The sequence below is a fragment of the Pseudomonas sp. BJa3 genome (genome assembly GCF_026343815.1).
GTDB classification, from domain to species: Bacteria; Pseudomonadota; Gammaproteobacteria; order Pseudomonadales; family Pseudomonadaceae; genus Aquipseudomonas; species Aquipseudomonas soli.
This window is the reverse complement of the sequence record NZ_JAOXMC010000008.1, coordinates 1-230686: the sequence shown is the minus strand read 5'-3', so window position 1 is coordinate 230686 and position 230686 is coordinate 1. Positions and strand designations below refer to the sequence as shown.

The 230686-nt window shown below is 64.1% G+C and carries 208 protein-coding genes, 3 tRNA genes and 1 pseudogene (1 of these 212 cut by a window edge); 96 read left to right on the top strand and 116 right to left on the bottom strand.

The window, feature by feature from the left end; translation table 11 throughout:
* Both mprF and OH705_RS12430 read left to right on the top strand, forming a co-directional pair.
* Positions 1-2594, top strand: the 3' portion of a protein-coding gene (gene mprF, locus OH705_RS12435) for a bifunctional lysylphosphatidylglycerol flippase/synthetase MprF (RefSeq protein WP_267302304.1). The gene continues 49 nt to the left of window position 1, outside the view; the window shows 2594 of its 2643 coding nt (coding positions 50-2643); its start codon lies off the left edge, out of view; its stop codon occupies positions 2592-2594.
* On the top strand, positions 2594-3886 hold the full coding sequence (locus tag OH705_RS12430; RefSeq protein ID WP_038705580.1) for a virulence factor family protein: 1293 nt from the start codon (positions 2594-2596) through the stop codon (positions 3884-3886). Before mprF ends, OH705_RS12430 begins: the two co-directional genes overlap by 1 nt.
* 102 nt (positions 3887-3988) lie before the next feature.
* Here the strand turns inward: OH705_RS12430 and OH705_RS12425 are convergent, their stop codons facing one another.
* Positions 3989-5899 (bottom strand): potassium transporter Kup, encoded by a 1911-nt coding sequence (locus OH705_RS12425; protein ID WP_267302303.1) that lies wholly within the window; start codon positions 5897-5899, stop codon positions 3989-3991.
* Between the two features lie 235 nt (positions 5900-6134).
* Between OH705_RS12425 and rimO the strand changes: the two genes are divergently transcribed.
* The 5 genes from rimO to tsaA all read left to right on the top strand — a co-directional run bounded on the left by rimO (position 6135) and on the right by tsaA (position 10053).
* On the top strand, positions 6135-7466 hold the full coding sequence (gene rimO, locus OH705_RS12420; protein ID WP_031315328.1) for a 30S ribosomal protein S12 methylthiotransferase RimO: 1332 nt from the start codon (positions 6135-6137) through the stop codon (positions 7464-7466).
* Between the two features lie 85 nt (positions 7467-7551).
* Positions 7552-8010 carry a GNAT family N-acetyltransferase gene (locus OH705_RS12415; RefSeq protein WP_267302302.1) on the top strand — a complete coding sequence of 153 codons (459 nt, stop codon included), beginning with the start codon at positions 7552-7554 and terminating at the stop codon, positions 8008-8010.
* Between the two features lie 121 nt (positions 8011-8131).
* Positions 8132-8842: an rRNA pseudouridine synthase gene (locus OH705_RS12410; RefSeq protein ID WP_023631040.1), complete on the top strand. Its 711-nt coding sequence runs from the start codon at positions 8132-8134 to the stop codon at positions 8840-8842.
* A gap of 50 nt (positions 8843-8892) precedes the next feature.
* Positions 8893-9354, top strand: a complete 462-nt coding sequence (locus tag OH705_RS12405; RefSeq protein ID WP_094010097.1) for a DUF1456 family protein — start codon at positions 8893-8895, stop codon at positions 9352-9354.
* Positions 9355-9360: 6 nt separating this feature from the next.
* Entirely contained in the window at positions 9361-10053 is a 693-nt protein-coding gene (tsaA, locus tag OH705_RS12400) for a tRNA (N6-threonylcarbamoyladenosine(37)-N6)-methyltransferase TrmO (RefSeq protein ID WP_023631042.1), read from the top strand.
* A gap of 78 nt (positions 10054-10131) precedes the next feature.
* Here tsaA and fpr read toward each other — a convergent pair whose 3' ends face one another.
* Positions 10132-10911: a ferredoxin-NADP reductase gene (gene fpr, locus OH705_RS12395; protein ID WP_011535180.1), complete on the bottom strand. Its 780-nt coding sequence runs from the start codon at positions 10909-10911 to the stop codon at positions 10132-10134.
* 120 nt (positions 10912-11031) lie between these two features.
* Here fpr and finR point away from each other — a divergent pair, with 120 nt between their 5' ends.
* Positions 11032-11958: a LysR family transcriptional regulator FinR gene (finR, locus tag OH705_RS12390; RefSeq protein ID WP_023631043.1), complete on the top strand. Its 927-nt coding sequence runs from the start codon at positions 11032-11034 to the stop codon at positions 11956-11958.
* A gap of 3 nt (positions 11959-11961) precedes the next feature.
* Here the strand turns inward: finR and OH705_RS12385 are convergent, their stop codons facing one another.
* The 3 genes from OH705_RS12385 to OH705_RS12375 form a co-directional block, all read right to left on the bottom strand.
* Positions 11962-12327, bottom strand: a complete 366-nt coding sequence (locus OH705_RS12385; RefSeq protein ID WP_110604910.1) for a diacylglycerol kinase — start codon at positions 12325-12327, stop codon at positions 11962-11964.
* A gap of 77 nt (positions 12328-12404) precedes the next feature.
* Positions 12405-13055: a response regulator transcription factor ErdR gene (gene erdR, locus OH705_RS12380; RefSeq protein WP_023631045.1), complete on the bottom strand. Its 651-nt coding sequence runs from the start codon at positions 13053-13055 to the stop codon at positions 12405-12407.
* A 257-nt stretch (positions 13056-13312) separates the two neighbouring features.
* A complete protein-coding gene (locus OH705_RS12375; RefSeq protein WP_110604909.1) occupies positions 13313-14023 on the bottom strand; it encodes a tRNA-uridine aminocarboxypropyltransferase in 711 nt (236 codons plus the stop codon).
* Positions 14024-14236: 213 nt separating this feature from the next.
* On the opposite strand from OH705_RS12375, the gene OH705_RS12370 reads away from it, so the two are divergent.
* Positions 14237-14656 (top strand): quorum-sensing-regulated virulence factor family protein, encoded by a 420-nt coding sequence (locus OH705_RS12370; RefSeq protein WP_267302301.1) that lies wholly within the window; start codon positions 14237-14239, stop codon positions 14654-14656.
* Position 14657: 1 nt separating this feature from the next.
* On the opposite strand, the gene OH705_RS12365 is transcribed toward OH705_RS12370, so the two are convergent.
* Complete coding sequence (locus OH705_RS12365; RefSeq protein ID WP_031315330.1) at positions 14658-14864, bottom strand: hypothetical protein; 207 nt, start codon at positions 14862-14864, stop codon at positions 14658-14660.
* A gap of 304 nt (positions 14865-15168) precedes the next feature.
* Between OH705_RS12365 and OH705_RS12360 the strand changes: the two genes are divergently transcribed.
* The gene (locus OH705_RS12360) at positions 15169-16287 is read left to right on the top strand and encodes an LOG family protein (RefSeq protein ID WP_023631049.1); all 1119 of its coding nucleotides are present in this window, start codon (positions 15169-15171) and stop codon (positions 16285-16287) included.
* Positions 16288-16356: 69 nt separating this feature from the next.
* Here OH705_RS12360 and recX read toward each other — a convergent pair whose 3' ends face one another.
* The 26 genes from recX to OH705_RS12230 form a co-directional block, all read right to left on the bottom strand.
* A complete protein-coding gene (recX, locus tag OH705_RS12355; protein ID WP_031315331.1) occupies positions 16357-16827 on the bottom strand; it encodes a recombination regulator RecX in 471 nt (156 codons plus the stop codon).
* A 9-nt stretch (positions 16828-16836) separates the two neighbouring features.
* A complete protein-coding gene (recA, locus tag OH705_RS12350) occupies positions 16837-17913 on the bottom strand; it encodes a recombinase RecA (protein WP_028690616.1) in 1077 nt (358 codons plus the stop codon).
* 104 nt (positions 17914-18017) lie between these two features.
* Positions 18018-18500, bottom strand: a complete 483-nt coding sequence (locus tag OH705_RS12345; RefSeq protein WP_038705579.1) for a CinA family protein — start codon at positions 18498-18500, stop codon at positions 18018-18020.
* Between the two features lie 59 nt (positions 18501-18559).
* On the bottom strand, positions 18560-19057 hold the full coding sequence (locus tag OH705_RS12340; protein ID WP_416383578.1) for a lysis system i-spanin subunit Rz: 498 nt from the start codon (positions 19055-19057) through the stop codon (positions 18560-18562).
* Entirely contained in the window at positions 19054-19605 is a 552-nt protein-coding gene (locus tag OH705_RS12335) for a glycoside hydrolase family 19 protein (protein ID WP_094010102.1), read from the bottom strand. Before OH705_RS12335 ends, OH705_RS12340 begins: the two co-directional genes overlap by 4 nt.
* On the bottom strand, positions 19592-19801 hold the full coding sequence (locus OH705_RS12330; RefSeq protein WP_023632757.1) for a Com family DNA-binding transcriptional regulator: 210 nt from the start codon (positions 19799-19801) through the stop codon (positions 19592-19594). Before OH705_RS12330 ends, OH705_RS12335 begins: the two co-directional genes overlap by 14 nt.
* 92 nt (positions 19802-19893) lie before the next feature.
* Positions 19894-20928, bottom strand: a complete 1035-nt coding sequence (locus OH705_RS12325; RefSeq protein WP_267302322.1) for a phage late control D family protein — start codon at positions 20926-20928, stop codon at positions 19894-19896.
* A gap of 16 nt (positions 20929-20944) precedes the next feature.
* A complete protein-coding gene (locus OH705_RS12320) occupies positions 20945-21151 on the bottom strand; it encodes a tail protein X (RefSeq protein ID WP_023628890.1) in 207 nt (68 codons plus the stop codon).
* Positions 21126-21971 (bottom strand): phage tail protein, encoded by an 846-nt coding sequence (locus OH705_RS12315; protein ID WP_023628889.1) that lies wholly within the window; start codon positions 21969-21971, stop codon positions 21126-21128. Before OH705_RS12315 ends, OH705_RS12320 begins: the two co-directional genes overlap by 26 nt.
* A gap of 9 nt (positions 21972-21980) precedes the next feature.
* Entirely contained in the window at positions 21981-24269 is a 2289-nt protein-coding gene (locus OH705_RS12310; protein ID WP_267302300.1) for a hypothetical protein, read from the bottom strand.
* A 125-nt stretch (positions 24270-24394) separates the two neighbouring features.
* Entirely contained in the window at positions 24395-24697 is a 303-nt protein-coding gene (locus OH705_RS12305) for a phage tail assembly protein (protein WP_023628886.1), read from the bottom strand.
* Between the two features lie 12 nt (positions 24698-24709).
* Positions 24710-25219 (bottom strand): phage major tail tube protein, encoded by a 510-nt coding sequence (locus OH705_RS12300; RefSeq protein WP_267302299.1) that lies wholly within the window; start codon positions 25217-25219, stop codon positions 24710-24712.
* 13 nt (positions 25220-25232) lie between these two features.
* Positions 25233-26399 (bottom strand): phage tail sheath family protein, encoded by a 1167-nt coding sequence (locus tag OH705_RS12295; protein ID WP_267302298.1) that lies wholly within the window; start codon positions 26397-26399, stop codon positions 25233-25235.
* 112 nt (positions 26400-26511) lie between these two features.
* Complete coding sequence (locus tag OH705_RS12290) at positions 26512-27396, bottom strand: phage tail protein (RefSeq protein WP_267302297.1); 885 nt, start codon at positions 27394-27396, stop codon at positions 26512-26514.
* Positions 27383-27829 carry a phage tail assembly chaperone gene (locus OH705_RS12285; protein ID WP_267302296.1) on the bottom strand — a complete coding sequence of 149 codons (447 nt, stop codon included), beginning with the start codon at positions 27827-27829 and terminating at the stop codon, positions 27383-27385. The genes OH705_RS12290 and OH705_RS12285 overlap by 14 nt, the downstream gene beginning before the upstream one ends.
* 12 nt (positions 27830-27841) lie before the next feature.
* Positions 27842-30514 (bottom strand): phage tail protein, encoded by a 2673-nt coding sequence (locus tag OH705_RS12280; protein WP_267302295.1) that lies wholly within the window; start codon positions 30512-30514, stop codon positions 27842-27844.
* Positions 30507-31118, bottom strand: coding sequence for a phage tail protein I (locus OH705_RS12275; RefSeq protein ID WP_267302294.1), 612 nt, complete (start codon positions 31116-31118; stop codon positions 30507-30509). Before OH705_RS12275 ends, OH705_RS12280 begins: the two co-directional genes overlap by 8 nt.
* 1 nt (position 31119) lies before the next feature.
* Positions 31120-32001 carry a baseplate assembly protein gene (locus tag OH705_RS12270; protein ID WP_267302293.1) on the bottom strand — a complete coding sequence of 294 codons (882 nt, stop codon included), beginning with the start codon at positions 31999-32001 and terminating at the stop codon, positions 31120-31122.
* Positions 31998-32324 (bottom strand): GPW/gp25 family protein, encoded by a 327-nt coding sequence (locus OH705_RS12265; protein ID WP_038705574.1) that lies wholly within the window; start codon positions 32322-32324, stop codon positions 31998-32000. The genes OH705_RS12270 and OH705_RS12265 overlap by 4 nt, the downstream gene beginning before the upstream one ends.
* Before the next feature lie 103 nt (positions 32325-32427).
* Positions 32428-32760 carry a hypothetical protein gene (locus OH705_RS12260; protein WP_023631778.1) on the bottom strand — a complete coding sequence of 111 codons (333 nt, stop codon included), beginning with the start codon at positions 32758-32760 and terminating at the stop codon, positions 32428-32430.
* 92 nt (positions 32761-32852) lie between these two features.
* On the bottom strand, positions 32853-33413 hold the full coding sequence (locus OH705_RS12255) for a phage baseplate assembly protein V (RefSeq protein ID WP_038705573.1): 561 nt from the start codon (positions 33411-33413) through the stop codon (positions 32853-32855).
* Positions 33410-33907, bottom strand: coding sequence for a hypothetical protein (locus OH705_RS12250; RefSeq protein ID WP_267302292.1), 498 nt, complete (start codon positions 33905-33907; stop codon positions 33410-33412). The genes OH705_RS12255 and OH705_RS12250 overlap by 4 nt, the downstream gene beginning before the upstream one ends.
* A gap of 62 nt (positions 33908-33969) precedes the next feature.
* Complete coding sequence (locus tag OH705_RS12245; protein ID WP_052062174.1) at positions 33970-34800, bottom strand: putidacin L1 family lectin-like bacteriocin; 831 nt, start codon at positions 34798-34800, stop codon at positions 33970-33972.
* A gap of 10 nt (positions 34801-34810) precedes the next feature.
* Positions 34811-34999, bottom strand: coding sequence for a Com family DNA-binding transcriptional regulator (locus tag OH705_RS12240; protein ID WP_023631957.1), 189 nt, complete (start codon positions 34997-34999; stop codon positions 34811-34813).
* Positions 35000-35023: 24 nt separating this feature from the next.
* Positions 35024-35371, bottom strand: coding sequence for a phage holin family protein (locus OH705_RS12235; protein ID WP_038705571.1), 348 nt, complete (start codon positions 35369-35371; stop codon positions 35024-35026).
* Between the two features lie 465 nt (positions 35372-35836).
* Positions 35837-36583, bottom strand: a complete 747-nt coding sequence (locus OH705_RS12230; protein WP_046856822.1) for a LexA family transcriptional regulator — start codon at positions 36581-36583, stop codon at positions 35837-35839.
* 113 nt (positions 36584-36696) lie between these two features.
* Between OH705_RS12230 and OH705_RS12225 the strand changes: the two genes are divergently transcribed.
* From OH705_RS12225 to fdxA, 3 genes are all read left to right on the top strand, one after another.
* The gene (locus tag OH705_RS12225) at positions 36697-36900 is read left to right on the top strand and encodes a hypothetical protein (protein WP_267302291.1); all 204 of its coding nucleotides are present in this window, start codon (positions 36697-36699) and stop codon (positions 36898-36900) included.
* A gap of 120 nt (positions 36901-37020) precedes the next feature.
* Positions 37021-39594: a DNA mismatch repair protein MutS gene (gene mutS, locus OH705_RS12220; RefSeq protein WP_110604900.1), complete on the top strand. Its 2574-nt coding sequence runs from the start codon at positions 37021-37023 to the stop codon at positions 39592-39594.
* 139 nt (positions 39595-39733) lie between these two features.
* A complete protein-coding gene (gene fdxA / locus OH705_RS12215) occupies positions 39734-40057 on the top strand; it encodes a ferredoxin FdxA (protein WP_023629582.1) in 324 nt (107 codons plus the stop codon).
* Between the two features lie 440 nt (positions 40058-40497).
* Here the strand turns inward: fdxA and OH705_RS12210 are convergent, their stop codons facing one another.
* Together OH705_RS12210 and OH705_RS12205 are read right to left on the bottom strand one after the other, a co-directional pair.
* The gene (locus tag OH705_RS12210; protein WP_094010117.1) at positions 40498-41124 is read right to left on the bottom strand and encodes a Pr6Pr family membrane protein; all 627 of its coding nucleotides are present in this window, start codon (positions 41122-41124) and stop codon (positions 40498-40500) included.
* Positions 41124-41345, bottom strand: coding sequence for a VF530 family DNA-binding protein (locus OH705_RS12205; RefSeq protein WP_046856826.1), 222 nt, complete (start codon positions 41343-41345; stop codon positions 41124-41126). The genes OH705_RS12210 and OH705_RS12205 overlap by 1 nt, the downstream gene beginning before the upstream one ends.
* A gap of 193 nt (positions 41346-41538) precedes the next feature.
* Here OH705_RS12205 and OH705_RS12200 point away from each other — a divergent pair, with 193 nt between their 5' ends.
* The 7 genes from OH705_RS12200 to cmoB all read left to right on the top strand — a co-directional run bounded on the left by OH705_RS12200 (position 41539) and on the right by cmoB (position 52534).
* Positions 41539-43581 carry a TonB-dependent receptor gene (locus OH705_RS12200; protein ID WP_094010118.1) on the top strand — a complete coding sequence of 681 codons (2043 nt, stop codon included), beginning with the start codon at positions 41539-41541 and terminating at the stop codon, positions 43579-43581.
* Between the two features lie 242 nt (positions 43582-43823).
* On the top strand, positions 43824-45170 hold the full coding sequence (locus OH705_RS12195; protein WP_267302290.1) for a carbohydrate porin: 1347 nt from the start codon (positions 43824-43826) through the stop codon (positions 45168-45170).
* A gap of 31 nt (positions 45171-45201) precedes the next feature.
* Entirely contained in the window at positions 45202-47613 is a 2412-nt protein-coding gene (locus OH705_RS12190) for a glucose/quinate/shikimate family membrane-bound PQQ-dependent dehydrogenase (RefSeq protein ID WP_094010120.1), read from the top strand.
* Positions 47614-47766: 153 nt separating this feature from the next.
* On the top strand, positions 47767-50187 hold the full coding sequence (lon, locus tag OH705_RS12185) for an endopeptidase La (protein WP_038705567.1): 2421 nt from the start codon (positions 47767-47769) through the stop codon (positions 50185-50187).
* A 168-nt stretch (positions 50188-50355) separates the two neighbouring features.
* Positions 50356-50748 (top strand): protease inhibitor I42 family protein, encoded by a 393-nt coding sequence (locus OH705_RS12180; protein ID WP_023631860.1) that lies wholly within the window; start codon positions 50356-50358, stop codon positions 50746-50748.
* A gap of 89 nt (positions 50749-50837) precedes the next feature.
* Entirely contained in the window at positions 50838-51581 is a 744-nt protein-coding gene (gene cmoA / locus OH705_RS12175; RefSeq protein ID WP_267302289.1) for a carboxy-S-adenosyl-L-methionine synthase CmoA, read from the top strand.
* Positions 51578-52534, top strand: coding sequence for a tRNA 5-methoxyuridine(34)/uridine 5-oxyacetic acid(34) synthase CmoB (gene cmoB / locus OH705_RS12170; protein WP_267302288.1), 957 nt, complete (start codon positions 51578-51580; stop codon positions 52532-52534). Before cmoA ends, cmoB begins: the two co-directional genes overlap by 4 nt.
* A gap of 70 nt (positions 52535-52604) precedes the next feature.
* Here cmoB and OH705_RS12165 read toward each other — a convergent pair whose 3' ends face one another.
* Complete coding sequence (locus OH705_RS12165) at positions 52605-52808, bottom strand: hypothetical protein (protein ID WP_023631994.1); 204 nt, start codon at positions 52806-52808, stop codon at positions 52605-52607.
* A gap of 276 nt (positions 52809-53084) precedes the next feature.
* On the opposite strand from OH705_RS12165, the gene OH705_RS12160 reads away from it, so the two are divergent.
* Complete coding sequence (locus tag OH705_RS12160) at positions 53085-53759, top strand: heavy metal response regulator transcription factor (protein ID WP_023631995.1); 675 nt, start codon at positions 53085-53087, stop codon at positions 53757-53759.
* Complete coding sequence (locus tag OH705_RS12155) at positions 53756-55141, top strand: heavy metal sensor histidine kinase (protein WP_023631996.1); 1386 nt, start codon at positions 53756-53758, stop codon at positions 55139-55141. Before OH705_RS12160 ends, OH705_RS12155 begins: the two co-directional genes overlap by 4 nt.
* 128 nt (positions 55142-55269) lie before the next feature.
* Here OH705_RS12155 and pdxJ read toward each other — a convergent pair whose 3' ends face one another.
* The 10 genes from pdxJ to rpoE all read right to left on the bottom strand — a co-directional run bounded on the left by pdxJ (position 55270) and on the right by rpoE (position 65269).
* Complete coding sequence (pdxJ, locus tag OH705_RS12150; RefSeq protein WP_189656959.1) at positions 55270-55992, bottom strand: pyridoxine 5'-phosphate synthase; 723 nt, start codon at positions 55990-55992, stop codon at positions 55270-55272.
* Between the two features lie 62 nt (positions 55993-56054).
* Entirely contained in the window at positions 56055-56738 is a 684-nt protein-coding gene (gene recO / locus OH705_RS12145) for a DNA repair protein RecO (protein ID WP_267302287.1), read from the bottom strand.
* 135 nt (positions 56739-56873) lie between these two features.
* The gene (gene era, locus OH705_RS12140; RefSeq protein WP_031315023.1) at positions 56874-57776 is read right to left on the bottom strand and encodes a GTPase Era; all 903 of its coding nucleotides are present in this window, start codon (positions 57774-57776) and stop codon (positions 56874-56876) included.
* Positions 57769-58458 carry a ribonuclease III gene (rnc, locus tag OH705_RS12135; RefSeq protein ID WP_023630413.1) on the bottom strand — a complete coding sequence of 230 codons (690 nt, stop codon included), beginning with the start codon at positions 58456-58458 and terminating at the stop codon, positions 57769-57771. Before rnc ends, era begins: the two co-directional genes overlap by 8 nt.
* Positions 58459-58618: 160 nt before the next feature.
* Positions 58619-59473, bottom strand: coding sequence for a signal peptidase I (gene lepB, locus OH705_RS12130; protein ID WP_023630414.1), 855 nt, complete (start codon positions 59471-59473; stop codon positions 58619-58621).
* Positions 59474-59478: 5 nt separating this feature from the next.
* Complete coding sequence (lepA, locus tag OH705_RS12125) at positions 59479-61278, bottom strand: translation elongation factor 4 (protein ID WP_038705563.1); 1800 nt, start codon at positions 61276-61278, stop codon at positions 59479-59481.
* Positions 61279-61479: 201 nt separating this feature from the next.
* Positions 61480-62886, bottom strand: a complete 1407-nt coding sequence (locus OH705_RS12120) for a DegQ family serine endoprotease (protein ID WP_371041504.1) — start codon at positions 62884-62886, stop codon at positions 61480-61482.
* Positions 62887-63087: 201 nt separating this feature from the next.
* Positions 63088-64053, bottom strand: coding sequence for a MucB/RseB C-terminal domain-containing protein (locus OH705_RS12115; protein ID WP_023630416.1), 966 nt, complete (start codon positions 64051-64053; stop codon positions 63088-63090).
* Positions 64054-64065: 12 nt separating this feature from the next.
* Positions 64066-64656, bottom strand: a complete 591-nt coding sequence (locus tag OH705_RS12110) for a sigma-E factor negative regulatory protein (RefSeq protein WP_094010128.1) — start codon at positions 64654-64656, stop codon at positions 64066-64068.
* A 31-nt stretch (positions 64657-64687) separates the two neighbouring features.
* The gene (rpoE, locus tag OH705_RS12105) at positions 64688-65269 is read right to left on the bottom strand and encodes an RNA polymerase sigma factor RpoE (RefSeq protein ID WP_010220971.1); all 582 of its coding nucleotides are present in this window, start codon (positions 65267-65269) and stop codon (positions 64688-64690) included.
* Positions 65270-65705: 436 nt separating this feature from the next.
* Between rpoE and nadB the strand changes: the two genes are divergently transcribed.
* Positions 65706-67319, top strand: coding sequence for an L-aspartate oxidase (gene nadB, locus OH705_RS12100; RefSeq protein WP_094010129.1), 1614 nt, complete (start codon positions 65706-65708; stop codon positions 67317-67319).
* 89 nt (positions 67320-67408) lie between these two features.
* Here nadB and OH705_RS12095 read toward each other — a convergent pair whose 3' ends face one another.
* Complete coding sequence (locus OH705_RS12095) at positions 67409-68371, bottom strand: NAD(P)H-quinone oxidoreductase (RefSeq protein WP_267302286.1); 963 nt, start codon at positions 68369-68371, stop codon at positions 67409-67411.
* Positions 68372-68515: 144 nt separating this feature from the next.
* Here OH705_RS12095 and OH705_RS12090 point away from each other — a divergent pair, with 144 nt between their 5' ends.
* Together OH705_RS12090 and OH705_RS12085 are read left to right on the top strand one after the other, a co-directional pair.
* A complete protein-coding gene (locus OH705_RS12090; RefSeq protein WP_031314804.1) occupies positions 68516-70597 on the top strand; it encodes a carboxy terminal-processing peptidase in 2082 nt (693 codons plus the stop codon).
* 108 nt (positions 70598-70705) lie between these two features.
* Positions 70706-72463, top strand: coding sequence for a bifunctional diguanylate cyclase/phosphodiesterase (locus OH705_RS12085; RefSeq protein ID WP_267302285.1), 1758 nt, complete (start codon positions 70706-70708; stop codon positions 72461-72463).
* Between the two features lie 52 nt (positions 72464-72515).
* Here the strand turns inward: OH705_RS12085 and OH705_RS12080 are convergent, their stop codons facing one another.
* From OH705_RS12080 to OH705_RS12025, 12 genes are all read right to left on the bottom strand, one after another.
* Positions 72516-72884 carry a hypothetical protein gene (locus OH705_RS12080; RefSeq protein ID WP_023629774.1) on the bottom strand — a complete coding sequence of 123 codons (369 nt, stop codon included), beginning with the start codon at positions 72882-72884 and terminating at the stop codon, positions 72516-72518.
* Positions 72881-73225 carry a helix-turn-helix domain-containing protein gene (locus tag OH705_RS12075; RefSeq protein WP_038705561.1) on the bottom strand — a complete coding sequence of 115 codons (345 nt, stop codon included), beginning with the start codon at positions 73223-73225 and terminating at the stop codon, positions 72881-72883. Before OH705_RS12075 ends, OH705_RS12080 begins: the two co-directional genes overlap by 4 nt.
* Before the next feature lie 90 nt (positions 73226-73315).
* A complete protein-coding gene (locus OH705_RS12070) occupies positions 73316-73756 on the bottom strand; it encodes a YkvA family protein (RefSeq protein ID WP_094010132.1) in 441 nt (146 codons plus the stop codon).
* 281 nt (positions 73757-74037) lie between these two features.
* A complete protein-coding gene (locus OH705_RS12065) occupies positions 74038-74760 on the bottom strand; it encodes an FKBP-type peptidyl-prolyl cis-trans isomerase (RefSeq protein WP_038705560.1) in 723 nt (240 codons plus the stop codon).
* A 284-nt stretch (positions 74761-75044) separates the two neighbouring features.
* A complete protein-coding gene (locus OH705_RS12060) occupies positions 75045-76049 on the bottom strand; it encodes a response regulator (protein ID WP_038705559.1) in 1005 nt (334 codons plus the stop codon).
* A 51-nt stretch (positions 76050-76100) separates the two neighbouring features.
* Positions 76101-77114, bottom strand: coding sequence for a chemotaxis response regulator protein-glutamate methylesterase (locus OH705_RS12055; protein WP_038705558.1), 1014 nt, complete (start codon positions 77112-77114; stop codon positions 76101-76103).
* Complete coding sequence (locus tag OH705_RS12050) at positions 77111-79411, bottom strand: hybrid sensor histidine kinase/response regulator (protein ID WP_267302284.1); 2301 nt, start codon at positions 79409-79411, stop codon at positions 77111-77113. Before OH705_RS12050 ends, OH705_RS12055 begins: the two co-directional genes overlap by 4 nt.
* Positions 79408-80073 (bottom strand): chemotaxis protein CheW, encoded by a 666-nt coding sequence (locus OH705_RS12045; RefSeq protein WP_038705556.1) that lies wholly within the window; start codon positions 80071-80073, stop codon positions 79408-79410. Before OH705_RS12045 ends, OH705_RS12050 begins: the two co-directional genes overlap by 4 nt.
* Positions 80070-81317, bottom strand: a complete 1248-nt coding sequence (locus tag OH705_RS12040) for a CheR family methyltransferase (RefSeq protein WP_267302283.1) — start codon at positions 81315-81317, stop codon at positions 80070-80072. The genes OH705_RS12045 and OH705_RS12040 overlap by 4 nt, the downstream gene beginning before the upstream one ends.
* Positions 81314-81835 carry a chemotaxis protein CheW gene (locus OH705_RS12035; RefSeq protein WP_267302282.1) on the bottom strand — a complete coding sequence of 174 codons (522 nt, stop codon included), beginning with the start codon at positions 81833-81835 and terminating at the stop codon, positions 81314-81316. Before OH705_RS12035 ends, OH705_RS12040 begins: the two co-directional genes overlap by 4 nt.
* A 5-nt stretch (positions 81836-81840) precedes the next feature.
* Entirely contained in the window at positions 81841-83463 is a 1623-nt protein-coding gene (locus tag OH705_RS12030) for a methyl-accepting chemotaxis protein (RefSeq protein WP_038705554.1), read from the bottom strand.
* Between the two features lie 128 nt (positions 83464-83591).
* Positions 83592-84275 carry a tellurite resistance TerB family protein gene (locus OH705_RS12025; RefSeq protein ID WP_267302281.1) on the bottom strand — a complete coding sequence of 228 codons (684 nt, stop codon included), beginning with the start codon at positions 84273-84275 and terminating at the stop codon, positions 83592-83594.
* A gap of 183 nt (positions 84276-84458) precedes the next feature.
* Between OH705_RS12025 and OH705_RS12020 the strand changes: the two genes are divergently transcribed.
* The 3 genes from OH705_RS12020 to OH705_RS12010 all read left to right on the top strand — a co-directional run bounded on the left by OH705_RS12020 (position 84459) and on the right by OH705_RS12010 (position 86601).
* A complete protein-coding gene (locus tag OH705_RS12020) occupies positions 84459-85883 on the top strand; it encodes a gamma-aminobutyraldehyde dehydrogenase (protein ID WP_038705552.1) in 1425 nt (474 codons plus the stop codon).
* Positions 85884-86020: 137 nt separating this feature from the next.
* Positions 86021-86272: a type II toxin-antitoxin system HicA family toxin gene (locus OH705_RS12015; protein ID WP_094010357.1), complete on the top strand. Its 252-nt coding sequence runs from the start codon at positions 86021-86023 to the stop codon at positions 86270-86272.
* Positions 86269-86601 carry a type II toxin-antitoxin system HicB family antitoxin gene (locus tag OH705_RS12010; protein WP_023631076.1) on the top strand — a complete coding sequence of 111 codons (333 nt, stop codon included), beginning with the start codon at positions 86269-86271 and terminating at the stop codon, positions 86599-86601. Before OH705_RS12015 ends, OH705_RS12010 begins: the two co-directional genes overlap by 4 nt.
* Before the next feature lies 1 nt (position 86602).
* Here OH705_RS12010 and OH705_RS12005 read toward each other — a convergent pair whose 3' ends face one another.
* The 3 genes from OH705_RS12005 to OH705_RS11995 form a co-directional block, all read right to left on the bottom strand.
* Positions 86603-87709 (bottom strand): NADH:flavin oxidoreductase/NADH oxidase, encoded by a 1107-nt coding sequence (locus OH705_RS12005; RefSeq protein ID WP_267302280.1) that lies wholly within the window; start codon positions 87707-87709, stop codon positions 86603-86605.
* Positions 87710-87788: 79 nt separating this feature from the next.
* On the bottom strand, positions 87789-88601 hold the full coding sequence (map, locus tag OH705_RS12000) for a type I methionyl aminopeptidase (RefSeq protein WP_094010138.1): 813 nt from the start codon (positions 88599-88601) through the stop codon (positions 87789-87791).
* Positions 88598-88801 (bottom strand): ParD-like family protein, encoded by a 204-nt coding sequence (locus OH705_RS11995; protein WP_023632596.1) that lies wholly within the window; start codon positions 88799-88801, stop codon positions 88598-88600. The genes map and OH705_RS11995 overlap by 4 nt, the downstream gene beginning before the upstream one ends.
* Before the next feature lie 289 nt (positions 88802-89090).
* Between OH705_RS11995 and OH705_RS11990 the strand changes: the two genes are divergently transcribed.
* From OH705_RS11990 to OH705_RS11965, 6 genes are all read left to right on the top strand, one after another.
* Positions 89091-93068: a bifunctional nitrate reductase/sulfite reductase flavoprotein subunit alpha gene (locus OH705_RS11990; RefSeq protein WP_267302279.1), complete on the top strand. Its 3978-nt coding sequence runs from the start codon at positions 89091-89093 to the stop codon at positions 93066-93068.
* 273 nt (positions 93069-93341) lie between these two features.
* The gene (gene nirB / locus OH705_RS11985) at positions 93342-95894 is read left to right on the top strand and encodes a nitrite reductase large subunit NirB (protein WP_267302278.1); all 2553 of its coding nucleotides are present in this window, start codon (positions 93342-93344) and stop codon (positions 95892-95894) included.
* Positions 95894-96256 (top strand): nitrite reductase small subunit NirD, encoded by a 363-nt coding sequence (gene nirD, locus OH705_RS11980; RefSeq protein ID WP_267302277.1) that lies wholly within the window; start codon positions 95894-95896, stop codon positions 96254-96256. The genes nirB and nirD overlap by 1 nt, the downstream gene beginning before the upstream one ends.
* A gap of 58 nt (positions 96257-96314) precedes the next feature.
* Complete coding sequence (pcaQ, locus tag OH705_RS11975; RefSeq protein ID WP_267302276.1) at positions 96315-97247, top strand: pca operon transcription factor PcaQ; 933 nt, start codon at positions 96315-96317, stop codon at positions 97245-97247.
* A gap of 61 nt (positions 97248-97308) precedes the next feature.
* Positions 97309-98001, top strand: a complete 693-nt coding sequence (locus OH705_RS11970; RefSeq protein WP_038705546.1) for a DUF1266 domain-containing protein — start codon at positions 97309-97311, stop codon at positions 97999-98001.
* Positions 97998-100643, top strand: coding sequence for a molecular chaperone DnaJ (locus tag OH705_RS11965; protein ID WP_267302275.1), 2646 nt, complete (start codon positions 97998-98000; stop codon positions 100641-100643). The genes OH705_RS11970 and OH705_RS11965 overlap by 4 nt, the downstream gene beginning before the upstream one ends.
* Here OH705_RS11965 and OH705_RS11960 read toward each other — a convergent pair.
* From OH705_RS11960 to OH705_RS11950, 3 genes are all read right to left on the bottom strand, one after another.
* Positions 100637-102343, bottom strand: coding sequence for a molecular chaperone HscC (locus OH705_RS11960; RefSeq protein ID WP_267302274.1), 1707 nt, complete (start codon positions 102341-102343; stop codon positions 100637-100639). The genes OH705_RS11965 and OH705_RS11960 overlap by 7 nt on opposite strands.
* A 157-nt stretch (positions 102344-102500) precedes the next feature.
* Positions 102501-102577 (bottom strand) — tRNA-Asp (locus tag OH705_RS11955).
* 13 nt (positions 102578-102590) lie between these two features.
* Positions 102591-102666 (bottom strand) — tRNA-Val (locus tag OH705_RS11950).
* 216 nt (positions 102667-102882) lie between these two features.
* Between OH705_RS11950 and rdgC the strand changes: the two genes are divergently transcribed.
* A complete protein-coding gene (gene rdgC, locus OH705_RS11945; protein ID WP_023631647.1) occupies positions 102883-103803 on the top strand; it encodes a recombination-associated protein RdgC in 921 nt (306 codons plus the stop codon).
* A 4-nt stretch (positions 103804-103807) separates the two neighbouring features.
* On the opposite strand, the gene OH705_RS11940 is transcribed toward rdgC, so the two are convergent.
* Both OH705_RS11940 and OH705_RS11935 read right to left on the bottom strand, forming a co-directional pair.
* The gene (locus OH705_RS11940) at positions 103808-104260 is read right to left on the bottom strand and encodes a protein YgfX (RefSeq protein ID WP_094010144.1); all 453 of its coding nucleotides are present in this window, start codon (positions 104258-104260) and stop codon (positions 103808-103810) included.
* The gene (locus OH705_RS11935; RefSeq protein ID WP_023631750.1) at positions 104244-104498 is read right to left on the bottom strand and encodes a succinate dehydrogenase assembly factor 2; all 255 of its coding nucleotides are present in this window, start codon (positions 104496-104498) and stop codon (positions 104244-104246) included. Before OH705_RS11935 ends, OH705_RS11940 begins: the two co-directional genes overlap by 17 nt.
* A 133-nt stretch (positions 104499-104631) precedes the next feature.
* Between OH705_RS11935 and OH705_RS11930 the strand changes: the two genes are divergently transcribed.
* Positions 104632-105573, top strand: coding sequence for a YgfZ/GcvT domain-containing protein (locus OH705_RS11930; protein WP_110604881.1), 942 nt, complete (start codon positions 104632-104634; stop codon positions 105571-105573).
* Between the two features lie 55 nt (positions 105574-105628).
* The gene (locus OH705_RS11925; RefSeq protein WP_023632685.1) at positions 105629-106435 is read left to right on the top strand and encodes an HDOD domain-containing protein; all 807 of its coding nucleotides are present in this window, start codon (positions 105629-105631) and stop codon (positions 106433-106435) included.
* Between the two features lie 43 nt (positions 106436-106478).
* Here the strand turns inward: OH705_RS11925 and OH705_RS11920 are convergent, their stop codons facing one another.
* Together OH705_RS11920 and OH705_RS11915 are read right to left on the bottom strand one after the other, a co-directional pair.
* On the bottom strand, positions 106479-107858 hold the full coding sequence (locus OH705_RS11920) for a sensor histidine kinase (RefSeq protein WP_267302273.1): 1380 nt from the start codon (positions 107856-107858) through the stop codon (positions 106479-106481).
* A complete protein-coding gene (locus OH705_RS11915) occupies positions 107851-108522 on the bottom strand; it encodes a response regulator (protein WP_038705540.1) in 672 nt (223 codons plus the stop codon). The genes OH705_RS11920 and OH705_RS11915 overlap by 8 nt, the downstream gene beginning before the upstream one ends.
* 200 nt (positions 108523-108722) lie before the next feature.
* Here OH705_RS11915 and OH705_RS11910 point away from each other — a divergent pair, with 200 nt between their 5' ends.
* The 5 genes from OH705_RS11910 (at position 108723) to OH705_RS11890 (ending at position 114179) form a co-directional block, all read left to right on the top strand.
* Positions 108723-110012, top strand: coding sequence for an OprD family porin (locus OH705_RS11910; protein ID WP_267302272.1), 1290 nt, complete (start codon positions 108723-108725; stop codon positions 110010-110012).
* A 31-nt stretch (positions 110013-110043) separates the two neighbouring features.
* Entirely contained in the window at positions 110044-111024 is a 981-nt protein-coding gene (locus OH705_RS11905) for a Bug family tripartite tricarboxylate transporter substrate binding protein (RefSeq protein ID WP_267302271.1), read from the top strand.
* A 160-nt stretch (positions 111025-111184) separates the two neighbouring features.
* Positions 111185-111643, top strand: a complete 459-nt coding sequence (locus tag OH705_RS11900; protein WP_023632081.1) for a tripartite tricarboxylate transporter TctB family protein — start codon at positions 111185-111187, stop codon at positions 111641-111643.
* A 3-nt stretch (positions 111644-111646) separates the two neighbouring features.
* Positions 111647-113161, top strand: coding sequence for a tripartite tricarboxylate transporter permease (locus tag OH705_RS11895; RefSeq protein ID WP_038705537.1), 1515 nt, complete (start codon positions 111647-111649; stop codon positions 113159-113161).
* Positions 113154-114179: an AbrB family transcriptional regulator gene (locus OH705_RS11890; protein WP_267302270.1), complete on the top strand. Its 1026-nt coding sequence runs from the start codon at positions 113154-113156 to the stop codon at positions 114177-114179. The genes OH705_RS11895 and OH705_RS11890 overlap by 8 nt, the downstream gene beginning before the upstream one ends.
* A gap of 33 nt (positions 114180-114212) precedes the next feature.
* Here the strand turns inward: OH705_RS11890 and ung are convergent, their stop codons facing one another.
* On the bottom strand, positions 114213-114905 hold the full coding sequence (ung, locus tag OH705_RS11885; protein WP_094010149.1) for a uracil-DNA glycosylase: 693 nt from the start codon (positions 114903-114905) through the stop codon (positions 114213-114215).
* 128 nt (positions 114906-115033) lie between these two features.
* Between ung and OH705_RS11880 the strand changes: the two genes are divergently transcribed.
* Positions 115034-116140, top strand: a complete 1107-nt coding sequence (locus OH705_RS11880; RefSeq protein WP_267302269.1) for an enoyl-CoA hydratase/isomerase family protein — start codon at positions 115034-115036, stop codon at positions 116138-116140.
* 27 nt (positions 116141-116167) lie between these two features.
* Here OH705_RS11880 and OH705_RS11875 read toward each other — a convergent pair whose 3' ends face one another.
* Entirely contained in the window at positions 116168-116605 is a 438-nt protein-coding gene (locus OH705_RS11875) for a hypothetical protein (RefSeq protein ID WP_263159126.1), read from the bottom strand.
* A 212-nt stretch (positions 116606-116817) separates the two neighbouring features.
* On the opposite strand from OH705_RS11875, the gene OH705_RS11870 reads away from it, so the two are divergent.
* From OH705_RS11870 to OH705_RS11850, 5 genes are all read left to right on the top strand, one after another.
* Positions 116818-118308 carry a diguanylate cyclase gene (locus tag OH705_RS11870; RefSeq protein WP_046856882.1) on the top strand — a complete coding sequence of 497 codons (1491 nt, stop codon included), beginning with the start codon at positions 116818-116820 and terminating at the stop codon, positions 118306-118308.
* Positions 118301-118522 (top strand): cysteine-rich CWC family protein, encoded by a 222-nt coding sequence (locus tag OH705_RS11865; RefSeq protein ID WP_023631641.1) that lies wholly within the window; start codon positions 118301-118303, stop codon positions 118520-118522. Before OH705_RS11870 ends, OH705_RS11865 begins: the two co-directional genes overlap by 8 nt.
* A gap of 32 nt (positions 118523-118554) precedes the next feature.
* A complete protein-coding gene (locus OH705_RS11860; protein WP_038705533.1) occupies positions 118555-119247 on the top strand; it encodes a pseudouridine synthase in 693 nt (230 codons plus the stop codon).
* Between the two features lie 378 nt (positions 119248-119625).
* Positions 119626-120510 carry an alpha/beta fold hydrolase gene (locus tag OH705_RS11855; protein WP_267302268.1) on the top strand — a complete coding sequence of 295 codons (885 nt, stop codon included), beginning with the start codon at positions 119626-119628 and terminating at the stop codon, positions 120508-120510.
* A gap of 116 nt (positions 120511-120626) precedes the next feature.
* A tRNA-Gly gene (locus tag OH705_RS11850) sits at positions 120627-120700 on the top strand.
* A 118-nt stretch (positions 120701-120818) separates the two neighbouring features.
* Here OH705_RS11850 and OH705_RS11845 read toward each other — a convergent pair.
* Entirely contained in the window at positions 120819-122351 is a 1533-nt protein-coding gene (locus OH705_RS11845) for a Fic family protein (RefSeq protein ID WP_267302267.1), read from the bottom strand.
* 403 nt (positions 122352-122754) lie between these two features.
* Here OH705_RS11845 and OH705_RS11840 point away from each other — a divergent pair, with 403 nt between their 5' ends.
* Positions 122755-124455, top strand: coding sequence for a SulP family inorganic anion transporter (locus OH705_RS11840; protein ID WP_263159130.1), 1701 nt, complete (start codon positions 122755-122757; stop codon positions 124453-124455).
* A 108-nt stretch (positions 124456-124563) separates the two neighbouring features.
* Here the strand turns inward: OH705_RS11840 and OH705_RS11835 are convergent, their stop codons facing one another.
* The gene (locus OH705_RS11835; RefSeq protein WP_023631643.1) at positions 124564-125622 is read right to left on the bottom strand and encodes a glycerophosphodiester phosphodiesterase family protein; all 1059 of its coding nucleotides are present in this window, start codon (positions 125620-125622) and stop codon (positions 124564-124566) included.
* 142 nt (positions 125623-125764) lie between these two features.
* Between OH705_RS11835 and OH705_RS11830 the strand changes: the two genes are divergently transcribed.
* The 4 genes from OH705_RS11830 to OH705_RS11815 all read left to right on the top strand — a co-directional run bounded on the left by OH705_RS11830 (position 125765) and on the right by OH705_RS11815 (position 130996).
* Entirely contained in the window at positions 125765-126781 is a 1017-nt protein-coding gene (locus tag OH705_RS11830; protein WP_267302266.1) for a DUF4917 family protein, read from the top strand.
* Positions 126782-126858: 77 nt separating this feature from the next.
* Positions 126859-127380 (top strand): RNA polymerase sigma factor, encoded by a 522-nt coding sequence (locus tag OH705_RS11825; RefSeq protein ID WP_023631645.1) that lies wholly within the window; start codon positions 126859-126861, stop codon positions 127378-127380.
* Positions 127377-128324, top strand: coding sequence for a FecR family protein (locus OH705_RS11820; RefSeq protein ID WP_267302265.1), 948 nt, complete (start codon positions 127377-127379; stop codon positions 128322-128324). The genes OH705_RS11825 and OH705_RS11820 overlap by 4 nt, the downstream gene beginning before the upstream one ends.
* A gap of 119 nt (positions 128325-128443) precedes the next feature.
* Entirely contained in the window at positions 128444-130996 is a 2553-nt protein-coding gene (locus tag OH705_RS11815) for a TonB-dependent receptor (protein ID WP_267302264.1), read from the top strand.
* Between the two features lie 33 nt (positions 130997-131029).
* Here the strand turns inward: OH705_RS11815 and OH705_RS11810 are convergent, their stop codons facing one another.
* The 4 genes from OH705_RS11810 to OH705_RS11795 all read right to left on the bottom strand — a co-directional run bounded on the left by OH705_RS11810 (position 131030) and on the right by OH705_RS11795 (position 133899).
* Positions 131030-131524, bottom strand: a complete 495-nt coding sequence (locus OH705_RS11810) for a helix-turn-helix transcriptional regulator (RefSeq protein WP_110604872.1) — start codon at positions 131522-131524, stop codon at positions 131030-131032.
* On the bottom strand, positions 131524-131796 hold the full coding sequence (locus OH705_RS11805; protein ID WP_081941207.1) for a hypothetical protein: 273 nt from the start codon (positions 131794-131796) through the stop codon (positions 131524-131526). The genes OH705_RS11810 and OH705_RS11805 overlap by 1 nt, the downstream gene beginning before the upstream one ends.
* A 177-nt stretch (positions 131797-131973) precedes the next feature.
* Positions 131974-133194 carry a class I SAM-dependent methyltransferase gene (locus OH705_RS11800; protein WP_267302263.1) on the bottom strand — a complete coding sequence of 407 codons (1221 nt, stop codon included), beginning with the start codon at positions 133192-133194 and terminating at the stop codon, positions 131974-131976.
* 96 nt (positions 133195-133290) lie between these two features.
* Entirely contained in the window at positions 133291-133899 is a 609-nt protein-coding gene (locus OH705_RS11795) for a TPM domain-containing protein (RefSeq protein ID WP_023632611.1), read from the bottom strand.
* 202 nt (positions 133900-134101) lie between these two features.
* Between OH705_RS11795 and bglX the strand changes: the two genes are divergently transcribed.
* From bglX to OH705_RS11775, 4 genes are all read left to right on the top strand, one after another.
* On the top strand, positions 134102-136393 hold the full coding sequence (gene bglX, locus OH705_RS11790; RefSeq protein WP_267302262.1) for a beta-glucosidase BglX: 2292 nt from the start codon (positions 134102-134104) through the stop codon (positions 136391-136393).
* 110 nt (positions 136394-136503) lie between these two features.
* On the top strand, positions 136504-138261 hold the full coding sequence (locus OH705_RS11785) for an ATP-binding protein (RefSeq protein ID WP_267302261.1): 1758 nt from the start codon (positions 136504-136506) through the stop codon (positions 138259-138261).
* Positions 138255-139589, top strand: a complete 1335-nt coding sequence (locus tag OH705_RS11780) for a sigma-54-dependent transcriptional regulator (RefSeq protein WP_267302260.1) — start codon at positions 138255-138257, stop codon at positions 139587-139589. The genes OH705_RS11785 and OH705_RS11780 overlap by 7 nt, the downstream gene beginning before the upstream one ends.
* Before the next feature lie 269 nt (positions 139590-139858).
* Positions 139859-141178, top strand: coding sequence for an MFS transporter (locus OH705_RS11775; protein ID WP_023630177.1), 1320 nt, complete (start codon positions 139859-139861; stop codon positions 141176-141178).
* Between the two features lie 120 nt (positions 141179-141298).
* On the opposite strand, the gene OH705_RS11770 is transcribed toward OH705_RS11775, so the two are convergent.
* Positions 141299-142051 carry a membrane protein gene (locus OH705_RS11770; protein ID WP_023630178.1) on the bottom strand — a complete coding sequence of 251 codons (753 nt, stop codon included), beginning with the start codon at positions 142049-142051 and terminating at the stop codon, positions 141299-141301.
* A 340-nt stretch (positions 142052-142391) separates the two neighbouring features.
* Between OH705_RS11770 and OH705_RS11765 the strand changes: the two genes are divergently transcribed.
* Both OH705_RS11765 and OH705_RS11760 read left to right on the top strand, forming a co-directional pair.
* Positions 142392-142718, top strand: coding sequence for a hypothetical protein (locus OH705_RS11765; protein WP_031314931.1), 327 nt, complete (start codon positions 142392-142394; stop codon positions 142716-142718).
* A gap of 118 nt (positions 142719-142836) precedes the next feature.
* The gene (locus OH705_RS11760; RefSeq protein WP_023630179.1) at positions 142837-143442 is read left to right on the top strand and encodes a flavin reductase family protein; all 606 of its coding nucleotides are present in this window, start codon (positions 142837-142839) and stop codon (positions 143440-143442) included.
* Here OH705_RS11760 and OH705_RS11755 read toward each other — a convergent pair whose 3' ends face one another.
* Together OH705_RS11755 and OH705_RS11750 are read right to left on the bottom strand one after the other, a co-directional pair.
* On the bottom strand, positions 143443-143676 hold the full coding sequence (locus OH705_RS11755) for a hypothetical protein (RefSeq protein WP_094010162.1): 234 nt from the start codon (positions 143674-143676) through the stop codon (positions 143443-143445).
* A 42-nt stretch (positions 143677-143718) separates the two neighbouring features.
* Positions 143719-144012 carry a putative quinol monooxygenase gene (locus OH705_RS11750; protein WP_023630181.1) on the bottom strand — a complete coding sequence of 98 codons (294 nt, stop codon included), beginning with the start codon at positions 144010-144012 and terminating at the stop codon, positions 143719-143721.
* A 201-nt stretch (positions 144013-144213) separates the two neighbouring features.
* Here OH705_RS11750 and OH705_RS11745 point away from each other — a divergent pair, with 201 nt between their 5' ends.
* Positions 144214-145134, top strand: coding sequence for an AraC family transcriptional regulator (locus OH705_RS11745; protein WP_023630182.1), 921 nt, complete (start codon positions 144214-144216; stop codon positions 145132-145134).
* A 48-nt stretch (positions 145135-145182) separates the two neighbouring features.
* On the opposite strand, the gene OH705_RS11740 is transcribed toward OH705_RS11745, so the two are convergent.
* A complete protein-coding gene (locus OH705_RS11740) occupies positions 145183-146820 on the bottom strand; it encodes a 5-guanidino-2-oxopentanoate decarboxylase (RefSeq protein WP_267302320.1) in 1638 nt (545 codons plus the stop codon).
* Between the two features lie 112 nt (positions 146821-146932).
* On the opposite strand from OH705_RS11740, the gene OH705_RS11735 reads away from it, so the two are divergent.
* Positions 146933-147799, top strand: coding sequence for a LysR substrate-binding domain-containing protein (locus OH705_RS11735; RefSeq protein WP_023631055.1), 867 nt, complete (start codon positions 146933-146935; stop codon positions 147797-147799).
* Positions 147800-147838: 39 nt separating this feature from the next.
* Here the strand turns inward: OH705_RS11735 and OH705_RS11730 are convergent, their stop codons facing one another.
* Together OH705_RS11730 and OH705_RS11725 are read right to left on the bottom strand one after the other, a co-directional pair.
* Entirely contained in the window at positions 147839-148453 is a 615-nt protein-coding gene (locus tag OH705_RS11730) for an NAD(P)-dependent oxidoreductase (RefSeq protein ID WP_038705528.1), read from the bottom strand.
* 28 nt (positions 148454-148481) lie between these two features.
* Positions 148482-149357: an MBL fold metallo-hydrolase gene (locus tag OH705_RS11725; protein ID WP_023630226.1), complete on the bottom strand. Its 876-nt coding sequence runs from the start codon at positions 149355-149357 to the stop codon at positions 148482-148484.
* 103 nt (positions 149358-149460) lie between these two features.
* Between OH705_RS11725 and OH705_RS11720 the strand changes: the two genes are divergently transcribed.
* Both OH705_RS11720 and OH705_RS11715 read left to right on the top strand, forming a co-directional pair.
* Positions 149461-150369 (top strand): LysR family transcriptional regulator, encoded by a 909-nt coding sequence (locus OH705_RS11720; RefSeq protein ID WP_023630225.1) that lies wholly within the window; start codon positions 149461-149463, stop codon positions 150367-150369.
* 76 nt (positions 150370-150445) lie between these two features.
* Positions 150446-150619: a hypothetical protein gene (locus tag OH705_RS11715; RefSeq protein WP_023630224.1), complete on the top strand. Its 174-nt coding sequence runs from the start codon at positions 150446-150448 to the stop codon at positions 150617-150619.
* A 6-nt stretch (positions 150620-150625) separates the two neighbouring features.
* On the opposite strand, the gene OH705_RS11710 is transcribed toward OH705_RS11715, so the two are convergent.
* Positions 150626-151495 carry an isocitrate lyase/PEP mutase family protein gene (locus tag OH705_RS11710; RefSeq protein ID WP_023630223.1) on the bottom strand — a complete coding sequence of 290 codons (870 nt, stop codon included), beginning with the start codon at positions 151493-151495 and terminating at the stop codon, positions 150626-150628.
* A 403-nt stretch (positions 151496-151898) separates the two neighbouring features.
* Here OH705_RS11710 and OH705_RS11705 point away from each other — a divergent pair, with 403 nt between their 5' ends.
* The gene (locus OH705_RS11705; RefSeq protein ID WP_267302259.1) at positions 151899-153350 is read left to right on the top strand and encodes an MDR family MFS transporter; all 1452 of its coding nucleotides are present in this window, start codon (positions 151899-151901) and stop codon (positions 153348-153350) included.
* 150 nt (positions 153351-153500) lie between these two features.
* Here OH705_RS11705 and ttgR read toward each other — a convergent pair whose 3' ends face one another.
* Positions 153501-154133, bottom strand: coding sequence for an efflux transport transcriptional regulator TtgR (gene ttgR / locus OH705_RS11700; protein WP_023630222.1), 633 nt, complete (start codon positions 154131-154133; stop codon positions 153501-153503).
* Positions 154134-154391: 258 nt separating this feature from the next.
* Between ttgR and ttgA the strand changes: the two genes are divergently transcribed.
* The 5 genes from ttgA (at position 154392) to OH705_RS11675 (ending at position 162816) form a co-directional block, all read left to right on the top strand.
* Positions 154392-155546 carry a toluene efflux RND transporter periplasmic adaptor subunit TtgA gene (gene ttgA / locus OH705_RS11695; RefSeq protein ID WP_104444451.1) on the top strand — a complete coding sequence of 385 codons (1155 nt, stop codon included), beginning with the start codon at positions 154392-154394 and terminating at the stop codon, positions 155544-155546.
* 3 nt (positions 155547-155549) lie between these two features.
* Positions 155550-158702, top strand: a complete 3153-nt coding sequence (gene ttgB, locus OH705_RS11690; protein ID WP_023630221.1) for a multidrug efflux RND transporter permease subunit TtgB — start codon at positions 155550-155552, stop codon at positions 158700-158702.
* Positions 158699-160144, top strand: a complete 1446-nt coding sequence (locus OH705_RS11685; protein WP_038705526.1) for an AdeC/AdeK/OprM family multidrug efflux complex outer membrane factor — start codon at positions 158699-158701, stop codon at positions 160142-160144. Before ttgB ends, OH705_RS11685 begins: the two co-directional genes overlap by 4 nt.
* Positions 160145-160372: 228 nt before the next feature.
* Positions 160373-161626 carry an OprD family porin gene (locus OH705_RS11680; RefSeq protein ID WP_267302258.1) on the top strand — a complete coding sequence of 418 codons (1254 nt, stop codon included), beginning with the start codon at positions 160373-160375 and terminating at the stop codon, positions 161624-161626.
* A 206-nt stretch (positions 161627-161832) separates the two neighbouring features.
* Positions 161833-162816 carry a LysR family transcriptional regulator gene (locus OH705_RS11675; protein WP_094010165.1) on the top strand — a complete coding sequence of 328 codons (984 nt, stop codon included), beginning with the start codon at positions 161833-161835 and terminating at the stop codon, positions 162814-162816.
* On the opposite strand, the gene OH705_RS11670 is transcribed toward OH705_RS11675, so the two are convergent.
* The gene (locus tag OH705_RS11670) at positions 162716-163402 is read right to left on the bottom strand and encodes a Crp/Fnr family transcriptional regulator (RefSeq protein WP_023631937.1); all 687 of its coding nucleotides are present in this window, start codon (positions 163400-163402) and stop codon (positions 162716-162718) included. The two genes, OH705_RS11675 and OH705_RS11670, sit on opposite strands and share 101 nt — an antisense overlap.
* Before the next feature lie 92 nt (positions 163403-163494).
* Between OH705_RS11670 and OH705_RS11665 the strand changes: the two genes are divergently transcribed.
* Positions 163495-164019, top strand: coding sequence for a DUF962 domain-containing protein (locus OH705_RS11665; RefSeq protein ID WP_267302257.1), 525 nt, complete (start codon positions 163495-163497; stop codon positions 164017-164019).
* Between the two features lie 55 nt (positions 164020-164074).
* On the opposite strand, the gene pcaC is transcribed toward OH705_RS11665, so the two are convergent.
* The 9 genes from pcaC to pcaR all read right to left on the bottom strand — a co-directional run bounded on the left by pcaC (position 164075) and on the right by pcaR (position 173735).
* Positions 164075-164467, bottom strand: a complete 393-nt coding sequence (gene pcaC / locus OH705_RS11660; RefSeq protein WP_046856920.1) for a 4-carboxymuconolactone decarboxylase — start codon at positions 164465-164467, stop codon at positions 164075-164077.
* Between the two features lie 10 nt (positions 164468-164477).
* Positions 164478-165269 (bottom strand): 3-oxoadipate enol-lactonase, encoded by a 792-nt coding sequence (gene pcaD, locus OH705_RS11655; RefSeq protein WP_267302256.1) that lies wholly within the window; start codon positions 165267-165269, stop codon positions 164478-164480.
* A 12-nt stretch (positions 165270-165281) separates the two neighbouring features.
* Entirely contained in the window at positions 165282-166634 is a 1353-nt protein-coding gene (locus OH705_RS11650) for a 3-carboxy-cis,cis-muconate cycloisomerase (protein ID WP_267302255.1), read from the bottom strand.
* A 9-nt stretch (positions 166635-166643) separates the two neighbouring features.
* Positions 166644-167933 (bottom strand): MFS family transporter, encoded by a 1290-nt coding sequence (locus tag OH705_RS11645; protein WP_267302254.1) that lies wholly within the window; start codon positions 167931-167933, stop codon positions 166644-166646.
* 148 nt (positions 167934-168081) lie between these two features.
* Complete coding sequence (gene pcaF / locus OH705_RS11640) at positions 168082-169287, bottom strand: 3-oxoadipyl-CoA thiolase (protein ID WP_177182878.1); 1206 nt, start codon at positions 169285-169287, stop codon at positions 168082-168084.
* Positions 169284-170063 (bottom strand): CoA-transferase subunit beta, encoded by a 780-nt coding sequence (locus OH705_RS11635; protein ID WP_267302253.1) that lies wholly within the window; start codon positions 170061-170063, stop codon positions 169284-169286. Before OH705_RS11635 ends, pcaF begins: the two co-directional genes overlap by 4 nt.
* Positions 170060-170920 carry a CoA transferase subunit A gene (locus OH705_RS11630; RefSeq protein WP_094010170.1) on the bottom strand — a complete coding sequence of 287 codons (861 nt, stop codon included), beginning with the start codon at positions 170918-170920 and terminating at the stop codon, positions 170060-170062. The genes OH705_RS11635 and OH705_RS11630 overlap by 4 nt, the downstream gene beginning before the upstream one ends.
* Positions 170921-171102: 182 nt before the next feature.
* Positions 171103-172449, bottom strand: a complete 1347-nt coding sequence (locus tag OH705_RS11625; protein WP_038705520.1) for an MFS transporter — start codon at positions 172447-172449, stop codon at positions 171103-171105.
* A gap of 416 nt (positions 172450-172865) precedes the next feature.
* The gene (gene pcaR / locus OH705_RS11620) at positions 172866-173735 is read right to left on the bottom strand and encodes a pca regulon transcriptional regulator PcaR (RefSeq protein ID WP_267302252.1); all 870 of its coding nucleotides are present in this window, start codon (positions 173733-173735) and stop codon (positions 172866-172868) included.
* 567 nt (positions 173736-174302) lie between these two features.
* On the opposite strand from pcaR, the gene OH705_RS11615 reads away from it, so the two are divergent.
* Positions 174303-174503, top strand: a complete 201-nt coding sequence (locus tag OH705_RS11615; protein ID WP_023629966.1) for a hypothetical protein — start codon at positions 174303-174305, stop codon at positions 174501-174503.
* A 23-nt stretch (positions 174504-174526) separates the two neighbouring features.
* On the opposite strand, the gene OH705_RS11610 is transcribed toward OH705_RS11615, so the two are convergent.
* Complete coding sequence (locus OH705_RS11610; protein WP_267302251.1) at positions 174527-174739, bottom strand: hypothetical protein; 213 nt, start codon at positions 174737-174739, stop codon at positions 174527-174529.
* 76 nt (positions 174740-174815) lie between these two features.
* Between OH705_RS11610 and OH705_RS11605 the strand changes: the two genes are divergently transcribed.
* A complete protein-coding gene (locus tag OH705_RS11605) occupies positions 174816-176288 on the top strand; it encodes an inorganic phosphate transporter (RefSeq protein WP_023629967.1) in 1473 nt (490 codons plus the stop codon).
* A 101-nt stretch (positions 176289-176389) separates the two neighbouring features.
* Here the strand turns inward: OH705_RS11605 and OH705_RS11600 are convergent, their stop codons facing one another.
* Positions 176390-177865 (bottom strand): helicase HerA-like domain-containing protein, encoded by a 1476-nt coding sequence (locus tag OH705_RS11600; protein WP_267302250.1) that lies wholly within the window; start codon positions 177863-177865, stop codon positions 176390-176392.
* A 171-nt stretch (positions 177866-178036) separates the two neighbouring features.
* On the opposite strand from OH705_RS11600, the pseudogene OH705_RS29285 reads away from it, so the two are divergent.
* From OH705_RS29285 to OH705_RS11580, 5 genes and pseudogenes are all read left to right on the top strand, one after another.
* Positions 178037-179053 (top strand): annotated as a pseudogene (locus OH705_RS29285) (cache domain-containing protein); the annotation flags it as partial.
* Positions 179054-179146: 93 nt separating this feature from the next.
* The gene (locus OH705_RS29280) at positions 179147-179911 is read left to right on the top strand and encodes a methyl-accepting chemotaxis protein (RefSeq protein WP_371041571.1); all 765 of its coding nucleotides are present in this window, start codon (positions 179147-179149) and stop codon (positions 179909-179911) included.
* A 143-nt stretch (positions 179912-180054) separates the two neighbouring features.
* On the top strand, positions 180055-181176 hold the full coding sequence (locus OH705_RS11590) for a glycosyltransferase family 4 protein (RefSeq protein WP_267302249.1): 1122 nt from the start codon (positions 180055-180057) through the stop codon (positions 181174-181176).
* Positions 181169-181933 (top strand): DUF2334 domain-containing protein, encoded by a 765-nt coding sequence (locus tag OH705_RS11585; protein ID WP_267302248.1) that lies wholly within the window; start codon positions 181169-181171, stop codon positions 181931-181933. Before OH705_RS11590 ends, OH705_RS11585 begins: the two co-directional genes overlap by 8 nt.
* Complete coding sequence (locus OH705_RS11580) at positions 181930-182922, top strand: lysylphosphatidylglycerol synthase transmembrane domain-containing protein (protein WP_094010175.1); 993 nt, start codon at positions 181930-181932, stop codon at positions 182920-182922. The genes OH705_RS11585 and OH705_RS11580 overlap by 4 nt, the downstream gene beginning before the upstream one ends.
* On the opposite strand, the gene OH705_RS11575 is transcribed toward OH705_RS11580, so the two are convergent.
* Together OH705_RS11575 and purU are read right to left on the bottom strand one after the other, a co-directional pair.
* The gene (locus OH705_RS11575) at positions 182828-183061 is read right to left on the bottom strand and encodes a hypothetical protein (protein WP_081941206.1); all 234 of its coding nucleotides are present in this window, start codon (positions 183059-183061) and stop codon (positions 182828-182830) included. The genes OH705_RS11580 and OH705_RS11575 overlap by 95 nt on opposite strands.
* 14 nt (positions 183062-183075) lie before the next feature.
* The gene (gene purU / locus OH705_RS11570; protein WP_094010176.1) at positions 183076-183927 is read right to left on the bottom strand and encodes a formyltetrahydrofolate deformylase; all 852 of its coding nucleotides are present in this window, start codon (positions 183925-183927) and stop codon (positions 183076-183078) included.
* A 298-nt stretch (positions 183928-184225) separates the two neighbouring features.
* Here purU and mvaT point away from each other — a divergent pair, with 298 nt between their 5' ends.
* Entirely contained in the window at positions 184226-184603 is a 378-nt protein-coding gene (mvaT, locus tag OH705_RS11565) for a histone-like nucleoid-structuring protein MvaT (protein ID WP_094010177.1), read from the top strand.
* A gap of 73 nt (positions 184604-184676) precedes the next feature.
* Here the strand turns inward: mvaT and sbcB are convergent, their stop codons facing one another.
* The 3 genes from sbcB to OH705_RS11550 all read right to left on the bottom strand — a co-directional run bounded on the left by sbcB (position 184677) and on the right by OH705_RS11550 (position 187038).
* Positions 184677-186107 (bottom strand): exodeoxyribonuclease I, encoded by a 1431-nt coding sequence (gene sbcB / locus OH705_RS11560; protein WP_094010178.1) that lies wholly within the window; start codon positions 186105-186107, stop codon positions 184677-184679.
* 61 nt (positions 186108-186168) lie between these two features.
* Positions 186169-186528: a PilZ domain-containing protein gene (locus OH705_RS11555; protein ID WP_023631126.1), complete on the bottom strand. Its 360-nt coding sequence runs from the start codon at positions 186526-186528 to the stop codon at positions 186169-186171.
* 123 nt (positions 186529-186651) lie between these two features.
* A complete protein-coding gene (locus tag OH705_RS11550) occupies positions 186652-187038 on the bottom strand; it encodes a tetratricopeptide repeat protein (protein WP_023631127.1) in 387 nt (128 codons plus the stop codon).
* Positions 187039-187219: 181 nt separating this feature from the next.
* Between OH705_RS11550 and pyk the strand changes: the two genes are divergently transcribed.
* Positions 187220-188674, top strand: coding sequence for a pyruvate kinase (gene pyk, locus OH705_RS11545; RefSeq protein WP_267302247.1), 1455 nt, complete (start codon positions 187220-187222; stop codon positions 188672-188674).
* 93 nt (positions 188675-188767) lie between these two features.
* Here pyk and OH705_RS11540 read toward each other — a convergent pair whose 3' ends face one another.
* Positions 188768-189688, bottom strand: coding sequence for an iron-sulfur-binding ferredoxin reductase (locus tag OH705_RS11540; RefSeq protein ID WP_267302246.1), 921 nt, complete (start codon positions 189686-189688; stop codon positions 188768-188770).
* Between the two features lie 292 nt (positions 189689-189980).
* Here OH705_RS11540 and OH705_RS11535 point away from each other — a divergent pair, with 292 nt between their 5' ends.
* From OH705_RS11535 to OH705_RS11520, 4 genes are all read left to right on the top strand, one after another.
* Entirely contained in the window at positions 189981-191504 is a 1524-nt protein-coding gene (locus tag OH705_RS11535; protein WP_023629003.1) for a fumarate hydratase, read from the top strand.
* Between the two features lie 157 nt (positions 191505-191661).
* Entirely contained in the window at positions 191662-192633 is a 972-nt protein-coding gene (locus OH705_RS11530) for a hypothetical protein (RefSeq protein ID WP_267302245.1), read from the top strand.
* A gap of 65 nt (positions 192634-192698) precedes the next feature.
* Complete coding sequence (locus OH705_RS11525; RefSeq protein ID WP_267302244.1) at positions 192699-195290, top strand: hypothetical protein; 2592 nt, start codon at positions 192699-192701, stop codon at positions 195288-195290.
* The gene (locus OH705_RS11520) at positions 195287-197677 is read left to right on the top strand and encodes an RHS repeat-associated core domain-containing protein (RefSeq protein ID WP_267302243.1); all 2391 of its coding nucleotides are present in this window, start codon (positions 195287-195289) and stop codon (positions 197675-197677) included. The genes OH705_RS11525 and OH705_RS11520 overlap by 4 nt, the downstream gene beginning before the upstream one ends.
* Before the next feature lie 35 nt (positions 197678-197712).
* Here OH705_RS11520 and OH705_RS11515 read toward each other — a convergent pair whose 3' ends face one another.
* The 7 genes from OH705_RS11515 to OH705_RS11485 all read right to left on the bottom strand — a co-directional run bounded on the left by OH705_RS11515 (position 197713) and on the right by OH705_RS11485 (position 203309).
* Positions 197713-198303, bottom strand: coding sequence for a GNAT family acetyltransferase (locus OH705_RS11515; protein ID WP_267302242.1), 591 nt, complete (start codon positions 198301-198303; stop codon positions 197713-197715).
* A gap of 165 nt (positions 198304-198468) precedes the next feature.
* On the bottom strand, positions 198469-199047 hold the full coding sequence (locus OH705_RS11510) for a DJ-1/PfpI family protein (RefSeq protein ID WP_094010183.1): 579 nt from the start codon (positions 199045-199047) through the stop codon (positions 198469-198471).
* 74 nt (positions 199048-199121) lie between these two features.
* A complete protein-coding gene (locus OH705_RS11505; protein ID WP_094010184.1) occupies positions 199122-200279 on the bottom strand; it encodes a phospholipase D-like domain-containing protein in 1158 nt (385 codons plus the stop codon).
* 1 nt (position 200280) lies between these two features.
* Positions 200281-200862 carry a YceI family protein gene (locus OH705_RS11500; protein ID WP_023632820.1) on the bottom strand — a complete coding sequence of 194 codons (582 nt, stop codon included), beginning with the start codon at positions 200860-200862 and terminating at the stop codon, positions 200281-200283.
* Between the two features lie 44 nt (positions 200863-200906).
* On the bottom strand, positions 200907-201203 hold the full coding sequence (locus OH705_RS11495; protein ID WP_094010185.1) for an amidase: 297 nt from the start codon (positions 201201-201203) through the stop codon (positions 200907-200909).
* Entirely contained in the window at positions 201200-202276 is a 1077-nt protein-coding gene (locus tag OH705_RS11490; RefSeq protein ID WP_094010186.1) for a serine hydrolase domain-containing protein, read from the bottom strand. Before OH705_RS11490 ends, OH705_RS11495 begins: the two co-directional genes overlap by 4 nt.
* A gap of 145 nt (positions 202277-202421) precedes the next feature.
* Positions 202422-203309, bottom strand: a complete 888-nt coding sequence (locus OH705_RS11485) for an acyl-CoA dehydrogenase (RefSeq protein WP_267302241.1) — start codon at positions 203307-203309, stop codon at positions 202422-202424.
* 133 nt (positions 203310-203442) lie between these two features.
* On the opposite strand from OH705_RS11485, the gene olsB reads away from it, so the two are divergent.
* Complete coding sequence (olsB, locus tag OH705_RS11480) at positions 203443-204198, top strand: L-ornithine N(alpha)-acyltransferase (RefSeq protein ID WP_104444460.1); 756 nt, start codon at positions 203443-203445, stop codon at positions 204196-204198.
* Positions 204198-204986, top strand: a complete 789-nt coding sequence (locus OH705_RS11475; protein ID WP_094010188.1) for a lysophospholipid acyltransferase family protein — start codon at positions 204198-204200, stop codon at positions 204984-204986. The genes olsB and OH705_RS11475 overlap by 1 nt, the downstream gene beginning before the upstream one ends.
* A 16-nt stretch (positions 204987-205002) precedes the next feature.
* Here OH705_RS11475 and OH705_RS11470 read toward each other — a convergent pair whose 3' ends face one another.
* Positions 205003-205581, bottom strand: coding sequence for an ACP phosphodiesterase (locus tag OH705_RS11470; RefSeq protein WP_094010189.1), 579 nt, complete (start codon positions 205579-205581; stop codon positions 205003-205005).
* A 152-nt stretch (positions 205582-205733) separates the two neighbouring features.
* Between OH705_RS11470 and OH705_RS11465 the strand changes: the two genes are divergently transcribed.
* Positions 205734-206036, top strand: coding sequence for an ArsR/SmtB family transcription factor (locus tag OH705_RS11465; protein ID WP_023628827.1), 303 nt, complete (start codon positions 205734-205736; stop codon positions 206034-206036).
* A gap of 24 nt (positions 206037-206060) precedes the next feature.
* Positions 206061-207110 carry an alkene reductase gene (locus OH705_RS11460; protein ID WP_094010190.1) on the top strand — a complete coding sequence of 350 codons (1050 nt, stop codon included), beginning with the start codon at positions 206061-206063 and terminating at the stop codon, positions 207108-207110.
* A gap of 61 nt (positions 207111-207171) precedes the next feature.
* On the opposite strand, the gene OH705_RS11455 is transcribed toward OH705_RS11460, so the two are convergent.
* The 6 genes from OH705_RS11455 to OH705_RS11430 all read right to left on the bottom strand — a co-directional run bounded on the left by OH705_RS11455 (position 207172) and on the right by OH705_RS11430 (position 216949).
* Positions 207172-209358, bottom strand: a complete 2187-nt coding sequence (locus OH705_RS11455) for an autotransporter outer membrane beta-barrel domain-containing protein (protein WP_267302240.1) — start codon at positions 209356-209358, stop codon at positions 207172-207174.
* Positions 209359-209543: 185 nt separating this feature from the next.
* Positions 209544-211640 carry a hypothetical protein gene (locus tag OH705_RS11450; protein ID WP_267302239.1) on the bottom strand — a complete coding sequence of 699 codons (2097 nt, stop codon included), beginning with the start codon at positions 211638-211640 and terminating at the stop codon, positions 209544-209546.
* A 58-nt stretch (positions 211641-211698) separates the two neighbouring features.
* Positions 211699-213705: a hypothetical protein gene (locus OH705_RS11445; RefSeq protein WP_267302238.1), complete on the bottom strand. Its 2007-nt coding sequence runs from the start codon at positions 213703-213705 to the stop codon at positions 211699-211701.
* Between the two features lie 396 nt (positions 213706-214101).
* Positions 214102-214926: an ATPase gene (locus tag OH705_RS11440; RefSeq protein WP_094010194.1), complete on the bottom strand. Its 825-nt coding sequence runs from the start codon at positions 214924-214926 to the stop codon at positions 214102-214104.
* An 87-nt stretch (positions 214927-215013) separates the two neighbouring features.
* On the bottom strand, positions 215014-216009 hold the full coding sequence (locus tag OH705_RS11435; RefSeq protein WP_094010195.1) for an NAD-dependent epimerase/dehydratase family protein: 996 nt from the start codon (positions 216007-216009) through the stop codon (positions 215014-215016).
* Positions 216010-216058: 49 nt separating this feature from the next.
* The gene (locus tag OH705_RS11430; protein ID WP_267302237.1) at positions 216059-216949 is read right to left on the bottom strand and encodes a LysR family transcriptional regulator ArgP; all 891 of its coding nucleotides are present in this window, start codon (positions 216947-216949) and stop codon (positions 216059-216061) included.
* A gap of 124 nt (positions 216950-217073) precedes the next feature.
* Between OH705_RS11430 and OH705_RS11425 the strand changes: the two genes are divergently transcribed.
* The 9 genes from OH705_RS11425 to OH705_RS11385 all read left to right on the top strand — a co-directional run bounded on the left by OH705_RS11425 (position 217074) and on the right by OH705_RS11385 (position 230465).
* A complete protein-coding gene (locus OH705_RS11425; RefSeq protein ID WP_038705505.1) occupies positions 217074-217673 on the top strand; it encodes a LysE/ArgO family amino acid transporter in 600 nt (199 codons plus the stop codon).
* Positions 217674-217911: 238 nt separating this feature from the next.
* Positions 217912-218508 carry a superoxide dismutase gene (locus OH705_RS11420; RefSeq protein ID WP_023630875.1) on the top strand — a complete coding sequence of 199 codons (597 nt, stop codon included), beginning with the start codon at positions 217912-217914 and terminating at the stop codon, positions 218506-218508.
* Positions 218509-218841: 333 nt separating this feature from the next.
* Complete coding sequence (locus tag OH705_RS11415; RefSeq protein WP_038707431.1) at positions 218842-220893, top strand: putative bifunctional diguanylate cyclase/phosphodiesterase; 2052 nt, start codon at positions 218842-218844, stop codon at positions 220891-220893.
* A gap of 159 nt (positions 220894-221052) precedes the next feature.
* Positions 221053-222384 (top strand): imelysin family protein, encoded by a 1332-nt coding sequence (locus tag OH705_RS11410; RefSeq protein WP_104444461.1) that lies wholly within the window; start codon positions 221053-221055, stop codon positions 222382-222384.
* Positions 222385-222569: 185 nt separating this feature from the next.
* Complete coding sequence (locus OH705_RS11405) at positions 222570-223997, top strand: di-heme oxidoredictase family protein (protein WP_263159163.1); 1428 nt, start codon at positions 222570-222572, stop codon at positions 223995-223997.
* Between the two features lie 18 nt (positions 223998-224015).
* Positions 224016-225080 carry an imelysin family protein gene (locus OH705_RS11400; protein ID WP_023630933.1) on the top strand — a complete coding sequence of 355 codons (1065 nt, stop codon included), beginning with the start codon at positions 224016-224018 and terminating at the stop codon, positions 225078-225080.
* 2 nt (positions 225081-225082) lie between these two features.
* Entirely contained in the window at positions 225083-226180 is a 1098-nt protein-coding gene (locus OH705_RS11395) for a DUF1513 domain-containing protein (protein WP_094010199.1), read from the top strand.
* Positions 226181-226276: 96 nt separating this feature from the next.
* Positions 226277-227419 carry an efflux RND transporter periplasmic adaptor subunit gene (locus tag OH705_RS11390; protein WP_094010200.1) on the top strand — a complete coding sequence of 381 codons (1143 nt, stop codon included), beginning with the start codon at positions 226277-226279 and terminating at the stop codon, positions 227417-227419.
* A 13-nt stretch (positions 227420-227432) separates the two neighbouring features.
* Positions 227433-230465 (top strand): multidrug efflux RND transporter permease subunit, encoded by a 3033-nt coding sequence (locus OH705_RS11385; protein ID WP_267302236.1) that lies wholly within the window; start codon positions 227433-227435, stop codon positions 230463-230465.
* Positions 230466-230686: the final 221 nt, after the last annotated feature.

Sequence of the window (230686 nt, the reverse complement as noted above, 5' to 3'; positions counted from 1 at the left end):
CGGCGGCGGCGCAGCGCTTGCCCTGGCTGGAACGACTGAGCAAGTACCGTCAGCCGCTGGGTTTGGCGCTGACATTGCTGTTGTTCGCCATGGGCCTGATTGCCTGCCGCCATCTGTTGAGCGAACTGGATATCTACGCCCTGCATGATGCGATGCTCAGCGTACCGACCCAGTCGCTGCTCGGCGCGCTGCTGGCAACGTTGGCCGGCTTCGTGATCCTGCTCGGTTACGAATGGTCGGCCAGCCGCTATGCCGCCGTGCAACTACCACCCCGCACCCTGGTGCTCGGGGGTTTCAGCGCCTTCGCCATTGGCAACGCGATAGGCCTGTCGATGCTGTCGGGTGGCTCGGTGCGTTATCGCCTCTATGCCCGTCAAGGTTTGGGCGCCGCAGAGGTCGCGCGCATGACGGTGTTCGCCAGCCTTTCGCTGGGCTGCGCGCTGCCGCCGCTGGCGGCACTGGCCACCCTGAGCGACCTGCCGGCAGCGGCAACGGCGCTGCGCTTGCCTGCACCGCTGCTGGGCGGGATCGCCGTCGCCGTGCTGGTCGCGGCGGTCGCCCTGGTCATGGGCCTGTACCGCCGTCGCCTGCCTGAGCAGCCGCTGGCCGACAACCTGCTGGTGCAGTTCGGGCGCCGCACCCTGCGCCTGCCAGGCGCGCGCCTGACTGCGTTGCAACTGCTGATCACCGCCCTGGATGTCGCCGCCGCGGCCACCGTGCTTTATTTGATGCTGCCTGAAGCCCCACCCTTTGGCGCGTTCGTGTTGGTCTACCTGCTTGCCCTCGCCGCCGGGGTGCTGAGCCACGTGCCGGGTGGCGTCGGGGTGTTCGAGGCGATCCTGCTGGCCGCGTTCGCCAACCAGCTGGGCGCGGCGCCACTGGCGGCCGCCCTGCTGCTGTACCGGCTGATCTACGTGGTGCTGCCGTTGCTCGTGGCCTGCGTACTGCTGCTGGCCAACGAAGCCCGTCGGCTGATGGTCGCCCAGCAGGCGATCCGCGCAGCCTCGGGCCTGGCCGCGCCGGTGCTGGCGATCCTGGTGTTCCTTTCCGGCGTGGTGCTGCTGTTCTCCGGCGCTACCCCGGAGATCGACAGCCGTCTGGAGCACATGGGCTTCCTGATCCCACACCGCCTGATCGATGCCTCGCACTTCGGCGCCAGCCTGATCGGCGTGCTCTGCCTGCTGCTCGCCCAGGGCCTGCGCCGGCGCCTGTCGGCTGCCTGGCTGCTGACCACCGTGCTGCTGCTGGTGGGCGCGGTGCTGTCGCTGCTCAAGGGCTTCGACTGGGAAGAAGCCAGCCTGATGTGCTTCACCGCTGCCCTGCTCGCCCTGTTCCGCCGCTCGTTCTACCGTCCCAGCCGTCTGCTGGAGCTGCCGTTCTCGCCGGTGTACCTGGTGGCCAGCGCCTGCGTGGTCGGCGCCTCGGTATGGCTGCTGCTGTTCGCCTACCAGGACGTGCCCTACACCCACAAGCTGTGGTGGCAGTTCACCCTTGATGCCGATGCGCCGCGGGGCTTGCGCGCCGCGCTGGGCAGCGCCGTGCTGCTGGTGATCGTCGCCCTGACCTGGCTGCTGCGCACCGCCCGGCCCGTGATCCATCTGCCCAGCGAAGACGAGCTGCAGCGCGCCAATCGCATCCTGCTCGCCTCCGACCAGCCCGATGGCGGGCTGGCCCTGACCGGTGACAAGGCGCTGCTGTTCCACCCCAACGACAACGCCTTCCTGATGTATGCCCGTCGCGGCCGCAGCCTGGTAGCCCTGTACGACCCGATCGGCCCGGCCCAGGAACGCGCCGAAATGATCTGGCAGTTCCGCGACCTGTGCGACCTGCACCATGCCCGCCCGGTGTTCTACCAGGTGCGTGCGGAGAACCTGCCTTTCTACATGGACATCGGCCTGACCGCGATCAAGCTCGGCGAGGAAGCGCGGGTCGACCTGCGCCGCTTCGATATCGATGCCAAGGGCAAGGAGATGAAGGACCTGCGCTACACCTGGAACCGCGGCGGCCGCGACGGCCTGGCCCTGGAGATCCATGAGCCTGGTCACGCCCCGCTGGAGGCACTCAAGGAGATCTCCGACGCTTGGCTGAGCGGCAAGAACGTGCGCGAAAAAGGTTTCTCCCTCGGCCGCTTCAGCCCCGAGTACCTGCAGCATTTCCGTATCGCGCTGATCCGCTTTCAGGGCCGCCCGGTGGCCTTCGCCAACCTGCTGGAGACCCACAGCAACGAGCTGGCCAGCCTCGACCTGATGCGCGCGCATCCGGAAGCTCCGAAGCTGACCATGGAGTTCATGATGGTCGGTCTGATCCTGCACTACAAAAGCCACGACTACGGCCGCTTCAGCCTGGGCATGGTCCCCCTTTCAGGCTTGCAGCCGCGGCGTGGCGCCCCCTTGACCCAGCGCCTGGGCTCGATGGTGTTCCAGCGCGGCGAACAGCTCTACAACTTCCAGGGCCTGCGGCGCTTCAAGGACAAGTTCCAGCCGGACTGGGAACCCCGCTACATGGCCGTGCCAGCCGGGCTCGACCCGTTGGTGGCACTGGCTGACACCGCCGCCCTGATCGCTGGCGGCCTGACTGGATTGGTGAAACGTTGATGATCCGACGCTATTGGCTGTACGTACTGATTCCCCTGTTGCTGGCCGTGCTGGCCGGTGGCGCGGCCTTCTGGCTGTGGACCCGCCCGGCCCCCGAGGCACGTCTGGAGCACCTCACGCTCGACGACGGCAGCGCCCTGACCCGCGCCACTCCCGGCGTGCATGCCAAGGCCCGGGTGGCCATCGGCGTGCCCCAGGACCAGGCCCTGACCGACAAGCAACTGCTCGACCTCAGCCAGGCCGGCGAGGCCCAGCTGGTGCAGGTGGTCCTGCCGCCGGCCGACTGCGCCAAGCAGCAGGCCGCGATGGACCAGGCCCTCGCTCGACTGGCCGACAAACCGACCCTGGTTGCCGGTATCGGCCCAGGCGCCGCCCAGGCCTGGCGCTGGCTGGCCGCGCAAGGCGACGACAAGGCACGAGCCATCTCGGTGGATTTCACCGTCGAGCAGCCCGGCTGCCAGGCCGCCTTGCCCAAGTCCGCCGCCCATGGCCACTGGAATGTGGCCTGGAACGACAACCCGGATGACGCCAGCGCCGCCTTCGTGCGCGACCAGGCCAACGCCGAGACCAGCATCGCCGACTACGACATCCACCTGCCCCAGGTACTCAAGGCGCAGTTGACCCAGGCCCTGGTCGGTCACGATGGCAACGCCCTGGCCATCCCGGTGGTGGAAGTCCCGGCCGGGCAGACCACCGACACCGTCACCCTGTTCCTTTCCGGCGACGGCGGCTGGCGCGACCTGGACCGCGATGTAGCGGGCGAGATGGCCAAGCTTGGCTACCCGGTGGTCGGCATCGACACCCTGCGCTATTACTGGCAGCACAAGACCCCGGAGCAAAGCGCCGCCGATCTCTCCGAGCTGATGCAGCACTACCGCCAGAAATGGGGTACCAAGCGTTTCGTGCTGACCGGCTACTCGTTCGGCGCCGACGTGCTGCCGGCTATCTATAACCGCCTGTCCGCAGACGACCAGAAGCGCATCGATGCGGTGATCCTGCTGGCGTTCGCCCGCAGTGGCAGTTTCGAGATCGAGGTGGAGGGCTGGCTCGGCAAGGAGGGCCAGGAAGCCCCAACCGGGCCGGAGATGGCCAGGTTGCCGGCGGCGAAGGTGGTGTGCATCTATGGCGTGGAAGAGACTGACGAGAGCGGCTGCACCGACAAGACCGCCGTGGGTGAGCGCATGAAACTGCCTGGCGGCCACCACTTCGACGAAAACTACCCGGCGCTGGCCAAGCGTCTGATCGGTGAGATCGAGACCCGCCAGGGAAAGGCCAACGTCGCTGAGAAATGATAGGGAAAGGGGCCGCTTTACGGCCCATCGCGGGGCAAGCCCGCTCCCACAAGGATCACACAAGCCTTGTGGGAGCGGGCTTGCCCCGCGTTGTTTGTGCCATCAGATCTCGACCTGCGTCCCCAACTCGATCACCCGATTGAGTGGCAGGTTGAAGAACCGCAGGTTGCCGTTGGCATTCTTCAGCAGGAACGCGAACAGGTTCCCGCGCCAGCGCGACATCCCCTCCAGGCGCGAGGCGATCACCGTCTCCCGGCTGAGGAAATAGGTGGTGCGCATCGGGCTGAAGTCCAGCTCATCCAGGTGACATAACTTCAGCGCCGCCGGTACGTCCGGTTCGTCCATGAAGCCAAAGTGCAGCAGCACCCGGAAGAACCCGTCACCATAGGCCTCCACCTCGAAACGCTCATGCTCCGGCACCCGCGGCCGGTCCTCGCTGACCACCGTCAGCAGCACCACCTGGCTGTGCAGCACCTGGTTATGCAGCATGTTGTGCAGCAGCGCGTGGGGAACGGCATCGGAGCGCGCGGTCAGGAACACCGCAGTGCCCTCGACCCGATGCGGCGGCTGCACGCGGATGCTGCTGATGAACAGCGGCAACGGCAACGCGCCTTCATCGATGCGCTCGACCAGGATCTGCTTGCCACGCTTCCAGGTACTCATCAACACGAACAGCACGAAACCCGCCAGTACCGGGAAAGCGCCGCCCTGCACGATCTTCGGCACGTTGGCGGCGAAGAACAGCCCGTCGACGAACAGGAAGCCCAGCAGCAGCGGTACCGCCAACACCGGCGGCCACTTCCACAGCAGCAGCATGACCGCCGAGACCAGGATGGTGGTCATCAGCATGGTGCCGGTCACTGCCACGCCGTAGGCCGCCGCCAGGGCGCCGGAGGACTCGAAGCCGATCACCAGCAGCACCACGCCGACCATCAACGCCCAGTTCACCGCGCCGATATAGATCTGCCCCTGCTCGTCGCTGGAGGTGTGCTGGATCTGCATGCGTGGCACATAGCCCAGCTGGATGGCCTGGCGAGTCAGCGAGAAGGCCCCCGAAATCACCGCCTGGGAGGCGATCACCGTGGCCATCGTCGCCAGGCCCACCAGCGGCAGCAACGCCCAGGATGGCGCCAGCAGGTAGAACGGGTTGCGTGCCGCCTCGGGGTTCTGCAACAGCATGGCGCCCTGGCCGAAGTAGTTGAGCACCAGCGCCGGCAGCACCAGGGCGAACCAGGCGCGGGCAATAGGTTTGCGGCCGAAGTGGCCCATATCGGCGTACAGCGCCTCGGCACCGGTCAGCGCCAGCACCACCGCACCAAGAATGGCCACGCCCATGCCGGGGTGGACGATGAAGAAATTCAAGGCCCAGCCCGGATTGAACGCCTTCAGCACCTCCGGACTCTGCGAGATCCCATGCACGCCCAGCGCTGCCAGCACCAGGAACCAGGCGACCATGATCGGGCCGAAGGCCTTGCCGATCTTTTCCGTGCCGTGCTTCTGCACCAGAAACAGCGCCACCAGCACCACCAGCGCAATCGGCACCACCCAGTGATCGATACCCTCGAACGCCAGGCCCATGCCCTCCACCGCCGACAGCACCGACACCGCCGGGGTGATCATGCTGTCGCCGTAGAACAGCGAGGCGCCGATCAGGCCGCAGCCGACCATCAGCATGCGCAGCCGCGGATACTGCGCCGTGGCCCGCCGCGCCAGCGCGGTCAGGGCCATGGTGCCGCCCTCGCCCTGGTTGTCGGCACGCAGGATGAACATCACGTACTTGAACGAAACCACCCACAGCAGCGACCAGAGGATCAACGACAGGATGCCCAGCACCCCGTCATGGTTGACCTGTACGCCATAACCGCCGGTAAAGACCTCTTTGAGGGTGTACAGCGGGCTGGTGCCGATATCGCCATAAACCACCCCAACGGCCGCCACGAGCAGGCCCAGCGGTCGTGCCGCTCCCTGCTTCCCCGCGTGCCCGCCTTCGGCATGACTGCTTGCCTGAACCATCGACCACTCCCGCAGACGGCCTGTTAGACCGGTTGAATGCCTACCCGCGCCGGGCCCTACCGGATACCCCGGCGCAACGGCGCGAAGCATAGCGCAGCGTTCGTCGTATTTCTGCTGGTAAAGCGATCTAGTGCTCGCTAGAATTGCGCACTTTTTGATCAGAGGCGCCGAAAACGCCCGCCAGGATCGCCCCCGTTACCGGCAGGGCGACCTGTATTCAATACCGAGGTTAGCCATGTCCACCACTCCCGCCACCCCAAAGGTCGGCTTCGTCTCCCTGGGTTGCCCCAAGGCCCTGGTCGATTCCGAGCGCATCCTGACCCAGCTGCGCATGGAAGGCTATGAAGTCGTGCCTACCTACGAGGATGCCGACGTGGTGGTGGTCAACACCTGCGGCTTCATCGACAGCGCCAAGGCCGAGTCGCTGGAAGTGATCGGCGAAGCCATCAAGGAAAACGGCAAGGTCATCGTCACCGGCTGCATGGGTGTCGAGGAAGGCAGCATCCGTGACGTGCACCCCAGCGTGCTGTCGGTCACCGGCCCGCAGCAGTACGAGCAGGTGGTCAATGCCGTGCACGAAGTGGTGCCACCGCGCCAGGACCACAACCCGCTGATCGACCTCGTGCCGCCCCAGGGCGTCAAGCTGACCCCGCGTCACTACGCCTACCTGAAGATTTCCGAAGGCTGCAACCACAGCTGCAGCTTCTGCATCATCCCGTCGATGCGCGGCAAGCTGGTCAGCCGCCCGGTCGGCGAAGTCCTGAGCGAAGCCGAGCGCCTGGTCAAGGCCGGCGTCAAGGAGATCCTGGTGATCTCCCAGGACACCAGCGCCTACGGCGTGGACGTCAAGTACAAGACCGACTTCTGGAACGGCCGCCCGGTCAAGACCCGCATGCTCGAGCTGTGCGAGGCGCTGAGCAGCCTGGGTGCCTGGGTGCGTCTGCACTATGTCTACCCGTACCCGAACGTCGACGACGTGATTCCGCTGATGGCCGCCGGCAAGATCCTGCCGTACCTGGACATCCCGTTCCAGCACGCCAGCCCCAAGGTGCTCAAGTCGATGAAGCGCCCGGCCTTCGAAGACCGCACCCTGGCGCGCATCAAGAACTGGCGCGAACAGTGCCCTGAGCTGGTGATCCGCTCGACCTTCATCGTCGGCTTCCCCGGCGAAACCGAGGAAGACTTCCAGTACCTGCTCGACTGGCTGACCGAAGCCCAGCTCGACCGCGTCGGCTGCTTCCAGTACTCGCCGGTCGAAGGCGCCCCGGCCAACGACCTGGGCCTGGAAGAGGTGCCGGACGACGTCAAGCAGGATCGCTGGGACCGCTTCATGGCCCACCAGCAGGCCATCAGCACTGCTCGCCTGCAACTGCGTATCGGCAAGGAAATCGAGGTATTGATCGACGAGGTCGAGGAGCAGGGCTCGGTGGGCCGCAGCTTCTTCGACGCGCCGGAGATCGACGGCAGCGTGTTCATCGACGGCGACCACGGCTTCAAGCCGGGCGACAAGGTCCGCTGCCGCATCGTCGACGCCGACGAGTACGACATGTGGGCCGAGCCCATCTGAGCGAAACCTGCCTGAAAATACCCCGCCAGCTGGCGGGGTATTTTTTTGCATCTATGTTTTCCTCAATGGCTCCGAGGATCACAGGATGTCGCCCACCATCACGCTGCACACACCTCATCTGAGCGATTACCCCGAGCTGGTCCGGGTGTGGGAGGCGTCGGTGCGGGCCACCCACGACTTCCTGCCCGAGGGCTACATCCTGCTGCTACGCGAGCACGTGCTGCGCAAGTATCTGGATGCCGTGATGCTGGTCTGCTGCAAGGACAGCAAGCGGCACATCCTCGGCTTTGCCGGGGTGGCCAACGGCCGGGTCGACATGCTCTTCGTCGCGCCCGAACACCGTGGCCAGGGCATCGGGCGGCGCCTGCTGCGCCACGCGGTGCACGAATTGAACGCCGAGCGCCTGGACGTCAACGAACAGAACCCGCAAGCCCTGGGTTTCTACCTGCATGAAGGCTTCGAGATCTATGGCCGCTCGGAAACCGACGGCCTAGGGCAGCCCTATCCCCTACTACATATGAGGCTTGTTCGTACAACGTCCTAGTACGCAAGCTCAGGAAACCACTACCCCGCTCCGAAATGGCGCAAATGACATCGATTTGCAGCCGCTACCTCGCCCAGGCAGGTACAATGAAGGCTTTCCCTACCGCGTGATGCCCGTGTCCATGTCCGAACCCATTCGTCTCTCCAAACGCCTCATCGAACAGCTTGGCTGCTCCCGCCGCGAGGCCGAACTGTACATCGAGGGTGGCTGGGTCACGGTCGACGGCGTGGTGGTCGAACAACCCCAGTTCAAAATCACCGAACAGCAGGTCGAGCTGCTGCCGGGCGCTCGTGCCGATTCACTCGAACCGGTCACCCTGCTGCTCAACCAGCAGGCCGGCCAAAACAGCGCAAGCGCCCTGGCCAGCATCAGCATGGCCAGCCTCAGCGAAGCGCACCGCGAGGGCGTGCGTCCGTTGCATGGACATTTCGCCCGACAGGCCTGCATCGTCCCGCTGCTGCCCGGCGCCAGTGGCCTGCAGCTGTTCACCCAGGACTGGCGGGTAACCCGCAAGCTCGAGGCCGACCTGCGCCGCATGGAGCAGGAATACATCGTCCAGGTCAGTGGTGAAGCCAAACCCGGCGCCCTCGAGCGCCTGGCCCGTGGCGTGGAGCGCAAGGGTGTCGAACTGCCGAAGGCCAAGGCCAGCTGGCAGAACGAGCAACACTTGCGCATCGTGCTGAAGAACCCACAACCGGGCTTGATCGAACAGCTTTGCGAAACCGCCGGCCTCAAGGTGCTGGCGATGCGCCGCATCCGCCTTGGTGGGGTGTCGATGGGCAAGCTGCCGCTGGGCCAGTGGCGCTACGTGGCCGCTACAGAACGCTTCTAGCATTACCGCCGCGCAATGACTGACGCGGCAACAGAACAGGATTCGCTGCAATGAACCACAACGATGTACTGCGCAGCCTGCGCTACATGCTCAAGGCCAACGACCAGAAAATGGCCGAGATCATCAAGCTCTCGGGCCTCGAGGTTTCCGTCGAGGCCATCGCCACCTATGTAAAAAAGGAAGAGGAACCCGGCTTCGTGCGTTGCCCGGAAAAGGTCATGGCGCACTTCCTCGACGGCCTGGTGATTCACCGTCGAGGCCGCGACGACAGCCGCCCGCCGCAGCCGATCGAAGTGCCGGTGACCAACAACACCGTGCTCAAGAAGCTGCGGGTGGCCTTCGAGCTGAAGGAGGACGACCTGCACGCGGTGCTCAAGTCCGTCGACTTCCCGGTGTCCAAACCGGAGCTGAGTGCGCTGTTCCGCAAGGTCGGCCATGACAACTATCGCCCCTGCGGCGACCAGTTGCTGCGCAACTTCCTCAAGGGCCTGACCCTTCGCGTGCGCGGCTGAGCCAAGATGCAGCATACCGTCTCGCCGGTCGGCATCGTTCGCTCCTGTTTCAAGGAGAAGTTCGCCATCCCGCGCCAGCCCCAGCTGGCGCCGGCCGCCCGTGGCGTGCTTGAGCTGCTGCCGCCCTTTGACCAGGGCGATGCCGTCGAAGGCCTGGAACAGGTCAGCCATGTGTGGTTGCTGTTCCTGTTCCACCAGGCATTGGAAGACAGGCCACGCCTGAAGGTGCGCCCACCGCGCCTGGGCGGCAACAAGAGCATGGGGGTGTTCGCCACCCGTGCTACCCATCGGCCCAACGGCATCGGCCAGTCGGTGGTACGTCTGGAGGGAGTCGAACCGGGGCGCCTGCTGCTGTCGGGGATCGATCTGCTGGACGGCACCCCGGTGCTGGATATCAAGCCTTATGTGCCGTATGCGGACAGCGTCACCGAGGCCTCGAACCTGATGGCCAGTGAGGCACCGGAGCCGATCAGCGTGCAATGGAGCGAGGGCGCACTGCCTCAGGCCCACACCCACGCACTGCGCCTGGGCGAACCGCTGGTCGAGCTGATCGAACAGTGCCTGGCCCAGGACCCACGACCTGCCTACCAGGTGCCGCCGCCCGAGCGGGTATATGGGGTGAAGTTCTGGGATGTGCAGGTGCGATGGCATTATCCGCAACCGGATGTGATCCGGGTGCTGGAGGTGGCCCCGGAGTGATGTAGCGTCGATAAGGCGCACATGCCAGGCATAAAAAAACGCAGGCCAAGCCTGCGTTTTTCTTTCAAGCCGCTGGCTTTACTTCTCGACGAACGCTCGCTCGATCAGGTAATCACCCGGCTCGCGCATGCGTGGGGAGATCTTCAGGCCAAAGCTATCCAGCACTTCACTGGTTTCATCGAGCATGCTCGGGCTACCGCAAATCATCGCGCGGTCGTCCTGCGGGTTGATCGGTGGCAGGCCGATATCGCTGAACAGCTTGCCGCTGCGCATCAGGTCGGTCAGGCGGCCCTGGTTTTCGAAAGGCTCGCGGGTCACGGTCGGGTAGTAGATCAGCTTGTCGCGCACCGACTCACCGAAGAATTCGTTCTGCGGCAGGTGCTCGGTGATGAACTCGCGGTAGGCCACTTCGTTCACGTAGCGAACGCCGTGTACCAGGATCACTTTCTCGAAGCGCTCGTAAGTTTCCGGGTCCTGAATAACGCTCATGAAGGGCGCCAGGCCAGTGCCTGTACTCAGCAGGTACAGGTGCTTGCCCGGGTTCAGATCATCCAGCACCAGGGTGCCAGTGGGCTTCTTGCTGATGATGATCTCGTCGCCTTCCTTCAGGTGCTGCAGCTGGGAGGTCAACGGACCATCCGGCACCTTGATGCTGAAGAACTCCAGGTGTTCTTCCCAGTTCGGCGAGGCGATGGAGTAGGCGCGCATGAGCGGACGGCCGCTGTCCTGCTGAAGGCCGATCATCACGAACTGACCGTTCTCGAAGCGCAGGCCCGGATCACGGGTGCACTTGAAGCTGAACAGGGTGTCGTTCCAGTGGTGCACACTGAGGACACGTTCGTGGTTCATGTTGCTCATCGATGGGGCTCCTGAAGGAAAACGCGGCGCGCGCAAGACGCGCAGTTGCGCGATAGTTTAGGGGCAGCGACAATATCTGTTAACTGAATTATCAAGATATGTGTTATCGGTTATATAGATATGCGATTCACACTTCGTCAGCTCCAGGTCTTTGTCGCCGTCGCCCAGCACCAGAGTGTGTCCAGGGCCGCGGGCGTACTGGCCTTGTCGCAATCGGCAGCGAGCACCTCGATCACCGAACTGGAGCGCCAGTCCAGCTGCCAGTTGTTCGACCGTGCCGGTAAACGCCTGAGCCTCAATGCCCTGGGCCATCAACTGTTGCCCCAGGCCGTGGCCCTGCTCGACCAGGCCAAGGAAATCGAAGACCTGCTCAACGGCAAGTCGGGGTTCGGCTCGCTGGCGGTCGGCGCCACCCTGACCATCGGCAACTACCTGGCCACCTTGCTGATCGGCAGCTTCATGCAGGTGCACCCGGAAAGCCAGGTCAAGCTGCACGTACAGAACACTGCGCATATCGTGCAACAGGTTGCCCATTACGAAATTGACCTGGGTCTAATCGAAGGCGACTGCAACCACCCCGATCTGGAGGTGCAGCCCTGGGTAGAGGATGAGCTGGTGGTGTTCTGCGCGCCGCAGCATCCGCTGGCCAAGGCCGGCCATGCCGATATCGAGCAGCTGTCCCATGAAGCCTGGATCCTGCGCGAACAGGGCTCAGGCACGCGTCTGACCTTCGACCAGGCCATGCGTCATCATCGCGCCAACTTGAACATCCGCCTGGAGCTGGAACATACCGAGGCAATCAAGCGCGCAGTGGAGTCGGGCCTCGGCATCGGCTGCATCTCCCGTCTGGCGCTGCGTGACGCCTTTCGCCGAGGCAGCCTGGTGCCGGTGGAAACACCGGCGCTGGACCTGTCGCGGCAGTTCTATTTCATCTGGCACAAGCAGAAATACCAGACCTCGGCCATGCGCGAGTTCCTTGAGCTGTGCCGCAGTTTCACCGCTGGCGTGCAGCGCAGCGACGAGATTGTGCTGCCGCCGATCGCCTGAACGTCAGCCGAGCAGGATCACGCCCCAGACCATCGCGACCATGCTCATGGCCACCAGTTGAGCGGCGCTGCCCATGTCCTTGGCGTTCTTGGACAGCGGATGACGGTCAAGAGAGATGCGGTCAATGGCCGCCTCAACCGCCGAATTGAGCAACTCGACGATCAGCCCCAGCAAGCATACAGCGATCAGGATCGCCCGTTCGGCACGGCTCACCGGCAGCCAAAAGGCTGTGGGGATCAACAACACGTTGACCAGAACCAGCTGGCGGAACGCGGCTTCACCCTTGAACGCGGCGCGCAGGCCGTCCAGCGAGTAGCCGGCGGCATTGAAGATACGTTTGAGGCCGGTCTGGCCCTTGAATGGCGACATGTGTGTCAGTCACTTCACCGAAAAAAGGCCAGCAGGCTAGTTCAACCGCAGTCAAAAAAGCGTGAAGGCGCAGGGATTTAGCTGGCCGAAACCGATTCAAGTTGTTGCAACAACAGCGCGGCCTGGGTCCGGGTGCGCACGCCGAGCTTGCGGAAGATCGCCGTGACGTGGGCCTTGATGGTCGCCTCCGACACACTCAGCTCATAGGCAATCTGCTTGTTCAGCAAGCCTTCACAGACCATGGTCAGCACGCGGAACTGCTGCGGGGTGAGGCTGGCCAGACCTTCGCTGGCGGCTTTCGCCTCGGCAGACACATCGACCTTCTCGAACGCCTGCGGCGGCCACCAGACATCGCCGTCGAGCACATTGCGCACGGCTTCCTGGATCTTGCTCAGCTCGCTGGACTTGGGGATGAAACCGCTGGCGCCGAATTCGCGGGACTTCACCACGACCGCCGCCTCTTCCTGCGCCGAAACCATCACCACCGGGATCTGCGGGTATTGGCCACGCAGCAGCACCAGCCCGGAGAAACCATAGGCACCGGGCATGTTCAAGTCCAGCAGGACCAAGTCCCAGTCGGCTTTTTCAGTCAGGCTGGTTTCCAGTTCGGCGATGCTCGCCACCTCGACCAAGCGCACATCCGGGCCCAGGCCGAGGGTAACGGCCTGGCGCAGTGCGCTGCGAAACAGCGGGTGGTCATCGGCAATCAGGATTTCGTATGTGGCCATCGATCTAGGGATCCTGTTCTGTACCAGGCGCAGGGGGTACGGGAGACGCCTGGCGGGCAACTCATGGCGCGAACGGCAGGGCCGCCGGCCGGGATGGCACGGCGAAGTCCGGGGTAACAGCAGCTTCGTCGTGCCCGAAGCGGCGCCAAGGATGCCGAGCACGCCCCGGGTGGTCAAGCCAATTGCCCGGTCGTCCCCGCCTACCCTGGCTGCCAGCCCCGACAGTATGTACCAATCCGCCGCGCCTGCCCCTTGGACTATAGGAAGGTATGCAAACGCTGGTGAACCTCGTCCTGCTCATCAAGCGCCAGGCGCCGCTTGCCGCTGAGGTAGTGCAGGCTGAACACATCCAGGTAGGCATCCAGGGCCTGTGAGGCCTGGCTGTCGCCGGCCAGCTCAAGACACATGGCGGCGACTTCGGCGGTACAGAAGTGGTCGTCACGCTTGGAGCGGCGCAGGCGGTAGCGCGACATCTGCTCGGCCTGCAGGCTCAACACCGGGAAACGGTCGAGGTAGGGGCTCTTGCGGAACATCTTGCGCGCTTCGGTCCAGGTGGCGTCGAGCAGGATGAACAGCGGGCGCTTGCCCGGCTCACGCACCACCTCGCTGACCACACGGTCCTCTTTGACGAACTCGCCGGGGAAGACGATATAAGGCTGCCAGCGCGGATCGCCCAGCAATGCCAGCAGGCCTTCGTCCACCGAGGTACGCAGCCAGCCAAAGGCGGAGGTATCCTTGATCACGTCGGCAATCAGCCACCCCGTGTTGGTCGGCTTCAGTGGCTCGGTGTCATGCATCAGCAGGCACATGCCGGCGTCTGCCGGCACCCGCGGTTTCCACGCGCACAGGCAGTGCGTGGCGATCACCCGGCAATCCGGGCAGCGCTCGGCTCGCGAGCCGCGGGCGACAAAGGGTTTGATGCTGCGCGCCAGGCGCTCGGCGCGCAGCCGCGCTACCGCGTGGCTCATGGCTGCAGGCCTTGGCAGGAAGATGGAAGGGGCACGACGACGACTCGGTAAAAACAAAATGCGAGTCTACCAGAGCGTACGTCATTTGCCGTGCAGCCCTTACGGCCGCTCCTTTATAATCAGCGGCTCAGGCGGCCGGGGAACCCAGCAGTTTCATGGAACGCCGCCCGCCGGCGCAGGTCAAAGCGCCAGTCATCGAACCAGGAGAGATTCATGCTGCGTCTTATCGTCCCGACCCTGAGCCTGTTGCTCGCCCTGCCCCTGGCCGCCCAGGCTGCCTCCAAGCAGGAATACGAGCTGACCCAGATGCTGCAGAAGGTCGCCAAGGAAAGCAGCATCGGTACCCCGCGGGCCATCAACGAAGACATCCTCGATCAGGGTTATACCGTCGAAGGCAAGGCGCTGGTCAATCACCTGAGCGTGCGCCAGGCGCATGCGCAGAGAATGCAGGCCAACCCAGCGCAGGTGCGCAGCCAGCTGGGTGACAGCGTGTGCCGTAACAATGGTTACCGCCAGTTGATGTCCAAGGGCGCCGTGATGGTCTACCGTTTCACCGTGTACAAGACCAACCAACCGGTCATGGACCAGGCGTTCGACGCTGCCAGCTGCGCAGCTGGCAACAAGAAAAAGTGATTCAGGCACCCTGATCGCTGCCTCTGGCGCGCCGCTGCTCATCATCGGCGCGCAACTCCGCCAACAGTGCCAGCAGGTAAGGCGAGTGCCCCTCGCCCCCCTGCAGCCGTCGCAAGCACTCCCCCTCCAGGCTCAGGTGATGAACCTTCGCCTCGCGCTCGAGCAACTGCAACAGTTGCCCGTCCACCTCGATCACCAGCCGGTGCATACCGCCACCTCGCTGCATCACTCTTCCGCCTCCAGTTAACCAAAGCGCTGCCATCATCGGATCCAGTCTGACAGGCGGTATTGCACGCCTGTGGCGGCACGAGTGCGCCCCAGCGTCTAGATTGATAACGAGTACCCATAACAACGACAACGCGATGGAACTGCCACTGCAAAAATGGCCTTGAAGGCCTACTGCAACGCTCGGGGGGCACACTCGAGCCACAGCAGCCAGCGACACACGCAGTGTCGCGGCCGGGACCTGCCATCGACCCGGTCAGAGGTTTTGCTGCAGAAGGAGACGTTGAATGCCTTACCAATCGAACGAGCTGCTGTTCAACCATTTCAGGGACCACGGCATCGACCTGAGCAAAATCGACGAGCAACTGCAACTGGTTGCTCCGAACAGCCCCAACCTGCCACTGTACCGCGACATGCTGCTGACCGTGCTGCGCATGGCCCACGACGACCGCAACCGCTGGAACGCCAAGATCACCCTGCAGGCCCTGCGTGAACTCGACCATTCGTTCCGCGCCCTCGAGCCTTACAAGGGGCGGCGCAAAGTTACCGTTTTCGGCTCGGCACGAACGCCGTTGGAGCACCCCATGTATGCGCTGGCCCGCGAGCTCGGCGCAACGCTGGCACGTTCCGACCTGATGGTGATCACCGGCGCCGGTGGCGGCATCATGGCCGCCGCCCACGAAGGCGCCGGCAGCGATCACAGCCTGGGGTTCAACATCACCTTGCCCTTTGAGCAGCATGCCAATGCCACCGTCAATGGCACCGACAAGCTGCTGCCGTTCCATTTCTTCTTCATTCGCAAGCTATTCTTCGTCAAGGAGGCCGATGCGCTGGTGCTCTGCCCGGGAGGCTTCGGCACCCTCGACGAGGCGCTGGAAGTGCTCACCCTGATCCAGACCGGCAAGAGCCCGCTGGTTCCGGTGGTGCTGCTCGACTCGCCCGGCGGTAGTTTCTGGCAGGACGCCCTGGCCTTCATCAGCCGCCAGCTGGAAGAAAACCGCTACATCCTGCCCAGCGACCTCAAGCTGGTGCGCCTGGTGCACAGTGCCGACGAGGCGGTGGAGGAAATCAACCAGTTCTACAGCAATTACCACTCCAGCCGATGGTTGAAGAACCAGTTCGTCATCCGCATGCATCACCCCTTGAGCGAGGCCGCGCTGCATGACGTGGAGGAAGGTTTTGCCGACCTGCGCCTGAGCGGCAGGTATCACCAGCAGCCTGACAGTGGCGCGGAGCATGAAGAAGGCAACTTCAGCCACCTGACACGCCTGACCTTCGCCTTCAACGGCCGTGACCAGGGTCGCCTGCGCGAACTGGTGGACTTCATCAACCTGTCGGAGAACTGGGCCAAACCCCAGCCAATGCACACCACCCAACGAGCGCGTGAGGCCTTGCGAGTGAACTGAACGCAAAATGGCCCACATGGCTGGCCCCGGTCGGGGTCAGCCATGTGGGCCATCAATGCTGGTCACGCTTCAATAATCGTCAAGATCGCGCCCGCTAAGCAGCCGGCCGATCATTTCCATGGAAAACCCACGGTAGGCAAGAAAGCGCGTTTGCTGTGCGCGGCTGCGTGGATCATGGGGAAGTTGCCCCGAGAACTTGCGCTGCCACACCTCTTTCAACCGCAACGCCCAGTCCACTTCGCTGTCACGCAGTGCCTGGTCGATATCGCCACGGTCCAGACCTCGCTGACCAAGCTCCTCACGGATACGCCCAGGGCCATAGCCTGAGCCGGAACGATAGCGTATGAAGCTTTCAAGGTAGCGGGCCTCGCTGAGGAGCCCCTCCTCGGCAAGCCGATCGAGCGCAGGCTCGATCAACTCATCGGTAGCACCGCGTTGACGCAACTTGCGGGTCAGCTCCACGCGACCATGCTCGCGGCGTGCAAGCAGGTCCATGGCTGTCCGCCGAACGGCGACGGGGGTGTCGAGTACGACAGACATGGAGGCAGATCAATAACCGGCGTCGGCGTCAGCCAGATCATCGGCATCGGCTTCGGCAGCACCGGCCTTGGCGGCCGCTGCTGCAGCGGCGGCGGCACCGGCGGTCAGCAGCTTGTCGCGAATCTGCTTCTCGATCTCGCTACCAATGGCCGGGTTCTCTTGCAGGTACTTCGCGGCGTTGGCCTTGCCCTGACCGATCTTGTTGCCCTGGTAGCTGTACCAGGCACCGGATTTTTCAACCAAGCCCTGGGAAACACCCAGGTCGATGATTTCGCCGTTGCGGTAAATACCCTTGCCGTAGAGGATCTGGAACTCGGCCTGGCGGAACGGCGGCGAGACCTTGTTCTTGACGATCTTGACGCGGGTTTCGCTACCAACCACCTCATCACCTTCCTTGACCGCGCCGGTACGGCGAATGTCCAGGCGCACGGAGGCGTAGAACTTCAGGGCGTTACCGCCGGTGGTGGTTTCCGGGCTACCGAACATCACGCCGATCTTCATACGGATCTGGTTGATGAAGATGACCAGGCAGTTGGCGTTCTTGATGTTACCGGTGATCTTGCGCAGCGCCTGGGACATCAGGCGGGCCTGCAGGCCGACGTGCATGTCGCCCATCTCGCCTTCGATCTCGGCCTTGGGCACCAGCGCGGCCACGGAGTCGACGATGATCACGTCGACGGCGTTGGAGCGCACCAGCATGTCGGTGATTTCCAGGGCCTGCTCGCCGGTGTCCGGCTGCGAGACCAACAGGTCGTCGACGTTGACACCCAGCTTGCCAGCGTACTCAGGATCCAGGGCGTGCTCGGCGTCGACGAAGGCGCAGGTGGCGCCGTTCTTCTGGGCTTCGGCGATGACCGACAGGGTCAGCGTGGTTTTACCCGAAGACTCCGGGCCGTAGATCTCGACGATACGGCCTTTCGGCAGGCCACCAATGCCCAGGGCGATATCCAGGCCCAGGGAACCGGTGGAGATGGCGGGGATCGCTTGGCGCTCGTGGTCGCCCATGCGCATGACCGCGCCTTTGCCGAATTGGCGTTCGATCTGACCCAGGGCCGCAGCCAAGGCGCGCTTCTTGTTGTCGTCCATTGAAATCCTCACGTGTTCGACGTGGCCCTGACGGCCGGAATAACTGTATAAGTAGCCAGTATTATTCCACAGGGATTCGTTTCCGCAAACCCCCGTCGGGCGAATTACTCCGCGCCAAGCTGTAACAAGCCGTCTAACGCGGCGATCACCGTCTGTCGGCGCACCGCTTCGCGGTCACCATCGAAGTGGCGCCGCTCGCTGCTCACGTGGTCGCCGTCGGCCCAGGCCAGCCACACCGTGCCCACCGGCTTGGCCGCTGAACCGCCGTCGGGGCCGGCCACGCCGCTGACCGCGACCGCAAAGCGCGCGCCGCTGGCAGCCCGGGCGCCGCGTACCATGGCCTCGACCACCTCCTGGCTGACCGCGCCCACCTCGGCGAACAACGCCTCGGGTACATCTAGCTGGCGGGTTTTCTGGGCATTCGAGTAGGTGACGTAGCCGGCCTCGAACCAGGCCGAACTGCCGGGGATACGGGTGATGGCCTCGGCGATGCCGCCACCGGTGCAGGACTCGGCGGTGGTCACCTGGGCATTGAAGCGCCGCAGGTGTTCACCCAGGCGGGTGGAGAGAACAGTGATCGGGTCCATGGTGGGCTCCTGGCAAGACTGCGCCCTACCCTACCACTCCCGCCCCTTCTGGCAAGCGCTCAGGGGGCCAGTGCACGGATATACGCCTGGCACGCCCGCAAGGCGATCAGTCCACGGTCGCCGTCGTCGGTGATGGCGACAATTCGTCGAGCATGCGCCGGGTCAAGTCGGGCGCGTACGGGGTCATGATCCACGCCGCCGGCGCCGGTGGCGGCAGGCACTGGGGCACAGGTGGTGTCGCGCTCGACCAGGACCGACAGGCGCAGATCGGCAGTAGCAAGGCGGTCACGCAGGCGAGCCTGAGCGTGCTGGGCATCGGTCAACTCCTGGAAATGTTTCGCTTCATTGTCGTGCAGGCGTTGTTCGAGGCCTTGGTGCTGCTCGCGCTCGGCCAGCAGCATGCCGTGCAGCGCCTCGGCCTGGTCCAGGCGCTGCTGCACCAGAGCTTGTTCCTGTGTGGCCAGCTGGCGACCAAGGCGCCAGCCCTGCGCCTGCCAGGCCACGGCAGCAGACAACACCATCAGCCCGATGCACACCGCCAGTTGCAGGCGGCTCAGCACAACACCTCCCGCGCCCGCGCCCACAGTTCGAGGCGTTCGGACAAACCGTTCAGGCCGCCATTGATATGCCGGGTGATGCGGTTGAACTCACCCTGGTCGGCCAGGGCGTTGAGCCCACGCGAGTGCCAGAACCAGGCCGCCGATTCGCAGGCCCAGCGCGGCTGCTCGAGCATCTGCGGTTGCGCCAGTAGGCGCTCGTCACCGAACAACGCACGGCTACAGGCCTGGTAGTTGTTACGCCCGGTCACCTGGATCAGGCCACGGCCACAGTAGCGCTGGCCATCGCCGTCAGCTTCGGGCGTATTGCCCAGGCGCAGGGCCAGGATGCCGGTGTCGTAGCGGGCCAGGTACTTGTCGTTGCCCAGCTCTTTCACATAGCGCAATTGGCCGGACTCATGGCCGACCTGGGCCAGGAACGCGGCAATGCGCTTAGGGTGGTCGATCTCCCAGTTGGCCATGGCCGTGTTCAGCGCCGGCAAGAAAGTGGCGACGCGCGCGCCGGCAAGTGGGTAGATCTGCTTGAGTTGCTGTTCAGTGAGCGGCATCGGCGCATTCTCCATTGCGATCGGATCGAACGGCAGCCAATGCCGCCAGTGGCTCGCTCATGGGCGATGGCTCGAAGCGCGCGGCTTTCACATGATTCAAGGTACGGCATCGGCCGCACTTGATCTGGAGCTCGGAAACCGGGGTGATGCGGGCCAGCAGCTTGCGGCACTGGCCACAGCGAAGGTCGATGAACATATGACGGTGATCCTGAAGCGGATTGAGTAGCAAGAAGCGACTATAAGAAGCGCGTTTGCCCGCAGGCACCGGGAAACCATCTCCACCACGCCTCAGGCCTTGAGCGTCCCCACCCGCCTGGGCGCGGAGCCCTTGGCCCTGGCCTTGCCCTGGCGCCCACCATTGCATTGCACGGTGGTGCGCCAGCCACTGCTGGTGAACACCTGCTCGACCGACTCGATCAGGTAAAGGCCATCGAGCCCGGCGAGGAAGCCTTGGACATCGATGGCGCGCTCGGCGAACAGGTCGGTGCGCCCAGGCATGTCGAGGCGCACGCTGGCAGTGTCGCGGTTGAAGCTGGCCAGGCGGGCACGGGCGGCCTGTTCCGCCGCCGCCCGGTTGGGGTACAGGTGACGGTCGGTGTAGACCGGCTGCAGGCCGTCGGGGGCATCGCCATTGACCAGCTCCACCGCCTGCAGGCGCCCGCTGGCGCTGTCCTGGTGGCGGGTCCTGACGGCCTTGTGGGTGCTCTTGTCGGCCAGACGGAACTGCCACTGGCTGACCTGGTTGCGTGTAATGCCCACCACGTCCAGCGGCTTGCCGCTGGCGCTATGTCCACCCTGGCGCGGCAGCACCAGCAGCTGCCCATTAGCGAGCTTGGCGGTGCAGTCGTGCAGGCGCGCCAGGCGGGTGACAAAGTTGAAGTCCGACTCGCTGTACTGGTCGATCCGCGGCACCTGCACGGCCACCGGGCACACCGCCTGCCAACCGTTGCGGGCACCGATCTCGGCGACGATGCCCTGCAGCGTCGTATTCTCCCAACTGCCGCTGCGGATGGTCTTGCCGCTGCCACGCAGGTCGCTGGCCTTGCCGCGGATCACCAGGGTGTCTGGCGGGCCCGACAGCTCGACCTCATCGACGGTGTAGCGACCCAGGCGGCTCAAAGGCTGGCCGGCGTAGCCCAGGTGCACCTCCAGCAGCGCGCCCCTGGCCGGCAGCGCCACGTTGCCGTCACGGGCATCGATGCGCAGTTCGAATTCGTCCGACTCGAGGCCAGGTTTATCAGTGGTGCGCAGCAGCAGCAGACGGTCGTTGATCAGGTTGGTGATGTCATTGCCGTCGGCGGTGATACGGAATTGGGGTTGCACCATTGAGGCTCCGATGTCAGTCCCACAGTTGCAAGGTTTCGCTCGTCGTCATCGGCAGTTCCGGCAACAGGATCCTCACCCCGGCGCGAAACGGCTGCGCCTCGTCCGCCAGCCCCTGGTTGGCATCCAGCACGGCCTCGACCGTGCCGGAAAGATGGCCGTAATAGTGCTGGCAGAGCGTATCGAGCAGGTCGCCCTCAGACGTTGTGCAGGTCTTGGCCATAGCTCACGAACTCCAGTGAAAATCCTTGTTTGCGCGGAATGCCGCCAGCCAGCAGGACACTCTGCTCTTCCTCGATGCTGGTCAGGCACCAGGTACCGAGCACCTCGCCGTAGCCAGTGGTCAACGACAGTGGCAGCAACTGGCGACCAATGCTGCGCAGTGTCTGCAACTGGCCGAGGCCGCCCTTGAAACCGGGGAAGATCGCCCCTCGAATGCTGATGGTCTCTTCACCCAGGCTCACCGCCTGCTGCGCGGTGTCGCGGCTCAGCCGCTCCTGGCCGGCCCAACGGAAACGAGTCTGCCGGCGCAACTGGTCGAAGGCGGCGGTGTCGAGGTTGAAGTAGTACGGCGCTGAACCGGCCTTGAGTGGTTGCATCACCAACAGGTGGGGGAATGGCTTGACCGCTTCGGCCGCTGGCGTCGCCTCGGGCGCGAAGCCCAGCGTCGACAGCATGCCGTTGACGGTCGAACGCACCTCTCCCACCACACGACGTATCGCTGCCCCGGCCTTGGCGGCATGGGCGGCGAAGCCGTCGATGCGATCACGCACCTGACGTACCACCGCCACCGCCTGGTCGTACTTGGCCACTACCTTGGCGACCCGGGCCTGGGCATTGCTGATTGCACGCATCGTGCGTTGCAACTTGGCGCCGATGACCGGACCAACCACCGGCAAACCTTCCAGTTCACCCACAGCGCCTTGTATATGGCCGATCGCGTCGTTCATCGGATCGAGCATGGCGTCGGCACGCCGACGCCCTGCCTCTCCCGCCTTGACCAGGGCGTGCAGCGTGGCTTGCAGCTGCTCCATGTAGGTCATGTATCCTCCTTAAAGTGCGATGTGTGGGGTGTCGGCCAACTGCGCCGAACGGGCCTGACGCATCAGCTCTTCCAGCTGACGACGGGCGATGGCCTCCAGTTGCGCAAGCGTGCCTGGGTCGTCGAGGCTATTGGTGACACTGACGGGCATGTTCGAGGTGAACGTGAACTGCTGGTTGTAGACGGGTGCCGGCGGTGTGGCCGCAGGTGTCGATGCAACGGCAGGCGGCCCCTGGGCAGGTGTCGCCTGACTGTTTATCGAGCGCACCACATCACCGGGTACGGCCTTCTGTTCGAGCGGGTCCTTGGGCGCAGCGGACATAGCCTCGCCGGCCTTGGCTGCAGCCTCTCCTTTGACCGGCTGATCCTTGCCGCCAAACCAGGTCTTGCCCAGCCAACCGCCAAGCTGATCACCTACCATCCCACCAAGTGCGGCACCGAAGGTGGTGCCGACCACCGGCACGACAGAGCCGATGGCACCGCCGACCAGCGTCCCGACCAACCCACCGACGGCACTGCCATAGCCTTCGGCTTTTTCGCCATCGGGCTTGTCGCTGGTGAAGGTTTCCAGCCCTTGCCGAGTCGCTTTCAGTACCGCAGGCTTGGCCAGGACCTTCATCGCCGCGCCAACGCCCTTGGGTTCCGGTGCTGAGGCTGCGTCTGCTGTAGGTTGAGCCGTTTGGGAAGCTTGCGCGCCCTCCTTGGCAGGTTCGCTTGCCTCGGCAATCTTGTTGCTTGCGGGCATCGCGCCCCCCGGATCACCCTCGGCAGCAGGCGTTGCGGATGCCCCCACCTTTCCGGCGACCGGCTTGGCACCCTCCTTGTCAACACCGAACCAGGTTTTACCGATCCAGCCACCAACCGCCTCCCCCACCATGCCGCCAACCGTGGAACCGACGACAGTTCCCAGGCCCGGCACGACCGAGCCCAAAGCACCGCCAACCAGCGTACCGACCAGACCGCCTACAGCATTGCCGTAGCCTTCGGCCTTCTCGCTCTCGGACTTGTCACTGGTGAATGTCTCCAGGCCTTTACCCACGGCGCCAAGCACCGCTGGCTTGCCGAGCGATTTGACGGCACCGCCCATCTTGGCAAGTACTCCCTTGGGAGCGTCGGCTGCCGGCGGGGAAGGTGTGGCTGGCGTTGAAGCGGGTACTGCCGGTGGCTTGTCCGCCACGGCCTTCAGCAACGCACTGGCAGATGTCTGCACGGGTGCATTTGCTATGGGGACCTGTGCGCCAGGCAGGGTTGCGTCGCCCAGAGCCAGCAAGCGTTGCCCTGCCAGCATGGCGCCGACCCCAAGCTCGCCAAAGGCGCTGCCCAAGATCGGTAGAGTCCCTGCGTCAGCCTGTGCCTCGAACAGGCTGAGCGAGGGCCCGGCCAGCTGGAGCGGCGTTTGCGCCTTGGCAGAACGATCCGCAGATGCCTCGGGTGTCCTGCCCTTTTCATCACTGCTGTCGCTGAAGAAATCGTACAGCCCTTCGCCAGCGCGACCACCGAGCTTCTCGCCCAGGTAAGCACCAAACAGACTGCCGTACTCCTCACCACGCTTGCCGCCCCTCGCACCGCCCTTCGCTGCCCCAAGGGCCGCACCAAGGAGATTGCCGGCCAGCTCACCGATGGCAGCACCGACGCCCTTGGCCTTCGCCCGGCCATCCTCGCCGGTCACTATTGCCTCGCTGCCCTTCAGCATCGCTGTAACAGCGCCCATCTCGGTCTTGCTGTTGACCGCCTTGACGGCCCGCTGCCGCTCTTCGGGAGACAGACGGCGACTGGCCTTGTATGCCGCAATCCCCCCTGCGGCAAGCCCACCCAGGCTTGCCATGACGATTTTGGTTTTCTCGCCGGGAGTACGAGACGTGGGTGCAGGTTTGGTCGGTGTCGTCGGTTTGACCGGCGTCTCAGCAGTTGTCTTGCCGTTCGCCGCCGGCAGCAGCAAAGGTGGGTGCCAGACGGTACGAACGGGCAACGGTTTGAGTCGCGGTAACCCCGCGATCACCTGCCCGAGCCGGGCATAAGCCAGCTGCAGATCAGCGACACAAGTGCTTTCATCACGAAGGCGCTCGAGCTGCACGTCATGGCTTCCTGCCTGTTCATTGGCCAGCCTCCTTCCGACCTGTCCCACCTTGTCCAGCTCCACCCCCAGACGGATCACCTCAGCGATGAGCCGTCCCAGGCGGGTGCCATCCGCCTCCTTGCGCACGTGTCCGATGCGCTGACGGAGCTTATCGAACGCGGCGCCCAACGGCCTGTCGGCGCTGACGCCGAGCCCGAGGGTGAACACCTGTGTGTTCGCCATGGGTTCCTCCTTGTCATTCCGCCAGCCACCAGACCATGTCGCTGAACGACATGGTCATGATCTCACTGGCGGAAAAGTTCAGCTCCTTGGCCAGCCGCCTGGCGGCGGCCTTCTGCCGGGCAGGGTCAAACCTCGTCGTCCTGCACCAGGCGAAAATAGCCGGTCTGCAGGCGGCTGTAGTCCTTCAGGGCCAGGCCTTCGAGGTCCTTGATGCCGACTTCGGCGAGCGAGGCGAACAGGTTCAGTTCGCGCTGCTCGTCGTCAACTGCGCCACCGGCCTGGGCATTGCGGATGTCACGCACGGTCGGTGCGCGTAGCGACAGGCTGTCGACCTGCACGCCATTGGCTTCACTGGGGCGCGACAGACGCACGGTCACGCGCTCGGCGTTGACGGTCAGCCATTGCGGCAGTTTCTTCGCTTGAGCCATCGAACGTTCTCCTTAAAGACCCAGGGCGGCGCGCTGGGCGGCCAGTTGGTCGACACCGTCGATCACCCGCTTCATGCCCAGGGCGTCGATTTCGTAGACCAGGCGGCCATCGACTTCGAGCTTGTAGTAGGTGACGGCGACGCTGTGCTTGATCTCGGCCTTGTCGCCGGACTTCCAGTCACCCATGTCGATCTCTTTCAGCGAACCGCGCAGAGTGACGATGACCGGGTTGATCTTGCCTTTGAGGCCCCTGAAGGCGCCGCGGAAGGTGCCGTTGAAGGCGGTGCCGTCGGCCAGGCCGAAGAACTTCAGCGACTCGCGGCGCACGCCGGTGGTGGTGAAGGCGGCTTCCTGCTTCTCCATGCCCTGGTCCATCTCGACCGGCATGTCCATGCCGCCGGGGCGGTGCTCTTCCATCTTCAGGGTGAGCTTGGGCAGGGTCAGGTTGGGCACGTCGCCCTGGAAGCTGACGCCATCGACGAACAGGTTCAGGTTGGCCAGTGTTTCGGGAATCATTGCCATGTAGGTGCGCTCCTTAAGCGACGGAATCGAGGACTTCGGTCAGCCACTGGTTGGTGACTTCAACGCGGAAATTGGGGTTTTCGGCAGGCGGCACATCGGTGAAGCGGATGTTCCAGTACACCTTTCCCTGCTCCAGCTGGCTGGCGGTGTTCAGCTCCGGATCGGCGAAGACCTCGAAGTTGATGATCGCGCCCTGGTTCTTCAGATCGCGCATGAAGGCCTGCAGGCCCTCGGTGACGTCCTTGACGTAGGTGGCGGTGATGGAACGGTCGACCGCCCACTTGTGGCCGTAGAGGATCGCGTCCATGACGATGTCCATGGTGCGCACGCGGGTGACGAAGGCCCATTTCGGGTCGCTCGACAGGGTGCGGTTGCCCCACAGGCGGAAGCCGTCGTCGCGGATGATGGTGGCGATGTTGGCGTTGTTCAGCAGGTTGGCGCGGCAGGTGTCGTCGCCATCGAGGAACTCCACGGCGCGGGTGGTGCCGGTGATGCCGACGAACTCCTTGTTCGACGGCGACGCCCAGAAGCCGTACTCGCGGTCGGTATAGGCGAACAGGCCGGCGACCCAGGCCGAACCCGGCGCGTCAACGGTGGCCTCTGCGGCGTTGTCCCAGTAGCGCACGCCCGGATCGACCAGGAAGGCACGCTTGGCGCCGAAGTTCTTGGCGTAGGCGATGGCCGCTTCGTCGGTGGTGTTGGGGCCGTCGATGATGGCAATGGCGCGCAGCTTGTCGGCCAGGGCTACCAGAGCGGTACCGACGGCTTGGGTGGAGCTGTGCTTGGGAGTGACCAGCAGGCGCGGCTGGGCGTTGAAACGGCTCTTGCCGTCGAGCAGCGCCTGCAGGCCGGTGCGCTTGCCGTCGGCCAGCACGTTGCCGATGATCGCCGAGGTCTGCTCGGCGGCGTCTTCGAGCTTGGCCACGCCGCAGGCGACGATAACCGCCTTGGCGCGGCTGTAGATGGCGCGGCAGGCCTTGGTGATCGCCGCGTCCTGGCCGAACGCCGCGACCGCTTCGCGCTCGCTGGTGATCAGCACCAGGTCATTGGCCTTGGCGGTGACGCCCGCGCCTTCAGTGAAAGTGTCGACCAGGCCGATGATCGAGGACGACGGCAGCGCGATGCTACGGGCACCGGTGTCGACGTTGGTCACTGTGACGCCGTGGAAGAATCCACTCATGTAGGTGTGCTCCAGGTTTTGATGTAAAGGTTCAGGTGTAAAAAAGCCCCGCGTTTGCAGGGCTTAAAAGGGTTGAAGTGAGAAGCAGGTAGTGGTGGCAGCCGAAGCCGCTTCAGATGAGCTTGATACGGCTCGGGTACGCGATGTTGCGCGGCCTTACCGCACCGAAGTAAGCACTGTTGGCGGCTATCGTTTGGGTGGTTGCAGAGGCTGAGGTAGTTGAAACCGCAACGGTTTCGTTGGTGTCCGAGACATCGAAAAACCTCGGCTTCATGTTTTGCATACGCCTCAACGACGACACCGCATCGACAATTTCCCCATGCACCAGCGAAGCAAGCTGGTACGAACCTGCGATTCGCGCGGGGTCCGCACCGCGGCCTTCATCCAGAGACCGCAGGAATTCACCACGCAGCTCGGGAATGCGGAACGTGGTTACCCCGTCTCCCCGGGTCCAGCCGCCTTCCATGCCGACACGCTGCGTTTCGTTCACCAGCATGCCCGACTGCTGTGCGTGGTCCCAAAGCCATGGCCAGTCACCACGCGCCAGCAGTCTTGCGTTAGGGATGCTCCAGCCCCCTGGGTTCAGCGCTGTCGAGGTTTCGAAAACGACACGTCCCAAGGGGGTGTTGTCCATGCGGTCCAGCAATAGCCAGTTGCCTGCGCCATCACTGCGCAAGTGCCAGAAATCACCGCCGCCCAGCACCATGCAGAAGGGATAGCCTTCAGGGCGAAGGTGGGTATGGAACTTGATTTTCTCGCCGTTGGCGGCGTAGACCAGCAATACATTGGCGCTATTGTCGACGCGCTGTACCCGCACATCCATGATGCGGTTGGCCTTGGGCAGGGTGATCATGGTCTGGCCTGCCGAGGCATCTACAAGCAGGAAACCTGCCTCATGGACGTCCAGCACTTTGTTGCTACGGATGACCGAGTTGTTGATGCCCTGGACCGAAAGCATATTGCTTTCGATCGAGGCCAAAACGTCACTGCGGCTCATACTGACCTCCTGTCGAGTCCAAGAATGCTGGAGCTTGCGGGCGATGCGCAGAATCCGGGAACAAGTCAGAACCAGGCCAGTCGCGCAAAGACTGTCGATAGCGAAGCAACGCCTCGAACTGCTTCTCCGTTTGAGTCGTGACCAATCCCAGGATTTGCTCCTCGTTGTATCGGGCGACAAACCACTGGCTGCTGACCATTTGTGAATCGCGCCAGCCGCGCTCGATGCGGGCTAGTTCTTCTCTGTTGGGAGCAGTCCTTTCGATCAGGATCGGCAAGCCGAGGTCATCATGGCTACGGATCTTGTCCAGATCAGGATTGGCAATGACGGCCTCATACAAGGCCTCGGTAATCGGCACTGCATCGTCGGGCATCTGCAAGTGGACACCGCTAAGATAGGTAGACCCCGTCGACTGGCTATAAAAACGCTTCATGCATGCTCCCTGTCAGTAGCCGATAGCAAAGTAGGGACAGGCCGACAGCGTAGGGTTGCCCCAACCGGTCGAGCCTTTGGTGAAAGACCCCTGGTTGAGGGCATTGAGGCCTGTGCTTCTCAAATCCCGGAATTGCCAGTAGGTACGGGTAGTACCATTGGCAGGTGTGTAGTCAGTGGCTGCAACCCAGACGCAGCGATTGGGGAAGGCAACCGGAAAACTGATATCGACAGATTCCGTAGTGTTTGCGCTTGAGCCGTACTGAATGATCAATCCACCAAGCCAGCTGGGGAAAATGATGTATCCGTTCGTGCCAAACGACATGGAAAAGCCCCAACGCAGTTTCTTTGGCGTAACCGCGACACTTTCTACGACACCTGCATTGACCTCTGCCTGGGTGGCAAGCTTGATGGTTCCCAAGTTGCTTTCGGTTGCCTGGCCAGCCAGTGGCGCTAAAGCTGCAACATTGATATTTCCCTGGTTAACCGGCGCATTCCAAGCCTTGATGCACCACATGACCGCCAGGTTGCGCGGGCGGCTCATGCCTAGCATCCATGTACCGCTACCCGGTGTAACTGGCGTCAAGGAGCCCGTGTTGACCACTGTCAAACCATTCCAGGTAGCGTCGGCAACCCCGTCGTAACCGTAATCATTAGCCGTCTGGCCAGCAGATGGCGCCAGGGCGGCAGCACCTTGGCCACTGGCGGGCATGTCCGCAATTGCCAGAGAGCCCTTTTGCCATTTGCCCAGATCCCGACCTGGGTCCACGTCTCGCCCATGATCCCAGCCACGCAGGAACTCGCCTCGCGTATCTGGCAATCGGAAGAAGCCTGCTGGCTCTGCGCCTTTGTTGTACGTGGTGCCTAGGTAGGCCGCCAGGTCCGGGTAGGTCGCCATGCTTTGAAGGCTGCCATCGAGCTCGAGGTAACCGGCTGGTACCTCGGCCTTTGGGAAGGGCAGGATCGCACCGACTGGTGTCGAAGAGCGCAACGCCGTCAGTTCGGCGACGAGGGCCGCGACGTCGATCTGCCCTTGGTTCACTGGCGCATTCCACGCTTTGAGGCACCACATCACAGCAAGGCTACGGGGACGGGTTTCAGTGCCACCCTTGGCCGCAGCTGGAGCGAACACACTAGATACGAGTGTCGCATTAAGTACGGAACTACCTATTGTCCTCGCGGTTGCGCCCAGGTTACCTGTTGCACTCCCAGCGACGTTTGCCTCAAATGGCATCTTTCCAGTGCCGGCGTCAGCCGAGATCACCGCATGCTGGTGATCGAGCAGAGAATCACCGGCCCAGCTACCAACTGCCCTGCCCGGATCGACCCCCCGTCCATGATCCCAGCCACGCAGGAACTCACCGCGGGTATCCGGTAAACGGAAGAACCCTTCCGGCTCGTTGCCTTTATTGAAAGCCCCGCCCAGGTACGCCGCCAAGTCCGGATAAACCGACGCACTCTGGGTGCTGCCATCGACTTCGAGGAAACCGGCTGGCACCGAGCCCCTCGGGAACGGCAGCATGGCGCCCACCGGTAACGCCGACGCCGTGTTCAACAGCGCCTGAGTCTCGGCCTTGGTGTAGCTGTTCGCGGCCTGGAACGAGCTAAAGGCCAGGATTTCAACGGCCTCGCCCAGGCTGCAGGGAGTCTTGAAGGTGATCTTCTGGCCGTCGGATAGGTAGTCGGTAACCTCGCGACCATTGCGCAGCACGATGGTGCTGCCGATGGTGTGCGCCAGGCTGAAGACGGTCTGGCCAACCGACGCCTCGAACGAGAAACGCTCGAACGCCTTGTTGGCACCGACGCCACCGCCAAGCTGGAAGTAGCTGCCGTCGTAGTTCAGGTCATACAGGGCGCCGGCACGGATATCGCCGCCCACCAGGTCGACCAGGCCAGTATTGCCGGACTTCTTCACTGCCACGGCGGTCAGCCCGTTGATACGTGCCGTCACGGCACCGGTGTTGGTGGCACTGGCCTGGAACTGAAAGCGCTGACCAGCGGCGTAGGCCGCCAGGGCCGACTCGCCGCTCTTAAGCTTCAGCGTCAGGGCATCGGCGGTACCGGTGGCGACACCGAGCCAGGCCAGTGGCCCCACGTCCTTGGCCGCGTCTGCACGGCGCAGGTACTGCGGGTGCGGGTCGGCCGCCTCCAGGTGCGCCTTGAGCTGGTTGCGCGCATACAACTCTGCCGCTTCGCGGGCTTTGTCGACGTAATCGCGAGTGGCCAGAACGATACTCGGGTCGATCTTGAGCGTCACATTGGCGAGGTTGCCGAACACCACATGCATGCGGATGGTCTGGGTACGTCCGGAGCCTTGCGCCAACAGTGGTTTGTAGCTGGGGGCCGGCTTGGCTACGGCAATGAAGTTGCCGTTGGCGTCTTCAAGCGCCAGCTCGCGGATCCACCAGCCGCCGGTTTCCGGTGGCAGAACCAGTTCGGCCACCAGCACTCCAGGGTCGGCGGGCGATTGATACAGGGCATTGAGTTGTGCCCGATAGACCTGGCGCACCAGCGCGGTCTGGGTTGGTTTGGGCGTTGGGTCGGGGGTCTGCGAAGGCTCGCCGCCAGCATCACCGATCAACATGTGGGTGATGTTCCAGGGCAGCCCCAGCACGGCGGTGTTGGCCTGTTGGGCGATGCCCACGTTGGTCAGGAACCCACCGAATTGGGTGGTTGAGTTAGCCATTGAGGTAGATGTCCAGTATGTCCGAGGTGTGGTCGTTCACCAGGTTGTAAGCGCCCAGGTGTATGTCGATGTCCGATGCCTGCCAGGGAAGTACCTCGAGCAGTTCACCGTCGTAGAGCGCGACGGCCTGATAGGCGGGGATGTGGCTTTCGAGGCTGATGTCGAGCCCGACCAGGTGCCGGCTGACCGGCTTGGCGTCCTCGATCAGTCGGGTCAGCTCTTGGTAGGTCTGTTCGTCGATACCGCTGTCCGCCACCCCGACCTTCAGCGCAAAGGTCCCCGGTACTCCGGCCGGCTGGGTCTGCCACCATTCCTGCACCTCGATCAGGTAGCCGAACGGTTCGACCACCCGCCGCAGGGCGCCGAGGGTGCCCTTGTGGGCGTGGACGAAGAACGCCGAGCGGATCACCGAGCGCTTGATCGCCTCGCTCCAGCTGTCGTCCCAGCGGTCCACCGACCAGGCCCAGGCCAGCTGGTAGAGCAGGTGCGCCGGGGAGGTGTCGGGGTTGTAGAGGGTGCGCAAGGCGGCCTTGAGGTCTTCGTCGGCGGCCACCTCGATGGCCCGCTCCAGTGGCGTGCGGTTGAGCGGCAGAAGACTCTGCATGTCAGCCACCCCGCCGCAGTTCGATGTCCGTGCACCAGGCGGACTGGGCCTTGCTCGGGCGGATATCGCTCCAACCGACCAGCTCGACGCGGCTCACGCCGTCGATATGCAGTTGCGCGTCGATCCCCGAACGGGCGACCTCGACGCCCAGGCGTCGGCGCGGGTTGACCCAAGCCTGGAGACGGCGTCGGCATTCGCTGAGGATCGCTTCGAACTCCGGGCCGTTGTCGGCCATGTGCAGCACGGCCTCGACGCGGTACGGCAACACCTCGGCGCTGCGCACGTTGACCCGGTCGGCGACCGGGCGGATGTCGTCGTCGTTGAGGTAGGCCTTGACCTGGGCCAGCAGCTCGGGGCTGGCCACGCCATCGTTGTCCAGGCTCAGCACGGTGACGTCCACCACGGCCGGCGACGGGCTTTCGGCGGTCGCGTCGGCGACCCGCCCCGAAGCGTTGCGGGCATGCAGGATGTAGCTGTTGCGCGGGCCGGCGGTGGTCAGGCCTTCGTAGACCAGCTGCACGCGTTCGCGCAGGGCGTCGTCGGATTCGAGCACAGCCTCGGTCGGAGGGATCGTGCTCGGGTCGGCGGCCTGGATCACCAGGCGCTGCAGGCTGACGTTGGCCGCGAGTTGGTCGAGGTCGCTGCCTTGGGCGTAGGCCAGCAGCAGCGCCTTGGCCGCGTCGTTGATGCGCGCCCGGTTGAGCAGCTTGCGGTAGGCGCCCACTTCGAGCAGCTTGGTCACCGGGTCGCTTTCCAGGTTGGCGGTCCAGCCGTCGCCCATCTGAGTGCGAAAGCTGGTCAGGTCTTCCTGGTAGAGCACCTCGAAATCAAGGTCTTCGAGCAGTTGCGGTGCGGGCAGTTTGGACAGATCGACCTGGCTCATACAGTCACCTCCACCAGGGCGTCATCGCCCAGATAACGGCCGCTCAGGGCCAGGCTGACCTGGCCGTCGATCACGGCGACAACCTTGACCCGCTCCAGCTTCAGCCGCGGTTCCCAACGCCCCAGGGCCCTGGCCACCTCGGCCTGCACCGCGCTCTTCCAGCCTTCGTTGACCGGCAGGTCGACGTAGCGGCGCAGCTGGCTGCCGTACTCCGGGCGCATGCGCCGGCTGCCCAGCGGCGTGGTAAGGATGTCTTCGATGGATTGACGCAGGTGGGCGACGCTCGACAATGGCTGGCCGGTGCGACGGTCCATGCCGATCATGGCGCACCTCCTGGAATTGAGGCTCCAGGTAGCCTGTTCGGATAGCGCATGGTTATCACCTGGCAGGCAGGAAAGGGTTGCCCGGACAAGCCGGGCAGCCGTTTCAGGAGACGAAGTCGTAGGTCAGGGCGATGGCCGCCGTGGCGTTGTTGGCGACGGTCCACAGGCCGTAGCCCGCCGGGATGAACAGCGGATAAGGCAGGGTGTACTGCGAATCGATGCCGCCATTGATCCCGCCCATGATGGCGTGGACGCTCATGTCACCGAGGTAGGCCGGCGCCTTCGGACCGGTGTACAGGTTGAGGATGCCGCCACCGGTGCACAGGGTGGCGGTACGCAGGTACACGCCATCCTTGTTGTCCGCCGCGCTGAAGACCTGGCTGACGGCGGTTGGGTGGGCGTTGAAGAAATGCTTGCCGACTTTTACTGCTTCCATGTTGCTTTGCCTTTTGAGTCGAAATGATGGGTCGCGGCACACGCCGCATTCATGTCGCTCAATGGCGATCTTGCTGGGCTCAAGGCCTTAGCTCAGTGCTTGTGATTGGCGGTGTTGCCGGCCGTATCGATGATCCGGCCACCGCCGTTGATGTCACCGCTGACCGTCAGCGGGCCATTGATGGCGACCGTGCCGGTCAGGGTGATCGACGCAGCGTCGAGGGTGATGGCTTTGTCGCTGACCACCACGGTGCTGGCGCCGACCTTGACCGTGGCCTGGCCGCTGGGCAGCTGGATGTCATAGCGCTTGGCCTGCCAGTCGTAGATCAGCGAGCCGCCGTCGTCGAAGCGCCAGACCTCGACATGGTCACGGTTGTCCGGCGCCGTGCCGGCATTGCCGTATAACCCCGGGACGAAGGTGCCCAGTGCCGGTTCGCCGCTGGCGCTGATCAGCACCCCCTGCTCGTCCAGGCTCGGTACTCGCCAGTGGCGGGCCTTGCCGGCAGCCTGGGCATGCCAGCGCACCCAGGCGCTGGTCCAGCCGCCGCCGTCGGACACCCGCACCCGGGCTGCGGCCAAGTCGACCGCGACCACCCGACAGGGGATCACCAGGCTGGCCAGCATGCGATCGTGCATGGCACTGGCGTAGCTCATGCCATATCCTCCGGTGCCAGGTACTTGTCCTGGTTGCCGGGCCCGGTGTCCGGGGCAAATCCCAGCATCAGACTGCTCGCCGGCTGGTCAGGCCAAGGCCACTGGACAGTGCCCAACAGGATGGGTTGTTCCCATTGCACCCGCCAGGTGGAGCCCTCGGCTTCGGCGAAGATGTCCCGTGCGCCCTCTACGTAATCGAGCCCCCAGGATTGCTGGCGCAGCACATCGATCAGCTGCGCCGCCAGCACACCGGCCTGCGTCCGTGCCTGCGCGGGGGTGCCCTGGGCGGTGACGCGGGCCTCGAAGGTCGCCATCAGCAATGAGCGACCGTCACGCAACGCCTCGTCGCCACGCATGCGCAACACGCCATGCACCAAGGCCGGCAGGGGCGGCTCGGTAATGTCGTCGCCCTCCGTGGCGACCGTGGCGAAGGCCGGCAACGCCGCCCGCAGGATGGTGGTGACGGCCGCGTACAACTGGGCCAGTTCGCTCATGCGCGTGCTCCTTGAACGATCGGTTCGGCGAAGGCCGGGCCCGCAAAGGCCCGGCACGCGACTCAGAAGTGCCAGGTCCAGATGTCGATCGGCTTCTGGTCAGGGTTGATCTTGCGGATATGGCGATAGGTCGGCTGGAAGCCGAAGCGCGCCCACACCGGTTTCTCGTCGAGAATGGCGATGCTGCCGTTGGCCTGCAGGCGCAGCACCGCGCTGGCATGGCCGCCGGTGTGCGAATGCCACAGCACCGCGTTGCCGGCACCGTAAACCACCAGGTTGCCGTCACCCTGGAACACCGCGCGCACCGCGCCCTTGCCTTGGGTACCGGCGTTCCAGGTGGCCGCGCCGTTCGGGCCATAGGCCACGAGATTACCGTCACCCTGGAACACCAACTTGCTGGCGCCCGCGCCGTACACCACGCCCTGTACCAGCTCGGAGCCAGGTGCCAGCAGCAGCGAGTCGATCGCGCCAGGCACCAGCGGGATGGCCGGCGTGCCGTTCCACAGCGCCAGCGAGTCGACCAGCACGATATTGCCGTCGTCTTGCAGCACCAGGTGGGTACGGTTCCACTGGTCTTTGCTGGTGAAGGTGCTGTTGTCAGTCAGCCACACCCGACGTCGCGAGTAGTCGTCGAGGAACGCGCCGTACTGCACGTAGAAGGCCAGCGGGGCTTTCTTGTTGCGCAGGGGAATGGTCGAGCTGAAGGGTTGCTGTTCATTGGCGACCCAGACGGTGGCGCCACCATCTTGGATCACCAAATTGCCATCGCCCTGCAGCAGCAGCTTGAAGCGCTGGTTGGGCGATAGCAGGTACTGGCCTGCCGACAGGGTCTGGTAAGCGGGCAGCACCGAAGTACCGACGCCGTTGAAAGGAATGCGGGTACGACCTGCCATGGTGTTTCTCCTACTGAATCGATTGAAGGGGAGCCGGGCTCTGCGGCCCGTCCTGATCGCTCGTCGGCACGTTGTCGAGGCCCGTGGCCTTCATGTGGTTCAAGGTCGCGCACCGCGAACACTTGATCTGGACCAGCGCCGGTCCGCCGATGCGTGCCAGCAAGCGGTTGCATTTACCGCAGCGAAACTCGTTGAACATCGCCACTCTTCCTTGTTAACGCGTTCATTCTTCATCCTGGCGCACGGTTGCAGGCTGCTCGTCCAACCCCAGCCGCCGAGCGGCCCAGCGCTCGTAAAGGCCGATGGCCACGTCGGCGCCGGCCATGGCGGTAAGGCAGCCGAAGGCGCTGGCACTCCAGATCGACATGCCACTGGCGTAGAGCAGCATGACCGTCGACACCCCGCAGACCATGCAGGCCCCGGAGCGCAGCGCCAGCCGCCTGAGCAGCCCCCAGCCGCGGGCGCCAGCCTTGTCGGCGCGCCACATCTCGCCGGAAAGACCGCCCAGCAATGCCAGGACGATCACCAGCCAGAGCGGCATTTCCAGCAACGTCTGTTGCTCGTTCGTCACTGTCCTGTCTCCTGTGTGATGCCCGCCAGCGGCATGCTGGCGGGGCGTTGTTTATCGTTTGACTCGGCATTCCAGAAAGCCCGCGTCGCAGGCTTTCCAGTAATGCGCTGTCTAACCGCCGGCCACGACTGGTGACGCCGTGCGGTTGCGCTTCAAATTGGTGACTCCGACCGCGGCCGCCTGCCCGCCGGATAACTGATCGTGGTGCTTTACGCTGCACACCCGGGCCAGTTGCCAACCCTCTGAACAGTCGAGGCCTGTTCATCGCTGCCTGTGTAACAACCGGTTGCTGACCGGCTTGAGACACAGATTATGCATGCATGCATATGCAGTCAATGCATTTTCAGAAATATTTATGCATTGGAATTTGCCGAAATGCATGAAGGCCTTATCGGATGCGGTGTGTAGGGCTTTTCTGAGGGCGAAAAAAAACCCGCCGAGGCGGGTTTTTATCGAGGGTCGGTATCAACGAGCGTACATGCCCCACCAGAAGACATGCCCGAGGAGGCTGATCTGTTCTTCCTGCATTTGCTGGAAGCTGTAGTCCTCGTCAGGGTGTTCGTCGCGGTTGAAGCTGCGCAGGCGAATGCCGGTAGGCAGGCGGTACACCTGCTTCACCCGCAACTGGCCGTTGTGGTTGATGGCATAAAGGTCACCGTCGATGATGTCACCGATGGTACATTTTCCGGTGTTGACCCCGACCGTGGCGCCGTCGCGCAGCACCGGCAACATGCTGTTGCCACGCACCGTCACGCACTTGGCATGGTCAAACTGCACGCCATTGTGGCGCAGGCTGCGTTTGCCGAAACGCAAGCGAGCATTCTCGCTTTCCTCGATGACGAATCTTCCTGATCCTGCTGCCAACTCGACCTCACGAAGAAAAGGCACGGACACCTCGTCGTCCTCGACGGGTGTTTCATCGTCCCACAAGCTAATGTCGCTCAGGGCCGCATGGCCTTGAGTGAGAGGGGCCGCGTCACGGGATTCGCCCAGTTCGACACGGCCGCGCAACTGGTCGGTGCTCACGCCGAAGTACTCGGCGATCTTCGAGACATGCTTGTCCGAAGGATCGACGATCTTCTCGCTGAGAATCCGCGACAGGGTGGATTGAGGCACGCCCGTGCGCCGATGCAGCTCTGTGGGGGACAGGCCGTGGCGGGCGAGCAGTTCTCTGAGTACGGAGGCTACGTTGCGTTTTTGCATAATGCGCATAATGCATCCGTGGCAGCGCAAATGCAATGGCCAGGCAAGCGCAAAACAAAGGTTGCCCCTCTCCCCGGGCCATCGCTATCGTCGCGCTTTCTCACCATGGATCGGAAAACGGCATGGACCTTTCGCCGCGACGCCGCTGGCCCACCTGCCTGCTTGTCGGGTTGATCATTGCGTTGATGGCGGCCCTGAATATCCAGGACTGGCCGTCCCTTGAACGGCCACGACGGGTCTTTAGCCGAGGTTTCGTGATGTTCTGCGTGCTGGTGGTGATCATGGAACTGATTTTCCTCAACCAGTTCTTCGGCCAACCGGGCTGAGGTCAACGCCTGACAGCCCGCGCAGATTTGCCCTCCCATCCAACCTGCGCCCACCGAAAAAAGCCTGTACCATTGACGGTTTCGAAATTTGCCACCAGACCACCCGCTGTAAGGCCCTGAATGTCTGATCTCTCCGCACACACCCCGATGATGCAGCAATACTGGAAGCTGAAAAACCAGCACCCGGACCAGCTGATGTTCTACCGCATGGGCGACTTCTACGAGATCTTCTACGAAGATGCGAAGAAAGCCGCAAAGCTGCTGGATATCACCCTGACCGCCCGCGGGCAGTCGGCGGGCCAGTCGATTCCCATGTGCGGGATTCCGTTCCACTCGCTCGAAGGCTACCTGGCCAAGCTGGTCAAGCTCGGCGAGTCGGTGGTGATCTGCGAGCAGATCGGCGACCCGGCTACCAGCAAGGGCCCGGTGGAGCGCCAGGTGGTGCGCATCATCACCCCGGGCACGATCAGCGACGAGGCGTTGCTCGATGAGCGTCGCGACAACCTGATTGCCGCCTTGCTCGGCGATGAGCGGCTGTTCGGCCTGGCGGTGCTGGACATCACCAGCGGCAATTTCACCGTGCAGGAGATCAAGGGCTGGGAGAACCTGCTGGCCGAGCTCGAGCGCATCAACCCGGTGGAGCTGCTGATCCCGGATGACTGGCCACAGGGCCTGCCAGCGGAGAAGCGCCGTGGCGCCCGGCGCCGCGCCCCCTGGGACTTCGACCGTGATTCGGCACGCAAGAGCCTTTGCCAGCAGTTCGCCACCCAGGACCTCAAGGGCTTTGGCTGCGACAAGCTGACCCTGGCCATTGGCGCCGCCGGCTGCCTGCTGAGCTACGCCAAGGAAACCCAGCGCACCGCACTGCCCCACCTGCGCAGCCTGCGTCACGAGCGCCTGGACGACACCGTCATCCTCGATGCCGCCAGCCGCCGCAACCTGGAGCTGGACATCAACCTGGCCGGTGGCCGCGACAACACCCTGCAATCGGTGATCGACCGCTGCCAGACCGCCATGGCCAGCCGCCTGCTGACCCGCTGGCTGAACCGTCCGCTGCGCGACCTGAAGGTGCTCAAGGCACGCCAGGACTCGATCCGCTGCCTGCTCGACGGCTACCGCTTCGAAAAGCTGCAGCCGCAGCTCAAGGAAATCGGCGACATCGAGCGGATTCTCGCGCGTATCGGCCTGCGCAACGCCCGCCCGCGTGACCTGGCACGCCTGCGCGACGCCCTTGGCGCACTGCCCGAGCTGCAGAACGCCATGGCCGAGCTGGAGGCTCCGCACCTGGCGCGCCTGGCGGCGATCACCGGCACCTACCCGGAGCTGGCCGGCCTGCTGGAGCGGGCTATCATCGACAACCCGCCGGCGGTGATCCGCGACGGTGGCGTGCTCAAGACCGGCTACGACAGCGAACTGGACGAACTGCTGTCGATCAGCGAGAACGCCGGCCAGTTCCTCATCGACCTGGAAGCCCGTGAGAAGGCCCGCACGGGCCTGGCCAACCTCAAGGTCGGCTACAACCGCGTGCATGGCTATTTCATCGAGCTGCCGACCAAGCAGGCCGAACAGGCTCCCGCCGACTATATCCGCCGGCAGACGCTCAAAGGCGCTGAACGCTTCATCACCCCCGAGCTGAAGACGTTCGAGGACAAGGCGCTGTCGGCCAAGAGCCGTGCCCTGGCTCGCGAGAAGATGCTCTACGATGCCTTGCTCGAAACGTTGATCGGGCACCTGGCGCCACTGCAGGACAGCGCCGCGGCGCTGGCCGAGCTGGATGTGCTGAGCAACCTGGGCGAACGCGCCCTGAACCTGGACCTGAACTGCCCAAGCTTCGTCGACGAGCCGTGCCTGCGCATCGAGCAGGGCCGCCACCCGGTGGTCGAGCAGGTGTTGACCACGCCGTTCGTGGCCAACGACCTGGGCCTGGACGACAGCACGCGCATGCTGATCATCACCGGCCCGAACATGGGCGGTAAGTCCACCTACATGCGCCAGACCGCGCTGATCGTGCTGCTGGCGCATATCGGCAGCTTCGTCCCGGCAGCCGCCTGCGAACTGTCGCCGGTGGACCGTATCTTCACCCGTATCGGCTCCAGCGACGACCTGGCCGGCGGGCGCTCGACCTTCATGGTCGAGATGAGCGAAACCGCCAACATCCTGCACAACGCCACCGACCGCAGCCTGGTGCTGATGGACGAAGTCGGCCGCGGCACCAGTACCTTCGATGGCCTGTCGCTGGCCTGGGCCGCCGCCGAACGCCTAGCCCAACTGCGCGCCTACACATTGTTCGCCACCCACTACTTCGAACTGACCGTGCTGCCGGACAGCGAGCCGCTGGTGGCCAACGTGCACTTGAATGCTACCGAGCACAATGAACGCATCGTGTTCCTGCACCATGTGCTGCCGGGCCCCGCAAGCCAGAGCTACGGCCTGGCCGTGGCGCAACTGGCGGGCGTGCCGGCGGCGGTGATCCAGCGGGCCCGCGAGCACCTGGGCCGGCTGGAGACCACCAGCCTGCCCCATGAAGCGCCAGTTACAACGCCGCGGGACAATATGCCCCACGTGCCCCACCAGAGCGACTTGTTCGCCAGCCTGCCACACCCGGCCATCGAGAAGCTGGGCAAGCTGGAGCTGGATGACATGACGCCGCGCCAAGCTATCGAAATGCTATATCAACTGAAAAACCTGTTATAACGGCCCACCGCGCAAGCTGGTAGAATCCGGCGCGGTTTGCGAAGGCTGCAGGTTATTAGCCTGGTCTGCAGCCAGCACCGTGAACCGCGCTGCCCTGGAAGGAAGGGCAAGCTGCCGTCGCCTGAGGAGAGAATTAGAAATGACCTTCGTCGTCACCGACAACTGCATCAAATGCAAGTACACCGACTGCGTGGAAGTCTGTCCGGTGGACTGCTTCTACGAAGGCCCGAACTTCCTGGTGATTCACCCGGATGAATGCATCGACTGTGCGCTGTGCGAGCCTGAGTGCCCGGCCCAGGCGATTTTCTCGGAAGACGAAGTGCCGTCCGGCATGGAGAACTTCATCGAGCTGAACGCCGAGCTGGCCGAGATCTGGCCGAACATCACCGAAAAGAAAGACGCCCTGGCGGACGCCGAAGAGTGGGATGGCAAGCCTGGCAAGATCGCTGATCTTGAGCGCTGACAGCGCCCAGGTACGAAAAAGGCCCGCGAGGGCCTTTTTTCATTTTCAGCAGGCAAAAAAAGGGGCGGTTTGACCCGCCCACATTTTTTCCGTAGTCCCTGTATGTCCCAATCATCATCCTGATGAATCGCGTCCCGCGATGTCCTTGGCCATCATCCTTGAGAGCCTGTGTCAGTCCGTAGACACAGTTCGAATACTAGCGATTCCCCGCCTTGCTACAAGCAGCGAATATCTCAGGATGATTCAGGCGAAACATCTTCTGATATTTATAAAAATTATATATTTCATGCACTTAGAAAAAGTATGCCATTAGAAACGACATTGATTTACTGATCCCTACAGCGATCACTTACATGATGAGTAAGCGAATGCTTACACGCGATACTACGAGGGTGGCGAAATAAACACTTTTGCTGAGGGTGTCATGGACTCCTCCCTCCTCAATGCCGCCCTCGCCAACGGTCAAGCCCCAGCAGTACCAGCCCGATGGCCCAGAACCCTGCCAGCACCCCCACCGCATTCGTCAGCACCTGCCCATAGCCAAGCCGCGCCACGTCGACGAACGGATAGGGATAGACGCCGATCTCATGCCCGCGCAGCAGCACGAAGGCAAAATACAGCATCGGATACAGCGCCCAGGCTGCCAGATGCCAGAGCCGCAGCCGCCCCTTAGGTACCTCGAACCACCAGTACAGGATGAACAGCAGCGGCATCACGTCGTGCAGCAACTCGTCCGCCAGCCACTGCCAGCCCTGGGGTTGCCATAGGTGTCGCAGCAATAGGCTATACGCCAGCGCCACCAGCACGATACTGGCCGCAACGCACGAGCTGATCGCCGGGGAAAGAAACCAGCGCCTGGCCGCCGAATCACGACCAAACGCGGCATGGCTCAGCACCGTGGCCACCAGCGTATTGCTGAGCACGGTGAAATAGCAGAACAGGTTGACCATCCCGCCGATCAGGCTGGCCTGTTCCTGCCAACGTGCCAGCAGTACCAGGTACAGCTGGATCGCCAATCCCGCCCAGCCAAGAACGGCCGCCAGGGCAAGCCAAGGCCGGCGCGGCATCAGCCTTTGCGCTGCAGCTTCACGTAAAGCTGCTCGACCTTCTCCCGGGCCCAGGGGGTCTTGCGCAGGAAGGTCAGGCTCGACTTGATCGTCGGGTCGCTTTTGAAGCAGCGGATATCGATGCGTTCGGCCAGGCCCTGCCACTGATAGTGCGCCACCAGCTCGGTGAGGATCTGTTCGAGGGTCTTGCCGTGCAGCGCGTTATGGTTGGCCGTGCTCATGCAGTGCTCCAGGTTCGGGAAGGTGCGCACCTTACACGAGTGTAGCGAGCGGGTGGGATCGAGGTTGCTTGGCCCGCCACAGCCCGGCTGAAGACGATGCAAAAACCACTGGCAAGCACGGAAAGTCTTGTGCTGAAATAGTTATGTTATATTGTAACAACACAAAGAATCTGCCAAGGAACGCCACATCCCCATGCGTCACATGCCGCTGCACCTCTCCCCCCTTGCCGTCGCGCTCTGGCTGGCCTCGACTTCCAGCCAGGCGGTGGAACTGCAACCCCAGGTAATTACCGCCAACCCATTGGGCAACGCCCAGCTGGCCGCCCCCACCACCGTCCTTGAAGGCGATAACCTGCTGCAGCAGCAACAGGGCAGCCTCGGCGAGACCCTCAACAAACAGCCTGGTGTTGCCTCCACCTGGTTCGGCCCCGGCGCCAGCCGCCCGGTGATCCGCGGCCTGGACGGTGACCGCATTCGCATCCTGCGCAACGGCGTCGGCGCCCTGGATGCCTCGTCGCTGTCCTACGACCACGCCGTGCCGCTGGACCCGGTGACCGTCGAGCGGGTCGAGATCGTCCGCGGCCCGGCCGCCCTGCTCTATGGCGGCAACGCCATTGGCGGGGTGGTCAACACCTTCGACAACCGCATCCCCGACGCGCCCATCGACGGCATCCATGGCGCCGGCGAGCTGCGCTACGGCGGTGCCGACACCACACGCAGCAGTGCCGGCAAACTGGAGGCCGGCAACGGCACCTTCGCCCTGCACCTGGATGCCAACAGTCGCCAGTTCAACGACCTGCGCATCCCCGGCTATGCCCGCAGCTCGAAGGTGCGCGACGCCGACGAGCCCGGTAGTAAGCACCGCCTGAAGAACAGCGACGGACGCCAGGACGGCGGTGCGATAGGCGGTTCCTATCATTGGGATCACGGCTATACCGGCCTGTCCTACAGCCGCTATGACAGCAACTACGGCTCGGTAGCCGAGCCCGGCGTGCGCCTGGACATGCAGCAGGACCACTACGGCTTCGCCTCGGAGCTGCGCGATCTCGACGGACCATTCAGCTCGGTGAAGGTCGATGCCGGCTACACCGACTACCAGCACCGTGAAATCGAAAGCGGTGAAGTGCACACTACCTTCAAGAACAAGGGCTACGAAGCACGCATCGAAGCCCGCCACCAGCCGCTGGGCCCGGTCGAGGGCGTGATCGGTGCACAGGTCAGCCGCAACGAGTTCTCCGCACTGGGCGAGGAAGCCTTTGTCCCGCACACCGATACCGACAGCCTGGCGCTGTTCCTGCTCGAGCAATGGCAGGCCACCGAGCGCCTGAACCTGAGCCTGGGCGCGCGCATGGAACATACCCGGGTCGATCCGGATGCCAAGGGCAACGAAACATTTGCAGGAGCCGATAGCGCCAGCAGCTTCAATGCCTTCAGTCTGTCATCGGGCGCGGTGTACCAGCTCGACCCGGTCTGGTCGCTGGCCGCCAACCTCGGCTATACCGAGCGCGCGCCGACCTTCTACGAGCTGTATGCCAACGGCGCCCATGTGGCGACCGGCGCCTACGAGATCGGTGACCCGAACCTGAACAAGGAAAAAGCCATCTCCGGCGACCTGGCCCTGCGCTTCGACAACGGCACCCACAAGGGCAGCGTCGGTGTGTTCTACAGCCATTTTCGCAACTACATCGGCCTGATCGGCACCGGCAACCTGCGTGAAGGGCATGATCACGACCATGGCGACGATCATGACCATGATCACGATCACGGTGATATCCCCGAGTATGCCTACCAGGGTGTGCGCGCACGCTTCTACGGTATCGAGGCCCAGGACCGCTGGAAGTTGCTGGAGAATCGCTACGGCAGCTTCGCCCTGGAACTGTCCGGCGACTACACCCGGGCCAAGAACCTCGACAGCGGCGAGCCGCTGCCACGTATCGCACCACTGCGCCTGAACAGCGGCCTAGTCTGGGAACTGGATCGCTGGCAGGCACGGGTCGATGTGCAGCATGCCGCGTCGCAACGGCGCAAACCGGCCAACGAAACCGGCACCGACGGCTACACCACCCTCGGCGCAAGCGTGGGGTATCGCTTCGACATCGGCCAGAGTGAATGGCTGGCGTTCGTACGCGGCGAGAACCTCACCGACCAGACCGTGCGCTATGCCAGTTCGATCCTGCGCGATATCGCGCCGGCGCCGGGGCGTAGTGTGCAGGTTGGCTTGCGTACCTCGTTCTGACGGCATCGTAGGGTGAGCCCTCTCCCACCGTGGGGTGGGCTACCCCTCGATGGGACGACTGTTACCCCATCGGCAACAATCCCCTGCGACATTTTGTCTTTTTTTCTTACAACTTCCCCTATATCCTCCCCGCCGCAAGCTGAATCGCTTCACTCGATACCCATCGCAGCCATTTCCCTTCGAAGACCTCGCACTTCGTTGCGCTTGCCGTTTCCTCAACAATCAAAAGATAGCGCTATCTCATGCTCCAGCTGCCCACTACCCGCTACTCCGGCCTCGCCCTCGCCACCCTGCTCGGTGCCCTTTCCCCTACCACCAGTGCTGGCGAAATGTTCGCTAAGGACTCGAAGTGGATGCTCGGCGACTGGGGTGGTACCCGCAGTGAACTGCTGGAAAAGGGCTACGACTTCACCCTTGGCTACACCGGCGAGATGGGCAGCAACCTGCACGGCGGCTACAGCCACGACCGCGCCGCACGCTACAGCGACCAGTTCACCTTCGGCGTGAACATGGACCTGCAGAAGATCCTCGGCTGGCACGACACCGAAGTGCAGCTGACCGTCACCGAACGCCACGGCAACAACATCAGCAACGACCGCATTAACGACCCGCGCGTCGGCGGCTTTACCTCGGCCCAGGAAGTCTGGGGCCGTGGCCAGACCTGGCGCCTGACCCAGATGTGGATCAAGCAGAAATACTTCGATGGCGCGCTGGACGTGAAATTCGGCCGCTTCGGCGAGGGCGAGGACTTCAACAGCTTCCCCTGCGACTTCCAGAACCTGGCGTTCTGCGGCTCGCAGGTGGGCAACTGGGTAGGCGGCATCTGGTACAACTGGCCGGTCAGCCAGTGGGCCCTGCGCGTGCGCTACAACCTCGATAACGCGCTCTACGCCCAGGTCGGGGTGTTCGAGCAGAACCCCTCGAACCTCGAGAGCGGCAACGGCTTCAAGCTCAGCGGCAGCGGCACCCAGGGCGCGGTGATGCCGATCGAACTGGTCTGGAGCCCGCGGGTCAATGGCCTGAAAGGGGAATATCGCGCCGGCTACTACTACAGTAATGCCAAGGCACAGGATGTACTCAAGGACAGCAACGGTACGCCCGCCGCCATCAGCGGCGCCGCCTATCGCAGCAGCTCGAGCAAGCACGGCCTGTGGTTCGGCGCCCAGCAGCAGGTGACCGCGCTGGCCTCCGACCAGTCCCGCGGCCTGAGCCTGTTCGCCAACGCCACGGTGCACGACAAGAAGACCAATGCCATCGACAACTATGTGCAGGCAGGTGTGGTTTACAAAGGGCCGTTCGATGCCCGCGCCAAGGACGACATCGGTTTCGCCCTGGCCCGCGTGCACGTCAACCCCGGTTACCGCAAGAACGCCCGCCTCAGCAACCAGACCAACGGCCTGGACGACTACGACAACCCCGGCTTCCTGCCCGTGCAGGACACCGAGTACAGCGCCGAACTCTATTACGGCATCCACCTGGCCGACTGGCTCACCGTACGCCCGAACGTGCAGTACATCCGCCATCCGGGCGGGGTGTCGCGGGTCGACGACGCGTTGATCGGCGGCCTGAAGATCCAGAGCAGTTTCTAACCCGACCCTTTCACACTACGGAGAACAGACGATGAGCACTGACGGTGCCAAGAATGGAACCCGCTGGCTACCGCGCCTGATGGGCGTGCTGCTGCTGCTGATGGGCCTGGCCCTGCTGGCCGGCGGCATCAAGCTGAGCCAGCTGGGCGGCTCGCTTTACTACCTGATTGCCGGTATCGGCTTCGCCCTGTCCGGCATCCTGCTGCTGGCCAAGCGGCGCATCGCCCTGGGCCTGTATGGCCTGGTACTGCTGGGCAGCACCGCCTGGGCGCTGCTGGAAGTGGGCCTGGACTGGTGGCAGCTGGTGCCGCGCCTGGCCATCTGGTTCGCCATCGGCGTGGTCCTGCTGCTGCCGTGGGCGCGCCGCCCGCTGGTCGGCCCTGCGTCCAAGGTCAACACCGCCCTGCTCAGCGTCGCCGTGGTCGCCTCCGGCGCCACTGCCGTGGCCAGCCAGTTCACTCACCCGGGCGAAATCCGTGGCGAGTTCACCCGCGACAACAGCGAGATGGGCAGCGCCGCCCCGGCCATGCCCGACGGTGAATGGCAGGCCTACGGCCGCACCGAGCACGGCGACCGCTACTCGCCGCTACGCCAGATCACACCGCAGAACGCCTACCGCCTGGAAGAGGCCTGGCGTATCCGCACCGGCGACCTGCCGACCGAGAACGACCCGGTGGAGCTGACCAACCAGAACACGCCGCTGAAGGTCAACGGCATGCTCTACGCCTGCACCGCCCACAGCCGCCTGCTGGCGCTGGACCCGGACACCGGCGCCGAGATCTGGCGCTTTGATCCGCAGGTCAAGAGCCCCACCGGCACTTTCAAGGGCTTCGCCCACATGACCTGCCGCGGCGTCTCGTACTATGACGAGAACAACTACGTCAGCCGTGATGGCAGCCCCGCGCCGAAGATCACCGACGCAGGCCAGGCCGTGGCCCAGGCCTGCCCGCGCCGCCTCTACCTGCCCACCGCCGACGCCCGCCTGATCGCCATCAACGCCGACAATGGCAAGGTCTGCGAAGGCTTCGCCAACCAGGGCGTGATCGACCTGACCCGTGGCATCGGCCCGTTCACCGCCGGTGGTTACTACTCCACTTCCCCGGCCGCGATCACCCGCAGCCTGGTGATCATCGGTGGCCACGTCACCGACAATGAGTCGACCAACGAGCCGTCCGGCGTGATCCGCGCCTACGACGTGCACGACGGCCACCTGGTGTGGAACTGGGACAGCAACAACCCCGACGACACCAAGCCCCTGGCCGACGGCAAGTTCTACAGCCGCAACTCGGCCAACATGTGGTCGATCGCCAGCGTCGACGAAGACCTCGGCATGATCTACCTGCCGCTGGGCAACCAGACCCCTGACCAGTGGGGCGCCGACCGCACCCCGGGCGCCGAGAAGTACAGCGCCGGCATCGTCGCCCTGGACCTGGCCACCGGCAAGGCGCGCTGGAACTACCAGTTCACCCACCACGACCTGTGGGACATGGACGTCGGCAGCCAGCCCACCCTGGTGCACCTGAAGACCGACGACGGCGTCAAGCCGGCGGTCATCGTGCCGACCAAGCAAGGCAGCCTGTACGTGCTCGACCGCCGCGACGGCACGCCGATCGTGCCGATCCGCGAGATCCCGGTACCCCAAGGCGCGGTCAAGGGCGACCATACCGCGCCGACCCAGGCCCGTTCCGACCTCAACCTGCTCGGCCCTGACCTGACCGAACAGGCCATGTGGGGCGCCACGCCGTTCGACCAGATGCTCTGCCGCATCCAGTTCCGCAGCCTGCGCTACGAAGGCCAGTACACCCCGCCGTCCGAGCAGGGCAGCCTGGTCTACCCAGGCAACGTCGGCGTGTTCAACTGGGGCAGCGTCTCGGTCGACCCGGTGCGCCAGATCCTCTTCACCTCGCCGAACTACATGGCTTTCGTGTCGAAGATGGTCCCACGCGAGCAGGTCGCCGAAGGCAGCAAGCGCGAAAGCGAGACCAGCGGCGTGCAGCCGAACACAGGTGCGCCGTACGCCGTGACCATGCACCCGTTCATGTCGCCACTGGGCATTCCGTGCCAGGCGCCGGCCTGGGGCTACGTGGCAGCCATCGACCTGTTCACCAACAAAGTGGTGTGGAAGCACAAGAACGGCACCACCCGTGACAGCACCCCGGTGCCGATCGGCATGCCGGTGGGCGTGCCAAGCATGGGTGGCTCGATCGTCACTGCCGGCGGCGTCGGCTTCCTCAGCGGCACCCTGGACCAGTACCTGCGCGCCTACGACGTGAAGAACGGCCAGGAGCTGTGGAAGGCTCGCCTGCCGGCCGGCGGCCAGGCCACGCCGATGAGCTACACCGGCAAGGATGGCAAGCAGTACGTGCTGGTAACCGCCGGCGGCCATGGCTCGCTCGGTACGAAAATGGGCGACTACATCATCGCTTACAAATTGGCTGAGTAAGCGTCACGCCTGTCGCGGGGCAAGCCCGCTCCCATCGAGGGAGCGGGCTTGCCCCGCTATTGTTTCCCCCGCAGTTCTCCCCCCTTCGTCTACCATTGAAACCTGCCAACCACCGCCCCATCTAAGCACCATAGCCATTCACGCAGGTGCCCCATGAGCGACCAGCAGGATTTCCCGGAACACCCCGACGAACACAGCGAAGTCGAACATCTCGATCCCTCGACCGCACCCGGTCACCATCTCGCCCTGCCCGGCCAGCAGCTGCCGGACAAGGTCTACGTGATCCCGATCCACAACCGCCCGTTCTTCCCCGCGCAAGTGCTGCCGGTGATCGTCAATGAAGAACCTTGGGCCGAAACCCTCGACTTGGTCGCCAAGACCCCGCACCACTCCCTGGCGCTGTTCTTCATGGACACCCCGCCGGAAGACCACCGCCACTTCGACACCAAGGCCCTGCCCGAATACGGCACCCTGGTGAAGGTGCACCACGCCAGCCGCGAAGGCGGCAAGCTGCAGTTCGTCGCCCAGGGCCTGACCCGCGTGCGCATCCGCACCTGGCTCAAGCACCACCGCCCGCCCTACCTGGTGGAGGTCGACTACCCACGCCAGCCGGCGGAGCCCACCGACGAGGTGAAAGCCTACGGCATGGCCCTGATCAACGCGATCAAGGAGCTGCTGCCGCTCAACCCGCTGTACAGCGAAGAGCTGAAGAACTACCTCAACCGCTTCAGCCCCAACGATCCGTCACCACTGACCGACTTCGCCGCCGCCCTCACCTCGGCCACTGGCAACCAGCTGCAGGAAGTGCTCGATTGCGTGCCCATGCTCAAGCGCATGGAAAAGGTCCTGCCGATGCTGCGCAAGGAGGTCGAGGTCGCCCGCCTGCAGAACGAGATCTCCGCCGAGGTAAACCGCCAGATCGGCGAGCACCAACGCGAATTCTTCCTCAAGGAACAGCTCAAGGTCATCCAGCAGGAGCTGGGCCTGACCAAGGACGACCGCAGCGCCGACGTGGAGCAGTTCCAGCAGCGCCTGGCGGGCAAGACCCTGCCCGAGCAGGCGAAAAAACGTATCGACGAAGAGATGGGCAAGCTGGCGATCCTCGAGACCGGCTCGCCGGAGTATGCCGTCACCCGCAACTACCTGGAGTGGGCCACCGCCCTGCCCTGGGGTGTGTACGGCAAGGACAAGCTCGACCTCAAGCACGCGCGCAAGGTACTCGACCGCCACCACGCCGGGCTCGACGACATCAAGGAACGCATCCTCGAGTTCCTCGCCGTCGGCGCCTGGAAGGGTGAGATCAGCGGCTCCATCGTGCTGCTGGTGGGCCCGCCCGGGGTGGGCAAGACCAGCATCGGCAAGTCCATCGCCGAATCCCTGGGCCGGCCGTTCTACCGGTTCAGCGTCGGCGGCATGCGCGACGAGGCCGAGATCAAGGGCCACCGCCGCACCTACATCGGCGCCCAGCCGGGCAAGCTGGTGCAGGCGCTGAAGGAGGTCGAGGTGATGAACCCGGTGATCATGCTCGACGAGATCGACAAGATGGGCCAGAGCTACCAGGGCGACCCAGCCTCGGCGCTGCTGGAAACCCTCGACCCGGAACAGAACGTCGACTTCCTCGACCACTACCTGGACCTGCGCCTGGACCTGTCCAAGGTGCTGTTCGTCTGCACCGCCAACACCCTGGACTCGATCCCCGGCCCCTTGCTCGATCGCATGGAAGTGATCCGCCTGTCCGGCTATATCACCGAAGAAAAGCTGGCCATCGCCAAGCGCCACCTGTGGCCCAAGCAGCTGGACAAGGCCGGCGTGGCCAAGACCAGCCTGAGCATCAACGACGCCGCGCTGCGTGCGGTGATCGAGGGCTATGCCCGCGAAGCCGGGGTGCGTCAGCTGGAGAAACAGCTGGGCAAGCTGGTGCGCAAGTCGGTGGTCAAACTGCTGGAAGACCCGGACGCCAAGCTCAAGATCGCCGCCAAGGACCTCGAGCCCGCCCTGGGCATGCCGGTGTTCCGCAGCGAGCAGGTGCTGGCCGGTAAGGGTGTTATCACCGGTCTTGCCTGGACCAGCATGGGCGGCGCCACCCTGCCGATCGAGGCCACGCATATCCACAGCCTCAACCGCGGCCTCAAGCTCACCGGGCAGTTGGGTGACGTGATGAAGGAATCGGCAGAGATCGCCTACAGCTATATCAGTTCGAACCTCAAGCAGTTCGGTGGCACCCCCGGCTACTTCAACGAGGCGTTCATCCACCTGCACGTGCCCGAGGGCGCCACGCCGAAGGACGGCCCCAGCGCCGGTGTGACCATGGCCAGCGCCCTGCTGTCGCTGGCCCGCGACCAGGCGCCGAAGAAAGGCGTGGCCATGACCGGCGAGCTGACCCTGACCGGCCAGGTGCTGCCGATCGGCGGGGTGCGCGAGAAAGTGATCGCCGCGCGGCGCCAGAAGATCTTCGAGCTGATCCTGCCGGAGGCCAACCGTGGCGATTTCGAAGAATTGCCTGACTACCTGAAGGAAGGGCTGAGCGTGCACTTTGCCAAGCGCTTTGCCGACGTGGCGAAAGTATTGTTCTAAAGAGGACGGGGCCGCGTTGCGGCCCTATCGCCGGCAAGCCGGCTCCCACAAAGTGCAGGATGTATCCTACTTGTGGGAGCCGGCTTGCCGGCGATAGGGCGCGCGTAGACCACACAAACTTGCGACAGCTTCGGTTATCCTCAGGCCATTCCAGCTTCAGGAGCCAACATGACCCTCCCTCGCCTGCTCGTTCCCGCCGCCCTGGCCCTGCTCACCGCTTGCGCCCAGCAACCGCAACGCACCGTCGAACTGGACGGCGAAAGCGAATGCCCAAAGCGCCTGCAGGTCGGCCAGACCCTGACCCTCACCCTGCCCAGCAACCCCACCACCGGCTACCGCTGGCTGCTGCAGAACCCGGCTTCGGAGATCCTGCGCAGCCTTGGCCCCGAGGTATACAGTTCTCCGGAGCAAGCTGGCATCGTCGGCAGCGGTGGCCTGTCCAGCTGGCGCTTCCAGGCCAAGGCCGCCGGCGAGGGCCATCTGATCCTGGTCTACCAGCAGCCCTGGGCCCCGGAAGTACGTCCGGTACAGACCTTCGATTGCGCCATTCGGGTCAACTGAGCGAACGGCGCCGGTCAGCCAGTCATGCAAGCTTGCCGTGGTTTGGCTAGAATGCCGCCCCTGTAGATTGCCAGCCGCCTGGACCCACCGTGAGCAAACAACCCGACCGCCTATTCGCCCAACCCCTGGAGCAGGTGCCCGACTTCGTCTTCAACGAAGACGTGGTGCAGGTGTTCCCGGACATGATCAAGCGTTCGGTGCCCGGTTACCCGACCATCGTCGAGAACCTCGGCGTGCTGGCCGCGCGCTTCGCCCAGCCGGGCTCCGCACTGTACGACCTCGGCGCCTCGCTGGGCGCGGTGACCCAGGCGCTGCGTCGCCACGTGCGCGCGGACGGCTGCCGGGTGATCGCGGTGGATAACTCCGCGGCCATGGTCGAGCGCTGCCGCCAGTACCTCACCGCCCAGGACTCGATGTTCCAGGAGTTGCTGCCGGTGCAGGTGCTGGAGGCCGATATTCTCGCCCTGCCCTTCGAGCCGGCCTCTGTGGTGGCGATGAACTTCACCCTGCAGTTCGTCGCTCCCGAACAGCGCCTGGACCTGCTTGCCCGCATCCGCCCGGCACTTTTGCCGGGCGGCGCGTTGATTCTCTCGGAGAAACTGCGCTTCACCGACGCCCAGGAGCAGGAACTGCTCAACGAACTGCACCTGGACTTCAAGCGTGCCAATGGCTACAGCGAACTGGAAATCGCCCAGAAGCGCAGCGCCATCGAGAACGTGATGAAACCCGACACCCTGGAAACCCATGAAGCGCGCCTGCGCGCCGCCGGCTTCTCCAAGGTCGTGCCCTGGTTCCAATGCCTCAACTTCGCCTCGCTGATAGCCCTGCCATGATCGATCTGTCCCCCCTTGTCCGCCGCCTGGCGGGCACCCCCCTTGCCACCTGGTCCCAAGGCCTGCAGGCGCAACTCGAGAGCAAGCTGGAAAAAGGCCACGGCGACCTCGATCGCTGGCGCGGCGCCCTCGACGCACTGCCGCATCTGACCCCGAGCGAAGTCGACCTGGTCGACGGCCTGCGCCTGGACTGCGACTGCGACGACGCCACCCGGGCGCAGATGCGCCAGGCGCTGATGGGCCTGTCGCCCTGGCGCAAGGGCCCGTTCGACCTGTTCGGCGTGCATGTCGATACCGAATGGCGCTCGGACTGGAAATGGTCGCGGGTCGGCCCGCACCTGGACCTCAAGGGCAAGCGCGTGCTCGACGTGGGCTGCGGCAACGGCTACTACCAGTGGCGCATGCTCGGCGCCGGCGCCGACATGGTCATCGGCGTCGACCCCAACTGGTTGTTCTTCTGCCAGTTCCAGGCCGTGCAGCAATACCTGCCGGACTTGCCGGCGTGGCACCTGCCGTTCGCCCTCGAAGAGCTGCCGGCCAACCTCGAAGGTTTCGACACCGTGTTCTCCATGGGCGTGTTCTACCACCGCCGCTCGCCCATCGAGCACCTGCTGGCGCTCAAGGATTGCTTGGTCAAGGGTGGCGAGCTGGTGCTGGAAACCCTGGTGATCGAGGGCGACGAAAACCAGGTGCTGGTACCCGAGGACCGCTACGCGCAGATGCGCAACGTATGGTTCCTGCCGTCGGTGCCGGCCCTGGAGCGCTGGCTGCGCCGCGCCGGTTTCAGCGATGTGCGCTGTGTCGATGTCAGCGTCACCAGCGTCGAGGAACAACGCAGCACCGAGTGGATGCGCTATCAGTCACTGGGCGACTTCCTCGACCCGAACGACCACGGCAGGACCATCGAAGGCCTGCCGGCACCACGCCGCGCCACATTGCTGGCGCGCAAATAAAAAAAGGCGCCCGCTAGGGCGCCGAGGCTCACCTGCGCCGAGGAGCTGTGGCGGCGCAGGCGTGTGGTGCTCAATCCTTGGCCAGCTCGCGGGCCTTCTCTTCTGCCTTGCGCTCGCGCTCGGCCACAGCTTGCTGCTTGTCGCCGTGCAAACGCGCCTGATCCTCGCGGAAGGCTTGCCAGAATTGCTTCGAACGCTCCGCGCCACCCTCGGCGAAAATGCTGGTGCTGCCCAGGGCGAGGATCGCCAGCAGCAGGTACTTGGTCAGGTTCATCGTGCTTGCCTCGTGATAACCGTTTCGACAGGGCCATCATCGCAAGCGGGAGCTAACGCCAAGGTGAGGCAGACATTACAGTCCTGAAATCCCCGCCGTACCACGTGGGAGCGGGCTTGCCCCGCGATTGCGACAAGCCTGTCGCGCATATGACCCACAGATTACAAATCAGCAATCCTCCTCTTTTCGCCATTCGCATCCAGTAACATTCCCGCCGCTTGACCCTGATGTCACTACAGGGTCGAGAATCGCCCCCTTTCCACACAGAGCCCGACCATGCGCCTACTGATCATCGAGGACGAACCACGCACCGCCGACTACCTGCAACAGGGCCTGCGCGAGAACGGGTATGTGGTCGACTGCGCCTCCAGCGGCACCGATGGTCTGCACTTGGCCCGCCAGCAGCCCTACGATCTGGTGATCCTTGACGTCAACCTGCCCGGGCTCGATGGTTGGGGCGTGCTGCAGCGCCTGCGCGCCGAATCCTCCACGCGGATCATGATGCTCACCGCCCACGGCCGTCTCGCCGATCGCGTCAAGGGGCTGGACCTGGGCGCAGACGACTACCTGCTGAAGCCGTTCGAATTCCCCGAGCTGCTGGCGCGTATCCGCAGCCTGCTGCGGCGCAACGACCAGCGCCTGCAGCCGAGCACCTTGAAGGTCGCCGACCTCGAACTCGATCCTGGCCGCCACCGCGCCTGGCGCGGCGGCCAGCGCATCGACCTGACCGCCAAGGAGTTCGCCCTGCTGCACCTGTTGATGCGCCAGAGCGGCGAGGTGCTGTCACGCACCCAGATCATCTCGCTGGTGTGGGACATGAACTTCGACTGCGACACCAACGTGGTGGAGGTATCGATCCGCCGCCTGCGGGCGAAGATCGACGACCCCTTCGACGACAAGCTGATCCACACCCTGCGCGGCGTCGGCTATGTGCTAGAGGCGCGGACGTGAAGCGCCCCAGCCTGTCGTTGCGCCTGGGCCTGGGCGTCACCCTGCTGGGCGCGGCGCTGGTGCTGCTGCTGGCGTGCCTTGCGGTATTTGCCCTGGACCACGAACTGGATAGCCGGGCGCGCAAGGACCTGACGCGCAAGATGCAGCAAGTCGAGCACAACCTGCGCGTAGACCTGCGAAGCGACGACCTGGGCGCCCGCGCCCACCCATTGCTCGATCTGGTCATGGGCCACGACAACCTCAGCCTCAGTGTGATCGCCATCAATGGCCGTCATCCGGCACTGCTCAGCCTGGGCCCGGCCATGCAGTCCCAGCATTTGCTGAACCTGGAAGCGGACGAGCGGCTGACCTTCCATGCCTGGCGCGACGACGGCGACAATCAGATCCTCACCGCCAGCCGATTGATGCGCCTGCGCGACGACACCCCGGTCAAGGTGTTGATGTCGCTCAACCGCAGCGACGACAACAGCCTGCTGCAAGCCTATCTGCACTCGACGCTACTGGCCCTGCCGTTGCTGCTGGTGCTGATCGGCATCGCCGCCTGGAAGCTGGTGCAGCGCGGCCTGCGTCCGTTGCGGCACTTCCGCCGGATCGCCGGGCAGGTTTCGGCCCAGGACCTTACTCACCGGCTGCCTGATGAGGGCCTGCCCAGCGAGCTGGCCGACCTCGCGCGCGCCATCAACATCATGCTCGACCGGCTCGACCAAGGTGTGCGCCAGCTATCGCAGTTCTCCGACGACCTGGCCCACGAGCTGCGCACGCCCATCGGCAACCTGATGGGCAAGGCCCAGGTGACCCTGGCCCGTGAGCGTGACGGCGACAAGTACCGCGAAGCCCTCGAAGACAGCGTCGAGGAGCTGACCCGCCTCAGCCGCATCATCAACGACATGCTGTTCCTCGCCCAGGTCAGCCAGCCGCAGACCCAGGTTGCCCTGGCGCCCCTGACGTTGGCCGACGAAGTGGCACGGGTGAGTGAACTGTTCGCCTTCAGTGCCGAGCTCAAGGGCATCTCCCTGCACCTGCAAGGCTGGGGCACGGCCCTGGCGGACCGGTTGATGTTCCAGCGGGCGCTATCCAACCTGCTGAGCAATGCGATTCGCCATGCACCGGAGGGCGAGCCGGTTGCCGTAGGCATCGAGCGGCTGGGCAACGAGATTGCCGTGTGGGTGCAGAACCAGGGCACAGGGATAGAGGAGACCCACCTGCCGCACCTGTTCGAACGCTTTTACCGGGCCGGGGCCGGGCGTTCACGGCTGGAGGGTGGCACCGGGCTGGGGTTGGCGATCGTCAAGTCGATCATGCAATTGCATGGGGGGCGTATCGAGGTCAGGAGCAGCCCTTCGGGCCCTACCCGCTTCACTCTGGTATTTCGAGCGGAGTAAGTGGTTGATGCCAACGGCCTCATCGCCGGCAAGCCGGCTCCCACAGATACTGCGCAGCACTCAAGGCCAGTGCGATCCATGTGGGAGCCGGCTTGCCGGCGATGAGGCCGGTGCAGACGGTCAGAAAATCACCGCGAAGCGGCGACGATCAGCGCTTTCATCTCGGCCACCGCGGCCTTGAAGCCGACGAACAGCGCATGGGCCACCAGCGCATGGCCGATGTTCAGCTCGTTGATGCCCTTGATCGCGGCCACGGCCTCGACGTTGTGGTAATGCAGGCCATGCCCGGCATTGACGATCAGGCCCTGGCCAACACCAAACGCTACGCCATCGACGATGCGCTTGAGCTCCTCGGCGACCTCGGTCGGCGTCTCGGCATCGGCGTAACGGCCGGTGTGCAACTCGATGGCCGGGGCGCCGACACGGCGCGAGGCCTCGATCTGCCGCTCGTCGGCATCGATGAACAGCGACACCTCGGCACCGGTGCGCGACAGGCGCTCGACCGCCGCCTTGATCCGCGCCTCCTGGCCAGCGACGTCGAGGCCGCCTTCGGTGGTCAGTTCCTGACGGGTTTCCGGCACCAGGCAGATATGCGCCGGGCGGATCTTCTCGGCGAACGCCATCATCTCTTCGGTGACGCCCATCTCGAAGTTCATGCGGGTCTGCAGCACGTCCTTGAGCAGCAGCACATCGCGCTCCTGGATGTGCCGGCGGTCTTCGCGCAGGTGCACGGTGATGCCGTCGGCACCCGCTTCCTCGGCGTCCAGGGCGGCCTTGACCGGATCCGGATAGCGGGTGCCCCGGGCCTGGCGCAGGGTCGCCACGTGGTCGATATTGACACCGAGAAGCATGCGGTTGCTGTGAGTCACGAAGGGGCACTCCTGAAAGTTGAGGGCCACAGCATACGTGCTGCTCAGCGCTTGCGAAACAGTTCCCGGCTGACCAATGGCTTGGGCCCGAGGTGGACCGCCAGTGCCTGGCGCATCAGGCGCTTGGCGGCGAGCAAGGCACCGGGCGCCTCCCAGTCGGCCTGGGCCAGGGCCAGCAGTTCGCCGCCCTTGAACAAACCGGGCTGGAACAGTTCGACCCGCTCGAGGCCGGCGTCCACCTGCAGGCGATAAAGGCCTTCGGCGACCACAGGGCTGTCGTTGACGTCATGTTCAAGCGAGAAGGCGTAACCCAGCTCATCCAGCAGGCGCCATTCGAAGGAGCGCAACAGCGGCTCCAGCGCACGCCCGGCGGCCAGGGCCTGCAAAGTCAGGGTGTAGTGCTCGAACAGTGCCGGGTGCGGCGCCTCGGCGGGCAGCAGGCGCATCAGCAGCTCGTTGAGGTACAGACCGCTGAACAGCGCGTCACCGTGCAACCAGGCGGCAATGCCGACGGCATCCAGGCGGCCGACGTTCTTCAACTCGCCGCGCCCGCGCAGCTCCACCTCCAGCGGCACGAACGGCCGCACCAGGCTGCCGCCCTTGCCCCGCGCCCGGCGCAGTACGGCGCGTACCTTGCCTTGCGGGGTAAGAAAGTCCACCAGCGCACTGGTTTCCTTGTAGGCGCGGCTGTGCAGCACGTAGGCCGGCTGGGGGGTGGGTTGGTCCATCAGCGATTTCTCGACGTCATAAATGACTGTGGGAGCGGCGGTGCGGCGACCCGACTTGTCCCGCGATAGCTTTCGCGGGACAAGTCCGGCCGCCGCACCGCCGCTCCCACAAGAGGCACGGGCCCGGTCGGGGTGTTACAGGTCGCCGTAACCCAGCGAACGCAGGGCGCGCTCGTCGTCGGACCAGCCGCCTTTGACCTTGACCCACAGGTTGAGCATGACCTTGGAGTCGAAAAGCACTTCCATGTCCTTGCGCGCCTCGGAGCCAATGCGCTTGATGCGCTCGCCCTTGTCGCCAATGATGATCTTCTTCTGCCCGTCGCGTTCAACCAGGATCAACGCATGGATGTGCAGCACATGGCCCTGCTGCTTGAACTCCTCGATCTCCACGGTGATCTGGTACGGCAGCTCGGCACCGAGCTGACGCATGATCTTCTCGCGCACCAGCTCGGCGGCAAGGAAACGGCTGCTCCGGTCGGTGATCTGGTCTTCCGGGAAGAAGTGATCGTTCTCGGGCAGGTGCTTGGCGATCTGTGCTTCCAGCGCTTCGAGGTTGTGCCCCTGCTGCGCGGAAATCGGCATCACCTCGGCGTTCGGCAGCTGCTCTTGCAGCCACTGCAGGTGCGGGATCAGCTCGGCCTTCTCTTCCATGCGGTCGGTTTTGTTGACCGCGATGATCAGCGGGCCGGTCACGTACTGCACGCGCTCCAGCACCAACTGGTCTTCGTCGGTCCACTTGGTGCGGTCGACCACGAAGATCACCACGTCGACATCCTTCAGGGCTGCCGAGGCGTTGCGGTTCATGTAGCGGTTCAGCGCCTTGTCGTTGGCCTTGTGCATGCCGGGGGTGTCGACGTAGATCGCCTGCACGTCACCCTCGGTCTTGATCCCGAGCATGTTGTGACGGGTGGTCTGCGGCTTGCGCGAGGTGATCGCCAGCTTCTGACCGAGGATGTGGTTGAGCAGCGTGGACTTGCCCACGTTGGGGCGACCGACAATGGCAACATAGCCGCAGCGGGTCGAAGTATTCTCAGTCATTGCCATTCTCCACGCCCAGGGCGATCAATGCGGCGGCGGCGGCGACCTGCTCGGCGATACGCCGGCTCACGCCCTGGCCGCGGCTTTTCTTGTTCAGCAGGACCACTTCGCATTCGACGAAGAAGGTCCGGCAGTGCGGTTCGCCCTGGATATCCACCACTTCGTAACGTGGCAACTCGCAGGCACGCGACTGCAGGAACTCCTGCAGGCGCGTCTTGGGGTCCTTGTTGGTGTCGACCAGGGTCAGGCCATCGAACTCGTCGGTCAGCCAGGCGAGGATTCGCTCGCGCGCGGTCTGCATGTCGGCGTCCTGGTAGATCGCACCGATCAGGGCCTCGAGGGCGTCGGCAAGAATCGACTCGCGACGAAAACCACCGCTTTTCAACTCACCCGAGCCCAGGCGCAGGTATTCGCCCAGGTCGAAGCCGCGGGCCAGCCGCGCCAGGGTCTCGCCCTTGACCAGACGGGCGCGAAGACGCGACAACTGGCCTTCACGCGCCTGCGGGAAGCGCTCGAACAGCGCCTCGCCGACCACGAAGTTGAGGATGGCATCGCCAAGGAACTCCAGGCGCTCGTTATTGCGCCCGGCGTAGCTGCGATGGGTCAGGGCCAGCAGCATCTGGTCCTGGTTCTTGAAGGTGTAGCCGAGCTTGCGCTCCAGGCGTGCAAGGGAACCACTCATGGGGCCACCCCGGCAATGTTCAACGCGTTGTTCAAATCAACATCCTGAAAGACGGTTTGACTGTGGTCAGACGCCGGCAACGGCGAAAGCCTCGCTCCCTGAGAACACAGCCTATGTCAGAAATGCAATCGGCGCCGTCCGTGGACAGCGCCGTCGTTACTCAATGGATCAGCCCGACCCGCGACAGGTTCGGGAAGTGGCTGAGTTTCGGCTCTGGCCAGCTCATCCAGACCGCGAAGGCCTTGCCGACGATGTTCCGGTCCGGAACCATGCCGTGCAGTTCCTTGGGAATGTTCGGATCATCCCAGAAACGGCTGTCGTTGGAGTTGTCGCGGTTGTCACCCATCATGAAGTAGTGACCGGCCGGCACGGTCCATTGCTGGTCCGGCGGCATGCGGTAGCGGGTCATTTCCTTGCGGATCAGGTGCTCGGCTTCACCGAGCTTCTCCTTGTACAGCTCGGCGCTGCCCAGGGTGCCCGGCTCGCTGCCGACCAACTGCTCGGCAATCGCCTGGCCATTGACGAACAGGCGCTTGTCGGCGGTGTAGCGGATCACATCGCCCGGCAGGCCGACCACACGCTTGATGTAGTTGACGTTGGGGTCGCTCGGGTAGCGGAACACCATCACATCCCCGCGCTGCGGATCACCCACCTCGATGACCTTCTTGTCGATCACCGGCAGGCGAATGCCGTAGGAGAACTTGTTCACCAGGATGAAGTCGCCCACTTCCAGCGTCGGCTTCATCGACCCCGACGGGATCTGGAACGGCTCGACCAGGAAGGAGCGCAGCACCAGCACGATGAACAGCACCGGGAAGAACGACTTGCCGTACTCAACCAGCAACGGTTCCTTGTTCAGGCGTTCGACCACGGCCATTTCGGGTTGGCTGACGCTGCCCTGGTAGTTGGCGATCGCCGCACGCCGGCGCGGGGCCAGGAACAGCAGGTCGAGCAGACCCAACAGACCGCAGACGGCAACGGCGATGACGAGCAACAGCGGGAAATTTAGCGACATAGGACCTAGCTATCCAACCTGAGCACAGCGAGGAAGGCTTCCTGTGGAATTTCCACGTTACCCACCTGCTTCATGCGTTTCTTACCGGCCTTCTGCTTCTCCAGCAGCTTCTTCTTACGGCTGACGTCACCGCCGTAGCACTTAGCCAGTACGTTCTTTCTGAGCGCCTTGACGGTTGTCCGCGCGATGATCTGGCCGCCGATAGCTGCCTGGATCGCCACGTCGAACATCTGCCGAGGGATCAGTTCCTTCATCTTTTCGGTCAACGCACGGCCTTTGTAGGCGGCGTTGTCGCGGTGCACGATCAGGGCCAGGGCATCGACCTTGTCGCCGTTGATCAGCACGTCCAGCTTGACCAGGTTGGCCGACTGGTAGCGGTCGAAATGGTAGTCCAGCGACGCGTAGCCGCGGCTGGTGGACTTGAGCCGGTCGAAGAAGTCCAGGACCACTTCGTTCATCGGCATGTCGTAGCGCACCTGCACCTGGCTGCCGAGGAACTGCATGTCGCGCTGCACGCCACGCTTCTCGATGCACAGGGTGATGACGTTGCCCAGGTGCTCCTGCGGAACCAGGATGGTCGCGGTGACGATCGGCTCGCGGAAGTCGGTGACGGACGAGACGTCCGGCAGCTTCGATGGGTTGTCGACGACGATGGTCTCGCCGGTCTTGAGCTCGAGCTCGTAGATCACGCTTGGCGCGGTGGTGATCAGGTCCAGGTCGTATTCGCGCTCCAGGCGCTCCTGGATGATCTCCATGTGCAGCATGCCGAGGAAGCCGCAACGGAAGCCGAAGCCCAGGGCGTCGGAGCTTTCCGGCATGTATTGCAGCGACGAGTCGTTCAGGGTCAGCTTCTGCAGGGCGTCGCGGAAGTCCTCGAAATCGTCGGAGCTGACCGGGAACAGACCCGCGTAGACCTGCGGCTGGATCTTCTTGAAGCCCGCCAGCATTTCGACTTCCGGGGTGCTGGACAGGGTCAGGGTGTCACCGACCGGCGCGCCGTGAATGTCCTTGATGCTGGCGATGATGAAGCCCACTTCACCGGCTTTCAGATCGGCGGTCTGGGTGTGTTTCGGGGTGAACACGCCGACGCTGTCGACCAGGTGCACCTTGCCGGTGGACTTGACCAGGATCTTGTCGCCTTTCTTCACGCGGCCCTGGCGCACACGCACCAGCGAGACCACGCCCAGGTAGTTGTCGAACCAGGAGTCGATGATCAGTGCCTGCAGCGGTGCATCGATCTCACCGGTCGGTGCGGGAATGGTATGTACCAGGCGCTCGAGCACCTCGTCGACGCCCATGCCGCTCTTGGCACTGCACGCCACGGCGTCGGTAGCGTCGATGCCGATGATCTTCTCGATCTCGTCCTTGACGCGGTCCGGGTCAGCCTGGGGCAGGTCCATCTTGTTCAGCACGGGCATGACTTCCAGGCCCTGCTCGATGGCGGTGTAGCAGTTGGCCACCGACTGCGCCTCGACGCCCTGGCCGGCATCGACCACCAGCAGCGCGCCCTCGCACGCCGCCAGCGAGCGCGAGACTTCATAGGTGAAGTCGACATGGCCGGGGGTGTCGATGAAGTTCAGCTGGTAGGTTTTACCATCCTGCGCCTTGTAGTGCAGCGTGACGCTGTGGGCCTTGATGGTGATACCGCGTTCGCGCTCCAGGTCCATGGAGTCGAGGACCTGGGCTTCCATTTCGCGCGCCGACAGGCCACCGCACATCTGGATGAAACGGTCGGCCAGCGTCGACTTGCCATGGTCGATGTGGGCGATGATGGAGAAATTGCGGATATGACTCAAATCACTCACGGGTCAACACTCGAAAAGGCTGCGAGCCGGACGCCCGCCGAAAAATAGCCGGGAATTGTACCTCAAGCCGCGGGGATATGGGAGATTCCTCTATCGGGCTGTATACAAGCTGCATGGCAGCAGGCCGCCACGGACAGCGGACGCCTGCCCATTCATAGAAAAGGGCAGCCGAAGCTGCCCTTTTCCTACCTTTCATCCAGCTTATTCAGCCAGCTTGAAGGTGATGAAGCTGGCGCGCCCCTGGCGCAGCACGCGCATGGACACTGAACGGTTCTTCGGCAGGTCCTTGGCAATCTCGGTGAACTGCTTGGCCGAGGCAATGGCCTGGTTGTTCAGGTGGCTGATCACATCGCCCGGACGCAGGCCGATCATGGCCGCAGGGCCATCCTGGACTTCCTTGATGACCACACCGCCCTTGAGTTCGAGCGACTTTTTCTGCTCGGCGCTCAGGTCGGCGACAGAGACGCCCAGGCGGTTGCTGCTGCGTTCGGCACTGCCATCGGCACCGGCACCCATGCCGATGTCGGCGTCATCCTCGGGCAATGCGCCGATGGTGACATCCAGGTTCTGGCGCTTGCCGTTGCGGATGATCTCGAGCTTGGCTTTCTCGCCATCCTTCAGGCTGCCCACCAGGTGCGGCAGGTCGGCGGACATGACGATCGGCTGGCCATTCATGCTCAGAATGACATCGCCCACCTGCAGGCCGCCCTTGGCTGCCGGCCCGTTCTCCAGGACCTGTGCCACCAGGGCGCCGGCCGGCTTGTCCAGGCCGAAGGATTCGGCCAGATCTTTGTTGACCTCCTGGATCACCACGCCCAGCCAGCCGCGGCTGACCTTGCCGTCTTTCTTCAGCTGGTTCGACACATCGATCGCCACGTCGATCGGGATGGCGAACGACAGCCCCATGAAGCCGCCGGAACGGGTGAAGATCTGCGAGTTGATGCCCACCACCTCGCCTTTCATGTTGAACAGCGGGCCACCGGAGTTCCCCGGGTTGATCGCCACGTCGGTCTGGATGAACGGCACATAGGTGTCGTTAGGCAACGTTCGGCCCTTGGCGCTGACGATACCCTTGGTCACCGAGTGGTCGAAGCCGAACGGCGAACCGATGGCCAGCACCCATTCGCCTACCTTGAGCTTTTCCGAATCGCCCAGCTTCACGGTCGGCAGGTTCTTGCCGTCGACCTTGAGCAGAGCCACGTCGGTGCGTGGGTCGGTGCCCACCAGCTTGGCCTGCAGCTCACTGCGGTCGGACAGGCGAACGATGATCTCGTCGGCGTCGGCTACCACATGATTGTTGGTCAGCACGTAACCGTCGCTGGAAATGATGAAGCCAGATCCCAGAGACTGCGCTTCACGCTGGCGATCACCGCGTGGGGAGCGCGGCTGCTGCGGCATGTTGCGCTCGAAGAACTCGCGGAACATCGGCGGCAGGCCTTCGAGGTCGGGCATCTGCCCGGCGGCAACGCGGCGGTCCGGCAGTTTCTGCTTGGTACTGATGTTGACCACTGCCGGCGAGGCCTGCTCGACCAAGGTGGTGAAGTCCGGCAGGGACTCTTCGGCCTGGGCGCTGAGCATCTGGCCGAGCATCAGCACGGCAGCGAACATCGATAGGTAGGTTTTCAAGCGTGGTATTGACATACGGCTCCCGTCACAACGAGCGTAGTTAGCAGTAAGGTTCCCGCAGACGCAGGAAAGGCCAGACTCCGAGAAGCCTGACCTATAGAAAATTTGCGGCAGGATTGCAAATGACAATGCCTTAATTTCATGTCAGCTCTGTGTAACAAGAGCTGTCAGAACACTGCGCTGTCATTGCCGCGCCTGGGCATCCTGGGCCCGCATCGACAAGGCGACACGTTCGGCCGTGCCCAGCGGAATCTCGCCAACCACCGTGACCATCACCTTGCCTTTGGGGGTTGTCAGGCGCCGCGATACTGCGACAGTGGGCCCAAGCTGGGCGCGGGTATCGATACCGGACTCGTTGCCGATCGGTTCAAGGAAGACCGAAAAACGGGCCAGACCATCGTCATACATCAGACTGCTGACAGTACTCTTGCGCTCGGGATCGCGCCGTACTGAGCTGTTGACCAGCTCGAAACCCGGCGGCAGCCAATCGGAACGCCATCCGGCAACACCCTCTGAAGTGCCTGGCGCGATCTTTTCGACAGGTCGGCAGGCAGCGCCAGCACCAAGGTCGGCGTCGGTCGGCACCGTGTCGGTATCCAGGCGAGTCATCTGGAAACGCTCAAGCAACTGGCCCTTGTCGTTGAGCATCAACGAACGCAGGGGCAGTCCGGTGCGGCGATCAAGGTGCAGTTCGAAGGCATAGCGGTGCTGGTCACGCGGGGTGAGGGAGACAACCACGGCGTCGCGCCCGGCAACGCGTGACTCGCCTGACACGCTCAGGTCGTACCAGCTCATCAGTTTCAAGGGATCAAGCACACGCGCGGCATTATCCGGCGGGGCACTCACACTGGTGACCAGGTTGCCACTGACGCACTGCACCTTGCCATTGACCCGCACGATTTCCTGGGCCGAGCCGTCGAGCTGCAACAGCCGCTCGCTGACCTTGCCATCCTGGACGCGATGCCAGATATCGTGGGAAGAGAAGCTGCCGTTACGCTCGTAAACGAATGAACCCTGGTAACTCTGCTGCTGCTCGGCCCGTGCCAGCTTGTTCAGCCACTCACTCGCCTCAGGCGAGGAATTGGCGGCCAGGGCCTGCACCGTCAGGCTGCTGCCAAGCAGCAGCGACAGGAGAGGTAGCGCGCGCATGATCCTCCTTACTTAGCGGTTTTCCAGGCTGGCAGCGCGAGCGTAAGGCAGCGCGGTCTCGTTGCCCTTCAGCGCGGACTCCTGGGCATGCTGACGCAGGTAACCTGGCAGCCGCTGATCCCAGCCAGCCTGGTTCTGCAGCACACCGTTGGCCATTGGCCCGGTCGGTTGCTCGTTGCTCTCACTATAGCCTGCCAATACAGCCGGACCTTGCACCTGAGGCATGCTCAGCCCTTGCTGGGCCGGTTGCTGAGCGGCCAACTGGGCTCCGGTGATTTCATCCTGGTTGTACAAGCGCACGCCAGCGAGCACGGCAACAGTCACCGATGCGGCCACGGCCAGGCGGCCGATGCTGCGCCATGGGCCCTGCTTGACCTTGGCCGGGACTGCCTCGTCGGCGAGCGCCGCGGAAACTGCCGAGGCGATGTCCAGCTTGGGCATCAGCAGTTCCTTATGCATGGCTGCGCGGGCAATCTGGTAGCGCGACCAGGTGGCGCGGGTTTCTGCATCATCGACCGCGTTCAGCACGCGACGCAGTTCCAGTTCGTCCGCTTCGTTATCCATCACTGCGGACAGCGATTCCTGCAAAGCTTCACGACTCATGGCGGTTCCTCTCTTGGCTGTCGCCGCTGTCTCAGGTTTCCTGCAACAAAGGTTGCAGGGCTTTATCTATGGCCTCCCGAGCGCGGAAAATTCGAGAGCGCACGGTACCCACCGGACATTGCATGACACTGGCAATGTCTTCATAACTCAGTCCATCGAACTCGCGCAGGGTCAGTGCCGTGCGCAAATCTTCCGGCAGTTGCTGGATTGTTCGATGGACAGTGCCTTCGATTTCATCCCGCAACAACGCGCGCTCTGGGGACTCGAGATCCTTGAGGCCATGATCGCCGTCGTAAAACTCCGCATCCTCGGAGCTCACATCACTGTCTGGTGGCCGCCTTCCACGGGATACCAGGTAGTTCTTCGCCGTGTTTATGGCGATGCGGTACAGCCAGGTGTAGAAGGCACTGTCTCCGCGAAAATTCCCAAGCGCACGGTATGCCTTGATGAAGGCTTCCTGCGCCACGTCCTGCGCTTCATGGGTGTCGTGTACGAAACGTACGATCAACCCGAGAATCTTGTGCTGATACTTCAGCACCAACAGATCGAACGCTCGCCTGTCGCCACGCTGCACGCGCTCGACAAGCTGCTGATCCTCTTCCTGGGTTAGCATGAACACTCCTCAATGATCTCGAAGGAGCGTTGCAACAACCATCGTTCAGGCTTGCAACCATAGACTCGGGCTTTGCGCAAAAGTTCTCCCCTCCAAGCAAGTTTCCTACGGCCCTTGGTCGGCTCGCACGGAAGACGCAGCGCGGTTACGGCCGGCTACGTCGATAATCAGGATTCATTACGCAGGTGCCAGCCCAGAATAGGACTGGTGCCTTGCGTCGCCGCGGCAATCTTTGGCGTAAGGGCAGCCTGTATAGGATTTCCAGGCATATCGGAAAGTTCCCAGAAAGATCGCCACTCACCCGCAAGTGCCATTGGAAATCAGGCGCCCGGGACTGCTATAAAGGCAACCCGACCCGGTTTCACGATAGTTTCACATTGCCATCGGCGCCCGACTATTGTGCCGTGCCCCCCCCAAAGATTACTAGTGTCCCGACATGAGCCAACAATTCCAACATGATGTCCTGGTGATCGGTAGCGGTGCCGCCGGTCTCAGCTTGGCACTGAACCTTCCCGGCCACCTGCGCATCGCCGTGCTGAGCAAGGGCGACCTGGCCAACGGTTCGACCTTCTGGGCCCAAGGCGGCGTCGCCGCAGTGCTCGATGACACCGATACCGTACAGTCGCATGTCGAGGATACCCTCAATGCCGGAGGTGGCTTGTGTCATGAGGATGCAGTGCGTTTCACCGTCGAGCACAGCCGCGAAGCCATCCAGTGGCTGATCGAGCAGGGTGTGCCGTTCACCCGTGACGAACACTACAGCGTCGACGACGGCGGTTTCGAGTTCCACCTGACCCGCGAGGGCGGCCACAGCCACCGGCGCATCATCCATGCCGCCGACGCCACCGGCGCCGCGATCTTCACTACCCTGCTGGAGCAGGCGCGCAAGCGGCCGAACATCCAGTTGCTGGAACAGCGCGTGGCCGTCGACCTGATCACCGAGCGGCGCCTGGGCCTGGATGGAGATCGCTGCCTTGGCGCCTACGTCCTGGACCGCAACACCGGCGAGGTGGACACCTTCGGCGCCCGTTTCACCGTCCTGGCCACCGGCGGCGCGGCCAAGGTGTACCTCTATACCAGCAATCCCGACGGTGCTTGCGGCGACGGCATCGCCATGGCCTGGCGCGCCGGCTGCCGGGTGGCAAATCTTGAGTTCAACCAGTTCCACCCGACCTGCCTGTACCATCCGCAGGCCAAGAGTTTCCTGATCACCGAGGCCCTGCGCGGCGAGGGTGCGCTGCTGCGCCTGCCCAACGGCGAGCGCTTCATGCCGCGCTTCGACCCACGTGAAGAGCTGGCGCCACGGGATATCGTTGCCCGCGCCATCGACCACGAAATGAAGCGCCTGGGGGTGGACTGCGTCTACCTGGACATCAGCCACAAGCCGGCCGACTTCATCAAGAATCACTTCCCGACAGTCTACGAACGCTGCCTGGCGTTCGGTATCGACATCACCCGTCAGGCTATCCCGGTGGTACCGGCAGCCCATTACACCTGTGGTGGGGTAATGATCGACGAGCATGGCCACAGCGACGTGCCCGGCCTGTACGCCATCGGCGAAACAAGCTTCACCGGCCTGCATGGCGCCAACCGCATGGCCAGCAACTCGCTGCTTGAATGCTTCGTCTACGGTCGCGCTGCCGCCGCCGACATCGAGGCGCGCCTGGACCAGGTCGCCATGCCCCGTGCCCTGCCCTGCTGGGATGCCAGCCAGGTCACCGATTCGGACGAGGACGTGATCATCGCGCACAACTGGGACGAACTGCGGCGTTTCATGTGGGACTATGTCGGCATCGTGCGCACCAGCAAACGCCTGCAACGGGCCGAGCACCGGGTGCGCATGTTGCTGGACGAAATCGACGAGTTCTACAGCAACTACAAGGTCAGCCGTGACCTGATCGAGCTGCGCAACCTGGCGCAGGTGGCCGAGTTGATGATCCGCTCGGCCATGCAACGCAAGGAAAGCCGGGGCCTGCATTACACCTTGGATTATCCGGGGATGCTACCGGAGGCCAAGGACACGATCCTGGTACCAGCGAACCACGAGTAAGACCTGGACCGGCATGGGACCGGGCTAGCCGCGAAGAGAACAGCCTCTGTATCGACCTCGCGGCGCCGGCCCGCTCACACGAACCGCCATCAAGCCAATGCTGGATCGATCACCAGCACCAGCTTCCCGGAAACCTGGTTGCTTGCCAGCTCCGCATACGCAGCTTCGGCAAATTCACCCGGATAGGTGTCGACCAGCTGTGGCGACAGTCGCCCCTCGCTGAACAACGGCCACACCTGCTGGCGCAATTCGCGCAACAATTCGGCCTTGAACCCGTCAGCACGGTTGCGCAGCGTGGACCCGGTGATTTCCAGGCGCTTGCCCAACACCAGCGCCAAATCCAGCTCGACCTTGCGCCCGCCCATCAGGCCAATGATCACCCAACGCCCGTCTCGGGCCAGCAGTTGAAGGTTGAGCGACGCATAGCTGGCACCCACCGGGTCCAGAATCACATCGAATGGACCGAGCTGCTTCAGGTCGTCGAGGTTGCCATTACGCACCACGCCACCCGCAGCCCCCAGCGACTCACAGTAGGCCAGGCGCTCCGGCGAGCCGACGCTGACCCACACCGGGCTGCCGAATGCCTTGCACAGCTGGATGGCCGCAGAGCCCACGCCACTGGCGCCGGCATGCACCAGTACCTTCTCGCCAGCCTTCAATGCGCCCAGCTGGAAGATGTTCAGCCAGGCCGTGGCATACACCTCGGGAATCGCAGCGGCCTCGTGCAGGCTCAACCCTTCGGGCACCGGCAGCACATGACGGGCGTCGACCACCACCTCCTCGGCCATGCCGCCGCCGGCGAGCAATGCACAGACCCGGTCGCCCACACGCCAATCGGCACCCGCCCCGACTTCCTCGACGACACCGGCGCATTCCAGGCCCATATAAGGGCTGGCACCAGGAGGCGGCGGGTACAGCCCCGCACGCTGCAGCAGGTCGGCGCGGTTCAGGCCCGCGGCGGCCACACGGATACGTACCTGCCCGGCATCGCAGGCCGGGCGCTCGGCCTCGACCCACGCCACATGTCCGTCAACGCCTTGCAATGCCTTCACAGTGCCTCCATAGTTGAATCATATGACCGAGCCTGGGCACGCCAAGTCCCAGGCTTTTTGCAGTATGCGTCCGGCTCCGATGGAACCGGCGAACGGATAAGACGGCCTACTATGCGTGATCAATTGCCTCCACGTCGAATCAGCATGAAGCATTTCCTCCCCAGCACCGCCCTCGCCCTCATGATCGGCCTGGGCAGCCTCACGCTCGGTGGCAATGCGGCCGCCGCCAACAAGTGGGACAGCCTGCAGCCAGACCGCGACGAAGTAGTCGCCAGCCTCAACATCGTCGAGCTGCTCAAGCGCCACCACTACAGCAAGCCGCCGCTGGACGACGCCCGTTCGGTCATCATCTATGACAGCTACATCAAGCTGCTCGACCCTTCGCGCAGCTACTTCACTGCCGCCGACATCGCCGAATTCGACAAATGGAAGACCCAGTTCGACGACTTCCTGAAAAGCGGCAACCTCGAGCCGGGCTTCACCATCTACAAGCGCTACCTTGACCGCGTGAAATCGCGCCTGGACTTCGCCCTGGCGGAGCTGGCCAAGGGTGCCGACAAGATCGACTTCACGGTGAAGGAAGACCTGCTGGTCGACCGCAAGGATGCCCCGTGGATGAAGAACCAGGCCGAGCTCGACGACCTGTGGCGCAAGCGCGTCAAGGACGAAGTGCTGCGCCAGAAGATCGCCGGCAAGGATCCCAAGCAGATCCAGGAAACCCTGACCAAGCGCTACAAGAACCAGCTGGCGCGCCTGGACCAGACCCGCGCGGAAGACATCTTCCAGGCCTATATCAACACCTTCGCCCAGTCCTACGACCCGCATACCAACTACCTGTCGCCGGACAACGCCGAGAACTTCGACATCAACATGAGCCTGTCGCTCGAAGGCATCGGCGCGGTGCTGCAGAGCGACAACGACCAGGTCAAGATCGTTCGCCTGGTGCCGGCCGGCCCTGCCGCCAAGACCAAGCAGGTGGCGCCGGCCGACAAGATCATCGGCGTCGCCCAGGGCAACAAGGAAATGGTCGACGTGGTCGGCTGGCGTCTTGACGAAGTGGTCAAGCTGATCCGCGGCCCGAAAGGCTCGGTGGTGCGCCTGGAGGTCATCCCGGCCAGCAACGCGCCGAACGACCAGACCAGCAAGATCGTCTCGATCACCCGCGAAGCGGTCAAGCTTGAGGAGCAGGCGGCGAAGAAGTCGGTGCTCAAGCTCAAGCAGGATGGCCGCGACTACAAGCTCGGCATCATCGAGATCCCGGCCTTCTATCTGGACTTCAAGGCCTACCGCGCTGGTGATCCGGATTACAAGAGCACCACCCGCGACGTGAAGAAGCTGCTCACCGAGCTGCAGAAAGAGAAAGTCGACGGCGTGGTCATCGACCTGCGCAACAACGGTGGCGGCTCGCTGCAGGAAGCCACCGAGCTGACCAGCCTGTTCATCGAGAAGGGCCCGACCGTGCTGGTGCGCAACAGCGACGGGCGCGTCGACGTGCTCGAGGACGAGAACCCCGGCGCCTTCTACAAAGGCCCGCTGGCACTGCTGGTCAACCGCCTGTCGGCGTCCGCCTCGGAAATTTTCGCCGGGGCCATGCAGGACTACCACCGTGCGCTGATCATTGGTGGCCAGACCTTCGGCAAAGGCACCGTGCAAACCATCCAGCCGCTCAACCATGGCGAACTCAAGCTGACGCTGGCCAAGTTCTACCGGGTTTCCGGGCAGAGCACCCAGCACCAGGGCGTGCTGCCGGACATCGCCTACCCGTCGATCATCGACACCAAGGAGATCGGCGAAAGCGCGCTGCCTGAAGCCATGCCGTGGGACACCATCCGTCCAGTGGTCAAGCCTGCCTCCGATCCGTTCAAACCGTTCCTGACGCAGCTCAAGGCGCAGCATGAGGCGCGCAGCGACAAGGATGCCGAGTTCGTCTATATCCGCGACCGCCTGGCACTGACCCAGAAGCTGATGAACGAGAAGACCGTCAGCCTCAACGAGCAGCAACGTCGCGCTCGCCACGACGAGATCGAAGCCAAACAGCTGGCGCTTGAGAACATCCGACGCAAGGCCAAGGGCGAAGAGCCGCTCAAGGAACTGAAAAAAGAGGACGAGGACGCCCTGCCCGCCGAGCCGGACGACACCAAGCCCGAGGACGATGCCTACCTGTCCGAGACCGGTCGCATCCTGCTCGACTACCTGAGCCTCAGCACCTCGGTGGCCAAGCACTGAAATGATGGCAAAATAATGTGAGCTGTCATCAAACAGTCACCGGACTGTCGTGAAATAGAAGGGCCGAACGTGCAAGCGTCCGGCCCTTTTCAATTCAGGAAGCAGTCCATGACCGTCACCGAACAGCTCAGCGCATTGAGTGCCATCCTGGCTCAACGCAGCATCCACTGTCTGTTCCAACCCATCGTCTGCCTTTCCGAACGGCGCATCCTCGGCTATGAGGCCCTGAGTCGCGGCCCCTCCAACAGCCCCTTGCACTCGCCCCTGAACCTGTTCGCCATCGCCCGCCAGGCCGGTCGCCTGGGTGAACTGGAGGTGCTGTGCCGGGAAACCGCCTGCCGACGCTTCAGCGAGCTGAACCTTGGGGGCCAGCTGTTTCTCAACGTCTCGCCCGAATCCCTGGTGGAACCCAATTACCCTTCCGGGCGCACTCTGCAGATGCTCGAACAGGTCGGCCTGTCCCCCAGCCGGGTGGTCATCGAACTGACCGAGCAGACCCCCACCGAAGACTTCCAACTGCTGTACAACGCCCTGCACCACTACCGCGACATGGGTTTTTCCATCGCCCTGGATGACCTGGGTGCCGGTTACTCGAGCCTGCGCCTGTGGTCGGAACTGCGCCCGGACTATGTGAAGATCGACCGCCATTTCATCGATGGTATCCACCTGGACCCACTCAAGCGTGAGTTCGTCGGTTCGATCCTGCAGATCGCACGCGCTTCCCGCGCTCAAGTAATCGCCGAAGGCATCGAACTGGCCGAGGAACTGGCCATACTGGGCGACATGGGCGTGGATCTGGTCCAGGGCTACCTGCTGGGGCGCCCCCAGGAGTTTCCCCCAGGCGACAGCCTCGGCCTGCTGCCCCCGGCGCCGGATACCGCCGTGGCGCTGGCCGAGGACAGCAGCGATCTAAGCGCCCTGCTCATCCTGCAACCCTCGGTCACACGCGATACCCCCATCCAGCAGGTGCTCGAGGCATTCCACCGCCAGGCCAACCTCAATTCGCTCGCGGTGCTGGATGAGCGTGGCAAACCCTGTGGCATCGTCCACCGCCATTCACTTGCCGACGCCCTGCTCAAGCCTTTTGGCACCGACCTGTTCGCCCGCAAGCCAATCAGCCGGTTGATGAGCCAGGACTTTCTCGCCGTCGAGCGCAGCCAGTCGCTGCAGCAGGTCAGCCGGCTGCTTACCAGCCGCGCCCGCCAGCGTATCGAGGAAGATTTCATCATCACCCAGAGTGGGCGTTACCTGGGCCTGGGGCGAGTGATCGACGTACTCAAGCTGATCACCGAACAGAAGATCCAGCAGGCCAGGCACGCCAACCCACTCACCCTGCTGCCCGGCAACGTACCGATCCAGCAGTGTCTGGCGCGCCTGCTGCTGCAACGGCGCGAGGCCGCCGTATGTTACGTGGACATCGACAACTTCAAACCCTTCAACGATATCTATGGCTATGCCCGTGGCGACGAAGTGCTGTTGTGCCTGGCGCAGTGCCTGAGCGACTGCGTCGACCCAAGCAGGGATTTCGTCGGCCATATCGGTGGGGATGATTTCATGCTGGTACTGGGATCGGCAGACTGGCGAGCGCGGCTTGAACTGCTGCTGGAGGCCTTCGTCCGGCAATGTCGACGCTTCTATCGCGGTGAACACCTGGAGGCCGGCTGCTTTATTGCCCATAACCGTCAGGGTCAACGGGAAACCTTCGAGCTGCTTTCGCTGTCGATCGGGGTGGTCTGGCTCGCGCCTGGAAGCTGCGCAGGGCTGGATGCCGGCCAGTTGGCCGAGCTCGCCTCACAGGCGAAAAGAAAGGCCAAGGAAACCGGCGGGGCGAGCCTGAGCCTGATCGACACAACGGTACTGGAGTAAACCCTGGCAGGCTCCAGCAACTGCTACCGCGTCAGGTAGCCCTCCCCCGGTTTCAGGCCTCTTCCGGGTAACGGTACTCGAACACCCGCACCACTTCCGAGGCATGCCAGGACGCCGCCTCCATACCGTCCACCGGCCCGGAAAACCGTCCCAGGCGCTCGACACACTCGAAAAACCCGGTGCGTGGCAGGCGGCTGGCGCCTTGGCTGATCACCAGCGAACTGCGCAGCGGCTGCTCGGCGCGAGCGTCGAGCACCGCCAGGTACTCAAGGGCCGCGGTCAAGGTCTGCATGGCGGGGCTGGGCAATTGCAAACGCTCGAGCAGTGCCCGGTAGGTCAGCAGATGGCGTTGCCGGCGGGCCAGGTCGAGCTCGCTCAGCAGGCCCTGCCATTGCTGACGGCTGATCCTGACCTGGCTCATGACGGCTCGCTCCAGCCGGCCACGCCCAGGTGCCACGCCAGGCTGCGCAGAATGGCCGCGTCGGGGCGGCGCTCGCCAGACTCGATCATGGCCAGGTATGCCGGGCTGATGCCGACACTGCGTGCCAGCTGCTCCGGCGCCAGCCCCTTGGCCTGACGCAAGGACGCCAGCTCATCCAGTGAGGACAGGCTGGCGCTTGGTTGAGTGCTGGCAACATTGCTGTCGGTGACGGGTGCGCTGGCCGGTGCCTGGCCTGCGGCCGCGAGCAACGCCTGATACTGCTCCCAGGGAACCACTGCGTACTCGGGCTGACCGTCCCGGCTGATGACCTGAATACCCATACAACCCCCTTGACGTTGGATTACGGCATGTAATCCGTAGGCATAACCCTTATGCCAATTATATTACCAACCTCGGGGGTCTGTGCGGAATCAGCTGCCAGGCCTTTCCAGGCGCAGTGCTTCAGCGGTATCCGGCAGCCGTTCGACCACGCGCAGCCGCTCCGGCGCCTGGCTGTCGCGCCAGTCCTTGAAGCGGCCCAGCTCATCAGCCACGGTCTTGAGCACCCAGCCCAGCACGGCGATGTCATCGAGTAGGCCGACACCCAGCAGCCAGTCGGGGATGGCATCCAGTGGGCTGACGAAGTAGAGCAGCCCGGCGACGATGGTCACCAGTGCCTTGGGGCTGACAGCGCGGTACTCGCCACGCCACCAGGCCAGGCAAAGCGCCTGCATCAGGCGCAGGTCCTCGCGCAGCTGGCCCAGCTTCGGCCCTTTGCGGGCCACTGCGAACAGCAATGCCGGCAGCCGGCCACGGCTGAGCAAGCGTTCGGCAAGGGGCAGGAAGCGGGCGAAATTCCAGGGTGCGCTCATGGGGCCTCCAGGGGAGCCAGAGGTTATCCACATTTATTGTGGATAACCTTGTGAACAGGGCGGCATTGACGCCGCGTGGTGCCCACCGGGCAAGGGCCGGGTACGAATCGGGCGTTTTTTACACAACCGTTTCAACCGCGCAAACGTTTTGCGACAAAGGCACCTGTATTCAGGCCGGGCACTGCTTGCGACAGTGAATGACGCCAACGGTTCGCGTCAAGCACTGCTGAAAACGACGACGCCCCGTCGAAACGGGGCGTCTTCATGCAACACGACGGCTATTACTTGGCCGGTGCTTCGCCAGCCTTGGCCGGGTCTTTGATGGCCAGCAGTTCCAGGTCGAACACCAGGACCGAGTTGGCCGGAATCAGCGGGCTCGGGCTCTGGGCGCCGTAGGCCAGTTCAGCCGGGATGTACAGCTTGTACTTCTCGCCGACATGCATCAGTTGCAGGCCTTCGACCCAACCCGGGATCACGCCGCTGACCGGCAGGTCGATCGGGCTGCCGCGCTCGACGGAGCTGTCGAATACCTTGCCGTCGGTCAGCTTGCCCTCGTAGTGGACAGTGACGACGTCGGTCGGCTTGGGTTGCGGGCCATCGGCCTTTTTCACAACTTCATACTGCAGGCCCGAGGCGGTGGTGATCACGCCAGGTTTCTTGCCGTTTTCCTCAAGGAATTTCTTGCCGGCGGCGGCTGCTTCCTCGCTGGCCTTGGTCAGGCGTTCTTCGGCGCGCTTCTGCAAGGCGGTGAAGGCTTCGACCAGCTCTTCGTCCTTGATGCGCTGTTCCTTCTTGCCAACAGCGTCCTCGATGCCTTGGGCGACGGCTTTCGAGTCGAGGTCGTCCATGCCTTCCTGGGCCAGGCTCTTGCCCATGTTCAGGCCGATACCGTAGGAGGCCTTCTGTGCTGGGGTCTTCAGCTCGACGCTGCTGGTCTGGGCGTCGCAACCGGCGAGGACCAGGCCTACCAGGGCAACCGCGGCCGCCAAACGATGCTGTTTCATGTAATTTCCTTGTTCATGCGCCATGAGGGCAATCAGGGTAAAGCCGCGAGCTTAGCAGGCGGCCGCGACCAATGGCTACCGGGATAAGAGCTGCTTTGGGAGCGGAAGTTCCTGGGTGAAAGGTTGTTCATGGTCGCACAGGCAGCCTTTGGCCAGTATTCACGCTGTTTCATGAGTCGTAGCACGCTTTTGCAGGTGAGGCTCCAGTCTTGCAATTGCTGTCGCGGCCTCTCGCCGGCAAGCCGGCTCCCACAGAAAACACCGTTGCCCTTTCAGCAACTGACTCAGGCGATCCCGACCTGATTGCGCCCACTGTTCTTGGCCTGGTACAGCCCCTTGTCCGCCGCCGAGATCAGCTGTCGGCAATGGCTGCCGACACTCGGGGTCAGGGTCGCCAGGCCGATGCTCACGGTCAGGTGCGACGCCGCCTCGGGCACGGTATGGGCGATCTTCAGGCCCATGATGGTCTGGCGCAGTTTTTCGGCCACCAGGCGCGCGCCGCCGGGCGAAGTGTTGGGCAGCACCAGGGCGAACTCCTCACCGCCATAACGCGCCGGCAGGTCGGTGGGACGCGAGCAGCAGCCACGGATGGCCTCGGCCACCTGGCGCAGGGCCTCGTCGCCGGCCAGGTGGCCGAAACTGTCGTTGAACGCCTTGAAATAGTCGACATCGATCATCAACAGCGACAACTGCTGCTGCTCGCGAATCGCCCGGCGCCATTCCAGCTCCAGGTATTCGTCGAAGTGACGACGGTTGGATAACCCGGTCAGGCCGTCCGAGTTCATCAGCCGCTGCAGCATCAGGTTGGTGTCGAGCAACTGCTGCTGGCTTACGCGCAGCGCGCGGTAGGCCTCGTCGCGCTGCAACAGGGTGAGGTAGGAGCGCGAGTGGTAGCGGATACGCGCCACCAGCTCGATGGTATCCGGCAACTTGACCAGGTAGTCGTTGGCCCCGGCGGCGAAGGCCGCGCTCTTGACCAGCGGATCCTCCTTGGTCGACAGGACGATGATCGGAATGTCCTGGGTGGCCGGGTTGTTGCGGTATTCGCGCACCAGGGTCAGGCCATCAAGGCCCGGCATGATCAGGTCCTGGAGGATTACCGTGGGCTTGATGCGCATGGCCTGGGCCACCGCCTGGTGCGGGTCGGCGCAGAAGTGGAAGTCGATGTTCTCTTCGTGGGCGAGGCCACGGCGCACCGCTTCGCCGATCATGGCCTGATCATCGACCAGCAGGACCATCGCCGCACTTTCGTTGATGGTCGTGAAACCTTCGATCGGTAGATCATTCATGCGTAATCACCCATCCACTGCCGGCCACGCGGCGCGACTCAATACATATCGTCATTTCGGAAAGATTTCCATCAGTCGTCCGGCGATTCGCTCCAGCGGACGTATTTCCACCGCCGCGTCGATCGCCGCAGCGGCCTTGGGCATGCCGTACACCGCGCTGCTCTGCTGGTCCTGGGCGATGGTCAGGAAGCCCTGCTGGCGCATCAGCTTCAGGCCCTGGGCGCCGTCGCGCCCCATGCCGGTGAGCAGCACGCCCACCGCATCGCCGGACCAGCAGCGCGCCACGCTCTCGAAGAACACATCGATCGAGGGGCGGTAGATTTCGTTGACGGGCTCGGCAGTGTAGGCCAGCTCGCCATTCTTAAGGAGGCGGATATGGTGGTTGGTGCCGGCCAGCAGCACCTGCCCCGGCTGTGGCGGCTCACCCTCGCGGGCCAGGCGCACCGGCAGGCCGGAGGCGCTGCTGAGCCACTCGGCCATGCCGGCGGCGAAAACCTGGTCGACATGCTGGACCAGCACGATGGCCGCCGGAAAACTGCGCGGCAGCCCCTTGAGCAGTACTTCCAAAGCGGCAGGCCCACCCGCGGACGAGCCGATGGCGACCAGTGCGCGGCGCTGCGAGGCCTCGCGCAGCGGCACGCTAACCGCCCGAGGCGCGCTGGGCCGCTGCTGGCCGATCAGCCAGCCGATGTTGAGGATCTTGCGCAACAGTGGCGCGGCCGCCTCGCGTGCATCACCCGCGCCCAATGCCGGGGTGTCGACCACATCCAGGGCGCCATGGCCCATGGCCTCGAAGACCCGGTGCACATTCTGCTTGCGGTCCACGGTGACGATGACGATGGCGCAGGGGGTTTCGGCCATGATGCGCCGGGTCGCCTCCACGCCGTCCATGACCGGCATGATCAGGTCCATGAGGATCAGATCCGGCGTCTGCTCGGCGCACAGGCGCACCGCCTCGGCGCCGTTGCCGGCGACCCAGATCACCTGGTGCGCGGGCTCGAATGCCAACGCCCGGCGCAGGGCCTCGACGGCCATGGGCATGTCGTTGACAATGGCGATTCTCATCCCTGGGCACCTCCGATCAGCTCCTCGACCGCATCCAGCAACGCATCGTCGTGGAAGCTGGCCTTGGCCAAATAATAGTCGGCACCGGCATCCAGTCCACGACGCCGGTCTTCTTCGCGATCCTTATAGGACACCACCATCACCGGCAACGATTGCAGGCGGTTGTCGCGCCGCACCAGGGTGACCAGCTCGATCCCGTCCATGCGCGGCATGTCGATGTCAGTGATCAACAGGTCGAAATCATCGCTGCGCAGCGCGTTCCAGCCGTCCATGCCATCCACGGCCACCGCCACTTCGTAGCCGCGGTGACCCAGCAGCTTGCGTTGCAGTTCGCGCACGGTGAGCGAGTCGTCGACCACCAGGATGCGCTTGCGCACCGCACCCTTGACGCCCCGCCCACCGCGCTCGATACGCTCCAGGCGGCCGGTGCTGAGCAGCTTGTCCACCGAGCGCAGCAAGTCCTCGACATCGACGATCAGCACCACCGAACCGTCGTCGAGCAAGGCGCCAGCGGAGATGTCCTGGACTTTGCCCAGGCGCGGGTCCAGCGGCATCACCACCAGCACCCGCTCGCCGATCAGCCGCTCGACGGCCACCCCATAGAGCTGCTCGCGCTCGCGGATCACCACCACCCGCAGGCTCTGTTCGTCGCCCTGGGCCGCCGGCCGGTTGAGCAGCTGGCTGGCGGCCACCAAGCCGATGTGTCGCCCTTCGTGCCAGAAGTGCTGCCGCCCTTCAATCTGCACGATGGCCTCGGCCGCCACGTCGACGGTGCGCTCGATATGCGCCAGCGGGAAGGCGTAGGCCTCGCCGCCCACCTCGACGACCAGGCTGCGAACCACCGACAAGGTCAACGGTACTTCCACATGGAAGCAACATCCCTGGCCGGCCACCTGGGTCAACTCGATGGAGCCGCGCAGCTCACGGACCATGTGCTGCACCGCATCCAGGCCGACACCGCGCCCGGACACTTCGGTGACCGTGTCGCGCAGGCTGAACCCCGGCAGGAACAGGAATGTCAGCAGCTCGGCCTCGCTCATCTGCGCCACCGTCTCGGCCGGCGACAATGCGCGCTCGACGATACTCTCGCGCAAGCGCTGCAGATCGATACCGGCACCGTCGTCGGACAGTTCCAGAATCAGCAGCCCGGCCTGGTGCGAGGCGCGCAGGCGCACGGTGCCCTCGCTCGGTTTACCGGCCAGCAGGCGCTGCTCGGGCAGTTCGATGCCATGATCGACCGCGTTGCGCAGCAGGTGCGTCAGCGGCGCCTCGAGCTTTTCCAGCACGTCACGGTCGACCTGGGTCTTCTCGCCCTCGATTAACAGGCGCACCGGCTTGCCCAGCGAGCGCCCGAGGTCGCGGACCATCCGGCTCTGGCCGGTGAGCACATCGGCGAACGGACGCATGCGACAGGCCAGCGCCGTGTCGTACAGCAGTTGCGCGCGCTGGCTGGCCTGCCAACCGAACTCGTCGAGATCGGCCGCCTGCTGCAAGAGGATCTGCTGGGTTTCAGCCAGCAACTGCTGGGTCTGGGCCAGCGCTTCCAGCACCTCTGGCCCCTGCCCGCTCTCTTCCAGCTGGGCCTTCAGGCCATCGAGGCCGCGCATGCCCTGGCCATGCATGCGCTTCAGGCGCTGCAGGGTGGCCAGGTAGGGTTTCAGCCGCTGGGTCTCGACCAGCGACTTGCTCGACAGATCCAGCAGGCTGTTAAGACGGTCGGCGGTCACCCGCAAGACCCGCTCGCCCCCCTCGCCACCGCGCTTGCCGGCCTTGCGGGCTGGCACGGGTTCAGCTTCGGGTTCAAGCTCCGGCGGGGCCTGGAGCGTTGGCTCGGGTTCCGGCCGCGCCGCCAAGGCAGCGGGCGGCGCGCCTGGAACGCCAGCCTGCGCGATCACCGGCACGGGCGCAGAAGGGTCGAGCAGTGCTGTCATCTGTGCCAGGAACACCGCCACGGCGGCGTCGCCACCCTGATCTCCAGGGGTCGCGATGCGCATCAACAGGTCAGTGCCCTGCAACAAGGCGTCGATATGCTCCGGACGCAGCAGCAGGCGACCTTCCTGGGCGGCCACCAGGCAGTCTTCCATGACGTGGGCGACGCTGACCCCGGCATCGATACCGACAATCCGCGCAGCACCCTTGAGCGAGTGCGCTGCACGCATGCAGGCCTCGAGCTGGTCGGGTTGCGCAGGGTTGCGCTCCAGCGCCATCAAGCCGGCGCTGAGCACCTGGGTCTGGGCCTCGGCCTCCAGGCTGAACAGCTCGAGCAGCGACGCATCGCGCATTTGCTCCGGGGTCATGACAGGCTCCGCTTCACGGCTGACATCAGGTGTTGTTCATCCAGCACTCGCACACTGCGCCCTCGCCACTGCAACACGGCGGCGGTGAAATGCGCAGCATCGCGGCCGTGGTCCTGGCCCGCAAGGTCAAGACGATGGATGCCGTCGATCTCGTCCACCGGCACCACCACCGGCCCACCCTCGGCCGCCAGGATCAGCATGCGCGGCATGCTCCGCCCGGTGCGCTCCGCGCCCGACTGCGTCGGCACGCCCAGCAGGTCGGCGAGCGACAGGCAAGGCACCAGCGCACCGCGCACATTGGCGACCCCCTGCAGCACCCGCGAGCGCTGGTGCGGCAACGAGTGCACCGGCTGCGCCGGGGCGATCTCGGCAAGGCAGGCGGTGGCCAGGGCCAGCCACTCCTCGCCGAGGCGGAACAGCAGCATCGAGCGGCCGACCGCGCATTCCCCCACGATGGCCGTTTCGACCTGTTCGTCCTGGACCAGCGCATAGCGATCCAGCAAGCGCGTGGCCGCGTCGGCATACACCTCGCAATTGCGGCAGTGCACATGCCGCTCCAGCAACGGGCACTGTTTGTCGCCATGCACGCCGATGCGGTTCCAGCAATCGTCGATGGGCTGGTCGTCATTGGCGATCAGTTGCATATGGTATCCGCCGCTCATCGTTCAGACTCCCTGCCGGCCCGGGCGGCACGCTCCTGCAGGCGCCGGGCACCGGCCTCGTCCCCCTGCGCAGCCAGCAGCATGGCCAGGTGCATCAGTGCCTCAGGGTGCTGCGGCTCGAGGTAGAGCGCCTTGCGATAATGGGTGATGGCCTGCGCGGCATCGCCTTCGGTGTCACTGAGCAACCCCAGCCAGTAATAGACCTGCGCCTTGGGGGCGAACTGGCGCAGATAGCGCTCGCAGTCCGCCCTGGCCTGCCGGTTTTCACCGGCATTGGCCTGCCGGGCAATGAGGGCCAGCAACTGCGCTTCGTCTTGCGCCGGTACCGGCGTCGCTGGCACCGCGCTCGACCTGGCGACGCGGGGCGGCAGTGCCACGACACGTGGCGGCAGCGGCGCAGCGACCGGCTGGCGCGCAACCGGCAACGGCTTGGCAACAGGCCGTGGGGCATCATCCTGGCGCACGTAGGCGAATGACTGGGCAATCCCCAGCGGGCGCATGCCCAGGCGCGCCAGCAGGCTGCCCTCGGCGGGGCCGATGAACAGCACGCCCTGGGCGTGGATCAGGCGCTTGAGTACCTCGAACACCCGCTGCTGGGTCGGAACATCGAAGTAGATCAGCAAGTTGCGACAGAACACGAAATCGTATAGCCCTTCACGCGCCTTGAGCGCCGGGTCGAGCACGTTGCCCGCCTGCAGGCTGACTTGCTGGCGCACCCGCTCATCCAGGCGATGGGTATCGCCGCTTGGGCTGAAGTGCCGCTCGCGAAAGGCCAGCTCGCTGCCGCGAAAGGAGTTGCGCCCGTACAGCGCCTGCTCGCCCTTGGCCACCGAACTGGGGCTGATATCAATGCCATCGACGCGGAAAGCGCCCGGGCTCAGGCCAGCGTCGAGCAAGGCCATGGCGATCGAGTAGGGTTCCGCGCCCGTCGAGCACGGCAGGCTGAGGATGCGCAGGGGCCGTGCGCCGGCAAGTTCTGCCGCACGCTTGTGCGCCAGCCCCGCCAGCGCGGTGAAGGATTCTGGGTAGCGGAAAAACCAGGTCTCCGGAACGATGACCGCCTCGATCAGGGCCTGCTGCTCATCGCCGGACTGCTGCAAACGCAGCCAGTAGTCATCGAGATCCGCAGCCTGCACGAGCGTGCAGCGCTGGCGCAGGGCGCGCTCGACCATCGCTGCGCCGACCGACTCCACGTCCAGCCCGATACGTTCCTGCAGGAAACGGAAGAAGCGTTGCTCGCTCATGCTGGCTCCTGCCCAGGCTCGACGGGGTACAGCAGCTCACGCACCGCGTCCGACAACAGGTCGTTCACCTGGATGCGCTGCAACAAACCGCGGGCGTCCTGGCGCACCGGCCCGAGGTAGCGCGCGTCGGCATTGTCCAGGCCGTATGGCTGGAATTCCTCGGGGGCACAGCGCAGCGTATCGGTGGCCTGCTCCAGGACAAGCCCCAGCTGCAGGTCAGGGCGGCGCAAGTCGGCACGGTAGTGCACCAGTACCATCCGCGTACTGCTGCGCGACTGTGCCGCCACACCGAAGCTCAGCGCCGACAGGTCGATCACCGGTACCAGCACACCACGGTGGGCGAGCACCCCGGCCACCCATCCCGGCGCCTGGGCGATGGGCTTGAGGGTACGGCACGGCAGCACTTCGATCACTTCGCGCACGTCCAGGGCGAAGCGCTGGTCGGCGATGCGAAATTGCAGGTACAGCACGCCCTTGCCGGCTGATTCGCGATCCTCGCGAGGGGACGGTTCGTTCATCGTCGTCAGACTTTGAACCGCGAAACACCGCCACGCAGCCCGGCGGCTACCTGGCTCAGTTCGTCGATGGCGAAACTGGCCTGGCGCAGCGATTCCACGGTCTGGGTACTGGCATCGCTGAGCTGGGCCAGTGCCTGGTTGATCTGCTCGGCGCCGGTGGCCTGGGCCTGCATGCCCTCGTTGACCATCAGCACCCGCGGCGCCAGCGCCTGCACCTGATGGATTATCTGACTGAGCTGCTCGCCCACCTGCTGCACCTCGAACATGCCGCGGCGCACCTCCTCGGAGAACTTGTCCATGCCCATCACCCCGGCCGACACTGCGGACTGGATCTCGCGCACCATCTGTTCGATGTCGTAGGTGGCCACGGCGGTCTGGTCGGCAAGGCGGCGTACTTCGGTGGCGACCACGGCGAAACCGCGACCGTACTCACCGGCTTTTTCCGCCTCGATGGCGGCATTGAGCGACAGCAGGTTGGTCTGGTCGGCGACCTTGACGATGGTCACCACCATCTGCGTGATATTGCTGGCCTTCTCGTTGAGGATCGCCAGCTTGGCGTTGACCAGGTCGGCGGCGCCCATCACCTGGTGCATGGTCTCCTCCATGCGCGCCAGGCCCTGCTGGCCGGCACCGGCAAGGCTCGAGGCCTGGTCGGCCGACGAGGTGACTTCGGTCATGGTGCGCACCAGATCCCGTGAGGTCGCGGCGATTTCCCGCGAGGTGGCGCCGATCTCGGTGGTGGTGGCGGCCGTCTCGGTGGCGGTGGCCTGTTGCTGCTTGGAGGTGGCGGCGATCTCGGTGACCGAGGTGGTCACCTGCACCGACGAACGCTGGGCCTGCGACACCAGATTGGCCAGGGATTCGGCCATTTCGTTGAAGCCGCCCTCGATCGCGCCGAACTCATCCTTGCGGTCCAGGCTCAGGCGCATGCTCAGGTCGCCCGAACGCAGGCCGTCGAGGGCGTGCACGATGCGCTGCATGGGGGCGGTGATCGCGCGCATCAGCAGCAGGCCGCAAACGCCGGCGGCGACGATTGCCAGCAGCAGCGAGACGATCATGCTGCCTTTGGCGGTGGCCACGGCGCTGACGATTTCATTGGTGGCGTTGTCGGCCGACTCCCGGTTGCGCTCGATCACTTCGTTCAGGTGCAGGCGCCCTTCTCTCCAGGCGGGCGTCAGCACCTCGGCGATCAAGCGCTGGGCTTCGGCGTAGTTCTTCTGGCGATAGGTTTCCAGGACCTGGTCGACAATCTTGACGTAAGCCTCTTCCTGGCGCGTGAAATCGTCGAACGCGGCCTGGTCGGCCGGGTCGCGGATAGTGCCCTGGTAGCTGGCCATATGCTGCTTCAAACGGTCGTCGAAACTCTTGAACAACTCGGCATCGGTGGTGGTGAACTCGCGGTGGTTCGACAAGCCGACCAGTTGCTGGCTGGTGACATAGCTGTCGACCCAGGCGCTGCGGATCATCGAGCTGTAGTAGAGCCCGGGAATGCTGTCGGACCCTACCGCCTCCTCGCTGGACTCGATCGCCACCAGCCGCGAGTAGGCGGCCACGATCATCAGCAGCATGATGGCGATGATCACGGCGAAACTTGCCAGGATCCGTTGGCGCAAGGTCCAGTTCTTCACATTCAGCCCTCAGGAATTCGATACGAGCGGGAAAAATCGCCGAAGTATAGCCCAGGCGTCCTACGTATTTGCGGCTGAATGCTGCTGTACTCAGGCCTCCGTGCCCATTGATATGGCCAATTGCAGGCTCATTGACCCGCGGCAAGCCTGACCTGGTTCTCCAACTCCAGGCGCAAGGCAGGGTCCAGGCGCAGCTGGCGCGCCAGTTCGTCGAGGTAGGCGCGCTCCATGAAGTTCTCCTGGTCGACCATCATCACGCTGGCCAGGTACATCTCGGCAGCCATTTCCGGGGTCTGCGCGGCGCGGGCCACTTCGGCCGGATCCAGCGGCTTGTTCAGTTCAGCGTGCAGCCATTGCTGCAACTCGCGGTCGCTGTCCAGGCGAGTGAACTCGCCTTCAATCAGAGCCCGCTCACGGTCATCGATATGGCCGTCGGACTTGGCTGCCGCCACCAGCGCCCGCAACACGGCCTGGCTGTGCTGCTCGACCTGGGCCGGGGGCAGGCGATCCAGCGTCTGCGGCTGCTGATCGCCGGCGCCCTGGCGGACCTGCCAGTTGCCATAGGCCTTGTAGGCCAGCACCCCGAGCGCGGCCAGGCCGCCGTAGGTCAGTGCCTTGCCGCCATACTTGCGGGCCTTCTTGTTGCCCAGCAGCAAGCCCATGGCGCCCGCTGCCAATGCGCCACCGCCGGCACCAGACAACAGGCTGCCAATGTTCCCCGAACCTTTGTCGCTGAGGCTCTTGCCCTGCTGGTTCTGCAGCAGAGATTGACCGGTTTTCAAGAGCTGATCGAGCAGACCACGCGTGTTCATCTGACACACCTCGCAAACATTCGACGTTGAGAAGGCCCCAGAGTAGGCCGGCAAGCTGAAGCCTCGCTTAACGCATTTGCATCCAGATGTTGCCCACTCTCGTTTGTCGGTACGGCCAGTCGCTTCTAGTCTGTAGCGTCATTGCGGCGCAGTGCGCTCGAGGCCCATAAGGAGAACCGCTCCATGCAAACCCGAATGCTGATCAACGGTCACCTGGTGAACGGCGAAGGCCCGGCCTGGACCGTGCTCGACCCGGCCAAGGGCAGCGCCCTGGCGCAGATCAACGAAGCCACCGAAGCCCAGGTAGACACCGCCGTGCGCGCCGCCGACCAAGCCTTCCAGCACTGGTCGCAGACCACCCCGAAGGAACGCGCCAGCGCTTTGCTGGCGATTGCCGAGGTCATCGAACGACACGCCGAGGAACTGGCCCGGCTGGAGTCGGACAACTGCGGCAAGCCCTATGCCGCGGCGCTCGGCGACGAGATCCCGGCCATTGCCGACGTGTTCCGCTACTTCGCCGGCGCGGCACGCTGCCTGGGTGGCCTGGCGGCGGGCGAGTACCTGCCCGGGCACACCTCGATGATCCGCCGCGACCCGCTGGGCGTGGTCGCCTCCATCGCGCCGTGGAATTACCCGCTGATGATGCTGGCCTGGAAGATCGCCCCCGCGTTGGCTGCCGGCAACACCGTGGTCATCAAGCCATCGGAGTTGACCCCGCTGACGGCCCTGCGCCTTGGCGAGCTGGTCCGTGAGCTGCTGCCGGCCGGCGTGCTCAATATCCTTTTCGGCCGTGGCCAGACCGTCGGCACCCCACTGGTCACCCATGCCAAGGTGCGCATGGTGTCGCTGACCGGCTCCATCCCCACCGGCGCGCATATCATTGGCGCCACCGCCGACAGCGTGAAGCGCATGCACATGGAACTGGGCGGCAAGGCGCCGGTGCTGGTATTCGACGATGCCGACCTCGACGCGGCCATCGACGGCATCCGCACCTTCGGCTTCTACAACGCCGGGCAGGACTGCACCGCCGCCTGCCGGCTGTACGTGCAGGACGGCATCTACGAACGCTTCGTCGAACGCCTGGGCGCGGCGGTTGCGAGCATCAAGCCAGGCCCGCAGCAGGCGGCCGACACCGAACTCGGCCCGTTGATCAGCGCCCAGCATCGCGACAAGGTCGCCGGCCTGGTGAACCGTGCCATCGCCCAGCCGCACATTCGCCTGGTCACCGGTGGCAAGGCACTGCCCGGTGATGGCTTCTTCTTCGCACCGACCGTGCTGGCCGATGCGCTGCAGGACGACGAAATCGTCCGCCACGAGGTATTCGGCCCGGTGGTGTCGGTCACCCGCTTCAGCGACGAAGCCCAGGCGCTGGAATGGGCCAACGACTCGGAGTACGGCCTGGCCTCGTCGGTGTGGACCCGTGACAGCGGACGCGCCCACCGCCTCGCCGCACGGCTGCAATATGGCTGCACCTGGGTCAACACGCATTTCATGCTGGTCAGCGAGATGCCGCACGGCGGGCAGAAGCATTCCGGCTATGGCAAGGACATGTCGATGTACGGGTTGGAGGACTACACCTGTGTGCGCCATGTGATGTTCAAGCACTGATGCACGACTAGCCGGTGGGGGAAACACTCACCGGCTTTTTTCCTGCAAAGCAACGCGATTTTTCCTACCTATTGCCTGAACTACACCCTACCGCCGATCTATTGAGTTAAATGGCGCTGGTATCACAGACTGATACCATGAATAGTCAACGTGCGTTACTCGAACTTGTCTTCAACAAGCTCGTTCCCCGAACGCTGGACTGGTCGCGCCTGGAATCCCTGCTGGTCTCGCTCGGTGCCCGGGTTGTCGAGGGTAGAGGCTCGCGTGTGCGCTTCGAACTCAACGGTGAGGTTGCGACCTTTCATCGCCCTCACCCCGATCGGCACGCCAAACCCTATCAGGTGCGCGATGCCCGCCAGTTCCTGGAGCAGGCAGGAGTTACACCATGAATGTGATGAATTACCGCGGCTACTCGGCGCGCATTGAATACAGTGACGAAGACCAGTTGCTGATCGGCCATGTCGCCGGGATCCGCGACGTGATCGGCTTCCATGGCGAGTCGATCAGTGAATTGCGCCAGGCGTTCGAGGAAGCTGTCGACGACTACCTCGAAACCTGTCGGCGCCTGGGGCGTGAACCGCAGAAAACCTACTCCGGCAAACTCAGCCTGCGCCTGGAGCCTACTCTCCACGCCAGCGTGGCGGCCAAGGCCGAGCTGGCGCAGAAGAGCATCAACCAGTGGGTCAGCGACATCCTCAGCCAAGCCGCCTGCAGCTGAGTCAGTCGCGCAAGTCCGATTCGTGGATCGGGTTGGCCCGGTTTGTCGCGCGTTGGTATTGCGCCGGCCAGGTCGCCTTGTTGCCGCCCAGGTCGTCGTCGGCGTGCAATGGCCAGTAAGGGTCGCGCAACAGTTCGCGGGCAAGGAAGATCACATCGGCCTGGCCGGTACGCAGGATATGCTCGGCCTGGGCTGGCTCGGTGATCATGCCGACGGTGCCGGTGGCGATCTCCGACTCCTTGCGCACCCGCTCGGCGAAACGGGTCTGGTAGCCGGGGCCGGTGGGGATCTCTGCGTTGACCGAGGTCCCTCCCGACGACACGTCGATCAGATCGACACCCAGGGCGCGCAGCCGGCGGGCCAGCTCCACGGTCTCGTCCGGGTTCCAGCCATCCTCCACCCAGTCGGTGGCCGACACCCGCACCAACAGCGGCAGCTCCTGTGGCCAGGCCTGGCGCACCGCTTCGACAACCTGCAAGGTCAGGCGGATACGGTTTTCAAAGCAGCTGCCGTACTCGTCGCGGCGCTGGTTGCTCAGCGGCGAGAGGAACTGGTGCAGCAGGTAGCCGTGGGCGGCGTGGATCTCGACCACCTTGAAGCCGGCCTTCAAGGCCCGCTCGGTGGCGGCAACGAACGCGTCGACGACCTGCTGGATCTCGTCCTTGCTCAGTTCATGGGGGACGGTGTGCTCGGGGTCGAAGGCAATCCTGGAGGGCCCTACCGGCTGCCAGCCGCCGTCTTCGAGCTTGACGCTGCCGTGCTTGCCCAGCCACGGCCTGTGGGTGCTGGCCTTGCGTCCGGCGTGGGCCAGCTGGATGCCGGGAACAGCGCCCTGGGCGGTGATGAAGCGGGTGATGCGCTGCAACGCGGGGATCTGCTCGTCGCTCCACAGGCCGAGGTCTTCTGCTGTGATGCGTCCATCGGCGGTGACCGCGACCGCTTCACTGATCACCAGGCCGGCGCCACCGACAGCGCGGCTGCCCAGGTGAACCAGGTGCCAGTCATTGGCCAGGCCGTCGACGGCGGAGTACTGACACATGGGGGAAACGGCGATACGGTTGGGCAGGGTCAACTGACGCAGGGTGTAGGGTTCGAGCAGCAGGCTCATGGCGCACCTCCCAGGGACTCCAATGGTTGCCGGGCCGGCATTTGTAGTAGGGCGTGGGCCGGTACCGGTAGGTTTCAGCCTAGACCATGGCTCCGAGGGACGTTCGCCCATCGCCCTGCGCCACGCGTTCCTCCTCGCGCAAGGTCAGCACCTCGACGCCGCTCTGCGTCACCGCCACGGTGTGCTCCCATTGCGCCGACAGGCTCCGGTCACGGGTAATCACCGTCCAGCCATCGCGCAAACCGCGGGTCCCACGCCCTCCCTGGTTGATCATCGGCTCTATGGTGAACACCATTCCCGGTTGCAGCTTCATACCCGTGCCACGCTGGCCGTAGTGCAGCACCTCCGGCGCCTCGTGCATCTGCGTGCCGATGCCGTGCCCGCAATATTCGCGCACCACGCTGTAGCCGGCGGCCTCGGCGTGGGCCTGGATGGCGTGGCCGATGTCACCGAGGGTCGCGCCAGGGCGCACCTGCTCGATGCCTTTCCACAGCGCAGCATAGGTAGTGTCCACCAGCCGTCGGGCCTCTTCGCCGATCTGGCCGATGCTGTACATCTTCGACGAATCGGCGATATAGCCGCCCTGCTCCAGGGTGATGTCGACGTTGACGATCGAACCCTCCTTCAACACCTCATCGGCCTTGGGCATGCCATGGCAGACCACATGGTCCACCGACGTGTTCAGGGCAAAGGGAAAACCGTATTGGCCCTTGCTCGCCGGCCGCGCCTTGAGGGTCTGGACGATGAAGGCCTCGGCGCGGTCGTTGATCTGCATGGTGGTCACGCCGGGGCGGATGAAACCGTCGAGGTCGGCGAACACCCGGGCCAGCAACTGGCCGGCACGGCGCATCAATTCGAGCTGGGCGGGGTCCTTGAGGATGACCTTGCTCATTGCAGCAGCTCCTTGAGATTGGCCTGCTCCTGGCGCAGCAACTGGCGCAGCAGTTCCTGGTAGGTGGCCTGCGGGTGCAACTCGGCCAGCATGCCGATACGGATCCAGTGCTCGGCCTGGGCGTTGATCGAGCGCGACAGCGCGGCGCTGGCTACGCGCAGGTCTTCGTGGAGTTCGTCGGCGATCTTGACGATACCCATGTGCGGTTACCTATATATGAAACGTATGCGAATCATATAGCCATAGTTCGACCGATGCCATCCGCTGGTGCGCAGCTCCCCATATCGGTGCGCGTCCCACGCCGGGCGAGCCCACTCACACAGCAACACCGCGCCCTGCATGAAATGGCCCGGGATTTGCTGTTTGCACGGCATCGAGGCCATCAACGCCGATGGTTCTCTCTCCACGACGAAGGCGCCGTGTTGCCCCGCTTGCCACTTGCAGGCCGGGCAGCCGGCGCCTTTGTCGTTTCGTCAGCAGGAGATCGTGATGAGCGGCAGTGAAGTGCGCAGTGTTTGCCCGTATTGCGGGGTCGGGTGCGGCATCGTCATGCACGTGAAGGGGGGCAAGGTGGTCAAGGTCAGCGGCGACAAGCAGCACCCCAGCAACTTCGGGCGCCTGTGCACCAAGGGGTTGACCGCCCATGTGCCGTTGGAGGTCGGGCGCATGGCCCACGCTTTCGTCCGTGACCAGCGCAGCCAGCAACCAGCCCGTCGCCCGCTGGAGACCGCCATCGCCGAGACGGCCAGGCGCCTGCGCACGATCATCGAAACCCACGGCGCGGATGCCGTAGCCCTCTATGTCTCCGGGCAGATGTCGCTGGAGGCACAGTACCTGGCCAACAAACTGGCCAAGGGTTTCATCCGCACCCGCCATATCGAGTCCAACTCACGCCTGTGCATGGCCAGCGCCGGTAGCGGCTACAAGCAATCGCTTGGCGCCGACGGCCCGCCCGGCAGCTACCAGGATTTCGAGCGCGCCGAGGTGTTCCTGGTGATCGGCGCGAACATGGCCGACTGTCACCCGATCCTGTTCCTGCGCCTGCTCGACCGGCTCAAGGCCGGTGCCAGGTTGATCGTCGTCGACCCCCGGCGCAGCGCCACCGCCGACAAGGCCGACCTGTTCCTGCAACTGCGCCCAGGTACCGACCTGGCCCTGCTCAATGGCCTGCTGCACCTGCTGCACGCCAATGGCCATACCGACGCGGACTTCATCGCGCGCCACACCGAAGGCTGGGAGGTACTGCCGGCGTTTCTCGAGGACTACACCCCCGCACGCGTCGCGGCCATCACCGGGCTGGCCGAGGCCGATATCCACGAAGCCGCCCGCCTGATCGGCGCGGCGGGCGAATGGATGAGCTGCTGGACCATGGGCCTGAACCAGAGCATCCACGGCACCTGGCACAGCAATGCCCTGTGCAACCTGCACCTGGCCACCGGCGCCATCTGCCGACCCGGCAGCGGGCCGTTCTCGCTGACCGGCCAACCCAATGCCATGGGCGGCCGCGAGATGGGTTACATGGGACCGGGCCTGCCGGGCCAGCGTTCGGCGCAGGTGGCGGCCGACCGCGCCTTCGTCGAAGCGCAATGGCAACTGCCCCCCGGCACCCTGCGCAGTGAAGGGGGCGAAGGCACCGTGGCGCTGTTCGAGCAACTCAAGCAGGGGGAGGTAAAAGCCTGTTGGATCATCTGCAGCAACCCGGTGGCCAGCGTCGCCAACCGCCAGCAGGTGATCGACGGCCTGCGCCAGGCACAACTGGTGATCAGCCAGGACGCCTTCCTCGACACCGAGACCAACCGCTACGCCGACATCCTGCTGCCGGCGGCACTGTGGGCCGAGAGCGAGGGGGTGATGATCAACAGCGAGCGCAACCTGACCTTGATGCCCCGCGCCGTCGAGGCGCCCGGCGAAAGCCTCGAGGACTGGCGCCTGATCGCGCGCGTCGCCTGTGCCATGGGTTATGCGCACGCCTTCGACTACCCCAACGCCGAAGCGGTGTTCGATGAGATCCGCCGCTTCCACAATCCGGACACCGGTTACGACCTGCGCGGCATCGACTATAGCGACCTGCGCCAGGGCCCGCGGCAGTGGCCAAGCGCGCCGGGGCGCAAGGACACTCGCAGCCCGCTGCGCTATGTCGCGCCAGACGCCCCACAGACGCCGGTGTTTCCGACGCCCACCGGCAAGGCGCGGTTCTTCGCCCGCCCCTGGCTGCCGCCGGCGGAGCTGCCCGACGATGCCTTCCCCTTCGTGCTCAACACCGGCCGCGTCCAGCACCAGTGGCACACGCTGACCAAGACCGGCCAGGTACCCAGCCTGAACAAGCTGGAGCCCGGCCCCTTCGTCGAGATCCATCCCGACGACGCCCGGCGCCTGGGCATCGCGCCAAAGGACCAGGTGGCGATCCGCTCGCGCCGTGGCCAGGCCGTACTGCCGGCGCGGCTCAGCGAGCGAGTGCTGCCGGGCAACTGTTTCGCTCCGTTTCACTGGAACGATCTGTACGGCGAGCAACTGGCAATCAACGCGGTGACCTGCGACGCGGTGGACCCAACCTCGCTGCAACCGGCCTTCAAGCATTGTGCCGTGGCCTTGGAAAGGGTCGCCGGCGAGCGCATCGAAGCCTTCGAACTGACGCTTCCCCTGGAGCCCATCGCCATGCCCACCGCCACCCTGGCCCGGCTGCTCGGCCTGGAGTCGTTGCCGGCGCCAGTCCTGGCCGAGGACGAGCGCCATTACCTGCAAGGTTTCCTGCTCGGCCTGAGCCAGGCCCACAGCGATGGCGTGCCCTGCCTCCCGCCCAATGCGCCCCTGGCGCCGGGGCGACGCCTGTTCATCGACGGCCTGCTGGCTAGCCTGTACGCCCCGCCCACACCGGCACCTCAAACAGCGCTCTTGAGCCCTCGCCACCACGTGCTGTGGGCCTCGCAGACCGGCAATAGCGAACAGCTCGCCGAACGCTGCGCGCAGCGCCTGCGCGACGCGGGGCTGGTGGTCGCGCTCAGTTGCATGGAGGCGGTGCGCCCATCCCAACTGCGAAGTGCCGCCAGCCTGCTGCTGATCGCCAGCACCTTCGGCGACGGCGATGCGCCGGACAGCGGCACCGCGTTCTGGCGGGCGCTGCAGGACGACGAAGGCGCCAGTTGCGCCACCCTTCCTTACGCCGTGCTGGCCTTGGGCGATTCAAGCTACGACCAGTTCTGCGGCTTCGGCCGCAAGCTCGACCAACGCCTGGCCGACCTGGGCGCCCAGCGCCTGCTGGACCGGGTCGACTGCGAGCCGGATTGCGAGGCGGCCTTCGGCGCTTGGCTCGATGCCCTGTTGTCCGAGCTTGGCGGTGCCCCGGCGGCCACCGCCGCCGCGCCAGTCACCGTCCGCGGCAAACAGCAGCCCTGGCCTGCCACCTTGCGGGAAAACCGCCTGCTCAGCGGCCCGGGTTCAACCAAGGAGACTCGCCAACTGGTCTTCGACCTGTCTGGCAGCGATCTGCGCTATCAACCCGGCGATGCCTTGGGTGTATGGCCGCACAATTGCCCGGAGCTGGTCGATGAGCTGCTCATGCTGATGCAGCTGGAAGGCCAAACCGAGATCGAACTCGAGGGCCATGCCCCAATGCCCCTGCGAACCGCGCTGGAGCGGCACCTGGACATCACCCAGGTCAGCCGCCAGCAGCTCGAAACCTTCAGCCAGCACGCTCCCGACCTGCAACGCCTGCTGCTGGCAGAGTGCAAGGACGAACTCAAGGAATGGTTGTGGGGCCGCCAGCTGGCCGACGTGCTGCGCGAACACCCCCAGGCCTTGCCGCTGGGCAACTGGTTGTCGCTGCTCAAACCCTTGCAGCCGCGCCTGTACTCGATCAGCTCCAGCCCCCGGGCTCATCCCGGCCAAGTGCACCTGACCGTGTCCATCGTGCGCCATGGCGAGCGCAAGGGCGTCTGTTCGAGCTTCCTCGCGGACCGGGCAGCGGCGCTGGAGGTGGGGATATTTGCCCAGCCATCGAAACACTTCCGCCTGCCCGAGGACGACGGGGTGCCCATCGTCATGATCGGCCCTGGTACCGGTATCGCCCCCTTCCGCGCCTTTCTTGAAGAGCGCGAGGTACGTGGGGCCAAGGGGCGCAACTGGCTGTTCTTCGGTGAGCAGCATGCCGCCTGCGACTTCTATTACCGCGAACAATTGCAGGCCTGGGAGCTCAGCGGGCATGTGCGCCTGAGCACCGCGTTCTCGCGTGACCAGCCGCAAAAGGTCTATGTGCAGCACCGCCTGCTGGAGCACGGCGCCGAGCTGTGGCGCTGGTTGCAGGACGGCGCGCATGTATATGTCTGTGGCGATGCCCGGTTTATGGCCCGGGACGTGGACGCGGCCTTGCGCCAGCTCGTGGCGGAACACGGTGGCCTGGACAAGACCATGGCAGCGGCGTACGTCGAGGGGTTGGCGCGGGACAAGCGCTACCGGCGAGATGTGTATTGATGCACCACGGTGGTGAGGCTGCACCCTGTTTGTGCGACCGCATCACCTGGCCAACTCATGCCCAAAGGTCTCGTGGCACGCTGCAACCCTCGTGGGAACGGGCTTGCCCCGCGATGACCGGGAGCCTGGCACATTCCCTGCTTCAACCGATGCACAACAGCCCCAACGACCAACGGCGGTCGACAGGGGCCTCACACTGATGAGTACAGGCAAAGGCGCCTGGAGCTTCGGCTCCAGGCGCCTTTTTCGTTTTTCCGTGATCGAGGATCGGCTATGCAGGCAACAGCGAACGAAGCACAACGAGCGCGACTGGTCATCGTCGGCAACGGCATGGTCGGCCATCACTGCGTCGAGCAACTGATCGAGCGCGGCGCCTTGGCGCGCTTCGAACTGCACGTATTCGCCGAGGAGCGTCAGCGCGCCTATGACCGGGTGCACCTCTCGGAATATTTCACCGGCAGTTGCGCCGAAACCCTGGCCCTGTGCGACCGCGACTACTATGCGAGTAACGGCGTGCACCTGCACCTGGGCGAGGCGGTACTGGACATCGATCGCGAACGCCAGGAAGTGATCACCGCCGAAGGCCGCCTCGGCTACGACCAGTTGATCCTGGCCACCGGTTCCTACCCGTTCGTGCCGCCCATCGAAGGGTCCAGCGGCAATGCGCGCCTGGTCTATCGCACCCTTGAAGACCTCGATGCGATCCGCGCCGCCGCCGGCAGCGCCCGCCGTGGGGTGGTGGTCGGCGGCGGCCTGCTCGGCCTCGAAGCCGCCAACGCCCTCAAGTCGCTAGGCCTGCAAGCGCATGTGGTGGAGTTCGCACCGCGCCTGATGCCGGTCCAACTGGATGGCGAGGGCGGCGCGGCGCTCAAGGCGCGCATCGAGGCGCTGGGCGTGGGCGTGCACCTGGCCCGCGCCACCCAGTCGATCAGCGCTGGCGAACACTACCGCTACCGCATGAACTTCGATGGCGGCGAACACCTGGAAACCGACCTGATCGTGTTTTCCGCCGGCATTCGCCCGCAGGATGCCCTGGGCCGCGCCTGCGGCCTGGAGATCGCCCCTCGCGGCGGCGTGGTGATCGACAGTCAGTGCCGCTCCAGCGACCCACGCATCTTCGCCATTGGCGAATGCGCTTCGTGGAACGGCAGTGTGTTCGGCCTGGTCGCTCCGGGATACGCCATGGCGCGTAACCTGGCTGCCCTGGTGATGGGCGAGTCGGCGGGCGAATTCAGCGGCGCCGACATGTCGACCAAGCTCAAGCTGCTGGGTGTGGACGTCGGCTCCATCGGCGATGCCCAGGGCGTCACGCCGGGCGCGCGCAGCTACCGCTTCATCGACGAGGCCAGCGCCTCATACCGGCGCCTGGTGGTCGATGCCAGCGGCAAGCGTGTGCTTGGCGCGGTACTGGTGGGTGACAACAGCTACTACGACACCCTGCTGCAATACGCCCAGAACGGCATCAAGCTACCGGCCGACCCGGCCGCGCTGATTCTGCCCCAGGGCAGCGGCGCACCGGCGCTAGGCGCCGATGCCTTGCCCGACAGCGCGACCATCTGCTCGTGCCACAACGTCAGCAAAGGCGCGGTGTGCGCCGCCATAGACGGTGGCTGCAGCGACCTCGCCAGCGTCAAATCCTGCACCAGGGCGGCCAGCGGTTGCGGCGGTTGCGCGGCGCTGCTCAAGCAAGTGTTCGAGCACGAACTGACCGCCCGCGGCGTGACCGTCGACAAGAGCCTGTGCGAACACTTCGCCTACACCCGCCAGGAGCTTTACGGGCTGGTGCGTGTGGAGGGCATCCAGACCTTCAGCGAGCTGCTCGAACGCCATGGCAAAGGCCACGTGGGGTGCGCCATCTGCAAGCCGGCGGTGGGCAACATCCTCGCCTCGTGCTGGAACCAGCCGATCATGGACCCGGCGCTGGTGCCGCTGCAGGACACCAACGACACCTTCATGGCCAACATGCAGAAGAACGGCACCTACTCGGTGGTGCCGCGCATTCCCGGCGGCGAGATCACCCCGGAAAAACTCATCGTGATCGGCCAGGTGGCAAAGAAGTACGACCTCTATACCAAGATCACCGGCGGCCAGCGCATCGACCTGTTCGGTGCCCAGTTGCACGAGCTGCCGCTGATCTGGGGCGAGCTGATCGCCGCCGGCTTCGAGACCGGGCACGCCTACGGCAAGTCGACACGGACGGTGAAATCCTGCGTCGGCAGCACCTGGTGCCGCTATGGCGTGCAGGACAGCGTGGCCATGGCCTTGCGCCTGGAGGACCGCTACAAGGGCCTGCGCGCGCCGCACAAGCTCAAGTTCGCGGTGTCTGGCTGCACCCGCGAATGCGCCGAGGCGCAAAGCAAGGACATCGGCGTGATTGCCACCGACAAGGGCTGGAACCTGTACGTGTGCGGCAACGGCGGCATGCGCCCGCGCCACGCCGAACTGTTCGCCACCGACCTGGACGACGAGACCCTGGTACGCCTGATCGACCGTGTGCTGATGTTCTACATCCGCACCGCCGACAAACTGCAGCGCACCTCAGTGTGGCGCGAGGGTCTCGAAGGCGGGCTCGACTACCTCAAGCAGGTGGTGATCGACGACAGCCTGGGCCTGGCCCGCGAACTCGAGACGCAGATGCAGCAGGTGGTCGACCGCTACGAATGCGAATGGGCCAACGCCTTGGGCGACCCGGAAAAGCTCAAGCGCTTCCGCACCTTCGTCAATGACCAACGCGCCGATCCGGATGTGCACTTCGTGCGCGAGCGCGGCCAACGCCGGCCGGCGGCGCCCCTGCAGCTGATTCCCACCCATGAGGAGACAATGTGATGAACCTGTCCAACACGGCTGTAGCAAGTGAAACCCGCTGGCAGGCGGTGTGCCAGGCCAGTGACCTGGTCGCCGACTCCGGGGTGGTGGTGTGGCATGCAGGCGAGCAGGTCGCGCTGTTCTACCTGCCGGAGCGGGATCGACAGGTCTACGCGCTGGAAAACCGCGATCCGCGCTCCGGCGCCAATATCATCGGACGCGGGCTGCTGGCCAGCCTGCAGGGCGAACTGGTAGTCGCGGCGCCGCTCTACAAGCAGCATTTTTGCCTGCACGACGGGCGCTGCCTGGAGGACCCGACACAGGCCTTGCGGGTGTGGACGGCGCGCCTGCGCGGCGGCGAGGTCGAACTGGCCCTTAGCTGATGCTCGAACGGAGCAACCAGACGTTGCAGGTCTGGCCCGCGCGGATACACTGCCGGGCATGAACCTCGATACCCGCATCAAGTTCCGCCATCTGCTGTGCTTCCTGGAGATTGCCCGACAGGGCAGCCTGGCCAGGGCCGCCGACGTGCTGGCGATCAGCCAGCCAGCGATCTCCAAGACCCTCAAGGAGCTGGAGGATCTGCTGGAAGCTCGCCTGTTCGAGCGCAGCCACCAAGGCGCCGCCTTGACCCCGGCCGGTACCCGTTTCATGCGCTATGCCGGCCCCAGCGTGCAGGCGCTGCGTGACGGGGTCGGCAGTTTGCGCGGTGAGGCTCGGGCGCCGTCGCAGGTGCGTATTGGCGTGCTGTCGACAGTCGAAGGGCTGCTGATGCCCGAGGTGCTGTGCCGCCTGCACCAGCAGCACGAGGCATTGGTCATCAGCGTGGTGACCGGGGCCAGCGCCCAGCTGCTTGGGCAGTTGCACCTTGGCGAGCTGGAACTGGTGATCGGTCGCATGACCGACAGCCCGCAGATCCAGGGGCTGTCGTTCGAGCATTTGTACAGCGAGTCGATGACCCTGGTGGTGCGACCCGGGCATCCACTGCTGGCGGCTCAGCCTATTGACCACAGGCAGGTCGGTACCTATCCATTGGTGCTGCCACCGCCCGGCACGACCATTCGCCAGCACGCCGACAGCTTGTTCGTGCAATGCGCCATACCGCTGCCGGGACAACGCCTGGAAACCCTGTCGCTAGCCTTGAGCAGGCGCTACGTGCTGGGCAGCGAGGCGGTCTGGGTGGCCCCGCGCGACGCCGTGCTGATCGACCTCGGGCGGGGCGAACTTGCCGAACTCGACCTGGGCGTGCGCGAACCGGGCGGCTCGGTGGGGATCTGCCGCAATGCCGCCCTGGCACAGAGCCTGCCGGCGCAGTGGGTGTGCGAGGTGCTCCGGGAGGTGGCCGAAGCCTATCGACTCGGCGTATACCCCTGAAAACCGGCCCGCGGTTTCCTATACAATCCACGCCAGTTCCCAGCGCCTCCAGGACCCCTTCATGGACGAAACCGCGCAGCACTGGCTGCATGCCCTCTCCGCCCCCATGGCCGCCCTCAACGGCGCCAGCTACACCGCCCCCGATTACTTCGAAGGCGAAGACCAGACCGATCTGGAACGCTGGTGGGGGATCAGCGACCGTGCCCAGTTGCTGGATATGCTGAACATGGCCGACAACGGCCACGCCACCGAAATGAGCGAAGCCTACTGGCAGTACCAGCGCTGCCTGCCCAGCCAGTGGCAGGCCCTGCTCGACACCCTGCCCCCACGCGAACGCATCCGCCACGAATATGCCGCACGCACCTTCCCCGACTGCGGCCCGGGCGGCACCCGCGCCTGGGACCTGGGGCGCATGAGCTTCCTGCTGCGCGCCGGGGTCAAGAAAGGCCTGATCGATCGCGACGAAAGCCTCTACCTGCACTACCGCCTGGCGCTGCGCGCCCGCCACTACTACAACCGCTGGGATTGCTACCTGGCCGGCTACCTGTTCGGCAAGGCGCTGTGGAATGTCAGCGACAGCAGCGACGAGACCCTGGCCGCCGATCTCGAGCGCCAGGGCAGCGAACACTGGAACCGCTGCATCCTGCTTAACCTGCGTCTCGGCGCCCATGAGCTGCTGGCCGGGCTGCCCTGGGACATGGACCTGCCGGAACCTGCGCGCCCCGCCACCCTGGAAGAGGACTGCTGGTCATGAGTTGCTGGATTCGCCTGGGGATCGAACCGACCCAGGACCTGGACGCCATCCGCCTGGCCTACCGCGGCCGCCTGCCCGCGCACCATCCGGAAACCGACCCGGAAGGTTTCCAGGCCCTGCGTGCGGCATACGAGGAAGCGCTGCGCCTGGCCCGCGAGCAGGAAACCCAGGAGGCCGAGCCAAGGGTCGCCGAGGACACTCCCCATCCGGCGCTGCAGCACTTCCATCGCCTGCTCGAGGAGCCGTCCCTGCGCTTCGACCCACAAGCCTGGCAGGGCTACATCGCCGAGCTGGACGAACTGCCACTGGACGAACTGGACGACCTCGGCTGGCAGCTGCTGCACACACTGCGCGACTGCGGGCCGCTGTCCCATCACTGCGCGGGTCTGCTGGCCCGGCGCCTGGGCTGGGCCGAGCAGTTGCTGCGCCTGGACAACCCCCACGAAGTGGAAGCCTTCCTCGACCGTCTCGCGCAGCCGGATCCCTTCGATACCGCCTGCATGCGCGACTGGCCAGCCCCGGCGCAAATGGAGAGCCTGTGGTATTTCCGCAGCCTCGAATACTGCTACCAGCACCGTCCATTGTTCGAGTACGAGCAGTTCGCCAGCGTGCATACCTGCCTGGCGATCCCGGACGACCCGGCACTGGTACAGCGCCTGCTGGTGCAGTTCAGCCAGGCCGGCATCGCCAGCCGGACCTTCCACGGCATGCTCCAGGCACAACAGGCGCAAACCCCGGACGATGCCGACCTGCTCTACCTGCTGGCCCGCCAGGCCGATGCCCTGGGGGCCGAGCAACAAGCCCTGGACTGCTGGTTGCGGCTGTACCGCCAACACCAGCATCCACAGGCCGAGCGCTGGCTGATCGACCTCTGTGCCCGCCATCAGCCCCAGCGCCTGCCCCTGCTGATCCAGGCCTTCGACCGCCTGCACACGCCAGCCGGCTGGCCCCAAGACCTTGGCGACCCGGCCCAGGCATGGGGCAGCCCGGGGCAGTCAGCGCAGACCTTGGCGCGCTGGTCCGAAGCCTCGCGCCTGGGGCTGGACGGCATCGGCAGCACCTTCGTCGACTGGCAACTGGACGGTGACGACGAACTGCCGCTGCTGGCCTGGCTGCTCCAAGAGCAGCCTGAACAAAATCTGCACCGCTTGTATTGGCATGCCTGGGCCCTGCAGCGCGGCGAGGCCGGTTTGCTGCGCCTGCTCCTTGCCCAGCCACCGGCCGAGGACGCCCTCGACGCGCTGATCCTCGAGGGCTTCCAGCGCCAGGCGAGCCAGCAGTTGCATTGGCTCGATCAGGCTCCTGTGGTCCAGGCGCTGACGCAGCTCTGCGCCAGCGATGATCCGGCGGCTACCTTGCCCGAGGCCCTGACCGAAGATGCCATTCGCCCGGTCTGCCGTGAATGGCTGCGGCGCATGCGGGTCTACCCGGCCCATGCCCTGCACACGCTCAACCGTCAGTTCGACATGCGCCGCCTGTTCACCACGCCATTCGCCCTGCAACTGCAGGACCGCCTGGCCGAAGCCGGGGTCCTGTTGCCGCCGATGCCCGAAGGGGAGGCACTGTGGCAGTGGCACCGCCAGCAGCTGTTCATGCTGGCACTGCTGGAGCAACCTTCACGTTGGCTGGCACTGGTCGAGCCGGCCTTGCCCGGGCAGCTGCACTACCCGGCCGAGCATCCGTTCGCTCCGACACACGCCCTGCTCGGTCAACTGCTGACCAGCCCCGAAGGCGCCAGTGGGCTGCTCGGCAGCCTGGATATCCGCGACCCGGTACAAGCCCTGATCTCGGCACGCCTGCTGACCTTGCAACAGGCGCTCAACAGCACGCGCCTGCCCAACGCCGCGCAACTGCTGGCTTGCCTGGACAACGACGACGGCGGGCTGCGTACCGATTACGCACTGGGCTACCTACTGTTCTGCGCAGTGCTGCACCACGATCCGTCGCTGGACGAACCACAACGCTGCGCGTTGCGCGACCGCATGCAGGCGCTGGACCTGCAAGACGACTGGTTCGAAGCGCTACGCCGGGGGCTGCTGGACGGCCAGGCCAAACACCCGCCGGCTGCCGCGATACGCGCGCAAGGCCTCGACAGCCGCACGGTCGACGAGGTACTGGATGCGCTGAACAGCCTGCTGAACACTTGCACCCCACCCAAGACCCGGGTGCTGCGCGCCCTGCAAAAGGTCAAGGACGACCCGGAACAGGACCCCGGCCTGCGCTGCGCGATCATGGCTGTGCTGTCATGGAGCGAACGCCTGCTACTGGACATGATCAAGGAACCGCCGGCACCGATGTGGGCGTTCTGGAAGCTCAAGAGTCGACTGAACCGCACGGGCCTGGCCGTGCACGTGGCAATCATCGCCTTGGGCGCCAGCCTGATGCTGCATATCCCGGCGATGTTGGTGGCGATCAGCATCCTGTCGATCAGCGGCTTCCTGCGCCGCCTGCGCGACCTCGGCCACGGCGTGCCGGCACTGCTGCTGGTAATGGTGCTGACCCGTGTGTTGCCGTTCTCGTCACTGGTGCTGCTGGGCCTGCCCGGCGACAAGCTGCCAAACCGTTACGGCCCGGTACCGGGCAAAGGGCAGCCGCTGGAGGGCGGCCTGCAGGCCACCCTGCGCCGGCTCAACGCTCAGTAACGCAGCTCGTCGAGCGCCTGGCTCAATGCCTGTCGCTCACGGCTGATCTCGCTGGCCTGCTGCCCGGCCAGCACGGCATTGAAGGCGTCCAGCCAGTTGCCGATCAGCTCGCGCTCGTCGCCCAGGCTCTGCATCCAGGCTCGCTCCAGGCGGGCCAGCAAGGTGCGGTTGGGCAGCGTGTCACGTGGGTGGATCTTCAATTTTGCCAGGCGCTCCTCACTGGCCTGGCGTGCCTGCGCATCCAGCCCGGTGGGGCTGCGGTCGATACTGTGGCTATGCTTCTGGCCGCTCTCGAGGAAGGTCACGTCCACTTCCAACAGGCCGTTGATGTCGTAGCTGAAGCGCACGTCCAGCGACTGGATCTCGCCGGTCGACTGCAACGGAATCTCGAAACTGTCCACCAGGATGTTGTCCCGCACCCATGGCCGCTCGCCCTGGTACACGGCGATGCGCACGAACTTCTGTTCCGGGTGGCTGCTGTAGAAACGCTGCACCTTGGACGTGGGGATGATCGTGTTGCGCTCGATGATCGGCGAGAAGGCGCCGGTGACATCTTCGCCCCGGGACGAGGCCACGCCGAGGGTATAGGGACAGACATCGGTCAGGATCAGTTCGTCGATGGCCTCGTCGCGGGCCTTGCACGCCGCCTGGCTGGCGGCGCCGAGGGCGACGATGGTATCCGGGTCCAGGTGCCGGTACGGCAGGCGGCCAAACAGCTTGGCCACCAGTTGCTGCACCTGCGGCATGCGCGTGGCGCCGCCGACCAGCACCAGGCTGTCCAGCTCCCGCGGGCTCAAGCGGGCATCGCGCAGGGCCTGTTCGATGGGGGTGCGCACCCGTGCCAGCAAGGGTGCCCAGATCGCCTGCAGCTTCTGCTCGTCCAACTGCCACTCGCGGGGCTGGCCATCCATGCTCCAGGCAAAGGTGCGACTGCCCTCGCCCACCTCGCACTTGAGCTGCTCGATGGCGTCGTGCAGGCTGGCCAGGGCCTGGGGTTCCAGGTCCTCGGCCTTGAGGTTCCAGTCACGCAGGCAGGCCTGCAGCAGCGCCTCGGTGAAATCCTCGCCGCCCAGGTAGTTGTCGCCGGTAGAGGCATGCACCTCGATCAACGGCAGGGCGTACTCCAGTACCGTGACGTCGAAGGTGCCACCACCCAGGTCAAACACCAGGGTGCGCTCGAACTTCTGCTCATGCAGGCCGTAGGCCATCGCGGCGGCGGTGGGTTCGTTGATCAGCCGCTGGACCTTGAGCCCGGCCAGTTCGGCCGCGAACACCGTGCGTTTGCGCTGCTCGTCGCTGAAATAGGCCGGCACCGAGATCACCGCCTCGCTCACCGGGCAGCCCAGATAGGCCTCGGCGTCCTGCTTGAGCGAACCCAGTACCAGCGCCGACAGTTCTTCAGGGGTGAAGCGGTGTTCGCCCAGGGCGTAACGCTTGTCGCTGCCCATGAAGCGCTTGAACGCCGCGGCGCTGCGTTGCGGGTGGGTAGTCAGGCGTGCTCTGGCGGCCTGGCCGACGAGGATGCTGCCATCGTCATCGACGCTGACCACTGACGGCGTCAGCACCTCACCCAGGGCATTGGCGATCAGCCGCGCTTCGCCATCCTGCCAGACGGCGATCAGGCTGTTGGTGGTACCCAGGTCGATTCCCAGCAAGGGAGTGGCGTTTGTCGGAGCGGTAGAGAGGCTGGCATCCTGCATGGTCGGTCTCTTGCTTGCGGTAGGAACCGGCGCAAGGCCTGCTGGCCACTTGCGGCGGACAGGGGGATTCTGACGCAACGCCAGAAACAAAAAAAGCGACCCTAAGGTCGCTTTCTCTGTTGCTTCCGGGTGTTCAGTGGGCCCTGGAAGCTTAATATGGCGCGGCGGACGGGACTCGAACCCGCGACCCCCGGCGTGACAGGCCGGTATTCTAACCGACTGAACTACCGCCGCGCTATACATCGAGTGGTGGGTGATGACGGGATCGAACCGCCGACCCTCTGCTTGTAAGGCAGATGCTCTCCCGGCTGAGCTAATCACCCTTCGTCTCGGTGTGGCGCGCATTCTACGGAGGACCTCCTACCCTGGCAAGCACTTTTTTCAAAAAAAATGAAAAAAATTTCCAGGCCTTTCAAAGACCTAGCCGCGCCGCGATTTTCTTCCTCTATATAGGACTGCTGGCCCTCTGACAGGGTTGGCCTGGAAGCGTCGCTCGGAGAATAATGCCCGCCTTATGTATTAAGGAGAGATTCCCCCTCATGTGGTTCAAGAACCTGCTGTCCTATCGCCTGACCCAGGAAGTACCGTTCGAGGCCGAGGCCCTGGAGGCCGCCCTGGCCAGCAAGCCGGCCCGCCCCTGCGCCAGCCAGGAACTGACCACCTACGGTTTCGTCGCACCGTTCGGCAAGGGCGAGGATGCCCCCCTGGTTCACGTCAGTGGCGAATTCATGCTGATCGCCGCACGTAAAGAAGAGCGAATCCTGCCCAGCAGCGTGGTCAACGACGCGGTCAAGGAGAAGGTCGAGGAGATCGAGGCCGAGCAGATGCGCAAGGTCTACAAGAAGGAACGTGACCAGATCAAGGACGAGATCATCCAGGCCTTCCTGCCGCGCGCTTTCATTCGTCGTTCGATGATCTTCGCCGCCATCGCCCCGCGCCTGGGCATGATCCTGGTCAACTCGGCCAGCGCCAAGCGCGCCGAAGACCTGCTGTCGACCCTGCGTGAAGTGATCGGTTCGCTGCCGGTGCGCCCGGCCACCGTGAAGATCGCGCCAAGCGCGACCATGACCGACTGGGTCAAGTCGCAACAGGCCGCCGAAGGCTTCTACGTCCTCGACGAGTGCGAACTGCGTGACACCGCCGAAGACGGCGGCATCGTGCGCTGCAAGCGTCAGGACCTGACCGGCGAGGAAATCCAGCTGCACCTGAGCACCGGCAAGGTGGTCACCCAGCTGGCCCTGGCCTGGCAGGACAAACTGTCGTTCGTGCTCGACGACAAGATGGTGATCAAGCGCCTGAAGTTCGAGGAGCTGCTGCAAGAGCAGGCCGAGCAGGATGGTGGCGACGAGGCCCAGCAACAGTTCGACGCCAGCTTCCTGCTGATGATGATGACCTTCACCGAGTTCCTGCCGGTGCTGTTCGAAGCACTCGGCGGCGAAGAGATCCCGCAGGGGGTCTGACCCTTCAGGCCGGCGCGGCCCAGCGGCGCCGACTGAACTTCAGCCGCACCCGCAGCCTTCGATGCTGTTCCTGCGCCAGGGCATCCTTGGGGATGCACTGGCTCTGGCTGAACCATTGCCCCTTGCGCACGAAGCGCAGCACTACCACCGCGGGCAAGGCAACGCTGTCACGGCACAGGCGCGCTGGCTGCCACCCTCGGGCACGACTGTATATATGCCAGCCACGCGACTCGCGACGCAGGCCGGTGACGGCGCCGGGGTGGGTCAGCAGGATCCGGCGGGGAATGGCCCAGCAGGCGTGGGCAAGGGAGGCAATGACCAGCAGGCCCTTCAGCCAACCGGGCAACGCGACCACAACGCCGACGATGAGTGCCAGCGCCAGGCAGGCGAGATAGGCCGCCAGCAACAGGCGTGAGCCCTGCCAACGGCATTCGAAACAATCACTTGGGCTGGACACGATCCAGAATGATGCGGACCATGCGCTGCAGCTCCGGATCTTCGGACTCGGTACGCTCCATGAACCAGCCGAACATGTCCTGGTCCTCGCAGGTCAGCAGGCGACGGTACAGCTCGCGGTCCGCTTCGCTCAGGCTCGGGTAGACTTCCTGGGTGAACGGTACCAGCAGCACGTCCAGTTCCAGCATGCCGCGACGGCTGTGCCAGAAAAGCCGATTGAGTTCAGTTTGTTCGACCATGGGGCCCTCCTCGAATGGTTGCGCAGTATACCGCGCAGCGAATGAAGCGGCACAAGGCGTTGGTCTACTCACCTACCTATTTTGTTACCGGCGTTCTATGATGGCCGCCAGTCTTTAGCTACCGCGATGACCCATGGCCGATTCCGCTTTCTTCTGTTCCCTCTCCCATGAGGGCATCCTCGCCGTCCGCGGCTCCGACGCCGGCAAGTTCCTGCAGGGTCAACTCACCTGCAACATCAGCTATCTCAGCGAAGCCCATGCGAGCCTTGGTGCCCGCTGCATGGTCAAGGGCCGCATGCAATCGAGCTTCCGTATCCTGCCCGAGGGCAACGGCTACCTGCTGGCCATGGCCAGCGAGCTGCTCGAGGCGCAGTTGGCCGACCTGAAGAAGTACGCGGTGTTCTCCAAGGCCACGCTGAGCGACGACAGCGCCGCCTGGGCGCGCTTCGGCCTGCAGCGCGGCGACGCGGCCCTGCAGGCGCTGAGCTTGAGCGTGGCGGACGAGGCCGGCGCGACCGCGCGTCATGATGGCCTGATCGCCGTCCGCGCCTCGGCCGGCCGGGTCGAACTGTGGGCGCCTGCCGAGCGGGCAAGCGCTGTGCGTGAGGCCCTCGCCGCCGCGCTACCGGAGGGCACCCTCAACGACTGGCTGCTTGGCCAGGTGCGCGCGGGCATCGGCCAGGTCATGGGCCCGACCCGCGAGCTGTTCATCCCGCAGATGATCAACCTGCAGGCCGTCGATGGCGTCAGCTTCAAGAAGGGCTGCTACACCGGCCAGGAGATCGTCGCCCGCATGCAGTACCTGGGCAAGCTCAAACGCCGCCAGTATCGCCTGGCGCTGGCCGAGACAGCGGTACCCGAGCCGGGCGCCGAGATCTTCTCGCCAACCCACGGCTCGTCGGTCGGCGAGGTGGTGATAGCCGCCAGCAGCGGCAGCGCCGTCGAACTGCTGGCCGTGCTCAGCGCCGATGCGGTGGTGGACGACAACCTGCATCTGGGCAGCCTCGAAGGCCCGCGCCTGACGCTCCTCGACCTGCCTTACGAACTGGACCGCGACCGGGAAATCCAGCGCTGACCAGCCCGCCCCGGCTTCATGCCGGGGCTGCACCACCTTTGCCGTAGAGAAGTCCATGAACAAGCTGGCCGAGAAGGTCCAAGCGCAATTGCTCGCCGCCATCGACCGGGACGACCTGGTCCTGCCGACGCTTCCGGAAGTTGCCCTGAGCATTCGCGAAGCCGCCGAAGACAGCGAGATCAGCGTGTCCGCCTTGAGCAAGGTGATCGGCCGCGACGCCGCCCTGTCGGCACGCCTGATCAAGGTGGTCAACAGCCCGCTGCTGCGCGCCGCCGTCGAAGTCACCGACCTGCACACCGCGATCACCCGCCTGGGCATCAACTACAGCTGCAACCTGGCCATCGGCCTGGTGATCGAGCAGATTTTCCATGCCCGCGCCCCGGCGGTCGAACACAAATTGCGCGATATCTGGGCCAACAGCCTGGATGTGGCGGGCATCAGCTATGAACTGTGCCGACGCTACACCCAACTCAAGCCCGACCAGGCTACCCTCGGCGGCCTGGTGCACCAGATCGGCGCGTTGCCGGTGCTGATCTATGCCGAAGAGCACAACGAACTGCTGTCCGACCCGATCTGCCTGCATTTCGTGATCGAGCAGATCCAGCCAGTGCTGGGCGACAAGATCCTCAGTGCCTGGGAGTTCCCCGAGCAGCTGGTCAACCTGCCCAGCCAGGTGCAGGACCTGGACCGGCGCACCGACCAGATCGACTACATCGACATCGTCCAGATCGCCCGCTGCATCAGCCAGCGCGAGCGCAGCCGGCCACTGGCCGCCCTGCCCGCCTACCGGCACCTGGGGCTGCCCTATGGCACCGAACTGGATATCGCCGAACTGCTGGATGCGCGGAGCATGTTGCGCTGAATCGACAGGGCTGATCGCGGGGCAAGCCCCGCGACAGCCGACATCAATCCGCGATAAAACTCACCCGCACCTTCAACCCGCCGCGCTCGCCGTCATGCAGGCTGATCTGCGCCAGGTGCGCCCGGCAGATCTCGCCGACGATGGCCAGCCCCAGCCCGCTGCCCTGGGCGCTGCGCCGGTAGAAGCGCTCGAACACCCGCTCACGCTCATCCTGCGGGATCCCCGGCCCATCGTCCTCGACTTCGAGCACGGCCGGCGCCAGGACCCGCAACACCACGTCGCCACCGGGCGGGGTGTGGGCCAGGGCATTGTCCACCAGGTTGCTGAGCAGCTCGTTGAGCAAGGTTGGTTCGCCCTTGAGCCATACCGGCGCCTCGGCCTCCAGCGCCAGGGCAACGCCGCGGGCATGGGCCAGCGGCGCCATGGCCATGCCCAGCTCGCGGGCCAGCTGGCTCAGGTCCAGGCGCTGGGCACCGCCTTCGGCGATGGCCCGGGCGCCGTTCTCCACACGCGCCAACGACAGCAGCTGGTTAGCCAGGTGGGTGAGTCGGTCCGTGCCCAGGGCTGCCGCCTCCAGGGTCTTGCGCCACTCCTCCGGCTCCCGTGAACGCAGGCCCAGCTCGACCCGCGCCTTGAGCGCCGCCAACGGCGTGCGCAGCTCGTGGGCGGCATCGGCGATGAACTGCGCCTGGCGCTCGAACTGGCCACGCAGCCGCTCGGTGAAATGGTTGAGCGCACGCACCAGCGGCCCCAGTTCACGTTGCACCTGCACCACCGGCAAGGCGCGCAGGTCGTCCGGCTGGCGCTCTTCCACCGCCGTGCGCAAGCGCTCCAGGGGACGCAGCGCGGCGCTCACCGCGAACCACACCATCACCAGCGCGCCGAAGGCCAGCATCCCCAGGCGCAGCAGGGTGTCGGCCATCAGCCCGCGGGCCATGCGCACCCGCGCCTCCTCGGTCTCGGCCACGCGGATCTCGGCCATGCCGTTCATGTTCGGCTCGCTCACCGCCTTGAGAAGGCTGACCACACGCACATCCTGGCCCAGGTAGGTGGCATTGTAGAAACGCGCCAGCGCCGGGTAGTCGTCGGTGCGCGGCGTGCCCGGTGGCGGGGGCGGCAGGTGCTCGTAGCCGGAAATCAGCTTCTGGTGGATGTCCAAAACCTGGTAGTAGATACGCCCGGCGCTGTCATAGGCGAAGGTGTCCAGGGCCACGTAGGGCACATCGGCGCTGAGGGTGCCGTCGCGCTGCGACAGGCCGGCGGCGATGGTCCGCGCCGACGCCAGCAGGGTCCGGTCATAGGCGGTGTCGGCGGCTTCGCGACCATTCCAGTAGGCGCTCAGGCCGCTGGCCAGCATCAATACCACCAGCAGCAACGCCAGATTACCCAGCAAGCGTCCGCGCAGGCTGCCGTTGTCACGCATCGCGGTGCTCGAGCAGGTAGCCCAGGCCACGGAAAGTGACGATGGCCACCGGGTGACCGTCGAGCTTCTTGCGCAGGCGGTGAATGTAGATCTCGATGGCGTCGGGGCTGGCCTCCTCGTCGAGGCCGAACACCTGCGCCGCCAACTGCTCCTTGCTCATCACCCGACCGGGGCGGGCGATCAGCGCCTCGAGCACGCTCTGTTCGCGCTGGGTCAAGGTCAGCGGCTCGCCGTCCAGGCCGAAGCGCCGGGTATCCAGGTCATAGACCAGCGGGCCGCAACGCTGCTGGCGCTCGCCGCCGAGCACGCTGCGCCGCAGCAAGGCCTTGACCCTTGCTTCCAGCTCGGTCAGCTCGAAGGGTTTGGCCAGGTAGTCGTCGGCGCCGAGGTTCAGCCCATGCACCCGGTCCTTCACATCGCTGCGGGCGGTGAGCATCAGCACTGGCAACGTCTTGCCGCGGCCGCGCAAACGCGCCAGCACTTCGAAGCCGTCCATGCGCGGCAGGCCGACATCCAGCACCGCCACGGCATAGTCCTCACTGGCCAGGGCCAGGTCGGCGGCCACGCCGTCATGCAGCACGTCCACGGTCAGGCCCTGGCTCTTGAGGGCCTGGGCCACGCTTTCGGCCAGTTGCAGATGGTCTTCGACCAGCAGCACACGCATCGGATTCTCCCTGTTCGGCTGGGCTTTTTGCGCGGAGTGTACCGCCGTGGCGAGTGCTGTGAAGCCCTCGCAACAAACCTTTCACGCTGAAAGGTTAGCGAAAGGTTGGTTACCTAGCATCGCACCACGGCTGCCCCGCGCGCCGCAAAAAGCACCAGCAAGGTGCAAACACATAAGAACAATAAATGGAGTCACCGACGATGCTGTCCACGCAGCCGCAGGCGTACGCGCCTATCCGTTCCCTCGCCGCCCGACCTTCCGCCCTCGCCAGCGCCTTCGCCCTTGCCGGTGTCGCGCCCATGAGCCAGGCCGCCTTCTTCGAAGACAGCACGGCCACCTTCGAAACCCGCAACATGTACTTCAACCGCGACTTCCGCGAAGGCACCAGTACGCAGCAATCCAAGCGCGACGAATGGGCCCAGGGTTTCATGCTCAACTTCGAGTCCGGCTATACCGAAGGCACCGTGGGCTTCGGCCTGGACGCGCTGGGCATGCTCGGGGTCAAGCTCGACTCCAGCAAGGACCGCACCGACACCGGCCTGCTGCCGACCCACGACAACGGCAAGGCTGCCGACGAATACTCCAAGCTCGGCCTGACCGGCAAGGTCAAGGTCTCGCAGACCGAACTGAAGGTCGGCACGCTGATCCCCGAGCTGCCCACGCTGCAGCCCAACGACGGGCGCATCCTGCCGCAGACCTTCGAAGGCGGCCTGGTCACCTCGAAGGAGATCAATGGCCTGACCTTCACCGGCGCCCGCCTGGAAAAAGCCAAGGACCGCAACGACACCAACTGGGAAGACCTGGCCCTCAACAACAAGAACAGTCGCTTCGGCGGCACTTTCAGCGCCGACCATTTCGACACCGGCGGCCTGGACTACCAGTTCACCGACCGCATCACCGGCAGCTACCACTTCGCCCAGCTCGACGACATCTACCGCCAGCACTTCATCGGCATGCTCGCCACCCAGCCGTGGGGCCCGGGCACCCTGGGCGCCGACCTGCGCCTGGCGATCAGCGACGATGCCGGCGCGGCCAAGGCCGGCAAGATCGACAACACCACCGTCAACGGCATGCTCAGCTACACCCTGGGCGGGCACAAGGTCAGCGGCGCCTGGCAGCAGCTCTCCGGCGACAGCGCCTTCCCCTACGTCGACGGTGCCGACCCCTACCTGGTCAACTTCGTCCAGATCAATGACTTCGCCGGCAGAGACGAGCGCTCCTGGCAGGCACGCTACGACTACAACTTCGCCGCCCTCGGCATCCCCGGCCTGACCTTCATGACCCGCTACATCAGCGGCGACAACGTCAGCCGCGCAGCTGGCGGCGAGGGCAAGGAGTGGGAACGCAACACCGAACTGAAGTACGTGGTACAAAGCGGCCCGTTGAAAAACGTCGCCGTGCGCCTGCGCAACGCCACCTTCCGCTCCAACTTCGCCCGCGACGCGGACGAGGTGCGGCTGCTGGTGAGCTACAGCGTGGCTCTGTGGTAACCCATAACAACAACGCTCACGGAGATAGACGATGACTTTTTCACTGCGCCGCCTCGTCCTGGCCACCGGCTGCCTGCTGCTGGCCGGCAACGCCCTGGCCGCCGAACCCAAACGCCCCGAATGCATCGCCCCGGCCTCGCCCGGCGGCGGTTTCGACCTGACCTGCAAGCTGGTGCAAAGCGCCCTGGTCAACGAGAAGATCCTCAGCAAGCCCATGCGCGTGACCTACATGCCCGGCGGCGTCGGCGCGGTAGCCTACAACGCCGTGGTCGCCCAGCGGCCAGGCGATGCCGGCACCCTGGTGGCCTGGTCCAGCGGTTCGCTGCTGAACCTGGCCCAGGGCAAGTTCGGCCGCTTCGACGAGAACGCAGTGAAATGGCTGGCGGCGGTCGGCACCAGCTATGGCGCCATTGCGGTGAAGAGCGACTCGCCCTACAAGACCCTCGATGACCTGGTCGCGGCCCTGAAGAAGGACCCGAGCAAGGTGGTGATCGGCTCCGGCGGCACCGTCGGCAGCCAGGACTGGATGCAGACCGCGCTGATCGCCAAGGCCGCCGGCATCAACCCGCGCGACCTGCGCTACGTGGCCCTGGAAGGCGGCGGCGAGATCGCCACCGCGCTGCTCGGCGGGCACATCCAGGTGGGTTCCACCGATATTTCCGACTCCATGCCGCACATCCAGAGCGGCAACATGCGCATCCTCGCGGTGTTCTCCGAGAACCGCCTGGACGAGCCGGAGATGAAAGACATCCCCACCGCCAAGGAGCAGGGCTACGACATCGTCTGGCCGGTGGTGCGCGGCTTCTACCTCGGGCCGAAGGTCAGCGACGAGGACTACGCCTGGTGGAAGGCCTCGTTCGACAAGCTGCTGGCCTCGGAGGACTTCGCCAAGCTGCGTGACCAGCGCGAACTGTTCCCGTTCGCCATGACCGGCGAAGAGCTGGACGGCTATGTGATGAAGCAGGTGGCGGACTACAAGGCGCTGGCCCGGGAATTCGGCCTGATCCAGTAAGCCATGCAGCCTGTACTGGCCTCATCGCCGGCAAGCCGGCTCCCACAGGGCCTGCGCTAGGTTCTGAAGCGACGGACGTCCTGTGGGAGCTGGCTTGCCAGCGATACGGCCAGCACAGATCCCGAGTTGTGCTTCAGCAATCCTTTTCGAGGATTTCTACATGATCCTGCAACGCCTCTTCGCCCTCGTCCTGCTGGCGCTGTGCGCCGTGCTGGCAGTGATGGCCTGGCCCTACCAGGCCGCCTTCTCCTACGAACCGGTGGGCCCGCGCGCCTACCCGCTGCTGATGCTCGGCCTGATGAGCCTGGGCTTGCTGTACCTGGCCATTCGCCCCACGCCCATCGTGCGCAAGGATGATGAGCCGGAACTGGACCGCGAGACCCTGATCAAGATCGCGGCCTGCGTCGGCCTGCTGATCGTCTTCGCCGCCACCTTCGAGGCGCTGGGCTTCATCCTCAGCGCCATCCTGGTCGGCCTGCCCATGGCCCGTTTGTACGGTGGCCGTTGGCTGCACAGCGCCCTCGTGGTGGTGGGCATGAGCATCTTCCTCTACTGGCTGTTCGACCGGGTGATGGACGTCCCCCTGCCCCTCGGCCTGCTCGACGTACTGGAGAACTGACACATGGATACCTTGAGCTACCTGGGCCAGGGCTTCGGCGTCGCCCTGAGCCCGTACAACCTGGTCACCGCCCTGACCGGCACCCTGATCGGCACCGTGGTCGGCCTGCTGCCGGGCCTGGGCCCGATCAACGGCGTGGCCCTGCTGATCCCTATTGCCTTCGCCCTCGGCCTGCCGCCGGAGTCGGCGCTGATCCTGCTGGCCGCCGTGTACCTGGGCTGCGAGTACGGCGGGCGGATCAGCTCGATCCTGCTGAACATCCCGGGCGAAGCCTCCACCGTGATGACCACCCTCGACGGCTACCCCATGGCCCGCCAGGGTCTGGCCGGCGTGGCCCTGTCGCTGTCAGCCTGGAGCTCGTTCATCGGTGCCTTCATCGCCACCTGCGGCATGGTGCTGTTCGCCCCGCTGCTGGCGAAATGGGCAATCGCCTTCGGTCCGGCGGAGTACTTCGTGCTGATGGTGTTCGCCATCGTCGCCCTCGGCGGCATGGCCGGCGACAAACCACTGAAGACGTTCATTGCTGCGCTGATCGGCCTGTTCCTCTCGGCGGTCGGCATCGACGCCAACAGCGGCGTGTACCGCTTCACCGGTGACAGCGTGCACCTGGCCGACGGCATCCAGTTCGTCGTGCTGGTGCTGGGGCTGTTCTCGATCAGCGAGATCCTCCTGCTGCTGGAGAAAACCCACCATGGCCATGTGGCGGTCAAGGCCACCGGGCGCATGCTGTTCAACCTCAAGGAAGCGGCATCGGTATTCTTAGTCAACATTCGCTGTGGCCTGCTCGGCTTCTTCATGGGCGTGTTGCCGGGTGCCGGTGCGACCCTGGCCAGTGCCGTTGCGTACATGACCGAGAAGCGCATCGCCGGCGATAAAGGCAAGTTCGGCAAGGGTGACGCTCGCGGCCTGGCTGCCCCGGAAACCGCCATTGGCGCGTCCTGCTGCGGCGCCCTGGTGCCGATGCTGACTCTGGGCGTGCCAGGCTCGGGCACCACCGCGGTGATGATCGGCGCCCTGACGCTGTACAACATCACTCCCGGCCCGCTGTTGTTCGAACAGCAACCGGACATCGTCTGGGGCCTGATCGCCTCGCTGTTCATCGCCAACATCATGCTGGTGATCCTGAACATCCCGATGATCCGCATCTTCACCCGCATCCTTGCCGTGCCGAACTGGGCACTGGTGCCGGTGATCGCGATCATCACCGCGATCGGCGTGTACGCAGTGCATGCCACCACCTTCGACCTGTTCCTGATGGTCGGCATCGGCATCATGGGCTACATCCTGCGCAAGCTGGACTTCCCGCTGTCGCCGATCCTGCTGGGCTTCATCCTCGGCGGTCTGATGGAGCAGAACCTGCGCCGCGCGCTGTCGATCTCCAACGGCGAACTGGGCATCCTCTGGTCGAGCCCGATCAGCATGGGCGTGTGGGTGCTGGTGGTGTGCATGCTGAGCCTGCCGCTGCTGCGCATCTGGCGCAAACGTGCCCTGCAGCGCCGGGCAACGGCCGATGCCTGACCGGTCGTTGCCACTGTTCTGGGCCACCGGGCTGGTCGGCCTTGCGGGCGGCTTTGCCGCCAGCAAGGTCGGCTGGCCCTTGCCGTGGATGGTCGGCTCGTTGCTGGCGATCATCCTGGTGCGCTGCCTGACCCCCTGGCAGCTCAGTGAAATCCCCAATGGCCGAAAGTGCGGGCAGTGGATCATCGGCATCGGCATCGGCCTGTACTTCACCCCGGCGGTGATCGAACAGGTGGCCAGCCACTTCGCGCTGATCTTCTTCGGTGCGTTGTTCACCACCCTCTCCAGTGTGATCAGCGTGTGGCTGCTGCGGCGCACCGGTGAAGACCGGGCGACGGCGTTCTTCGCCAGCATGCCGGGCGGCTCGGGCGAGATGGTCAACCTCGGTGCGCGCAATGGCGCGGTGCTCAGCCAGGTGGCCGCGGCGCAGAGCCTGCGGGTTCTGGCGGTGGTGCTGTGCGTGCCGGCGCTGTTCAAACTGCTGCTGGGCGATGGCGTGCCGCTGAACCATGCCGGCAGCGTGAGTTGGGGCTGGCTGGCGTTGATAGCGCCGTTAGGGGTGCTCATGGCACTGCTGTGGCAACGCCTGCGCCAACCCAACCCCTGGCTGTTCGGGCCGTTGCTGGTGGCTGCCGGCGTAAGCCTGGCGGGCAACCTGCAGATAGGCCTGCCCAACGGCGCCAGCCAGATCGGCCAGTGGTTGATCGGCAGTGGCCTGGCCTGCCACTTCAACCGGGCGTTCTTTCGCCGGGCGCCATCGTTCCTGGGGCGCACCCTGCTGGCCACGGCGTTGTGCATGCTGATCGCCGCCGGCGCGGCCTGGGCGCTGAGCCTGCTGACGCACCTGGACCTGCGCTCGCTGACCCTGGGCATGATGCCTGGGGGTATCGCCGAGATGAGCCTGACGGCCGAGACCTTGCAACTGTCGGTGCCGCTGGTAACGGCCCTGCAGGTGATGCGCTTGCTGTTCGTGCTGTTTCTGGCCGAGCCGTTGTTCCGGCAGTGGGCCAGGCACTGAGCAAGATGAGCCGCTTCGCGACCCTCCTTCAGGTCACAACGGCGGCAACGCCCAATCGATCGGCGCGATGCCGCGCTGCTCGAGGAAGCTGTTGGTGCGGCTGAAATGGCCGCAACCAAAGAACCCACGGTAGGCCGACAACGGCGACGGGTGCACCGACTTGAGTATCAGGTGCTTGCTGGCATCGATCAGCTTCTGTTTGCTCTGCGCATGCGCGCCCCACAGCAGGAACACCACGTTCGGGCACTGCTCGCTGACCACCTGGATGATCCGGTCGGTGAAGAATTCCCAGCCTTTCTTCGCATGCGAAGCCGCATTGGCCCGCTCCACGGTCATGGTGGTGTTGAGCAGCAGCACGCCCTGCTCCGCCCAGCTCTGCAGGTAGCCGTGGCTGGGGATCGGCAGGTTGAGGTCGCGCTGCAGCTCCTTGTAGATATTGACCAGCGACGGCGGCGTGGCGATGCCCGGCTGCACCGAGAAACACAGGCCATGGGCCTGGCCCGGGCCGTGGTACGGGTCCTGGCCGAGGATGACCACCTTGACCTGCTCCAGCGGCGTGGAGTTCAGGGCGTTGAAGATCAGCGGCCCGGGCGGGTAGATCTCCTTGCCGGCGGCGTATTCGCCGCGCAGGAACTCGCGTAGCTGATGCATGTAGGGCTGGTCGAACTCGGCACGCAGCGCGGCTTTCCAGCTGGGCTCGAGTTTGATGCGATCGTCGTCAGTCATGGGGGCATCCAAAAGCAAAGTGCCGCGACACTAGGAAAGCCTGGCCGGCTTGTCAATCGATCCGACCGACGACCGGCAGCTTCGGCGCGGCAGGCCATACTGAGGGGATGATTTGCGCGAGGTAACCCATGTCCATTCAATGCGAGGTATTGACCGGCGCCGACGGCGCCCGTATCGGCATCGCCACCCTTGACGCGCCCAAGGCGCTCAATGCCCTGACGTTGCCCATGATCGAAGTGCTCGACGAACGGCTGCGCGCCTGGGCCAGCGACCCCGGGATCGTCTGCGTGCTGCTGCGCGGCAACGGGCCGAAGGCCTTCTGTGCCGGCGGCGACGTGCGGGCGCTGGTCCAGGCGTGCCGCGAACACCCCGGCAGCGTACCGCCGCTTGCGGCCACCTTTTTCGCCAGTGAGTACCGTCTCGACCATCACCTGCACACCTACCCCAAGCCCCTGATGTGCTGGGGCCATGGCCATGTGCTGGGCGGCGGCATGGGCCTGCTGCAAGGCGCCGCGGTGCGCATCGTCACACCCAGCAGTCGCCTGGCCATGCCCGAGATCAGCATCGGCCTTTATCCCGACGTCGGCGCCAGCTGGTTCCTGGCCCGCCTGCCCGGCAAGCTTGGCCTGTTCCTGGGGCTGACCGGCGCGCCCCTCAATGCCCGCGACGCACTGGACCTGGGCCTGGCCGACCGCTTCCTGGGCGAGCATCAGCAGGAGGCGCTGATCGAAGAGCTGCTGCAGTTGAACTGGCAGGAGCAGACCGCCCTGCAGCTCAACAGCCTGCTCAAGGCCGAACAGCACCGTGCCTGCGTGGAGCTGCCCGAAGGGCAATGGCTGGCACGTCGGGCCGTGATCGACGAAGTGCTCGACGTGGCCGACCCCGTCGCGGCCTGGCGGGCATTGGCCGGCCTGGCCCGGCATGCCGATCCGTTGCTGGCGGCGGCGGGTCAGCGCCTGCATGAGGGCTGCCCGCTGACGGCGCACCTGGTATGGGAACAGATCCGCCGGGCACGGCACCTTTCGCTGGCCCAGGTATTCCAGATGGAGTACACAATGAGCCTGAACTGCTGCCGTCACCCGGAGTTCAGCGAAGGGGTGCGCGCCCGCCTGCTGGACAAGGACAACACCCCGCACTGGCACTGGCCGGATGTGGCGCAGGTACCAGCGGCGGTGGTGGAAGCGCATTTCAGCAAGGTCTGGGAGGGGCGGCACCCGCTGGCAGAACTGGGATGACGCATCGCGGTGCCTGTGCGCACGCGGTCAACGCGACCAGCCCCGCTCGCTACCTCGCCCGCCGTCTGGTCGACGGTCGCGATTGCCCTGGCCGTTCGAATGCCAGCGATCACCTCGGCGATCGTCATTGCGGTAGTCGTGGCGGTCGCGATCGCGCCCATAGTCGTAGCGCTGGCGGTTGCCATAGTCGTAGCGTGGGTTGCCTTGCCAGCGCGGCTGCACGCCGGGCGCCGGATAAGGGCGGTACTGCGGCACCGGTGCGGGCCGGTAGTAACGCGGCGCGGGCTGGTAGTAATAGCGTGGCTGCGGCGCCACATAGTAGCGATCCTGGCGGTAGTAGCCAGGGTATACGTAGCGATCGCTGGTGTAGTAGTCACGCCGGTAGTAGCCGTTGTCCGCGTAATAAGGGGCGCAGGCCGATGTCAGCAGTCCGAGCAGGACAATGAGCAGGATTCGTGGGTACATGGCGGCCTCCTGGACCGCAGGGGTGCCCGGCACAGCGGCGCTGGCGGGCGTCGATGGCAATGCGTTCATCGACACTGGATAAGACAGTCGCGCCAGGGTTCGGTGCCATTTCTGCAACAAATTGAAACAGGTCGTATAACCCTGAAAAACATGCAGTCATTTTTCGGTCATCTCACTAGAATGTGGCCACCGGCACACTTCACGGGAAGATCATGCCTTCGCCCTCCGCCCTGTTCTCGCAACGCTCGCTGATCCTTGCCCTGCTGCTGTTGCTGGCCTGCGGCTTCCTGGCCACCTCGCTGTTGAGCTACTACGCCTCGCGCGGGGCGATCCGCGACGGGATCGTCAACACCGAGCTGCCGCTGACCTCCGACACGGTCTATTCGGAAATCCAGAAAGACCTGATTCGCCCAGTGCTGATCTCATCGATGATGGCCCAGGACACCTTCCTGCGGGACTGGGTACTGGGCGGCGAGCAGGACACCACGCGCGTCACCCGCTACCTCGGCGAAGTGATGGGCAGCCAGGTCACCTGCACCAGCTTCTTCGTTTCCGACCGCAGCCTCACCTACTACCAGGCCAAGGGCGTGCTCAAGCAGGTACGCCCCGATGCCTGGCGCGACGCCTGGTACTTCCGCCTGCGCCAGTCGAACAAACCCTACGAGATCAATGTCGACCTGGACATGGCCAACCAGGACAAGCTCACCGTATTCATCAACCACCGCGTGCTCGACTACCAGCAACGCTTCATCGGCGCCGCCGGGGTGGGCCTGAGCGTGGAGTCGGTAGTGCGCCTGATCGATGACTATCAACGCAGGTACCAGCGATCGGTGCTGTTCACCGATGCGCAGGGCAAGGTCCTGCTGACCGGCTCCGACGGTGGTCCCCACGGCTTGCGCGCCGGCCAGCAACTGGCCGACAGCAACCAGTGGCAGGCATTGCTGGCGCGCATGCCGACACCCACCACCGGCAGCCATGAGTACACCGACAACGACGGCCACAGCCACTTCCTCAACGTGCGCCTGCTGCCGGAGCTGGGCTGGTACCTGCTGGTGGATAAGCGCGAGACCGGCGCCCTGGAGCGCATCCGCCAGTCGCTGTACCTGAACCTGGCGATCTGCGCGATGATCACCCTGGTCGTGCTGTCGCTGCTCAACGCCATGGTCAAGCGCCACCAGGACAACGCCGAGGCGCTGGCCACCCTCGACAGCCTCACCGGCCTGCCCAACCGCCGCAGCTTCGACCTGCTGGCCGGCCAGGCGCTGGTCGAGGCCCAGCGCGACAGTGCGCCGCTGGTCGCCCTGCTGATCGACCTCGATCATTTCAAGGCCCTCAACGACACTCACGGCCACCTGGCCGGCGACGAAGTGCTGCGCCAGTTCGCCAATGTGCTGCAGAGCAGCCTGCGCCAGTCCGATATACTCTGCCGCTGGGGCGGCGAGGAGTTCATCGTGCTGCTGCGTGAAGCCGAAGGCCGCCAGGCCATCGAAGTGGCGGAGAAGATCCGTCGGCGCACCGAGCAACTGACCTTCAGCTATGCCGACCAGCCACTGCGCCTGACCGCGAGCATCGGCCTGTCTGCCCTGCAGCGCGGCGACAGCCTGCACAATCTGCTGACCCGCGCCGACCACGCCCTCTATCGTGCCAAACAAGGTGGACGCAACCGCGTCTGCAGCGAGATGCCCGGAACCGACCATGCCTGACCCCCAACGCTGCCCCGCCTGCGGCGCCCTCAACCAATGCGGCCTGGCCGATCCACGCAGCGCCACGCAAGGCTGCTGGTGCTTCGAGGTGGTCATCGACTCGGCAGTCATCGAAGCCCTGCCCGCAGAACTGCGCGACAAGGCCTGCCTGTGCCCGCGCTGCGCACAGGTGGACGCGCAGCTCAAGGCAGCGCAGGCGCGCACTATCCGTTAGACTGCGCGCCGATTTCCCGCAGACGACCCACCATGCGCCTCGACCGATTCCTCGGCAACCTGCCCTGCTACAACCGCCAGCAAGTGCGCCTGCTGCTGGCGCAAGGGCGTGTGCGCGTGGACGGCGTGGCGACCGCCGACCCACTGCTGGAGGTGCGTGAATTCAGCCGCGTCGCAGTAGACGAGCAGGTGCTCCAGGCCGGGCACCCGGCACGCTACCTGATGCTGCACAAGCCCAGCGGTTGCGTCAGCGCCACCCAGGACCCACAGCACCGCACCGTGCTCGACCTGCTGCCGGCGGCGCTGCGCGATGAGTTGCACATCGCCGGGCGCCTGGACTACAACACCACCGGGCTGATGATCCTGACCAACGATGGCCAGTGGTCGCGGCGCCTGACCCAGCCAAAGACCAAGCAGCCCAAGACTTATCTGGTGCACACCGAAGACGAGATTGGTGCGCACTACGTCGAAAGGTTCCGTGAAGGCTTCTACTTCGCCTTCGAAGACCTCACCACCCTGCCCGCGCAGCTGGATATCCTCGGCCCGCGCAGCGCGCGCCTGACCATCGTCGAGGGCCGCTATCACCAGGTGAAGCGGATGTTCGGACACTTCCAGAACAAGGTGGTGGCGCTGCATCGGGAAAGCATGGGGTCGATCACCCTGGACCCGATATTGCATCCTGGAGAGTTCAGGGCGTTGACCGACGCGGAAATCGCCTCGGTCTGAGCCGATCACCATTCGGCGGTTTCCCACCAAAGATTGTCCCGACGGCACTTGCGCGATCCTAGCCGCGCTGCTTGACTGCTAACTCGTCGGTCTGCATGTGACCAACCAGTCACAACCGCAGTCCAAGACGCCCTTTACCGGCCACCTGGGGTCTCGATGCCCTGGGGCACGGTAATCGCCCGCCACAACAATACCGTCGACACCAGCGTCAAGGATCGACACAAGGGCCCACCGGTTTTCAGTTCCAGGCGAATGCCTACCTGTCATAAAGCACGTGCACCCTGATGGCCATTCCGGTCGGTTCGGCGCCAGCCCGCCAAGCGACCACGCAGGCCACGAGGTGACGCGAATACCCTTTTTGCGCCAGGAGTCGATGACATGAGGCCAGAAATCGCTGTACTTGATATCCAAGGGCAGTACCGGGTTTACACGGAGTTCCATCGCGCGCAGGGCGCCGAGAAGACGATCATTCTGATCAATGGCTCGTTGGCCACGACGGCGTCCTTTGCACAGACAGTGCGCAGCCTGCACCCGCAGTTCAACGTGGTGCTGTACGACCAGCCGTACGCCGGCAAGTCGAAACCCCACAACCGCCATGAACGGTTACTGACCAAGGAAACCGAGGCGCACATCCTGCTTGAGCTGATCGAGCACTTCCGTGCCGATCACGTGATGTCGTTCTCCTGGGGCGGCGCCTGCACCCTGCTGGCCCTGGCGCACCAGCCGCGGCTGGTGAAGAAGGCCATCGTCAGCTCGTTCTCGCCGGTGATCAACGAACCGATGCGCGACTACCTCGACCGCGGTTGCCAGTACCTCGCCGCCTGCGACCGCTACCAGGTGGGCAACCTGGTCAACGACACCATCGGCAAGTACCTGCCGTCGTTGTTCAAGCGCTTCAACTACCGGCACGTCAGCAGCCTGGACAGCCATGAGTACGCGCAGATGCACTTCCACATCAACCAGGTGCTCGACCACGACCTGGAGCGGGCGCTGAAGGCCGCGCGCAACATCGACATCCCGGTGCTGTTCATCAACGGCGACCGCGACGAGTACACCACCGTCGAGGATGCGCGCCAGTTCAGCCGCCATGTCGGACGCAGTCAGTTCAGCGTGATCCGCGGGGCCGGCCACTTCCTGGACATGGAACACAAAAGTGCCTGCGAGGATACCCGCGATGCCATGCTCGGTTTCCTCAAGCCGGCCTTGCGTGAATCCCGCCAACGCTACGCACAGGAACCGGGGCAGCATGCAATGGCGATCTGACCGCATCGGCGTCCTGTAGCCCTCGCCACCCGCAGGCTACGGGCCGCCGACAGGCTTTTTTACAAGCTTGGGGCTTCTCATTCGAGGAGGGTTCTGGTAAAAAGTCTTGCTTCGAAGCGGGTATAGTTTATTGGTAAAACTATAGCTTCCCAAGCTATTGAGGAGGGTTCGATTCCCTCTACCCGCTCCATCTCGCATTCCCCGCACGACGTTCCATTGACGTCGTCGCTGTCAAAAGGAGCCTCGGCTCCTTTTTTCGTTTCTGCGCTTGAAATTCAAAGCACCGCTGAGAATGCCAAGGTCAATCCTCATTGCCCTTCCCGGTCTTCAAACGCCGACCGAACGGCCTCCACGATTCGCGCTGCGAGGCGCTCGTCGTCGAGCTGCGGATATTGCTTCTTGAGTTTGCCTGAAACATTCCAGCCATTCTCCTTAACCGCGCGAATGATGCGGCTTGCATCCTGGTCTGGCATCTCCACCACGTCTTTTAGTCGCTCCTGAGCGAGCTGGAAAATGACAAGGATCCTGGCTTCTTCCGCCATCTGCGTTCGAATCGTGTGTTCGACGACGCGTGCGGTATAGAGAACATGTGCGGTCAGATCCGGATAGCGCCAGGCGAAGCGCGCATCTTCGTAATCGTCGAACTCGAAGTTGCTCGGCGTACCGTCTTCGTAGGCCACAAGCGTGCCAAAGCGACAGGATGCCGCATACCGCCGCATGAAGGGTCGAGAGAACTGCTCCAGTGCCGCATCATAGCCGGCCCGGAACTCGGTCGAGCTGGTAATGGTTGCTGAAACAGGCAATATCACGCCATTCGGAACCGCCTGATCCCGAACCAAAGTATCGTTGATCAGGAAACGGTGGATTCGCCCATTTCCGTCTCTCATCGGATGGATGTAGACGAAGCCGAACGCCAATGCCGCGGCACGCGCAAGCGACTCGGCGCCCCGGGTGGCCATCTCGAATTCGTTGAGGCCAGCAAGCATCGGGGCAAGGTCGTCAAAATGAGGGGCGACGTAGTGCACGATGTTCTCGCGCATCGTGGATTGCCCTACAAAAACGGGGGAGCGCCGCAACCCCAGGCCAAATGCATCGTGCCCCAGGATACCTACCTGCAAGAGATGCAGGCTTCGGTCACTCAATGGTTCTTCGATATGGCCGCAGTGTTGCGCGATGACATGTGCAAAGCGCTGGATGCGGCTGGCTTGGCCTTCCTCTTTTTCAATCAGAAAGCTTGCGCGCGACTCTTTCAACGTCAACCAACTCGCCGTCCGCATCAGGATATCGGGGCCGAAGGTCTGATCGAGCTCTCCCAAAGCGGCTCTCAGATCAAACTGCAAGGCTTGCTGCACGGCGTCGGTTCGCCGGACAAGCGGGCAAAAATCAGGCGTACCTGGCAGATTGTCATTGACGCGCCAGCGGCGAGATCGAAGCGGCGCCGTGCGGGTCAGGTAGTGGGCGGGCGACACGGCATCGATATAGGCGCCATTGGTCACATCAGGCACATTCAGATGTTGCCCCGTCAGCCACTCGTATAGAAAACCGGTGCGCCGAGCGTACTGGCCAAAAGGGGAGCGCCGGCACCAAGCTTCGACTGGCTCGGGTCCTACGACGGCAAACAGGCGGGCGAAGAACTCAAGGTGAATCTCCTCGTATTTGAGCCCGAATTCGAAGTGGCCTGCAAAATCGTCGTCGGGCCGGTAGTTGGGCGGAAACCTGTTTTCTACTTGACTACCGGTGTCGCGGCTTGCTCGCACTGTGCCGATGGCCGAATCGACGCGCAGAGGTTGTACCGGGTTAACTCCGTACCGAGTGGCTAACGCCTTGAAACCGACCTGCATGGAAAAACCTCTACCGGAAGCCCAAAAACGCTAATATTTTTTGACTGTCACCGCAAAACGATACCGCCAGCCGTCAGACGCAAAAATACTACGGAACACACAAATTCGCTACCGATCCAGATGGTTTACTCAAAAACGATAATGAAAGCGCTCCTCGCGAATTCCTTGGCCGCTCATCTCCCCTGCCCGAAGTTTGTCCTATAACCGTTCGATTCACTCTCCCGCTCCAACTCGTATTCCGTCCACGTCGTCTCTGTCAAAAGGAGCCTCGGCTCCTTTTTTCGTTTCCAACGTGCCTTTGTTGATCTGGCCCATAGCCACCGCCGCGCCAATTGGCTTGAATACACAGCCGTTCGCGGCGCCTGACCGCTACGCTTTCTGAAACATCTCCAAAGGACTGCGCATGTTTCTCTCCCGCTGGCTACCGGGCCTGGCCAACCTGCTGCACTACCGCCGCGAGTGGTTCCATGCTGACCTCCAGGCCGGCCTGTCGGTGGCCGCGATCCAGATCCCCATCGCCATCGCCTATGCGCAGATCGTCGGCCTGCCGCCACAGTACGGCTTGTATGCCTGCGTGCTGCCGATGATGGTCTATGCCCTGGTCGGCAGCTCACGGCAATTGATGGTCGGCCCGGACGCCGCCACCTGCGCCATGATCGGTGGCGCCGTGGCACCGCTGGCCATGGGCGACCCGCAACGCATCGCCGAGCTGTCGGTGATCGTCACCGTGCTGGTGGGCGTGATGCTGATCGCCGCTGGGGTGGCGCGGGCCGGCTTTATCGCCAGCTTCTTCTCGCGGCCGATCCTCATCGGCTACCTCAACGGCATCGGCCTGAGCCTGCTCGCCGGGCAGTTGTCGAAGGTGGTGGGATTCAAGATTGAAGGCGACGGATTCGTCCTCAGCCTGATCAACTTCTTCCAGCGCCTGGGCGAGATCCACTGGCTGACGCTAGCCATTGGCCTGGCCGGCCTGGGCCTGCTGATCTGGCTGCCACGGCGCTATCCGCGGCTGCCGGCGGCGCTGGTGACCGTGGTGGTATTCACCGCCCTGGCCGGACTGTTCGGCCTGGACCGTTTCGGCTTGGCGATCCTCGGCCCGGTGCCGGCGGGCATTCCCGAGCTGGCCTGGCCACAGAGCTCCCTGGCGGAAACCAAGAGCCTGCTGCGCGATGCGCTGGGTATCGCCACCATCAGCTTCTGCAGCGCCATGCTCACCGCCCGCAGCTTCGCCGCCCGCCACGGCTACGCGATCAACGCCAACCATGAGTTCCTCGCGCTGGGCGTGAGCAACCTGGCCGCCGGCATTTCCCAGGGCTTCGCCATCAGCGGCGCCGACTCGCGCACCGCAGTCAACGACATGGTCGGCGGCAAGAGCCAGCTGGTGGGCATTATCGCCGCACTGGTGATCGCCTTGATCCTGCTGTTCTTCACCGCGCCCATGGCCTGGATTCCCCAGGCTGCGCTGGGCGCGGTGCTGCTCATGGCCGGCTGGGGTTTGATCGACGTGAAGTCGCTCAAGACCATCCGCAAGCTCAGCCGCTTCGAATTCTGGCTGTGCCTCCTGACCACGGTCGGCGTACTCGGCCTGGGCGTGTTGCCGGGCATCGTGTTCGCCGTGACCCTGGCCATCCTGCGCCTGCTCTACAGCATCTACCAGCCCACAGACGCCGTGCTGGGCTGGGTGCCGGGCATCGAGGGCCAGGTGGACGTGCGCCAGCACAAGGATGCCCGCACGGTGCCAGGCCTGCTGGTGTACCGCTTCGACGACGCGATCCTGTTTTTCAACGCCGACTACTTCAAGATGCGCCTGCTCGAAGCCGTGCAGAACGTGGACAAAACCCAGGTAGTGCTGTTCGATGCGGAAGCTGTGACCAGCATCGACGTCAGCGGCATCGCCGCCCTGCGCGAGGTGCGTGACACCCTCGCCGCCCAGGGCATCCACTTCGCCATCGCCCGCGCCCGCGGCACCTTCCTGCGCATGCTAGTGCGTTCCGGGATGGCGCGGGAGATGGAGGAAAACCTGCTGTTCGGCTCGGTACGGGCGGGGATTCGGGCGTATCGGGTATGGCGCAACAGGGCTCGCCGGGAGGGTGCTGCGGATTGAGGGAGGGGGACTACCACGCACCGACGCCCCTTGAACGGGGCCTCGGATCGGCTTTACGACAAACAAGCCCGCGCCACAGTCTGTGTCCCCTGCCCATCATGTTGCCGATCAGTAACCCAGCTTGCGCAGCAACTGGCCTTCGTTCTGTGGCATCGGTCGTTTATAGAAACGCATCAGCTCACCGGCACGGTTGGTGAAGATGCCGTCGACGCCGGCTTTCATCGCCTTGTCGAAATCCACCGCCTCGTCGAGGGTGTACACGTGCACCAGCAGCCCCTTGTCGTGGCTGGCTTGGTTCATCCACGGCTGAATCAGGTCGGAGTAGCTCTGCTCGCCGAGGTCGGTGCGGATTGCCGAAGGGCCGGTACCAATGGCGCCACCGGCCTTGGCATAGTCGAGCCAGCGCAGGAACTCGGCACGGTCCTTGGGTTGCTGACGGGCGTAGAAGGCCGACTTGACCTGCTCGCCGGATTCGGCGAAGTCCTGCCCCGATGCCGGCTCGATGCTGCCCTTGGCCACCCACAGCAAGAGGATCTTCGGTACCTGCGGCATGGCCTCGTGCAGCAGCTTGAGGCTGTTGCGATCGAAGGTCTGCAAGATCACCTTACCCGGCTTGTCTAGCCAGCCACGGGCCTCGAGGCGCTTTTTCAGGTCCTGCTCGATACCGGGAAACTGCGCCGGCTCCTTGGTCTCGATATACAGGCCCGGGTGACGCTCGGGGTTGCCTTCGGCGATATCGATCACTTCGTCCAGGGTCAGGATACGCTGGCCCTTGAACGCTTCGCGGGCACGCTCTGGATAGGCCTTGTTGAACCAGCTGCCGGCGTCCAGCGCCTTGAGTTCGGCCAGGGTGAAGGCACTGACCGGGCTCGCTTTGCGCTCGGGGTAACGTGCGGCGACGTCGCTGGTGCGGGCCAGCACATCGTCGTGGACCACCACCAGCACGCCATCGCGGGTGCGTTGCAAATCCATTTCCAGGTAGTCGGCGCCCAATTCGCGGGCCAGCAGGTAGGCAGGAGTGGTGGATTCGGGAGCATCGAACGAGGCGCCACGGTGGGCGATCACGGCCGGATGCGGGATGTCCTGGGCCTTGGCGAGGGCCTTGCCGTCAGTGGCATGGGCCGCGGTGCTCGCCAGCAAGGTGGCCAGGAGAAGGGTCTTGTACATGGGTAATCCTTTGCAGATCGGGGCCGGCCTCTGGAAGACGCCGGCAAGGTCAACGGTGCAGTCCTTGAGGGCGCAAGCCTCGCACACTCTGCATGACATGCTAAAGTCCCCGGCGTTTTCCGCCACACCCAATGGACCGCCCATGCCCGCACTCGACGCCCACTTGCCCACCTGGGCCGACCTCAACCAGCGCCACCCCAGCACCGCCCTGCTGCTGGGCAATGGTGCCAGCCGCGCGCTGTGGAAACCGTTCGGCTACTTCTCGCTGTTCGAGGAAGCCCAGCGGGTGCGGCACAAGGCATTGGGGGTGAGCGACCAGGCACTGTTCAAGGCCTTGGGCAGCGAACTGTTCGAGCCGCTGCTCAGCACCCTGAACACCACGGTGCGGGCCAACGCCGCGCTGGCGATCAACTCCACCGCGCCGCTGAACCGCTACTACTCGATCAAGGAAGCGCTGATCCACGCGGTGCGTGCCGTGCATCTGCCCTGGCCGCGCTTCCCCGGCGCGACGCGCACGGCCATCAACCAGGCACTGCGCCAGTACCGCAACATCTACACCAGCAACTACGACCTGATCCTGCCCTGGGCCGTGGCCGAGGATACGCAAGGTTTCGCCAACCTGTTCGACGAACAGGGTTTCTTCGACGTGCGCCGCAGCCAGGCCGACGGTATCCGCATCCTCCACCTGCACGGCGGCATGCACCTGCTCAAGTTGCCCGACGGCAGTACCCGCCGACGCAGCGCGGAACAGGCCGAACTGCTCGAAGGCTTCGCCGTGAACATTCCCGGCGAAGTACCGCTGTTCGTCAACGAAAGCCGCAGCGAAGACAAGCTGCGCGCCATCCGCAACTCCGACTATCTGTCCTGGAGCCTGGGCCAGCTGGCCCGCGAACACGACGGATTATGCTTGTTCGGCCAGCACCTGGACGCCAGCGACCAGCACCTGCTCGACGCCATCCGCCAGGCGCGGCCCAAGCACCTGGCCATCGCCATCCGGCCACTGAGCGAGGCATCGATCATCAACCAGAAGCAGCACTTCATTGATCGCTTCGGCGATATTTCGCAGGTTCCGCTGCACTTTTTCGATGCTGCCAGCCACCCCCTGGGCTTGGCTGAACTGGCCATCCCCGTTCCGGCCGCACAGGATCGACGGCGCTGAGCCGCACACTTTGCAAATGTAAATAATTCTCGATAAGATCCGCACCCTTTCCTCTCCGCCAGCCCCGGAAAGCGTGCATGCAGCGCCCCAAACCCGACCCCGTCGCCCACGGTTTCTATGCCGACATCCTGCATTTCCTGCGCAAGCGCATGGACAATGCCAGTGACGCCGCGGACATGACCCAGGATGTCTTCGCCCAATGGCTGGGTTACCGGGATCGGGCCAAGGTGGAGCAGCCGCGCGCGTTCCTGTTCCAGGTGGCGCGCAACCTGCTGAGCGACCATTGGCGCAGGCAGAAAGTGCGCCATGCGGCGCTGGCCGACGACACCCTGCCCGAGCAGCAGGACGCGCCGGCCAACGACCCGCTGGACCACGCCCAGCAGCAGCAACGGCTGAATCAATTGCGTCAGGTGCTCGCAGAACTCTCGCCGCGACGCCGCGAAGCCCTTATGCTGCACCGTTTCGAAGGCCTGACCCAGGCCCAGATCGCCGAACGCATGAACATTTCCGTCAGCATGGTCGAAAAGCACATCGCCGCCGCCCTGCTGCAATGCAAGCAACGCCTGGACAGTGACAACGGCACGGAGCAGTTCCCATGACCCCCACCGACGAGCTCGACCCGCGCCCGATCGACGCCCAGGCGGCGAGCTGGTTCAGCCGCAACCGCAACCAGCCTTCACGGCAAGACCGCAAGGCGTTCGCTCGGTGGATGCAGACGCCCGAGCACACCCGCGCCTATCGCCAGTTCGAACAGCTGTGGGATGACCTGGCGGCACTCAAGCAAGCCAATCGCCCCGTGCCCTTACCGGTACCCCGGGCGCCACGCTGGCGCCCGGCCCTGGCAACGGCGGCGGCCCTGCTCTGCGCAGTGCTGGCCGGCAACCTGGGCGCGGGCAGCGAAGCCTTCAGCCAACGCATCAGCGCCAGCCAGGCCGTACAGGTGCTGCAACTGCCCGATGGCAGCCAGCTGCATGTCAACGCCCAGACCCGCCTGCACCTGGACTTTAGCGGCGAACAGCGGCTGATCCAGCTAGAACATGGCCAGCTGTATATCGAGGTGGCACCCGACAAAGAGCGACCGCTGTTCGTCGATGCGGGCAGCGGCCGCGTGCGCGTGGTCGGCACTGGTTTCGATGTGCGCCGGGGCGACCGAGAACTGGTGGTGGCGGTCGCCCACGGCCAGGTAGCGTTCGACACTCCCGGCGAACGACAACCGCCGTTGTTGCTAGGTACCCGCCAAGGCGCCACCTACGACCTCGCACGCGGCACCCTGACCCGCCGTGAACTGGGCGAACAAAAAGTGGCCGACTGGCGCGAAGGCCAGGTGAGCTTTCGCAACCGCGAACTGGCCAGCCTGATCGACGAGCTCGGCCTGTATCGCCAGCAGCCGGTGGTGCTGGCCGACCCGACGCTTGGCCGCTACAAGGTGTCCGGCAACCTCGACGTCCACGACCCGGACGCCCTGCTCAATGCCCTGCCCGCCCTGCTGCCGGTAAAGACCACCTTGCTGGCCGACGGCCGCCTGCGTATCGAACGACGCTAAAAAATAATTTGAGAATTTTTATCATTCGCAGGTGAGGTTTTGTCGCAACATCGCGTCTTCCTCCCCGCCTGCCGCGTGATGGCGGGCTTTTTCCGGCCTTTTGCCGTTTGGGGGAAACCATGTTGTCCGCGTTGCGTCCATTGCACTGCCTGCCTGTCCGACCCACATTGCTGGCCCTGTGCCTGGCCATGAGCCTGGCCGCCGAAGCCGCACCGGTACCATTCGACCTGCCGGCGCAACCGCTGGCGCGCTCGCTGAGCCAACTGGCCCAGCAGGCCAAGGTCCAGCTGCTGTTCGACGAGGCCCTGCTCGGCAGTGCCCAGGCGCCAGCGCTCAAGGGCGACTTCGAAGCCGAAGCGGCCATCAGCCGCCTGCTGGTGGGCAGCCGCTTCAACGTGGTGCGCATGGGCAACACCTATGTGGTACGCCTGCGCGAAGACGATCCGGCTGCCGACAACAGCCTGCAACTCGGTGCCGTGAGCATTGTTGGTGATGGCCAGCAGGTCGACGCTGGCAACGTCGGGCGCTCGACCCTCGACCAAGAGCAGATCGACCGCTACCAGCCCAGCAACATTCCCAGCGTGCTGGCGACCCTGCCGGGGGTGAATATGGGGGGCTCGTCCAAGCCCGGCGGCCAGACCATCAACATCTGGGGCTTCGGCGACGCCGAGGACGTGCCGATGACCCTCGACGGTGCGCCCAAGAGCGGCTTCGAGCGCTATCAGCAAGGCACCATCTTCATCGAGCCCGAGCTGATCAAGCACATCGAGGTCGAAAAAGGGCCGCACTCGGTCAAGACCGGCAATGGCGGTTTCGGCGGCAGCGTCAACATGGAAACCAAGGACGCCGGCGACCTGCTTCAGGAAGGTCGCAACAGCGGTGCGATGCTCAAATACGGCTATGGCAGCAACGACCACCAGCAGATCTATAGCTCGGCATTGTTCGGCCGTACCGACGACGGTCGCATCGACGGACTTGTGTATTACACCAAGCGTGACGGCGGCAATTTGAAAATGGCCGACAGCCTGCCCGACCCCACCGGCAAATGGCCGATCAACCCCCAGCGCATCCCCTACAGCGCCCTGGACTTGGACGGCGCCCTGCTCAAGACCAATATCCATTTCACCGACGAGCACAGCCTGGGGTTGTCCTGGGCACAATCAGAAAGCCAGCGCTGGACCACCTTCTCATCGACCGCCTTCAGCACGCCCCCCACTGCGGCGGATATCAAGAAGTACAGCTACGAAGCCGCCCTCAAGCGCTTCCTCGCCAACCGCCGCACCATCGACACCACCTGGTCGGCCACCTACAAGTACCAACCGATCGAGAACCCGTGGGTAGACCTGCAGGTGAAGTACTCCGAATCGGACACCAAGCAGACCGACGAGCGCGACGCCACGGCGTTCTTCCAGCCCGCCACTGGTGGACGCAAGATGGACACCGAGTACAAGGACCGCATGCTCGATGTGAAGAACACCAGCACCTTCCTCACCGGTCCCCTGGAGCATGCGCTTACCGCAGGCGTGCAGCTGCGTCGCCATGACCGTGACACGCAGATGTGGATGCCCGGCAAGACCTACGAAGTACCCAAGTACAACCATGGTCACTACCAGCCGTACTTCATGCCCAGCGGCCAGGTCGACAGCCAGGGCTACTACCTGCAGGACGCCATCACCCTGGGCGACCTGACCATCACCCCATCGTTGCGCTACGACCATGTGACCAATGAGGGCAAGCCCAACCAGGCGCCTTACTACAACAACCCGGTGGCTGGCCACGACTACAGTGACAAGACCTACAGCGGCTGGTCGCCACGTCTGTCGCTGTTCTGGAAGATGACCGAACAGACCGCGCTGTTCGCCGACTACAGCAAGACCTGGCGCGCCCCGGTGCTGGATGAACAGTATGAAGTGCAGGGTGTCGGCAGCCGCACCGCCACCAGTCGCAACCTCGACCCCGAGCGCATCACCGGTGTACGGGTCGGCAGCATCAGTACCTTCACCAATGTGTTCAGCCAAGGCGACAGCGCGCAGATTCGCACCATGGCATTCCACAACAAGGTCACTGACGAGATCTTCAAGGCCACCGGCATCGGCTGCCAAGAGCAACTGGTCAGCGGCGGCACCATTGCCAACACCTGCGGCGACGGGCTGATGGGCAACTACCGCAATATCGGCGACGTGACCTACAAGGGTTTCGAAATCGAGACCTTCTACGACGCCACCTATTGGTTCGGTGCGGTATCGTACGCGTGGATGGAAGGTCGCCACGAGGGCGCGTACACCAACCCCTGGGGGCCGGATGTCTGGGCCAAGGATGTACCGGCACCGAAATGGATCACCACCCTTGGCGTGAAGATCCCGGCCTGGGATGCCCGTGTCGGCTGGACCGCGCAGTTCGTCGGCGCCACCCACCACCTGCCCAGCGACAAGTACTTCGAGGGCCCCGCGAGTGCGCTCGGTGACCGTTACTACGACAACTTCGGCAACGAGAAGTACCAGATCCACGGCCTGTTCGCCAACTGGAAACCGCAGCAACCCTACCTCAAGGGCACCGAGGTCAACCTGACCGTGGACAACCTGTTCAACAAGGCCATCCGGCCGGAGCTGTCAGGTGAAAACGCCTATACCCAGGGACGCAATGCCAAGATCAGCGTGACCCGGTTCTTCTGAGCCTGCTGGCAGGCAATGATGCAACGGAGTGCATCACCTGCCGTTCGCCACCCGCTCCTGGGCCCTGGCGACATTCACCTGCATCGCCACGATGGCCAGCTCATGGACTGCCTGGGCGACGGCATGCGTGCCGCGCACCTGCATCCACGACAGGATGTCGGCGAGGTGCCAAAGCGAGAGCGTGCCGTCATGCACCGGGGCCGGAAAGCTACGGTGATGGGTGAGCATGAGCTTGCGCATGTTCTGCCGGGAAACCCCCACCAGCTCCGCCACATCGGTCAGGCCGACCAGGTCGGGGCTGACCTCGATCAGCCGGGCATCCGGCAACACTTTCCGCACATCCGCCAAAGCGCTGTGCAGTGCCTCCCGCGCCGTGCCGCCCTCGCGGGCGAAGGCAAGGGCCAGACGGCCCGGTTGGCCGCTACCGACCACTGCATCATCGCAACCGGCCTCCCCCAGGCGCTCGATCAGCGCATCGACGTCCATGTCCTCGGTCAATTGGTATTTGAGGGTGAACTCGTACTCCATCACTTTCGCTCCACTGACTGATTGGCTATCACGCTTGTCGACGTACAGTTGTCCACGATCCGGCGTAACTGGCGGGCGAAGGTGCCCGGGTTTCTGGGCGTGCTCCACACGCTGGTGATGCAGAACTCGCCGCAGCGGCATTCGCGGTCGTTGTTAGGGCAATAGACCCGCCCCCAGCAATGGCCTCCTCGCACCGTGACTTTCCAGCCCCGCGCTTCGGCGTGCTTCAGGGACTGCTCGACTTCCTTGTTTGGATGGAGGGGACGGACCATCGTTCGAGCTCCAGTATGGACATGAAAAAAAGGTTGTCAAGTGACAACCATGCAACGCTGATGGGCGTCATCACAAGCCAGACTAGGTGCCGAGTGGGATGCAAAAGACTCAGAAAGGTCGTTTCGGAAACCACCTAACCGAGATTGGGAAAATGCTGTAGGTTCAGATGAGATCGATCACCCAGCGATCAGGCCATCCGCCTGCAGCAGGGTCTCCAGGCAATGCTCGCGCACCCCATAGAACGCCTTGAGCTCGGCGATTTTCTCCAGCAAACCCGCATTGTCCTGGGGCTGGCGGCGCTTGACCGCAAGGATCATCTTGTTCTTGTTGGTGTGCTCGAGCGAGATGAACTCGAATACCTTGGTCTCGTAGCCGCAAGCTTCCAGGTAAAGGGCGCGCAGGCTGTCGGTGAGCATCTCGGCCTGTTGGCCCAGGTGCAGCCCGTACTGCAGCATCGGTTGCAACAAGCCCGGGCTGTGCAACTGCGGACGGATCTGCTTGTGGCAGCACGGCGAGCACATGATGATCGCGGCGTTGCAGCGAATGCCGGTGTGGATGGCATAGTCGGTGGCGATATCACAGGCATGCAAGGCGATCATCACATCGATGGCCTCAGGCACCACGCTGCGCACATCGCCGCATTCGAACATCAGGCCCGGGTGCTCCAGGCGCGCGGCGGCGGCATTGCACAACTCGACCATGTCCGGGCGTAGCTCGACACCAGTGACCTGCGCCTCACGGGCTAGGGTGTTGCGCAGGTAGTCGTGCATGGCAAAGGTCAGGTAGCCCTTGCCCGAACCGAAGTCGGCGACCTTCAGGCTCTGCTGGGCGTCCACGGGCGCGTCGCTCAAGGCATGGTCGAAGACCTCGATGAACTTGTTGATCTGCTTCCATTTGCGCGACATGGACGGGATCAGCGCGCCCTGCGCGTCGGTTACCCCCAGGTCGCGCAGGAACGGCCGCGACAGCTCCAGATAACGCCTCTTCTGCCGATCATGGCCAGCCGCGCCCGCCTCGCGGGGCGCCTGCTGGGTCAGGTGCCGGCGCAGCATCGGCTTGCCCTTCTTGCTGAACTCCAGTTGCACCTCGCCGGCAGCGGTGAACAGGTGCGCGTTGCGAAAGCTCTCGGGTAGCAGTGCGGCCACCAGCGCCTGCGCCTCGTCCAACCCCAGGTTGCGGGTGATGTCGCGAGTCTGGTGGCGGTAGACCAACGACAGGCAGACCTGGCCCTTGATCTGCACCGGCTTGGCGATGATCCGCTGCAGGGTCTGGTCGGTGCCGACATGGCGGGCCAGCACCAGCTTGCTCAGGCTGCCGTCGCCCAGGGCATCGGCGAGCAGGCTCAGGAACTGGGCGCGCGCGTCCGGCGCGCCAGGGGCGGAGGAAGGGGAAGACATGGGAACGGGTGCCTCGAAATGCGGGGGCGCGATGCGCAATGCCGGGCATTCTACGTCGATGGGCCCCCTGGTGAAACACGGACAACTGGCCAACAGTCAGTCGAGAATCACCAGGCGGTTGGGCAGTTCGTTGCGCGCATGGGTCGCAGGGACATGCTCGCTGAGCAACTCGCCGCAGGCCTCGATGCATTCGACGAAGCCCTGCAAGGTCTGGCCCTGGCTCACCTGATCGGTGAAACGGGCGACGATCGCCTCGCGTGCCTGCTCGGGCAGGTACCGGGCGATGCCCTCGTCGACCAGGATCTCGACATGCCGCTCGGCTTCGCTGACGAAGATCAACACCCCCGTGGCGCCGGCAGTACGCTGCAGGTTGAGCTCGAGAAACTGCTGCCGGGCCAGGCCCGAGGCGCGCCGGCGGCGCAGCATCGACGGCACCACCCAGGTAGCCAGGCGCGGATGGCGCAACACCAGGCACAAGCTGATGAAGGTCAGCATCTGCGCCAGCAACAAGCCATTGACGCCAATGCCGCCCAGCCACAGGTGCAACACACCGGGTACCAGCAAGGCCAGCAAGGCGGCCCAGAGCAATGGCAGATAAGGGAAGTCATCGGCTCGGCGGGCCAGCACCGTGACCAGCTCGGCATCGGTGCGCCGCTCGGCGCGGGCGATCGCTTCGGCGATCTGGCGCTGTTCGTATTCGGTCATGCCATCGTCTCTCGAGCGTTCTTATCATTGTTATCCCGGCAATCGGGTGGGCGGGAGTGTATCTCAACAAGTGCCCCATATAAGGCATAATCCGCGACTGCGTCGGATCATGGATGAATGATCCACAGAACGGCCAGCGGACACGACAACAACAGGCGTACGAAACGTCTCGGCCCACCGCTATCACTCGACAACGGAATTGATGATGAAACTGTCTTTGCTGGGCCTGGCCATGGGCCTTGCCAGTCAGGCGGCCCTTGCCGCCCCTACCGCCCCGCCCCTGCAGGACAAGCAGGCGTTCGTGGACCATCTGGTCAGCCAGATGACCGAGGCCGAGAAGATCGGCCAGCTGCGCCTGATCAGCATCGGCCCGGAAATGCCCCACGCGAAGATCCGCGAGGAAATTGCCGCCGGACGCATCGGCGGCACCTTCAACTCGCGCACTGCCCCCGAGAACCGTCCGATGCAAGACGCGGCCATGCGCAGCCGCCTGAAGATCCCGATGTTCTTCGCCTACGACACTATCCATGGCGAGCGCACCATTTTCCCGATCGGCCTGGGCCTGGCCTCGTCCTGGGACATGGACGCCATCGCCAAGGTCGGCCGCACCTCGGCCATCGAGGCAGCCGCCGACTCGCTGGACATGACCTTCGCACCGATGGTCGACATTGCCCGTGACCCGCGGTGGGGGCGCACCAGCGAAGGCTTTGGCGAGGACACCTACCTGACCTCGAAGATCGGCCAGGTGATGGTCAAATCGTTCCAGGGTTCGAGCCCCGCCAACGCCGACAGCATCATGGCCATCGTCAAGCACTTTGCCCTGTACGGTGCCGTGGAAGGGGGCCGCGACTACAACACGGTCGATATGAGCTTGCCGAAGATGTACAACGACTACCTGCCGCCCTACCGCGCCGCGCTCGATGCCGGTGCCGGCGGGGTGATGGTGGCGCTGAACTCGATCAACGGTGTGCCGGCCACCTCCAACACCTGGCTGATGAATGATCTGCTGCGCAAGGAGTGGGGCTTCAAGGGCGTGACCATCAGCGACCACGGCGCCATCCAGGAACTGATCCGCCATGGCGTGGCCCGTGACGGCCGTGAAGCCGCCAAGCTGGCGATCAAGGCCGGCATCGACATGAGCATGAACGACACCCTCTACGGCGAAGAACTGCCCGGGTTATTGAAGTCAGGCGAGGTCAGCCAGGCCGAACTGGACCAGGCGGTGCGTGAAGTGCTGGGCGCCAAGTACGACATGGGGCTGTTCAAGGACCCCTACGTGCGCATTCCCAAGCCTGAAACCGACCTGAAGGACTACTACGCCGAGGACCGCCTGCACCGGGAAGCCGCACGCGATGTCGCACGCCGTGGCCTGGTGCTGCTGGAAAACCGCGAGCAGACCCTGCCGCTGAAAAAGGCCGGCACCATCGCCGTGGTCGGCCCACTGGCCGATGCGCCGATCGACATGATGGGCAGCTGGGCCGCCGACGGCAAACCGCAGCACTCGGTCACCGTGCGCGAAGGCCTGCGCCGCGCCGTGGAAGGCAAGGCCAAGCTGGTGTACGCCAAGGGCTCGAACGTCACTGGCGACAAGGCGATGTTCGACTACCTGAACTTCCTCAACTTCGACGCTCCGGAAATCGTCGACGACCCGCGCCCGGCCGCGGTGCTGATCGACGAAGCGGTCAAGGCCGCCAGGCAGTCGGACGTGGTCGTGGCTGTGGTCGGCGAGTCCCGTGGCATGTCCCACGAGTCCTCGAGCCGCACCACCCTGGAAATCCCGGCGGTCCAACGGGATTTGATCAAAGCGCTGAAAGCAACCGGCAAACCCCTGGTGCTGGTGTTGATGAATGGCCGCCCGCTGTCGATCGCCTGGGAGCGCGAGCAGGCTGACGCCATCCTCGAGACCTGGTTCAGCGGCACAGAGGGCGGCAACGCCATCGCCGATGTGCTGTTCGGCGACTACAATCCCTCCGGACGCCTGGCCATCACCTTCCCGCGTTCGGTCGGGCAGATCCCGATGTACTACAACCACATGCGCATCGGCCGGCCGTTCACCCCAGGCAAACCCGGCAATTACACCTCGCAATACTTCGAGGAGCCCAACGGTCCGCTGTATCCATTCGGCTATGGCCTGAGCTACACCAGCTACGAGTTGTCGGACCTGACCTTGTCGCAAACCGAGCTGAAACGTGGCGCGACCCTCAAGGCCAAGGTCGTCGTGAAGAACACCGGCAAGCGTGACGGCGAGACTGTGGTGCAGCTGTATATCCAGGACCAGAGCGCGTCGATGAGTCGCCCGGTCAAGGAGCTGAAGAACTTCCAGAAGCTGATGCTCAAAGCCGGCGAGTCGCGAACCTTGACCTTCGACATCAACGAGGAAGACCTGAAGTTCTACAATGGCCAGCTGCAGCGTGTCGCAGAGCCTGGCCAGTTCAATGTGCAGGTTGGCCTGAATTCAGAGGCGGTGCAGCAGCAGAGCTTCGAACTGCTGTAAGCCAGAACAGGCCCCGTCGCGGGGCGAACCGATCCTGCAGGTGACAATGCGGGGGCGGGCTTGCCCAGCGATGAGGCCGACACAGACAACCGCAATCCCGGATCCGCTCCATGCCCTCATCCTTCCGCACCCTGCGCCTGGGTTTGATCATCCTGCTGATCCTGGTCGGCACCAGCCTCAGTGCAGGCTGGGCCATGCACCAGGCCAAGCGCCAGGCAATGGAAACCGACGCCCGTAGAGCGAGCCAGCAACTGGGCCTGTACGCCAACGCCCTGCATACCCTGATCGAGCGTTACCGTGCATTGCCTGCGGTACTGGCGCTGGACCCGGAGCTGATCGCCGCCCTCCGCGGCCCGGTTACCAAACAGGTGCAGGATGCCCTGAACCGCAAGCTCGAACGCATCAATGGCGCCGCCAACTCCTCCACCCTGGAGCTGCTGGACCGCACAGGCCTGGCCATCGCCGCCAGCAACTGGCGCCTGCCGACCACCTATGTAGGTTCCAACTACGGCTTTCGCCCCTACTTCAAACAAACTCGCAGCCAGGGCAGTGGGCGTTTCTATGCCGTCGGCGTGACCAGCGGCGTGCCGGGCTACTTCCTGGCGAGCGCGGTGGACGATGAACAAGGCCGCTTCCTCGGCGCCATGGTGGTCAAGCTGGAGTTCCCCGAGCTCGAACGTGAATGGCGCCAGGGCAGCGACATCCTGCTGGTCAGCGATGCCCGCGGCATCACGTTCATCGCCAACCAGGACGGCTGGCGTTACCGCGAGCTGCAACCGCTATCCGGCGCAGACCGCGCCGAGCTGGCCGAGACCCGCCAGTACGACAAGCAGCCGCTGGTGCCCCTGCAGCACCAGGCGTTGACCCGCTTCACCGACACCAGCCACCTGACTCGCGTGCAAGGCCCGGATGGCACCGCCGAATACCTGTGGGAGCGTCTGCCCCTGGAGGCCGAAGGCTGGACCCTGCACCTGCTGCGCAAACCGCAGGTTGCCGAGGATGGGCGCAACGCGGCCCTAGCTGCCGCCGCGGTCTGGCTGAGCCTGGTGTTCGCCGCGCTGTTCGTCAGCCAGAGGTTGCGTCTGGCCCGCTTGCGCCAACGCAGCCGCGAAGAGCTCAAACGCCAGGTCGAAGAACGTACCCGTGAGCTGCACACTGCCCAGGAAGGCCTGGTGCAATCGGCCAAGCTGGCGGCGCTGGGGCAGATGTCGGCCGCGCTGGCTCATGAGATCAACCAGCCCCTGACCACACAACGCATGCAACTGGAAACCCTGCGCCTGCTGCTCGACCATGGCCGCCATGACGAAGCCCGCCAGGCCCTGGAGCCGCTCGAGCAGATGCTGACCCGCATGGCCGCGCTCACCGGCCACCTGAAGACCTTCGCCCGCAACAGCCCCGGAGGTCTGCGCGAACGCCTGGACCTGGCCTCTGTGGTAGACCAGGCCTTGCACCTGCTGGACACCCGCATCCGCGCTGAAGGCGTCGAAGTGGCGCTGTACCTGGCGCGTCCAGCCTGGGTCCGTGGCGACGCGATCCGCCTGGAGCAAGTGCTGATCAACCTTTTGCGCAACGCCCTCGACGCCATGGCCGACAAGCGCTACAAACGTCTGGAGATCCGTATCGAGGCGGACGATGGACAGTGGCGCTTGAGCGTGCTCGACTCAGGTGGTGGCATTCTCGCCACCGACCTTTGCCGCGTCTTCGACCCATTCTTCACCACCAAGCCGGTCGGCGAGGGGCTGGGCCTTGGCCTGGCCATCTCCTACGGTATCGTCGTCGATGCCGGCGGCCACCTGCAGGTCGAGAACCTGGCGGGGGGCGCGCGCTTCAGCCTCACCCTGCCCCGCGACCTGGAGACGGTATGTTGAATTCAGTGATCGTCGTCGATGACGAAGCCAGCATCCGCGCGGCGGTGGAACAATGGCTGAGTCTGTCGGGCTTCAACGTGCAACTGTTCGAGCGTGCCGAGGAGTGCCTGGCGCAACTTCCGGCGCACTTTCCCGGCGTGGTCATCAGTGACGTGCGCATGCCCGGCATGTCCGGCCTGCAGTTGCTCGACCGGTTACAGCAGGCCGACCCGGACATGCCGGTGATCCTGCTCACCGGCCATGGCGATGTCCCCATGGCGGTGGAGGCGATGCGCAACGGTGCCTACGACTTCCTGGAAAAACCCTTCACCCCGCAGCACCTGATGGGCAGCCTGCGCCGCGCCCTGGAAAAACGCCAGCTGGTCCTGGAAAACCGCCGCCTGCATGAGCAGGCCGACCTCAAGGCACAGCTGGAGAACACCTTGCTGGGCATGTCCCAGGGGCTGCAGCAGCTGCGTCGCCAGGTACTCGAGCTGGCCAGCCTGCCGGTCAACGTGCTCATCCGGGGTGAAACCGGCAGTGGCAAGGAGCGCGTGGCGCGCTGCCTGCACGACTTCGGCCCGCGCGCCGACAAACCCTTCGTCGCGCTCAATTGCGCGGCCATTCCCGAAACATTGTTCGAAGCCGAACTGTTCGGCCATGAGAGCGGCGCGTTCACTGGCGCCCAGGGCAAGCGCATCGGCAAGCTGGAGTACGCCAATGGCGGTACGGTGTTCCTCGACGAGATCGAGAGCATGCCCCTGGCCCAGCAAGCCAAGCTGCTGCGGGTGATCCAGGAGCAAAAGCTCGAGCGCCTGGGGGCCAACCAGAGCATCGCCGTCGACCTGCGCATCATCGCCGCGACCAAACCGGACCTGCTCGAAGAGGCCCGTGCAGGGCGCTTTCGCGAGGACCTGGCGTACCGCCTCAACGTTGCCGAGCTGCGCCTGGCACCGCTGCGCGAGCGCCGTGAAGACATCCCGCTGTTGTTCGAACACTTCGCTCGCACTGCCGCCGAACGCCTGGGCCGCCATTGCCCCGCGGTCAGCGGGGGACGATTGGCGCAGTTGCTGGCCCACGACTGGCCGGGCAATGTGCGTGAGCTGGCCAATGCCGCCGAACGTCATGCCTTGGGGCTGGACTCGCCGAACCTTGAGAGCCTGCCAGGCGGACAGTCGCTGGGCGAACAGATGGAGGCGTTCGAAGCCCAATGCCTGCGTGCGGCGCTGCGCCAGCACAAGGGCGAGATCAAGGGGGTGATGGAGGCGCTGCAACTGCCACGGCGTACGCTGAACGAGAAGATGCAGCGGCATGGCCTGGTACGTGAGGACTTTCTCGGCAACGAGTAGGCGGATTTCCGCTTACCGATTCAGGCAAATGAGCGGAAGTTCGCTCACTGCATGCTGAATCGCCGGGGCTGCCTGGCAGCCCATCGCTGGCAAGCCAGCTCCCACAAAGCACCATGCAAGCCAGATACGCTGGGAGCTGGCTTGCCAGCGACAGGGCACAAGACGCCCTCAAATGGACCACCAAGCACCCATTTGGCACACCTCCTGCAAAACCCTTCTCAAGCTGCGCCCCGAGCGCGCTCCACAAAAACAACGAGAAGGTATCCCTGATGGATAACGCCAGCACTCTGCCCACCGGGGCGGCCGTTGCGCCCGCCGCGGAAAAGTCCACCGCCAGCCGCCTCAAATCGATCTTCAGTGGTTCCATCGGCAACATGGTCGAATGGTACGACTGGTACGTCTACGCCGCATTCTCGCTGTACTTCGCCAAGGCTTTCTTCCCCGCCGGCGACACCACCGCCCAACTGCTCAATACCGCCGCAATCTTTGCCGTGGGCTTCCTCATGCGCCCGATCGGTGGCTGGCTGATGGGCCTGTACGCCGACCGCAAGGGCCGCAAGGCGGCGCTGATGGCTTCGGTACTGCTGATGTGCGCAGGCTCGCTGGTCATCGCGCTGACGCCGGGTTACGAGACCATCGGCGTCGCAGCACCGGTCCTGCTGGTCATCGCCCGCCTGATGCAGGGCCTCTCGGTAGGGGGTGAATACGGCACCTCGGCCACCTACCTGAGTGAGATGGCCAGCAAGGAACGCCGCGGCTTCTTCTCCAGCTTCCAGTATGTGACCCTGATCTCCGGCCAGCTCATCGCCTTGGCGGTGCTGATCATCCTGCAGCAGACGCTCACCACCGAGCAGTTGTATGCCTGGGGCTGGCGTGTACCCTTCGTGATCGGCGCGCTGTGCGCGGTGGTTGCCCTGTACCTGCGCCGCGGCATGGAAGAGACCGCCTCCTTCACCAAGAAAGAGAAGTCCAAAGAGAGCCTGATGCGCACCCTGATGCGCCACCCCAAAGAGCTGATGACCGTGGTCGGCCTGACCATGGGCGGCACCCTGGCCTTCTACACCTACACCACCTACATGCAGAAGTACCTGGTCAACACCGTGGGCATGAGCATCAGCGACTCGACCACCATCTCGGCGGCCACGCTGTTCCTTTTCATGTGCCTGCAGCCGATCATCGGCGGGCTGTCCGACAAGATCGGCCGTCGCCCGATCCTGATCGCGTTCGGCGTGCTCGGCACCCTGTTCACCGTGCCGATCCTCAGCACCCTGCACACCGTGCAGACTTGGTGGGGCGCGTTCTTCCTGATCATGGCCGCGCTGATCATCGTCAGCGGCTACACCTCGATCAACGCCGTGGTCAAGGCCGAGCTGTTCCCCACCGAAATCCGCGCCCTGGGCGTCGGCCTGCCGTACGCGCTGACCGTGTCGATCTTCGGCGGCACCGCCGAATACGTGGCCCTGTGGTTCAAGAGCAACGGCATGGAAACCGGCTTCTACTGGTACGTCACCGGCTGCATCGCCTGCTCGCTGCTGGTGTACGCGACCATGAAGGACACCAAGCAGCATTCGCGGATCACCACTGACTGATCAGCTGCACTGCAATGAACAAGGGGCGCTCCGGCTGGTGGAGCGCCCCTTTTTGTTGGGTGTGTCTCGTCCTGAATAGCGGGTTTATTCGGTTCACTGAATGAGCCGAATAGGTGTCACTCAGGGCATCTCCATCGCTCGTTGCGGCTCACGACGCTGGTAGTACGTGGCCGCCAGCACCAGCACCAGCAGCACCCCGCCCAGTACCATCGACGAACCCACGGTACCGAAGTCCAGCCCGCCTTTCTCGTGGGTCTTGGTCAGCACATCGCCTAGGGTCGCACCGAATGGGCGAGTGAGCACGAAGGCGATCCAGAACAGCACCACGCCGGAGATTTTCGTCCAGTAACGGGCAGCCGCCACCACGGCGATTGCCGAGCCGATCAACAGCGCACCGCCGGCGAAGCCCAGGCCCGAATCGTCGGCCAGGTAATCGCCCAGCGCAGTGCCGAGGGTGTTGGAGAACAGGATCGCCACCCAGTAGAACAGCTCGCCGCTGCGGTTCTTGATACGGGTGACATCCAATGGGTTGCCGCTCAGGCGCCACACCGCGAAGGTCAGCAGCAGGATGCCGATCAGCAGCGCCGAACCTGTCGCATAGCCCAGCCCCAGGGTGCGGTCCATGAAGTCGGACATGGTGGTGCCGGCAGTGCTGGTGGAAAGGATCACCAGCCAATAGAGCATCGGGTTGTAGCGGCGCGAGTAGAGCTGGGTGACCAGGGTCAGCAGGAACACGCTGATCAGCAGCAGCGAGCTCATCGCATAACCGATGTTCAGGGTCATCGACAGCAGGTCGCCCGCCGTCTCGCCGAGTGTGGTTGCGCAGATCTTCATGACCCAGAAGGCCAGGGTGATTTGCGGGAGTTTGTTCATCGTTGTGCCGCTCCAGGTTTAAGTGCGGCGATGGTGAAGAGCGCTGTCTGAAAAAACGGTTGGTGTTGCATGAAAAAAGCGTTGGTCGCGTACGGCAAACACTCGTGAGCTGTTAATTCGGCATTAATTCCCACCATTCATGCTTGGCCAACTGAAAAAGCCGCACCACTCGCATGGCCTGACAAGGCCAGGTACTGCTTTTGACGCGGGACAAGCGCGCCCACAACAATCGATTTAATTGATTATTTTACGTTGTTTTTTGCGCTTTTTAATCAACTTAATCGGCGTAGCATTGAACCCATAGAAGCAAATAACCCACTGATCCACCGGAGCAACGACCATGAAAAACAAACTGATCCTCGCCCTGACCCTCTCGGTTCTGACCACTGGCGCTTTCGCCGAAGACGGTTTCGACCGTACCAGCGCCCACACTTTCGCCGCCGCCCAGAGCCAGTCGGCCAGCTACGCAGAAGATGGTTCTGATCGCACGGGTGGCCAGCGCTTCGCCGAAGACGGCTTCGACCGCACCAACGGCCAGCGCTTTGCCGAAGACGGCTTCGACCGCACCAACGGCCAGCGCTTCGCCGAAGACGGTTTCGACCGCACCAACGGCCAACGCTTTGCCGAAGACGGATTCGACCGCACCAACGGCCACCGCATCAGCTGATCACTGATGCGAGCAACCAGCCCGGCTTCGGCCGGGCTTGATCATTTTCAGCCAGGCAAAGCCTTGGCACACTAGGCGCCTCGTCCCCCACCAGGAAGGGCCTCACGGCCTTGCGCAGATGTACTACTACGAACCCGCCAAAGGCCACGGCCTACCCCACGACCCGTTCAACGCCATCGTCGGCCCACGGCCCATCGGCTGGATCTCCAGCCACGATCGCGAAGGCCGCCTGAACCTGGCGCCCTACAGCTTCTTCAACGCCTTCAACTACATCCCGCCGATCATCGGTTTCTGCAGCGTCGGGCGCAAAGACAGCCTGAACAACATCGAGCAGACCGGCGAGTTCGTCTGGAACCTGGCTACCCGGCCGCTGGCCGAGCAGATGAACCAGAGCTGTGCCGCGGTGGCGGCAGATATCGACGAGTTCGCGCTCAGTGGCCTGACCCCGGCCATGTCCAACGTGGTCAAGGTGCCGCGCGTGGGCGAGAGCCCGGTGAGCTTCGAATGCAAGGTCAGCCAGATCGTCCAGCTCAAACGCGCCGACCAGGAACTTGTGCCCAGCTGGCTGATCCTGGGAGAGGTAGTGGCGGTGCACATTGCCGAGCACCTGCTCAAGGACGGCATCTACGACACCGCCGCCGCCGAGCCGATCCTGCGTGGCGGTGGCCCGGCCGACTACTTTGCGCTGGGCGAGCTGTTCAAGATGGCCCGTCCACAGGTCTGATCAGAAGACCAGTTCGCCTTCCTCGCCCACGCCCTGCAGGCGTTCGAGTTCAGCACAAGCGGCCGCGTCGGCCGCGATCGCCGACTGGAACACCTGCCCGTCGAGCACTTTGTGAAAGCGCGGCGCACCGCCCATGCCCAGGGCCTTCACGGCGATCGCCGCGTGGTAGCCGCCGCCTTGCACCGGGACCATCGCCGAGACCGCTTCGAAGTGGGGGAATTCTCTACGTGCCATGCTGCACTCCGCCTGAATGATATAGGGGCGGCATTCTACACATCAGGCGAAGGTATGCAGGTCCAGGCTGCTGACCACCTGCGCCTGGACCAGCTCGCCAAACACCTCCAGGGTGGGCGAGGCGAAATAGCCGCTCATCGCCTGCTGGTCGCTCCAGCTGCCGCTGAGCAGCCACAGATCGGCATCGACCTGCGAACGCTGCACACTGAAGCTCAGGCAGCCGGGCGCCCGCAGCGACGGCTCCAGCAGGTCGCGCAGGCGCATGCCGAGTTCCGCCGAACGACCGTTGCTGGCGCGGATGAAAGCCAGGTGAGTGACCGGTTGAGGCTGGGTCATGAACGATCTCCTTGAAGCGCTACGGACGGGAAAACAGGCTGCCAAGATTAGGGCCCCACCCTCGCGCGACGTTAGGCCATTACTGCCGAGCGATTGCCTGATCCTGCCGCGCGACAGGATCAGGCAATCGAACGACAGCATTCGACTAGCGCCCGACATTGCCCATACCTATGCTGGCCCGGTCAGTAGAGGAACCACGTCATGACCACGCTCCCGCCACCCGACTCGACCCTTGAGCTGCAGCGCCAGGAACTGGCCGCGCTGATCCAGCGCCACGCCGGCCAGCCCCATGGCCCGGCGTCGGCCATCGAAGACCTTTACCTCACATGCTACCAAGAGGAAATCCGCGGCATGCCCGCGCTGGCCCAGCCGGCGTTGTGCATTCTTGCCCAAGGCAGCAAGACCCTGATCCTCGGCGACGAACATTACGCCTATGATCCGCTGCACTACATGGTGGTGTCGGTCACCTTGCCGATCAGCGGCGCCCTTCTCAAGGCCAGCCCCGAGCATCCCGCGTTGGGCTTGCGTCTGGACATCGACCCGGCGCAACTGAGCCAGCTGATCGCCGAAAGCAGCCCGATGGTGGTGCCCAACCGGCCATCAGGCCTGGGCCTGTACGTGGAGAAAAGCGATCCGCAGCTTCTGGATGCGTTGATCCGCCTGATCAAACTGCTGGACTCGCCACGCGACATTGCCATCCTCGCGCCGATGATCCGCCGGGAAATCTTCTACCGCCTGTTGCGCGGCCCCCAGGGTTACCGGCTGTACGAAATCGCCCTGGCCAACAGCCAGACCCATCGGGTCTGCCAGGCGATTACCTGGCTCAACAACCATTACCACCAGCCATTGCGTATCGAAGACCTCGCCCGGGAAGTGAACCTCAGCGTCTCCACCTTGCATCACCGCTTCAAGTCGGTGACGTCGATGAGCCCCTTGCAGTACCAGAAGCAACTGCGCCTGCAGGAGGCCAGACGCCTGATGTTCAACGAGGGGTTGGAGGCTGCCGTGGCCGGCTACCGGGTGGGCTACGAGAGCCCATCCCAGTTCAGCCGCGAATACAGCCGGCTGTACGGCGCGCCGCCGATCCGTGACGTGGCAAGGTTGCGCGCCAGCGCCAGTTGAACGACCCGCCGCACCCGGCGAATCGAGGGCACAGTCCTCGTGGCGCAGTCAGCCTTGCACAGCCAACTGCCATTGGCCCTGATCCACCTGGATCAATGTCGGCCCCGCGCGCTCCACCGCTCGGCCCAGCGCCGCCTGTAACTGCGCCACGTCAGCCACCGACTCGGCATCGGCCCCCAGCGCTCGCGCCACGCCGATGAAGTCCGGGGTGTGGATGTCCACACCGACCGGCTCGATCGCCCGGTTGACCATGTATTTCTTGATTTCCTCGTACCCCTGGTTGTTCCACAGCAGCACGATCAGCGGCACCTGCGCCTCGACGGCACTGGCCAGCTCGGGCAGGGTGAACTGCAACCCGCCATCACCGATCAGGCATACCGTGGGCGCACGTGCGGCGCGCGCTTCGGCACTGCCGAGCCAGGCGCCCATGGCCGCCGGCAACGCATAGCCCAGCGTGCCATAGCCGGTCGAGGCATTGAACCAGCGCCGCGGACGGGTCATGTCCAGGGTCAGGTTGCCGGTGTAGACCGGCTGGGTCGAATCGCCCACCAGCACAGCGTCCGGCAGGGTTTCCAGGATGCTGTTCAGCATACGGGTCTGGCTCAAGGTCGGCTGGTCCCAGGTGGCGGCATTGTCCTGGCGCAGCCGGGCGGCCCGAGCAGCGCCCCAGTGATCATCACGCGGGGGTTGCGCCTGCATGTGCAGGGCCACCAGCAAGGCCTCGGTCGCCTGTGCGGCATCGGCCACCAGGGCCAGATCGGGCAGGTAGTTGCGCACTGTCTGGTCCGGGTCGATATCGATCCGCAGCAGGCTGCCAGGGATTTCGAAACCGCCCTTGAACGTCACGTCGTAGTCGGTCTCGGCCAGCTCGGTACCGATGGCCAGCACCACATCGGCCTCGGCAACCAACGCACGGGTGGCCGGCAAAGTCTGGGTCGAGCCGATCTGCAGCGGATGGTTGGCCGGCAGCAGCCCCTTGGCATTGATGGTCAGTGCCACCGGCGCCTGCAGGTGCTCGGCCAGCCTGGCCAGCCCGGCGCCGGCTTCCAGGGCACCACCGCCGGCGAGGATCAACGGTCGGCGCGCCTTGGCCAGGCGCATGGCCATCTGCTGCACGGTCTGCGGCGCCGCACCCGCGCGCGCGGTGCGCACCGGGCGGCCCGGCAGCAGGTGATCGGCGGGCTCCACCAACACATCCAGCGGGATCTCGATATGCACCGGGCGCGGGCGGCCACCGTCGAACACTGCGAAAGCGCGAGCCAGCACCTCGGCCAGGTCATCGGCACTCATCAAGGTATGCGAAAACGCCGCCACCCCCGCCACCAGCCCGGCCTGGTTGGGCAGTTCGTGCAACTTGCCGCGCCCGCCACCCAGCTGGCTACGCGACTGCACGCTGGAAATCACCAGCATCGGGATCGAGTCGGCGTAGGCCTGGCCCATGGCGGTGGTGATGTTGGTCATGCCCGGGCCGGTGATGATGAAGCACACCCCAGGCTTGCCCCGGGTCCGCGAGTAGCCATCGGCCATGAACCCGGCGCCCTGCTCGTGGCGCGGGGTTATGTGGCGGATCGATGAGGCAGCCAGGCCGCGGTAGAGTTCCACGGTATGCACGCCGGGAATGCCGAAGACATGATCGACACCATAGCCTTCGAGGAGTTTGACCAGCACTTCACCACAGGTTGCCATCATCGAGTACCCGATTCTTGTTGAGACTGGTGCTCATGGAACCAAGCGCCGACTACCGCCACAATGCAAAAAAACACATACTAGCCATGACCTCATATCATGGCTTGCCACTATGAAACGCCTGCCGCCCCTCCCCGCCCTGCACACCTTCCTGGTGACCGCGCAGCACTGCAACTTCACCCGTGCCGCGCAACAGCTGCATATCACCCAGGGCGCGGTCAGCCGACAGATCGCCGGGCTCGAGGAACATCTGGGCTATGCGTTGTTCCAGCGCCAGGCCCGTGGCCTGGCCCTGACCCGCGAAGGACAGGACTGGCTGCCTCGGGTGCAGCAGGTTTTCGCAATGATTGAGCAAGGCGTGCGTGAGGTCGGTGGCCGCAGCACGACTTTGCAGCTCAAGGCACCGACCTGTGTGATGCGTTGGCTGCTGCCACGCTTGCTGGAGTGGCAGGCACTGCGCCCGGACGTGCCGGTGGAATTGACCACCACGGTGCAACATGGCGTGGATTTTCGCCGCGAGGGCTTCGATGCGGCCGTCGTGTATGGTGCGGTGCCGAACCATGGACTGCAGGTACGCAAGCTGTTCGATGAACAACTGACACCGGTCTGCGCACCATCGCTATCTGGCGCCCCCTTGCAGCTGCAGGACCTGGCGCGGCAGATGCTGCTGCACCCCTCTCGGGACGAGCACGACTGGCGGTTGTGGTTGCAGGCGGCCAATGCCGGCGTCGAACCCCAGGGGCCGAAGCAGCACTTCGAGACGTTGGACATGGCGATGGCCATGGCCTCCCAGGGGACGGGGATCGCCATCGGCGACTATTCGCTGATTGCCGACGACCTGCGCGCCGGGCGTTTGTGCATGCCGTTCGAGCTGAAGGTGACGACCGGGAAGGGTTATTACCTGGTCAGCCCGTCGAAGAGCATGCCCACGGGGTTGGTCGAGTTGATGGAGTGGCTGCAGGCGCGTGCCCGCACATGACATCAATCGCGACCCGACCTGCCCCGCGGTGCAGACGACTCAGTAGCCGACCGTGAACCGTGCCCGTGAATGCGCCGGCTTTTCCAGCTCGTCGAGCATGGCGATGGCATAGTCGGCAAAGGTGATCCAGCTTTTGCCATCGGCACCGATCAGCAGGTGATCCTTGCCCAGGATGTAGTGCCCGCTGCGCTGACCTTCGACGAACTCCGCCGACGGCGACAGGAATGTCCAGTCCAGGGCCGGCTCCTGGCGCAGCGTATCGAGGAAGCGCACACCGGCATTGGCCTCGGCCTTGTAGGCTTGCGGGAAATCCGGGCTGTCGATCACCCGCTGCCCGGACGGCAGCAGCAGGCTACCGGCCCCGCCCACCACCAGCAGGCGCTTGACCCCGGCACGCTTGACCGGCTCGATGATCGCTTCAGGCTCGATGGTCGAGAAATGCGCCGCGCTCAGCACCGCGTCACAGCCCGTCACGGCCGCCTGCAGGGCGGCACTGCCCTTGGCATCCAGCGCCTTGACCGTCACGCCGTCACGGCCTTGCAGCGCACTCGGATCGCGGGCGATGGCCACCACACTGTGACCCCGACGCAGGGCCTCTTCCAGCAACTGGCTGCCGGCGCGCCCGGTGGCGCCGATGATTGCGATCTTGCTCATGGGAAACACTCCAACAGGTTGAAAAGGGTTACCACTTCATCTCGCCCTTGGCGACCTTGGCACCCAATTCAAGGGAGCTCTCGTCACCCAGGTTCGGGTAGCGCTGCTTCATCGCCGCGATCAGCGCGGCGGCATTGGCAGCCTTGGCGGCCTCGGTATCGAAGTCACGAATGTAGCCGGCGGTGAAGCGCACCGCGTCCAGCGAACGGCTGCCGTCGCCCAGGTAGTGCCCCGGGATCACCGTGCGCGGTGCGAGCTGTTCGATCTTCGCCAGGGTCTTCAGCCAGTCGGCATGGGATTGCGCGGTCTGGGTGTCGGCCATCCACACATGGATACCTTCGGAAACCACCACGCCACCGACCACTGCCTTGATCGAGGGAATCCACACGAAGCTGCGGTCCGGCTGCGGACCGTCCAGGCCGACGACCTGCAGTGCCTGGCCTTCCAGTTCCAGGCGATCACCCTGCAGTACCTGGGGCACCACCAGACGTGCCGGCTTGTCCGCGCCCATTTGCGGGCCCCAGTAGGCCAGCTTGGCGTCCATGGTCTTGCGGATGTGCTCGACCGTGGCGGCCGAGGCGACCACGCGGGCCTTGGGGAACGCCTGGGTGATGGTGTCCAGGCCGAAGTAGTAGTCCGGATCGCCATGGCTGACGTAGATGGTGGTCAGCTGCTTGCCGCTGGCACGCAGGCGCTCGACCAGCTGTTCGGCCTGGGCCTTGCCGAACTGGGCGTCGACCAGGATGGCGTCGTGGGCACCGCTGACGATCACCGAGCTGACCGGGAAGATCGCCGCGTGACCGGGGTTGTAGGCTTCCAGCTTGAGCGGTTCGGCAGCCATGGCCTGGCCGCCGAGGGTAAGGCAGGCCAGCAGCAGGCCGCGAAGGGGCGTGAAGAGAGACATTGCAAGATCCTGTGAGTGGGACGATGGGTGCAAGCTTAGTTGCCCGAACCAATACAAAAAATGCGATGCTTCGACATAGTTTGTTTCTGAAATCGGACAGATCATGGATCGGCTCAACGCCATGCGCGTATTCGTCACCGTCGTCGACCTGGGCAGCCAGTCGGCCGCCGCGGACCATCTGGAACTCTCCAGGCCCGTGGTTTCCCGCTACCTGGCGGAGCTGGAGGACTGGGTCGGGGCACGCCTGATGCAACGCACCACCCGCAAGCTCAGCCTGACGGCCGCAGGCCTCGAGACCCTGCCACGCTGTCGGCAGATGCTGGAGCTGGCCGGCGACCTGCAAAGCGCCGTGCGCCAACCGGACGACGCGCCCCGTGGCGAGCTGCGCATCAGCGTCAGCACCTCGTTCGGCCAGGCCCAGCTGGTGGATGCGCTGGCGGCCTACGTCAAACGCTACCCCGGGGTGAAGGTTGAGCTGCAGATGCTCGACCGCACCGTCAACCTGGTGGACGAGCGCATCGACCTGGCGATCCGCACCAGCAACGATGTCGACCCCAACCTCATTGCCCGGCGCCTGAGCGTGTGCCGCTCGGTGATCTGCGCCAGCCCCGCCTACCTGCGCGAGTACGGTACGCCGGACCGGGTCGAGGCGTTGAGCCAGCACAACTGCCTGACCCACGCCTACTTCGGTCACAGCCTGTGGCACTTCGAGGTGGACGGGCAGAATGTCGCCGTGCCGGTGCAGGGCAACATCAGCGCCAACGAGGCCATGACCCTGCAGAAAGCCGCCCTGGCCAATGCCGGCATCGCCATGCTGCCCACCTACCAGGCGGCCGCCGCGCTGCGCAGTGGCGAGCTGGTGCGATTGCTGCCGCAAGCCAAGCCACGGGAACTGACCCTGAATGCGGTGTACACCTCGCGCAAGCACATGCCGGCGACGTTGCGCAGCATGCTCGACTTTCTCGCGCAGCGGTTTGCCGACGAACCGGAGTGGGACAAAGGATTGAGTTGAGTCAAGACGGTGCAGTTACGCGCATTGGGCCTATGCTTGTAGGTATCACCTGTTGCATCAACAGGAGGTCCGCACCATGAGTATCAAATCCAGGCGTTGCGCCCTCGTCTTCGCCCTGGTCGCGGTGGCCGGGCTGTACGGCTCGGCCTGCTGGCGGGTGGAGCTGCTGCGCAGCCAGCCCAACACGGCCAACAGTTGCGTACATGAGCATTGCGTTCCCCACAGCGCCACGCTGAGCGCCGTCAGGTAGGTCGGATCACTCCTCGACGCTCATGTACTCTTTCGCCCAGCGGATATAGTCCTCGGGCTGGGTGTAGGTGTGCGAAAGCTCGGTGGCGCCGAGGCTGTCCGACTTGTGCTGCAGGCCACGCTGCTGGCGCAGGCAATCGTAGGTGGCCTTGATCGCGGCGAAGTAGGCGGCATGGCCGTCGACCACGATACGCACGCCCAGGCGCGCCAGGCGCTCGTCGTCGCGCAGGTTGGGGTTGGCGTAGGTCACCAGCATCAACGGCACGCTCAGGTGCTCGGCGATCTGCTCGAGTTGCTCGAAGTCCTTGACCCCCACCATGCAGATGCCATCGGCGCCGGCCTTCTGGTAGCTCTGGGTGCGCACGATGATTTCCTCGGTGGTCAACACGCCGGCATTGGTGCGGGCAATGATCGCCAGCGCCGAATCGACCCGCGCCTCCAGCGCCGCGCGGATCTTGCCCACGCCCTCCTCCACCGAGATCAGGTCGGTGGACTTGCGACCGAACTGGGCCGGCAGCAAGGTATCTTCGATGGTCAGCGCGGCAACGCCGGCGCGTTCCAGTTCGATCACCGTGCGCATCACGTTGAGCGCATTGCCGTAGCCGTGGTCGGCGTCGGCAAGCACCGGCAACTGGGCGACACGGCCGATGCGGGTAGCCTGCTCGACGAACTCGCTCAGGGTGATCAGGGCGAAATCCGGCGCCGCCAGGACCTGCAGCGAGGCGACCGAACCGCCGAGAATGCCGACCTCAAAACCAAGGTCGGCGGCAATACGGGCTGACATCGGGTCGAAGACCGACGCGGTGTGATAGCACGAACCTGAAGCAAGCAGTTCGCGGAAGGCAAAACGCAGATCGTGGTGGGAAGCCTTGGGCATGATCACTCCGCTTGTAATGAGAAATTGTGAACGGCTGACAACCGACCCCTGTATCGGGTCTACCTGACTGTTCTAACCGTCGCCATCAGGGCGGTCATGCTCGACATGCAGGCAGAGGAATAGAAGGTGTGGACATACAGCAACGCGAAATCCTCTGAAAAATACTTGCACCAAGCTGGTGCAGGCCCCGGATTTCAGCCTCTGCGGCCAAGCCACGATATCACGCGGCCATGCAGCACTGGATGAATGCGCCAATGCCGATCTTGCATAGGGGATGCACGGAGTACATAGGTAGCTATGTAACTCAGCGTACAATGCCCTACCATGAATGAGCCCATCGCGGGGCAGGCCCGCTCCCACGATGCCTCGCGATCGCGCCAGCTCTGACCACAAGGTATCCACCGTGACCGCCGCCCTGCCCCCCACCGTTCTACGCAGCGTCCTCACCGCCCTGATGCTGGCGATATTCCTCGGTGCCCTCGACCAGACCATCGTCGCCGTGTCACTGCCGGCGATTTCCGCGCAGTTCAACGATGTCGGCCTGCTCGCCTGGGTCATCTCCGGCTACATGGTCGCCATGACCATCGCCGTGCCGATCTACGGCAAGCTCGGTGACTTGTATGGGCGGCGGCGCATGATTCTCACCGGCACCGCCCTGTTCACCCTGGCCTCGGTGGCCTGCGGCCTGGCTCAGGACATGCCGCAACTAGTGCTGGCCCGGGTGCTTCAGGGTATCGGCGCCGGCGGCATGGTGTCGGTTAGCCAGGCAATCATCGGCGACTTCGTGCCACCTCGTGAACGCGGTCGCTACCAGGGCTACTTCAGCAGCATGTACGCACTGGCCAGCGTCGCCGGGCCGGTGCTGGGCGGCTGGCTGACCGAGTACCTGTCCTGGCGCTGGGTGTTCTGGATCAACCTGCCGCTGGGGCTGACCGCGCTGTGGGTGATCCACCGGGCGCTGGACGGGTTGCCGGTCAAGCATCGCCAGGCCCAGGTCGACTACCTCGGCGCGGTGCTGATGATCCTCGGCCTGGGCAGCCTGCTGCTGGGCATCACCCTGGTCGGCCAGGGACATGCCTGGCAGTCGTCCGAAGTCCTGGCGTTGCTGGCCTGCGCGCTGCTGGGGCTGGCGGCGTTCGTAGCCCACGAGCGGCGCTGCCGCGAACCATTGCTGCCTCTGGGCCTGTTCGGCAACCGGGTCGCGGTGCTGTGCTGGTGCGTGATCTTCTTCGCCAGTTTCCAGTCCATTTCGCTGACCATGCTGATGCCCCTGCGCTATCAGGGCATCACCGGCGCCGGCGCCGACAGCGCGGCGCTGCACCTGCTGCCACTGGCAATGGGGTTGCCCATCGGCGCCTTTACAGGTGGGCGCATGACCAGCCGCACCGGGCGCTTCAAGCCACAGATCCTCACAGGCGCGCTATTGATGCCAATGACCATCGCAGCCATGGCGCTGACCCCGCCGCAAGCCTGGTTACAGAGCGCGCTGTTCATGCTGCTGACAGGCATTGCCTGCGGCCTGCAATTTCCCACCTCGCTGGTGGGCACGCAAAGCGCGGTGGACAGCCAGGACATCGGCGTGGCGACCAGCACCACCAACCTGTTCCGCTCGCTGGGTGGGGCAATGGGGGTGGCGTGCATGTCCAGCCTGTTACTGGCGTGGTTGCACCAGGGCGGCTTCGAAGTGCTCGGCAACCCGCTGCTGGGCAGCCTCAAGGCGGGCGAGGCGGATCCGCACACCCAGGCGCGCTTGCTGGAAACCTTCCGCGACCTCTTGCTGGTCAGTGCCGGGGCTTCGCTGATCGGCCTGTTGGCCGCGCTGGCCTTGCCGGACAGACAGTTGCGCGGGCGCTGAAAGTCGTGGGAGGGGCTGGCCCCGCGATAGCGTCCGCCCAGGCGACATCACGGCCTGAAGGTTGTCATCGCCGGGCAAGCTCGCTCCCGCGTTATTAATCCTGCGTTAACCGAAAAGGGATAACACTTCCTCACAATCGTTAACAAAGTGTCATTTGCGCAAGCCAGGGCTCAAGCGCAGCATATCCAGCCCGGTGTCGACCCATTTCTCGACATCGCCCAACAGGTCGAAGCTCTCCGGGAGCAGCAGCCAGCGGCCTATCAGGCCATCCACATAGGCAAACATGGCCACCGCAGCCCGGTCGATCTCGAGCTCGGCAGGCAACTGGCCACGACGCACTGCATTGCCCAAGGCCAGGGCAATGCTTTGATGGCAGTCCAGCACCGCGCCCTGACGCTGCTGGCGAATCTCACACATGTCGTCGGTGAACTCGCACTTGTGATGCAGGATTTCGTTGATACGCCGGGTTCGGGCATCGAGCACCAACTCGTTGAACACTTGCAGCAACAGCTTGCGCATACAGCCGAGCGGGTCGAGTTCATCCTCGCTTTCACTGGCGCGGGCCAGGTGGTCATGGGTCTCGTGCAGGCTGTCGAGCAGCGCCTGCACCAACTCGGCCTTGTTGCTGAAGTGCCAGTAGATCGCCCCGCGAGTGACGCCGGCGAGCTCAGCGATGTCGGCCAGGGTGGTACGCGCTACCCCGCGCTTGTAGAAGGCCTTCTCCGCCGCCTCGATGATCTGGGCGCGAGTTTCCTGGGCTTCTTCTTTGGTTCGACGGACCATGGCAGTACAACCTCATCAGGCCCCGCGCGCTCGATCTGGCGAGCGGGAATCAGGCCGGGGCAGGCTCTTTCAGGGCCGCTCCCGGGTGGATTTGGGCGATCGGCGGTGGTCACTCACGACGCACCGGCGCTATTTACAAACAACCATGAATGTAAGTATATTCCTTAGCAAGCTATTTATCCACCGGATAGCGTTTTTCTGACAAAGCACTTCCACTATATTCTTGAGCTCCCCTGCTCCTGCGACCCGAGGATCCTCATGCAATTCAAGCCAGCCGTAACCGCCCTGGTTTCCGCCGTGGCCCTGGCAACCCTGCTCAGTGGCTGTAAGAAAGAGGAAGCAGCGCCTGCGCCGCAGGCTCCTCAGGTCGGCGTCGTGACCGTACAACCGCAAGCCTTCACCCTGACCTCGGAACTGCCGGGGCGCACCAGCGCCTACCGTGTGGCCGAGGTCCGCCCACAGGTGAACGGCATCATTCTCAAGCGCCTGTTCAAGGAAGGCAGCGACGTCAAGGAAGGGCAGCAGCTCTACCAGATCGACCCGGCCGTCTACGAGGCGAACCTGGCCAACGCCCAGGCCAACCTGCAGGCTACCCGCTCGCTGGCCGAGCGTTACAAGCAACTGATCGACGAGCAGGCCGTCTCCAAGCAGGAATACGATGACGCCAATGCCAAACGATTGCAGGCCGAGGCGTCGCTCAAGAGCGCCCAGATCGACCTGCGCTACACCAAGGTACTGGCCCCGATCAGTGGCCGCGTCGGCCGCTCCTCGGTCACCGAAGGCGCCCTGGTGAACAACGGCCAGACCAACGCCATGGCCACCATCCAGCAGCTCGACCCGATCTACGTCGACGTCACCCAGTCCACCGCCGAGCTGCTCAAGCTGCGCCGTGACCTGGAAAGCGGTCAACTGCAGAAGGCCGGCGACAACGCGGCCCAGGTTCAGCTGGTGCTGGAAGACGGCAGCCTGTTCAAGCAACAGGGCCGCCTGGAGTTCTCCGAAGTCGCGGTCGACGAAACCACCGGTTCCGTCACCCTGCGCGCGATTTTCCCCAACCCCGACCACACCCTGCTGCCCGGCATGTTCGTGCATGCGCGGCTCAAGGCCGGGGTCAACGCCAACGCCATCCTGGCCCCGCAACAGGGCGTGACCCGGGATCTCAAGGGTGCTCCGACCGCGCTGGTGGTCAACCAGGAAAACAAGGTCGAACTGCGCCAGCTCAAGGCCAGCCGTACCCTGGGCAGCGACTGGCTGATCGAGGAAGGCCTGAAACCGGGCGACCGACTGATCACCGAAGGGCTGCAGTTCGTGCGACCAGGGGTCGAGGTCAAGGTCAGCGAAGCCACCAACGTCAAGAAGCCGGCCGGCCCTGCTCAGGCCAACACGGCGAACGCAGACGCCAAAGCGGAGTAAACCATGTCGAAGTTCTTTATCGATCGCCCGATCTTCGCCTGGGTGATCGCCCTGGTGATCATGCTGGTCGGCGCCCTGTCGATCCTGAAGCTGCCGATCAACCAGTACCCGAGCATTGCCCCGCCGGCCATCGCCATCTCCGTCACCTACCCGGGCGCCTCGGCGCAGACGGTGCAGGACACCGTGGTGCAGGTTATCGAGCAGCAGCTCAACGGTATCGACAACCTGCGTTATGTGTCGTCGGAAAGTAACTCCGACGGCAGCATGACCATCACCGCGACCTTCGAGCAGGGCACCAACTCGGACACCGCGCAGGTCCAGGTACAGAACAAGCTGAACCTGGCCACCCCGCTGCTGCCGCAGGAAGTGCAGCAGCAAGGTATCCGCGTCACCAAGGCTGTGAAGAACTTCCTGCTGGTGATCGGCCTGGTGTCCGAAGACGGCAGCATGACCAAGGACGACCTGGCCAACTACATCGTCTCCAACATGCAGGACCCGATCTCGCGGACCGCAGGCGTGGGCGACTTCCAGGTGTTCGGTGCGCAGTACGCCATGCGCATCTGGCTGGATCCGGCCAAGCTGAACAAGTTCCAGCTGACCCCGGTTGACGTGCGCACCGCGGTCGCCGCGCAGAACGTGCAGGTGTCCTCCGGCCAGCTTGGCGGCCTGCCGGCACTGCCAGGTACCCAGCTCAACGCCACCATCATCGGCAAGACCCGTCTGCAGACCGCCGAGCAATTCGAGAAGATCCTGCTCAAGGTCAATGCCGACGGCTCCCAGGTACGCCTGGGGGACGTGGCTCAGGTCGGCCTGGGCGGTGAGAACTACGCCATCAGCGCCCAGTTCAACGGCAAGCCGGCCTCGGGCCTGGCGGTCAAGTTGGCGACCGGCGCCAATGCTCTGGATACCGCCAAGGCTCTGCGCAAGACCATCAGCGACCTGGAACCGTTCTTCCCGCCGGGGGTGAAGGCCGTGTTCCCATATGACACCACCCCGGTGGTTACCGAATCGATCAGCGGCGTGATCCACACCCTGATCGAAGCGGTGGTCCTGGTGTTCCTGGTGATGTACCTGTTCCTGCAGAACTTCCGCGCCACCATCATCACCACCATGACCGTGCCGGTGGTGTTGCTCGGGACCTTCGGCATCCTCGCCGCCGCCGGCTTCAGCATCAACACCCTGACCATGTTCGCCATGGTCCTGGCCATCGGCTTGCTGGTGGACGATGCCATCGTCGTGGTGGAGAACGTCGAACGGGTGATGTCCGAGGAAGGGTTACCGCCCAAGGAGGCGACCAAGCGCTCCATGGAACAGATCCAGGGCGCCCTGGTGGGTATCGCCCTGGTACTGTCGGCAGTACTGTTGCCGATGGCCTTCTTCGGCGGCTCCACCGGCGTGATCTACCGCCAATTCTCCATCACCATCGTCTCGGCCATGGGCCTGTCGGTGCTGGTCGCGCTGATCTTCACCCCGGCCTTGTGCGCCACCATGCTCAAGCCGCTGAAGAAGGGCGAGCACCATGTCGCCAAGCGCGGCTTCTTTGGCTGGTTCAACCGCAACTTCGACCGCAGCGTCGTCGGCTATGAGCGTAGCGTCGGCACCATCCTGCGCAACAAGATCCCGTTCCTGCTGGCCTACGCGCTGATCGTGGTCGGCATGATCTGGCTGTTCGCCCGCATCCCGACCGCATTCCTGCCGGAAGAAGACCAGGGCGTGCTGTTCGCCCAGGTGCAGACCCCGGCCGGCTCCAGTGCCGAGCGCACCCAGGTAGTGGTCGACCAGATGCGCGAGTATCTGCTCAAGGACGAAGCCGATACCGTCTCGTCGGTGTTCACAGTGAACGGCTTCAACTTCGCCGGTCGCGGCCAGAGCTCAGGCATGGCGTTCATCATGCTCAAGCCCTGGGGTGAGCGCTCGAAGGAGAACAGCGTGTTCGCCCTTGCCCAGCGCGCGCAGATGCACTTCTTCGGCTTCCGTGACGCGATGGTATTCGCCTTCGCCCCGCCAGCGGTACTCGAACTGGGTAATGCCACCGGCTTCGACGTCTTCCTCCAGGACCGCGCCGGGGTCGGCCACGCTAAGCTGATGGAAGCGCGCAACCAGTTCCTGGCCAAAGCCGCGCAGAGCAAGATCCTCAGCGCCGTGCGTCCTAACGGCCTGAACGACGAGCCGCAGTACCAGCTGACCATCGACGACGAACGCGCCAGTGCCTTGGGCGTGACCATCGCCGACATCAACAACACCCTGTCGATCGCCCTGGGCGGTAGCTACGTCAACGACTTCATCGACCGTGGCCGGGTCAAGAAAGTCTACATCCAAGGTGCGCCCAACGCCCGGATGAGCCCGGAAGACCTGCAGAAGTGGTACGTGCGCAACGGCAAGGGCGAGATGGTGCCCTTCTCGTCATTCGCCAAGGGCGAATGGACCTACGGCTCGCCGAAGCTGTCGCGCTACAACGGCGTGGAAGCGGTCGAGATCCTTGGTACCCCGGCACCAGGCTACAGTACCGGTGAAGCCATGGCCGAAGTCGAGCGTATTGCCGGCGAACTGCCAACCGGCATCGGCTTCTCCTGGACCGGCATGTCCTACGAGGAAAAACTTTCCGGCTCGCAAATGCCGGCACTGTTCGCCCTCTCGGTGCTGTTCGTGTTCCTCTGCCTAGCAGCGCTGTATGAAAGCTGGTCGATCCCGATCGCAGTCGTGCTGGTCGTGCCACTGGGTATCATCGGTGCCCTGCTCGCCACCAGCCTGCGCGGCTTGTCCAACGACGTATACTTCCTGGTCGGCTTGCTGACCACCATCGGCCTGGCGGCGAAGAACGCCATCCTGATCGTCGAGTTCGCCAAGGAGCTGCACGAACAGGGCCGCAGCCTGTACGACGCGGCCATCGAAGCATGCCGCATGCGTCTGCGCCCGATCATCATGACCTCACTGGCGTTCATCCTCGGCGTGGTACCGTTGACCATCGCCAGTGGCGCCGGCGCGGGTAGCCAGCACGCCATCGGCACCGGTGTGATCGGCGGCATGATCAGTGCAACCATACTGGCCATCTTCTGGGTACCTCTATTCTTCGTCGCAGTGTCGTCGCTGTTCGGCAGCAAAGAGCCGAAAGAACACGCCACCCCTGAAACTCCACGTTATGAGGCTGGGCAATGACCAAGTCTTTGTTGTCCCTGGCGGTAACCGCCTTCATCCTCGGCGGTTGCTCGCTGATCCCCGACTACCAGACGCCAGAGGCGCCGGTGGCCGCGCAGTGGCCTCAAGGCCCAGCGTACTCGCCGACCCAATCGGCCGACGTCGCCGCGGCCGAACAGGGCTGGCGCCAGTTCTTCCACGACCCGGCGCTGCAGCAGTTGATCCAGACGTCGCTGGAAAACAACCGCGACCTGCGGGTCGCGGCGTTGAACATCGACGCCTACCGCGCGCAGTACCGCATCCAGCGCGCCGACCTGCTGCCGGCGGTTTCCGCCAATGGCAGCGGCAGCCGCCAGCGGGTGCCGGCGAACATGTCACAAACTGGCGAGGCGAATATAACCAGCCAGTACTCGGCCACCCTGGGTGTCAGTGCCTATGAGCTGGACCTGTTCGGCCGGGTGCGCAGCCTGACCCAGCAGGCCCTGGAAACCTACCTGTCCAGCGAACAGGCGCGCCGCTCCACGCAGATCAGCCTGGTGGCCAGCGTGGCCAACGCCTATTACACGTGGCAGGCCGACCAGGCGCTGTTGAAACTGACCGAGGAAACGCTCAAGACGTACGAAGAGAGCTACAACCTCACCCGCCGCAGCAATGAGGTGGGCGTGGCCTCGGCCCTGGACCTGAGCCAGGCGCGCACCGCCGTCGAAGGCGCTCGCGTCAAGTTGTCGCAGTACCAGCGCCTGGTCGCCCAGGACCTGAACAGCCTCACCGTGCTGGTAGGTACCGGCGTGCCGGCCAACCTGCCCAAGCCGCTGGAGCTCAATGCCGACCAGCTGGCCGAAGTGCCGGCCGGCCTGCCGTCCGACATCCTGCAGCGCCGCCCCGACATCCAGGAGGCCGAGCATCTGCTCAAGGCCGCCAACGCCAACATCGGCGCAGCGCGGGCAGCGTTCTTCCCGAGCATCAGCCTGACCGCCAACGCCGGTACCCTGAGCCCGGATATGGGCGGGCTGTTCAAGGGTGGTTCGGGCACCTGGCTGTTCCAGCCGCAGATCAACCTGCCGATCTTCAACGCCGGCAGCCTGCGGGCCAGCCTGGACTACTCGAAGATCCAGAAGGACATCAACGTCGCCAAGTACGAAAAGACCATCCAGACCGCCTTCCAGGAAGTCGCCGATGGCCTGGCCGCACGCAAGACGTTCGAAGAGCAACTGCAGGCGCAACGCGACCTGGTCGCGGCCAACCAGGACTACTACCGCCTGGCCGAGCGCCGCTACCGCATCGGTATCGACAGCAACCTGACCTTCCTCGATGCCCAGCGCAACCTGTTCAGCGCCCAGCAGTCGCTGATCGGTGATCGCCTGTCGCAGTTGGTCAGCGAGGTCAACCTGTACAAGGCCCTCGGCGGCGGCTGGTACGAGCAGACCCAGCAGCAGGCTTCGATCCAGACACCGAAAGGCTGACTGGACCGGTAACGGCACCAAGCCCACCCTCGCGGTGGGCTTTTTGTTGCGCGGTCACATTGCGTTCGATAACCGCCCCGTTCCGCTTGCAACGAATTGCCTAGCCCCCACCCTCCCCCACACCATCGCCCCCGCAACGTTGCACAAGTTCTCTCTAAAGATGCCCATCCCTGCGGCCGTACCCGCAGCGACCCGGCTCGCCCAATAAAAACAAGAGATCCACGACAGATGAGCACTTTGCAACCCGCACGCCAGCTGCTGCCCGGCCTGTTGGCCCTGTCCTGCGCCCTGCCCGGCGTGGCCGCCGAAGGTGGCTTCCTGGAAGACGCCAAGGCCAGCCTCAACCTGCGCAACTTCTACATCAACCGCAACTTCGTCGACCCGGCCAATCCCCAGGGCAAGGCCGAGGAATGGACCCAGAGTTTCATTCTCGACGCCCGCTCCGGCTTCACCCAAGGCACCGTCGGTTTCGGCATCGATGTGCTGGGGCTGTACTCGGTCAAGCTCGATGGCGGCAAGGGCACCGCCGGCACCCACCTGCTGCCGATGCATGGCGACGGCCGCCCGGCGGACGATTTCGGCCGCCTGGGGGTGGCGTTCAAGACGCGCCTGTCGCAGACCGAACTCAAAGTCGGCGAATGGATGCCGGTGCTGCCGATCCTGCGTTCGGACGATGGCCGCTCGCTGCCGCAGACGTTCCGCGGCGGTCAGCTCACCTCGAAGGAGATCGACGGCCTGACCCTGTACGCCGGCCAGTTCCGCGGCAACAGCCCGCGCAACGATGCGAGCATGGAAGACCTGTTCATGCAGGGGCGTGCCGGTATCACCTCTGACCGCTTCAACTTCGCCGGCGGCGAATACAGCTTCAACGACAAACGCACGATGCTCGGCCTGTGGGATGCCCGGCTGAAAGACATCTATCGCCAGCAGTATCTGAACCTGGTGCACAGCCAGCCGTTGGGCGACTGGACCCTGGGCGCCAACCTGGGCTACTTCCTCGGCAAGGAGGATGGCAGCGCCCGCGCCGGCGACCTGGACAACCGCACCACCTCGGCCATGCTCTCGGCGCGCTACCAGGGCCACACCTTCTATATGGGCCTGCAGAAGGTCAGTGGCGACGACGCCTGGATGCGCGTCAACGGCACCAGTGGCGGCACACTGGCCAACGACAGTTACAACGCCAGCTTCGACAATGCCAAGGAGCGCTCCTGGCAACTGCGTCACGACTTCAATTTCGTCACCGTCGGTATCCCCGGCCTGACCTTGATGAACCGCTACATCAAAGGCGACAACGTGCATGCCGGAGGGGTGGACGATGGCAAGGAATGGGCCCGGGAGACCGAGCTGGCCTACGTGGTGCAGGCCGGAACCTTCAAGGACCTGTCGGTGAAGTGGCGTAATTCGACCATGCGCAGGGATTTCAGCAGCAACGCGTTCGATGAGAACCGCTTGATTGTCAGCTACCCGTTCAATCTTCTTTGAAGCCATCGCGGGAAGCCCGCTCCCACGCCGCCCGCACAAAACAGGAGCGGCATGGGAGCGGCGATGCGGCGACCCGACTTGCCTCGCGATTGGACCTGCCGCCCGGAAAATAACCAAATAACATATGCAAATCAAATAACATTCTTTGACGCTATATGTAACAAGCCGCTAAAACCAAGCTCCGATCCCCGCACCAGAGCCCGAGCATGGACCTCCGCCAACTGCGCTATTTCATCGCCCTCACCGAATACCGCAGTTTCGTCCGCGCCGCCGACGCCATGGGCATCACCCAACCCGCCTTCAGCCGCGCAATCCAGAACCTCGAACATACCTTTGGCTGCGCCCTGGTCGATCGCGCCAGCAAGGCATTGCCCCCCACCCCCGAGGGCCATGTGGTGTTGCAACATGCCCGTCGCCTGGTCCAGGGCGCCGCGCAACTGAACAACGACGTCCTGCAGATGACCAAGCTCGATGCCGGAGAGCTGCACTTCGGCAGCGGCCCGGCCCTGGCCGTGCGCCTGGTGCCCCAGGCCCTGCAACATTTCATCAGGACTCATCCCGGTATCCGCACCGACCTGCTGGTGGACAATGCCGAGCGCCTTGGCCAGGCCCTGCGTCGCGAGCAGATCGAGTTTTTCGTCGATGACGTGCGGCCCTTCGAGGCCGATCCCAACTTCCACACCGAGGCACTGTCCCCGCGGCCAGGCCTGTTCTTCTGCCGCCCCGGGCACCCATTGCTGGCCAAGGACAGCCTGTCGACCAACGACCTGTTCGCCTACCCGCTGGCCAGCGCCCTGCTGGCCCCCGGCGTGCGCAAACGCCTGGCCAATCTCAGCGGACGCACCGACTTCACCCCGCACCTGCAGACCGAGCACCTGGCGGTGCTGCGCAGCGTGGTGCTGGCCAGCGACGCCATCGGTACGGCCAGCGAAGAGGCGGTGGTCGAGGACCTGGCCGCCGGCCATCTGGTGCGTCTGCACTGGCGCAACCTGCCGCCAGGTCTGCAAGTACTCAGCGTGCGTTGTGGAGTGATCAGCCGCAGTGGCCAGCGCCTGTCACCGGCGGCGCAGGCAATGATCGACACGCTGGTCAGCCTGGATGCTGCCCCATCGCCCGCAGACGTGACGCATCGACAATCTCCACCTCGCCATAGCCCAGGCGCACCACGCCGGCCTGTTCGAGGCTCCTGAGGATCTGGTTGATGGTCTGGCGCGACAGCGACAGCATCAAGGCCAGCTGTTCCTGGGACACCTGCAGCCGCCATTGGGCGACATCGCGCTCACCGTAGCCCTCGGCCATCTGCAACAGCCGTTGCGCCACCCGCGGCGCGGCGGCCAGCAGGCTCTGCTGCTCGAGGGCGACGAACACCCAGCGCAACTTGTGGCTCATCAGCAGGGCCAGGTCGCGCCAGTACTCTGGCTGGCGGGCCAACCATTCCAGCAACGGCGCCTGGGGAATCCACAGCAGGCGTGTCGGCCCCTCGGCATAAGCGTCATGGGTGCGCGGCTGGCCATCGAACAGGCTGATCTCGCCGAACCAGTGGGGTGACTCGACCAGCGTCAGCAACGCCTCCTTGCCTGCGCTGCTGACCGCCCCGACCCGCATCGCCCCTTCGAGTACCGCATACAAGCCACACGGCGCATCGCCGCGCTGGAACAGTCGCTGCCCCGCTGCCAGCTCACGCGGACGGCCCAGGGCCAGCAGACTATCCTGAACGGTAACGGGCAACTGCCGGAACCATTGGCCATGCAGCAGCTGGGTACGCGGATCGTGCATGGCACCTCGCAAAGCGAACTCTGTCGGCCAGGCGACAGACGACGATGAATGGACAGGGGCAAGCTGTGCTCACCCCTGATGGAGGAACAACAATGAAAAACCTCGTCGAGCACTTGAGTCAATACGCGGCCTACCACCGCGATCCACGCAACATCGCCACCCACTTCATCGGCATTCCGCTGATAGTGCTGGCCGTGACCGTGCTGCTGTCACGCCCGGGCTGGGAGGTGGTGGGCCTCTGGCTGTCGCCAGCGCTGCTGCTGGCGATCTGGGCAGTATGGTTTTACCTGCGCCTGGACCTGCGCTTCGGCCTGGTGATGGGCCTGCTGCTGGGCTTGTGCCTGTGGGCCGGCCACGCGCTGGCCGTGCAGAGTACCGGGCTGTGGTTGAGTGCCGGGCTGGGTGCGTTCGTGGTGGGCTGGATCATCCAGTTCGTCGGACATGCCTACGAAGGGCGCAAGCCGGCATTTGTCGATGACCTCAGCGGGCTTATCATCGGCCCGCTGTTCGTGGTGGCGGAGCTGGCGTTCATGGTTGGGCTGTGCGGCGAGCTGAAAAAGGCCGTGGAGGCCAATGCCGGGCCTGTTGCCGTTCGCCAGAAGAAAGCAGTCGTGTGAAGTGATCGCGGGGCAAGTCGCGGCGGTGCGCCGATGCGACTTGCCCCGCGATGCGTTACTGCCTGGACTCCACCCCAAGTTCATCCCACACCGACTCGGCCAGGTGGAACGTGGCATTGGCCGCCGGGATGCCGCAGTAGATCGCGCTCTGCATGATCACTTCCTTGATCTCCTCCCGCGTCACGCCATTGTTGGCGGCCGCGCGCAGGTGCAGCTTGAGTTCGTCGTTGCGGTTCATGCCGATCAGCATGGCGATGGTGATCAGGCTACGGGTGTGCCGTGGCAGGCCGGGGCGGGTCCAGATATCGCCCCAGGCGTGCCGGGTGATCATCTCCTGGAACTCGCCGTTGAAATCATTGAGCTTTTCCAGGCTGCGGTCCACGTGGGCATCGCCGAGCACCGCGCGACGCACCTGCATGCCGGCTTCGTAACGTTGTTTCTCATCCATGGCAGGTTCCTCAGCGGGCCAGCAGGAAATCGAGCACACGGGCGGTGAAGGCCGCGCTGATCTCGACGTTGGACAGGTGCGCCGCCGGGAACTCGGCATAGGTCGCGTTGACGATGCGGCGGTGCATGAAGCGGCCATGCTCAGGCGTGGTGACCACGTCCGCGGTGCCCGCCACCACCAGCGTCGGCACCTGGATGCGCCCCAGCTGTTCGCGGTAATCGGCATCACGTACCGCCGCGCAGTTGGCGGCATAGCCTTCTGGGCTGGTGTGCGCGAGCATCTGGCAGATGCGCTGGGCCTCGGCCGGCTGCGCCTGGGCGAAGGCCGGGGTGAACCAACGGGCGATGGAGCCATCGCGCAGGTCCGCCATGGCTTGCTGCCCCCCCTTGAGCACCGTGTTGATGCGAGAGTTCCAGACCTCGTCGTTGGCGATCTTCGCCGCGGTGTTGCACAGGGTCAGGCTGTGCAGGCGGTGGCCGGCGTTGATGCCCAGCCACTGGCCGATCAGGCCGCCCATGGACAGGCCGACGAAGTGCGCATGCTCGATGTCCAGCGCATCGAGCAGGGCCAGCACGTCGCCCCCCAGCTGTTCGATGCTGTAGGGGCCTTGAGTGACCAGCGAGCCGCCATGGCCACGGGTGTCGTAGCGCAGCACGCGAAAGTGTTCGCTCCAGGCGGGAATCTGCACATCCCACATGCCCAGGTCGGTGCCCAGGGAGTTGGACAGCACCAGCACCTGCGCATCGGCCGGGCCATCGAGTTGGTAGTTCAGTACGCCATCGGCCAGTTGCAAAAGCGCCACAGCGGTCTCCTATCAGGCAGTGAAACGTTGATGTTCGGCCACGGCGCGCGCCACCCAGACGCGGGCCTGGCCCAGGTAATGGGTGGGGTCGAGCAAGCGGTCGAGCTCGTCGCCGGACAACTCGGCGTTGACCTGCGGCTCATCACCGAGCACTGCACGCAGATGGCGCCCTTCGGCCACGGCGCGCTGGCAGCACTGCTCCAGCAGGTGATGGGCACGGTCGCGGCCCAGGCGTTGGGCGAGGACAATACTGACCGCCTCGGCCAGCACCAGGCCCTGGGTGAGGTCGAGATTGCGGCGCATGCGTTCGGCGTCCACCTCCATGCCTTCGGCGATTAGCTGGGCCTGGCGCAGGGCTCCGGAGACCAGGCAGCAGATCTCCGGCAGGGTTTCCCACTCGGCGTGCCACAGGCCGAGGCTGCGTTCGTGCTCCTGGGGCATCGCGCTGAACAAGGTCGAGAGCAGCCCGGGCACGCGGGTAGCGGCGCCGATCAACACCGCCGCCCCGACCGGATTGCGTTTATGCGGCATGGTCGAGGACCCGCCCTTGCCCGGTGCGGCGGGTTCGAACAACTCGCCTGCCTCGGTCTGCATCAGCAGGCTGACGTCACGGCCGAACTTGCCCAGGCTGCCGGCGACCAGGCCCAGCACCGAGGCGAACTCCACCAGGCGGTCGCGCTGGGTGTGCCATGGCTGTTCAGGCAAGGTCAGCTTCAGTTGCGCGGCAAGGGCCTCGGCCACCGGCAGCGCTTTGCTGCCCAGCGCCGCCAGGCTGCCGGAAGCGCCACCGAACTGCAGTACCAGCAGGCGCGGGCGCAGTTCCTTGAGGCGTTGCCGATGGCGAGTGAGGGCGCCGAGCAAACCGGCCAGCTTCATGCCCAGCGTCACCGGCGTTGCATGCTGCAGCCAGGTCCGCCCCACCAGCGGCGTGTCGGCATGCTGCAATGCCTGATGCGCCAGGGTGTCGGCCAGCTTGCCGAGATCGTTTTCGAGCAATCCCAGGGCATGGCGCAGTTGCAGCACCAGGCCGCTGTCCATCGCATCCTGGCTGGTAGCGCCCAGGTGCACGTAGCGCTCGGCCTCGGGTACGCCACTGGCGACCACCTTGCCCAGGGCCTTGACCAGCGGGATCGCCGAATTGCCGGCCACCGCGATGGCGTCGGCCAGCGCCCGGGCATCATAGCGCTCGGCCTTGCAGGCCGCCTCGATGGCAGTCACCGCAGTGTACGGCACCAGCCCGGCGGCCGCTTCGGCACGGGCCAGGGCCGCCTCGAAGTCGAGCATGCCCTGCAGCCGGCCCCGGTCGGAGAAAACCTCGCGCATGGCCGGGGCGGTGAAGTAGGCGTCGAACAGTTGGTTGCTCATGCAACGTCCTTAGTGATCATGGTGCAGGTACGCCGCCTGCTTCGGCAGGCGCAGGCTGAACAGGAAAGCCACCGCCATCATGGCGGTCACGTACCAGTAGAAGGTGTTCTCCATCCCCAAGGTTTTCAAGCCCAGTGCCACGTATTCGGCCGAGCCGCCGAACACCGCGTTGGCCACGGCGTAGGCCAGCCCCACGCCCAATGCGCGAACCTGTGGCGGGAACATCTCGGCCTTCACCAGGCCGCTGATGGAGGTGTAGAAGCTGACGATGCACAAGGCCAGGGTCACCAGCACGAAGGCCATGAACGGGCTGGTCACGGTCTTCAGCGCCATCAGCAAGGGGACGGTGAATAGCGTCCCCAGGGCGCCGAACAGCAGCATCGAATTACGCCGACCGATGCGGTCGGAGAGCATGCCGAACAGCGGCTGCAGGATCATGAACAGGAACAGCGCGCCGGTCATGACGAAACTGGCGCTCTTGGCGTTCATGCCGGCGGTGTTGACCAGGTACTTCTGCATGTAGGTGGTGAAGGTATAGAAGATCAGCGAACCACCGGCGGTATAGCCCAGCACCGTGATAAACGCGGCAGCGTGATTGCGCAACAGCCCGCTGATGCTGCCGGCATCCTTGTCCTGGCGGGTCTCGGCGCTGCTGGTCTCCTTCAGCGAACGGCGCAGCATCAGCGAGATCAACGCGGCAATGGCACCGACCACGAACGGGATGCGCCAGCCATAGGCGCGCAGTTCGTCCTCGGTGAGCAGTTGCTGCAGGATCACCACCACCAGCACCGCCAGCAACTGGCCGCCAATCAGGGTGACGTACTGGAACGAGGCAAAGAAACCGCGTTGGCCACGCAGCGCCACTTCGCTCATGTAGGTGGCGGTGGTGCCGTACTCACCGCCCACCGACAGCCCCTGGATCAACCGCGCCAGGAGCAGCAGCGCTGGCGCCCAGGTGCCGATGCTGGCGTAGGTGGGCAGGCAGGCGATGATCAGCGAGCCGCCGCACATCATCAGCACCGAGATCATCAGCGAGTTCTTGCGCCCGTGACGGTCGGCCAGGCGGCCGAAGATCCAGCCGCCGATAGGGCGCATCAGGAAGCCTGCGGCGAACACGCCGGCGGTGTTGAGCAACTGCACCGTGGGGTCGTCGGAGGGGAAGAAGGCCGGGGCGAAGTAGATGGCGCAGAAGGCGTAGACATAGAAGTCGAACCATTCCACCAGGTTGCCCGACGAGGCGCCGACGATGGCGAAGATACGCTTGCTGCGTTCTTCGCCGGTGTAATAGGTTGAGGTCATGGTGCGTTTGCTCCTGGAGGGTCACAGGTAATTCTAGACATACCTGGTTACACACTCGTTCCGCCTTGCCCGTGCGTCATGGCGGGACAAGCCCGCTCCCACGTAGCCTGGCACAGGCATTTTCGTGGGAGCGCCGGGTTCCAAAGGATCAGACCCTTTCAATAGCCAACGCCAACCCCTGCCCAACGCCCACACACATGGTCGCCAACCCCTTGCGCCCGCCGCTCTTCTCCAGCTGATGCAATGCCGTCAGCACCAGACGTGCCCCGCTCATGCCCAGCGGATGCCCCAGGGCGATGGCGCCACCGTTGGGGTTCACCTGTGGAGCGTCGTCTGCCACACCCAGCTCGCGCAACACCGCCAGGCCCTGGCTGGCAAAGGCTTCATTGAGCTCGATGACATCGAAGTCGGCCACGGCAATGCCAAGGCGCTCGGTCAGCTTGCGCACCGCGGGGACCGGGCCGATGCCCATCACCCGTGGCGCCACACCGGCGCTGGCCATGCCCAGCACCCGGGCACGTGGGGTCAGGCCGTGCGTCTTCACCGCCTCGGCCGACGCCAGAATCAGCGCGGCGGCACCGTCGTTGACACCCGAGGCGTTGCCAGCGGTAACGCTCTTGTCCGGGCCGTTGACTGGTTTGAGCTTGGCCAGTGCCTCCAGCGTGGTCTGCGGGCGCAGATGTTCGTCGTGCTCGACCACCGTCTCACCCTTGCGGTGCTGGATACGCACCGGCACGATTTCCTCGGCGAAAAAGCCGGCGGCCTGCGCGGCGGCAGCCTTCTGCTGGCTGCGCAGGGCGAAGGCATCCTGGTCGGCACGCGATACCTGGTAATCATCGGCGACGTTGTCGGCGGTCTCGGGCATCGAGTCCACACCGAACTGGGCATTCATCAACGGATTGACGAAACGCCAGCCGATGGTGGTGTCCTCGAGCTTCATGTTGCGCGAGTAGCCGCTCTCGGCCTTGCCCATCACGAACGGCGCGCGGGACATCGACTCGACGCCACCGGCAATCGCCAGCTCCATTTCGCCGCTGGCGATGGCCCGGAAGGCGCTGCCGACGGCGTCCATGCCCGACGCGCACAGGCGGTTGAGGGTCACGCCCGGGACACTGTGTGGCAAGCCGGCCAGCAACAGCGCCATGCGCGCCACGTTACGGTTGTCCTCGCCAGCCTGGTTGGCGCAGCCGAAGAACACTTCGTCGAGCCGGTCCCATTGCACACCCGGGTTACGCTCGATCAATGCCTTGAGCGGCACTGCCGCCAGGTCATCGGCGCGCACGCCGGCCAGGGCCCCGCCGAAACGGCCGATAGGGGTACGAACAGCGTCGCAGATGAAGACGTCACGCATCAGGCTTCTCCTGCCGTATGGCCATGGGCGGCGGCGGTACGCGCTTCGAGATCGCGCAAAGCGGACAGCTCTACCTCGCTGGGTGCCGCGGTTTGCTGCACGTCCTCGGCAAAGCGGATCGCCCAGCCAGTGGCTTTGATGATCTGCTCGCGGGTCACGCCTGGGTGGATCGAGGTGACCACGAACTCGTGGGTACCTGCCTCCGGCTCCATGATGCACAGGTCGGTAATGATGCCGACCGGCCCCTCACCCGGCAGGCCCAGGCGCTGGCGCGAATCGCCGCCTTCGCCATGGCCGACCGAGGTGATGAAGTCGAGCTTGTCGACGAAGGCCCGCGGCGACTGCTTGAGGATGATCAACACCTGCTTGGCGGAGCCGGCGATCTCCGGCGCGCCGCCTGCACCCGGCAGACGGGTCTTCGGTGCGTGGTAGTCACCGACCACGGTGGTGTTGATGTTGCCGAAGCGATCGACCTGGGCGGCGCCGAGAAAGCCGACGTCGATGCGCCCGCCTTGCAGCCAGTAGCGGAAGATCTCGCCGGTCGGCACCACGGTGTCGGCGGTCTCGGCCAGCTCGCCGTCTCCGATGGACAGCGGTAGCACGCTGGGCTTGGCACCGATCGGGCCGGACTCGTAGATCAGCACCACGTCGGGCGATGAGGTCAGGCGCGCAAGGTTGGCGGCCTTCGACGGTAGGCCGATGCCGACGAAGCAGACGGCGCCGTTGCGCAGGCGACGGGCGGCGGCGACGGTCATCATTTCGGAAGTGGAGTAGCTCATTGCGCGGCCTCCGCGGTGCTGGCCAGCCTGGCCTGGAATTCGGTGAAATCGGCGGTGCCACGGATATAGGTGTCGATCCAGGCAGTGAACGACTCACGGTTACGGGCAATCGGATCCCAGGCCTGGTAGAAGCGGTTGTCGCGCTCGTAGTAGCCGTGGGCGTAGGACGGGTGGGCGCCGCCGGGCACCAGGCACACCGCGCTGAGGGCCCAGGTCGGCAGCACACAGGCATTCATCGGTGCCTGCAGGTCATCGACGATCTCCTCGACGGTGACAATGCAGCGCTTGGCTGCAAGCGCCGCTTCCTTCTGCACGCCGAGAATGCCCCACAGCAGCACGTTGCCCTTGCGGTCGGCCTTCTGCGCATGGATCACGGTGACGTCCGGGCGCACCGACGGCACGGCGGCGAGCACTTCGCCGGTGAACGGGCAAGTGACAGACTTGATCAGCGGGTTGACCTTCGGCAGGTCGGAGCCGGCGTAGGCGCGCAGCACCGCGAACGGCAGGCCGGAGGCGCCGGCGACATAGGCGTTGGCCAAGTCGGCGTGGCTGTGCTCCTCGATCTCGATGGCGTGGGGCCACTGTTTTTCCACTGCGTCGCGCAGGCGGTGCAGCGAACCGACGCCGGGGTTGCCGCCCCAGGAGAAGATCAATTTGCGCGCGCAGCCGGCGCCAATCAGTTGGTCGTAGATCAGGTCCGGGGTCATGCGCACCAGGGTCAAGTCGCGCTTGCCCTGGCGAATGATCTCGTGGCCGGCGGCGGTCGGGATCAGATGGGTGAAACCTTCGAGGGCGACACTGTCGCCATCCTGGATGAACTGCTTCACGGCCTCGTGAAGCGAGAGGATTGCTGCCATTGGAGACTCCTGGTCAGGTCGAGTCGGGTCAGTGAGCAGCGGACCGAGGCATCGCTGCGATGGGCCCAGATTAAGGAGACTGAGGGGGTTATCTCAATCCGATAATCGCACTTTTGTGCGATTATCGAACAATTTGTTACCCTGCTATTTATACGATCCTGCAGGAGCGAGCCTCCCAGACCTCAGGTCGCATCCGCGTGGCTGACCAACCCTTTCACCACGACAGCCACCGCGGCCAATGCCGCTGGCACCAGCAGTGCCGTCAGCACCTGCTCGAAATTCCACCCCAACCCCAGCAGCGTAGCCCCGCTCCAGGCGCCGAGAATCGCGCCGAAGCGACCGATCCCGAGCATCCAGGAAACGCCTGTGGCACGGCCTTGGGTCGGATAGAAGCGCGCCGCCAGCGAGGGCATGGCCGATTGCGCGCCGTTCACGCACATGCCGGCAACCAGCACCAGGGTCGCCAGCAAGGTGATGTTGCCCAGGCTCTGTCCAACGGCGTAGGCGAACACACCTGCGAGCAAATAGAAGATGCCGATCACCTTGTGCGGGTTGAAACGGTCCATGGCCCAACCCACTGCCACCGCGCTCAGCACCCCGCCAAACTGGAACAATGCGCCGATGAAAGCGGCCTGCTCCATGCTTGCGCCGCTGTCGCGCATCAGGGTCGGCAGCCAGCTGGTCAGCAGGTAGACGATCACCAGGCCCATGAAATAGGTCAGCCACAGCAATACGGTGCCCAAGCCATAGGTACCCGAGAAGATCACCGCAAACACGTTGCGCGCCGCCACCGCCTTCTGTTCCGGCACGCGGAAGCTCGATGCCTGGGCTACCTGTTCAGGATTGATCGGCGCCAGGGTCTTGCGCACCTTGTCGGCGCCGCGATTGCGCACCACCAGAAAGCGCGCCGACTCCGGCAACCAGGCCAACAGCACCACGGCCAGCAGCAGCGGCAGCACGCCACCGATCACCAGCAGGCTGTGCCAGCCGTAGGCCGGGATCAGCTTGGCCGAGATGAAACCACCGCCGGCCATACCCAGGTTGAAACCACAGAACATGCTGGTCACCAGCAACGACTTGAGGCGCTCCGGGGTATATTCCGACAACAAGGTGGTGGCGTTGGGCATGCCAGCCCCCAGGCCCAGACCGGTCAGAAAGCGCAACACCAGCAATTGGTCGACATTGCTCGCGTAGGCCGAGGCCAGGCTGAAGCCACCGAACACCAGTACCGCGCCCACCAGCACGCCCTTGCGTCCGAAGCGGTCGGCCAGCGGGCCGGAGCCGAGGGCGCCGAACACCATGCCGATCAGCGCGGCGCTCATCACCGGGCCGAGACTGGCCCGGTCGATGCCCCACTCGTGGGACAGCGCCGGGGCGATGAAGCCCATGGCGGCAGTGTCCAGCCCATCGAGAAAGACGATCAGGAAGCACAGGATCACCACCCGCCACTGATAACGGGACAGCGGCTGGGCGTTGATGAAGGACTGGACGTCGAGGCAGTTGCCGACAGCGGATTGTGGCTTGTTCATTATTGTTATCCGGGAGTTGGGCACAGGCAGGCTACCGCGCAGGGCGGTTGCACTGGAACAGGGAACAGCGGATACGACGGCCGAGGCTCAGCCGGAGTGCAGCAGCACCGTGCGCGGGTGCGACCGCGACAGCGAAGGGACAGTGGTCATGGGGATGCCCTCGGGCCTGTTGTTATTATCCGGTCGGCGCAGCCGACAGGTGCGACAGACATTAATCAGCAGGCGTGGGCGGCGCAATTCGCCGAGAGCGACACTGTGCGTTTATCGAACAGGAAACGGCGTGATGTGTTCAACGCTCCTGCGCACGAGCAAAGTACGGTGTTGCTTGCAATGGCCGCATCACTGGAAAGCCAGCTGAGCCGGGTCGCTACGGGCGCCTGCTTTTCGGCGTTGGGGCGCAATGCGCCCCGGCGGGCTCAGCCAAATAGCTGATGACATAAATCCCTGCTTGCCGCCAGCAAGATCGGCAGGAAACGCTGCTCCAGCTCCCCGCGGCTGACGCGGCCGACATGAGTACTGACATTAAGCGCCGCCAGCACTTGACCGGATGCGTCATAGATCGGCACCGCAATCGAGCGCAACCCTTGTTCCAGCTCCTGGTCCACCACGCACCAACCTTGCTCACGCACCTGCTGGATACAGGCAAATAACGACTCCGGATCATGCAGGGTACGGCTGGTTCGGGCCTTGAGGTCGGCTCGTTCCAGGTATTCGTGCAGGCTGGCATCGTCCAATGCCGCCAGCAGGATACGGCCCATCGAAGTGCAGTAGGCCGGCAATCGCCCGCCGACTGAAAGGTCGACCGAGATCAGCCGTTCGACCGTTGCGGAGCGTGCGATATAGAGAATGTCATCGCCCTCCAGCGTGGCCATGTTCGCCGCCTCGTGGAGCTGGTCGCTGATGCGATCCAGATAAGGCTGGGCCGACACCGCCAATGGCGTGGATGACAGGTAGGCATGACCAAGGGTCAACACTTTGGGCAACAGCGAATAGGTACGCCCGTCAGTGGTCGCATAACCCAGCTTCATCAGGGTATGCAGGCAGCGCCGCACCGCGGCCCGCGGGATCTCCGTTCGGTGGCTGATCTGGGCGATGGTCAGGTGGCGCTTGCGCTCCTGGAAGGCCTGGATCACTGCCAGGCCACGGGCCAGGGAGGTCATGAAGTCGGGGTCGCCGGTGAACGCCTGGATACGCTTGGCCGCCGATGCCACGATCGGCGGGGCCAGGGTGGGGCTGCTACTGCGTGTGGACTCGTTGGCTGACTGGCCGCTGGTTTCTTCACTCATGGGCATGCCTCAAAAAAATCGCTATCTCGTGCGATTATCGAACGAACGGCCGATAATCGCAATTGACCGCTGACACTTTTGCTTATACCTTTCCCCTGCCACATGTGGCTTCTTTGGAGAGACTGGTCAGGTACCCACCGTAGAAGTCCCAGGCAACGGCCTCGCCCCTCAGCGAGGCCGTTTTCATTTCTGACAGTGGCCGGCGAACTTTGCTTGCCATCGACTTGAACCTTTTGAATGCCTGCACGACAAAGGGCTTATAGGCTGCACAACAAACTTCAGGTCTATTGTCAGTTGCAGGTAAAGAACGATAGCCTTCAACCGGGCGATTGCTATAATTGCCGGTGTTGATTGCAAGCACCGTTTAACGGATCCAATCGACGCACTTTCGTTGCCTTTAGACTGCCAGTCCCTGCCTTTGCAGTGGCTCGCCGTGTGCTGCACCGCAGCTTGCCAACTCATACATTGCCATTTCGCTGCAATGAATTGTTCGGCTTGCCGACATATCCGCATTCTGCGTGTGTATTTAAAGGCTGACGCCCAACTTCAACCTAATCAGGTATTACTGTGACGAAAGAAGAACTGCGCGCGGAACTCGAGCGCCAGGCTGAACGTTACAAGGATGTTTACGGTGGTGAAGTCACCACCTATGCCGCGCAACCCGATCCGGAACGCAAGCCCTGGCGTAAACGTGCCAGCGTTCTCGACCAAGCGTTCGCCCAGGAAATCGAGAAGATCGAAAAGGAACTGCGCAGCGACGACAACTGAAGCCGATCGATGCCAATGCGCTATCACCCAGGAAGGGTCTGAAGCCAGCCGGGTGAGCAAAAACCTGTGATATGAAATGGAATCACACAAATTTCATACAGTCGTTTTAATTGCGCAAGCCCAGTAAAAATCACCTCAAATAGCTGATTTTTCTGAATTTTATCGATTTTTAACGGCGTTTTTTTGCGATTACCCGGCACCTGGCTGCTTGTGCCATGTTGGCATTTGCCTGCCATCGGTCAGCCGCAGGTGCATCGATTGCCATCGTTTTCTGGCATAATCCGCCCCCCCTAAGACCGCCAGACAACCTTCATGATCGATTTATTCAGCGGACTGGATGCCTGGGTTATCGTGAGCCTGACGCTCGCTCTGACCTTCGTGCTCGCCTTCGAGTTCATCAATGGCTTTCATGACACCGCCAACGCGGTAGCCACCGTCATCTATACCAAGGCCATGCCACCGCACCTCGCCGTGTTCTTCTCTGGCGTGTTCAACTTCCTCGGCGTTCTGCTCGGTGGTGTCGGGGTGGCCTATGCCATCGTCCACCTGCTGCCGGTCGAACTGCTGATCAATGTGAACACCGGCCACGGCCTGGCCATGGTTTTCTCGTTGCTGGCCGCCGCCATCACCTGGAACCTGGGCACCTGGTACTTCGGCATTCCAGCGTCCAGCTCGCACACCCTGATCGGCTCGATTCTCGGGGTCGGCCTGGCCAACGCCCTGCTCAGCGACATTCCGCTGGGTGACGGCGTCAACTGGCAGAAGGCCATTGATATCGCCATGTCCCTGGTGCTCTCGCCAATGGCCGGCTTTGCTGTCGCCGCCCTGGTGCTGATTGGCCTGAAATGGTGGCGCCCGCTGTCGAAGATGCACAAGACCCCTGACCAGCGCCGCAAGCTTGACGACAAGAAGCACCCGCCGTTCTGGAACCGCCTGGTGCTGGTGATCTCGGCCATGGGTGTGAGCTTCGTACACGGCTCCAACGATGGCCAAAAAGGCATCGGCCTGATCATGCTGGTACTGATCGGTATCGTCCCGGCCAAGTTCGTCCTCGACCTGAACAGCACCACCTACCAGATCGAGCGCACCCGTGACGCCACCTTGCACCTGAGCCAGTTCTACCAGCGCAACGCCGCCACCCTTGGCGAGTTCCTGGCGCTGGGCAAGGCGCAGGCAAGCGACCTGCCGGAGCAGTTCAGCTGCAATCCACAGCAGACCGAGCCCACCATCGCCGCGCTGCAATCGTCGCTCGCCGGTGTGACCGACTATCGCGCCCTGAGCGCCGAGAAGCGCGTCGAAGTGCGCCGCTACCTGCTGTGCCTGGACGACACGGCGAAGAAGGTCGGCAAGCTGCCTGGCCTGGAGCCTCGTGAAAAGGCTGACCTGGATAAACTGCGCAAGGACCTGACCGCCACCACCGAATACGCCCCGTTCTGGGTGATCGTCGCCGTCGCCCTGGCCCTGGGCCTGGGCACCATGGTCGGCTGGAAACGCGTGGTGCTGACCGTTGGCGAGAAGATCGGCAAGCAGGGCATGACCTATGCCCAGGGCATGTCGGCCCAGATCACCGCGGCCTGCGCCATCGGCATGGCCAACGTATTCAGCCTGCCGGTGTCCACCACCCACGTACTGTCGTCCGGCGTGGCCGGTACCATGGTTGCCAACAAGAGCGGCCTGCAAGGCGGCACCGTGAAAACCATCCTGCTGGCCTGGGTGCTCACCCTGCCGGCGTCGATGGGCCTGGCAGCCGGCCTGTTCTGGCTGGCCACCAAGGCCATTAGCTGAGTGCTGATGCAGTACTGAAAAAGGCGCCCCTTACAGGGCGCCTTTTTCGTGGGAGCGGCGGTGCGCCGATGCGATTTTCTCCGCGTTTAGCCCAATAAGGCTTAACGTTTCTTCCCGCCCAGCAGCGACCCCATCAACCCCCGCACCAACTGGCGCCCCAACTGATTGGCCGCTTGGCGCACCGCCGACTTGATCGCCTGCCCCGCCGCGCTCTGCAGGAACTCGCCGGCCTTGTCGGCAAAGCTGTCTTCCCCGGCCTTGGACTGGGGAACCGGCTCCACCGGCGCGCCCTTGCGCTGCGTGAGCATTTCATAGGCCGACTCACGGTCGATCGGCTTGTCATAACGCCCCGCCAACGGCGACGCCGCGATCAGCGCACTGCGCTCAGCCACGCTCAAGGGTCCGATCCGCGACTGTGGCGGCGCGATCAACACCCGCTGAACCATGGCTGGCGTGCCCTTCTCTTCCAAGGTGCCGACCAGGGCTTCGCCGATACCGAGCTCGGTAAGCACCGCCAAACTGTCGAACGCCGGGTTCGGCCGAAACCCATCAGCCACTGCACGCAATGATTTCTGCTCCTTGGCGGTGAAGGCGCGCAGGCCATGCTGGATGCGCAAGCCCAACTGGGCCAATACCGCATCCGGCAGATCCCCCGGCGACTGAGTGACGAAATACACCCCCACGCCCTTGGAGCGGATCAGCCGCACCACTTGCTCCAGGCGGTCCTGCAACGCTTTGGGCGTGCCGTTGAACAGCAGGTGCGCCTCATCGAAGAATAACGCCAGCACAGGTTTGTCGGCATCGCCGCGCTCCGGTAGTTGCTCGAACAGTTCTGCCAGCAGCCACAGCAGGAACGTCGCATAGACCTTGGGGGCATCATGTACCAAGCGGCTGGCATCGAGCAGGTGGATGCGGCCGCGCCCGTCGCCCTCGGGGCGCAGCAGGTCTTCGAGCTGCACCGCCGGTTCGCCGAACAATGCCTCGGCCCCTTGTTGCTCCAGGGTCGCCAGCCGGCGCAAGAGAGCCTGCGTGGAAGCACTGGTCATCAACGCGCCGTCCTCCCCCAGCAATTGCGGGTTTTCCTTGAGGTGCGCGAGCAGGGCCTTGAGGTCCTTCAGGTCGAGCAACAGCAAGCCCTCACGGTCGGCTACCTTGAACGCCGCATACAAGGCCGCCTGCTGGCTGTCGGTAAGCTCCAGCAGATTGCCCAGCAGCAGCGGCCCCATTTCACTCAAGGTGGTACGCAGGGGATGCCCTGATTGGCCCGCGACATCCCAAAGGGTCACCGGGTAGCCTTGGGGCGTGTGATTCAGCCAGGGCATCCCGGCAATCCGCTCAGCCACCTTTCCCTGCGGCGCACCCGCCGCCCCGAGACCACACAGGTCGCCCTTCACATCCGCGGCAAAAACCGCCACCCCGGCGTCACTGAACAGCTCGGCGAGATGTTGCAGGGTAACCGTCTTGCCAGTCCCCGTGGCACCGGCCACCAGGCCATGCCGGTTGGCCAGGCGCATGGCTTGGGTTATGGGCTGACCATCCGGGCTTGCACCTACAACCATTCGTAAGAAATCTGACATCTTCTTTCATCCCCCACTCAAGTTCTGCCGCGTTACAGCCGATAGTTCAGAGTGACTCTTACCAGAAAGACAGTAACAACCCGAAAAGGACCCACGGGAATTGTTGCACTGTTTTCCAGCCGTGCTTTGTGCGAACGACCCGATAAAAACCTTAGCGGACACGATCACGTTATGAACAAAAGCCTTCGTTTCAGCCACAAGATTCTTCTGGCGGCATCACTGATCGTGATACTCGCCTTCAGCCTGTTCACCCTGTACAACGACTATCTCCAGCGTAATGCCATTCGCGAAGACCTGGAGAACTACCTGGCCGAGATGGGTGAATCGACCTCCACCAACATCCGCAACCTGTTCGAAGGACGCATCAAACTGGTCGACAACGTCGCCCAGAACCTCGCACAGTTCCCACAGAACACCGGCACACTGCTGGGCCAGAACGCCCTCACTTCGAGCTTCCTGACCATCTACCTGGGCCAGCCTGACGGGACATTCACCGTACGCCCGGACACCAAGATGCCCGACGGCTACGACCCGCGCGTGCGGCCCTGGTACAAGGACGGCCTGAACGCCAGCGGCCCGATCCTCACTGAACCCTACATCGACATGGCCACCAACAAGATGGTCATTTCGATCATCAGCACCGCCTCGCGCTCGGTGGGTGTGGTCGGTGGCGACCTAGCCCTCGACGGCCTGGTGGAGATCATCAACTCGCTGAACTTCGGCGGCATGGGCTATGCCTTCCTGGTCAATGACCAAGGCAAGATCCTGGTGCACCCGGACAAGAACCTGGTGATGAAGTCGCTATCGGACCTGTTCCCACAGAACACACCGCGGCTATCCAGCGAGCTGACCGAAGTGACGCTCAATGGCGAAACCCGGCTGCTGACCTTCACCCCGGTCAAAGGCCTGCCGTCGGCCAACTGGTACATCGGCCTGTCGGTGGACAAGGACAAGGCTTTCTCGATGCTCAGCACCTTCCGCACCTCGGCGGTGATCGCCACAGTGGTTGCGGTAGTGATCATCATCGCCCTGCTCGGCCTGTTGATCCGCGTACTGATGCAGCCGTTGCACACCATGACCCGTGCAATGTCGAACATCGCCGAAGGCGAAGGCGACCTGACCCGCCGCCTGGAAATCCACAATCACGACGAGTTCGGCATCCTCGGCACCGCCTTCAACCGCTTCGTCGAACGCATCCATGGCTCGATCCGTGAAGTGTCATCGGCCACCGAACAGGTCAACGAAGTGGCATTGCGGGTCATCAGCGCCTCGAACTCATCGATGGCCAACTCCGACGAGCAGTCCAACCGCACCAACAGCGTCGCCGCCGCCATCAACCAGCTCGGCGCCGCTGCCCAGGAGATCGCCGGCAATGCCGCCCAGGCCTCGCAGCACGCCAGTTCCGCTCGTCTGCTGGCAGAGGAAGGCCAGCAGGTGGTGCAGCGCAACATCGATGCGATGAACCGTCTCTCGGACCTGATCGTCACCTCCAGTGAGCATATCGAGACGCTGAACAACAAGACCGTGAACATCGGCCAGATCCTCGAGGTGATCACCAGCATTTCCCAGCAAACCAACCTGCTTGCCCTCAACGCCGCCATCGAGGCTGCCCGCGCTGGCGAGGCCGGCCGTGGTTTCGCCGTGGTCGCCGACGAGGTACGCAACCTGGCGCACCGCACCCAGGAGTCGGCGCAACAGGTGCAGACCATGATCGAGGAGCTGCAGGTCGGCGCCCGCGAGTCGGTGGACACCATGGGCCAGAGCCAGCGCCACAGCCAGGACAGCATGGACATCGCCAATCAGGCCGGTGAGCGCCTGGGCAGCGTCACCCAGCGCATCGGCGAGATCGACGGCATGAACCAGTCGGTGGCCACCGCGACCGAAGAACAGACTGCCGTGGTCGATTCGATCAACATGGACATCAACGAGATCAACATGCTCAATCAGGAAGGCGTCGAGAACCTGCAGGCCACCCTGCGCGCCTGTTCGGACCTGGAGCAGCAGGCCGGTCGCCTCAAACATCTGGTCGGCAGCTTCCGCATCTGACCCTTCACCCGCTCCCACCCTGCGTGGGAGCGGGCCCAGCCAAACCCTGATCGAACAAACTATCCTCCAAGAAGGTCAACCCTAAGGCGCGTCATCGCCGGCCCTTTACCGCCTGATGACACACCGAGGACGATCCCGGAGGGATGCTGATCGTGCACATCGCCGACATCACCATGTTCTATGCCCCAGCCAGCGGCGGCGTACGAACCTATCTTGATGCCAAACATCGCCGTCTAGACGCCATGCCTGGCGTTCGCCACAGCCTGTTGATTCCTGGCGCCAGCGCCAGCCAGGTCAACGGCGTCTACCATGTTCCAGCGCCGCCCCTGCCATTCGGCAACGGCTACCGTTTCCCGGTGCGTCTGGCCCCCTGGTGCAAGGAACTGCGTCGTCTGCAACCCGACCTGATCGAAGTTGGCGATCCCTACCTCACCGCCTGGGCGGCCCTGGAGGCACGGCGCCAGCTTGATGTGCCGGTGATCGGCTTCTATCACTCCGACCTGCCACTACTGGTGAGCAATCGCATGGGCAGTTGGTTCACCCCCAATGTAGAGGCCTACGTCAGCAAACTCTATGGACATTTCGACCGGGTACTGGCGCCCAGCCAAGTGATGGCCGACAAGCTGCGCAGGCTGGGTGTCGAGAATGTCCATGTGCAGCGGCTAGGGGTAGATTTGGTGCAATTTCACCCCGACAAGCACGACCCAGGCCTGCGCCGTGAACTGGGCATCGCTGATAATAGTCGCCTGCTGGTCTTCGCCGGCCGCGGTTCGCGGGAAAAGAACCTGCCGGTGCTGCTGGACTGCATGCAGCTGCTCGGACAGCCTTACCACCTGCTTCTGGTCGGTTCGAACATGCCGGCCGGGGTGCCAGGCAATGTCAGCGTGATCGACCACTTCTGCCCACCCGACGAGGTCGCCCGGCTTCTGGCCAGCGCCGACCTGCTGGTACATGCCGGCGATCAGGAAACCTTCGGCCTGGTGATTCTCGAGGCCATGGCCAGTGGGACACCGGTAGTGGCTGTGCGCGCCGGCGCCTTCGGCGAGATCGTCGGCGAGCAGTGCGGCCGCCTGTGCCTGCCCAACGATGGCAGGGCCATGGCCAATGCCGTGCGCGAGATCTTCGACAGCGGCGTGCGCGCGCTTGGCAGCCAGGCGCGTCAACACGTGGAGCGTCATTACAGCTGGGACAACGTTGTCAATGGCCTGCTTCAGCACTATCAGGCAGTGCTCGGCCATTCGCTGCCGGTACGCGCCCATGGCTGAGACCCTATTGGCCAACCGCAGCCTGATGCTGGTGCTACACGATGTGGCGCCGGAAACCTGGCCGGATTACCAACCCTTCGTCCAGGCGATCGACGACATGGGTGGCGTGCCCATGACCTGGCTGGTAGTTCCGGACTTCCACCATCGCAACCCACTCACGCGTTCGCCCGAGTTTTGCCGCCTGCTCGAACGGCGCTTGGCTCGTGGTGACGAACTGGCCCTGCACGGCTACTATCATGCCGACGACGGTCCTCCGCCACGCGGGCCGCGCGAATACGTCGAGCGCCGAATCTACACCCACGAAGGCGAGTTTCACAGCCTGGACCAGGCCAGCGCACTACAGCGCCTGCAAGCCGGGCTGACGCTGTTCGGGCAACAGGGCTGGCCAGTGGCAGGCTTCGTCGCCCCTGCCTGGCTGATGAGCGAAGGCACGCGCGCGGCGCTGCGCCAACTGCCGCTACGCTACACCAGCACGCCAAGGCACCTGTACCGGCTACCCGATTTCACCGCCTTCGCTGCCCCCGGATTGGTATGGAGCGCCCGCAGCGCCTGGCGCCGCGGGCTGTCGAGGGTGGTCAGCGACTGGCAACGCCGACGCTGGCGTGAGGCCGACACCCTGCGACTAGGCCTGCATCCGGTCGACATGCGACACTCCAGCGCGCGCAACTACTGGCTCCAGACCCTGCGGCAACTGCTGGAGCAAGGCCGTGAGCCACTGACCAAGTCGGCCTGGCTGGAGCGCCAGGCCACCCCATGACCCGCCTGGGCTGGCTCGGCCTGGCATTGCTGCTGGCGGTGCTGGTGCCCGCCTTGCTTGGTGGCAGCGAGCTGCTCCCCCGGCTCCAGTCTTTCGCACCCGGGCTGATGATGTTGCTGCTCGGCATGATCCTGCTGTGTTGGGCGATCAATGCCATCCGCCTGCGCCTGCTGCTCGGCGAGCAAGGCGCCCAGGTGGGCCGGATGCGTAGCCTTGGGGTGATCATCGCCACCGAGTTCGCCATCTGCACCACCCCCGGGGGCACCGGCGGCCCGCTTACCCTGATGACGTTGCTGGCACGCGAGCGTATTGCTCCATCACGGAGCGGCGCGGTGTTCGCCATGGACCAGTTGAACGACCTCTTGTTCTTCTTCTGCGCCATGCTGGCGATCGCCGCCTATGCCCTGTTCCATCGTCTTGGCCAGAGCCAGGCACACATGTTGATGGGCAGCGCCTTGCTGCTGTGTATCGCCTTGACCGTGATCGTCCTGCTGGTGCGCTATCGGCACGCGGTGATGCGTGGCAATGGCCGGCTGCTGCGCCGCTTGGGCGTGACATCGCAACGCAGGCTGCGCTGGGCGCGCAAGGTACTGCGCTTTGCCCATGCCCTGGCGGATACCTTGCGCATGCCACGGCGCAGGCTGGCGGCGGTGTTCTTCCTCACTTGCGCGCACTGGTGCCTGCGCTACAGCGTGCTCTATCTGGTGCTGCGGGGGTTGGGCGTCGACCTGGCGTGGATTCCGAGCTTCCTGGTGCAGATGCTGTCGCTCAGTGCAGGGCAGTTCAGCCTGCTGCCGGGCGGCGCGGGCGCGGCGGAGCTGACCTCGGCGGCCTTGCTGTCACCGCTGGTAGGAAGCTCGACGGCAGCCGCGGCGATCCTCATTTGGCGCGCGGTTACCTACTACTTTTACCTGCTGGCCGGGGGGCCGGTATTCCTTTATCTGCTGGCGCGTCCACTGCTGGATCGTCGGCGCCGACAGGCGGATTGAGCCGCCTCCAGAGTTCGGCGGCACCCGCGAACTCGGTGCCGTCATCATCGCTCAACGCTTCGGGATCGAAACGGGCCAGGCAGCCCTCGCCCAAGGTTGGTGGCGCCGAAGCGCCGGCCTTGTCACGTGGATCCGCCATTTGCCGGCCCCGTGTCAGTTGAACACAACAGTCTTGTTGCCGTGCACCAGCACGCGGTCTTCCAGGTGATAACGCAGGCCACGGGCCAGGACCATTTTCTCCACGTCACGACCGAAGCGGACCATGTCCTCGATGCTGTCGGCATGGCTGACACGCACCACATCCTGCTCAATGATGGGGCCTGCGTCCAGCTCCTCGGTCACGTAGTGGCAGGTCGCGCCGATCAGTTTCACGCCACGCAACGCCGCCTGGTGATAAGGCTTGGCGCCCACGAACGACGGCAGGAAGCTATGGTGGATGTTGATGACTTTTTCCGCATATGCCTGGCACAGCTGCGGTGGCAGGATCTGCATGTAGCGCGCCAGCACCACGGCATCGGCGCCGTATTCCTCGACCAGGCGCGATACCTCGGCGAATGCCGGCTGCTTGTCCTTCGGGTCGACCGGTACATGGTGGAACGGAATGCCATGCCATTCGACCATGCTTCGCAGGTCATCATGGTTGGAGATAACGCAGGGGATCTCGCAGTCAAGCTCGTCGGTATGCCAACGGTGCAGCAGGTCTGCCAGGCAATGTGACTCACGGCTGGCCATGAGCACCACACGTTTCTTCTGTGCCGAATCGGTGATCCGCCAGGTCATCGAAAATTCTTCGGCGATCGGGGCAAATGCCTCGCGGAAGGCCTCTATACCGAAAGGGAGAGATTCGGCACGGATCTCATGACGCATGAAGAACCAACCGCTCTGTTCATCGGAATGGTGGCTGGCTTCATTGATCCAGCCATTGTAAAGGGCCAGGAAATTACTGACTTTTGCCACGATGCCGACACGGTCGGGGCAGGCAATCACCAGTCGATAGGTGCGCATGAGGGAGACTCCAGAACTTCGCAAAGGCGCATATTCTAGCGACCTGGCGAGAAAAACGCAGTAAGCATCTTTACCTGAGCGGCTTGGCCGGGAGGCTTGATCGCGCAGGTCCAATTGCTATTTCCCAAGGGCAAATCGGCATTGGCTCAAGAAAATTGTAAATTTTTCTTAACCTAACGTCAGGGAAGTCGTGCCCTACTATTAATTGAGTCTTGAATTTTAAATTGTTTACTTGAGAGTTTCGTCTGTCTATTATTGCCCTACTGTCTCTCTCCGAACATGCATTAAGGAACACATCATGTCCCTGATCAACGAGTACCGCGCCACCGAAGAAGCTATCAAGGAACTCCAGGCCCGTCTGGCCAATCTGTCGCAGGACGGCAAACTGCAAAAAGAGCTGGAGTTCGAGAAGAAGCTGCGCGAACTGATGGCCGAAAATGGCAAATCGCTACGTGACGTGATCGCGCTGCTCGATCCGGAAAGCAAACTGAGCAAGACGCCACGTGGCGCAGTTAAGACCACCAGCACCAAACGTGCGCGCAAGGTCAAGCAATACAAGAACCCGCACAACGGCGAGGTAATTGAAACCAAGGGTGGCAACCACAAGACCCTGAAAGAGTGGAAAGCCAAGTGGGGCGGCGACGTCGTCGAAAGCTGGGCCACACTGCTGGACTGATAAGCTTGACCCGCGTACTGGCTTGAACATGAAAACGCCGGCATTCGCCGGCGTTTTTGTTTATCTGCACATTTCAAAGCAGATATTGCACTTTCAGTTGTCGGATATGACCCTGCCAGGCTTCCAGTACCTGGCGCCCCGCCTCGCTGGCGTCTGCCAGGCTGGCTTGGCATGCCTGCTCGAAATTGGCCAGGGTGTTCGGCGCACCAAAGGCAGGGTTTGTAAGACGTTGCTGACAGAACTCATGCCACCGTGCACGCTCTTGTTCATCAAGGGTTTCGGAAAAGTTTCGCGCCCGATAGCGGAACAACAATTCCGGCATGCGCGGATCATCGAACATCCACTGCCCCTTGGCCAATTGCGCCGGATCGGTACACCGCACTTGTTCGCTCAGCCGTTTGTCCCGTTCACCGAGGAAACCGTCATACAACTGTTGCTCCGGATCTTCGCTGGAAGCAAAGCCCTCTTCCTGATAGATGATGTCCAGCTTGTCTCGCCAGGTCATCTGCTGATTGGCCAACTGCTCCGCCCGTGCCTGCAACACCGACAATTCAAGCCCCAACCGTTGTTGATCGGCTGGGCGCAGTACCGATAGCGGCGCCAGCACCGGGCAGCGATTGATATGTACCAACTTCAGCGGTACCGGTAGTTCGCCCTGGGCCATGTCTTCATGCCGCGTGTACAAACGCTGACGCAATGCTTGCGCACTCTCCTGGAGCAGAGGCGAATTATCCTGTTGCAAGTCGCAGACTATCAGCGCGTTGCGATTACGCGGGTGCCAGGCCAATGGCAGCACCACACCGATATAATTGCGCTGCGCCGAGAAACGTCCGGATACATGTACCAGGGGCTGCAATAGGCGGATCTGCTCCATGACCTTATGCTTGCTGCGCAACTGGAACAACCAGTCATACAATCTGGGCTGTCGGTCACGAATCAACCGGGCCAGGGCAATGGTCGCCCGCACGTCGGAAAGCGCTTCGTGGGCATGGCCATGATCGATGCCATTGACCTTGCTCAACAGCTCCAGGCGCAAGCTGGTGCGCCCATCCTGCTGTGGCCAGACGATGCCCTCCGGGCGCAGCGCATAGGCCGTACGCACCACATCGATCAAGTCCCAGCGGCTGTTGCCACCCTGCCATTCACGGGCATAGGGGTCGAAGAAGTTGCGGTAGAGGCTATAGCGGGTGACCTCATCATCGAAGCGCAACGTATTGTAGCCGGCGCCACAAGTGCCGGGCCGGGCCAGCTGCTCATGGATCAGCGTCATGAATTCGGCCTCGCACAGCCCCTGGCTGGCCAACTGCTGCGGCGTGATGCCGGTCACCAGGCAGGCCGCTGGGTGCGGCAGGATATCGTCGGAGGGACGGCAATAGACGCTGATAGGCGCCTCGATCTCGTTGAGGTCGAGGTCGGTGCGAACGCCGGCCACCTGCAGTGGGCGGTCGCAGCGTGGATTGATGCCGGTGGTTTCGTAGTCGTGCCAGAAGATGCTGGAGCTCACGGGGTCGTCCTGTAACAAGGTCGACCAGAGTCTAACGGCACGCGTGAGGGCTGGGCCAGCCTCACGCGGAGGCGTTCATCGGCCGGAAGCTGAAGAAGTCGCGCAGGGAGCGGACGAACTCATCATATTCCTGAGGGGCCTGCAGCAGCATGAAGCCGGCATCAAAATGTCCGGGCGTTTCGTCTTCACGACACCACAGGCAACTGGCAGTGAGGTTGATGAACTGCAGGCCACCGCCGGCCAGGGGAACCCGCAATTGCAGCTCGAAGTCCGGCCCCACCAGCACCGGCAACTGGCTGATCAACATCAGGCCGTCTTCCGAGGCATTGCCCAGATAGCCGATTTGCTGGTCGGTGCAGCGGTTGAAGACCTTGAGCACGCAAGGCAGCTGGTGACGTTGTATGTGTCGCTCGATAAACATGATCGCAGTGAAGTCCTGTACCTGGAGCCAGGAAGACAAGGTACTGGCGATGATCGTTACAACTCTCCAACAGATTAGCCCAGTCCGACGGACGGACTACATGAAATCATCGACACCTTGGGATTAACGCCAAGGTGTAGTGTTCACCGGACTGGCCACCGCCGCTTCGCTGCCGCGCAGGTGGCCGAGCTTCTCCAGTGTCTGCAGGCGTGCCTGGGCGCGGTAGGCGTATTCATTGCGCGGGTACTGCTGGATCAGGTACTGGTAGGTCTGCGCCGCGTCGACGTAGAGCTTCTGGCGTTCAAGGCACTGGCCACGCAGCAGCGACACTTCCGGGTGAATGAACGGCCGGGCACGGCTGGTACGGTCGACCTGCGACAGCTCGAGCATCACCTTCGCGCAATCGCCACGGTCATAGGCGCGATAGGCATTGTTGAGGTGGTGGTCCATGGACCAGCGGGTGCAGCCGACGACACTGGCCGCCATGGTCAAAACGATCAGGGTGCGCATGGAAATTCTCCTTTGATGGGCACTGTATCGGCCTTTCACGACAAATCTTCACCGGCTTTTGCAAGCATATCGCGACCGGTCAAACGCCATACTCGCAACCGTGCAGGTAGTGCAACGGAACAATGACTACAACGCAATTGAGGAGTAGCCTTTCGCTGCGCTTCACTATAGGAGTCTGTGCATGACCATCCGCCGTACCAAAATCGTCGCCACCCTTGGCCCCGCCAGCAATTCGCCGGAAGTGATCGAACAGCTGATCCTCGCCGGCCTGGACGTGGCACGCCTGAACTTCTCCCACGGCACCCCGGACGAGCACAAGGCCCGCGCCCGCCTGATCCGTGACATCGCCGCCAAGAACGGCCGCCATGTCGCGCTGCTGGGCGACCTGCAGGGTCCGAAGATCCGCATCGCCAAATTCGCCAACAAGCGCATCGAACTGAAAGTCGGTGACAAGTTCACCTTCTCCACCGCTCACCCGCTGACCGACGGCAACCAGGATATCGTCGGCATCGACTACCCCGACCTGGTCAAGGACTGCGGCGTCGGTGACGAGCTGCTGCTCGACGACGGCCGCGTGGTCATGCGCGTCGAAACGGCCACCGCAGATGCCCTGCACTGCGTGGTGATCATCGGCGGCCCGCTGTCGGACCACAAAGGCATCAACCGCAAAGGTGGCGGCCTGACCGCACCGGCCCTGACCGAGAAGGACAAGGCCGACATCAAGCTGGCCGCGGAAATGGACCTGGACTACCTGGCCGTGTCGTTCCCGCGCGACGCCAGCGACATGGAATACGCCCGCAAGCTGCGTGACGAAGCCGGCGGCAGCGCCTGGCTGGTGGCCAAGATCGAACGCGCCGAAGCAGTGGCCGACGACGAGACCCTTGACCAACTGATTCTCGCCTCCGACGCGGTCATGGTGGCCCGAGGCGACCTGGGCGTGGAAATCGGCGATGCCGAGCTGATCGCGATCCAGAAGAAGATCATCCAGCACGCCCGCCGCAATAACAAGGCGGTGATCGTGGCGACCCAGATGATGGAGTCGATGATCCAGAACCCGATGCCGACCCGCGCCGAAGTGTCGGACGTGGCCAACGCCGTGCTCGACAACACCGACGCGGTGATGCTTTCGGCCGAGAGCGCCGCCGGCAGCTACCCGATCGAGGCGGTCCAGGCCATGGCCCGTATCTGCTCGGGCGCCGAGAAGCACCCGACCAGCCAGAAGTCCAGCCACCGCCTGCACACCACCTTCGAACGCTGCGACGAGAGCATCGCCCTGGCGGCCATGTATACCGCCAACCACTTCCCCGGCGTCAAGGCGATCATCGCCCTCACCGAAAGTGGCTATACCCCGCTGATCATGTCGCGCCTGCGTTCGCACGTGCCGATCTTCGCCCTGTCGCCGCACCGCGCCACCCAGGCCCGTGCCAACATGTTCCGCGGCGTCTACCCGATCGCCTTCGACCCGGCGTCGCTGCCGGCCGACAAGGTCAGCCAGGCGGCCGTCGACGAGCTGCTCAAGCGCGGCCTGGTGGAGCAAGGCGACTGGGTCATCCTGACCAAGGGTGACAGCTACCACACCATCGGTGGCACCAACGGCATGAAGATCCTGCATGTCGGTGATCCGCTGGTCGGCTGATCTGGCGTTAAAACGCTATCGCGGGGCAAGCCCGCTCCCACGCATCAGGTATCACCTGCGTGGGAGTAGGCTTGCCCCGCGATTTTTCAATGCCTAGGCATGCTCGGTGAACACATCCGCCAACACCTGATTCCGCGGTACCCCGGCAATGAACAGGCGCCGGGCGAACCGTTCGACACTTGTCGGCGCCCCGCACAGCAATGCCATGGTCTGGCGCGACGGCAGGCGCAAACCGGCCAGCGCCTCATCCAACTGCTCGACCAGCACCAACTCCACCTTCACCCCGTCCACCGCCTGCAATGCCTCCGCCAAGTAGTGCCCGGCTGGCGTGCGCGCCACATGCAGCAGCCGAATTTCGCCGTGATGCCCCTGACGCAGGGCCTCGCGCAGGATACCCCACAAGGGCGCCAGCCCGGTGCCCGCCGCCAGCAGCCACAAAGGCCGCGCCTGCCAGTCAGGGTCGTAGTGCAGTGCACCGCCGCGCAGCTCACCCAGCCTCAGCGCATCGCCTACGTGCAACTGCCGGGCCCTGTCGCAAAACGCGCCGGGGCGGCTGCAATCCAGGTGAAACTCCAGCGCCTCATTCTCTGCCGGCAGGCTCGCCAGCGAGTAGGGGCGGGCCACATCGCCGCACCACAGCACCAGATGCTGGCCAGCCTGGTAGCGTAGCGTCCGGCCTGGGCGCAGACGCAGGCGCAGCACGTCGCCGAACCAATCCAGTGCAACCACCGTGGCTGGCAGGCCATCCTGCAGCGGATCGAACAGCGCCACCCGCAAGTCGCTGGCCACCGAGCACTGGCAGGCCAGGCGCCAGCCCTCGTCGCGCTGGGCCGCACTCAGGGCCTCGGGCCTGGCATCCTCGGGCTGGCCATCGAGGCAACGTACCAGGCAGGCGTGGCAGCTGCCGGCGCGGCAGCTGTAGGGCACATCCAGGCCTGCCTCGTTGAGGGCATCCAGTAGATTGCTGCCGCTTGGCACTGCCCATTGGCGCTCGCCCACGCAAAGTTCGGGCATGGTCAGGTTTCTCATTCGATTCAAGGTTTTCCAGGGGCGCTTTGCGCCCCATTGCCGGCGAAACGCTCCCGATACAACAGCATCGCATGTCATCAGCAAAAAGGATGCCCCTTCCCTGCCGACCTTGGTCCAGACCACGTGCAGGTGTTTCCGCAGGCGGGGCACGGTATACTGCCGCGCCTTTTTTGTGCCGGCCCGACCAGCCGGCGCCTTGCCAGGCGTTCCTGACATACAGGTGTGCACTGTCGGAATGCCTTTTCGAATGTTCCCGTCTTTAAGAGGAGCGCGCTGCATGACCGTGATCAAGCAAGACGACCTGATTCAGAGCGTCGCCGACGCCCTGCAATTCATTTCGTACTACCACCCCGTCGACTTCATCCAGGCGATGCACGAGGCCTACCTGCGTGAAGAGTCGCCTGCCGCGCGTGACTCGATCGCCCAGATCCTGATCAACTCGCGCATGTGCGCCACCGGCCACCGCCCAATCTGCCAGGACACCGGCATCGTCACCGTATTCGTGCGCGTCGGCATGGACGTGCGCTGGGACGGCGCCACCCTGAGCGTCGACGACATGATCAACGAAGGTGTGCGCCGCGCCTATAACCTGCCCGAGAACGTCCTGCGCGCCTCGATCCTGGCCGACCCGGCCGGTGCCCGCAAGAACACCAAGGACAACACGCCGGCAGTGATCCACTACTCCATCGTCCCGGGCGACAAGGTCGAGGTCGATGTCGCAGCCAAGGGCGGCGGCTCGGAGAACAAGTCGAAGATGGCCATGCTCAACCCCTCCGACTCGATCGTCGACTGGGTGCTCAAGACCGTGCCGACCATGGGCGCTGGCTGGTGCCCGCCCGGCATGCTCGGCATCGGCATCGGCGGCACCGCCGAGAAGGCCGCGGTGATGGCCAAGGAAGTGTTGATGGAATCCATCGACATCCATGAGCTGAAAGCCCGTGGCCCGCAAAATCGCATCGAAGAGATCCGTCTGGAGCTGTTCGACAAGGTCAACCAGTTGGGTATCGGCGCCCAAGGTCTCGGCGGCCTGACCACCGTGCTCGACGTCAAGATCATGGACTACCCAACCCACGCCGCCTCCTTGCCGGTGTGCATGATCCCCAACTGCGCCGCGACCCGTCACGCCCACTTCGTGCTCGACGGCTCCGGCCCTGCCGAGCTGGAAGCGCCGTCGCTGGACGCTTACCCGGAAATCGTCTGGGAAGCCGGCCCAAGTGCTCGCCGCGTGAACCTCGACGAGATCACTCCGGAAGAGGTTGCCAGCTGGCAGCCCGGCGAGACCATCCTGCTCAACGGCAAGATGCTCACCGGCCGCGACGCCGCGCACAAGCGCATGGTCGAGATGCTCAACCGTGGCGAAGAGCTGCCTGTGGACCTCAAAGGCCGCTTCATCTACTACGTCGGCCCGGTCGACCCGGTCGGTGACGAAGTAGTCGGCCCGGCAGGCCCGACCACCGCCACGCGGATGGACAAGTTCACCCGCCAGATCCTCGAACAGACCGGCCTGCTGGGCATGATCGGCAAGTCCGAACGTGGCCCGACCGCCATCGAGGCGATCAAGGACAACAAGGCCGTGTACCTGATGGCCGTCGGCGGCGCCGCCTACCTGGTGGCCCAGGCCATCCGCAAGTCGAAGGTCCTGGCCTTCGCCGAGCTGGGTATGGAAGCGATCTACGAGTTCGAAGTGAAGGACATGCCGGTCACCGTCGCGGTGGACAGCAAGGGTGAATCGGTGCACATCACCGGCCCTGCGCTGTGGCAGAGCAAGATCGCCGAAAGCCTGGCGGTGGAAGTGAAGTAACGTCTACACCGCAGTAGGAAACAAGCCGCTCCCTTGAGGAGCGGTTTTTTTTGCTCGCAAGAAATTGATGCTGGCTCCTACAGCCAGCAATATGTACTGCTCTCAAAGCGTAATTTCCGACTCAAATGAGGCCTCATCTCCTGCAGAGGCAGACCTCATGAGCAACACCGTAAAAGCCAATCAATGGCTACGCCGTTTCCAACTGGATATCACCTCCAACTCCCGTCGCGTTTATGCCAATGGCCGCCAACAGGTGGAGATCACAGTCACACTTGAACCTCGGAACGGCCAGACCATCTCTCGAGAAAGTCTCAACTCGCTAACCCTGGTCCAGATCGATGACGAAGGCAATCCTCGAGTACTGGATCATCCGGACCTGTACGCGCATACGCAGCGCGACGAGCGATTCGTCTACCATAACGCCAGCGGCAGCGCACCCAGCTCGCTGATGGCGTCATCCTCCAACGCCATTCACCGACGTTTCTATGTGTCGTCGAAGCGTCCTGGAGGCACGCTCAGCCAAATCCACGCGGCGATCTGGATGGATGAAGATCATCTCTTCGTCACCAATGCCGAACCCTTCAAGTCGTCGGTCGTTATTGAGTCAATTGCGCCTGTGCCGGCCCACAAAGACCTCTTCCAACTGAGCGTCGAGTCCCCCCTCAAGTACAAGCTCCCGAGCTTGAACCTGAATTACTGGGATGATGAGTTCGAAGAAACCGCCGGTTACTTCGGATTTACCGATCCGAGAACCGTGATGGTCGAAAGCCGGGCACTGGCCACTCCGGCCTCTCACGCCATCTATGAAATGAACGCTTGGGCTCACGCATTGATCTCGTTCCAGCTCACCAATGACTACAGCCAGCACCGCAAGGTAACAGTCTATGAGGTAGGCCAGCCATTCACGGTGAAATCTCCAGACTCAGACCGAGCCTATCACCAGCGTCCTGGCCACATGCTGATTCATCTGTACGCCAGGCGCTTCTATAACCGCCACTACAGCAGTTCCGAGTCGAGGCGCAGTATCTGGAACGTGATCGACCAGCATGGCAACGCCTATGAAGTCGAGTTCTCTGTCGCAGAAGCAGGCAAACATGTGTCCTTCACGGTAAACGCGAACAACGCCTGACCTTCCCAGAAAATCGGTGTCCATCGAAAGGGTACCGATCTCTCCCCTGCGCCAGGAAACACCTGATGTCTTCGATACATACCCAAGCCAGTAATTTTCTGGGCTTCATGAAAACCGGCGTGGACAACCGTACCGGCCAGTTCACCCTCGCGGTCTCCCTGCCGCTCCCTCCCGCCAACCAGCTGAGTGGACCGGCGCTCTCGGTCACCCTGGCCTTCAGCGTGCTGGGTTCAAGTATCAACAAAGGCTACGGACTAGGTTGGACCATTGGGCTGTCCGAGCTCGACCGGAACACCCTGAGGCTCGCCTCCGGCGAGCAGTACGCCATTGATCAGGATGCTTCCACATTCGCACCCGACACGCCGTTGACCTTCACCGATCAAAAACTCCCGACGCTGCGGGTCACTCCACAACACAACGGCGATTTCCGGGTAGACAAGAAGTCCGGAGAGTGCGAAATCCTGCGTGAGCAGGAAGACAGTGGGCGCTATCTGGTTGAGGAAATGCACTCCCCGGAGGGCCATCGCCTGTTCATCGACTGGGCCCCCTACGGCAATGACGACCATTTCATTCTCCAGCGGATCCGTGATGAACAGCGCGCGCTGCTGAATGTGGATCAGCTGGAGGATGAAGTCCATCTCATCGTCAACCCGGATACCTCACAAGCGCTCAAGTTGCGCCTGGCGCTGAGCAATGACCGACTCAGCGAAATCCACGTGCCTGGCATCCAGCGTCCCTTCGTAATCGAGTACGACGACCTGCTCCTGGACAATGGCGCTCGCCTGCTGCTGCCCACCACCGTGGACAGCCCGCTGGGTGCCCATGACATCGTCAAGTGGGCGACCGGGGCCGACGGCCATCAGTTGCCGGCCAACGCACCGTTTTCCCACCTGCCGCGGGTCGAATCATGGACCCACAGCGCCGGCACCCCCGACACCGAACGGATGCACCACTACCGATGGGTCGGCACGGCCAATTTCCTTGGCTTCGGCAGCGCCCAGGCGTTTTCCTGGGAGCACGGACGGGACAACCTCTACCAGGTCGAAAGCGACTACCAGTACGAAGTGGTCGAAACGGTCAGCGATGCGCAGGGCACGCCCCTGGATACCATCACCCGCACCTGGAACCGCTTTCATCTGCCCCTCCTGGAAAGCTCGAGACGAGGCGATTGCGAGATCAGCACGCATACCCGCTATGGTATCGATCCTGGCAAAACCTGGGAGGAGCAATCCAGTACCTGCCAGCTCCCCCATCAGGTCTCGACCACTTACACGGACCATCGCCGCCCTGGGGCCATTCGCACCGAAACGACGCTTTATCAGTACGATAACTACGGCAACATCACCCAGGTCGACTACCCAACCGGGATCTGTGAAATCAATTGCTACTATCCCGCCGAAGGGGGAGAAGGTTGCCCAGCGGATCCCCTGGGGATGGTGCGCTTTGTGCGCAAGAAAACTATTCGGCCAGCCAAAGCTGATGGCTCAGCTCCGGTGTTGAGCAGCACGTACACCTATGCGCCACTTCCTTCACGGGTGGTCGATGCCCCTGCGCATATCGTGGTCGAGCGTGAACAGTTCCTTGACGAGTTGGACAGCCGCACGCTGGAGGAGACCCGCCACACCTATTTCCATCAACCTCATACCTGTTACGGGCGAATCCAGCGAAGCGTCACGACCCTCAACGACAAGTCAACCGCTACCGAATACCACTATGGGCAGGCAAACGGCGAACTGCTCTTGCGGACCACGGTGATCGGCTTCGAGAACGACGACGTGAACCGCTCGACCCACGACAGCGCGCAGTCACTGCTCACAGGCCAGACCACTTGGGAACGTAGCGAAAGCGGGGCGCTCACCCGCTACGAGTATGACCAGATTGGCCGTATCGTCCGAACACTCAACTCAGCCGATAGCCCGTACCAGACACAGCGCCTGGTGCGTTACCACCTGGGCGACGCACTGGCGGTGAACCTGCAAGGCTCCAGCGTCCTGCCGCCAATGATGATCGAGCTGGTGGAGGTTACCGGCCAACGCCAGCGTCTGTGGCTCGACGGCGATGGACGTACCCGGCGTATCGAATTGGAAGACCTGGACAACGAGCCCGGCCGCTTCCTTGAAATCATGCATTGCCAATTCGATGCCCTGGGCCGGCAGATACGCCGGACGACCCAGGACTGGTTGTCAAAGGACTCTCCTGGCCCGCTGTCCCTGACTACCATCATTGCCTTCGACGACTGGGGGCAGACCGCCCTGACCATTGACGCCCACGGCATACATGCACACACGCTCCATGACCCAATCACCCGTCGCTGCGAACAATGGCAAGCTGCGGGCGGACTCTGCAGCCCTCGGACCGTGACCCTGAAAAACCTTGCGGGGAGCCCCATCGAACAGCAGCACTACGATTGCAACAACAATCTTGCCCGCACCTTGAAGTGGGTGCGCGATGGCCTGGACAGGGTGGTCGAAGAGCGGCTCAGCGTACCGAACATGTCCACTACCGTTACCCGCTACCGATATGACCACTATTCGCGGGTCATCGAAAAGGTCTTGGAAGATGGCACAACCCTCGCCTGGCACTTCGCGCCCCACAGCGATGGACAGCACCCCGAATTGATTACCACCACCGCCCCTGCGCAGGAGGAACAAGCATGAATGCCATTACCTTGGGCCGGCAGACTTTCGACGGCCTGGGCCGCCAGCGTGCGGTAGAGGTGGCCGGGCGCACCACCCTCTACCACTACCGCCCGGGCCAGTTGCCTCCCTGCGCCAATACGCTTGCCGATGGTCGACGCGTGGACTTCGCCTACGAACCACAACTGAATGACGTACTGCTTTCGTCCAGTACCGAGGGCGGCCACAGCGAACAACTGCACTATCACCCTTGCCTGGGTCAGCCCACCGAGGCCAGTGGTGCCCTGGGGACGCTGAAGTGGAGCTTCTCCCCCGCCGGCTTGCCGCAGCAGGAGTCCTGGGTCATCGATGGCGCCGAGCACATTACCCATTGGCGCACATCGCTAGGTGGCAAGCCACTGGGTTTCGTGGGCGCCAACGGCACCGAACAACAACGCCATTACGATGCCGTCGGCAGGCTCGCGCAAATCATCACAGGCAAGGTCAGTACGCGCATTTCCTATGATGCACTGTCGCGCGTCGCTCAAGCCACCACGCAGGATCAGGATGCCCGCGTGCTGGTCAGGCAACTGAGCTACGATGCCATGGGGCGAGAAGCCAGCAACACCTTCAGCTTGACCGAAAACGGTGCAACTCGAACCTTCACCCAAACCCTCGGCTACAACGCGCTCGATCAGCTCATCCGACGTACTGGCAAGTACGGCCAGCAAGAGGCAGACGAACGCTTCGCCTACGATTCGCGAGGCCGCATGGTGCGCTATACCGCGAACACCAATGCTGCACCGAGGGACCCGTTCGGCAACGCCATCGTCGAGCAACGGTTTGTCTTCAATGAACTCGACGGCTATCGACAGGTCATCAGTCGTTTCAACGACGGCAGCGAAGATATCGCCCAGTTCCACTACGCAGCCGCTGACCCTTGCCGGATCGTGGCGATCGATCATAGCCATTCCAGCTGGCCGGCGCGGATCGAGCTTACCTACGATGCCCACGGGCGCGTCATCGCAGACAGCCTGGGTCGCAAACTAACGTGGGACGCCCACGAACGTCTGCAACGCGTCGAACATGAGGGCAAGACATGCGAGTACCGCTACACCCCGAATGGCCAGCTGCGCGACCGAACGCTCAATGGCTCGCTCAACCGCAGCTTCTTCAGCGGCAGGCAACTGACCCATGAGCACCGGGGGAACACCACGCTTGAGGTGATTGGCGACGGCAGCACGCTGTTCGCCGTGAGCGCGATCACCGAAGGTGTACGCCAGACCACTTTGCTAGGCTGCGACGGCCAAGGCTCGGTGCGCCTCAACGCCGGTGACCAGGTGCGCATGCTGCAATACAGCCCTCACGGCAGCGAACAGGGCAACGACCAGCAACAGCCATTCGGATATGCAGGGGAACGCCGTGAACCCCTGACCGGCTGGTACATCGCCGCAGGCTATCGGCCCTACGACCCATTGCTGATGTGTTTCCTCGCGCCCGACAGCGAAAGCCCGTTCGGTCATGGCGGTATCAATGCCTATACCTATTGTGGCGGCGACCCGGTCAACCGCATCGACCCAGATGGGCACAGCTGGCAGACCTGGGTAATAGCCGGCATTGGTCTGGCGGTCGGAGCCCTGGCCACGGTCGCCAGCTTTGGCGCCGCCGGCGCCGCGCTGGCCGCGGGCGGTATTCTCAGTGCCAGCGGTGCACTGGCCGTGGCGACGGCGACACTCAACATCGTGTCCCTGGGCACGGGAGCGGCAGCCATGGCGATGCAAGTGCAAGGCAAGAATGAGCAAGCCGCCAATGTGCTCGGCTGGATATCGTTAGGCACAGGGTTATCCAGTATTGCCACGGGGGGCTTGACACGGATGGCTGGAAAAAGCGTCAGCACCCTCAAGCGCAGCAATGCACTGAGAAAGCCTGCGGTTCACGCCCCCAAGAATCCTCAGCATCCCATTGACGTCATGTTCAGAAACCCCAGAACCAACCGAGCAGAGGTCGTCTGGTACGACGATGCGTGGGGCAGAGGGATAAAAGCTTTTGAAACACATGGGGGCAAGGACGGTGTCTTGATGAACGCGGCTGGCCAATACGAAGACGCAGCACGCATCGCGCTGCGCGAGATAGCCCCGCGGGTGGCCAACGCCCCAGCAGGCGAGCCCATCGTCCTGCTCGCCTGCTGGGGCGGAAAAAGCGGCGCGGCGCAACGAATCGCCGATGTGCTGCAACGCCCGGTTTATGGTACCGACAAGATCACTTACGTCCCAGGTGTAAGCCGCATGGACAGGCTGGACGTCGGCAATCTCTGGTCCACAGTGCCCATGCAGAAGATCTCCAGATACCGTCGATTGTTCGGTGCCAAAGGTCCGTTCGATTTCGACAGTACCCTGGAACCGGCAACCGGACGAATGTACTTCCCATAATGAGGTTCATGCCGGTAGACACCCCGCCAGGCATATCATATCGGTAGCGCCTTGAGCCAGAACGACATGATCTTGTTGCTGCTTTCCTGCTCGTCCAGATCGCACCAGGCATGACGGGTGCGTAATGAAGGGTCCTGCAGGAAGCCGCGGTTACGCCAGAAACCGTGCAATGGTTTGTAACTGGCAGGCCGCAGCGGGTGTATGCCTGGGCGCTCGACGACGCAGAACGTGCAGTAATCGAACTCCGCCAACTTATGTGCGTAGGATTCGCGCTCGATGAAAAAGCGTACGCCCAGGCCCTGATTGCGATAAGCAGGTAGCAACACCGAGCCACCGAAGTAGTAGACCGACGTCGGATCACGCCCCTGGGCGAGGAACGGTTGCTGGAAGCGAGGCGCTTCATCTATCAGCGGCAGGCCTGTGGAGGCCCCTACCACTCGGCCGCCGTCCAACGCCAGCACCATCAGGCTACGGCCAGAGTCGGCGTAGGTAGCCAAGTGATTAGCCTCATGCTCCAGCGCCCCCTCATAGAGGTAGGGATACTCGCGCAACACCGTCAGGCGCAAGCGTGCAAGCTCATCGATGTAAGGCGCAATCGCCGCGCCATGCAGCAGGCGTATTTCCATGGAGAAGCAGTCGTCTGGTCGCGGTGGATAACGCGCTCGGGCAAGCCGGCCTGAGGGGAAACCCTACCATCGGCGTCGCAACTTGCCCTTGTCCCGGCACGACAGGTATTTCTCCATGACCGCTACCGCCCCCCCCTGAACGCGCCCGCATTGATGCTGACGCCCTTACTGAATGCGCGTCCCAAGCACCTTGAGAAACGCCGCAAGCCACGCCGGATGAGCAGGCCAGGCCGGCGCTGTCACCAGGTTGCCGTCCACATGAACCTGGTCCATCGCGATATCGATGAACTGTCCACCCGCCAGACGCACTTCGGGGGCGCACGCCGGGTAGGCACTGCACTCGCGCCCTTCCAGTACCCCGGCCGCAGCCAGCAACTGCGCGCCATGACACACCGCGGCGATAGGCTTGCCCGCATGATCGAACGCCCTGACCAGTTCCAGCACCTTGTCGTTCAGGCGCAGGTATTCTGGTGCGCGCCCACCGGGGATCAGCAACGCGTCATAGCTCTCTGCCCGCACCTGGACGAAGTCGTAGTTCAACGCAAAGTTATGCCCGGGTTTCTCGCTGTAGGTCTGCTCGCCTTCGAAATCGTGAATCGCCGTGCGCACCGTCTGCCCCGCAACCTTCTCCGGGCAGACCGCATGCACGGTGTGGCCGACCATGAGCAAGGCCTGGAACGGCACCATCGCCTCGTAGTCTTCGACGTAATCGCCCACCAGCATGAGAATCTTCTTCGCCGTCATCGTATCCACTCCTTCGGTAGTCTGGGAACAGTCCCAGCAAGATAGTCCGCTTTGCCCGACCGCGATACGTGCGACTAGTCGCGGCGGTCGAGCAGGTTGGCCACCAGCCGGTCCAGCCAGCCCCATAGGCGTTGTTGCACACGACGCCACAGTGGCCGGGCGTGCCAGCGCGCGAGGTCGACTTCCAGGCTCTGGGCGAAATCGCGCTCGAAGCTGGCGGCCACGGCCGCGCTCAGTGGCGGGTCGATGGCCTCGACATTGGCCTCGAGGTTGAAGCGCAGGTTCCAGTGATCGAAGTTGCACGAGCCGACACTGACCCAGTCGTCCACCAGCACCATCTTCAGGTGCAGGAAGCATGGCTGGTATTCGAAGATCCGCACCCCGGCGCGCAGCAGCCTTGGGTAATAGCGATGTCCGGCATAGCGCACCGCCGGGTGGTCGGTGCGCGGGCCGGTGAGCAGCAGGCGCACGTCGATGCCCTTCTGCGCGGCACGCCGCAGCGAGCGCCGCACGCTGAAGGTCGGCAGGAAGTACGGCGTGGCCAGCCAGATGCGCCGCTGGCCGCTGTTCAGGGCGCGCACCAGCGCATGCAGGATGTCCTTGTGCTGGCGGGCGTCGGCATAGGCCACCCGGCCCATGCCCTGGCCCTGCGCCGGCACCTGGGGCAGGCGCGGCAGTCCGAAGCCCTCGGGCGGGCGCCAGGCGGTGCGGCGCTGGTTGGCGTGCCACTGGCGGTCGAACAACAGTTGCCAGTCGGTGACGATCGGCCCCTCCATGCGCACCATCACTTCGTGCCACTCGCTGGTGTCGGCTTCGGGTGTCCAGAACTCGTCGGTGACCCCGGTACCGCCGACCACCGCCCAGCGCTCGTCCACCAGCAACAGCTTGCGATGATCGCGATAGAGATTGCGCAGGCCCCGGCGCCAGCGCAGGCGGTTGTACCAGCGCAGCTGGACACCCGCCGCCAGCAGGCGCTCACGCAAGACGGAGGTAAAGGCCAGCGAGCCATAGTCGTCGAACAGGCAACGCACCCGCACGCCACGCCGCGCGGCCTGTTCCAGGACCTCGACCACCGCCTCGGCGCACGCCCCGGCCTCGACCAGATAAAGCTCCAGGTCGACCTGATACTCGGCACGCACGATCGCCAGAAGCATGCGCGGGAAGAACTCGGGGCCGTCGATCAGCAGTTCGAACTGGTTGCCATCCCGCCACGGGAAGACCGGCCCCGGCATGTCAGCGGGCGGTGAAGATCAGCACCGCGCTCACCGGCACCGAGGGGTTGATCGACTTGAGCCCGGCCAGCTTGCGCAGGTTCTCCAGGCCCGGCAGGAGACCGAACTCCGAGGCACGCAGGATCAGCGGCTCCAGGGTCACCACCTGGAAACGCCGTTCGTCCAGGCGCGTGGCCAGCAGCAGGGTGTTGTAGCTGCGGGTCTGGCCATGCAGGGTCACGCTCACCGGCAAGCGCAGCTCCAGTTGCGCGCCGTTGGCGAGGTCGTTGATCGGGCGCAGGTCGATCTGTGCCTGCACCGTGGCCTCGGGGAACTGTTCGAAGGCGAACAGGCCGTCACGCATGCGCTCGTCACGCAGCGGGATGCCGCTGCTGATCGAGTCCATCTCGATGCTGACCTCAGCCGCGCCCTTGCGGTCGACCTTGCCATGCAGCACCAGGAAACGGTTGACCTCGGCGATATTGCCATTCTTGCCGGTGACGAAGGACAGGCGCGAGGATTCGCCATCCAGGTGCCAGTTGGCATGGGCGGGCAGGCACAGGGCGAGCAGGAGGGCGGGCAGCAGACGGGACGGCTTGAACATGTGAAATCCTGTGAATCAAGGCCGTCAACCTTACCCGCACGGTTTCACGGCAGCAAGCGGCAGCCTTCGCGGTGACCCTGCCAGGCCGCCTGGTTGCGCCGGCCAAGGCCCTCGGCGGTGACCAGGCGCCGGGGGCTGTCCTCTTTCAGCAGGCCCAAGGGCAGGTACTGGCGCACATAGCCCCGGCAATAGGCCTCAGGGAAACCCATCACGAACCGGCACGAGCAGTACTCTTTCGCCGAGTAGGCCGAAAGGATGCCCGGGAAGTCCGCCAACGCCTGGCGCTCGTGCCAGGCCCAGGCAGACACGGCCAATAACAGCAGGAGCACCACCCGCTTCATGCGCCCTCCCCGGCCACGGCGTCCAGCACCCGCTTGAGCAGTTCGTTGTGGCTGAAGCTGCCATCGCGGTCATCGGCGTAGCGCACGATCACCAGCTTTTGCGTGGGTAGTACATAGAGCGCCTGACCCCAGTGGCCGAGTGCGGCGAACGTATTGCTCGGCGCATCCGGCCACGGCACTGGCTGGCCGGGCAATGGCTGGTTGAGCCACCAGTGCCCGCCGGGGTTGGCCTCGCCCGGCACAGGCTGCGCGGCGCTGAACAAGGTGCGGTTGAACGCCACCCACTCGGCCGGCAGCAACTGTTGCTCGCGCCAGCGCCCGTCACGCTGCATCAGCAGGCCGATGCGCGCCAGATCGCGAGCACTGAGATAGAGGTACGAGGAGCCCACATAAGTGCCCGCGCCATCGCGCTCCCAGACAGCGCTGTCGATCCCCAGCGGCATGAACAGGGCTTGCCAGGGATAGTCGGCATAGCGCTCAGGCGCGAGCATGGCGCGCAGGCTCGCGGCCAGCAGGTTGCTGTCGCCGCTGGAGTAGACGAACTGCGTGCCGGGCGCACTGGCGGCAGGCCTGGCCGCTGTGTAGGCGGCCATGTCGGTGCGGCCACGGGTGTAGAGCATGGCCACCACCGACGACTTCAACGGCGCGTATTCGTAATCTTCCTGCCAGGCCAGGCCACTGGCCCAATGCAGCAGGTCGGCCAGGCGCAACGTTGGGTGCGCCTGCAAGGCCGGGTAATAGCGCAAAGCCGGATCGTCGAGCTGGAAGCGCCTTTCGCCGTAGGCAACGCCCATGACCGTGGCCAGCACGCTCTTGCTCACCGACCAGGTCAGGTGCGCAGTGTCGACACGGGTTGGCTCGGCGTAGCGCTCATGCAGAATGCGGCCATCGCGGATGATCAACAGCGCATCGGTGCGAATGCCGCCGCGCTCGGTATCGTGTGGCGCGAAGGCGTAGGTGTCTACGGTTTGCCAGTTGATAACGGCGTTATCGACTGGCCACTGCGCCGAGGGCCAGTCTTCGGCCAAGGCCGGGGCTGTGGTCATGGCCAGGGCAAGCATCACTGCCTTCATGGAGAGTCCTGCAAGGGGCTGCTTTGCAGCCCATCGCGGCTGAAGCCGCTCCTACAAAGGTTGCGCATGGCCTGTAGGAGCCGCTTCAGCCGCGATGGGGCGCACAGTGGCCCAGGTTCAAAGGTGCCCACAGCCTCTCAGGCTTTCATGACAGTCCGGCGGCACTCCAGGCCTTGGCCAGGCGCTTGTCACGGGCGGCGCCGGCCAGCGCCAGCAGGCCCTGGTCGCGTTGCCACAACTGCGCCCAGTGCTCCGGCCCTGCGGCCAACGCCTGGTCGATCTCGCCTCGCAAATCGTGGAACTGAGCAAACAGGCCTCCCAGCAGCAAATGGCAGGCCACACTGTCCGGGCATTGCCGACTGCCCTCGGCGCACCCGGCGAGCAGGCCGATCAGCTTCAGGCGCAGGGCCTGCGGCCAGGCGCACTCCTGGGCTACGCCATGCAGCCAGGCCACAAGCGCGGCGAGCACATACAGGTCCTCGAGAGAGCGGAACGGCTTGACGTAGGCATCCCAGCCATCACCGGCCAGCAACTCGCACGCGGCATCCTTGAGCTGCAGGCGGCCATGCCCCACTTCGGGCATCAACGGCAGTGTCGGCAAGGCTTCGAGCCTGACCCCCGGCTCGCCCGGATAGACCACCGCCAGTTGCAAGCGCGGCGCCTCGCCCGCGCCTTCGTGACGAGCGGCCACCAGCAGCCATTCGGCGTCCAGCCCAGCGGTGACGAAGTCCTTGTTGCCGGTCAGGCGCAGGCCGTCCAGCCGGGTGTACATGTCCGCCGGGCGCACGCTGCGCCGCTCGGTGGCACACAACGCGCCCAGGCTGGCCGGAGCGCTGGGCCATAGGACCCGCAGCGCCGCCTGGTAGCCGAGCAGGAACGCCAGCCCGGGAGTGGCCATGGCCCGCCCACCCAGCACCGCCAGCTCGAACGGCGCCACCGTGCCCAGGCGCTCGAGCACCGCCGCATAGGTTTCACCGAGGGTCGCCGCCAGCGGGTGGCGCAAGGGGTCGTTGAGTCGTTGCAACCAGGCCATCGCAAGCTCCTTTCAGGGGTGTCACGCAAGCATCACCAAAGATTCACGGGGGTGACACCGGGCGTACCTAGGCTGACTTTGCACAACAAAGCCGACCGGCCGCAACCCTTTGGCTGGCTTATGGAGACTCACGATGACCCGGATCGCTCGCTCTGGCGACACCAGCACTGAACGCCGTCTGCAAGCCGAACGCCTGGTCGGCGCCGCGGCCCTGCAGGAAGCACAGGCCCTGCGTTTCAAGGTGTTCAGCGCCGAATTCAAGGCCAAGCTCAAGGGCGCCGAACACGGCCTGGACATGGACGACTACGACATCCACTGCCGCCACATCGGCGTGCGCGACCTGGCCACCGGTCAACTGGTCGCCACCACCCGCCTGCTCGATCACCAGGCCGCCAGCAGCCTCGGCCGCTTCTATAGCGAAGAGGAGTTCAGCCTGCACGGCCTGTTGCAGTTGCAGGGCCCGATCCTCGAACTGGGCCGTACCTGCGTCGACCCGGCATACCGCAACGGCGGCACCATCGCCGTGCTCTGGAGCGAATTGGCCGAGGAGCTCAATGAGGGCCGCTACAGCTACCTGATGGGCTGTGCCAGCATCCCCATGCAGGACGGCGGCGTGCAGGCCCATGCGATCATGCAGCGCCTGCGCGAACGCTACCTGTGCACCGAGCACCTGCGTGCCGAACCGAAGAACCCGCTGCCCAGCCTGCCGCTGCCGAACAACGTCATCGCCGAAATGCCGCCGCTGCTCAAGGCCTACATGCGCCTGGGCGCGAAGATCTGCGGCGAGCCGTGCTGGGACGAGGACTTCCAGGTCGCCGACGTGTTCATCCTGCTCAAGCGCGACGACCTCTGCCCACGCTATGCCCGTCACTTCAAGGCGGCGGTCTGATGCCGCGCATACGGGCCGCTGCCCGCCTGCTGCGGCTGTTCCTGGTACTGGCCCTGGGGCTGGCCATGGCCAGTGTCATCGCCCTGGGCGAGCGTCTGGGGCTGAGCGCCTCGATAGAACAGCGCCAACGCTGGACACGGATGTTCATGGGGCGCCTGGTCGCCGCCCTGCCCTTCGAAGTGCAGGTCAGGGGCGAGCTGCCGCAACAGCCGATGCTGTGGGTCTGCAACCATGTGTCGTGGACCGACATCCCACTGCTCGGCATGCTCACCCCGCTGTCGTTCCTGTCCAAGGCCGAGGTGCGCCACTGGCCGCTGGCCGGCTGGCTGGCCGAGAAGGCCGGGACCCTGTTCATTCGTCGCGGAGGCGGCGATGCCCAGCGCCTGCGCGAGCAGATCAGCGAACAACTGGGCGAGCAACGCCCTCTATTGATATTCCCCGAAGGCACCACCACGGACGGTCGCAGCCTGCGCACCTTCCATGGGCGCCTGCTGGCCGGAGCAATCGACCAGAACACGCCAGTACAGCCGGTGGCAATCCAGTACCTGCGCGCAGGCCAGACCGATCCGATCGCGCCGTTCATTGGCGAGGACGACCTGGTTTCCCATTTGATGCGGCTGTTCGCACAGGACCGCGGACAAGTGCTGATCCACCTGTTGCCGCCAATCGGCAGCGCGGGCAAGGAACGCGCGGTACTGGCTTTCGAAGCGCAACAGGCGGTCCATCTGGCGCTTTTCGGCGCCGAGAACGTCGAGGTCGCACCGAGGCGACAGGCTCGGGCAGCCTGAGTCCGCGATTGCCGACTCAAGCCGATTGCTGTCCCCGGGCAAATGCCTGCAACTGCGGATAGAACTCGCGAAAGTCCGCCAGCAACGGCTCGTACAACCGCTCCAGTTCCACCATCACCCCAGCTATCCCCTCAGGTCGTGACAGGCGCCGGGCAATCCCGGCAAACACCTGCTCCAGGGTGGCGAAATCGCCATACGCTCCCAGCCAGTCGTCGGCCGCCATCACCGGCGCGATGCGCGCCAACCGCCCCGGCAACTCCGGCTCGGCGAGCAATACCTTGTAGAAATCATCGGTGAATTGCGCCAGCGGCTGTTCGGCATACGCCGCCCAGTGCCGCGCCAGACAGTGGTCGAAGAACACATCCACGACGATCCCGGCGAACCGCCGCCGCTCGCGCGGGAAACGCGCTAGCGCCGCCAGCACCAGTGGGTGGCTGTCGGTGTAGCGATCAATGTGCCGGTGCAGCCGAATAGAAGCCTCCAGCACAGGCGGGAAGCGCCCGGCGAGCTCGCCTTTGACGAAATCGCCATACAGGCTGCCAAGCAGTTGCTGCGGCGCGGGGCCGCCCAGATGAAGGTGCGCGAGATAATTCATGGCGCCAGTCTAGCACCGCTGGCGACTATATCGTCACAAGACGATATAGCTATCAAGACTTGCCTTATGACCACTTCATATTTGTATATCGCGATGCAGCGATTTATATTTCGCCCCATCGCGATATACCGCTACACGCCACGAGCCCAACCATGCCCCTCGATCTCGACGAAATAATAAAAGCCCTGGCCCACCCGGTCCGGCGAGACATCCTCAACTGGCTGAAAGACCCGGCCGCGCAGTTCCCCGAGCAGCACCACAGCACCGAACACGGTGTGTGTGCCGGGCAGATCGACCAGCGCTGCGGCCTGTCGCAGTCGACCGTGTCCGCTCACCTGGCCACCCTGCAGCGCGCCGGCCTGATCAGCAGCCAGAAGATCGGCCAATGGCATTTCTTCAAACGCAACGAGGCGACCATCAAGGCGTTCCTCGAGCAAATGAGCCAAGAGCTCTGACCTGATCCAAGCGAGGCTTCGCACATGACTACGTTGTTCGACCCGATCACCCTGGGCGACCTGGAACTGCCCAATCGCATCATCATGGCCCCGCTGACCCGTTGCCGCGCCGACGAAGGCCGCGTGCCCAATGCGCTGATGGCCGAATACTACGTGCAGCGCGCCAGCGCCGGCCTGATTCTCAGCGAAGCAACCTCGGTCACGCCAATGGGCGTCGGCTATCCGGATACCCCCGGGATCTGGAACGACCAGCAGGTACGTGGCTGGCACAACGTGACCAAGGCCATCCACGGCGCGGGCGGGCGCATCTTCCTGCAACTGTGGCACGTCGGGCGCATCTCCCACCCGTCGTACCTCAACGGTGAACTACCGGTGGCCCCCAGCGCGATCCAGCCCAAGGGCCATGTCAGCCTGGTGCGCCCGCTCAGTGACTACCCGACCCCGCGCGCGCTGGAAACCGAAGAGATCGCCGACATCGTCGAGGCCTACCGCAGCGGCGCCGAGAACGCCAAGGCCGCCGGTTTCGACGGCGTGGAGATCCACGGTGCCAACGGCTACCTGCTCGACCAGTTCCTGCAGAGCAGCACCAACCAGCGCACCGACCGTTATGGCGGCTCGCTGGAGAACCGCGCGCGGTTGCTGCTGGAAGTGACCGATGCCGCCATCGAGGTGTGGGGCCCAGGCCGTGTGGGTGTGCACCTGGCGCCACGGGCCGATGCCCATGACATGGGCGACGCTGACCGTGCCGAGACATTCAGCTATGTGGCCCGGGAACTGGGCAAACGCGGCATCGCCTTCATCTGCTCGCGGGAAAAAGCGGCTGACGACAGCATCGGCCCGCTGATCAAGGCAGCGTTCGGCGGCCCCTACATCGTCAACGAGCGCTTTGACAAGGCCGGCGCCAACGCTGCCCTGGCCAGCGGTAAAGCCGATGCAGTGGCCTTCGGCATTCCGTTCATCGCCAACCCCGACCTGCCAGCGCGCCTGGCTGCCGATGCACCGCTCAATGCGCCGCATCCGGAGACGTTCTATGGCAAAGGCCCGGTTGGGTATATCGACTACCCACGGATGTAGGGGAATGCAGGACTTGTAGAAGCGGGCTTGCCCGCTTCTACAAGTGGATACCTGCGAACGATCAGAAGTTGTAGCGCAAGCCCAGGTTCACCCCGTACGGCTGCTCGATATGCTCGCCATTGCTGTACTGGAACTCGCCATGCAGCTGCAACACTTCCGAGACCTGCGCCACCAGGCCCACTGCCACCTCGCCTCGGGTACCGGAGAGGTCGTTGGTGAAGTGGTTGTTGTTGACCTTGACCTTGTTGCTGTTGATGAACTCGTGGGCCGCCGCCACCTTGAGGTACGGTTGCAGGATGCTGCCATTGTCCAGCGCCAGGCTGCGCCCGACCTGCGCACCGACCTTGCCAAGCACCGAGTTGGCGCCATCGCTCTCGGCCCGCAGGCCGTTGTCCAGGGTATAGCTGTCGCCATCGACCCACAAAGCGGACAGCTGGGTGAACGGCTCGACATACCAGCCATCGTCCAGCTTGAAGTGCCGACCAACCTCAACCGAGGCCCCGAGACCTTCGTTGTGATACTCGCCCTTGGTCTTGCGACCATCGCTCATCACCACATCGTTGCGGTTACGGAAACGGTTGTACTTGAGCACGGCGTCGATGTAGTAGCCACTATCGGCCATCCAGGTGCTGTAGGCGCCGACATAGTAACTTTTGATCTTGCCGGAAGAGCCGAGGCTGTAATCCAGGCCCGACTCGCTGTAGCCGCCCATCACCCCGAGCAACCAACGGCCATCGTAGCCAGGCAAGGTGCCGTCGGCGCCGAAGCTCACACCGTTCTGGTCCTGCTGGTAGGCCACGGCGCTGCCCGCCGACAGGTTGTAGCGGTTGCCATAGCTGCGCATCCACAAGCCCTGGCCCTGGCCCAGGCGCAGTTCGCCCATGCGGCTGCGCAGCGACGACAGCTCGCCATACCACACGGTCGGCGCGGCGCTGAACATGCCCAACACCGCATGAGCACTCGGGGTCAGCACGTTGCCGGGCTTCTGCTTCAGGTACCAGTTGTCCTCACCGTCGCCTTTTTCCAAGGTGTAGAGGAAGGTGCCGAAATCGATCTCGTGCAACAGGCCAAACGTGGCATCACCGCCACCGGTCTCGACTATGCGATGTGGCGCCTGCCCTTCCACCGGGTCAACACCGGTGCTGGCGATGCTCAGTTGATGATTGCCCTCTGCCGCGCCAGTTACTTTCAGCAAGTCGCCGGTGCCGCTGGCCAGGTCGATGCCCATCACGAACACGCCCGAACCCTCGAGGCTGTCGAGTGTCAGCGTCTTGAAACCGGGCGTGGTATCCCGGTCGGTGAAATCGACGGTGCCGTCGTCCAGCGAGAGGTTGCCCACCTGCGCATCCTGGGTCATGGCCCAGCGACCGCCGCTCTCAAGCGTCAGGCTCTCCACGTTCACCAGGTTACCCCTGAGCGACGCCCCGTTGCGAAACAGCAGATTGGCCGTACTGGTGCCGTCGACAACCACATCCCCGGACAACTGGCTGTTGTCTGCCGTGAAGTCGGCGGTCATGCCACGGGTGACCTCGAGGATGTTGCCATTGCCGCCGATGAGCCGGCTGTTGTTGCCCACGAGGATGTTTACCGTGCCTTTGTTGCCATCCGCGGAATCGCGCACAATGATGGCACTCCCCGTCTTGCCTTCGACGGTCGAGCCGTCCAGGGTCATGCTCGAGTCACTACCGCCAGTGGCCGTGGTGCCCTGGCGCAATTGCACCCCCTGGGTCTGTCCGGTAATGACCGAGCCTTGCGACGCGTTCAGAGTGCCGCCTAGCATGAAGGCACCGACCCCGGTCCTGCCGGTAAGGGCCGCAGCGGACAGGCTCAGGGTACTGCCCCCCGTGAACGACGCACCATTGTTGCCGACGATGGTGCCGCCTTGCACCTGCATGCTCGACTGGGTGTTGCCCGACACGCCGAAGGTTCCCCCGGAAACGGTCGCATCGACCAGGGCCGCACTGCTCTCGTCAGACAGGGCGACCCCCACCTGGGTGCCGCTACCGGCCACTTCCCCACCATTGACGACGAGAGTCGAACGGCTGCGCACATCGATGCCCTGCGTACTCCCCGTGGCAGTGACTTCCAAGGCCCCGCGGTTGCGCACCATATAGTCGTCCGCCACCGGGCCGCTGACCACTTCGGAACGGTTGTCGATAATCTGCGTTGCCTCGACCGCCCCGGTACTTGCCATCACCGCCAGGCCGACGGCGAGGCTCAGGGGTACTCTTGCGTGCTTTACCTTCATGTTGTTCTCCCGTCCCAGTTTTTCACCCGTGCTACCGAAAAGTTGAAATCAGCCACCTGGATGTAGCCAATTGGCCGCAGTCTCGACAAAAAAGGTAAAAACCTATGTAGGAGAATTCCTGTTTTTATATCGGCAAACACTGCCCCTTCTTACCAGGGCCCAGCACATCGCCGTGGCAATTGATATCAGTCGGGTTGGAATGACTTTACTTGGGAATACAACCTTGAACCGTCTACTTCGAGGGAGTAACTGGCGAACACTTTCTTGCGTCTGTCAGTCTGGGGCCAGGCCGGATTCACCTTTATCAGGAAGGATCGCCCATCCTTGTACACATCGAGAGTGGCCTCGCGCAGGGTGGGCTCAATTGCCGGATCCACTTCCCAGCGGATCTCGACTTTGTCTCCCTCTTTGATATTGGGATAGTTGAGGTTGAACCTTGGATTGTCTCCCCCGGAAGACAGGTACCCGGGGGCCGGTAGCTCCAGCGCCTGGGCAAGCACGGTCAACGCCAGGGCCTCCGACGTTGCCTCGGGCGGCTCACCACCACGCTCGACGAGGTACTTGACGTCAACCGTTGTTCCGATCGAGTCCAGCAACACCACCCGTGGCAACTGGAACACCACATCCCCAGGGGCTGTGATCACTTGCCACGGCATTTGGTAGGGGAAGTTGGGGCCGGTCCAGACCACTGCCACCTTGTCGCCAGTCACCATGCCGGAGTATCGCGGAACCGTAACTTTCACATGTGACGCATTGGCAAAATCCTTATGGAAATCGAGCTGGTCGTTTCCGTCCCCGAACGCCTTCTCCACCGAGGGGCGTCGCAAGTCGACCGGCACCACCAGTTCGCACGGGGCAGACTCGAACTTGGCGCCCCCCTTGGCGGTCAGTGTGTAGAACAACTCGAGCGTCCCGCCCACCAACTCGAGTACCAGGTCCTTCTCGACGAGGTGCTCGATATCGCCGACGCGTTCCACCGGCAAAGTCCAATCATGGTCGTGAGTAGCGCCATCCGCAGCAGTGCCTTTCCACCACACCGACACTTCGTCACCCACGGCCATATGCGCGTAGGCAGCGATGCGAATGGTTACGCCGTCGTCCGGCACATCATGCGGGTCGAGCCCCCCGCGACTGGCTTCATCCACACTGGGCGCGTCGAGTTCAAGGTTGCCCGATACAGTGATTTCCAGAACATGCGACTTGCGCCCCGCCTGGTCGTTGACCTGGTACTCCAACAATGCGCCCCCTTGCAATGCGGCGACCGCCAAGTCATTTTTCAACTCGAGCTCAATGCCGGCGGTGACTTCCTGCTGGGTCACGGTATGGGGTTGGTCTACGGGGTCCAGGCGCTCCTGCTTGGCATTGACACCCGTCCAGGTCAGCTTCAGCTGATCGCCGGCTGTAATATCGCGGTAAGGTTCAATCCTGACTTTGAGCGGCGTACCCTCCAGGGCGTTGAAATCGATGTTGCCGTCCTCGTCGGCATCCAAGGCCACCGGCGCGTCCAGGGTACGCTCGGCAAGATCCACCTTGGCGTAGGCCTCTCGCGACCACAGCGAGCGATTATTGACCTCGTCGCGAATTTCATAGCGAACGATGAGCTGTTCGACACTGCCGACCTCTTCGATGATGTCCTGGCCGACCGTGACAGGGAAAGAATCCGCGCCTGAAGGCACCGGCCCCTTTATGGATTTGCCATGCCATTGGAGCTCGTAGCAATCGTTCGGCCCACGATTGGGGTAGCCGCCCATGATGATGGCCTCTACTCCCTTGGCAGCCTGGTCAGCATCGATGAAAGGCGGGATGCCCCCCGGCATATCCAGGTTCTCGTTGAAGGAGGTGCTGGGATCGGGGTCGACACCGCCGGGCAAGCTGCGCTTGACCATGACATCAAGCTCTAACGAATCGTCCTCCTGCTCACCGATATCGTCTTTCCACTTGTACCAGACGACGCCAGCACCGTCGGGAATCTTCGACGGTGGTACGTCGAAATCAAGATAGGTACCGGATTCGATACCGAGTGCCTGCGCCTTGCGAACTCGCTTGACCACCGACGGGCTTACCGTCTTGCGCTCTATTTCACCGTCGTTCCAATACAGCGTGACGAGGTCGTTCGGTTGCATGTGGATTGCCAGCACTTGGACCTTCAACGGCGACTGCTCATCATCCAGCAAGCGCAAGCCAATCCCCCTGCCCTTAAAAGCCTGAGGGATCACAGGTTCAGGCAGTTGCGCGACGTGTTTACCGACAGCGGGGCGATTGCGCGACAGTTCTTCGGACATGGCCTTTGCCTCCCAGGTAGTGCCCCCTGGCGAGCAGGCGCTCGCCAGGGATATGGCTTCAGAAGCGTTGAGTGGGAATTGGGCAGTTATCCTGCCCAGCCTCACGCACGGAGACTGGCGTAGGTTGATGCGCCGCCGCCACCGAGCCGAAAACGTTACTGGCGGTGTAGCTCACGTGCAGGTGACCTCGACAAACCATGTAGGCATATTGGCGCTTGAGCGCCAGCACTACCTCACCCTCGTCAATATGGTGCTGCTCGATGCGGAACGACGGCCCGCTCACCGGGAAGCCGGGAATCGGATCTTCTGGCATCCCAAGGCCGCGCTTTCCATCGACCGTGATCACGATCACATCGCCGGGCGCCATACCTTTGTAGCCAGCGATACGCACCGGCAGCTCTCGTTGTGCCTCCTCCCGGCCAATGGCACCGTTGCCATTCAGTTTGGTGAACTCCAGCGAAGGCAGTGGCCCCCCTTGCCCCGGCAACTCGTCGGCGCGCAGGACCTCGACCAGCTTCGGGGGTGAAAACGAGGTGTTTTCCGGCCCTCCTGTTTCAGTTTCCCGGGTGACTGCATAGGCCATTACCACTTGGCCGCTGGGCTCGGCACCCAACAACGCTGCTGGCACCGCACGGACGATAGGTAGCTGCTCAGACGCCTCGTGCGCAGTGACCGAATCGAGCGGATGAGGCGATTGGTTTCCCCACCACAGTGCGAGTTTGTCCCCCTCGGCCAGGACTTCCCTAGCACTGAGCCCCTCCCACGCAATGGTAACCTCGGCGCCTGCCGCGACATCCTCGGGATCCAGCTTGTCGTCCTGGCCTGAGCTACCACCTTTGATCGTGGCGGGCACCAGGTCGTCATGCCCGGGCGTTTCCGGATCAGGGTCGGGGCCACCTGGCACCCGTAGATCGACCTCTACATTCGCGGCGCCATCCGATGTACCGATCAACGAACCGGCTCGCCACAGTTCATAGGCAACGGCCACCGGGCCGTACTCCGTTTCCGCGCTGGTCAGCGGGTAGGGCAGCTTGAGCACCATCAGTGGATCCGGCGCTGGCGGAATCTGGTTGACCCGCTGCGGCGCGTCACGTTGGCTCCCCCACAACACGACGATCTCGTCACCCACCGCGACGCTGGTGATCTGGGGAACATGCACGTCCACACCCGCCCGGGCATCCGCCTCGAGGACAGGTGGATCACCGCCAGCATCGAAACCTGGCACTTCGGGAACCGGCAGCAGGTCCGGGATATCCGTCAACAGCAACTCGAGCGCGTCGTGCGGGACCGAAGCCAGCGACACGTTCCCCGCCCGGTCGGTCGACTGGTAGGTGAAGGTGATGGGTTTTCTGTCGTCCAACTTCTGCAAGTCGATCAAAGGCAATGGCACGGTAGTGGGATCAGTTGCGCTAAAAACGGTGATCGGCCCGATCGGTACCGTGTTGGTACCATCGGTCATGGTGACCACGATCTGGTCACCCACCTGCTGCGACACATATCCCTTGACCTCGGTATCCAACAGGCCGGAGGTGAAGTCTCCCACCAGAATGCGCCTTCTCTCCTCCACCACCTTGGGAAACTGCAGTTTGGCCAAGGCTCCATCGCTGCCTCCCGGAGCCTCTCGGTCGATGCGCACAAGGCGCCGGGGCCCTAAATCCCAACGGTCATCCGGGAACGGTTGTACGTCATAGCCCAGGCGAAACCGCGCATCCTCTCCATCAGCCACCGAGGCCCAATACGTGGCAGGCACGCTGAGCTCGAATTTAAAATCAGGGTTTGCCTGTTCTGCCTGAGCTATGGAGTGGAAAGCGCCAGGAATGTTATCGAGACGCACGTCGTCCCATGTCAATGCGATGATGTAATCGACCTCGGACTCTGGCCAGTTCGGTACCTTTACCTTTAGCGCGTCTTCTTGCTTGGTTTTAGGCAGCAATTCTATCTTTCCGGTACCGTCATCAATCAGATCTTCAACGATGGCCTCGCCCATCGCGAGTTTCGGAAAAACCAGCGTCGAAGTCTTCTTTACTTTTGCGCTGCTGATCAACGGGTGAGCAGGCGTATTCATGGCAACCTCCCCTTGCATTTGGCGTGTTCAGGCGTGCTGTTGTGAGCGTGGATTGCGCGGTACCTGAATGTAGGCTCCACCCCGGTGTCATTGGCCCGGATGATGCTCAGCCCCGGATGACGCGGTGCCGAGATCGTGATCGCGGCTGCTTGGCCACCACCGTCTGGGTGAAGCAGTAATAACAAAGTCCATCCAGGCCCACACCTGACAGAAATGCTAGGTGCGCGCTGCCATAGGCCTGAAAGCTGACGCTGCTGCGCCCAGGTTTACGCGCACCTGGGGCTTGCAAGAGGCGGCTGAAACCACTGTGGACAAACCACGAGCAAGCCCCGCGCGTAGATCACGCACGGAGCTTCAAAATAGGCAGGGAAGTAGAGCAGGCGCGTAGAAGCGCGCTCAAGGACGGGAGTTAATCTGCTGCTGCAGGTTCTGGATCTGGCTCTGCAGCGTGCTGATGTTGCGGGTTACCTGCCCGCGGAAGGCATCGAATTCCTGCACCGAGGCGCCACCGGCCGTGGGCGTAGGGCGATTGTCCACCTGGCTCTTGAGCACCAGGATATCTTGCTCCAGACTCTCGATGGCGGCATTTGGGTTGCCCTGTTTCTTCAAAGTCGCCACGTCGTTGCTCAGGCTCTTGAGCTGGCCATCGAGCTTACCGCCATCCACCTGCCCCGATTTGAGCGCGGCCAGCTCGGCATTGAGGACCTTGAGTTGCGCCTGCAACTGGCTTTGCAGTTCAGTGACCGCCTTCTGCTGTTCACGGGTATCGGCCAGCACTTGCTCCAGGCGCTTGCCCAGGTCCCCCGCCTGCCCGGCGACGCCCAGCTGCTGCTTGCCCTGCTCGGCCAGGGAAGCCTGCAACTGGCGAATCTGCAACTTCAATGCCTCGCTGCCGGTGCTGTTGCTGGACTCACTGGCGTCGACCTTGCCGCTGATCACCTGCAAGCGCCCGGCGGCTTCTTCACTGATACGGGCAAAGCTTTCCTGGGTCGCGACCAGCTGTTGCTCCATCAGGGTGATCTGCTGGAAGCTCCACCAGCCAAGCCCGGCCAGGGCGATGAACGAGGCGCCCAGCAATGTCCACAGCGGGCCATTGCTACGCGGCCGCACCGCCTTCTGGCGGCTACGGGCCACATGGGCAGGCAGCAATTCATCGTCATCAGGGGTGCCGGCACGCAGGGTGGGCACGTCGTCGAAATCATCGTGGGCGTCGTTACGCATGGGTGCATTCAACCGCGGTGGTAGCAAAGAGGCATGAGTATAAACCGCCAGGGCGGCGCACTGATGACCATCATCCCGCGCACAGGTTCAGCGTTGCCCGTGTTGCGCCTGCCACCAGCTGCAGAATTCATCCAGCGCCGCCCACACATCGGTGCCGGGCCGGTAGTCCAGATACTGGCGGGCGCGGCTGATATCGAGGGTGAAATCCGTGCTCATCACCTGCACCGCCGTGCGGCTCAGGGTCGGTTGCGGGCGCCCGGGCCAAAGCAGACAGGCAGCCTCGTTGAGCGCCCCCAGACTGTAGGCCAGGGCAGGTGAACGATAGCGGGTGACCTGGGGTAGCTGCATGCGGCGCATCACGTAGTTGACCACATCCCACAGCGGCAGTGGCTGGCCGTTGCTGATGTTGTAGGCCTGGCCCAAGGCCTGGTCCTCGGCGAACAGCGCGCTGAACAGTGCCTGGTTGAGGTTGTGCACACTGGTGAAGTCGACCTTGTTCAGGCCATTGCCGATGATCGCCACACGCCCCTTGGCCTGCATGCGCATCAGCCTTGGGAAGATGCTCGCATCGCCAGCACCGGTGACGAAGCGCGGGCGCAGCGCCAGCACCTCCAGGCCGAACTCCTGGGCGCCGAACACCTTCTGCTCGGCCAGGTGTTTGGTCAGCGCGTAATGGTCATGGAATCGACGCGGTACCTGGTCCTCGCGGACATCCATACGCGAGCGGCCGGTGAAGTAGATCGACGGCGACGACAGGTGTACCAGGCGCCGCACATGCTCCTTGATGCAGCCTTCGACCACGTTCTCGGTGAGCACCACGTTGCCTTGGTGGAAGTCCTGATAGCGGCCCCAGGTGCCCACTGCGCCGGCGCAGTGCACCACCGCGTCCACCCCCTGGCACAGGCGCCGGGCCAGTTCGGCGTCGCCCAGGTCGCCGGGGATGAACTGCGCCCCACGCTTGACCAGATGCTCCACACCCTCTGCCCGCCGGCCGTTGACCCGCACCTCCAGGCCCTGCTCCAGGGCGAAACGCGCAAAGCGCCCGCCGATGAAGCCGCTCGCGCCGGTGACCAGAATTCGCATGTAAGACTCCGCCTTGCTCTATTTCAGATGCAGCTGACGCTTGAAGTGCCTACAAGGGCACCAGCCAGTCCCGCGCCGAATGGCGCAGGTGGTCGGTCAACTGGGCGAGCAACTGCCCGCCGTTGCGCCAATGATGCCAGTACAGCGGCACATCGATGGGGGTATCGGCACAGATTTCCACCAACTCGCCACGTGCCAACTGCTTGGCCACCTGCCGCTCCGGCACCAGCCCCCAGCCGAGGCCGGCCTCGGTCATACGCATGAAACCTTCGGACGAGGGGCACAGGTGATGCAGGAAACCCTCCTGTACCCCCAACGACGCCAGGTAGCGATGCTGCAGGAAATCGTCCGGCCCGAACACGACAGCCGGGGCGCGGGCCAGGCGCTCGACCGCGAACCCGTTAGGAAAGTAACGCGCCATGAACGCGGGGCTGGCCAGTGCCCGATAACGCATCGAGCCCAGCGGCAAACTGCGCGCTCCGGCCACCGGCCGTTCGCTGCCACACAGGCAGGCCGCGACCTCCCCAGCGCGCATGCGTTTCAGACCGACGTCCTGGTCCTCGACCACCAAATCGAGCAGCACCTGCTGCTCGGCGCAGAACGGCCCCACCGCCCCGGCCCACCAGGTTGCCAGGCTATCGGCGTTGAGGGCGATGCGCAGGCGCTCGGGCATGCCCTCCTCGTCCAGTGCCGGCACCTGGCGTTGCAGATCGCGCTCGAGCAGGCGCACCTGCTGCACATGGTTGAGCAACTGGCGCCCGACTTCCGTCGGGCTCGGGGGCGCGGCGCGCACCAGCACCGGCTGGCCAACCCGTGCCTCGAGCAGCTTTATGCGTTGCGAGATGGCCGATTGCGACAATCCCAGTACCTGGGCGGCGCGCTCGAAGCCGCCTTGCTCGATCACCGCGGCGAGGGCAGCGAGCAATTTGTAGTCGAACATCGATTTCTCTAATGACTGATCAGCTCTATTTGTTTTTCTTATACCGCCGCAACCGCCAGAATGGCCACATCTTTCTTGGTAACCCGCGCCGATCCCGCATCGGCGCCAGTGGAGTGTTCCCGCTATGTGGCAAAGCTATCTCAACGGCATGCTGGTGGCCTTCGGCCTGATCATGGCCATCGGCGCGCAGAACGCCTTCGTCCTGGCACAAAGTCTGCGCCGTGAACACCATCTGCCAGTGGCGGCACTGTGCATCGTCTGCGATGCGCTGCTGGTCGCCGCCGGGGTGTTCGGTCTGGCCACGGTGCTGGCGCACAACCCGACACTGCTGGCCGTGGCCCGCTGGGGCGGTGCGCTGTTCCTGATCTGGTACGGCGCCAAGGCCCTGCGCAGCGCCTGCTCGAAACAGAGCCTGCAGCATCAGGAAGGCCAGGGCATGCGTTCGCGCCGCGCGGTGCTGCTCAGTGCCCTGGCGGTGACCCTGCTCAATCCGCACGTCTACCTCGATACAGTGCTGCTAATCGGCTCCCTCGGCGCCCAGCAGACCGTGCCCGGCGCCTACGTGGCCGGCGCCGCCAGTGCCTCGCTGGTGTGGTTCTCGACCTTGGCGATCGGCGCCGCCTGGCTGGCACCGTGGCTGGCACGCCCGGCGACCTGGCGCATGCTGGACCTGATGGTGGCGGTGATGATGTTCGCGGTGGCGGCGCAGTTGATCTTCAACTGATGCCGCGAAAAAACCGGGTATCCCACGCAGGGCTACGACAGTCACGCAGCCCACCTGTCGGCCCCAGCCAACCGCTCTGGAACCTCTATTCCCTATAGATGTTGCGTGGTTAAGCGCCGAGGCCGGTGCTATGATCCAGCCCTTGCGTCGCAAAGAGTACAAACTCGCCGACGCTCACCGGGCCGCCCGTGATCGGCCTTGCGCATACCGCGAACAGACCTGAATCAGGAGATCCACCATGGCTTTTGAATTGCCGCCGCTGCCATACGCCCACGATGCCCTGCAGCCGCACATCTCCAAGGAAACCCTGGAGTATCACCACGACAAGCACCACAACACCTATGTCGTGAACCTGAACAACTTGGTCCCAGGCACCGAATTCGAAGGCAAGACCCTCGAAGAGATCGTCAAGAGCTCCTCCGGCGGTATCTTCAACAACGCCGCTCAAGTCTGGAACCACACCTTCTACTGGAACTGCCTGGCGCCGAACGCCGGCGGCCAACCAACTGGCGCTCTGGCCGAGGCCATCAACACCGCCTTCGGTTCCTTCGACAAGTTCAAGGAAGAGTTCACCAAGGTCTCCGTCGGCACCTTCGGCTCCGGCTGGGGCTGGCTGGTGAAGAAGGCCGACGGCTCCCTGGCCCTGGCCAGCACCATCGGCGCCGGCAACCCGCTGACCAGCGGCGACACCCCGCTGCTGACTTGCGACGTCTGGGAACACGCCTACTACATCGACTACCGCAACCTGCGTCCGAAGTATGTCGAGGCGTTCTGGAACCTGGTCAACTGGAAGTTCGTTGCCGAGCAGTTCGAAGGCAAGACCTTCAAGGCCTGATTGTTCGCCAAGCCTGCAAAAAGACCCGGCCTCGTGCCGGGTTTTTTGTTGCCTGGCATGACGCTAGCGCCAAGCAAGCTCGCTGCCCCCAGGGCCAACCTGACAGAATTGCCTGCAACCCATCCGTGCGCTCTTGCTCAGCCCGCATAGCGCGCTAACATCAACCTTCTGGAAAGTTGACGCAGCGCACTCAAGTCGCATGACCGCTCAACCGATATAGAGCCAAGGGCAGATCCGTCGACGGACGTGTTGCCTGCCGGGGCATTCGGTCGATAGTCTGTCGCCATGGTTGATGGCAAAATAATGGCATGCGCATGGATTAAGGAAACCCCATTGAAGCTGGAATTCCGAAACAGCTTATCGGTCAAGTTGCTGCGGGTCGTACTGCTCTCGGCATTGGCTGTCGGCGTCGTACTCAGCTGTGCGCAGATCGTCTATGACGCCTACAAGACCCGCCAGTCGGTGAACAACGACGCCCAGCGCATCCTCGACATGTTCCGCGACCCCTCGACGCAGGCGGTGTACAGCCTCGACCGGGAAATGGGCATGCAGGTGATGGAAGGCCTGTTCCAGGACGGCTCGGTCCGCATGGCCTCCATCGGCCACCCCAACGAAACCATGCTCGCGGAAAAGTCCCGGCCACTGCAGGACATGTCCATGCGCTGGCTGACCGACCTGATCCTCGGCCAGGAGCGCACCTACACCACGCAACTGGTCGGCCGCGGCCCCTACAGTGAATACTACGGCGACCTGAGCATCACCCTCGACACCTCCGCCTATGGCGAGGGTTTCCTGGTCAACGCGGTGATCATCTTCATCTCCGGCGTGCTGCGCGCCCTGGCCATGGGCCTGGTGCTGTACCTGGTGTACCACTGGCTGCTGACCAAGCCGCTGTCGAAGATCATCGAGCACCTGACGCAAATCAACCCCGACCGCCCCAGCCAGCACCAGATCCCCCTGCTCAAGGGGCACGAACGCAACGAACTGGGCATCTGGGTCAACACCGCCAACCAGTTGCTGGCCTCCATCGAACGCAACACCCACCTGCGCCACGAGGCCGAGAACAGCCTGCAGCGCATGGCCCAGTACGACTTCCTCACCGGCCTGCCCAATCGCCAGCAACTACAGCAGCAACTGGACAAGATCCTCATCGACGGTGGCCGCCTGCAACGCCGTGTCGCCGTGCTGTGCGTAGGCCTGGACGACTTCAAGGGCATCAACGAGCAGTTCAGCTACCAGGTCGGCGACCAGCTGCTGCTGGCGCTGGCCGACCGCCTGCGCGCCCACAGCGGGCGCCTCGGCGCCCTGGCGCGGTTGGGTGGCGACCAGTTCGCCCTGGTCCAGGCCAATATCGAACAGCCCTACGAAGCCGCCGAGCTGGCCCAGAGCATCCTCGATGACCTCGAGGCGCCCTTCGACCTCGACCACCAGCAGATCCGCCTGCGCGCCACCATCGGCATCACCCTGTTCCCCGAGGACGGCGACAGCACCGAGAAGCTGCTGCAAAAGGCCGAGCAGACCATGACCCTGGCCAAGGCCCGCTCGCGTAACCGATACCAGTTCTATATCGCCAGCGTCGACAGTGAGATGCGCCGCCGCCGCGAACTGGAAAAGGACCTGCGCGAAGCCCTGCCGCGCAACCAGCTGTACCTGGTGTACCAGCCGCAGATCAGCTACCGCGACCACCGCGTGGTAGGCGTCGAAGCCTTGCTGCGCTGGCAGCACCCGGAGCTGGGCATGGTCCCGCCCGACCAGTTCATTCCCCTGGCCGAGCAGAACGGCAGCATCATCAGCATCGGCGAGTGGGTGCTCGACCAGGCCTGCCGGCAGTTGCGCGAATGGCACGACCAGGGCTTCAGCGAGCTGCGCATGGCGGTCAACCTGTCCACCGTGCAACTGCACCACAACGAGCTACCGCGGGTAGTCAACAACCTGCTGCAGGCCTACCGCCTGCCACCGCGCAGCCTGGAGCTGGAAGTCACCGAGACCGGCCTGATGGAAGACATCAGCACCGCCGCCCAGCACTTGCTGAGCCTGCGCCGCTCCGGGGCGTTGATCGCCATCGACGACTTCGGCACCGGTTACTCCTCGCTCAGCTACCTGAAATCGCTGCCGCTGGACAAGATCAAGATCGACAAGAGCTTCGTCCAGGACCTGCTCGACGACGATGACGACGCCACCATCGTTCGCGCCATCATCCAGCTGGGCAAGAGCCTGGGCATGCAGGTGATCGCCGAAGGCGTGGAAACCGCCGAACAGGAGACCTACATCATCGCCCAGGGCTGCCATGAGGGTCAGGGCTACCACTACAGCAAGCCGCTGTCCGCGCGCGAACTGACCAACTTCCTCAAGCAGGCGCAACGCAACCAGGTTTCCGCGTTGTAACCCCCACCAATCTCGGCCAAGCAGGGCAAGCGGGCGTTTGCATGAAATGCGCGCCCGCCCCTTTACAGCAAATGCAAATCTTTCGCATGATGTTGCGGTTTCGCGTGCCACGGCGCACGGTCCACCCATGGTCCAACCACACGACGCAGGAAACCAACAATGATTCGAATGCCTCTGGCCTCCGCCAGTCTGCTGGCCATCGCCATCGCCCTCGCCGGTTGCGGCGAAGGCAATGACGACAAGGCCGCCGCACCGCAAGCCCAGACATCTGCCGCTGTCACCACCGCGGCACCAGGGGCTGTCGATGAAGCCGCCGCCAAGGCCGTGGTCAAGCACTACGCCGAGATGGTCCATGCCGTGTACAGCGACTCGCTGAGCACCGCCAAGCAGTTGCAGACTGCCGTCGACGCCTTCCTCGCCAAGCCCGACGACCAGACGCTCAAAGCCGCCCGGGACGCCTGGGTCGCCTCGCGCGTACCCTACCTGCAGAGCGAAGTCTTCCGCTTCGGCAACACCATCATCGACGACTGGGAAGGCCAGGTGAACGCCTGGCCCCTGGACGAAGGCCTGATCGACTACGTCGACAAGAGCTATGAGCACGCCCTGGGCAACCCGGCGGCCAACGCCAACATCATCGCCAACACCGAGATCCAGGTGGGCGAAGACAAGATCGACGTCAAGGACATCACCCCCGAGAAGCTGGCCAGCCTGAACGAGCTGGGCGGTTCCGAAGCCAACGTCGCCACCGGCTACCACGCCATCGAATTCCTGCTCTGGGGCCAGGACCTCAACGGCACCGGCCCAGGCGCGGGCAACCGCCCGGCCTCCGACTACCTTGAAGGCAAAGGTGCCACCGGCGGGCACAACGACCGTCGCCGTGCCTACCTGAAGGCGGCCACCGACCTGCTGGTCAAGGACCTTGAGGAAATGGTCGGCAACTGGGCGCCGAACGTCGCCGACAACTACCGCGCCAGCCTGGAAAAAGAGCCGGCCAACGATGGCCTGCGCAAGATGCTGTTCGGCATGGGCAGCCTGTCGCTGGGCGAACTGGCGGGCGAGCGCATGAAGGTCTCGCTGGAGGCCAACTCGCCGGAAGACGAACACGACTGCTTCAGCGACAACACCCACTACTCGCACTTCTATGACGCCAAGGGCATCCGCAACGTTTACCTCGGCGAGTACACCCGTGTCGACGGCAGCAAGCTGAGCGGCCCGAGCCTGTCGTCGCTGGTGGCCAAGGCCGACCCGGCCACCGACGCCACCCTCAAGGCCGACCTGGAAGCCACCGAAGCCAAGATCCAGGTGATCGTCGACCACGCTCTCAAGGGCGAGCACTACGACCAGCTGATCGCCGCCGACAACGCCGCCGGCAACCAGATCGTGCGTGACGCCATCGCTTCCCTGGTCAAGCAGACCGGCGCGATCGAGCAGGCCGCGGGCAAGCTGGGCATCGACAACCTGAACCCGGACACCGCCGATCACGAATTCTGATCAGCGTTGCGGTTCAGCAGAGGCGGCCTTCGGGCCGCCTTTTTCATTTCCGTGTTCGGGAGCGGAATGGGTGGTCGCGGACATTTCCAGGTAAAGCCTATTTCATCTGGTAATTGCAAATTGCTCTTATTCAATCCCCCCTGGCCTGATAAGCTTGCACGCCGGTTTTTCGCCCATGCCCAGGATTGTCGATGTCCTTGCTCCGCCTAAGCCCTCTGCTGCTGGCCTTCGCCCTCGCCGCCTGTGACGACGCCCCGCGTTTCACCCAGGCCGAGCCCGGCGAGGCGCTCTCCGGCGGCAAGGCGACGGTGCAGCGCAGCGATCGCAACGCCTACTCGCTGCCCTCGGCCAACCTCACGCCCGAGCGGCGCCTGGACTTCGCCGTGGGCAACAGCTTCTTCCGCAACCCCTGGGTAATCGCCCCCTCCACAACTACCGCCCGCGATGGCCTCGGCCCGTTGTTCAACACCAACGCCTGCCAGAACTGCCACGTGCGCGATGGTCGCGGCCATCCGCCGGAGCCAGACGACAGCAACGCGGTGTCGATGCTGGTGCGTCTGTCGATCCCCGACCAGCCGTACTACGCCCAGGTGATCGAGCGCCTGGGGGTAGTCCCGGAGCCCGTCTACGGTACCCAGTTCCAGGACATGGCCATCCCCGGCGTGGCCCCGGAAGGCAAGGTCCGCGTGACCTACGACAACCACAATGTCACCTTCGCGGACGGCCACCAGGTCGAACTGCGACGCCCGACCCTGCGAATCAGCCAGCTCGGCTACGGCCCGCTGCACCCCGACACACGCTTCTCCGCCCGGGTCGCTCCGCCGATGATCGGCCTGGGCCTGCTTGAAGCCATCCCCGAAGCCGACCTGCTGGCCAACGAGGATCCCGACGACCACAACCGCGACGGTATCCGTGGCCGCGCCAACCGCGTGTGGGACGATGCCCAGGGCAGGACCGTGGTCGGCCGCTTCGGCTGGAAGGCAGGACAGCCAAACGTCAACCAGCAGAACGTGCACGCCTTCGCCGGCGACATGGGCCTGACCACCACCCTGTTGCCCAAGGACGACTGCACCGCAGCGCAGGTCGATTGCCTGGCCGCGCCCAATGGCAATGGCCAGGGCGGCGAAAAGGAGGTCAGCGACAATATCCTGCGCCTGGTCACCTTCTACACCCGCAACCTTGCCGTGCCGGCCCGGCGCAACGTCGATGCGCCGCAGGTATTGGCCGGCAAGAACCTGTTCTACCAGGCTGGTTGCCAGGGCTGCCACACCCCGCAATTCACCACCGCCGCCAATGCGGCCGAGCCGGAACTGGCCAACCAGGTGATCCGCCCCTACAGCGACCTGCTGCTGCACGACATGGGCCCGGGCCTGAGTGACGAACGCACCGAATTTGCCGCCAACGGCCAGGACTGGCGCACCCCACCGCTGTGGGGCATCGGCCTGAGCGAAACCGTCAGCGGCCACAGCCAGTTCCTGCATGACGGCCGCGCCCGCAACCTGCTCGAGGCCGTGCTCTGGCACGGCGGCGAAGCCCAGGCGGCGCGCGACCATGTACTGACCTTCAATGCCGAGCAGCGCGCAGCGCTGCTGGCGTTCCTGAATTCACTTTAAACGCACAAGGAGCCGGGCATGTTCCGACCCAAACTGTTGTTCACCAGCCTCGCCGCACTCGCCTTGGGCGCCTGCTCGCCACAAGACCCACAGGCAGTGACCTCCGCGGCCATCGCCAAGCAGGTGATCCTGCCGACCTACAGCCGCTGGGTTGAGGCCGACCGGCAACTGGCCGCCAGCGCCTTGGCCTACTGTGAGGGCAAACAGGACCTCGAGACCGCCCGTGCCGACTTCCTCAACGCGCAAAAAGCCTGGGCCGAATTGCAGCCATTGCTGGTCGGCCCGCTGGCCGAAGGCAACCGTGCCTGGCAGGTGCAGTTCTGGCCGGACAAGAAAAACCTGGTCGGCCGCCAGGTCGAGCAACTGGTCAACGGCGAGCAAGCGGTCACCGTCGAATCGCTGGGCAAGGCCAGCGTCGTGGTCCGTGGCCTGTCCGCCTACGAATACATCCTGTTCGACAGCAAACCGGACATCGCCAGCGCCGAACAGAAGGCCCGCTACTGCCCGCTGCTGGTCGCCATCGGCGAACACCAGAAGGCCTTGGCCGAAGAGATCCTCAAGGGCTGGAACAGCACCGACGGCATGCTGTCGCAGATGACCAAGTTCCCCAACCAGCGCTACGCCGACTCCCACGAGGCGATCGCCGACGTGCTGCGTGCCCAGGTCACCGCCCTGGACAGCCTGAAGAAAAAGCTCGGCGCGCCAATGGGCCGGCAGAGCAAGGGCATTGCCCAACCACTGCAGGCCGAGGCCTGGCGCAGCCACTCGTCGATCAAGAGCCTGGAAGCCTCGCTCAAGGCCGCCCAGACTGTCTGGGTCGGGGTCGACAACCAAGGCCTGCGCGGACTGCTGGGCAAGGACCAGACGGCACTGGCACAGAAGATCGACGACGCCTATGCTGCTGCGCTCAAGCTGCTGGCCGACAACCAGAAGACCCTCGGCGAACTGCTGGCCGATGACGCCGGCAAGCAGACCCTCAACCAAATCTACGATGCCCTCAACGTCGTCCACCGCCTGCACGAAGGCGAGCTGGCCAAGGCGCTGAACATCCAGCTGGGCTTCAACGCCAACGACGGTGACTGATCATGCTGCGACGCCAGGCCCTGAAACTCGGTAGCGTTCTGCTCAGCGCCCTCACCCTGGGTGGCTGGAGCCTGTTCCGCGGCAAAGGCAGCGAACCCTTGCTGCTTTCGGCCCGCGACGACGGCGACGGCAAGCACTACGCCGTCGGCTTCCGCCTGGACGGCACCCAGGTGTTCAGCACCCAGGTGGCCCAGCGTTGCCATGCGATCATCAACCACCCGACGCTGCCGATCGCACTGTTCGTCGCGCGCCGGCCCGGTACCGAGAGCTATCTGGTCGACCTGCGTGACGGGCGCCTGTTGCAAACCCTCGCCTCACAGCCCAGCCGGCACTTCTACGGCCACGCAGTGATCCACAAGGGTGGCGAGTGGCTGTATGCGACCGAGAACGACACCAGCGACCCGGGCCGTGGCGTACTGGGCGTCTACCGCTTCGAGGGCGAGCGCCTGGTGCACAGCGGCGAGATCCCCACCCACGGCATCGGGCCCCATGAAGTGGCCTGGCTGCCCGATGGCGAGACCCTGGTGGTGGCCAACGGCGGCATCCGCACCGAGGCCGAGAGCCGGGTGGAGATGAACCTCGACGCCATGGAGCCGAGCCTGGTGCTGATGCAGCGTGACGGCACGCTGCTGAGCAAGGAGACCCTGGCCCAGCAGATGAACAGCGTGCGTCACCTGGCAGTTGGCGATGATGGCACCATCGCCGCCTGCCAGCAGTTCATGGGTGGCTCGGAAGAAACCGCCGAACTGCTGGCGATCAAGCGCCCGGGCGAGCCGTTCCAGGCCTTCCCGGTGCCGGAGCGCCAGCTGCAATCGATGGCCCAGTACACCGCCAGCGTCGCCATCCACAGCGACCTGCGCCTGGTGGCGCTGACCGCGCCGCGGGCCAACCGCCTGTTCATCTGGGACCTGGACAGCGGCGCCGTCAAACTTGATGCGCCGATGCCCGATTGCGCCGGGGTCGGGGCGGTGAAGGATGGTTTTGTCGTCACCTCCGGGCAGGGGCGTTGCCGCTTCTATGATTGCCGCCAGGCGCAGTTGATCGGGCAACCGATGGACCTGCCTTCAGGCTTCTGGGATAACCATCTGCACCTGGTCTGATCGCTCTATTGCCTGCACCGGCCCCATCGCACGTGGGCCGGATCGCCCGTGGTCGTGCCCGACGAACAACAAAATCCACCTCCAGGGAACCGGACCATGTTGCGCCGCCGCATGCTGATCATGTTGGCCGTCGTCCTGCTGATCGTGTTGATCCTGGGGGGCATCAAGGCCTTTTCCATCTACCGGCAAGTGCAGATGTTCTCGCAGCCCAGGCCCCCGGTCAGTGTTGCCGCTGCCCAGGCCGAGCTACGCCAGTGGCAGGAGCGCCTGCCGGCGGTCGGGAGCCTCAAGGCCTACCAGGGCGTTGAGTTGAGCCTTGAGGTGGCCGGGACGGTAAAGTCGCTGCATTTCGAATCCGGGCAACAGGTCAAGGCCGGCCAGTTGTTGCTGCAATTGGACAGCGACCAGGAAACCGCCCTGCTCGGCACCGCACAGGCCGACCTGGGGCTGGCCAAGGTCGACTTCGGCCGCGGCAGCCAACTGGTCGGCGACTCGGCGATCTCCCGTGGCGAATATGACCGCCTGGCCAGCCAGTACCGGCGCAACCAGGCCGTGGTTGACCAGCTCAAGGCATCGCTGGCGAAAAAGAGCATCAGCGCTCCGTTCAGCGGCACCATCGGCATCCGCCAAGTGGACGTCGGCGCCTACCTGCCCAGCGGTACGGTGATCGCCACCCTGCAGGATCTGTCCAGTCTCTACGTCGACTTCAATGTGCCCGAGCAGGCGTTGCCACACCTGAGCCTCGGCCAGCGCGTGCTAGCCCAGGTGGCCGCCTACCCTGACCAGACCTTCCCCGCCAGCCTCAGCGCGATCAACCCCAAGGTCGAGGAAAGCACGCGCAACCTGATGGTCCGCGCCACCCTGGCCAACCCCGAAGGCAAGCTGCTGCCGGGCATGTTCGCCAGCCTGCAACTGTTGCTGCCCGACCCGCAACCGCAGGTCGTGGTGCCGGAAAACGCCATCACCTACACCCTCTACGGCAACTCGGTGTATCGCGTCAGCCCGAAAAAGGGCGAGGACGGCCAGCCGCTGCACGATGCCAACGATCAGCCGCAGCTGATCGCCGAACAACTCACCGTGCAGACCGGCGAGCGTCGCGACGGTTGGGTCGTGGTGCTCAAGGGCCTGCAGGCCGGTGACCAGGTCGTCACCGCCGGTCAGCTCAAGCTGAGCCCAGGCGCGGCGATCCGCATCAGCGCCGATTCAGCCCTGAAACCCGCCGCGCCTGGCGCGCAGTGAACGGGAGGCGGCCATGGCGTTCACCGACCCGTTCATCCGCCGCCCGGTGCTGGCCTGCGTGGTCAGCCTGCTGATCCTGCTGCTGGGCCTGCAGGCTTGGAGCAAGCTGCAGATCCGCCAGTACCCGCAGATGGAAAACGCCCTGATCACGGTGACGACCGCCTACCCCGGGGCCAACGCCGAGACCATCCAGGGCTACATCACCCAGCCGCTGCAGCAGAGCCTGGCCAGCGCCGACGGCATCGACTACATGACCTCGGTGAGCCGGCAGAACTTCTCGATCATTTCGGTCTACGCGCGGATCGGCGCCGACACCGACCGGCTGTTCACCCAGTTGCTGGCCAAGGCCAACGAGGTGCGCAACAAGCTGCCCCAGGACTCCGAGGATCCGGTACTGAGCAAGGAGGCCGCCGACGCCTCGGCACTGATGTACATCAGCTTCTACAGCAAGGAAATGAGCAACCCGCAGATCACCGACTACCTGTCACGGGTCATCCAACCCAAACTGGCCACGTTGCCGGGCATGGCCGAGGCCGAGATCCTCGGCAACCAGGTGTTCGCCATGCGTATCTGGATCGATCCGGTGAAGCTGGCCGGCTTCGGCCTGTCGGCAGTGGACGTGACCAACGCCGTGCGCCGCTACAACTTCCTCTCCGCAGCTGGCGAAGTGAAGGGCGAGTACGTGGTCACCAGCATCAACGCCAGCACCGAGCTCAAGTCTGCCGAAGCCTTCGCCGCCCTACCGGTGAAGACCAGCGGTGACAGCCGGGTACTGCTGGGTGACGTGGCCCGGGTGGAAATGGGCGCCGAAAACTACGACACGGTCAGTTCGTTCGACGGCACGCCCTCGGTTTACATCGGCATCAAGGCCACGCCGGCGGCCAACCCGCTGGAGGTTATCAAGGAAGTACGGCGGATCATGCCGCAGCTCGAAGAACAACTGCCCTCCAGCCTGAAGGTGTCCATCGCCTACGACGCCACCCTGTTTATCCAGGCCTCCATCGACGAAGTGATCAAGACCCTCGGCGAGGCGGTGCTGATCGTCATCGTCGTGGTGTTTTTGTTCCTCGGCGCCCTGCGGTCTGTGGTGATCCCGGTGGTGACCATCCCGTTGTCGATGATTGGCGTGCTGTTTTTCATGCAGATGATGGGCTATTCGCTGAATTTGCTGACCCTGCTGGCGATGGTACTGGCCATCGGCCTGGTGGTGGATGACGCCATCGTCGTGGTGGAAAACATCCACCGCCATATCGAAGAAGGCAAGACGCCCTTCGAAGCGGCCCTGGAGGGTGCCCGCGAGATCGCCCTGCCGGTCGTGTCCATGACTATCACCTTGGCTGCTGTGTACGCTCCCATTGGTTTTCTCACCGGGCTGACCGGCGCCCTGTTCAAGGAGTTCGCCCTGACCCTGGCCGGAGCCGTGGTCATCTCCGGGGTCGTCGCCCTCACCCTCTCCCCCATGATGTGCGCCGTGCTGCTGCGCCACGAACAGAACCCCAGCGGGCTGGCCCACCGCCTGGACCTGATCTTCGAATCGCTCAAGGTACGCTACCAGCGCCTGCTGCACGGTACGCTCAACAGCCGCCCGGTGGTGCTGGTGTTCGCCGTGCTCATCATGTGCCTGATCCCGGTGCTGCTGATGTTCACCCGCAACGAGCTAGCCCCGGAGGAGGACCAGGGGGTTATCTTCATGATGAGCAGTTCACCGCAAACCGCGAACCTGGACTACCTCAACGCCTATACCGACCAGTTCACGCCAATCTTCAAGGGCTTCCCCGAGTACTACTCGTCATTCCAGATCAATGGTTTCAACGGCGTACAGAGCGGTATCGGCGGCTTCCTGCTCAAACCCTGGAACGAACGCGAGCGCACGCAGATGCAGCTGTTGCCGCTGGTGCAGGCCAAACTCGAACAGATCGGCGGCCTGCAGATCTTCGGCTTCAACTTGCCATCGCTGCCCGGCACCGGCGAGGGCCTGCCGTTCCAGCTGGTGATCAACACCGCCGGTGATTACCCGGCGCTGCTGGAGGTGGCGCAACGGGTCAAGGAGCGCGCCCAGGCCTCGGGTAAATTCGCCTTCCTCGACATCGACCTGGCCTTCGACAAACCGGAGGTGGTGATCGACATCGACCGCGCCAAGGCGGCGCAGATGGGCGTGTCGATGGACACCCTTGGCAGCACCCTGGCGACCTTGCTTGGCGAGGCCGAGATCAACCGTTTCACGCTGGAGGGTCGCAGCTACAAGGTCATCGCCCAGGTTGAACGGCCCTACCGCGCCAACCCCGGGTGGCTGAACAACTATTACGTGAAGAACGAGCAAGGCCAACTGTTGCCATTATCGACCTTGATCACCCTGAGCGACCGGGCCCGGCCGCGACAGCTCAACCAGTTCCAGCAGCTGAACTCGGCGATCATCCAGGGCGTTCCGCTGGTGAGCATGGGTGAAGCACTGGAAACCGTGCGCGCCATCGCCCGCGAGGAGGCGCCGGAAGGCTTTTCACTGGACTATGCCGGGACAGCTCGGCAGTTCGTCCAGGAGGGCAGCGCGTTGTGGGTGACCTTCGGCCTGGCGCTGGCGATCATCTTCCTGGTGCTGGCGGCGCAGTTCGAGAGCTTCCGCGATCCGCTGGTGATTCTGGTGACCGTGCCGTTGTCCATCTGCGGTGCGCTCTTGCCGCTGTTCCTTGGGGTCTCGAGCATGAACATCTATACCCAGGTGGGGTTGGTGACACTGATCGGGCTGATTACCAAGCATGGGATTCTCATTGTCGAGTTTGCCAATCAGCTACGGGACGAGCGGGGGTTTGGGGTACGCGAGGCAATCGAAGAAGCCGCTGCGATTCGCCTGCGGCCGGTGCTGATGACCACGGCGGCCATGGTGTTTGGCATGGTGCCCTTGATTTTGGCCACCGGGGCCGGGGCGGTCAGCCGGTTTGATATCGGGATGGTGATTGCTACCGGGATGTCGGTGGGGACTTTGTTTACGTTGTTTGTTTTGCCGTGCATTTATAGTGTTTTGGCGCATAAAGGTGTTGCTGGGGCTTGAGGGTGATTGTTTTTGGTTTTGTATGCGTATTCGTAGACGATATCGACATTTAGTCACCTTTCCGCCCTTACGGCGGCCGACTTTTGTCGTGGCAAAAGTCGGCAAAACCGTTCGGCTCCGTTCATACGGCCCCTACGCTCCGCGCCGGGGTTCCCTCGCTCCGTTCTTGCTCCCGTGGGTACCGCGCTGTACGCCCCATCCTGGGGCGCAGCGCTCGACGG

Bases quoted from the DNA above. Each gene is read 5' to 3' on its own strand.
- OH705_RS12430 (WP_038705580.1), top strand. From the start codon at position 2,594: ATGATCCGACGCTATTGGCTGTACGTACTGATTCCCCTGTTGCTGGCC.
- OH705_RS12425 (WP_267302303.1), bottom strand. From the start codon at position 5,899: ATGGTTCAGGCAAGCAGTCATGCCGAAGGCGGGCACGCGGGGAAGCAG.
- rimO (WP_031315328.1), top strand. From the start codon at position 6,135: ATGTCCACCACTCCCGCCACCCCAAAGGTCGGCTTCGTCTCCCTGGGT.
- OH705_RS12415 (WP_267302302.1), top strand. From the start codon at position 7,552: ATGTCGCCCACCATCACGCTGCACACACCTCATCTGAGCGATTACCCC.
- OH705_RS12410 (WP_023631040.1), top strand. From the start codon at position 8,132: ATGTCCGAACCCATTCGTCTCTCCAAACGCCTCATCGAACAGCTTGGC.
- OH705_RS12405 (WP_094010097.1), top strand. From the start codon at position 8,893: ATGAACCACAACGATGTACTGCGCAGCCTGCGCTACATGCTCAAGGCC.
- tsaA (WP_023631042.1), top strand. From the start codon at position 9,361: ATGCAGCATACCGTCTCGCCGGTCGGCATCGTTCGCTCCTGTTTCAAG.
- fpr (WP_011535180.1), bottom strand. From the start codon at position 10,911: ATGAGCAACATGAACCACGAACGTGTCCTCAGTGTGCACCACTGGAAC.
- finR (WP_023631043.1), top strand. From the start codon at position 11,032: ATGCGATTCACACTTCGTCAGCTCCAGGTCTTTGTCGCCGTCGCCCAG.
- OH705_RS12385 (WP_110604910.1), bottom strand. From the start codon at position 12,327: ATGTCGCCATTCAAGGGCCAGACCGGCCTCAAACGTATCTTCAATGCC.
- erdR (WP_023631045.1), bottom strand. From the start codon at position 13,055: ATGGCCACATACGAAATCCTGATTGCCGATGACCACCCGCTGTTTCGC.
- OH705_RS12375 (WP_110604909.1), bottom strand. From the start codon at position 14,023: ATGAGCCACGCGGTAGCGCGGCTGCGCGCCGAGCGCCTGGCGCGCAGC.
- OH705_RS12370 (WP_267302301.1), top strand. From the start codon at position 14,237: ATGCTGCGTCTTATCGTCCCGACCCTGAGCCTGTTGCTCGCCCTGCCC.
- OH705_RS12365 (WP_031315330.1), bottom strand. From the start codon at position 14,864: ATGCACCGGCTGGTGATCGAGGTGGACGGGCAACTGTTGCAGTTGCTC.
- OH705_RS12360 (WP_023631049.1), top strand. From the start codon at position 15,169: ATGCCTTACCAATCGAACGAGCTGCTGTTCAACCATTTCAGGGACCAC.
- recX (WP_031315331.1), bottom strand. From the start codon at position 16,827: ATGTCTGTCGTACTCGACACCCCCGTCGCCGTTCGGCGGACAGCCATG.
- recA (WP_028690616.1), bottom strand. From the start codon at position 17,913: ATGGACGACAACAAGAAGCGCGCCTTGGCTGCGGCCCTGGGTCAGATC.
- OH705_RS12345 (WP_038705579.1), bottom strand. From the start codon at position 18,500: ATGGACCCGATCACTGTTCTCTCCACCCGCCTGGGTGAACACCTGCGG.
- OH705_RS12335 (WP_094010102.1), bottom strand. From the start codon at position 19,605: ATGCCGCTCACTGAACAGCAACTCAAGCAGATCTACCCACTTGCCGGC.
- OH705_RS12330 (WP_023632757.1), bottom strand. From the start codon at position 19,801: ATGTTCATCGACCTTCGCTGTGGCCAGTGCCGCAAGCTGCTGGCCCGC.
- OH705_RS12320 (WP_023628890.1), bottom strand. From the start codon at position 21,151: ATGGCCAAGACCTGCACAACGTCTGAGGGCGACCTGCTCGATACGCTC.
- OH705_RS12315 (WP_023628889.1), bottom strand. From the start codon at position 21,971: ATGACCTACATGGAGCAGCTGCAAGCCACGCTGCACGCCCTGGTCAAG.
- OH705_RS12310 (WP_267302300.1), bottom strand. From the start codon at position 24,269: ATGGCGAACACACAGGTGTTCACCCTCGGGCTCGGCGTCAGCGCCGAC.
- OH705_RS12305 (WP_023628886.1), bottom strand. From the start codon at position 24,697: ATGGCTCAAGCGAAGAAACTGCCGCAATGGCTGACCGTCAACGCCGAG.
- OH705_RS12300 (WP_267302299.1), bottom strand. From the start codon at position 25,219: ATGGCAATGATTCCCGAAACACTGGCCAACCTGAACCTGTTCGTCGAT.
- OH705_RS12295 (WP_267302298.1), bottom strand. From the start codon at position 26,399: ATGAGTGGATTCTTCCACGGCGTCACAGTGACCAACGTCGACACCGGT.
- OH705_RS12290 (WP_267302297.1), bottom strand. From the start codon at position 27,396: ATGAGCCGCAGTGACGTTTTGGCCTCGATCGAAAGCAATATGCTTTCG.
- OH705_RS12285 (WP_267302296.1), bottom strand. From the start codon at position 27,829: ATGAAGCGTTTTTATAGCCAGTCGACGGGGTCTACCTATCTTAGCGGT.
- OH705_RS12280 (WP_267302295.1), bottom strand. From the start codon at position 30,514: ATGGCTAACTCAACCACCCAATTCGGTGGGTTCCTGACCAACGTGGGC.
- OH705_RS12275 (WP_267302294.1), bottom strand. From the start codon at position 31,118: ATGCAGAGTCTTCTGCCGCTCAACCGCACGCCACTGGAGCGGGCCATC.
- OH705_RS12270 (WP_267302293.1), bottom strand. From the start codon at position 32,001: ATGAGCCAGGTCGATCTGTCCAAACTGCCCGCACCGCAACTGCTCGAA.
- OH705_RS12265 (WP_038705574.1), bottom strand. From the start codon at position 32,324: ATGATCGGCATGGACCGTCGCACCGGCCAGCCATTGTCGAGCGTCGCC.
- OH705_RS12260 (WP_023631778.1), bottom strand. From the start codon at position 32,760: ATGGAAGCAGTAAAAGTCGGCAAGCATTTCTTCAACGCCCACCCAACC.
- OH705_RS12255 (WP_038705573.1), bottom strand. From the start codon at position 33,413: ATGAGCTACGCCAGTGCCATGCACGATCGCATGCTGGCCAGCCTGGTG.
- OH705_RS12250 (WP_267302292.1), bottom strand. From the start codon at position 33,907: ATGAGCGAACTGGCCCAGTTGTACGCGGCCGTCACCACCATCCTGCGG.
- OH705_RS12245 (WP_052062174.1), bottom strand. From the start codon at position 34,800: ATGGCAGGTCGTACCCGCATTCCTTTCAACGGCGTCGGTACTTCGGTG.
- OH705_RS12240 (WP_023631957.1), bottom strand. From the start codon at position 34,999: ATGTTCAACGAGTTTCGCTGCGGTAAATGCAACCGCTTGCTGGCACGC.
- OH705_RS12230 (WP_046856822.1), bottom strand. From the start codon at position 36,583: ATGCGCATTATGCAAAAACGCAACGTAGCCTCCGTACTCAGAGAACTG.
- OH705_RS12225 (WP_267302291.1), top strand. From the start codon at position 36,697: ATGGACCTTTCGCCGCGACGCCGCTGGCCCACCTGCCTGCTTGTCGGG.
- mutS (WP_110604900.1), top strand. From the start codon at position 37,021: ATGTCTGATCTCTCCGCACACACCCCGATGATGCAGCAATACTGGAAG.
- fdxA (WP_023629582.1), top strand. From the start codon at position 39,734: ATGACCTTCGTCGTCACCGACAACTGCATCAAATGCAAGTACACCGAC.
- OH705_RS12210 (WP_094010117.1), bottom strand. From the start codon at position 41,124: ATGCCGCGCCGGCCTTGGCTTGCCCTGGCGGCCGTTCTTGGCTGGGCG.
- OH705_RS12205 (WP_046856826.1), bottom strand. From the start codon at position 41,345: ATGAGCACGGCCAACCATAACGCGCTGCACGGCAAGACCCTCGAACAG.
- OH705_RS12200 (WP_094010118.1), top strand. From the start codon at position 41,539: ATGCGTCACATGCCGCTGCACCTCTCCCCCCTTGCCGTCGCGCTCTGG.
- OH705_RS12195 (WP_267302290.1), top strand. From the start codon at position 43,824: ATGCTCCAGCTGCCCACTACCCGCTACTCCGGCCTCGCCCTCGCCACC.
- OH705_RS12190 (WP_094010120.1), top strand. From the start codon at position 45,202: ATGAGCACTGACGGTGCCAAGAATGGAACCCGCTGGCTACCGCGCCTG.
- lon (WP_038705567.1), top strand. From the start codon at position 47,767: ATGAGCGACCAGCAGGATTTCCCGGAACACCCCGACGAACACAGCGAA.
- OH705_RS12180 (WP_023631860.1), top strand. From the start codon at position 50,356: ATGACCCTCCCTCGCCTGCTCGTTCCCGCCGCCCTGGCCCTGCTCACC.
- cmoB (WP_267302288.1), top strand. From the start codon at position 51,578: ATGATCGATCTGTCCCCCCTTGTCCGCCGCCTGGCGGGCACCCCCCTT.
- OH705_RS12165 (WP_023631994.1), bottom strand. From the start codon at position 52,808: ATGAACCTGACCAAGTACCTGCTGCTGGCGATCCTCGCCCTGGGCAGC.
- OH705_RS12160 (WP_023631995.1), top strand. From the start codon at position 53,085: ATGCGCCTACTGATCATCGAGGACGAACCACGCACCGCCGACTACCTG.
- pdxJ (WP_189656959.1), bottom strand. From the start codon at position 55,992: ATGCTTCTCGGTGTCAATATCGACCACGTGGCGACCCTGCGCCAGGCC.
- recO (WP_267302287.1), bottom strand. From the start codon at position 56,738: ATGGACCAACCCACCCCCCAGCCGGCCTACGTGCTGCACAGCCGCGCC.
- era (WP_031315023.1), bottom strand. From the start codon at position 57,776: ATGACTGAGAATACTTCGACCCGCTGCGGCTATGTTGCCATTGTCGGT.
- rnc (WP_023630413.1), bottom strand. From the start codon at position 58,458: ATGAGTGGTTCCCTTGCACGCCTGGAGCGCAAGCTCGGCTACACCTTC.
- lepB (WP_023630414.1), bottom strand. From the start codon at position 59,473: ATGTCGCTAAATTTCCCGCTGTTGCTCGTCATCGCCGTTGCCGTCTGC.
- OH705_RS12120 (WP_371041504.1), bottom strand. From the start codon at position 62,886: ATGTTCGCTGCCGTGCTGATGCTCGGCCAGATGCTCAGCGCCCAGGCC.
- OH705_RS12115 (WP_023630416.1), bottom strand. From the start codon at position 64,053: ATGCGCGCGCTACCTCTCCTGTCGCTGCTGCTTGGCAGCAGCCTGACG.
- OH705_RS12110 (WP_094010128.1), bottom strand. From the start codon at position 64,656: ATGAGTCGTGAAGCTTTGCAGGAATCGCTGTCCGCAGTGATGGATAAC.
- rpoE (WP_010220971.1), bottom strand. From the start codon at position 65,269: ATGCTAACCCAGGAAGAGGATCAGCAGCTTGTCGAGCGCGTGCAGCGT.
- nadB (WP_094010129.1), top strand. From the start codon at position 65,706: ATGAGCCAACAATTCCAACATGATGTCCTGGTGATCGGTAGCGGTGCC.
- OH705_RS12090 (WP_031314804.1), top strand. From the start codon at position 68,516: ATGAAGCATTTCCTCCCCAGCACCGCCCTCGCCCTCATGATCGGCCTG.
- OH705_RS12085 (WP_267302285.1), top strand. From the start codon at position 70,706: ATGACCGTCACCGAACAGCTCAGCGCATTGAGTGCCATCCTGGCTCAA.
- OH705_RS12080 (WP_023629774.1), bottom strand. From the start codon at position 72,884: ATGAGCCAGGTCAGGATCAGCCGTCAGCAATGGCAGGGCCTGCTGAGC.
- OH705_RS12075 (WP_038705561.1), bottom strand. From the start codon at position 73,225: ATGGGTATTCAGGTCATCAGCCGGGACGGTCAGCCCGAGTACGCAGTG.
- OH705_RS12070 (WP_094010132.1), bottom strand. From the start codon at position 73,756: ATGAGCGCACCCTGGAATTTCGCCCGCTTCCTGCCCCTTGCCGAACGC.
- OH705_RS12065 (WP_038705560.1), bottom strand. From the start codon at position 74,760: ATGAAACAGCATCGTTTGGCGGCCGCGGTTGCCCTGGTAGGCCTGGTC.
- OH705_RS12060 (WP_038705559.1), bottom strand. From the start codon at position 76,049: ATGAATGATCTACCGATCGAAGGTTTCACGACCATCAACGAAAGTGCG.
- OH705_RS12055 (WP_038705558.1), bottom strand. From the start codon at position 77,114: ATGAGAATCGCCATTGTCAACGACATGCCCATGGCCGTCGAGGCCCTG.
- OH705_RS12050 (WP_267302284.1), bottom strand. From the start codon at position 79,411: ATGACCCCGGAGCAAATGCGCGATGCGTCGCTGCTCGAGCTGTTCAGC.
- OH705_RS12045 (WP_038705556.1), bottom strand. From the start codon at position 80,073: ATGAGCGGCGGATACCATATGCAACTGATCGCCAATGACGACCAGCCC.
- OH705_RS12040 (WP_267302283.1), bottom strand. From the start codon at position 81,317: ATGAGCGAGCAACGCTTCTTCCGTTTCCTGCAGGAACGTATCGGGCTG.
- OH705_RS12035 (WP_267302282.1), bottom strand. From the start codon at position 81,835: ATGAACGAACCGTCCCCTCGCGAGGATCGCGAATCAGCCGGCAAGGGC.
- OH705_RS12025 (WP_267302281.1), bottom strand. From the start codon at position 84,275: ATGAACACGCGTGGTCTGCTCGATCAGCTCTTGAAAACCGGTCAATCT.
- OH705_RS12020 (WP_038705552.1), top strand. From the start codon at position 84,459: ATGCAAACCCGAATGCTGATCAACGGTCACCTGGTGAACGGCGAAGGC.
- OH705_RS12015 (WP_094010357.1), top strand. From the start codon at position 86,021: ATGAATAGTCAACGTGCGTTACTCGAACTTGTCTTCAACAAGCTCGTT.
- OH705_RS12010 (WP_023631076.1), top strand. From the start codon at position 86,269: ATGAATGTGATGAATTACCGCGGCTACTCGGCGCGCATTGAATACAGT.
- OH705_RS12005 (WP_267302280.1), bottom strand. From the start codon at position 87,709: ATGAGCCTGCTGCTCGAACCCTACACCCTGCGTCAGTTGACCCTGCCC.
- map (WP_094010138.1), bottom strand. From the start codon at position 88,601: ATGAGCAAGGTCATCCTCAAGGACCCCGCCCAGCTCGAATTGATGCGC.
- OH705_RS11995 (WP_023632596.1), bottom strand. From the start codon at position 88,801: ATGGGTATCGTCAAGATCGCCGACGAACTCCACGAAGACCTGCGCGTA.
- OH705_RS11990 (WP_267302279.1), top strand. From the start codon at position 89,091: ATGAGCGGCAGTGAAGTGCGCAGTGTTTGCCCGTATTGCGGGGTCGGG.
- nirB (WP_267302278.1), top strand. From the start codon at position 93,342: ATGCAGGCAACAGCGAACGAAGCACAACGAGCGCGACTGGTCATCGTC.
- nirD (WP_267302277.1), top strand. From the start codon at position 95,894: ATGAACCTGTCCAACACGGCTGTAGCAAGTGAAACCCGCTGGCAGGCG.
- pcaQ (WP_267302276.1), top strand. From the start codon at position 96,315: ATGAACCTCGATACCCGCATCAAGTTCCGCCATCTGCTGTGCTTCCTG.
- OH705_RS11970 (WP_038705546.1), top strand. From the start codon at position 97,309: ATGGACGAAACCGCGCAGCACTGGCTGCATGCCCTCTCCGCCCCCATG.
- OH705_RS11965 (WP_267302275.1), top strand. From the start codon at position 97,998: ATGAGTTGCTGGATTCGCCTGGGGATCGAACCGACCCAGGACCTGGAC.
- OH705_RS11960 (WP_267302274.1), bottom strand. From the start codon at position 102,343: ATGCAGGATGCCAGCCTCTCTACCGCTCCGACAAACGCCACTCCCTTG.
- rdgC (WP_023631647.1), top strand. From the start codon at position 102,883: ATGTGGTTCAAGAACCTGCTGTCCTATCGCCTGACCCAGGAAGTACCG.
- OH705_RS11935 (WP_023631750.1), bottom strand. From the start codon at position 104,498: ATGGTCGAACAAACTGAACTCAATCGGCTTTTCTGGCACAGCCGTCGC.
- OH705_RS11930 (WP_110604881.1), top strand. From the start codon at position 104,632: ATGGCCGATTCCGCTTTCTTCTGTTCCCTCTCCCATGAGGGCATCCTC.
- OH705_RS11925 (WP_023632685.1), top strand. From the start codon at position 105,629: ATGAACAAGCTGGCCGAGAAGGTCCAAGCGCAATTGCTCGCCGCCATC.
- OH705_RS11920 (WP_267302273.1), bottom strand. From the start codon at position 107,858: ATGCGTGACAACGGCAGCCTGCGCGGACGCTTGCTGGGTAATCTGGCG.
- OH705_RS11915 (WP_038705540.1), bottom strand. From the start codon at position 108,522: ATGCGTGTGCTGCTGGTCGAAGACCATCTGCAACTGGCCGAAAGCGTG.
- OH705_RS11910 (WP_267302272.1), top strand. From the start codon at position 108,723: ATGCTGTCCACGCAGCCGCAGGCGTACGCGCCTATCCGTTCCCTCGCC.
- OH705_RS11905 (WP_267302271.1), top strand. From the start codon at position 110,044: ATGACTTTTTCACTGCGCCGCCTCGTCCTGGCCACCGGCTGCCTGCTG.
- OH705_RS11900 (WP_023632081.1), top strand. From the start codon at position 111,185: ATGATCCTGCAACGCCTCTTCGCCCTCGTCCTGCTGGCGCTGTGCGCC.
- OH705_RS11895 (WP_038705537.1), top strand. From the start codon at position 111,647: ATGGATACCTTGAGCTACCTGGGCCAGGGCTTCGGCGTCGCCCTGAGC.
- OH705_RS11890 (WP_267302270.1), top strand. From the start codon at position 113,154: ATGCCTGACCGGTCGTTGCCACTGTTCTGGGCCACCGGGCTGGTCGGC.
- ung (WP_094010149.1), bottom strand. From the start codon at position 114,905: ATGACTGACGACGATCGCATCAAACTCGAGCCCAGCTGGAAAGCCGCG.
- OH705_RS11880 (WP_267302269.1), top strand. From the start codon at position 115,034: ATGTCCATTCAATGCGAGGTATTGACCGGCGCCGACGGCGCCCGTATC.
- OH705_RS11875 (WP_263159126.1), bottom strand. From the start codon at position 116,605: ATGTACCCACGAATCCTGCTCATTGTCCTGCTCGGACTGCTGACATCG.
- OH705_RS11870 (WP_046856882.1), top strand. From the start codon at position 116,818: ATGCCTTCGCCCTCCGCCCTGTTCTCGCAACGCTCGCTGATCCTTGCC.
- OH705_RS11865 (WP_023631641.1), top strand. From the start codon at position 118,301: ATGCCTGACCCCCAACGCTGCCCCGCCTGCGGCGCCCTCAACCAATGC.
- OH705_RS11860 (WP_038705533.1), top strand. From the start codon at position 118,555: ATGCGCCTCGACCGATTCCTCGGCAACCTGCCCTGCTACAACCGCCAG.
- OH705_RS11855 (WP_267302268.1), top strand. From the start codon at position 119,626: ATGAGGCCAGAAATCGCTGTACTTGATATCCAAGGGCAGTACCGGGTT.
- OH705_RS11845 (WP_267302267.1), bottom strand. From the start codon at position 122,351: ATGCAGGTCGGTTTCAAGGCGTTAGCCACTCGGTACGGAGTTAACCCG.
- OH705_RS11840 (WP_263159130.1), top strand. From the start codon at position 122,755: ATGTTTCTCTCCCGCTGGCTACCGGGCCTGGCCAACCTGCTGCACTAC.
- OH705_RS11835 (WP_023631643.1), bottom strand. From the start codon at position 125,622: ATGTACAAGACCCTTCTCCTGGCCACCTTGCTGGCGAGCACCGCGGCC.
- OH705_RS11830 (WP_267302266.1), top strand. From the start codon at position 125,765: ATGCCCGCACTCGACGCCCACTTGCCCACCTGGGCCGACCTCAACCAG.
- OH705_RS11825 (WP_023631645.1), top strand. From the start codon at position 126,859: ATGCAGCGCCCCAAACCCGACCCCGTCGCCCACGGTTTCTATGCCGAC.
- OH705_RS11820 (WP_267302265.1), top strand. From the start codon at position 127,377: ATGACCCCCACCGACGAGCTCGACCCGCGCCCGATCGACGCCCAGGCG.
- OH705_RS11815 (WP_267302264.1), top strand. From the start codon at position 128,444: ATGTTGTCCGCGTTGCGTCCATTGCACTGCCTGCCTGTCCGACCCACA.
- OH705_RS11810 (WP_110604872.1), bottom strand. From the start codon at position 131,524: ATGGAGTACGAGTTCACCCTCAAATACCAATTGACCGAGGACATGGAC.
- OH705_RS11805 (WP_081941207.1), bottom strand. From the start codon at position 131,796: ATGGTCCGTCCCCTCCATCCAAACAAGGAAGTCGAGCAGTCCCTGAAG.
- OH705_RS11800 (WP_267302263.1), bottom strand. From the start codon at position 133,194: ATGTCTTCCCCTTCCTCCGCCCCTGGCGCGCCGGACGCGCGCGCCCAG.
- OH705_RS11795 (WP_023632611.1), bottom strand. From the start codon at position 133,899: ATGACCGAATACGAACAGCGCCAGATCGCCGAAGCGATCGCCCGCGCC.
- bglX (WP_267302262.1), top strand. From the start codon at position 134,102: ATGATGAAACTGTCTTTGCTGGGCCTGGCCATGGGCCTTGCCAGTCAG.
- OH705_RS11785 (WP_267302261.1), top strand. From the start codon at position 136,504: ATGCCCTCATCCTTCCGCACCCTGCGCCTGGGTTTGATCATCCTGCTG.
- OH705_RS11780 (WP_267302260.1), top strand. From the start codon at position 138,255: ATGTTGAATTCAGTGATCGTCGTCGATGACGAAGCCAGCATCCGCGCG.
- OH705_RS11775 (WP_023630177.1), top strand. From the start codon at position 139,859: ATGGATAACGCCAGCACTCTGCCCACCGGGGCGGCCGTTGCGCCCGCC.
- OH705_RS11770 (WP_023630178.1), bottom strand. From the start codon at position 142,051: ATGAACAAACTCCCGCAAATCACCCTGGCCTTCTGGGTCATGAAGATC.
- OH705_RS11765 (WP_031314931.1), top strand. From the start codon at position 142,392: ATGAAAAACAAACTGATCCTCGCCCTGACCCTCTCGGTTCTGACCACT.
- OH705_RS11760 (WP_023630179.1), top strand. From the start codon at position 142,837: ATGTACTACTACGAACCCGCCAAAGGCCACGGCCTACCCCACGACCCG.
- OH705_RS11755 (WP_094010162.1), bottom strand. From the start codon at position 143,676: ATGGCACGTAGAGAATTCCCCCACTTCGAAGCGGTCTCGGCGATGGTC.
- OH705_RS11750 (WP_023630181.1), bottom strand. From the start codon at position 144,012: ATGACCCAGCCTCAACCGGTCACTCACCTGGCTTTCATCCGCGCCAGC.
- OH705_RS11745 (WP_023630182.1), top strand. From the start codon at position 144,214: ATGACCACGCTCCCGCCACCCGACTCGACCCTTGAGCTGCAGCGCCAG.
- OH705_RS11740 (WP_267302320.1), bottom strand. From the start codon at position 146,820: ATGGCAACCTGTGGTGAAGTGCTGGTCAAACTCCTCGAAGGCTATGGT.
- OH705_RS11735 (WP_023631055.1), top strand. From the start codon at position 146,933: ATGAAACGCCTGCCGCCCCTCCCCGCCCTGCACACCTTCCTGGTGACC.
- OH705_RS11730 (WP_038705528.1), bottom strand. From the start codon at position 148,453: ATGAGCAAGATCGCAATCATCGGCGCCACCGGGCGCGCCGGCAGCCAG.
- OH705_RS11725 (WP_023630226.1), bottom strand. From the start codon at position 149,357: ATGTCTCTCTTCACGCCCCTTCGCGGCCTGCTGCTGGCCTGCCTTACC.
- OH705_RS11720 (WP_023630225.1), top strand. From the start codon at position 149,461: ATGGATCGGCTCAACGCCATGCGCGTATTCGTCACCGTCGTCGACCTG.
- OH705_RS11715 (WP_023630224.1), top strand. From the start codon at position 150,446: ATGAGTATCAAATCCAGGCGTTGCGCCCTCGTCTTCGCCCTGGTCGCG.
- OH705_RS11710 (WP_023630223.1), bottom strand. From the start codon at position 151,495: ATGCCCAAGGCTTCCCACCACGATCTGCGTTTTGCCTTCCGCGAACTG.
- ttgR (WP_023630222.1), bottom strand. From the start codon at position 154,133: ATGGTCCGTCGAACCAAAGAAGAAGCCCAGGAAACTCGCGCCCAGATC.
- ttgA (WP_104444451.1), top strand. From the start codon at position 154,392: ATGCAATTCAAGCCAGCCGTAACCGCCCTGGTTTCCGCCGTGGCCCTG.
- ttgB (WP_023630221.1), top strand. From the start codon at position 155,550: ATGTCGAAGTTCTTTATCGATCGCCCGATCTTCGCCTGGGTGATCGCC.
- OH705_RS11685 (WP_038705526.1), top strand. From the start codon at position 158,699: ATGACCAAGTCTTTGTTGTCCCTGGCGGTAACCGCCTTCATCCTCGGC.
- OH705_RS11680 (WP_267302258.1), top strand. From the start codon at position 160,373: ATGAGCACTTTGCAACCCGCACGCCAGCTGCTGCCCGGCCTGTTGGCC.
- OH705_RS11675 (WP_094010165.1), top strand. From the start codon at position 161,833: ATGGACCTCCGCCAACTGCGCTATTTCATCGCCCTCACCGAATACCGC.
- OH705_RS11670 (WP_023631937.1), bottom strand. From the start codon at position 163,402: ATGCACGATCCGCGTACCCAGCTGCTGCATGGCCAATGGTTCCGGCAG.
- OH705_RS11665 (WP_267302257.1), top strand. From the start codon at position 163,495: ATGAAAAACCTCGTCGAGCACTTGAGTCAATACGCGGCCTACCACCGC.
- pcaC (WP_046856920.1), bottom strand. From the start codon at position 164,467: ATGGATGAGAAACAACGTTACGAAGCCGGCATGCAGGTGCGTCGCGCG.
- OH705_RS11650 (WP_267302255.1), bottom strand. From the start codon at position 166,634: ATGAGCAACCAACTGTTCGACGCCTACTTCACCGCCCCGGCCATGCGC.
- OH705_RS11645 (WP_267302254.1), bottom strand. From the start codon at position 167,933: ATGACCTCAACCTATTACACCGGCGAAGAACGCAGCAAGCGTATCTTC.
- OH705_RS11635 (WP_267302253.1), bottom strand. From the start codon at position 170,063: ATGAGCTACTCCACTTCCGAAATGATGACCGTCGCCGCCGCCCGTCGC.
- OH705_RS11630 (WP_094010170.1), bottom strand. From the start codon at position 170,920: ATGGCAGCAATCCTCTCGCTTCACGAGGCCGTGAAGCAGTTCATCCAG.
- OH705_RS11625 (WP_038705520.1), bottom strand. From the start codon at position 172,449: ATGAACAAGCCACAATCCGCTGTCGGCAACTGCCTCGACGTCCAGTCC.
- pcaR (WP_267302252.1), bottom strand. From the start codon at position 173,735: ATGAGTGAAGAAACCAGCGGCCAGTCAGCCAACGAGTCCACACGCAGT.
- OH705_RS11610 (WP_267302251.1), bottom strand. From the start codon at position 174,739: ATGGCAGGCAAATGCCAACATGGCACAAGCAGCCAGGTGCCGGGTAAT.
- OH705_RS11605 (WP_023629967.1), top strand. From the start codon at position 174,816: ATGATCGATTTATTCAGCGGACTGGATGCCTGGGTTATCGTGAGCCTG.
- OH705_RS11600 (WP_267302250.1), bottom strand. From the start codon at position 177,865: ATGTCAGATTTCTTACGAATGGTTGTAGGTGCAAGCCCGGATGGTCAG.
- OH705_RS29280 (WP_371041571.1), top strand. From the start codon at position 179,147: ATGGCCAACTCCGACGAGCAGTCCAACCGCACCAACAGCGTCGCCGCC.
- OH705_RS11590 (WP_267302249.1), top strand. From the start codon at position 180,055: ATGCTGATCGTGCACATCGCCGACATCACCATGTTCTATGCCCCAGCC.
- OH705_RS11585 (WP_267302248.1), top strand. From the start codon at position 181,169: ATGGCTGAGACCCTATTGGCCAACCGCAGCCTGATGCTGGTGCTACAC.
- OH705_RS11580 (WP_094010175.1), top strand. From the start codon at position 181,930: ATGACCCGCCTGGGCTGGCTCGGCCTGGCATTGCTGCTGGCGGTGCTG.
- OH705_RS11575 (WP_081941206.1), bottom strand. From the start codon at position 183,061: ATGGCGGATCCACGTGACAAGGCCGGCGCTTCGGCGCCACCAACCTTG.
- purU (WP_094010176.1), bottom strand. From the start codon at position 183,927: ATGCGCACCTATCGACTGGTGATTGCCTGCCCCGACCGTGTCGGCATC.
- mvaT (WP_094010177.1), top strand. From the start codon at position 184,226: ATGTCCCTGATCAACGAGTACCGCGCCACCGAAGAAGCTATCAAGGAA.
- OH705_RS11555 (WP_023631126.1), bottom strand. From the start codon at position 186,528: ATGTTTATCGAGCGACACATACAACGTCACCAGCTGCCTTGCGTGCTC.
- OH705_RS11550 (WP_023631127.1), bottom strand. From the start codon at position 187,038: ATGCGCACCCTGATCGTTTTGACCATGGCGGCCAGTGTCGTCGGCTGC.
- pyk (WP_267302247.1), top strand. From the start codon at position 187,220: ATGACCATCCGCCGTACCAAAATCGTCGCCACCCTTGGCCCCGCCAGC.
- OH705_RS11540 (WP_267302246.1), bottom strand. From the start codon at position 189,688: ATGCCCGAACTTTGCGTGGGCGAGCGCCAATGGGCAGTGCCAAGCGGC.
- OH705_RS11535 (WP_023629003.1), top strand. From the start codon at position 189,981: ATGACCGTGATCAAGCAAGACGACCTGATTCAGAGCGTCGCCGACGCC.
- OH705_RS11530 (WP_267302245.1), top strand. From the start codon at position 191,662: ATGAGCAACACCGTAAAAGCCAATCAATGGCTACGCCGTTTCCAACTG.
- OH705_RS11525 (WP_267302244.1), top strand. From the start codon at position 192,699: ATGTCTTCGATACATACCCAAGCCAGTAATTTTCTGGGCTTCATGAAA.
- OH705_RS11520 (WP_267302243.1), top strand. From the start codon at position 195,287: ATGAATGCCATTACCTTGGGCCGGCAGACTTTCGACGGCCTGGGCCGC.
- OH705_RS11515 (WP_267302242.1), bottom strand. From the start codon at position 198,303: ATGGAAATACGCCTGCTGCATGGCGCGGCGATTGCGCCTTACATCGAT.
- OH705_RS11510 (WP_094010183.1), bottom strand. From the start codon at position 199,047: ATGACGGCGAAGAAGATTCTCATGCTGGTGGGCGATTACGTCGAAGAC.
- OH705_RS11505 (WP_094010184.1), bottom strand. From the start codon at position 200,279: ATGCCGGGGCCGGTCTTCCCGTGGCGGGATGGCAACCAGTTCGAACTG.
- OH705_RS11500 (WP_023632820.1), bottom strand. From the start codon at position 200,862: ATGTTCAAGCCGTCCCGTCTGCTGCCCGCCCTCCTGCTCGCCCTGTGC.
- OH705_RS11495 (WP_094010185.1), bottom strand. From the start codon at position 201,203: ATGAAGCGGGTGGTGCTCCTGCTGTTATTGGCCGTGTCTGCCTGGGCC.
- OH705_RS11490 (WP_094010186.1), bottom strand. From the start codon at position 202,276: ATGAAGGCAGTGATGCTTGCCCTGGCCATGACCACAGCCCCGGCCTTG.
- OH705_RS11485 (WP_267302241.1), bottom strand. From the start codon at position 203,309: ATGGCCTGGTTGCAACGACTCAACGACCCCTTGCGCCACCCGCTGGCG.
- olsB (WP_104444460.1), top strand. From the start codon at position 203,443: ATGACCCGGATCGCTCGCTCTGGCGACACCAGCACTGAACGCCGTCTG.
- OH705_RS11475 (WP_094010188.1), top strand. From the start codon at position 204,198: ATGCCGCGCATACGGGCCGCTGCCCGCCTGCTGCGGCTGTTCCTGGTA.
- OH705_RS11470 (WP_094010189.1), bottom strand. From the start codon at position 205,581: ATGAATTATCTCGCGCACCTTCATCTGGGCGGCCCCGCGCCGCAGCAA.
- OH705_RS11465 (WP_023628827.1), top strand. From the start codon at position 205,734: ATGCCCCTCGATCTCGACGAAATAATAAAAGCCCTGGCCCACCCGGTC.
- OH705_RS11460 (WP_094010190.1), top strand. From the start codon at position 206,061: ATGACTACGTTGTTCGACCCGATCACCCTGGGCGACCTGGAACTGCCC.
- OH705_RS11455 (WP_267302240.1), bottom strand. From the start codon at position 209,358: ATGAAGGTAAAGCACGCAAGAGTACCCCTGAGCCTCGCCGTCGGCCTG.
- OH705_RS11450 (WP_267302239.1), bottom strand. From the start codon at position 211,640: ATGTCCGAAGAACTGTCGCGCAATCGCCCCGCTGTCGGTAAACACGTC.
- OH705_RS11445 (WP_267302238.1), bottom strand. From the start codon at position 213,705: ATGAATACGCCTGCTCACCCGTTGATCAGCAGCGCAAAAGTAAAGAAG.
- OH705_RS11440 (WP_094010194.1), bottom strand. From the start codon at position 214,926: ATGCGTAACGACGCCCACGATGATTTCGACGACGTGCCCACCCTGCGT.
- OH705_RS11435 (WP_094010195.1), bottom strand. From the start codon at position 216,009: ATGCGAATTCTGGTCACCGGCGCGAGCGGCTTCATCGGCGGGCGCTTT.
- OH705_RS11430 (WP_267302237.1), bottom strand. From the start codon at position 216,949: ATGTTCGACTACAAATTGCTCGCTGCCCTCGCCGCGGTGATCGAGCAA.
- OH705_RS11425 (WP_038705505.1), top strand. From the start codon at position 217,074: ATGTGGCAAAGCTATCTCAACGGCATGCTGGTGGCCTTCGGCCTGATC.
- OH705_RS11420 (WP_023630875.1), top strand. From the start codon at position 217,912: ATGGCTTTTGAATTGCCGCCGCTGCCATACGCCCACGATGCCCTGCAG.
- OH705_RS11410 (WP_104444461.1), top strand. From the start codon at position 221,053: ATGATTCGAATGCCTCTGGCCTCCGCCAGTCTGCTGGCCATCGCCATC.
- OH705_RS11400 (WP_023630933.1), top strand. From the start codon at position 224,016: ATGTTCCGACCCAAACTGTTGTTCACCAGCCTCGCCGCACTCGCCTTG.
- OH705_RS11395 (WP_094010199.1), top strand. From the start codon at position 225,083: ATGCTGCGACGCCAGGCCCTGAAACTCGGTAGCGTTCTGCTCAGCGCC.
- OH705_RS11390 (WP_094010200.1), top strand. From the start codon at position 226,277: ATGTTGCGCCGCCGCATGCTGATCATGTTGGCCGTCGTCCTGCTGATC.
- OH705_RS11385 (WP_267302236.1), top strand. From the start codon at position 227,433: ATGGCGTTCACCGACCCGTTCATCCGCCGCCCGGTGCTGGCCTGCGTG.